The sequence below is a fragment of the Rhizobium sp. rho-13.1 genome, assembly GCF_007000305.1.
Lineage (GTDB): Bacteria > Pseudomonadota > Alphaproteobacteria > Rhizobiales > Rhizobiaceae > Rhizobium > Rhizobium rhododendri.
Genome location: NZ_SCFL01000001.1, coordinates 329,916 through 557,140 on the forward strand (window position 1 = coordinate 329,916; position 227,225 = coordinate 557,140).

The window sequence follows — 227,225 nt, forward strand, 5'->3', positions numbered from 1 at the left end:
CGGCGTCGTGTTGACGTCGGTTACCTTCAGCAGGATCTGCGTCGTGTCGTCGCCGCCGATGGCGCTGGCAACCGTATCGACAGGTCCGGAGAATGCTGCCGACACACCGGCGCGGCCAAGGACGCTGTCGTCCATGTTGCGCGTCACGTTGGTCTTGTTCTCGACGGCAATGCCAAGCGGCGCGGCAATATCGGCGAGCGACTTGCCCTTCTTGGCCTCATCCTTCAGGGCGGTGGCCTTAGCGGCGAGGGCGACCTTCTGCTGTTCCGCTGTCCAGTCGGCAGCGGCCTTGTCATGCACCTCGGCAAGCGGACGATCGTGCTCAGGGGTCACGTCCAGTACGTCGAACCAGACATAGCCATCGCTGCCGATGGGAACGGGAAGTGCCTGGACGCCGACATCGGTCTTGAAGGCTTCTGCGAGCAGCTTCTGGCGCTCGGGAATATCTTTGACCTCATTCCCAGCCTTGTCGAGGCCGGTGGCGTCGACGGAATCGACCGTCACTGGCTTCAGTTTCAGTTGCTGAGCTGCCTCGACCAGTGTCGCGCCGGAGCCGCGTGCATCTTCGAATTTGTCGTGCAGGTCTGCGATCTGAGAAGACGCTGCGGCAATTGCCATCTGCTTGCGCAGGTCTTCCTTGACGTCCTCGAACGACTTGGCGCTTTCCACCTTGATGTTGGTGACGCGCAGGATCACCGGTCCGAACGATCCCTCGATGACGCCTGTCGTGCCGCCGTCCTTGGTGACAGCGAAAGCCGGTTCCGCAATGGCTGAATCCGGAACGCTCGCCTTGTTAAATGTGCCGAGCATGACGTCGCTGGCGGTCTTGCCCTGGTCGGTTACGAGCTGGTCGAAGGTCGTGCCGGTTTTAAGGGCGACGGAAGCCGCGTCCGCCAGGTCCTTGTTGGCAAAGCTCAGCTGTTCGATCGTCCGGGTCGCCGGCGTCGTGAAGCTTTCCTTGCGCTTTTCGAATTCGGCGCGCACCGCATCGTCGGTGATGGCGGCGGTATCGGCAATGTCGGCTGCCTGCAGCTTCACGTAGGAGAGTTTGCGATACTCCGGCGCACGATACCGCGACTTTACGCCTTCGAACCACTTCGCCAGCACGTCGTCAGCCGGTGCCTTGACCGGATCGATGTTCGCATTGGTGAGGATCAGGTAGTCGATGCTGCGGCTTTCGTCGTGGAATTCCTTCAGGCCGGCAACCAGCGTTTGCGGTGCCTTGAAGCCGTTGGATATGGAATCGACGATCTGGCCGCGAACTGCGACCTTGCTGCGCTCATTGATATAGTCATCCTGGCTGATACCAGCATTGGCGAGGCGGCTGGTGAACAGCCCGCGGTCGAATTGACCTGTGTTCGACTTGAATGCCGGGTCTTCGCCGATCAGTTTGGCGAGCCGGTCCTGCGACAGGCCGAGGTTCATGTCGGCTGCCAACTGGTCCAGCGAGGCGCCAGCGACGAGCTGGGAGTTGGTCTGCTGTTCAAGCCCGAAGGCGCGGGCCTGCTCCGGCGACAGCTGCGTTCCGAACTGCTGGCTCAGCGCCGAGAGCTGGCGTCGATAGGCGAGGCGGTATTCCGCGGCGCCGATCTGCTGGTCCCCGACGGTAATCACGGTCGATCCGGTGCTTCCGCCGATCAAGGACCGCGACACGCCCCAGATCCCGAAGGATGCCACTAGCAACAGCATCAGGCCCTTGGCGACCCAGGTGCGGGCCAATTCTCTCAGCAGTTCAAACATCGGAATGCTAACCTCAATATGGAACGGCCTCGCAAATCAGGCGAAGCATTGGCTGTTCCTTAGAGCAATCCGCACGGGAATTGAAGAGCATCCGCCGAAATCGCAAAATGCGCGGAACCAATGCCGATACTCGGCGTTTATCGGGCACAAACAAAGGAGCTGAAAAATGGCTGAACTGAAAACCGCTTCCATCCAATCCGCAGCAGCACGTGTCGAAACTGAAGCAGCAGCGCAGGATCTTTCCGCGCAGATCACTGCCCTCAAGGAAGATCTGGCAAAGCTGTCTGAAAGCGTTGTGGCGATCAGCCAGGGTGCCAAGACGGTTGTGACGGAAGAGGCCGCTCTGGTAACCTCTCGCGTCCGTGACAAGGTTCGCGAAGAGCCGCTTTTCGCGCTCGCCGTGACCGCAGGTGTCGCCTACGTCGTCGGCCTTCTCAGCCGCCGCTAATACCTTAAAATCTGAACTAACAGGAAAGCCGGCGGTCATCGCCGGCTTTCTTGCGTTTGTGGCTTTGTATACAGCTAGAGCGATATAGAACGTTTGACTTATTATGTATTAGGGTATAGTAAGCATGCTAACGAATAGCAGGCTTTATGCCCATGACGATTTTCTCTTTCCACGCTTTATCCGAAGGCGTTACAGCGCGCCGCCAAGTGTGCGAGCCGGCTGTCGTCCTGAATTCCTGCTCCCACAAGCTCCCTGGTCATAACAGACCGTCGGCGAGGGGCCGTCGCGCGCATTTCCCGCTCGTCCCGACATTCTTCACAAATTCTCGCCCCAACCAAGTTGACAGCTGCCGGTTGGCGCTGTGCCAGCAAGAGACCTCCCATGGCTGAACGACTACCTCTTCCCAGATCCGCCAAATCCGAAAAGACCATGCGTGTCGTCACGACGGACGAGATCGCCGAGGGACCCTCCGGCAATCCGACCGCGGCGCCGACCGCAGTCGTCCCGCCTGCGGCAGTGCCCTCAGCACCGCGCAAACGTCGTGGTGCAACGCGGCTGATCCTGTTCGCGGCGCTCCCCATCGTCTTGGTCATCGGCGGCTATTTCTACGTCACCGGCGGGCAGGTCATGTCCACCGACAACGCCTATATCGGCGCCGACATGGTCGGGGTTTCCACCGATGTCAGCGGCTTCGTCGCTGCCATCGAGGTGCATGAAAATGAACAGGTGAAGAAGGGCCAGGTGCTGTTCAGACTGAAGCCCGATTCCTTCCAGATTGCGCTGGAGGGTGCCAAGGCACAGCTCGGCGTTGCCCGCAACCAGATCCTGAACCTGCAGGCCAGCTACCAGCAGACCCTGGCGGAGATTGCCCAGGCCGAGGCGGACCTGCCGTTTTACCAGACCTCGTTCGATCGCCAGCAGAGCCTGATCAACAGCTCCGCAGCCTCCAAGGCCGCCTTTGATTCGGCCAAGCACGACCTCGACGCCGCCAAGCAGAAAGTAGCGGTCGCCAAAGCCCAGGCCGCCACAACGCTGGCTCAGATCGGCGGTGACCTTAACCAGCCGCTCGAGCAGAACCCCACCTATCTGCAGGCCAAAGCCGCCGTCGACGACGCGCAGCGCCAGCTCGACGACACCGTGGTTCGGGCGTCCTTCGATGGCACCGTGACCAATGTCGACAGCCTCCAAGTTGGTGGCTACCTCGCGGCTGCCCAGCAAGGCTTTTCACTGGTGTCGTCGAACGACATGTGGATCGCCGCCAGCCCGAAGGAAACCGAACTCACCTACGTCAAGCCGGGCCAGAAAGTCTCCATCTCCGTCGATTCCTATCCGGGCACGGTCTGGACGGGCACTGTCGCCAGCATCAGTCCCGCCTCGGGCTCCAGCTTTTCGTTGCTGCCGGCGCAAAACACCACCGGCAACTGGGTTAAGGTGGTCCAGCGCATCCCGATGCGGGTGAACATCGACGATGCCGCCGGCAAACCGCCGCTTCGGGTCGGCATGAGCACGGAAGTGGACGTCGACACGGGCCACGCTCGTGGCTTGCCGGATTTTGTCGCAAAACTGCTGGGCCGTTCCGATGGCAAGGGTCATGAGTAACCCATCCGACGGCGCCGCGCCCGTCATCGCCAACCGCGGCGCAATCACCGCCTGTGTCATTCTCGCGGTCATCATGCAGGCGCTGGATACGACGATCGCCAATGTGGCATTGCCGTATATCCAGGGCAGTGTCGCAGCCAGTTCCGACCAGATCAACTGGGTGCTGACCTCCTACATCGTCGCTGCCGCCATCATGACGCCGCCATCGGGCTTCCTGTCCGCCAAGTTCGGCCGCAAGCGTGTGCTGCTGACGGCAATCGCCGGCTTCGTGGCCGCCTCTGTGCTCTGTGGCTTTGCCCAGTCTCTGGTGCAGATTGTTGGCTTCCGCCTGTTGCAAGGTCTTTTCGGCGCGGCTCTCGTGCCGTTGTCGCAGGGTATCCTGCTGGACATCTACTCCGTCGAGGAGCGCGGCAAGGCCATGGCGCTGTTTGGTGTCTCGGTGATGGTTGGTCCGGTGCTCGGCCCCGTCATCGGCGGCTGGCTGACAGACCATATTAGCTGGCGCTGGGTGTTCTACATCAACGTGCCGATCGGCCTTGTCGCCTTTATGGGCATCGTCGTCTTCGTCAAAGAGACGAAGGTCGACGCGCTGGCTAAGCTCGACGTTTTCGGCTTCAGCATGCTGAGCCTCGGCATAGCTTCGTTGCAGCTCTTCCTCGACAGGGGCGAGCAACTGGACTGGTTTTCATCCGGCGAGATCATCGTCGAAGCGCTGGTCTGCTTCTGCGCCTTCTACCTGTTCGTGGTCCACACATTCACCACAGAGAAATCCTTCGTCAACCCGCGTCTCTTTCTCGATCAGAATTTTTCCGTCAGCATGTTTTTCATCTTTATCGTCGGTGTCACTTATCTGGCATCGCTGGCGCTGATGACGCCCTATTTGCAGACCCTGATGGGCTATCCTGTCGTCACGGCGGGCATCGTCATGGGACCGCGTGGCCTCGGCACCATGGTCTGCATGTTTCTTGTCGGGCGCCTCATCGGCAAGGTGGATACGCGCTGGCTCTTGCTGCTGGGGCTCGGCCTCACGGCCTGGGCGATGTACGAGATGACCGGCTGGACACCCGATGTCTCGCAAACGACGATCATCGTTGTCGGCTTTGTCCAAGGCGCCGGTTTGGGCTTCCTGTTCGTACCGCTGACCACCGTCGCATTCGCGACCCTGCCGGCGCACATGCGCGGCGAGGGGACAGGGCTGTACAATCTATCGCGCAATATCGGCTCCAGCGTCGGCATCTCCATCGTCTCGGCGCTGATCATCCGCAATACCCAGAGCAACCACGAATCGATTGCTGCCTACGTGACGCCGTTCAACCACGCGTTCGACGCACCAGCCGCCCAGGGCCTAAGCCCGCTGACCGCGATTGGCCGCGCCAGCTTGGACAATATCGTTACCCTGCAGGCGACGATCATCGCCTATATCGACGACTTCAAGCTGCTGATGCTGATGTCGCTGTTTGCCATGCCGCTGGTCATCCTGCTGCGCAAGCCGGCTGCACCGCCGAAGGTCGACCACAGCATTGCCATGGAATAGCAAATGCCGGAGCCTGCCGATGCGGCATCAGCCAAATTTACGGCTGACAAAGCGCGATCCTGCCGCTCCGAACCGCCAGGCAGCCGCGACATTGCGCGTGATGCCGATCCGCGGCCCCGAAACGATGTCCATCGCAGGACCCGCAGTCAGTGTGAACGGCGGCTGGTCCAGAGGCAGCCCGTTGTGTGCGAGTTCGATGCCCAGCGCCTGGCTGAGCTTGCCGGGACCGCTGCACAGTTGCGCAAGATTATCCGTGCCGCGTCGCGCTGCCATCCTGTCGAGACCGGTGTTCGGTTCCAGCGCACGGATCAGCACCGCGCTACCGGGCAGGCAGACGAAGTTGATGCACCAGTGAATTCCGTAGGAGCGGTAGACATAGGCATGCCCGGCAGGGCCGAACATCACGGCGTTGCGCAATCCCGGACCGCGGAAGCTGTGGGAGGCTTCGTCGTCCAGCCGATAAGCCTCCGTTTCGACTATCAAGCCGCCGACGCCGTCGGCGCAAAATTGCCAGCCGATGAGATCGCGCGCGACCTCCACGACATCCCGCCCGAAAAAGGCAGCCAGGCTGTTGCTGAGCATAAGACACAAACCTTTGATCGATGGAGGTCACCCTGCAACTGCAGACGTTGAGCACGTGCGTGTATAGTAACCCGGTCCAATCGAAGTCAACGAACCCCGGGCCCGGCGACCTCAGGTTCAACTTGGCGAGTTGCTGCTCAAACTGGGAACATATTAGCGTTTTGCGTCTTTCCACGCAGGAGGCTGCGGATGGCTAAGTTCTATTTCAACATAAGCGATAACGAGGGCTTTTCCGCCGGTGACGCGCCCTTCGAATATCCGACGCTGACTGCGGCCATCGACCAGGCTAAGAGCGTGCTGGCAGAGATGGCGATCGATGGGATCCCAGAGGGCAACGGCCGTCGCCTCTCCGTGGAAGTCGCCAATGACCGCCGCCAGCCCGTTGTCCGGTTCACGATTGTGCTGATGGTCGACTATTCGCCCAGCGATAGCGCCTGACGGGTTTTGCGGGCGTAGACATTGCAGCCCGATATGACAATCGATGACGCTCTGACATCAAAATTGTGAATATGAACGCACGATGAACAAAATTGGCGTTCATACGTTACAACTGATAGAAAAAGGAGCGTGTCGCCATGTTCATGTCTATTCTTCCAACGAGCGGTTTTGTCGGCGCCCAGATGGCTGGCCTTTGTGCAGCAGTTTCCTCAGCCTTGGCCTACGCATCCGGCCTTGACGGAGCCCGTATTGAAGTCACCCAGGATCGAGGTGTCATCTATCTCGACGGCTCCGCACCGAGCCTTACGGCACTAGAAGCCGCAGTCAACGTAGCGCGCGAGATCGCCGGCAATTCCGTCTGCAACCGCATCGAGCCAGCCTACTGAGCCTTACCACCGGCGACAGGCTCCTGATATTCGCGTAGACCGATCTACGGCCGCTTGGCCGCATCCTTGTCAACGACCTCGAAGATTGCCCTCAGCCGATCCAGGTCGTTGGCCTTCAGCGTTTCCACATCCCCGGTCGGATTGAGTGGCTTGAACCATTCGATCGCCTCCCGCAGCACTGTCGCGTAGGGCTCGCGGTATTCGCTCAGCCCTAGCACCCATTCTCGGACGGTTTCGCGCTCCATACGGGACGCGGCATAGCGAGCATGGACGGTCTTGGCGGAACTGATGAGGTCGTCGACGTTTTTCATGGGCACTCCTCGGCTGACCGTCAATGGACCGGCGGGTCCTGGTCGTCAAGGAAAGTCCGTATTCCCTCGCGCTCTATAGTCGCCAGGAATTCATCGAAGGCATCGCGGTCGGTGGAGAAACCCTCTTCCCACATGGTTCGTCCATCCGCAGCATCGGTCACCTCCATCTTCCAGTCGAGCGTGGTGCCAGCTGCACGGAATATGTCAACGCGCACCGTGGTGCCGCCTTCCGAAAACTCACCGGAAAGCTCCGAGTGCTCAATTCCATCTTCGTTCCGAATCATCCGATCTTATCCTCCAGCTTTTCGCTTCCTAACATGCACGAAAGGCGAATTCTCGACGGTTGGGTATCGACAAAAGAAGAGCCCGATGCGCTGGGCGCATCGGGCTCTGATAGTTCATAACGGCCGCCTCTTATTCAGCACTTTGTGCAAAATTAGGGCTGTTCGCGGGTGCCGTTTGCATTGGTGCGCTGATCGTCGTCCTCCAGATCCGTTGAGACCATATACGTGTCCGAATGCTCGCGGGCCGCCTCGCGCATGGCGCGCGGGCTGGCGAGATCGTCACCTTCGATGGTCTCGGAATCGGCCTTGCCGCCAGTTCCGGCCTCAGCGTCGTAGTCGCGCTCTGCTTCAGCCCAGTGCTCCGAGTGAGCGCCGTCCGGCTGTCCGTTGCGTTCCCAGATTGCGTGTGCGCGGCGTTGGATTTCTGTTTCGCGGTTATCACTCATCATCATTCTCCCGTTGATGCATATAAAACATGCACGGCGTCAAAGCGTTCCAAAGAAACGGAAGTGTGAATATATACGGTACGGATAAAGCGGTGTTTGCAGGCGAAACGCAACATCAAAGTTCTGCGCTAAAACTATCGCCTGTATACCCAGCGAGCACGTCAAAAAAGGATAAATGGCATGGCACTCGAGGTCTGCGCGCATTGCGACTGGAGCAAGCACAGCGGAAAGCGCTGGATGTCGGCCGCCATTCGGGCGGATGGCAAATGGATTGTCGCGGCTCCGGAGCTTGTCGGCGATACCGCCACCTTGTTTCAGAGACTGGCAGGACGTTCCCACCAGTCCGGCTCGCTGCTGGTAGGGTTCGACTTCCCGATTGGGCTTCCGAAAGCCTACGCCGCAGATGCCGGTATTGCCTCGTTTCGCGAGGCGATCGCACAGTTCGGGAAGGGCGATTGGTCCGATTGGTATGACGTCGCCGATCAGCGCCACCAGATATCCCATCGACGGCCGTTCTACCCGATGCGGCCAGGCGGAACGGAGAGAGCCCATCTCTACGACGGACTCGGCATCCTAAGGAGCGATGACTTGTTGCGAGAATGCGAACGGGCGACGCCCTACAGGCCAGCCGGCTGCTCATTATTCTGGACACTGGGCGGCAATCAGGTTGGCAAGGGTGCGATATCGGGATGGCAGGAGATCATTGCGGCGGCGCTCGACGAAGTTGGCATCTGGCCATTCGATGGAACGCTCGCAGAGCTTACCTCCTCCAGGTCTGTGGTGATCTGCGAGACCTACCCGGCCGACGTATACAGCATGCTTGGAATTGGGAAAAAGTGGGGAAGCAAGAGGCGTCGGGAGGATCGACGGCGCGTCGGTCCCGGCATTCTGGAGTGGGCGAAAGCGCGTCAGGATATCGACACGACGGCAATCGTCGACTGCCTGCGTGACGGCTTCGGAGACGACGGCTCCGGAGACGATCGCTTCGATGCGGTTGTCGGGCTGCTCGGAATGCTCGAAGTCGTCACCGGCCGCCGCCCGGAAGGCTCACCGGACAGCGATAGCGTAACGCAGGTCGAAGGCTGGATACTCGGACATCTTCGTTGACAGTTGCAGGCGCAGGGTTGGCAGGTGCGGATCGCTAAAGATCCGCACCGGTTTCCTGGTCGATCTCGCTTGTTGACGCTGCCTATTCGGCGGCGACGGCGGTGGTGGATGCTGCCGCTTCGATCTCGCGGACAAGCGGGATCACATGGCGGCCGAAATACTCGACCTCTTCCTGGAAATGCAGAAAACCCAGCAGGATGAGATCGGCACCGGCGCGCTTCAGATCGACGATTCGCTCGGCAACCTGCCGTGGCGTACCGATCAGGTTTGAGCGAAAGCCGTCATTATACTGGACGAGGTCCTCGAACGTCGATTTCGCCCAGTTGCCCTCGCCCTCGGGGGAGGCCTTGCCGGCATTCTTGACCTCATGGGCGAAAGCCTTGACGGCGTCGATGTTGGCCTTGTCGATGATCTCGGCAAGCACTGCCTTCGCCTCTTCCTCCGTCTCGCGGACGATGGCAAACGCATTAACGCCGACGCGAACGGAATGGCCATTGGCCGTCGCTTTCGTCTGGATATCGTCGACCTGCTTGCCGATTTCCTCCGGCGTATTGCCGTTGGTGAAATACCAGTCGGAGACACGCGCGGCCATGTCGCGCGCTGCCCGAGACGAACCGCCCTGAAAGATTTCCGGCTGCGGGTCGAGTGGTTTCGGCTTCAGCGAATAGTCGTTGAAACGATAGAAGTCGCCGCGGAAAGTGAACTTGTCCTCGGTCCAGATGCCGCGCAGTGCGCGAATGAATTCTTCCGAACGGCGATAACGCTCGTCGTGGTCGAGCCAGTGCTCGCCGATGGCATGAAACTCTCCGCGAAACCAGCCGCTGACGACATTGACCGCGACGCGACCGTTGGTCAGGTGGTTGATCGTGGCGATCTCCTTGGCCGCAAGCGCCGGGTTCCAAGGCCCCGGCAGCAATGCTGCAATGACCTTCAACGTCGTCGTTGCCGCGAGCAGGGCATGACTGAATGCCACGGATTCATGCTGGAATTCCGCGCCGTATCCGGCCGTGAAGCGGATCTGGCTCAGCCCATATTCAAAGCCCGCCGCTTCCGCGATCTGCGCCAGCTTCCTGTTATAATCGATCGTCCAGGACGTTCGTTGTTCGATATCGGACGTCACCAGCCCACCCGAGACATTCGGCACCCAATAAGCAAATTTGACAGGGTCGGAGTTGTGAAAAGTCATCGCATTATCCTCCTTCATGCAAATCAGGCTCGGGCGCGTCGCGAAGAGTGTGGTGGACGGAACGCAACAGTCAAAAAGTCCACCGATTGAGGCCTTCATAATCTACCAAATCGATAGAACTTGAAGGACGCCGAATGCCAATAAACCACGACTTCAGAGAAAAATGCCCGGCTCGCATCGTGCTCAAGGAGAATATCAATCTCGCATCCGTCAGGCGCCACTCGGATGATCGACAGTGCGAACTGCGGTCACTGATATCGCGCCGCCTCCGCCCGCATATTCCGAAGCGGCCTTGTGAGGCACGCAAAGCTTGGTGATCAAGCTAAGGGCGACTGCGGTAAAATCTGGACGATCTCGTGCGTGAGGACAAGCGATTCCGGGGGCACGCAACTAACGATTCGCAAGTTTGAAGCGTGCAACTATAAGACTATTGCAACGTCTCGATATCGCAGCAAAAGGAAGACCAAGGCTGCAGGAGATGAGGCGTTAGCTTGTTTTACAAGGTGGAGACCGACAAATTAGGAGATGGCGCACCCGACAGGATTCGAACCTGTGACCTTTGGAATCGGAATCCAACACTCTATCCAGCTGAGCTACGGGTGCATGCCGAGGGCGGGGCTTACCGCCTGTCCGATGGCAGGTTCATAGCCCAGGTCGCGTCAGGCATCAATGCGGAAAATGCGGAAAAGCTGTCAACGACGCCAACAGTTTTCCGCAAAAGAAAAGGCCGCGAAGTTTTGGTTCGCGGCCTTATGCTTTCAAGCGTGGCGATTACGCCGTCTTCATGGCGCCGGGGCCTGGAGTGGCCTTGGGCGGCACCTTGCCGAGGATGATCATGCCGAGCACCTCGTCCTTGGTGACATCCTCTGTACGGGCATGGCCCACCACCTGGCCGTTCTTCATGACGGAGACGCGGTCGGCGAGATCGAAGACATCGTGGATGTCGTGGCTGATGAGGAAGATACCGATGCCTTCCTTTTTCAGTTGCTTGATCAGTTCGCCCACCTGCGCCGTCTCTTGCGGGCCAAGGGCCGCCGTCGGCTCGTCCATGATGAGGATGCGCGCGTTGAAGAGGATAGCCCGCGCGATCGCCACCGACTGCCGCTGGCCACCGGAGAGCGCCTTGACCGGTTCCTTGAAGCGCTTGAAGTTGGGGTTCAGCCGGCCCATCACCTCGCGCGCCGAGGCCTCCATCGCCACGTCGTCGAGCGTGCCCCAGCGGGTCTGCAACTCGCGACCCAGATAGAGATTGGCGGCCGCATCGACATTGTCGGCGACCGCGAGCGTCTGGTAGATCGTCTCGATGCCGAATTTCTTGGCGTCGCGGGGCGTGCGGATGTCGACGGTCTCGCCGTTGATCAGGATGTCGCCGCTGTCGCGCTTGTAGGCGCCGGACAGGATCTTGATCAGCGTCGACTTGCCGGCGCCGTTGTGGCCGAGGAGGGCGACGACCTCGCCGGGGTAGAGATCGATCGAGGCGTTGTCGACCGCGTGTATGCCGCCGAAGGAAATGGAAATGTTCTTCAGTTCCACAAGCGGAGTGTTGTGATCCGTCATAGCTGGAATTCCTCTTACTTGGCCCGCGAGCGATAGACGGTGTCGAGCCAGACGGCGATCACCAGCACGACGCCGACGACGACGTTCTGGATGGGGGTATCGACATTGGCGAGCCCCATGCCCGACTGCAGCGACTGCATGACGAGGGCGCCGAGCATGGCGCCGGCCACCGTGCCGGTACCGCCGGCGAGCGACGTGCCGCCGATGACGGCCGCAGCGATGGTGTAGAGCTCATAGGTCGTGCCCTGCGAGTTGGCGGCGGCATTCAGCCGGGCGGTCGAGATCGCGGCGGCGACGGCGGCGAGAAAGCCCATCAGCGTGAATATCTTCACCGTGACCCAGCGCGTCTTGATGCCGGCGAGTTCGGCTGCTTCCGGATTGCCGCCGATGGCAAACACATAGCGACCGAAACGTAGCCGCGTGGCGATGAACGTCATGATGATCCCGGCGGCGACGGCAATCAGGACGGGGACTGCAATACCGTAGGGGATATCGAGGCCGCCGTCAGGCCAGGCGATGCCGTGGTCGTTGGCGTATTTCTTGGCGATACCGACCGGCCAGTAATAGATGGTGAAGACATAGATCGTGCCCAGCACCATGGCCGAGCCGAGGATGGCGAGGAAATATTCGGCCCAGACGGGGCGCCTGGGAAAGTTGAAGCGCTTGCGTTGGCGCCGCGAGCCGGCGATGCCGACGACGATCATCAGGCAGGCGACGATGCCGATGACCCAGCTCCAGGTGGCGCCGATGGAGCCTTCCGCGCCGCCGCCCATGATCCGGAAAGTGGCATCGAGAGGCGCCACGGTCTGGCCTGACGTGACATACCAGGCAAGCCCGCGCCAGGCGAGAAAGCCGCCGAGCGTGACGATGAACGAGGGAACGCCGAGGAAGGCGATGATGATACCCTGCAGGAGCCCGATCAGGGCGCCGGCAGCCAGTCCGCATATCAGCGCGATGACCCATGTCCAGTGGCTGTCAAAGCCGAGATAGGTCGGCAGCCATTTTGCCTGGACGACACCCATGATCATGGCGACGAAGCCGAGCAGGGAGCCGACGGAAAGGTCGATATTGCGGGTGACGATGACCAGAACCATGCCGGTCGCCAGGACGGCGATCTCGCAGGTCTGGACAGAGAGGTTCCAGAGGTTGCGCGGGGTTAGGAACAGGTGCCCGGTATAGAGGTCGAAGCCGACCCAGATGATCAGCAGGGCGCCGACCATGCCGAGCATGCGGGTATCGATCTCGGTGGCACGCAGGAAGCGCGTGAGCGCATTGGTCTCCGTGGCGCGCGCACCGCCCGATGTTGTGGACTGGGTCATGTCGGCCATTGCTCTGCCGTTCTCCACTGTTGAGCGCAGACCGTCGACACTTTGCGTTTCACTGGCATAAGTCTGGCGCTGTTCTCGAATATGCGTCCCCGGCCGATGGATGGACAATCTCTCGGCATAGGTGCCGGCACGCGCGGTGACGACCTCAGTGACGCAAGCGTTGCGGCAGTGGCCATAGCGTCCTTGCAGACATGGCCACGCCGGTGGCGATCGGCGCCGCACCGGATATCGGGCGGCGCCTCACTTGCAATTGGGTCAGCGGTTACTTGCAGGCAGCAACGGCACCGGCCTTGACGCCCTGGCAGGCTTCGGCCTTGGAAATCCAGCCAGCGTCGATGACGACGTTGAGGTTATCCTTGGTGATGGCGACAGGCGTCAGGAAGACCGACTGCATTTCGACATGCTTCGGACCACCGTTGAAGCTCTGGACGCCCTTGATTTCGGTCATTTTCTTGCCCCCGGCGAGATCGAGAGCGATTTCAGCGGCGCGCTTGCCGAGTTCGCGGGAGTCTTTCCAGACGGAAACGGTCTGGGTGCCGAGCGCGATGCGGTTGAGGGCCGCCTTGTCGGCATCCTGGCCGGATACAGGCACGGAACCGGCAAGGCCTTGTGCGTCGAGCGCAGCAACGGCGCCGCCTGCAGTGCCGTCGTTGGAGGCAACGACCGCGTCAACCTTGTTGTTGTTGGCGGTCAGGATCTGCTCCATGTTGCGCTGTGCATTCTGCGGCAGCCAGCCATCGGTATAGGCTTCGCCGACATTCTTGATCTTGCCGGCATCCATGGCAGCCTTGAGGACTTCCTTCTGGCCTGCAAACAGGAAGTCTGCGTTCGGATCGGAAGAAGAGCCCTTGATGAAGACGTAATTGCCTTCAGGCTTGACCTTCAACACGTCGCGGGCCTGCATGCGGCCGACTTCCTTGTTGTCGAAGGTGATGTAGAAAGCAGCCGGATTTTCGATGAGTCGGTCGTAGCCGACCACTGGAATACCCTCGTCTGCGGCTTTCTCGATTGCCGGGCCGATGGCGTCGCTGTCCTGGGCAAGCACGATCAACGCCGTGGCACCCTGCGAAATCAGCGATTCGACGTCGGTCAACTGCTTGGAAGCAGAAGACTGGGCATCTGCCGAAATGTACTTGGCGCCCGCTGCGGCCAGTGCCTTCTTGATTGCGGCTTCGTCGGTCTTCCAGCGTTCTTCCTGAAAGTTCGACCAGGAAACGCCGACGACGAGATCCTTGGCGAAGGCGGTCGTCTGCATCGTCAAAACTAGGGCTGCGCCAGCGGCGAGCCTAACAAAAGTTTTCATAATACCCTCCCGAGTGAAGCGCGACCGCACGCACCTCTAGAGCTCCCGCCCGGCCGCCGCGAATGTGCTGTCGAAAAAACTCCTTTTTTCTCGACAGTCGAGAAATTAAGTGTCAGAGAATTTTAAGGCTGTCAACACTGCACGACAGGGTTTTGTCGGTAACGAAAATCCAACCGCAGGTTCGTCAGGCGCCGCGGACAGGCAGAGGGGAGAGACACCTGATGCAAGGCAAGTCCAGTGCCGAGTGGGTGCGCCGGCGCAACAGCGTCATGGTGCTCAGGGCACTGCGCCGCCACGGGCCGCTGGCTCACACGGAGCTCTCGGATCACACGACCTTGTCGTCCGGCACGATCTCGGCAATCACCGCCGATCTCGAGCGTGCCCAGATCATCGTCAAGACCGAGCAGCAGCTGGCTGGCGGCCGCGGCCGGCCGCGCGTGGCCTTTGCCCAGCGCCGCGACTGCGGCTATCTGGTGGTGCTCATCATCTCGTCGGATGCGGTTCAATATTCGTTGGTGGATTATGCCGGCACCTTGCTCGATCGATTTTCCGAAGGCCGGTCGCAGGACGGAACGGGCATTGCCCGATTCGTCGAATCCATAAGGGCAGGGTTATCCAGAATTGTCGCCCGCTCGAAGATTGCGCCGCAGGACGTGCTCGTCATCTCGATCAGCAGCAAGGGCCTGGTAGACGGTCTTGAGCCGGTGCTGCGCTGGTCGCCAATCTTCGGGGAGGAACAGATCGACTTTGCCGCAGTTCTCGGAAACGATTGGCCGGCGAAGATCATTCTCGGTAACGAGACGCTGCTGGTGGCCGATGCCGCCGGACAGCGCGAGGAGCAGGGCCGGGGTTTCGAGACGCTGGCAGCCCTGTCGCTTGGCCACAGCATCGGGCTCGGCATCGTCAGGCGCACCGCCAATGGCGACCGCGAGGTCGCGGCACCTAATTTCGGCCATATGCTGCATGAGCCGAATGGCGGCCTCTGTCGCTGCGGGTCGCGCGGCTGCATCGAGGCCTATGCGGGTTTCTACGCCATCCTGCGCAATGCCTTTGCCGTGCCGCTCGACACCATTCCGGCCAAGTTCGTACCGGTCGCCGAACTCGACAAGATCGCAGCCAGCGCCCGGCAGGGAAATCGTCGCAACCGCTTTGCCTTTCACCAGGCAGGCCTGGTGCTCGGCAATGGCCTGTCGCGGGTGCTCAGCCTTTACGAGCAGATGCCTATCGTGCTGACGGGTCCGGGAACGCGATACGTCGATCTATTGCAGGAGGGTATGGAGGAGGGTTTGCGGCAGTCGCAGATCGTTCGCATGGGAGGCCTGCCGGAAATGAGGATCATGGCAGACGAACAGGCGCTGGTCTTCGAGGGCCATCTGCGCCGGGCGCTGGATGCGATAGACGGCGACATCGTTGCATTGCGGGCGATTGCCGATGTCGAGATCAAGGATCGGGCGGGGTAGGCACCCCAATATATCGACGCCGGATAGTGGCCCGGCGTCGATCGATAGCTTGAGCGGATAATCTCAGGCGACGGAAATCAATTTGCCTTCCTTGACCGAGCGCACTGCCGCGTCGGCAAGTTTCAGCGCGGCGAGGCCATCGGCGCCGGACGGGCTGATGTCGGTGCCTTTCTCGACGGCGCTGATGAAGGCGGCAATCTCGTTGGCATAGGCTTCCGTATAGCGCGTCATGAAGAAATCATGCAGCGGCGGACGGGTATATCCGTCGCCATTGGCGACCTCGATGGAGAAGGGGCGCTGGTTTTCAGCGGCTACCATACCCTTCGAGCCGTGGATTTCGATGCGCTGGTCGTAGCCGTATGTAGCACGGCGCGAATTCGAGATCATCGCCTGCTTGCCGGACGCCGTCTGCAGCAGCACCGACACGCTGTCGTAATCTCCGGCGACGCCAATTGCCTTGTCGATCAACACTGCGGCCGTGGCGCTGACGGACACCGGCTCTTCGCCGAGCAGGAACCGCGCCATGTCGAAATCATGAATGGTCATGTCGCGAAAAATGCCGCCAGAGCGCTTGATGTAGTCGACGGGCGGCGCACCGGGATCGCGGGAGGTGATCGTCACCATCTCGACGTCGCCGATCTTTCCATCGTCGATCGCCTTGCGCACGGCCATGAAATGCGGATCGAAGCGGCGATTGAAGCCGACCATAAGCTTTCCCTTGGTCTTTGCGACGACGTCGATGCACGCCTCGACCCGGGCGGTATCGAGGTCGATCGGCTTCTCGCAGAAGACAGCCTTGCCAGCGCGGGCAAAACGTTCGATCAGGTCTGCGTGTGTATCTGTCGGGGTGCAGATGACCACTGCGTCGATATCTGCTGACGATTCGATCGTGTCGATGGTGCGAACCTCGCAGCCATAGGCCGAAGCTATCGCATTGGCTGCGGCCGCAAAGGGATCGGCTACCGCTACCAGTTTCGCATCACCGTTGGCGCTGACTGCCTTGGCGTGAACCTTGCCGATACGGCCGGCGCCGAGCAGGCCAAATCTTACCGTCATTTTCCATCCTCCCAGATTCGGAACAAATAAACCGTCTTGGTCTCATTCTGGAATTTTCATTCCATCTTCCTGTGCCGTCGTCAAGCGCCCGGGGTTTCACAATCGCGAAATTCAGCTTATGGACGGTGCCGAACAAACAAGCGGACAACAGCCTCATGAAAATGATCGACCCGAGCCATCGATTCTACCGCCCAATCTACGTGCGCATCGGCATCGTCGCCCTGTGCCTTGGGTGGGCAATCATCGAGGCAACCTTCGGTGAGCCGATCTGGAGCATGGCCATCGGTGCCGTAGGTGCCTATGCTGCGTGGGTTCTGCTGTTGAACTATACGCCCACGCCGGAAGAAATCGCACCGCCGCCGCCGCGTGACGATGCAGGTCCAGAAGCCTGATCTGTCTGAAAGCCTAATCTATTTGAAAAGTCTGGCGCGGATCTCGATGCGGCGCGGTGCCTCGTCGATCAGCAGGTTGGCGATTTTCATGCGCGTCGTCGCCTGTTCCTTGAACAGCGGGTTGACGCTGTCGGGATGGTTGGCCTTGGCAAAACTGCGGCGCTTGTCGTTGAGCGTCTGCAGCGTGTCCGCAGCCGAAATTCCAAGTTCCGCAGCAACCTCCTGCGGCAGGATACGCGCCAGGTGGACCGGCATCACCGGTGCGGCGCATTCCTCCGGCTCTATGTCTTGCGTTGCAGTGGACGGCGCCTCAGGCGCGAGCGGTTCTCGTTCGGGCCCGAGGTTGTCGAGATAGGCCTGGTCAGGTCGCGCCTCGGATACGGACACGCCATCCCGCACATCAGCCGCGAAGCTGGAATTCAGGCCTTGAATTCGGTGCGCCGAAGCCGGCTGAGCGAAAACTGCTTCTTCATCCTCGGCGTCGAGACGGTCGAGAACGGATTGAAATATGGATTGTCCAAACAGCATGATGTCTCCCAATCCGTAAAGCCTACGACGCGAAAGTGGTGTCTGGCTGGTCGGTCAGATTGCAGCGCGCCGGCTTTCCTGCAGGATCATGTCATAGAGCAGCAGGGCGCTGGGTGGCAGGGCACGCTCGCGCGCCGTGATGAGGCTGTAGGGCTTCACATCTATGGCGAAATCGATCGGCAGGATGCAGGCCTCGCCTGCGTGAGAACTCTGGCCGCAGATGAAATCGGCCATGTCGAGAGCGATCGGCGAAATCGCATCTGTCTTGCAGACGACGGCAAGGGTCAGGACCACCGACGACGTGTTGACGATATTCTCCGGCAACGCCACGCCGGCGGAGATGAAGATATCCTCGAGCCTGCGGCGCAGCAGCGTACCCGGCGGCTGGAACACCCAGTCCTGGCCGGTGAGATCCGCAAGCCCGACGACGCCCTTTTTGAGCAATGGATGCCCCTTGCGTACAATCAGGCAGGCCTTCTCGATGCCGATCTGGTGGGCGGTGAACAGCCGCGGGTTCAGTTCGTCCGGAATGCGGCTGATGATGAAGTCGTGGCGTGCTGCCAGCAATTCGCGGGCGAGAACGTTGCTGTTGTCGACCTGGATATTGATTTCGATGCCGGGATAGGCCTCTGTCACCCGCTGTATCGCCGGGACCACCAGACTGATGGCCGGAGCTGCCACCGCACCGAGATGCACGGACCCACCCTTGCCGGTACGCAACTCGGCAATCTCGCGGCTGGCCTCCCGCAGTTCCAGCAGGATCTTGCGGGCCCGCTTGGCAAGCGCCAGGCCGAACGGCGTCAGTTCCACGCCACGGGCAACGCGCTGGTAGAGAGATGTCTTGGCGATCGCTTCCATCTCCGACAACATGCGCGAAGCTGCAGGTTGAGAGATATTCATGGATTCGGCTGCGGCGGATATCTGTCCGTGATCCTCGATCATGACAATCATCCGCAGATGATTCATCTTCAATCCGTTGCGCAGGAGGCTGTCGTCACGAAAATTATCTGTGTGAATTTCTATACCATCACGAGAATAATCGTTGTGTATGTTCTCCATGGTGGCATTTTTCCTGCTTACGGGGCCAAAAAGTAGTACTTTTTACCATTATACCAAAATCATCATATTGTACGCCAGTTATTCTATTTGACAGTTATACGAATTGATTCCAGTTTGCCGCCGTGCTGGGAGCAGCATGACACGTGTGGGATCGTGCAGGAGACGTACTTCGTATTGATATTGAAGTAATATCCAATCAACGGAACCTGCCACAGTTTCGGGGTGGGCGCTTTTGCGTACGCCAAATTTTTAAAAAACGGGAGAGAGCAATGAAATCCATTATCTCATTGATGGCCGCAGCGGCCTTCGGTGTTGCAACATTTGTCATGCCAGCCATGGCTGCCGACAAGGGTCTGGTTGGTATCGCTATGCCAACGAAGTCTTCGGCGCGCTGGATCGATGACGGCAACAACATCGTCAAGCAGCTTCAGGCTGCTGGTTTCACGACCGACCTGCAGTATGCTGACGACGATATTCCTAACCAGCTTTCGCAGATCGAGAACATGGTCACCAAGGGTGCCAAGGTTCTCGTCGTCGCTTCGATCGACGGCACGACCCTGTCGGACGTTCTGCAGAAGGCCCATGACGCCGGTATCAAGGTTATCGCCTATGACCGCCTGATCCGCGACTCGGCCAACGTCGACTACTACGCTACCTTCGACAACTTCCAGGTCGGCGTTCTCCAGGCTGGCACCATCGTTGACGGCCTCGGCCTCAAGGACGGCAAGGGCCCGTTCAACATCGAGCTCTTCGGCGGTTCGCCGGACGACAACAACGCCTTCTTCTTCTATGATGGCGCAATGTCGGTTCTTCAGCCTTACATCGACAGCGGCAAGCTCGTCGTGAAGTCCGGTCAGGTTGGCATGGACAAGGTCGGTACGCTGCGTTGGGATCCGGCAACGGCCCAGGCCCGCATGGATAACCTCCTGTCGGCCTACTACACCGACGCTCACGTCGACGCAGTCCTGTCGCCTTACGACGGCCTGTCGATCGGCATCATCTCGTCGCTCAAGGGCGTCGGCTACGGCTCGGGCACCCTCAAGCTGCCAATCGTCAGCGGCCAGGATTGCGAAATTCCTTCGATCAAGTCGATCATTGCTGGCGAACAGTATTCTTCGATCTTCAAGGACACCCGCGACCTCGCCAAGGTCACCGTTGCCATGGTCACCGCAGTTGCTACCGGCGGCACACCTGAAGTCAACGATACCAAGACCTACGACAACGGCGTCAAGGTCGTTCCTTCCTACCTGCTGAAGCCAGTCGTCGTCACCAAGGACACCTACCAGAAGGTCCTGATCGACAGCGGCTACTACAAGGCTGAACAGCTTAAGTAAGCAATGAAAACCACCGGAACCCGCAGATTGCGGGTTCCGGACTTCGCATTTATGATCGTCGCGTCAGTCACGACTCCCGGCGTTGGATTTTGATTATGGACAATATTATCCTAGAGATGCGGGACATCACCAAGACGTTCCCGGGCGTCAAGGCGCTTGAGAATGTGAACCTCAAGGTTCGGCAAGGTGAGATCCACGCACTGGTGGGCGAAAACGGGGCCGGCAAGTCGACCCTCATGAAAGTTCTATCCGGCGTCTATCCGGCCGGCACATACGATGGCGATATCGTATACGAAGGCGATGTACGTAACTTCAAGGTCATCAAGGACAGTGAAGCCATCGGCATCATCATCATTCACCAGGAGCTGGCACTGGTGCCGCTTCTGTCGATCGCCGAAAACATTTTCCTCGGCAACGAGGTTGCGACCAACGGTGTCATTCGCTGGCAGGAAGCTTTTTCACGCACCCGCAAGCTGCTCGACAAGGTTGGATTGAAAGAGTCGCCGGAAACCCTCGTGACCAACATCGGCGTGGGCAAGCAGCAACTGGTCGAAATCGCCAAGGCGCTGTCGAAGAGCGTGAAGCTGCTGATCCTCGACGAGCCGACGGCCTCGCTCAACGAAAAAGATTCCGACGCCCTGCTCAATCTCCTGATCGAGTTCCGCAACCAGGGCATCACCTCGATCATCATCACGCACAAGCTCAACGAAGTGCGCAAGGTGGCCGACCAGATCACCGTCCTGCGCGACGGGATGACCGTGAAGACGCTGAACTGTCACGAGGAAGAGATCAGCGAAGACATCATCATCAAGAACATGGTGGGCCGCGAACTGGCTGACCGCTATCCGCCGCGCTCCGTGCCGATCGGCGAGACGGTTCTGGAAGTCAAGAACTGGAACGCCTTCCACCAGCACCACCGCGACCGCCAGGTTCTCCACGACATAAATGTCAACGTCCGCAGGGGCGAAGTGGTCGGTATTGCCGGCCTGATGGGGGCAGGGCGCACCGAGTTCGCCATGAGCGTCTTTGGCAAATCCTACGGCCACAAGATTACCGGCGAAGTGCTGATGGACGGCAAGCCCGTCGATGTCAGCACCGTGCGCAAGGCGATCGACGCCGGTCTCGCCTACGTGACGGAAGACCGCAAGCATCTGGGCCTGGTGCTGAACGACAGCATCATGCACAACACCTCGCTGGCCAACCTTGCCGGCATCTCCAAGGCGACCGTCATCGACAGCCACAAGGAATCGGACGTCGCCACCGACTTCCGCTCCAAGCTGCGCATCCGCAGCTCCGGCATCTTCCAGGAGGCCGTCAATCTTTCGGGCGGCAACCAGCAGAAGGTCGTCCTTTCCAAGTGGCTGTTCTCGGATCCTGAAGTCCTGATCCTCGACGAGCCGACGCGTGGTATCGACGTCGGCGCTAAATACGAAATCTACAGCATCATCAACCAGCTGGCTGCCGACGGGAAGGGCGTTCTGATGATATCATCGGAAATGCCCGAACTGCTTGGGACTTGCGACCGCATCTACGTCATGAACGAAGGACGCATCGTCGCTGAATTGTCCAAGGAAGAGGCAAGCCAGGAAACCATCATGCGCGCTATCATGCGCTCTGGGGAGAAGAAATAATGACTCCTGTTAACCCCCCCGCCGCTGAGGAAAGCCACGTGATTTCCGCCGTCGATTACATCCGCGGCAATATTCGTGAATATGGCATGCTGATCGTTCTCGTGGCGATCATGGTGTTCTTCCAGTTCTACACAGGCGGTATCCTGTTCAAGCCGGTCAACCTGACGAACCTCGTGCTGCAGAACTCGTTCATCGTCATCATGGCGCTGGGCATGCTTCTCGTCATCGTTGCCGGTCATATCGACCTTTCCGTCGGCTCGATCGTCGGCTTCGTCGGCGCCATCGCCGGTATCCTGACCGTGCAATACCAGATGAACTTCATCCTTGCGGCCCTGCTTTGCCTGGTCGTCGGCGGTGTCATCGGGGCGGCCCAGGGCTACTTCATCGCCTATCACAAGATACCGTCGTTCATCGTCACGCTGGCCGGTATGCTTGTCTTCCGCGGCCTGACGTTGTTCGTCCTCGGCGGCAAGAACATCGGGCCTTTCCCGAAGGACTTCCAGCTGATCAGCACCGGCTTCATCCCCGATTTCATCGACATCAGCGGGCTCGTCTCCGGTCTTCACTCGACCTCGATCATCCTGTCGATCGTCATGCCGCTGCTCCTCTTCATCATGGCGTGGCGTCGCCGGAAGACCAACGAGAACCACGGCATCGACGTCGAGCCGATGAGCTTCTTCCTCATCCAGAACCTGATCATCTGCGGCGCCCTGCTGTTCCTCGGCTACCAGCTGTCGTCCGACAAGGGCCTGCCGAACGTCCTGATCATCATGGTCATCCTGATTGCAGCCTACGCCTTCATCACCCGCCAGACGACCATCGGTCGTCGCGTCTATGCCATGGGCGGAAACGAGAAGGCGACGAAGCTTTCGGGCATCAACACCGAGCGCCTGAGCTTCTTCACATTTGTCAACATGGGTGCGCTTGCAGGTCTCGCCGGCATGATCGTCGCCACCCGCCTGAATTCGGCAACGCCGAAGGCCGGCGTCGGCAACGAGCTTGACGTCATCGCGGCCTGCTTCATCGGCGGTGCCTCGGCGTCCGGCGGCGTCGGCAAGATCACCGGTGCTGTCATCGGCGCGTTCATCATGGGCGTCATGAACAACGGCATGTCGATCGTCGGTCTCGGCATCGACTTCCAGCAGATGGTCAAGGGACTGGTGCTTCTCGCTGCCGTCTTCTTCGACGTCTACAACAAGAACAAGGGCTGATCGCCTCTGGCGATCGGTTCCCATTTGCAGTCAGGCGAGCGATTTTCGCGGGCTCTTTCCTTAAGGGCGTGCCACGCGGGCTAGTCGCTTCCGCCTTCCAGATAGAAGGACAAGGTCCGTGCTCATTTCCCAGATCAAAGGTGCAGACGGCGCGATAACAGTCGCCGTCCGCAACGAACCGGGCGAAACCGCCAAGGCCGTCAAGGGTGCCGCCAGCGTCTATGCGCTCGCGATCGAGGCTGCCGATGGTGGAAAATCACTCTCCGAAGTCATCGCCGCCCATGGGCTGGGTGAGACTGTCGACCTCGACAAAGCCTATGCCGAAGGCAGGTTCCTGCCGCCAATCACGCATCCGGACGCTGCCCACCTGCACCTGACAGGCACGGGCCTTACCCATCTGGGTTCGGCTGCCACCCGCGATTCCATGCACAAGAAGACATCCGAAGAGGCTGAGGAAACCCTCACCGATTCCATGAAGATGTTCCGCATGGGCCTTGAGAACGGCAAGCCGAAGAACGGCGAAAAGGGTGTCCAGCCCGAGTGGTTCTACAAGGGCAACGGCAACGAGGCCGCAGCCCCCGGCGCACCCTTGGTCTCGCCCTCTTTCGCGCTCGACGGCGGTGAAGAGCCTGAAATGGCCGGCATCTATGTCATCGGCAAAGACGGCACGCCGTTCCGCATCGGCTTTGCGCTGTCGAACGAATTCTCCGATCACGTGACGGAGCGGATCAACTACCTCTACCTCGCGCATTCCAAGCTGCGGCCCGCCAGTTTCGGCCCGGAAATCCGCATCGGCGCTGCGCCCGACGATATCAGGGGCACGTCGAAAATCACCCGCGATGGCAAGGTCATTTTCGAAAAGCCTTTCCTGTCGGGCGAAGCGAACATGTCGCACACCTTCGCCAATCTCGAATATCATCACTTCAAGTACGGCCTGTTCCGCGCCCCCGGCGACGTTCACGTCCACATGTTCGGCACGGCGACGCTGTCGTTTGCGGACGGTATCAAGCCACAGGCCGGCGATGTTTTCGAGATCGAGGTTGCGGATTTCGGCCTGCCACTGCGCAATCCGCTCGCCGTAGCCGCGGAAACAGACGTGACGGTTCGCCAGCTCTAGAGACTTATGCTCCGGCCCGAGAGGGATGATCCGGAACGCCCCCAAGGACGATGTGACATGCACAAGAAAGCAGAATGGCCGCGCCGGTTGAGATCGCAGGAGTGGTACGGCGGCACCAGCCGTGACGTGATCTACCACCGTGGCTGGATGAAGAACCAGGGCTATCCGCACGACCTGTTTGACGGACGGCCGGTCATCGGCATCCTCAACACCTGGTCGGACATGACCCCGTGCAACGGCCACCTTCGCGAGCTCGCGGAGAAGGTCAAGGCCGGTGTCTGGGAGGCCGGCGGCTTCCCGATGGAAGTGCCGGTATTCTCGGCTTCCGAAAACACCTTCCGCCCGACCGCGATGATGTACCGCAACCTCGCTGCACTGGCGATCGAGGAAACCATCCGTGGCCAGCCGATGGACGGCTGCGTGCTGCTCGTCGGCTGCGACAAGACAACGCCGTCGCTGATCATGGCAGCCGCTTCCGTCGACCTGCCGTCGATCGTCGTCACCGGCGGCCCGATGCTGAACGGCTATTTCCGTGGCGAGCGCGTCGGCTCGGGCACCCATCTCTGGAAGTTCTCCGAGATGGTGAAGGCCGGCGAGATGACGCAGGAGGAGTTCCTCGAGGCAGAAGCGTCGATGAGCCGTTCTTCCGGAACCTGCAACACCATGGGCACCGCCTCGACCATGGCGTCGATGGCCGAAGCCCTCGGCATGGCGCTGTCGGGCAACGCCGCGATCCCCGGCGTAGACAGCCGCCGCAAGGTGATGGCGCAGCTGACAGGCCGCCGCATCGTCGAGATGGTCAAGGACGACCTGAAGCCTTCCGACATCATGACCAAGGAAGCCTTCGAGAACGCCATCCGCACCAATGCGGCCATCGGCGGCTCCACCAATGCCGTCATCCACCTGCTTGCCATGGCCGGTCGTGTTGGTATCGATCTTTCGCTGGACGACTGGGACCGTTGCGGCCGCGACGTACCGACCATCGTCAACCTGATGCCGTCGGGCAAGTACCTCATGGAGGAGTTCTTCTACGCCGGCGGTCTGCCTGTCGTTCTGAAGCGCCTCGGCGAAGCGGGCCTGCTGCACAAGGACGCGCTGACCGTCTCGGGCGAGACGATCTGGAACGAGGTCAAGGACGTTGTCAACTGGAACGAGGACGTCATCCTGCCGGCCGACAAGGCGCTGACCCAGTCTGGCGGTATCGTCGTCGTGCGCGGCAACCTGGCTCCCAAGGGCGCGGTATTGAAGCCATCCGCTGCTTCGCCGCATCTGCTCGTCCACCGCGGTCGGGCTGTCGTGTTCGAGGATATCGACGACTACAAGGCGAAGATCAACGACGACACGCTCGATATCGACGAGACCTGCGTCATGGTCATGAAGAACTGCGGCCCGAAGGGATATCCCGGCATGGCCGAGGTCGGCAACATGGGCCTGCCGCCGAAGGTGCTGAAAAAGGGCATCACCGACATGGTCCGCATCTCGGACGCTCGCATGTCCGGCACTGCCTACGGTACCGTCGTGCTTCACACATCGCCGGAAGCCGCTGTCGGCGGCCCGCTGGCTGTCGTGAAGAATGGCGATATGATCGAGTTGGACGTGCCCAACCGGCGCCTGCATCTCGACATTTCCGAGGCGGAACTGGCAGAGCGGCTGGCCGCATGGCAGCCGAACCACGACTTGCCAACGTCCGGCTACGCCTTCCTGCACCAGCAGCATGTCGAAGGTGCCGATACCGGCGCCGATCTCGACTTCCTCAAGGGCTGTCGCGGCAATGCGGTCGGCAAAGACAGCCACTAAAAGCCATCCAGATATGATATCGACGAAAGGCGGGGCCATAACCCCGCCTTTTCCTTATCTGCAATTGGCCAAGACTTTGCCGGCGGGCGAGGCGGCTTCCGGCTAACTACGCTTTACCCGACAGCGCTCCAGAAACCATGCTTCTTGCCATGCCTTCGCTTCAGCGCCGCGACATAGACAGCATGATCCGGGAACGCCCCAAAATCGGCGATATGGCTTGCGAGCATTGCGCAGGTGGCAAGGTGCCGGGCGGCGTGGCGATAGCGGCTGGAGCGGCCGCCCTCCAGCGAGAAGTCGATCATCGCCCGCAACAGGATGGTGGCCGCCAGCGGTTGTTTTTCCTGCAGCCAGTCGGCAGCTTTGGCCAGGATCTCGTAGAGGTCGCCGTCGATCTCCCCAGCGCGGGCAAGCACGAGCTTTGCCGCTTCCGCCGGCGCCGGCCATCCCTCGTAAAACATCAGCGCCGTATGGACATCCTCGAAGTCGGCCACATAGGCGAAGGCCTTTTCCTCGGCCTCGATATCGTCGAAATCCGGCAGGCGCTTGATGAACGCCTTCAGGTGTTCGACGCTCAGGTTCCGCTCGAAACACTGCCAGCGAAAAGCTTGCGCCTCCGCCTTGCGGTCGAGCGCCTCCAGCGTCTCGATGCGCAAATGCTGCCACTCGATATCCAGCGCGGGGCGTCCCGTCGGCGGCGCCTTGTCGAGCGCCTCTAGCGCTTCCGCCGCCCGCCCGGCCGCAAGCAGCCGCGCGGCAATATCGGCGGCAATGGCAGGCACGGTCTGCGACTTTTCACTGTGCTGACGGACAAAGGCATCGACGTCCCCCTCGGCATCGGCGATCTGCTGCAGCGCGATGCGGACGGCGGAGTCCCGATGGCGGGCCTCGATCTCGTCGGCATAAATCGGCCCGCTCATGCCCCAGCCGATGGCGACGCGGTCTTTGGGCACCTCGAGCTGCTCCTGCTGCCATCCGTCCAGAAGCTTCTTGAGTTGCGCCAGCCCGGTCTGCCCCAACGCCGGTGCAAGCGCCGGGATCAGCGGATCGCATTCGCCATACTCGTTGCGCCTGATCGCGCCAAATACCTGTTCCGGCAGCCTCTTGTGGTGGGAAGCGCTTGGGGCGATGGTGCCGAGATCGACGCAAGCAGCATGAAAACTGCCGATGATCACCCCATTGCTGTCGTCGCATCGCGCAAAGATTGAACCGGCTAGCTCGAGAAAGCGCCACAAAAGGTCCATCGCCTCGTCAGGATCGCCATCGGCGATGGTGCCTGAAATCATCGTACGCTGCGTTTCGAGGTCGCTCTTAAGGGCCTTGATCTTGCGCCAGTCGATGTAGGTTTTCGCCCGGTCGATGGACGACAGCCGCTTGCGCACCTCGCGCGCCACCTCGGCCGTGCTCTGCGCACCCGCCAGCTCCAGGCGAAGCCGCCGCTTGTGCGCCGCGTTGCCCATGCTGATCTCGATCAGCAATTCGGACAGCCGCCCGGCGCCGAGCGCCTCGAGGTTCTTCGCATTCAACGTCGTCTTGGCGGCCATGAAACATCTGCTTCTTTGGTTTCGATCCGGGTGTGCGGAGCCGGCAGATTAACGGCGCCAAGGGCAGGGGGCAATCGCGTTCGCCACCCAGATGCAGCCCAAGCGCATCCCGTCAGAGCGGTTTTTGCAAGAAGAAACAACAGCCTCGCCACGCCAGCCGATAAAAATGCGCACTAAGCCAAAACACCCGCCGGCAGGGGGTTGCATCGCCAAGAGAATCCTTTATATGACGACGCACCGGCGAAGACCTGAGGCATGCCACAGGGATCTCTATTGGGGAATAGTTCAACGGTAGAACGACGGACTCTGACTCCGTTAATCTTGGTTCGAATCCAGGTTCCCCAGCCAATTTTGTAAAATTCACGTTGCTTTTAAGATTTGTATCAGAACAGATTTTGCCTATCGGGCGATCGTGAATTGCATCTGCATAAAAATGTTTTGCTATAGCGTTTCCATGCAACTTCTATCCGAGAATTTTAGCTACTAAAACAAGCGTTTTTCTTTGGCAAATTTCCGGAAGCTATTGCCTTCTCAGTGTGCCAATGGCGCATGCAAGCATCGGTTGGGAGCGCAATTTGAATAGAGATATTGGGAGTCTGGGGGAGGGATTCTTCGACCAACTTATTGTGCACACCCCGGGGCTGGTCTGCAATAAGGTTCAGGCCGATAAGCGTGGCTGGGACTTTCTCGTTGAGTTTCCTTCGAAATCCTTAAATTCGCTACCCTTGGATATGCAACCTCCGCCTCTGTCTGCCTTTGTGCAAGTAAAGAGTACCGAAAATCGAAATCTGTCGCCCCGCATAAGGCTCTCCAACGCCCGTCGCTTTTTGCTGAGGCCGGACCCATGTTTTTTCGTACTTTTTGTCTACGAAAAAGGTAAACGGGAGCCTTTCAAAGCGTACTTAAAACATTTCTGGTCTGAGCTGATTGAGCAGACTGTGCGTGCGCTACGCACAGCGGAGAAAGACGGTCGCACCAAATTGAACTTGACCATGATGCCGGTGAATTTCGACGAGTCCCATCAGATTTCTTTCGATAATATAAGCGATCAGATGCTAAGAGCGATAAACGACATCAAAGGGCACTATGCTTCCGAAAAAGGAAGGTTGACTTATTTCTCTGGCGCGGAAGGTGGTTTGGGGTCGTGCAGCCTAGCCTTCGACGAAAGCGTATCCGATGATGATCTTATCGATCTCGCTTTGGGACTAAGAGCCAGTGTTCCGATTGACCGTTTCGCACCTAATTCGAAGCGATTTGGAATAACACTGCCGTTGCCGGGGGTGAGGGATGGACCAGGAGAGATTTCTCTGGAGGTGAAGCCTTCGTGCTCTGCGACACTTATTTTGTCAGGGCAGAGTTTTGATGACATCATCATGCCCGTCGATTTTTATGCACCAACCGCGTTTCCTTGGATTAGACATGAACTAATTCGTTACCGAATAAAGAATTCTTTTTTAGATTTTATCTTTCATCCTGCGAGCATGACCGCAAGTAAAATCGAGATTGATCTACCCTCCGGGGCTTCGTTATCGATCCATGACTTCGAACGCTTTTTAAGTCTGTTCGTGACATTGCGCGGGAAATCAGTAACTTCACAGATATGGTTCGAAGATAGTATGAAGATGTGGGGGACGATGGAGGTTCCATCGATCAGACCGAGCGAAGATATTACCGGCTGGACAGCGCATCTTCATTTTCTTCGGCACTTTATCGAAAAGGCTTCTCATTTCGTCGAGGGCGTCAATTTATCCCAGACTCAAATGATTGACGCGTCCGAGGAAGTTTTCGAATTTATGTTTCTTTTGAACAGCCCCACGATGAATGCAAACGGTCAGATTGAAAAATTACCTACCCTAAGCGCACAATATCGAATATTTCATCCGCTTATGGTTCAGGTGGGTCTGTTCTGTTTTTGCTGTTTGGTATCGCGACTGAGTACCGCGATTTGCGAAGAAGATGAGCGCATCAACATTTCTATGAGCGAACCGAGTCATCTAGCGAGTTATATTCTGAAAGCGAATGAGGGCATAACTGCCCAGTTGCTGGCTGACATTGAGCAACGCGCGAAATCTTTTGACGGGGAAGTCGCAAATATTATCCTCGCTGCTCCCCCCTTAGTTCGCGCCTAAGCAGCTCCGTATTTAATACACCATACACCCCATCCCCGACAGCCCCGTGCAAGCTCATCCTCCCATAACCGCCTCAGGTCGGGGAACGTGGCGAGTCTTTGTGCGCGTCCTGTAAGCGGCCGAGCTGTGAGGGCGTTCGGGGTCCCCTGTGATTTCGGGCGTGCATTGTTCGCGGGGGCGCGGGCAGGGCTTCGCGGCTGTCAAGATATCAAAGGGGTTCCACATGATTTCGCCGATTTCCTCGCTGAGCGCCACGCAGATCAGGGCGCTTGCGACCACGACTATCGCGGCCTGGACGACCAACGACATTTCGGCGTTGTCGACGACGCAGATCAAGGCGCTCTCGGCAGCGCAGGTCGCGGCCCTGGAAACGGAAGACCTTGCTTCCTTCTCGACAGCCCAGCTCTCCGCCATCTCGGCAACCTCGATCACCAGCCTCAGCCTCGACCAGCTGGCCATACTCACCACCGACAAGATCGGCGGCCTCGCGGCGACGCAGATCGCGGCGCTGAAGACCGCACAGATCGGCGCGCTCGACGCGCAGCAGATCGAGGCGCTGACGCCCGCCCAGGTGGCATCCCTCAGTGCCGGCCAGATCGCAGCACTGTCGACGGACGATATCGCCGGCTTCTCGACGGCCGACATCGCCGCAATCAGCGCCAGTGCCATTACCGGGCTGTCGTCCGCCAATATCTCCGTGCTCAGCTCCGGCCAGACTGCGGCCCTCAAAACCAGCCAGATCGTCGTGCTGAGGACCAGCCAGGTTGCGGCGCTGACGACGGACCAGATCCCCGCGCTCTCGACCGCGCAGGTTGCCGCCCTCAGCGCGACGCAGGTCAGGGCCTTGCCGACCGGCGATGTCGGTGTCCTCTCCAGCGCGCAGATCGGCGCTCTCGGAACGAAGGCGATCGCCGGCCTGACGTCGGCCCAGATATCGTCGCTGTCGACGGGGCAGATCGATGCCTTCACGTCGGTGCAGATTGCCAGCCTCACCTCGCTGCAGGTCTCCGCCGTCAGCGCCGCCGGCCTCGCCACCTTCTCCTCCGGCGACATGGCGGCGATCAGCACCGTGGCGCTGGCAGGCCTGTCCACCGCCAGCATCGCAGCACTCACCTCCGACCAGGCAGCAGCGCTGAAGACAAACCAGATCGCGGCGCTGAGAACGGGCCAGATTGCAGCGCTCACCTCCGACCAGATCCCGGGCCTGTCGACCTTGCAGATCGCCGCCCTGAGCGCATCGCAGGTGAGGATGCTGAACGGCGCCAGCATCGCCGCTTTGTCCACAGACCAGGTTGCGGCCATCAGCACCAAGGCCGTCTCGGGCCTCACCACGCAGCAGATCTCGTCGCTCTCGACAGGGCAGGCGCAGGCGCTCACTCCGGCACTGGTCGGCGTCATGACGGCAGCCCAGATCGGCGCGCTCAATACTGCTGATCTCGCCACCTTCTCGACGGCCGATATCGCCGCAATCAGCGTTGCCGCATTGCCGGGCCTCTCCACCGCCAATGTCGCCGCTCTCAGTTCCGACCAGCTTTCTGCCCTGAAGCCCACCCAGATCGCAGCCCTGAAGACAACTCAGATCGCAGCGCTCGACGCAACCCAGACACCGGCGCTGACGACGGCGCAGGTGACCGCGCTGACTTCCCTGCAGCTCAAGGCTTTGGCGAGCACCAGCGTCAGTGCCCTGTCCGCCGACCAGATCGGCGCGCTCAATGCCAAGGCCGTCGCCGGCATGACGACCGCCCAGATCGCGGCCCTCTCCACGGATCAGGCTGCAGCGCTGACATCCAGCCAGATCGCAAGCCTCAACTCCGGCCAGATTGCAGCACTCAGCACCGCCGATATCGCGACGTTCTCGCCCGACGAAATCGCCGCCATCAGCGCGGTCGCCCTGGCAGGGCTGTCCACTGACGGTATCGCGGCGCTCACCCCGGATCAGGCGGCGGCGCTGAAGTCGGCCCAGATCGCGGCCCTGAAGTCCGGCCAGATCGCGGCCCTTTCGTCCGACCAGATTGCTGCGCTTACGACATCGCAGGTCGGCGCGCTGGTCTCGGCGCAGGTCAAGGCCTTGTCCAGCGGCGGCCTTGCGGCCCTTTCCGGCGACCAGATCACCGCGTTGAACAGCAAGGCTATCGCAGGCTTTACCTCGCTGCAGATCTCCTCCCTGTCGACGCTGCAGATCGAGGGCTTCACATCCGCCCAGGTCGCCAGCCTCAGTTCAGCGCAACTGGCAGCGCTGAGCACGGCAGACCTCGGTGTTCTGTCTACGGACGAGGTCGCGGCCATCAGCAACGCGGCGCTCTCAGGCCTTTCGAGCGCCGGCATTGCCGCCCTCTCGCCGGAACAGACGGCAGCGCTGAAGGCAACCCAGGTTGCCGCCCTGAAGACGGCGCAGATCGCAGCCTTGAGTGCCGCCCAGATTGCCGAACTCGGCACCTCGCAGGTAGCCGTGCTGACGGCAGCGCAGACCGGCGCACTGTCCAGCACCACCATCGCCGCGCTGTCGAACGAACAGATCGGAGCCCTCAGTGCCAAGGCCGTGGCAGGTCTCACGTCGGCACAGATCGCTGCCCTGTCGGTCGATCAGGTGGAATCTCTGACCTTGGCGCAGGTCGCAGGCCTCGGCTCCGCCCAGATCGCCGCCATGAGTTCAGCGGATCTCGCGGCCTTCTCTGCCGATGAAGTGGCAGCCGTCAGCACCGCAGCGCTGTCCGGCCTCTCCAGCGATGTCCTGTCGTCCCTCAGCGCCGACCAGATAGCAGCGTTGAAGACAAGCCAGATCGCGGCCCTTAAAACTGCCCAGATCGCCGGCCTTGCATCCGGGCAGATCGGCACCCTGAGCACCACGCAGGTTGCCGCCCTCAGCGCCGCGCAGGTCACGGCTCTCTCCTCCGGCAGCGTCACGGCCCTCTCCGACGACCAGATAGCGGCGTTGAGCGTCAAGGCGGTCGCTGGCCTGACGTCGACGCAGATCACCCTGCTATCCAGCGACCAGATCCAGTCGCTGACCTCGGCACAGGTGGCAGGCCTTGGCTCCTCCCAGATTGCCGCTCTGAGCACGGCAGGTCTCCAGGCCTTCTCGACCGACGATATCGCGGCGATCGGGACGGGTGCTCTTGCAGGCCTCTCGACCACGGCCATCGCCGCCCTCAGCCCGGATCAGGCCGCAGCGCTGAAGACGACGCAGATCGCGGCGCTGAAAAGCGCACAGATCGCGGCTCTGACCACGGCACAGATTGCCAGCCTTACGACCCAGCAGATCGGGGCGCTCAGTTCATCAGCCATCTCCGGCATTTCGACAGCTGACATCGCAGCCTTTTCCGCAGACCAGATCGCCTCGCTGACGGCAACGGCGATGAAGGGCCTGACCTCCTCGCAGATCGCTGCCCTGACGACCGACCAGGTCAGCGGTCTGTCTGCATCGCAGATCGGGGCGCTGAATTCCTCGCAAATTGCAGCCCTCAGCACCGCCGACCTCGCGACCTTCTCGGCAGCCGATCTGGCCGCGATCAGCGCGGCCGGCATGTCGGGCCTCTCCAGCGACAATATCGCCAGCCTTTCGCCTGACCAGGTTGCTGGCCTGACCGCGGTCCAGGTGGCCGGGCTGACATCGTCACAGATAGCCGCCCTGACCGGGGCACAGGTTGCAGCGCTGACGACCACGCAGGTAGCCGCCCTCGGCTCGTCAGCGATACCCGGCCTGTCCACGTCAGGCATCGCATCCCTGTCGGGCGATCAGATTGCGGCGCTCACCACCAAGGCCGTCGCCAGCCTCACCACGGCGCAGGTCGGCGCCTTGTCCAGCGACCAGATCAACGCGTTGACGGCAACGCAGATTGCCAGCCTTGCCTCGAGCCAGGTTGCCGCCCTGACTGCGGGCGATGTTGCGGTCCTTACCGCCGACGATATCGCAGCGATCACGGCCTCGGCGCTTTCCGGCCTGTCATCCAGTAACATCGCCGCCCTCAGCGCCGACCAGATCGCAGCCTTGAGTGCCAGTCAGCTGGCTGCACTGCAGACAGCCCAGGTTGCTGCGCTGACTTCAGCGCAGCTTCCGGGCCTCACATCGTCGCAGATCGGCGCGCTCACCTCTCTCCAGATCGCGGCGCTCTCCAGCGACAGCATTGCAGCCCTGTCGCCCGACCAGGTGGCTGGCCTCAGTGCCAAGGCCGTCGCCGGCCTGACGGCAGCCCAGGTCGCCGCCTTGTCGACCAGCCAGGTCGAGGCGCTGACACCGACCCAGTTTGCAGGCTTCAGCGCCGCGCAGGTCGGTGGCCTCAACAGCGCAGATGTGGCTGTTCTCTCGACGGACGATATCGCAGCTATCGGAGCGGCTGCGCTGCCGGGGCTGGCGAGCGCCAACATTCCGTCGCTCACGCCGGACCAGATGGCGGCCCTGAAGACAAGCCAGATCGCCGCACTGACCTTCGCCCAGACCCGGGCCCTGAGTTCGGCACAGGCCGCAAGCCTCAGTACCGATCAGGTGGCGGCGCTGAACGCGGTACAGATCGCAGCGCTCGGAACGGCCAGCGTCGCAGCGCTCTCGACCGATCAGGTCGCGGCCCTGAATGCAAGGTCTCTGGTCGGCCTGACCACGGCGCAGATCGGCGCCATGTCGACGGCGCAGGTCGAAGCCCTGACGCCGGCCCAGGTGGGCGCACTCAATTCCCTGCAGATCGCGGCATTGAGCACGGACGGGCTGTCAGCCTTCTCGCTGGCAGACATCTCCTCGATCTCTACGGCAGCGATTGCCGGCCTCTCCACGGGTGATATCTTCGGATTGTCGAGCGCCCAGTTGCAGGCAATCACCGCATCACAGGCCGAGGCACTGGATCCAACCCAGATGGCGGCGGTCATCACAGCCTACCAGTCGTTCTGATAGGATTGGACCATGTCTCTACCCACGGCGCGAAAAGCGTCGTGGGCTTTCCGGCTCAGAGAAATTCGCGCAGCGTGTCGCGCGATTGCAGCGACAGGAATTCGATTGCAACGCCCTCGCGGAAATGGCGAACGATCCTGCCGCGCATGTTGCCGAGGCGGACGGCCATGCCGAGGGCAGGGCGCGCTTCGACATCGACGGCAGCACCGGAGAGCGACAGATCCATGAGGCGGCAGTTATAGACGGAGCCATCCTCGAGGGTCAGTTCCACCGTCGCACTCTTCGGCGTCAGGCGGTCATGGCGGCGATCCTCGGGCAGGCCGAGTTCGTGCTTGTTGGCAAGCCAGGTCAGCTGTGCTGCGAGCTTCTCGCGTTTGCGATCAGTGGCGTTGATCGACATGTTGAAGCCGCGATTGTCGACCGAGATGACAAGACCCTCAATCCGGCCTAGATGGTCGATATAGGCAATAACCCGCTCATTCGCGCGCGGCCTGCCTTCGCATGTAACGTAAAGGTCGCCCGGCGACATATCGACGACCATGCACTCGAATTCATCGTAATTGGCCAGCATCAGGCGACCTTGCATGTTGATCGGCACCCTTTGAAAGGTCCGTTGTTCCATGCGCGGCGCACTCCGCGTTGTCATTGCTGGCTGGAATGAGTGCATAAAGCGACTTCTTGATCCTGTGAGGCTCCAAGGATTGGTAGCAGAAATTTGTTAATAGATGATTGGCCGCCGTACGCCAGTTGCATTCGATGCACGTCATGCACTCATTCGCCACGCCCCAAAAGAGCACAGGTTGTATCGTGACTATCGGAGCATCGCTGACGGTTCGAAGGTCAGAGATTGAGTGCCCGGCGAACGGCGTGGGACAGCCCCAACCCCTTGCTTGCCAAAGCCGATGCTGGAGATTGCGGCGCAGGCGTTTCGGGTTCGCGCAAGCCCGTCCGGCCATCGATCGTACGGCCACGATCGAGACGAAGACCGGCGAGGGGCTGCGTTCCAAGCCAGGCGCTTTTGCTCGTCGCCACCAGGCAACCCAGCACCCGGTCGCAGCGATCCGGCGAGGAGCGCATCGGCAGCAGGATGACCTCGAATGTCATCGAGCGGCCATAGCCGCCATTGCCCGTTGCGTTGAGCACGGCCGGCGAAACCCCGTCCATGACGCCCTTGGCAAAGGTGACGGCCTCGGCACCCTGGCTGCTCCACAGCGAAGAAAAAGGCATGTCGCGAAGTTCCCGGCCGAAAAGGCTGCAAATCATCGTCCCCGCCAGTCGAAACCGGGGACCGCCGTCATCGGCGGCTTCCAGGATGAAGACCTGCGGCAACATGTGGCGGATGGCACCCGGATCGATCTCGGACCGCAACGGAGCGTCGGCGATCCCTCGGGTGCTCTTCCAATAGGTAAACAGTTCAAAGCTCTTATCCAGGCGCATGGTCGGTCCGTGTGTCAATTCGGTGCAGGATGGCGGATATTTCCGCCCTCTGGTCCATCCCATGCTTATTCCGTGCCACGGCAACCGGCTTAGGGTTAACGAAGCCTTTCAATTGACCGGCGACGTCTTCCCGTGAGATCGAGGATGATAATCATCCGAAGGGGTGACAGCGCCGACTTCAAGCCGCCCGGCTCAATCGGGCGGCTTCTTTTTTGGCAACCGCTCCTGTATGCCTTGCGTTTTCCTTTCACGACGAAGAGCATGACATGCAAGACGATGCGCCGAAGCTTCCGCCGACCGTGGAGAACCGCCCAGACGCGCCTCCGCCGCGCACGCCGATCTTCAATCTGCCCCCCGTGCTCGTCGCCAGCCTAGGCCTGCTGCTGGCGATCTTCCTGATCCAAAGCGTATTTTTCTCGACGGACACGCTCGACTGGTTCTTCTTTACTTTCGGCTTCGTACCGGGCCGCTACATAACGCCTTTGTCGCAGCAGGGTCTGGAGTGGCTCTGGACGCCGGTGAGCTATTCGCTGCTGCATGCGAGCATCGAGCACATCCTGTTCAACGGCTTGTGGCTGATGGCCTTCGGTGCGCCGGTGGCTCGCCGCATCGGCCCGGTGCGCTACATCGCATTCTGGATACTCTCGGCAATCGCAGCTGCAGCACTCAATGCCGCCATCCATTGGGGCCAGATGACGTTGATGATAGGCGCATCGGGCGTCGTCTCGGCGCTGATGGGGGCTGCCTGCCGCTTTGCATTTCCGCCCGAGAAACGCGGGCCTCGCCCGATGGAATCGCACCTCAATCCAAGACTGTCGATCATTGGCGCATTGCGAAGCCGGACAGTCCTGATGTTCATCCTGTTCTGGTTCTTCACCAATATCCTCATCGCCTTCGGCATGCCGCTGATTGGCGATGGATCGCAGGACGTGGCATGGGACGCTCATGTCGGCGGCTTTATCTTCGGTTTCCTGCTCTTTTCGCTGTTCGACCGCCCGATAGAATTGCCGACGCCGCCTGAAGACGTCGCCGCCATCGATGGCTGAAGGTTGCATTCCCGGCAACCTGAGTGCAACATCGAATTCCGGCCGCGCGGAGGGAGGAGACCACGGGCGACCGGAATCCTATTGCGATTTCGAAAGGGGAGGATCGAATGCCAATTTCCGTAAAATCCATTTTGGACGCCAAGGGTCGCGCCGTGGTGACCGTCGGTCCGGACACTACGCTGCTTGAGGCCGCTGCGATCCTTGCGGAACACCGCATCGGTGCGCTGGTGATCGGATCGCTCGGAGGCACTATCTCCGGCATATTCACGGAGCGGGACGTTGTAAAAGCTGTTGCCAAATATGGCCGCTCCAGCCTCGACCAGCCCGTCGTAGAAGTGATGAGTTACAACATCGTCCGCTGTAGCGAAGATTCGACGGTCGACGAGGTCATGGAGATGATGACCCAGAGACGGTTCCGCCATGTACCGGTGGAAGACGACGGCAAGCTCAGCGGCATCATTTCGATCGGCGACGTCGTCAAGGCCCATATCCGCGAGATTGAACTCGAGGCCGAACAGATCAAGGCCTATATTGCTGGATGAAATATCCTGGGGAGTGGGCTGATCACAGCACCTCCCCAGCCATGATTGCCGAACGAGCGCCACCCCACCCACTTCAGCGGGCGTAAGCTTCCTGCATGCGGCGAATCTCCGGAAGTCGGGCCGAAGCCTCCTCATAGCCGCGATCGATAGCCGCACCGGCGCGATAGAACTCGGAAAGGCCGATATCGCTCAGTCGCGGATGGAGCGCCAGATCCGGTGGATCGCCGGCAAGGCGCGCGCGCGAAATCCTGTCCTGTATGATGTTGAAGGCCTGCACCATGACGCCGGTCATGCCGAGCCTGGTGTACGGCGCTTCGGGCTGGCGATGGATGTCGGTCGCCGGCAGCAGAGCGTTGTGCTTGACCACGGCGGAGCGGCCGTAGAGATCGTAATTGAGGTTGACCGCGACGACCAGCGGCTGCTCGTAGGACCGGCAGACCGAGACCGGCACCGGATTGACGAGTGCGCCGTCGACGAGCGTTCGGTTGTTGCTGCGCACGGGCTCGAAAATTCCGGGCAGCGCGTAGGACGCCCGCAACGCTGTGATCAATGATCCGTTGGTAATCCACACCTCATGGCCGGTGTTGAGTTCGGCCGCCACGGCGACGAAAGGCCGGGGCAGGTCCTCGATGTTCAGCCCCTGCAGATGCTCCTGCATCCGCTTGGTCAGCCGCATCCCGCCGAACAGCCCGCTTCCGCCGATGGTCAGGTCGAGCAGGCTGGCAATGCGGCGCATGGTGAGCGAGCGGGCGAAGGATTCGAGTTCATCGAGCTTGCCGGCAAGATAGCAACCGCCGACGAGTGCGCCGATCGATGTGCCGGCAATCATGCCGATCTCGATGCCGGCCTCGTCGAGCGCCCTCAGCACGCCGATATGCGCCCAGCCTCGCGCTGCGCCGCCGCCCAGCGCCAACGCGATTTTCGCTTTGCTTGGAAGGACCGGAATGAGGGCCGTTGCGGAGAGATCGTTGCCTTTGGCCGGGGAGGTAACCGCCGGACTCTGTCCGGCGCCCTGACGATTGAAACGCCAGTTCAGCATCTTGTCTTCCTTCGAGGCGTATTGCGCCTCTTGTTATGTCGCGTCCCTTTTTGTTTGCCTGAACATCATACGTCGACAGGACTTAACAGTGTAATGCCCTGCCGGATCAATTTGTCTTAATGGCCATACACATCGCGTGGGTCGAAGTGGCGGTGGGTGTCGACGATTCGCACCACCGGCTTACCGTCCTGCAATTCGACAACCCGGTAGAAACACGAGCGGCGACCGGTATGGCAGGTTGCAGCGTGGCCACCCACCTCGACCTTCAGCAGGATGGCATCCTGGTCGCAATCGGTGCGGATTTCCACCACCGTCTGGAGATTGCCGGAGGTTTCGCCCTTCTTCCAGATCTTGGCGCGCGACCGGCTGAAATAATGCGCAATGCCGGTGCTGAGCGTGAGGGACAGAGCCTCGGCGTTCATGTGCGCTACCATGAGCAGGACACCATCACTGGCGTCGGTGACGACAGCGGTGATCAGACCGCCATCGTCGAAACGCGGCGTGAACTCGCCGTCATCCTCAAGTTCCGCCTTGTCGCGGGAAGGCTCCCTGAATCCTATCATCGCAAACCGTCACCTGAAATTAGCGTCCGCGCACCAGCGTCATGAAACGCGCCTGCTCGGCCGGATCGACCTTGTAAGAGCCGGTGAACCGTGTCGTCAGCGTTGTCGATCCCTGCTTCTGCACGCCGCGCATGGCCATGCACATATGCTCGGCCTCGATCATGATTGCAACGCCACGAGGACGCAGCGTCTCGTCGATTGCGGTGGCGATCTGTGCCGTCATAGTTTCCTGGGTCTGCAGGCGGCGCCCGAAGATATCGACCACACGGGCGATCTTGGAAAGGCCAAGAACGCGGCCGTTCGGCAGGTAGGCCACATGAGCTTTTCCAATGATCGGCACCATGTGGTGCTCGCAATGGGAAAAGAACGGAATGTCGCGCACCAGAACCATGTCGTCGTAGCCAGCCACTTCCTCGAAGGTCCGGCCAAGCACATCTTCCGGATCCAGGTCGTAACCGGCGAACAGTTCGCGGTATGACTTGGCGACGCGTGCGGGCGTGTCGATCAATCCCTCCCGGGTCGGGTCGTCACCGGCCCAGCGGAGAAGGACACGCACGGCATCCTCGGCTTCCTTTTGAGTAGGACGATCCGGGTGGGTGTCGGTCAGCGCCAAATTCTTCAACACAGCGTCCATTTCAGGCTCTCCTGATCCGCGATAGGGATCGTTTCAGTCTCGTCAGCGACATTGCCAGCCGGACACGGCTTTCGGCAAAATCAGTCCATACGTCCAGATTCTCGCGGCCGTCGTACACTGTTTCGGGTGAAACTCGCAGAAGAGCGTTGTAAAATCATGTCCTACGAACGAGATACATATAGTACGGCACCCTTGATGTGAAAGTGTTCGATCGGACACGGTGTGTTTTTCGTTTAGAATACAGTGACCGCCATATCGGAGCCCGGAGCGCAATGGACGACATCTACAACACCAAAATCCTTGAGTTTGCCGGCAACATTACGCGTATCGGTGTGATCGAGGATGCGGACGCCAGCGCCAAGGCGCACTCGCGTCTATGTGGCTCCCGCGTCACAATATGGCTGAAACTCGAGGGAAATATGGTCAGCGACTTCACCCACGACGTCAAGGCATGCGCGCTCGGCCAGGCTTCATCGTCGCTCATGGCACGCCATGTTGTCGGGGCGACCGTGTCAGAACTGCGCCAGGCTCAAAGCGACATGCTGGCGATGCTGAAGGCAGACGGCGAGGGGCCTGTCGGCCGATTCGAGGAGATGCGATACCTCCGCCCGGTCAAGGACTATAAGGCGCGGCACGCATCGACGATGCTGACATTCGACGCCGTCATCGATGCCATCGAGCAGATCGAGGCCAAACGCGGCGTAGCCGTGGAGGCCTGACCATGTGCGACGCGCACGGCCATGGCGACAAACCCCGCCAATCCAGAAACTATGCCGGTCCCTTCCGCAAGACCCCGGACCGACTGCTCGGTATTGGCCTGATCCGCCTCTACCAGCTGACACTTTCCGGCTTCATCGGCAATTCCTGTCGCCACCTGCCGACCTGTTCGGAATACGGCTATGAGGCAATCGCACGACATGGCCTCTGGCCCGGCGGCTGGATGACGTTGTTTCGCGTCGGCAGTTGCGGTCCTGGCGGCAGCAGCGGCTTCGACCCCGTTCCGGAGGTTCTCGAGCGCAGATACCGGTGGTGGACGCCGTGGCGATATCTGGCCCTACGCCGCTCGCCGGGCGCCTGATGAACAACATCACACACGGCCGGGTAGAACATGAAGGGCGTGCCTGATCTTTACTCAAAGCCTGAAAACATCTATCAGGCGCTGCGAGATCGGCGGCCGATTGCCCCGTCTCGTTTATGACGCACCACCCGCATTGGTTGGCGGGACTGGATAAGGAAGCTTATGATGACGGACGCTATTTCCCTGACATTTCCCGATGGTTCGGTGCGCGGCTTTGCAGCCGGCGCAACAGGCCGGGATGTCGCCGAATCGATATCAAAGTCGCTGGCCAAGAAGGCCGTGGCGATTACCATAGACGGCACCGTACGGGACCTCTCCGAACCGGTGACATCAGGGGCGATCGAGATCGTCACCCGTACCGACGCACGCGCGCTGGAACTCATCCGCCACGACGCAGCCCATGTCATGGCAGAAGCCGTGCAAGAACTATGGCCCGGTACGCAAGTGACCATCGGTCCCGTGATCGAGAACGGTTTCTATTACGACTTTGCCAAGAACGAGCCGTTTACGCCGGACGACCTGCCCGTCATCGAAAAGAAGATGAAGGAAATCATCCAGCGCAACAAGCCGTTCACCAGAGAGATCTGGTCGCGCGAAAAGGCCAAGCAGGTATTTGCCGACAAGGGCGAGACCTACAAGGTCCAGCTGGTCGATGCGATCCCTGCCGGCCAGGATCTGAAGATTTACTACCAGGGCGACTGGTTCGACCTCTGCCGCGGCCCGCACATGGCCTCGACCGGCCAGATCGGCACTGCCTTCAAGCTGATGAAGGTGGCCGGTGCCTACTGGCGTGGCGACAGCAACAACCCGATGCTGACCCGCATCTACGGCACGGCGTTCGCCGAACAGTCGGAACTCGACAACTACCTGAACATTCTGGCTGAAGCCGAGAAGCGCGATCATCGTCGCCTCGGCCGCGAGATGGACCTTTTCCATTTCCAGGAAGAGGGACCTGGCGTGGTCTTCTGGCATGGCAAGGGATGGCGGCTGTTCCAGTCGCTGGTATCCTACATGCGCCGGCGTCTTGCGCGCGACTACCAGGAAGTCAATGCGCCGCAGGTGCTCGACAAGTCGCTCTGGGAAACCTCGGGACACTGGGGCTGGTACCGCGACAACATGTTCAAGGTGACGGTTGCCGGCGACGAGACCGACGACGAACGCGTCTTCGCGCTGAAGCCCATGAACTGCCCCGGTCATATTCAGATCTTCAAGCATGGCTTGAAGTCGTACCGCGAACTGCCTGTACGCCTTGCAGAATTCGGCAATGTTCATCGCTACGAACCCTCCGGCGCGTTGCACGGGCTGATGCGCGTACGCGGCTTTACGCAGGACGACGCCCACATCTTCTGCACCGACGAACAGATGGCCGCCGAATGCCTGAAGATCAACGATCTCATCCTGTCGGTCTACGAGGATTTCGGCTTCCAGGAAATCGTCGTCAAGTTGTCGACACGGCCGGAAAAGCGGGTCGGGTCGGATGCCCTGTGGGATCGCGCCGAAGCCGTCATGATGGAAGTGCTCCAGACCATCGAGGCGCAATCGGGCGGGCGTATCAAGACTGGCATCCTGCCGGGCGAGGGCGCCTTCTACGGTCCGAAGTTCGAATACACGCTGCGTGACGCCATCGGCCGCGAATGGCAGTGCGGGACGACGCAGGTCGACTTCAACCTGCCGGAACGCTTTGGCGCCTTCTACATCGACCAGAACTCGGAAAAAACCCAGCCGGTTATGATCCATCGCGCCATCTGCGGCTCGATGGAGCGCTTCCTCGGTATCCTGATCGAGAACTTCGCCGGTCACATGCCGCTGTGGATTTCACCGCAGCAGATCGTCGTCGCAACCATCACATCCGAGGCTGACGACTACGGCATGGAAGTAGCCGAGATGCTGCGCGAAGCAGGCCTGCAGGTCGAGACCGACTTCCGCAACGAGAAGATCAACTACAAGATCCGCGAGCACAGCGTCACCAAGGTGCCCGTGATCATCGTTTGCGGCAAGAAGGAAGCCGAAGAGCGCTCGGTCAATATCCGCCGCCTCGGTTCGCAGGCACAGACTTCGATGTCGCTCGATGCGGCTATCGAAAGCCTGACGCTGGAAGCCACGCCTCCTGACGTTCGCCGCAAGGCAGCGGAGAAGGCGGCGCGGGCAGCCTGAGCGATCACCCTCTGACAGAGCCGTGCTGGCTCTGTCAGAGAACTGACATCGAAGTGTAATATACCGACGCCAGTGTGATCAGGGGCGGGTCTTTCCCGGGATAATCGTGAAGCTCAAAGTGCTTTCCTACGCCAATGACCGTGACCCCCGGCTGAAGCGCTGGTTCATTCGCTCCATCGAGGGACTGTCGGGCCGGGATCGTTACGCGCGGCTTTACGACATCTGGCGCAGCGACATCGTTGCCTCCGGCGACCGGGTGTTCGGCAAGATGCTGGATCTTATCGACATCCGCATGGACGTGCGCGGCGCCTGGCCGCCGGCGAACCTGCCCGATACGCCGCTCGTCATCGTCGCCAATCATCCCTTCGGCATCGGCGACGGAATCGCGGTGCTGGCGCTCGCCGAACAGCTCGGTCGCCCCTTCCGGGTGCTGATCAACGATGAACTGCTCAAGGTTCCGGAGATGAGCGCCTATTCGCTGCCGATCTCGTTCGAGGAAACCCGCGAGGCGATGGCGATGAATATGCAGACCCGTCACGAAGCCGTTCGTCTCTTGAAGGAAGGCGTGACCATCATCGTCTTTCCCGCTGGTGGCGTGGCCACGGCGAAACGGGGCTTTGGGCTGGCTGAGGATCTGCCCTGGAAGATTTTCCCGGCCAAGCTGGTGCAGGCAGCGCGGGCATCCGTCATTCCGATCTATTTCGAAGGCCAGAACGGCCGTCTGTTCCACCTTGCGAGCAAGCTATCCCTGACGCTACGCATCTCTATGCTGATTCGGGAATTCCGACGCCTCTCCGGCAGCACGATCACCTCACATATCGGCGAACTCATCACCTTTGAAAAGCTCAGCGAGGGTGCCGATCGCAAGGATCTGCTGTCGCGACTTTATAGCGCCGTGTTCTCGATGGCGCCGCCGAAGCGCCCGGTTCTCAGCCGCGCCAGCTGAGTTTGGCCGAACTGAGGTGAACCCGGCTAATCCATGCTGGTGCCGTCGTCGCCTGCGGGTAGCGGCGGCTGGACGGCCGAGGGGCCTCCCGCCTCGGGCGGCGCGGTTGGCGCTTGTGCGGCCGGCGCCTGCGGGGAAGGCGCCTGTTGCAGCTGGTCGTCAGGTCCGTTTTCGGGATCCTGCAGATCCTGCGGCTGCTGCTCTTTCATCAGCACCTCGACATCGGTGTTTTTGCCGGCCGCGACACTGAAATCCCGCTGATAGATCTTGTCCTTGTTGCGCGCGACCGCGGTGTAACGCCCCTCGGCCAGGATCATCGTCGGGAAGGCACTGACGCTCTCGCCGACAATGTCGCCGGCAGCCGTCAGCACGGACCAGGCTGTATCGGCAATAGCCTCGCCGCCGGCATCCGAAACCAGCTTGAAGGTGAGTTTTGCGGCGCGATGCTGGATCGTTGCCTCGGTCACCTTGCCGGCCTCGACCTGGATATCGGCGCGGATGATGGCATTGACCTGCCCGTATTCCGAGACAATGTGGTAGGTCCCGGCGCTGAGTCCCACCAGCGTGTTCGGCTTGACGTCGGACATGACGAGACCGCGTGTCCCGTCCTCCTTCACCTCGTTGGAATAGACGGAAAAGCTGAGCTCGGCCGGTGGAATCCTGACATCGGAGCCGGACACCGCGTTGAGCAGGATACCGCCGGCATCGAGCACCATGACCTGCTTCTGCGTCTCGCCGCTTTCCGGCACTGTGAGCTTCTTGGTAACGCCGGCACGACCGAATGAAACGTTGACGAAATAATCCCCCGGGCCGAGCTGAAAGGCCGCCGAACCGCCTTTGGAGCTTGCCACCAGCGGCAGTTTTCCGTCACCGCCAGCGACGGGACTGAACACGTACCAGGACAGACCCTGTTGCAAAGGCGGTCCATCCGCCGTCAGCTTGGCGTCGAGTGCGACATCGCGGATGGCGGCGGCCTTCTTGTCCGTCCCCGGGGAGATGAAAGCGTTTAGCTTCGGCATTTTCGCCGTACTGTCGAGATGCTTGAATTCCTTGAAGGCATCGTCTGCCCGGACGGAGAGGCCGGTAGCGAGCAAAAGCATCGCCGTCAGGCCTATACGACCGGTATGAACAAAAGCCGACATGAATTCCCACCGATCGATGACGCGTATCAATCTGCAACAGAAGACCAACGCGGTGGCAAATTCAAGACCTTGGCCATCATAGCCCCCGGGTTTCGCATGGTTTTGTCCCTGCAGCGGCAATTGACATCGGCGCAACCGACAGCGACAAACCGGCATCGCCATTCATGACACTTGCGACCTTGTCGCCACGATGGAATTTCTGATGAAAAACGACATCACGCTGATCGATTACCTCGCTGTCCGCCGGTCGACGCCTGCCTTCCAGATGTGCGAACCCGGGCCGGGCAGGGGCGAACTCGAGGACATGTTGCGACTGGCCTCGCGCGTGCCGGATCACGGCAAGCTCGCACCCTGGCGCTTTATCGTCTACCAGGGCAACGAGCGAGCCAAGATCGGCGAGGCGCTGCTGCAATTGGCGCTGGAGGCAAAGCCTGACCTTTCCGACGAAATGAGGAAGGTCGAACTCGCCCGGTTCACCCGCGCGCCTGTCGTCATCGCCGTCGTCAGCACCGCCGGACCTCATGTCAAGGTGCCCGAATGGGAGCAGGTCCTGTCGGCTGGCGCGCTCTGCCTCAATCTGTCGATGGCGGCCAACGCCCATGGCTATGTCGCGAACTGGCTGAGCGAGTGGTTTGCCTATGACGAGCGCGCCTATCCGTTGCTCGGCATCAGGCCCGGCGAGAAGGTTGCGGGTTTCATCCATGTCGGATCGACCACCTTCCCGATCACCGAGCGGCCGCGCCCTGAACTCAGCGACACCGTGACCTGGGTCGGCGGAGGCGACGGCTGATGTTCTACAGCACGGACACCAACCGGCACGGCCTGTCCCACGATCCGTTCAAATCCATCGTCACGCCAAGGCCCATTGGCTGGATCGGCAGCAAGGGCAGGGATGGCTCGATCAACCTGTCGCCCTACTCATTCTTCAACGCTGTCTGCGACACCCCGAAGATCATCATGTTCTCCTCGCAGGGCCGCAAGGACAGCGCCCGGAACGCTGAGGAGACCGGCGTCTTCACCGCAAATTTCGTCAGCCGCAACCTCCTCGAACAGATGAACGCCTCTTCGGTGAGCGTACCCTATGGCGTCGACGAGTTTGCTGTCGCGGGTTTGACAGCGGCACCCGCTCAGCTGATCGATGCGCCCTATGTTGCGGAGGCCTTCGCCGTGCTCGAATGCAGGGTGACGGAAATCCGTAATCCCATGACCTTGTCCGGGACGCCGGCCAACAATTTCATGGTGTTCGGCGAAGTCGTCGGCATCCACATCGACGAGGCAATCATCCGCGACGGGCGCCTCGACATGGAACTGGCACAGCCCATGGGCCGCATGGGCTATATGGACTACAGCGAGGCCAGCACCGTGTTCGAACTGCTGCGTCCACCCACGCCAAAGTCGTAATTCGATGTCGATTTACCCGTCGTCGGCCAATTCGACAATCTTACCGGACGCTTAACGCCTATGGTGAACCAATCATAAACTTTTTGCCGCTAGCATCGGAATCACAGTAGCGGACGGCAGCCGTCCCCAACATCGAGGCCGGAAAAGTGATCGTAGAGGCATTTCTTCGCTGGGCGGAAACGGCCAAGGCCGGCGACAGGGCAAGGGCTGCCAATGCGCTCGGACGGGCGTATCTTGGCACAACCATGCCAGCTGCCGAACGCGATGCGGCCGAGATGGCGATGACTTTCCTGCTTGACGATCCATCACCACGCGTCCGCCTGTCTCTCGCGGAAGCGTTGGCCCATGCAGCAGATGCGCCGCGCAACGTCATCCTGTCGCTGGCAACCGACCAGCCCGAAATTGCTGCGCAGGTCATCCTCTGCTCGCCGCTGTTTAACGACGCCGATCTCGTCGACCTCGCTTCGCGCGGCGACAGCGTCACGCGGGTGCTGATTGCCTCGCGCGGAGCGCTCGGTCCCTCGGTTGTCGCGGCCATTGCCGAGATCGGCGACGAAGAGGAAGTTCTTTGCCTGCTGGAGAATGGCGGGGCTTGCTGGTCGCGCGCTTCGTTGAAGCGTGTCACAGATCGGCTCGGCCATTCCGCCGATATCCGCCGTCTGCTGCTGGAGATGCATGACTTGCCCTGCGATGCACGCCATCTGCTGATGCAGCAGGTCAGCGACGCGCTGGCGGAATTTTCGCTCGTACAGGCAACCCTCAGCCCGCGCCGCCTGCAGCATGTGACCCGAGAGGCAGGCGAAGCGGCTACCGTGGCAATCGCGGGTGCCGTCAACCATGATGAAATCTCCGGAATGGTCGAGCACCTGCGGCTGTCCGGGCGCCTGACGCCGGCTTTCCTGATGCACACGCTGTGCAGCGGCAAGGTCGATTTCTTTGCCGGCGCCGTCGCCAATCTCTCAGGCTGCAGCGAGCCCCGCGTCCGTTCCATCCTCGGCACCGGACGCATGCATGCCGTGCGTGCCCTCTTTGAAGCCGCCGGATTGCCGCGCGACATCAGCACGCTGTTCGTCGAGGCGACGATGCTCTGGCGCCAGGCTTCGCGTTCGACCATGGAGACGATGCTCGATACCGTGTCTCAACGTCTGTTGCGACGCCTTGGTCGGAGACACGGCACTGCTGGCGGCGCCACCGACTTGCTGGTGATGGTGGAAAAGCTGCACATCCAGGAGCAGCGTCAATCGGCCCGCAATTTCGTCTCCCAGGCAATGCCCTGCGCGGCCTGAGAAACCTAAGGATCGCCTATTTCCCCGCCTCGACTTCGGCGATGAAAGCCTTGATGATTTCGGTAAGCAATGCCGGCTGTTCGACGCAGGCTATATGTCCGGCATCGCGGATCAGCTCATAGCGCGCATCGGGAATACGCTTGGCCATCGCCAGAACGACAACTGGCGGTGTCGAGCCGTCCTTACCGCCGGCGACACAGATCGTCGGTACGGCGATGGACGTCGCCGCCGCCTCATAGTCCGCGTCTCTCAACGCCTCGCAGGTCGCCACGTATCCCTCGGCCGGCTGACGGACCAGCATATTCCGATAGCCGGCATAGGCTGTATTCTCTGGGCGTCGGAATTCTACCGTGAACCATTGCTCCATGATGCCGTCGGCAAGCGCCTCGATGCCACCGGCATTGACTGCGGCGATGCGGTCGTTCCAGAGTGCGGGTGTCCCTATCCTCGGCGCCGTGCCGCAAAGGATGAGACCTCGTACCAGTTCCGGACGGCGATGGTAAAGCGACTGGGCAATAAGCCCACCAACAGACAGCCCGCAGATATACGCATTGCTGACCGAGAGCATGTCGAGAAGACCGGCGAGGTCGCCGGCATGGTCCTCGATCGCATATGGCGTCCGGCCAACATCCGAAAGACCATGACCGCGCTTGTCATAGAGGACGATGGCGAAATCGCCCGCAAGGCGGACGATCACGTCGCGCCATATGCGGAAATCCGTGCCGAGAGCATTGGCAAAGACGATCGTCGGCTTGTCGGCCGGCGCGCCGATGATTTGATAATGGATCATCACATCGTTGATGCGGGCAAACTGCATGCTTTGTCCTCACGATCGGTTTAGGCTTCCTTAGCCAGCGGCATGCCGGCAAAACGCTCTATTGCCATGAGGATCGCTGCACGGCAAAGAAAATCAGTCCGTTGCAGCGAGCGGCTTAGGTCAGTTCGATCAGTCGCCACTCCGAGCCACGGACACCTCGGGGAGAGCATTCCGACGCTCATCTACCCAATGGCTGGCGGATTGGTTCGGAACAATAGCAAACCGATTTTGTTGTCCTAGCAACGCCGCAAGGGCCTCCGTCCCGGCGCTCGAGGAATTGACAGCCAATGCAGAAACATCATCAGAGCCTGAGAAGCATTGCCCGCATCCACGGCATAGACCTCCGAAGGCCGCTCTCTGACGGCAGCACAACGGCAGTATCCGACGCTACACTGCGGATGATGCTGACGGCGCTCAAGGTCACGTTCGATGATGAAACAGCACCCACATGCCCCGCCAACTGTTTCCTACCTCCAGAAATCGTGGACCGTCCGTGCTGGGGTCTGAGCCTGCAACTCTACGAGCTTCGTTCAGCCCGGAACTGGGGCATCGGTGACTTCCTCGACCTTGAGGCGTGCTGCGATATCGCCGGCCCGCTGGGTGCCGACTTCATTGGCCTTAACCCGCTGCATGCACCATTCACGGCCGATCCCGAGCGCTGCAGCCCCTATGAGCCTTCCAACAGGCAGTTTCTCAACCCTTTCTATATTTCAGTCGATGCGGTCGAAGGCTTCGTGATGACGCCCGCGCTGGATGAGCGCATCCGGCGACTTCGTGCCACGGAGCTTGTGGACTACAGGCAAGTGGCGGAACTGAAGCTCGAGGTGCTGCTAGATCTCTGGACGAGCGGGAAGGGCGGTCGCGGTAGCCCTGATTTTGCCGCCTATGTCTCGGAAGGCGGCGAAGGTCTGCAGCGACACGCCCTCTTTGAAGCCCTCTCTACCGAGATGGCCAGGCGCGGTGTCGGGACCGGTTGGCACGCATGGCCGGAGGCTTATCGCACTCCATTTTCAGAGGAGGTCGGCCGCTTTGCGGAGGAGCACGCCGAAAACATCATGTTCCACAAATGGCTGCAGTGGCTGGCGCATCAGCAACTCGGCCTAGCCGGCACCCGTGCCAGGGAACGTGGCATGCGCATCGGGCTATACCTCGACCTTGCCGTCGGCGAGGCGCTCGACGGCTCTGCGACCTGGAGCGACCCGGATTTCTACGTCTCCGGCGCCAGCATCGGTAACCCGCCCGAACCCTATGCCATCGACGGCCAGGACTGGCGGCTGGCCGCCCTTCTGCCGGACGCGATCGCATCTGGCGAAGCCTCGCCGTTCCAAAAGATGCTGGCGGCTGCCATGCGCTACGCCGGCGCTATCCGCATCGACCACGCGGCCGCTCTTTCGCGCCTCTTTCTCGTACCCACCAGCGGCACTCCGGCAGACGGGGCATATGTTTCCTATCCGCAGGAAGACCTGATCCAGGTCCTTTCCAGCGCATCGCAGCAATACCGCTCTATTGTCATTGGCGAAGATCTCGGCAATATCCCCGGTGGTCTCCGCGAAGACCTCGCCGACGCGCAGATCCTCTCCTACCGCATTCTGTCCTACGAGCGAAACGGGCAGGGGTTCATCGCACCGGAAGCGTACCCGGCCCTCGCGCTTGCCTGCGTCTCCACCCACGATCACCAGACATTTACGGGCTGGTGGCGCGGCGACGACATTGCTCTACGCTCTGAGCATCGGCTGGTGCCCGCCGAGCTTGCCGAAGTCCACGAGATCGCAAGGCAGGAGGAGCGTGATGACCTCCTGCGTGCCTTTGCAGATGCCGAGGTTCGCGAGCCAGCGATAACAACGGGCGAAGACGAAAGTATTGCTCTTGCCGTAGCCTCCTATCGCTATATCGCGCAGACGCCATCCGCGATGGTAGCGGTCAGGCTTGCAGACCTCACCAACGAACCGAACCCGACCAACATTCCAGGTACCAGCACCAGCTATCCGAACTGGAAGCCCAAGCTGTCAGTCCCGCTGGAATCGCTCGGTGAGGCACCGCTGTTTCGTGAAATCGTCAGCGCCATCAGTCAGATCCGACCGCGATAGTGCAAAGGCAGCAGGCTGAGGTAACTTGCTGGCTCAGCCCCCACCACCAAGTGTCACGGACATGAAAGCCCGGAATGTCGCTGCGGCCGTGGCCATAGGTCGCGCGCGCGCCCAGGCCAGTCCGACATCCATACTGGGGACGGGTTCGATCAGTCTGCGAACTTCGATGCGCTGCCCCTCGAGAGACCACGGCCGATAAACCATGTCCGACAGGATAGTGACGCCGACACCGGCTGCGACGAGCGAGCGGACGGCCTCGACGGAGCTGGTCGTCAACACGGCATTCGGCTTTTTACCGGCAGCATCCCAGTAGCGTGTGGCGGTCGTGCTCGCCTCGTCGACGGTCAGCATCACATAGTCCTCCTGCGCGACGTCGGCGAGGCTGATTTCGGTCCGTGAAAGCAGGTGGTGATCGGCCGAGAGCCAAAGTCGGCGTGACGATCGCAGCAGCAGTTCCTGTTCGAGTTCGTCCGAATTCGCCAGGTTGGAGACCAGCATGATCGCGATATCCAGGTCGCCGCTGGCCAGCTGTCGCTCGACTTCGGCGCGGGGCAATTCCCTGATCTCCACCGAGATATGCGGGTAGGTCTTCCGGAAGCGCGCGTAGTATTTCGACATGAAGTAGCCGGTCACCGTGTAAGTCATGCCCATGGTCAGTTTTCCCGACAGTTCCGCACGCTCGCGCAGAGGGCTGTGAACCGCAGCGGCGACCGCTCCGGTGATGATCCGTGCGTGATCGAGGAACCGGGCGCCCTCCATCGTCAGCCGCACACCTCCATGCGTCCTCTCCAGAAGCTTGACCCCAAGCTCCTCTTCCAGCGATTTTATCGCTGCCGTTACCGCCGATTGGGAGATGTTGAGGTTGACGGCCGCGTGGCTCACTTGTCCACTTTCTGCAGACGCAATAAAATAATCCAGTTGTTTCAGCGTGATGCTCATATCTGTTCCACCAATTTCTTATTATCGTTTTTTTCGATATTACATTACGAAAATTACTATTTCACAAGAGGCAAAAGCTCGGACAAGATTTGTGCAACGCCGCAAAGACGGCAGCTTATAAGGGGCACGACAACGATGAGCGTCACGCTGAACTGTGACATGGGAGAGAGCTTTGGCCTTTACAGGCTGGGCGACGACGCCGGGCTTATGCCGCTTATTGATGCGGCGAATGTGGCCTGCGGCTTCCATGCATCCGATCCCGACCATATGCGAACAACAGTCCTCCGCGCCAAGGAGCATGGCGTCAAAGTCGGGGCACACCCGTCGCTTCCTGATCTCCAGGGTTTTGGCCGACGCGAGATGAAGATGAGCCGGCAGGAGATCGCCAACTCGGTCATCTACCAGGTCGGCGCGCTGCTCGGTTTCCTGAAAGCGGAAAACATGCCGCTCAATCACATCAAACCGCATGGCAGCCTTTACAACATGGCCGCCCGCCAGGAAGAAGTTGCTCAAGGCATATGTGATGCGGCAGAGGTGTTCGGTGTGCCGGTGTTCGGCATGACAGGTACCCTGCACGAAAGCATCTACCCGCAGCGCGGCATCCGCTTCATCCCGGAATTCTATGCCGATCTCGACTATACGCCGGCGGGTGCGCTGATCGTCACGCGCGAGCATCCGGCCATGGATCCGGAGCTGATGGCGTCCCGCTGCGTGCGCGCATTGACGGACAAGCAGGGCACGGCTACCGACGGCAGTCTCTTCCCGGTTGGCTGCGAAACGATTTGCGTGCATTCAGATACGCCGAACGCTATCGATATTGCCAAGGCCGTGCGCAGCGCAATCGCGCCCTGGCACTGATTTCGGCGGCCGCCACCTATGGCGGCCTTATTGCCTGCATCCATCTCGCATTGTCGGAACAGGAGACCCATTCCATGCCACAGATCCTTTCACCGCTTCCCGGAACGTTCTACCGCAGTGCGGCACCTGGCCAGCCACCTTTGAAGGCCGACGGCGACGATGTCGCGATCGGCGACGTCATCGGCCTGATCGAGGTGATGAAGTCCTTCCACGAGGTCAAGGCAGAGGTTGCCGGTAGCGGGATTTCCTTCCTTGTCGATAACGAAGACCCTGTCATGGCAGGCGCACCGCTGGCGGACGTCGGCTGATGCTGAAGAAGTTGCTGATAGCCAATCGCGGCGAGATCGCAGTGCGCGTCATCCGCGCTGCCAAGGACCTCGGTATTGCGACGGTAGCAGTTTATTCCACGGCCGACGCGGATGCGTTGCATGTTCAGCTTGCAGACGAAGCCGTCAACATCGGTCCACCGGCAGCCAAGAAGTCCTACCTGAACATCGAGGCCCTGTTGGCGGCAGCCCGCGACACCGGTTGTGACAGCATTCATCCGGGCTACGGCTTCCTTGCCGAAAATGCCGAGTTTTCCGATGCTGTGACGGCGGCAGGCCTCGTCTTCGTTGGCCCCTCCGGCAATGCAATCCGCTTGATGGGCGACAAGGTTTCGGCGCGCCTCGCTGCGTCTGCTGCCGGCGTTCCCGTCGTTCCGGGTTCGGTCGGTCGCGTCGAAAGCATCGAGGCAGCGCGGGACGTTCTGGCAGAGACCGGTTTCCCGGTAATGATCAAGGCCGCTGCCGGCGGTGGCGGACGCGGCATCCGCATCGCCAATTCGTCAGCCGAGTTCGAGCAGGCCTATCCGCAGGCCCAGGCCGAAGCCCTGGCTGCTTTCGGGGACGGAGGCCTTTACATGGAGAAGGTCATAGGCCGTGCCCGCCATATCGAGGTGCAGGTGCTTGCCGATGGCCATAATGCGGTCCATTGCTACGAGCGGGAATGCTCGCTGCAACGTCGTCGCCAGAAAGTCTGGGAGGAGGCGCCTTCGCAAGCCCTCTCAGATGCGCTGCGCGAAGAACTCTGCGCCTCGGCCGTAGCGCTCGCAAAGGCCGTCGCCTATTCCGGCGCGGGGACAGTCGAATACCTCTACGACGATGCTGCCGACCGCTTCTATTTCATCGAAATGAACACCCGTATCCAGGTTGAACATCCCGTGACCGAGGCTGTGACCGGCATCGATCTCGTGGCGGAGATGCTGCGGATTGCCGGCGGCGAGCCATTGCGATTGTCCCAAGCCGATATCAGGGTCAGCGGACACGCAATCGAAGTGCGGCTGAATGCGGAAGATCCCGCCAAGGACTTTGCGCCGTTTCCGGGCAAGGTCGGCGATCTCAGAATACCCGGCGGCCCCGGCGTTCGCTTCGATTCGATGCTCTACGCCGGTTACCAGGTGCCGCCCTTCTACGATTCACTTCTCGCCAAGCTGATCGTCCACGCAGAGACCCGGGAAGGGGCGATTGCGCGGCTGCAAAGGGCATTGGGCGAACTCAAGATCTCGGGCATGAAGACGACCAAGCCGCTGTTTCTGGCACTTGCCGCAGATCCGGCAGTCCAATCAGGAGACGTGCATACGCGCTGGCTGGAAGGCTGGCTTGTCGAAAACGCAGCGGCGCTTGCCAGCTGAAAAGGAGAACCGATGTCGATACGCTTCAACTTCGGCGGTGACGAACACATCTTCGGCGAGGTGTCCGAGGAAATGTCGCTCACTTCGTTCTTCACCGGCCTTTCGATGATCAACGCGGTTCGCGAGGCCGGTATCCGAGGGGTCACGGAGACCTGCCCGGCCAATGCGAGCTTCCAGATCCGCTTCGATCCGGATGTCATTTCGCCGCAAGATCTTCTGAAAGAACTGCAGTCAATGGAAGACGCCGCGTCGAAATCCGACGCCGCGCTTAAAACACGCATCATCGAGCTTCCCGTCTATTTCCAGGATCCCTGGACCCACGAGACGGAAATGCGCTTCCGCGAGCGTCATCAGGACCCCAGCGCGACGGACCTCGAATATTCGGCCCGCATAAACGGATACGCCACGATCGAGGAATTCATCGCCGCCTATTCCGGTCAGCCCTGGTTCGTTTCCATGGTCGGCTTCGTGGCGGGCCTGCCATGGCTCTACCAGATGGTGGAGCGCAAGAAGCAGATCGAGGCGCCGAAATACCTGCGTCCCCGTACGGACACACCGAAACTCACCGTCGGTCACGGCGGCTGCTTTGCGGCGATCTATTCGGTACGCGGCGCCGGCGGCTACCAGATGTACGGCGTCACGCCGGCACCGATCTATGACCCGACCCGCAAGATCCGCTATCTCACCGACGAGATGTGCCTCTTCAAGCCGGGTGACATCGTCAAGTTCAAGTCGATCACGCGTGACGAATACGATGGCACGCTTGAGGAAATCGAGGCGAACCGCTGGCAGCCCACGACGCGCGATTGCACCTTCAAGCTCACCGACTTCAACAAAGACATGCTTGGTACCAATGTCCAACTGATGGAGCTTCTCAATGGCCGTTAAAGTCATCAGTCCCGGCCTTGCGACCTCCGTGCAGGACCTCGGTCGCCCCGGCTATTATCACGTCGGCATCCCCGAAGGCGGCGGCATGGACCGGTTTTCGAGCCGTATGGCAAACCTGCTTGTCGGCAACGACGCAGGAGCAGCGGTCCTCGAAGCGACGTTCATGGGGCCTGAGCTGGAGTTCACTCAACCGGCCGTGGTCGCCATCACCGGCGGCGAGTTGCCGCCCAAGGTCAACGGCGAGGAGCGCCCAACCTGGGAAAGCTTCGAGGTCAAGGCGGGCGGCCGTCTCTCCTTTGGCTACCTCAAATCCGGCGCGCGCGCCTATATTGCGATTTCGGGCGGCATCGACGTGCCCGTCGTGCTCGGGTCCCGCTCCACCTACGTGCTGGGCGCGCTCGGCGGCTTTGAAGGCCGCGTGCTGAAAGCCGGTGACGAGCTTCCCATCGGGCAGGCAACCGGTACCGCCGGCCGCTCGCTACCAGCGGCCCTGCGCGGCCTCGGCGCGATGCCGGCAGAACTGCGCATGCTGCCCGGCATCTACTGGCACAGGATCACCGAGGCTGCAGGAAAGCGGTTCTTCGAGGATACCTGGAAGGTAGCCCCAGAGGCAGATCGCATCGGCTACCGCTTTCGTGGGGGTACACCGCTGGAATTCATGCCCCGTGAACAGCCTTTTGGTGCAGGTTCCGACCCTTCCAATATCGTCGATGCCTGCTACCCCTATGGCTCGGTTCAGGTGCCGAGCGGCACGGAGCCGATCGTCCTCCACCGTGACGCCGTATCGGGCGGTGGCTACATGATGCTCGGCGTGGTGATTTCGGCAGACATGGATCGCATCGCCCAGATGCAGCCCCATACGCCAGCGCGCTTCGTTCCCGTCACCCTCGAGGAAGCTCTTGCTGCGCGCGCCGATCGCCGCGCCGAACTCCGGAAGGCGGAAGACTACCTGACCGCCTGAGGCAGCGGCCCGCGACCGGTCAGGACCGGGCGAGGGAAGGGACGAGGCTAAGGTCGGCGCGAGCCGGCCCTTCGAAGCGCCAGCCGACAAAGGCTGGCACGCGCAACAACAAGACAAAGCCGGTAAACGGCGAGACTTTGGCAGCCGAGTGGTCCGCAGAGATCGCCGGTACCGAAAAAGGGGAACATAGCTAGACTCGGCAGGCTGTAACACGGCCGGACCCGTCGTTCCCTTTCCATCGGTAACACAAGGAACTGGGAACATGGTTGAACTGAGCGCGCAAAACATATCGGTCGCCTTTGCAGGGCTCAAGGCGCTGTCGTCGGTGACGCTCGACATCACGCCCGGACATATCAGCGGACTGATCGGCCCGAACGGTGCCGGCAAGACGACGCTCGTCAACGTCCTCACCGGATTTCAGGCGCCGACGGAGGGCGAAGTGAAGCTCGATGGAGCATCGCTCAATCGCCTCAAGCCGCATCAGGTGCGCCGCAGGGGCATCGCCCGAACGTTCCAGGGCGGGCGCCTGTTTCGCGACCTCGCGGTCGTCGACAATCTGGAAGTGACCGGCGTCGGGCTCGGCATGAGCCGGCGCGCCGCCGTCGCCGAAGCTGAGGCCATGCTCGACTGGATGGGCATCGGATCGCTCGGTTCGCGTATCGCCGGAACGCTTCCCTACACGGACGAGCGCCGGGTCGCTATCGGCCGCGCGCTGATGGGCCGCCCAGCCTACATCCTTCTCGACGAGCCCGCCGCCGGCATGAGCAGCCAGGAGGCGGCCGACTTGTCGTCCCTTGTGCGCAAGATCGCCCGCGAACTCGGCTGCGGCGTGCTGATCATCGAGCACAATGTCGGTCTCGTCCTCGGTCTCTGCGACCACATCGTCGTGCTCGATTCCGGTGCTGTCATAGAGGAGGGGACACCGGCTGCGATCCGCAACAGCGAAAAGGTCCGCCACGCCTACATGGGGACCGCTGCTGACACACCGCTACCGGTCGTGGAGGTGCTGCTATGAGCCTGCTGGTTCTCGCCGATATCGAGGTTCGCTACGGTCGCCTGACGGCCGTGCGCGGCGTGTCGTTTTCCATCAGGGATGGTGATACGGTTTTCATTACCGGGCCAAACGGCGCCGGCAAGTCATCGTTGCTCCGCGCAATTGCCGGCGTCACGCCCGCCTTTGCAGGGACGATCGATTTCGACGGCTACAATATCACCGGCCGCGCGCCGGAGGATATTGCCCGCCTCGGCTTTTCGCTGGTGCCTGAGGGCCGGGATGTCTTCGGTTCGCTGACCATCGAGGAAAATCTGCTGGTCGGCACCGGAATGAAGGCAAAGGATCGCGGCTGGAAGGCCAAGGTCGCCGAGGATCTCGAGGCGGTCTACCAGACATTCCCGATGCTGAAGGAACGCCGCAACGGCCAGGCCGGCCTGCTGTCCGGCGGCCAGCAGCAGATGCTCGTCATCGGCCGGGCGCTGATGACCAATCCGCGCCTTATCGCCATCGACGAGCCGTCGCTCGGGCTGGCGCCCAATATCACCGACCAGGTGTACGAGCGGCTGATTGCCCTGCAGGCGCTGCGCAAGTTGACGCTGCTGATCGTTGAACAGAGTTCCACCCGCGCCAATCTCGTCGGCGGTCGAATGCTGCTGATGCGCGGTGGCGAGATCGTGCTCGACGGCGACGCGCGCGAACTCGGCACCAGCGAGGCCATCCAGGCCGCCTATTTCGGCTACGAGGACAAGTGAGATGTTGCAGATCGTATTTGACTCGCTGTCACTCGGTTCGCTCTACGCGCTCGGCGCCCTCGGCATCGCGCTGATCTTCGGCGTCATGCGCCTGGTGAATTTCGCCCACGGGGACGTCATCGCCTTCTGCGTCTTCGCATTGCTCTGGCCATCCACGGATGCGATGGCCATCGTCTTTGCCGGAAACCTGCCATGGTACCTGCTGGTGCCGCTGGTGCTTGCTACCGGTGCTGCGCTGTCGGTCCTCTGCGAAGTCGTCGTCTTCCGCCGTTTTCGCCGTGCCAACCCGGCCACCATGATGATCGCCTCTTTCGCACTCGGCTTCGTCATCCGCTACTTCCTGCTGATGCTCTTCACGAGCCGCCCGAAGTCGATCTCGCTGCTGCCCATGCTCTCGCAACCGGTGGAGATCTTCGGCGCCCGGCTGCCTCTGCTGCAGCTGATCACCATCGTCGCGACAGTGTTGATCCTGATCGCCCTTTCGCTCTTCCTGCGCCGCACGAGGTTCGGGCTGGAAATGCGCGCAGCCGCCGAAAACTTCTCGATGGCACGGATGCTCGGGGTGAGGGCCAACCGGGTGATCATGGGGGCCTTCGCATTGTCCGGAGCGCTGGCTGGCGCAATCTCGCTGATCTTCGTCTGCCAGACAGGCACCGCCGATATCCAGATGGGTGGGGCGATCATGCTGATGGCATTCATCGCAACCGTGATCGGCGGCCTCGGCAGTCTTCCGGGTGCAGTGCTTGCCGGCTTCCTGCTGGGTGCTGCCTCCGTCATCATGCAGGTGGTGTTGCCGATCGATGCGCGTCCGTTCCGTGATGCCTTCGTCTATGGCGCCGTCATCCTCGTCCTCCTCTTCCGTCCGCAAGGTCTGATCGCCGCGCGCGGCACCAAGGAAAGGGTCTGATCCATGACCACTGCTACCGCTCCCGCCTTGCCGGCCGAACTGGCATCGCCGCGCAAGCCCGCACCCTTCGCGCTCGCCCGGCGCACGATCATGACGCCGATCCTGCTGTCTCTGCTCATGCTGGCGATCGCCGTGCTGACCGTCATGACCGGCTCGCGTCCGTTCAACCAGGCGGTGATCGATGTCTTCGTCCGCATCACCCTGGTCGTCGGGCTCTATATCTTCATCGGCAACTCCGGGGTCCTCAGCTTCGGCCATATCGGATTTACCTGCATGGGTGCCTATGCCGCAGCGTGGCTGACCATCAGCCCGATGATGAAGAAGAGCGCGCTTCCGGGCTTGCCCGGGTGGCTGCTCGAGACGCGTCTTCCATACTGGGAGTCTGCGATCATCGCGGCGATCTTTGCCGGGCTGGCGGCCTTGGTGTTCGGGCGGGTGCTGATGCGCCTGTCGGGCATTGCAGCCTCGATCGCCACCTTCGCGATGCTGGCGATGATCAATACCATCTACTCCAACTGGCAGGACGTCACCGGCGCGACGTCGTCGGTGGTGGGCATTCCCATCGTCCGCCTCATCTGGCCTTACGTGGGTGCTGCCGTCCTCGCCATCTTCATCGCTTGGGCCCATGCCATCTCCCGCTCGGGACTGGCCTTGCGCGCCGCCCGCGACGAGCCGACCGCAGCAGCGGCCTCGGGCGTCGACATCCCGAAGGAACGGTTGGTCGCGTTTACCATCTCAGGCGTGGTCATGGGTCTCGGAGGCGCTCTGATGGCGCATTCGATCGGCGTCGTCACGCCCGACAATTTCTACCTCGGCCTCACCTTCATCACGCTTTCCATGCTCGTCGTCGGCGGCATGAGCAGCCTTTCCGGCGCGGTGATCGGCGTGGTCCTTCTCTCTGCCCTCATCCAGGCTCTGCGCTGGCTGGAGGCGGGTGTCCCCGTGGGCACAGTCACCCTCGCTCTTCCCAAGGGGCTCCAGGAGATCGCCCTCGGTGTCATCATGATCGTAATTCTCGCGCTTCGTCCTGCCGGCTTGATAGGCAATCGCGAGATCACGTTTTTCAGGCGTAAACATAACAAATAGCCGACGAGGACAACAATCGTCAGGCAATAAAGGAGCAGCTAATGGAATACGTAAGAAGACTATTTGCAGCAGTTCTGGCCACGGCATTCGCCGCGGCCGCAGTTCCGGCCATGGCCGACGACAGCAAGATCGTTGTCGGCTTTGCGACGGCCGCATCCGGCTTCATGCAGGCTTACGACAAGCCCGCAACCGATGCCGCGATGATCCGCATCGACGAGATCAACGCTGCCGGCGGCCTGCTCGGCAAGAAGATCGAAGTCGTATCGGCCGACACGAAATCCGACCGTGCAGAAGGCGCCAAGGCCGGCCTGTCGGTCATCGACCAGGGCGCAAGTCTGGTGGTCGTTTCCTGCGACTACGATTTCGGGGCACCGGCAGCGCTGGCCGCCGAAGATGCCGGACTGGTGTCGTTCTTCCTTTGCGCGGAATCGGTCAAAGCCGGTATCCAGGGCGTCGGCAAGCACAGCTTCTCGGCTTCCGTGCTGGCAGCGGTGCAGGGCGCGACGATGGCCGAATGGGCCTTCAAGGAAAAGAAGGCCCAGACCTTCTACCGCCTGCTCGACACCTGGACGGAATACAACAAGGGCATCTGCGACGGCTTCGACTGGATGATGCCGAAGCTCGAAGCCCAGGGCGCCAAGCTCGTGGGCCAGGATACCTTCAAGAACGAAGATGCCTCGATCGCCGCCCAGATCACCCGCATCAAGTCGCTCCCCAAGGAGCCTGACGCCATCATGCTCTGCACGATGATGCCGGGCGCCGTCTCGGCGATCAAGCAGATCCGCGCCGCCGGTATCAACTCGATGATCCTCAACGGCTCCGGCGTCGATGGCAGCTACTGGCTGTCGGCCGTGCCGGACCTTTCGAACTTCTACACGCCGGTTCAGGGGTCCATCTACGGCGACGACCCAAATCCCGATGTGCAGAAATTCAATGCCGTCTATAAGAAGAAGACCGGCACGGATCCTTCCAGCCAGTATGTCTATCCCGGCTATTCGATGATCGACGTCTGGGCCAAGGCCGTCCAGCGCGCAGGCACGACCGATGCCGACGCGGTGGTTGCCGAACTCGAGAAGATGAAGGACGAGCCGACGCTCTTTGGACCGCGCACCTTCACCGCCGAACTGCACCACCAGAACAAGGCGCGCTACCTGATCGTCGAAACCAAGAACGGCAAGCCCGGCGTCGTCGGCAACTGGACGATCTCCGAGCCAGTTCCAATGGAAGCTTTGGTCAAGAAATAACAACCCACCACCGGGTCTGACCCCCCAAAACCAAAAAGCCCGACCGCCTCCAAGCGGCCGGGCTTTTCAAGTTCTGCTACGGAGAAAAGTGTGACGCGGGCTTACCGAAGCTACGCCGAGAGCCGGCCAGGCGGCGGACGTTGATCCCGCGCTAAATCTCACATCTCAGTCGCCGCCCATGGCCACGCTGGCAACAACGGGCAGGGGTCCTTTGCGCAATATCCTGGCGTTCGGCCATGTCGAGCTGCGAGTAGGTGCGTTTCATGTCCCATTCCTTACAAGCGATAAACCATTGTTATCTATTGCAAGTCGCACTTCATCCTTGAACCCACCCCGCTAAATACAAAAGTTGGATAAGATAGATTATGGAACTGATGTGGATAGCCACATACTACCAAACCCCGCACCCATCGCAGATCCACGGCTACTCCGGCGTGTCGATCTCGAACTCGAAGCTCATCTGGTCGTAGGCCGGTTCGACGTTGGCTGGTGTTTCTCTGAGAACGGTGGCGTAGTCGAGCGGTGTGTGCATGTGGGTCAGGATGGCGCGCTGTGGCTTCAGGCGGCTGATCCAGTCGAGCGATTGCTCCAGCGACAGATGGCTTGGATGGAACCGGTACTGGAGCGCGTCGATGATCAGCACGTCGAGGTTTGCGAGAGCCTGGATGGATGCTGGCGGGAAATCGCTGACGTCGCTGCAATATGCGACGTCGCCGATGCGAAAGCCGAGCGACTGGATGTCTCCGTGTTGCTGCAGATGCGACTGGACATGGATCGGGCCGCCGGCGCCGTCGATTACGAACGCCTGCATATCCTCAATGATGACGGGCGCGACGATCGGCGGGTAATTGCTGCCGGCCGGTGTTTCCAGGCAATAGCCAAAACCTTGCCGTATGCGGTCCATGGTGACCCTGTCGGCGTGGATCGGAATGCGCTGGTTGTCGATGTGGAAATAGCCGCGCAGGTCGTCGATGCCATGGATATGGTCGGCGTGTGCGTGGGTGTAAAGCACCGCGTCGATTGCCTCGACCCTGGCGCGGACCATCTGCTCGCGAAAGTCGGGACCGGTGTCGACAACGACGGTGGTGACGCCACCATCGGCTGCAAACTGTTCGATCAGCAATGCCGCCCGGCTGCGCCTGTTCTTGGGATTGGTAGGGTCGCAGGCGCCCCAGTCGCCGGTGATGCGCGGAACGCCCGGAGACGATGAGCAGCCGAGAATGGTGAACCGCCGCCTGTAGGTCACGCCGTCAGATCCTCGGCATCTTCGAAAAAATCCTGAATGCATTCTCGGTCGTCAGCGCCGCTACTTCCGCACTGCTGACGCCGATGGTCTCGGCCAGCACTTCAGCCGTGTTGACGACGTAGGACGGCTCGTTGCGCTTGCCGCGCCAGCGTTTTGGCGCAAGGTATGGCGCATCGGTCTCGACCAGAAGCCGGTCATGCGGGACGGTCCTGGCCACTGCGCGCAGTTCCTCGGATTTGGGGAAAGTCAGGATGCCGGAGAACGAGATATAGCCGCCGAGCGCGACGCCCGTGGCTGCCAGATCGGCACCCGCCGAGAAACAGTGCAGGATGAAGGGGAAGGCGCCCTTCCCTGTTTCCTCGGTCAGGATTTCAGCCATGTCGTCGTCGGCGCTGCGACTGTGGATGACAAGCGGCAGGCCGGTTTCGCGCGCCGCAGCGATATGTCGGAGAAAGCCGGTGCGCTGATCTTCAGGCTTCACGGTGTCGTAGAAATAGTCGAGCCCGGCCTCGCCGATGGCCACCACCTTCGGATGGCGCGACAGCCGAACGAGATCCTCGACCTCGATGTTGAGCTCCTCGTCGGCATTGTTCGGGTGCGTGCCGACGGAGCAAAACACCGACGGATAGGCGTCGGTGATCGCCAGCAGGCTGTCCAGCTTGGCGACCCGCGTCGAGATCGTCACCATCTGGCCGACGCCGGATGCGTGGGCACGCGCCACGATGGCATCGCGCTCATCGGCGAAATCGGCAAAATCGAGGTGGCAGTGGGTATCGACCAGCATTTCGTCCTAAGCCTCCGGCGCCACGTAGCGCGGGAATACCGGCTTCGGTGCCTCCAGCGGGGTGCCCGGCACGAGACGACCCGCCTCGCCCAGCGCCGCAAAATCACGTTTGTCCGCAGGCGCTGCTACGAGGTCCAGCAGCTTGACTGCCGAATCCGGCACGAACGGCTGCAGCAGGATCGCAATCTGGCGAACCACCTCGGCGGTCACGTAAAGGACTGTTCCCATACGGACAAAATCGGTCTTCTTCAGCGCCCAGGGCTCCTGGCCGGCAAAGTACCGGTCGGTTTCAGACACGACGGCGATGATGGCCGCCAGTGCCCGGTGGATCATCTGCTTGCCCATCTCGTCGCGGGTGATATCGGCCAGGGCATCGACTTGCGCCAGCATCGCCTTGTCCTCATCTCTCAGAGGCCCAAATTCCGGAATTTTTCCGTCGCAATTCTTGACGATCATCGACAGCGAACGGCTGGCGAGGTTACCGATGCCGTTGGCAAGATCGGCGTTGATGCGTGTGCCGATGGCGTCTTCGCTGCAATTGCCGTCTTGCCCGAACGAGATTTCGCGCATCAGGAAATAGCGGATCGGGTCGAGGCCGAAATGGGCAATTAGCTCGAACGGATCGAGCACATTGCCGAGCGACTTCGACATCTTCTCTCCACCCTTGGCAAGCACGAAGCCATGGGCAAAGATCCGCTTCGGCAGCGGCAACCCGGCCGACATCAGGAACGCCGGCCAGTAGACGGCGTGGAAGCGTATGATGTCCTTGCCGATCACATGCACGTCGGCCGGCCAGAATTTTGCGCGCGGGCCGTTAGGGTCTTCCAGATAGCCTGTCGCGGTCAGGTAGTTGGTGAGCGCATCGACCCAGACATACATGACATGTGCGGGATCGTTCGGCACCTTGATGCCCCAGTCGAAGGTGGTGCGCGAGATCGACAGGTCGCGCAGCCCCGATTTGACGAAGGACATCACCTCGTTGCGGCGCTCGGAGGGGCCTATGAAATCGGGATCGCTTTCGTAGAGCGCCAGCAGCTTGTCCTGGTACTGCGACAGGCGGAAGAAATAGCTTTCCTCCTGCACCCATTCGACGACCGTTCCCTGCGGCCCGTAGCGCAAACCGTCGGCGCGCTTCTCGGTTTCGTTTTCCTGGTAATAGGCCTCGTCGCGCACGGAATACCAGCCGGCGTAGGAATCCTTGTAGATGTCGCCATTCTCGGCCATCCGGTTCCAGATGTCGCGCGAAGTCTGGTGGTGACGCTCTTCCGTCGTGCGGATGAAGTCGTCGTTCGATGAATTCAGCAGCTTGCCCATCGCACGGAACTCGTCCGAGTTTCGCAATGCCAGCGCCTCCGGGGCAATCCCCTCGAGCTTTGCTGTCTGCTGCATCTTCTGGCCGTGCTCGTCGGTGCCGGTGAGAAAAAACACCTCGCGCCCGTCCAGCCGCTGGTAGCGGGCCAGCGCATCCGTGGCGATCAGCTCATAGGCATGGCCGATATGCGGCCGGCCGTTGGGATAGGCGATCGCGGTTGTGATGTAGAATGGGGAAGTGTCTTTCATCGGCGGCATCGAGCCCGTCTTGTTATGTTTGAAGAAGCTGCGTCGCTATTATCGCAAGTCGCACCGCAGCGAAACCTTGAAGTTTGGCGCCAGCGTCGATCGACCCGGCAGGAGGCGACTACAGCTGCTGTTTGAGATCGCCCAGCACGGTTAATATGGTCTGCTTGCGATCGAGATTGTAGGCCTGCGACACTATCAGCCGTTCGGTGACGTCAGAATGAAGCCGCGACATCCGCTCGGCGTCCACCACCCGGCCTTCGAGTGCCGCCTGGCGCGCCCGTGCCATGATGTCGTCCTCGATCTGGGAGACGAAGAAATCGAAGATCGTTTCGCTCTCCCGGCCCGACAGCACGTCCGCGAGCTTGTGCATCGCCTTGCGCGCTGCAGGCCCGTCGGAAGCCACCACCTGGCGGTAGGCCGCGACAATGTCCGCGCCACCGTAGTTGATGAGCTTCAGCGCCTCGCTGACGCTCCCCTTGGCATCGCGCAAAAGGTTGGCATCGGCGGCGATGTCGAGATTGGACAAAGCCGCTGCCAGCGCTTCATCACTAAGCGGTGACAGGCGCAATGGCAGGCATCGCGAGCGTATGGTCGGCAGAAGCTTGCCGGGCGCGTGCGACAGCACCAGGAACAGCGCCCGCTTAGGCGGCTCCTCGAGTATTTTCAGGAGGGCGTTTGCAGCGCTGCGGTTCATGTCGTCGGCGGGGTCGATGATAACGATGCGCCAGTTGCCGGTGCCCGACGTCTGCGAGAAGAATTTACCGGCCCTCCTGACCTCGTCGACGGTGATTGCCGATTTCACCTTGCCGGTCTTCTCGTCGACAGGGCGCGCCAGATAGAGAAGGTTGTGAGACGCGCCTGAAGCGATGGCATGGCTGACGACAGAGGCCGCATCGGGATCGGCGATCTCGCCCGGCGCCATCAGCGGATCGGGATGCGACAGCACATGATTGGCAAAGCGGAAGGCCAGCGTCGCCTTGCCGATGCCCTCCGGCCCCTCGATCAGGATGGCATGGTGGCCCTTGCCGGAACGATAGGACTGGGCCAGGAACGCATCTGCCTCCGCATGGCCGAAAAGCCTGGTATTTTCCATCGGAGCAATGGCGCCGTCCAGCACGCCGGGCCGTTCGTCGCTCATTGTGCGGTCTCCGGCCTGGGCCCCGCCTGCCCGTCATGCGATGCAAGCCGCTGGCTGACAATGGCAAGGATGCGGGCCGCGATCTCTTCGGGTGCATGCAGGGCGTCGATGACATGGCAGCGTTGCGGATCGCCGGCAGCAATATCGAGAAACGCTTCCCGGCGCTTTTCATGGGTTTCCATCTCTTCCTTTTCAAAGCGATCCGGCTCGGCCGTGGTCGCGGCTCCGCGCCTGTGTGCACGCTCGAGGCCGACGCTGGCGGGCAGGTCGAGGATCAGGGTGCAGTCCGGCACGACGCCGTCGACGGCGATCCGTTGCAGCGCCTCGATGAAATCCGGCTCCAGATTGCCCGTTACGCCCTGGTAGACGCGCGATGAATCCATGAACCGGTCGCAGAGAACGATTTTCCCTTGCGCCAGAGCCGGGCGGATGACCTCCTCGACATGATCGTTGCGGGCCGCAGCAAACAGGATGGCCTCCATGCGCGTCCCGAAAGGCTCGGCAGCCCCGGAGAGCAGCACGTGGCGCACCGCCTCCGCACCGGGCGGCCCGCCGGGCTCGCGGGTGACCAGCACATCGCGACCGCTCGCCGTCAGGGCTTCGGCGAGCAAACGGATTTGCGTCGATTTACCGGCACCCTCCCCGCCTTCAAAGCTTATGAACAAACCGGTTCCGTTCGACAATTGCTCGCATCCTGCGATCTCGCATTCAATTCGGCAGTCAGATAGGCACTGCCATCGGCCGTTGGCGCCTGTTTAACGCAAGACGATGCCGGGCGAAACCTTCTGGCCGAGAGTTTGCAATGTTGTACGGTGATTTGCCCGAAGCTCTCTCAAGCCGGCGTCGGCGTTTCCCAGAGCCAGGAAAACAAGAGCGTTTCCGATAGCTCGACGAGAGCATCGAGCGCCCGGCGCCCGAGACCGCCCTGCGCGACATCGCCGTCGGTGAACAGCGGAACCTCCCTGACGACGCGGGTGCCAGAAAACACTTTCAAAATCCCCGCCGGCTGTCCGCTTGCAACAGGCGCGGCCAGCGGCCAGCGGTAGATGACGCGGGCCGTCAGCCGATCGGGATTGTTGACAGGCACGTAGACATCCACGCCTGTCTTGGCGACAAGCCCGACCGATGCCCTGGCGCCGCCGTAGACGCTGGCCGTGCCGATCACTTCGCCCTCATCGAAGACACGCTGGCTCCTGAAATTGCTCAGGCCCCATTCGAGCACACGCTTGGCTTCCTCGGTGCGCTCCTTGTCGGAGCCGAGCCCGCCCATGGCCAGAAATAGACGCCGACCGTCACGCGTCACGGAGGAGACGATCGAAAACCCCTCGCCCTCCGCAAAGCCGGTTCCCAGTCCATCGACGCCCATGGTCAGCGGCAGCAACGGATTGCGGTTCCGCTGGAAAATCTTGTTCCAGGTAAAGTCGGGCTGCGCGAAGGATTTGTAGAGGTCCGGATACTTTGACTGCAGGTCGCGCGCCAGCGTTACCAGTTCGCGGGCGGAAACCTTGCTGTCGGCATCGGGAAGTCCTGTCGCATTGCCGAACTGCGCCTTCGGCATGCCGATCTCGCGCGCATGCTGGGTCATCCTGCGGGCAAACTCCGCCTCGCTGACGGACATGCCTTCGGCAAGCACGATGCAGGCGTCATTGGCCTGCTGGATCGCCACGCCCTGAACGAGGTCGCCGATCCGTACGCGAGATTTCAGCGCTGCAAACATAGTAGACGCCCGCGACGGTGCACCGCCCCTGCGCCAGGCATTTTCGGATACGGGATAGGTGGTGTCGAGGCTGACCTCGCCGCGGGTCAGGGCATCGAAAACCACGTCCAGCGTCATCAGCTTGGCCAGCGACGCCGGTGAAAACGGCTTGTCCTCGTTCTTGGCCAGCAGAACGGTTCCGGTAGAGGCCTCTATCATAAAAGCCTGCCCGGCCTTGGTGTCGAAGGCGGGCGGTGGCGCTTGCGCGACCGCATTTGTGGAAAACAGCACGACTGCAGCGAAAAGGCATTTCAGCATCGATAGTCCCCTTCCCGCTTGCCTGCATTCAAATTACGCGCGGCCCGGGGTGAAGGCAATTGCCACCCTCAATCGACCTGCGCGGCAGCCATCTGCCGATGATACGAAGCCAGTATCGATTTCTGCGTCAGGCCATCGTTGCGGACCATAACGGCATCGAACGCCAGCGCCCGAGGCGCCGCCCTGTCAGGCTCCCCATAGGCGACGGCAAGCGACGACGCCGGCGTCAGCGCGGCAAAACCCTGGCGGGAATTCGGCCGCTCGTAGGGAACGGGCCCGATCTGCGGCAGCGACACGAGGATACCCTGGGCCGCCGGCTCCGGTGCGCCCCAGTTCATCTGTGGCTGCTGCTGCTTGAAGGCCGGCGATGTCGGGCTCGATCCGGCATAGGCAGTCGATGCCATGGGAGCAGCCACGGGCACCGGCACGCCCGATGTCGGGTGGCGGGTCGGCTGGCGCAGCGGCGTCTGCACATAGTCCGGCAACTGGTCGGCGGTCATCTTGCCATTCGATGCGACCATCAGGCCGCTGCCGAACTGGCTGCCGGGATTGATGCCAGGCACGCGGCTGCCTTTCGGCACGTAGGAGGCCATCAGATAAGGCATGTCGTGACCCTCGAGCGGCGCACGACCGACATATTGCACCCGCACCGCGCCGGTCCCGCTGTCGCGAAGATCGAGGAGGTCGGCGCTCTTGTTCGAAAGGTCGATGATGCGACCGGGATGATACGGCCCACGATCGTTGACACGCACGATGACCGACGAACCGTTCTCGACATTGGTAACCCGCGCATAGCTAGGCAGCGGAAAAGTCGGATGGGCTGCAGACAGGCTCAGCTGGTCATAGACCTCGCCATTGGCCGTCAATCGGCCGTGAAATGCGGAACCGTACCAGGACGCGATACCGACCTTGTTATACCTGTAGTCTTCCTTCGGATAATACCACGCACCCTTCACCTGATAGGGATTGCCGACCATGAAGCGTCCGCCGCCGCTCGGGATCTTGCCACTGGTGACGACGCGCGGGCTGGCCTTGACGCCATATTCGGCTTCAGAAAAATATTCCTTGCCATGCTTGGTCTTCAGAGGCGGAGCATGCGTCGTGCCGCAGGCGGAAACGGCTGCACACACGGCCGAGAGAGCCGCCCAACGCAGGCCTCTCCTGTATGATACCGAAACATTCTCGAACGTCATGTCTGCCAAACCGATACGCGATACTGAACAAGGTGGAACAGAAGAGGGTGGATGAGACGACGGGTCTCCAACTCCAATTCCGACCTACGCCCCAATCACCTAACGGGACTTTAATCATGTTTGCATGATGTCAAATTAGCCGGTCCCAGTGGCCTAAAAGGAACAATTGTAACGATCATGGTTAACCAGCAGTAAACGGAACCAGGCAACCCCGCGCCAACGCTGACGGCCGGGAAAAGTATCAACCCGTTGCGTGACTGCGCTGTCCCTACGGATCGAATCTCAACCCCCAGGTCAGGTTCGTCCCCTAGCCGTACGGTTTTATCCCGGGGAAGCTACATGCGTCTGTTTTCGATCATCCTGGCCGGCTCACTGGCGGTTTCCACCACTGCGTTCGCCAATTCTCCCTGCAGCGGCAAGAAAGGTGGCATCGACCATTGCGAGGGCAGCACATTCATCTGCAATGACGGGTCGGTGAGTGCCAGCAAGAAGTCATGCTCAGCCACCATGGGAACGGGCACGGGAGCACTCGGCATCGCCGGTGCCCAACAGGAAGAAATGTCGCCGGCAGCTTCGAGCGACTGCTCCTGCCGATCCGCAACCTATTGCACCGGCCCAAAAGGCGGCCACTTCTGCACCACAGATACCGGTGGCAGGAGCTATCTCCGTAAAGACTGACGAACGAGCCTCGACCAGCCAACGATGTTGGCTTAGATCAATGTGGCGAGGATGCTTGCACCGCCGAAAAGGTTGACGCCGCGTTGCAAGAAGCTATAAGCGCAAGTCGAAAACCGAATTAGTTGCAAACTGTGCCGCAACTAATCATCCCGGTCGACGGTATTGAAGAAGAAACCGCTTCAATATCAAATACTTGGAAGAGTGTCCGAGCGGTTTAAGGAACCGGTCTTGAAAACCGGCGTGCGGGAAACCGTACCGTGGGTTCGAATCCCACCTCTTCCGCCATTTCGCCGCAGATTGTGCGACAAACTGCGATTGCTGCGAATGGGATCATCATGTCATCTCGCCGACGCGCAAATCAAAAGTGCTCGTCAAGAAACGCCGCCGCTTCGTCCGAGATACCGACTACCTTGTTCGTCGCCTGACGATAGAGTTTAAAATTTTGCTCGGTTCCCGGCTGGCCATCATTCCATTCATTGAGAGGCTTTAGCTCGCTCCGCCCCAGCGGCCTTTTTACGAGCGCGGTGCATCTAATGGTGAGGCTCACGCGCGGCGTTTGCCGGGCGACGCCGCGCTTCTTTGCAATCGCCTCGGCATAAGTCACGATGCCACGCGCGCAAAGGCCTCGTCCGCCCTCGTTCTCGCTCGCGAATACGAAAACTACGTCACCTTTGACGATCTGTTTGCCGCCGTACATCGTTTTCTGTGCGGTGAACGAGAAACTTTTAGCCCGTGGATCGCCAACCTCAGCCTTGATCGCGAACGCCATGACCCTCCCTCCCGACTGCCCAAAGGGCATCATAGTGCTATAGCGTAGACATAGTGCCATCGTCATCGGGCGTCGCCCGCCACTTTGCCGAGGCAGCCGTGTCTGCGACCGGCTTATCGCAGATCGCCGCCCTTTTCACGCCATGAAACGCCTTCGCCGGCGATCGACTGTTGCCGATCCGAATCAATCGTGGTGTCGATGTAATCCGCAAGCCCGTCGAGCAGGACGCGTGTTTTGAGTGGCAAATACCGAGCGCTTGGATAGAGGGCAACGATCGGCGCTTCGCCACCATCCCAACCTGGCAGTACACGCTCAAGCAGGCCTGTGGTGAGGTCCCCGGCAATATCGACTTCCGATTTCAACATGATGCCAAGGCCGTCCCGCGCCCAGCCGTGCACGACATCGCCGTCATCGGCGCGTAGCCGTGCATGGGCCGCAATATTTGCTGTGGCGCCATCGGGCCCGTGCAGGTACCAGGGTTCGCTGGCGGCGCCATAGCGCAGGAAAGCGTGCGCCTTTGAATCGCCCGGCGTGAGCGGCCGGCCAACGCGATCGAGATAAGCGGGCGCCGCAACCAGGATGCGCCGATTGTCGGCGAGCTTTCGCATCATGGCCGAACTGTCAGCGAGGGCGCCGATGCGGATCGCGACATCAAAGCCGTCGCCTACGATATCGACCACACGGTCGTCGAGTTCCAGCGCGACGGTAAGGCCGGGGTAGCGCTCGGCAAGTCGTCCAAGGGCCGGCGCCACGAAGCGCCGGCCGAAAGCGATCGGCGCACTGACGCGCAAGGTTCCGACCGGCTCGTTGCGACCGCCAGCCAATCGGCCTTCCGCCGCCTCCAGGGTTTCGAGAGCCCGCACAACATCGGCCAGCAGCCGAGCGCCTTCGTCTGTCGCGCTCAGTGACCGGGTGGTACGATGTATCAGCCGAACGCCGACGCGGCTTTCGAGTGTCCCGAGCCGCTTGCTGACCACGGCCAGCGTGACGCCAAGGCGCAATGCTGCAGCCGTCAGGCTGCCCTCCGCCAGGATAGCGCGAAACGTCTTTAGCTCGTTGAGGTCGTCGAGCATCAATTATCAATCCAAAGTCGACAAACAATCGTCTATAAATAACATTATCATCTATGGCACGATAGTCCATATCTGGCTCATGACGAATGTAGCCATTCTCACCACCAATCGAACGCTTCTCGGTAGCGGCCTTGCCGCAATCGCCGCGTTCGCGATCTCCGCTCCCGGCAATGCCCGATCGAAGCCCGCCGTGTGGTTCGCTCGCAAGGATGAGATCGCGACATGGGCAGCCGAGCACCGCGCGATCACTCCCATTTATGACCTCGGCGCTGGCCGTCAGCGGGTTGCCCCGCTCAGCCGCCTGATCCCGAACGAAAGGATTTGACCATGACTCTCTCCCTGAAAGATAAACGCGTCCTCGTCGTCGGCGCCACCGGCGGGATTGGTGCCGCGACGGCCGAAGCTTTTGCCGCGACCGGAACGGGCCCCGGTCCGGGTCAACACAGTGTCGCCCGGCCTGATCGACACGCCGCTCTGGGGCGGCATGGAAAAGGCCGACCGCGCAGCCATGTTCGCCCGCACGGCCGAACGGCTGCCCGTGCGTCGCGTCGGCCAGCCGGAGGACATCGCGCAGGCGATCCTGTTCGTCGCGACCAATCCCTTCGCCACCGGTACCACGGTCACAGTCGATGGTGGCGCCACCATCGCCTGAGACAAGCGGTGCTCGCCCCAACTCGGAAACACGACCGCTTCACCACTGCGCCGACCGCTATCCTCGACGAACGCGTGTGTCGCGGGGACGACAATGCCGCCAACCCCTGAAAGAGAAAATGTCATGCGCAAATTTCCAGTCGCAGCCGCCATCCTCGGAATGCTGCTCTCGGTGCCAGTCGATGCCGCGGAGCTGAAGATCGACGATCTCACCGTTGGAAGGACCGTCTCGAACGAACAAAACCAGGCGACAGTGACGGCAGCGAAAACCTTCTATCAATTCTGGAACACCGGCGACGAAGCCGCCCTCAAGGCAGCGATTGCGTCGACCTTCACCGACCGCACGCTGCCGCCCGGCCGTCCCCAAGGACCGGAAGGCCCGGCGTTCGCCTCGAAAAAATTCCGCTCAGCGGTCCCCGATCTCCGCGTCGAGGTGAAGAAAATGATCGTCACAGATGAGTTTGTTACGGTTCATATGGAGTTCAGAGGTCATTTCACCGGCACCTTCGGCACAGTGAAGGGCCAAGGACAGGCGATCGACTTCATCGCGACCGATCTGCTCAAGGTGACCGATGGGCGGATTACGGACAACTGGCACATTGAGGACAATCTGACACTGCTCTCGCAAATGGGCGTCGCGACCGTAACGCAGTAATGGTTGCGCGAACCTGAAAGCCCCTACCGTGTGGGAGCGCTTTCGAATGGTGCATCAAGTTGCGCGAGCAGCGGTCCATTCCTGACGGCGATGATATCATCATCGGCCAGATGCGGCATTAGAGGGCTATAGCGTAGACGTAGTGCTCTTCATCATCGCGCGGGGCCCGCCATTTCGCCGACTTTACGCCATGGTGCGACATTCTTCGCGATAGATCCTCGACCACCGCCGATAGAGCCACAGAGGCGATATGTGAGGATGTCATACATGGCTTATGAGAACCCTCGGATCGGCAGCAAGCGCCCCCAGACGGACGCTTAAATGAGCATTTCGAGCCGCCGAAAGCGGCCATTTGTTCAGCGCGATCTTTCCCGTTTCTCTGTCTCCCCGCGAAGATTTGGGGGGAAGCCGAAGTTGCGCTCGGTCGCGTGTATGAGGAACGCGGCGGCTTTCTCGCTCCCGGTCCGCAGTCGGGAAAGTTGCCTTGGCGGTGACGGCGTTAAGGCGGCGATCGAGCCGCTTCCAAATAGGCGTTGCACATCATCATGAGCTGACCTTGGACGGCGCGTTCCTCGTCTGGAGGCAAGTTGCGCTCGAACACGTTGCGGACCGTGCCGAAAACGGTGGCTAGCAGCGTCAGGTTGACGGTCGACAGCTCGGCAAAGGTCGCATCGGAAGCGGTTCCTAACATCGCAGCGGTCGCGGCATCGACACGGGTGGCGAAGGCTGCGATCAGCGCCTCGTTGTCAATCTCCACAACGGAGCGATAGAGCGCGCGTGTCACCTCCGGCCGCTCCGTCTTGGCGTGCCAGTAGGTCGTCACCAGCGCCTCGACCATCCGCTTGATGGCAGCGCCGTGCTGCACCAGGCACGCAGCCTCTATTTTGGCCGCCAGTGCGTCGAGATAGCGTTCGTTGAGCGCATAGAACAGCGCCTGCTTGTGCGGGAAATACTGGTACAGCGTGCCCACCGACACGCCCGCCCGCTGCGCGACGCGCGTGGTCGTCAATCGGTGCGGTCCATCGCTCACCAAAACCCGAATGGTCGCCTCGAACATGACGTCCAGCGTCACCGTCGCTCGTGCCTGACGCGGCATTTTCCGGGGGTTTAGGTGGGACGGCCGCGCCGAAGCCATAAGCGAATCCTCAAACCAATCGATTTTTTATACATTGGAGTGCCACCAAAACGAACACCACAAGGACTGAACACATGGCCGACACTTCCCGCATCGCGCTCGTCACCGGCGCGAACAAAGGCATCGGACTGGAAATTGCTCGCCAACTTGCTCAAGCGGGTGTCACCGTTATCATCGGCGCTCGCGATCCCGATCGCGCCAGCTCGGCCGTGAGCGGGCTATTGGAAGCTGGCCTGTCGGTTCGATCCGTTACCCTCGACCTCAACGATCATGCGGGCATCGCTGCGGCGGCCGAAACTATTCGCGCCGAATATGGTCGGCTCGATATCCTCGTGAACAACGCCGGCATCGTCGATGCCGAGGACGGGCCGCCGACCAGCGGCTCAGCGGAGGCCGCGCGGCGAACCATGGACACCAACTTCGTCGGCACGTTGGCTGTGACGCAGGCGATGCTGCCGCTACTGCGCCTGTCGTCGGCCGCCCGTATTGTGAACCTATCCAGCTCGCTAGGTTCGCTCGCGCTCAACGGCGATCCAGCCTCGCCCTACTATTCAGCCCGGCTGATCGGCTACAATGCCTCCAAGGCGGCGCTGAACATGCTGACTGTGCAGCTTGCCGAGGAACTGCGCGACACGCCCCATGTCATCAACTCGGTTAGCCCCGGCTTTGTGAAGACCGACCTGACCGGGGGCAACGGCTTCATGACGCCCCAGGAGGGCGCGAAGCTGCCGGTCAAATACGCGCTGCTAGGTGGAGATGCGGTCTCCGGCCGCTTCGTTGAAGCAAGCGGCGAGACGCCTTGGTAAGCTTTCGCGTAGGACGCCCTGCCCGCATGACGGACGAGAGAGACGAGAGCGGACGGCCGGCAATTCACCAGCCCGGCCCTTCAGGACATGGATAAAATGGCCAAACTGCTAATGAACCGTGGCAATTGGCCTCGGAAGTCTCGCCGTGCGGCGGCAGGGGGATACAGCTTAGACATCATCACAATCGGGCGCGGCCGCCACTTCGCCGATGTTCAATCAGAGGCATTGTCGAGATGGTTTGCCCCACACCCTCACAGCCAGTCGAGCTATCCCGAGCGCTGTCCTCTGGCCAGTTTGGTCATCAATTTGCGCTTCGAAGACGCCAATGCGGCACGGCAAGCAGTCAAGATACCAGCTTCCGCATGCGCAGGTAGTTCAGATACTTCGCATCGGATTCCTCGAAGATCTCCTCGCCCTCGGCCATGTAGGCGCGCAAGAGCGGGTCGGTGCTCTCCTCCTGATGCCCAAGATCGTAAAGGCATGTGCCTATGCCTAACTGAACAAAGCCGTTGGCATGGCCATCGCTGCTCGCTGCCGCCCGCTGGAAGGAGGAGAGCGCGGACTCCATATCGCCTTGCTGCCTTTGGGCGTCGCCTATAGAAGCATAGAGCCAAAGCGCCGCATCCCATTTGTGGTGCGGCTCCGGTAGCAAACGGATGGCCGACTGCCAGCACCGGATCGCACCTGTCTCGTTGCCGGCATCAAGCAGGTCATTGCCCTGCTCGGACAACTCCGTTACGCGCTCATGAATGTCGTCCGCCAGTTCTTCCTGTTCAACACTCATTCTGCAAAGCCTTGTCTATCGATTTATCGGATATCTCTGTGGCGGGCGACGAAAGATACCCTGCTCTATACGTACCCGACCGTCGCGTCCGCGGCCATCGTCTTCAATCCTGTTGAATGAAATTGCGCGTTAGACCAGAAACCCAAGCCCACGAAGCCTTTTCTCCAGCGCGGCCATCGTTTCCTCCGGCGACCTTCCGACGGTCTCCAAGCGGACCTCGGGTTTTTCCGGGGCTTCGTAGGGGGAATCGATGCCCGTGAAGTTCTTGAGCATCCCATTTAGCGCCTTGGCATAGAGACCTTTTGGATCGCGGCGGGCACACTCTTCGAATGGCGTATCGACGAAAACCTCGACAAATTCGCCTGGCTGCAACATCTCCCGCGCCATCTGTCGCTCTGCACGAAATGGAGAAATAAACGACACCAGGACGATGAGGCCAGCATCGGCCATCAGCCGCGCGACCTCGGCAACACGCCGGATATTCTCGACCCGGTCCTCGTCCGTAAATCCCAGATCGCGGTTGAGCCCATGACGCACGTTGTCGCCATCCAGGAGATAGGTATGGTAGCCGGCAAAATGCAGCTTTTTTTCGAGCAAATTGGCAATTTCCGACTTGCCCGCACCGGACAGGCCAGTGAACCACAGGACGACCGGCTGTTGATACTTTGCCGCCGCGCGCTGCGTCTTGTCGATATCGAGAGACTGCCACTGGATATTCCCAGCGCGCCGCAACGGATTGAGGATCGTTCCTGCAGCCACGGTGGCATTCGTCATCCGGTCGACGAGGACGAAGGCACCGGTGATGCGATTGACCGCGAAAGTGTCGAACGCGATGCGCGACTGTACCGAAATATTGGCCACGCCTAGCGCGTTGCGCTCAAGCGTCTTTGTCGCCTCATGGGCAAAGCTGTCTACGTTGATGCGGCATTGCAGATCCGTCACCGTGGCGTTGACCTGCTCAACCTCCGTCCGCAGGATATAAGATCGACCGGGTAACAACGGCTGCTCATCGAACCAGACGAGATTGGCGGCGAACTGGTCAGAGACATGCGGATGCGCGGAGGGCGACACAAGCATATTGCCGCGCGATACCTCTACCTCGTCCTCGAGCACGATCGTGATCGCCTGGCCTTCGATGGCGCGCGTAAGATCTCCCTCGTCAGTGAGGATGCGCTTCACCCGTGTCAATTTGCCGGATTTGGCGATGGCGACGACGTCGCCCTGCTTTACCGATCCGGAAGCCACTGTGCCGGCAAAGCCGCGCAAATCGAAATCGGAACGGCTGACATACTGCACCGGGAAACGAAATGGCGCGTCGGCAGTTGCCTCCCCGATCGATACGGTCTCGAGCTGCTCCAGCAAGGTCGGACCCACATACCAGGGTGTCCGGTTCGATCGCCGCACGACGTTGTCGCCGTGGCGCGCCGAAACAGGGATCGCCTCGATTGTCTCGAAACCGAGTTCAGCAACAAACCTGCGATACTCTTCCTCGATACGTCGGAATACGTTGCCATCAAATGCGACAAGATCGCATTTGTTTACCGCCAGAATGACGTGGTTGATGCCGAGCAGCGAGGCGATGACCGAATGGCGGCGCGTCTGGGACAGTATCCCCTGGCTTGCATCGACAACGACGACCGCCAGATCGGAAGTCGAGGCGCCCGCCGCCATGTTGCGCGTGAATTGAGCGCGACCCGGTGCATCGGAGGCGATAAATTTTCGCTTCGATGTTGAAAAGAACCGATGACCGGGATCATTGTCAGACACCAGGGATCCCTTGGCTTCATGCGCATTGGCGAGCGGCGAAAAATCGGTGTCTTCATTGTTGGAAGATGTGTACAAACGGCTTTGACTTTCGGACGCAGGTTCGTGTGCAATCACGCTGTCATCGTCCAGAAGCCGGCCAATTAGTGTGGACTTGCCGCCATCGATCGATCCACACGTCAGAAACCGCAGTTGCGGCTTCTGCGTCCGCGCGGTAGCGATCGCGCTTTTTTCGTCAGCGGCAGGCTTGCCTCGGGACCTGTTCAAATGGGGGCGCATGCCTGTCAAAATAACCCGCTTATGACTTTGTGTTCATCCGCAAATGCGCGTCCGAATCAAGTTAGAGAAGGGGCTTCCCTTCAGTTATCGCAGGCGGCAGCTGATAGTTTGCCGCGCTTGAACACCTACATTCTAAGGAGCAGGCTCTGCTCAGGTACCGACAACGTGAAGTTGACATCTGCTTCGCTAAGGATTCGTAGGTCACCGTTTCAGATAATGTCATTAGTCTTTGGAATTTCAAGTTGGCAGCCAATTAAAAAACCAAAAGACAGTTCTTTAAATACCAATCCGGATCCACCTGCGAAATACACTTAGGATTGCAATAAGCGTGAGAAAATCGGCAGAATAACAGGCAGCGGCCTGACACTTCTGAATTGCGGCAATAAATATGTTAGCGCCGCATTCAGGCGTTGAAGTTTTCAACGCCTGAAAAAGATGAGGATAAGGGTGACAGCCGCTCGTGACGTCAACCTGATGTCAACAAAGCCCTATCAATCAACCCCGCGCCAAACTTTTTACCGGCGGCTGATACCCTTGGCCGCTGACAACGCTGCGCGTACGGGACCCGTGGCGCGCCATGTCCGGCTTTCGGTGACAGCTCTGAAATCGGCTTCGGCCTTTTCAGCGCGAGCTTGTTCGGTGGAAACCGAAATTTGCAGTTTGGCGGCTTTGCTTTCGGCGCGCTCTGCCTGCACGCGCAATCCGGATGCTTCATTCGAGAGCCGAGCGGATTCTTGCACCAACGCGGCCACTTCGCTCTTGAGGCGGGACACTTCGCTCTGCAGACCTTCGGATCCCCCCTTCAACCCGGCTGCTTCGCTTGCAGAACGACCCGCCTCATCAGAAACCCGCGAAAGCTCCGCACGAACTCGAGCCAGTTCGCGCCGCAGCGCAAGCATGTCCACTTCGTCATGCCGCAGCGACGCCGGCCCACGGTGCAGCGTCGGTGAAGTCTCCCGTTTGGTCCCCTCCTCACCGCCGACACGCACCTTAGCAGGATCGGCTATTCGCTCGTGGGCCGAATATGCGAGCTCTGGCGTCACCTCCGGCGGGAGGACAGGCTGGAGCGCTCTGAAGAGGTATTGCTTGTCCTCGATTATTTTCGGGAAAGCTAGAAAATGGATCGGTATCTCGGCTCTTGCGGCGCGCCAGATCAAGTCGTGGAACGACACAGCCAGCAGGCGTGCCTGATCGAGGGGATTGACCGAATAGACTACACCGCCAGGTGTCGTTCCCCAAACTTCCCAACTTTGGTCCAGCTCTGCCATCCAGGGAGCCGACTCGTGCATCGCCCGCATTTCTAGGACTGTGCGGCTGGTCGCAGCTTCCACGAGATCGCGAACAGGAATCAAAATTGCGTCCACGGCGATATGCGGGTTAGCCAGGATTTGTTCAAAATACTGACCGATCCACGGAGACTTCACCACATAGGGCAGGTTCTCTCCGGTTCCGCTGACGATTTCTTCCAAGCCGGCATTTGCCGTGTCGTCCCACATTACCTGGCCATCTCTGCTGCGCGAGAGAGTGGTATCGAGCCCGAGTTCTGTTAGATAGCGCACCAGAAAACTGGTGCCTGCACGCCCGGTGCCAGCAATCAGAAGATGACGCTTTGGCGATTGGTATGAGCCCGCCGCTGGATCGGCTTTAGTTTCGTTCAATCTATTACATCCTTTATTGCGCTGATGTAGCGCTGAAAACAAACGGCAGCCGTATTACGCGGATGGCTGCATGAGACAGGGCACTCACCCGTTCATAAGTTTGACGTGGCACCAATGTTTTGCCAATTCACGATTTGCGCGAGATATTACGAACGCCTGACAAATTCAATCGTTGGGGAATTGTCAGTTCTCAGCTCCGCGTTAAGCGGAGAAAAAAACGCATTTCCGAAAAATAATTTTTGCACAGCTGCTGGGCTGAAGGCGGAGATAGGTGGATGTTGTGGTGACAAAACGTGCTGGGATGTTCTGAAACGGGACAAGGTGTGCTGGATCGGCACAATTTCTTTCACAGTCCGCTCAGGCAGTCGCATTTTGGTACAATGGCGTAAAACCTATAGATATCAGTGGGATGCCGGCGTTGGGGGCTGCTTTCGGCCGTCACTTCGTCTTTTCCCATATATTTCGATTTTCGTTCAAATTTGCGTCGATTTTTATTCGAGTTTTATTACTGTTTGTCTTTTGTTTTATTCTATTAAGTCCTTAATTTGACTACGTAATTTTGCGTGGGGTAAAAACGTCTGTGGCAATGTCGTCTCCATAACGGGGACGAAAAAAATGATAACATCCTTGCTGCGCAGAGCCGCCACGGCCGCCGTCATGACACTCAGCCTGATTGGCTTTGCTGAGGCGACACCGGCGACCATGGGGATTACCGGAAATGCTGCTCCGCCGATCGGCCACTACGAATTCTGCCGCGACAATCCGAGCGAGTGCGCTTATGCTGGCGGCGACGCCGGTCCTGCAATTCTCAGCGAAGACCGCTGGAAGACGATCCTCAAGATCAACTACACCGTCAATACGACGATCAAGCCGATGACCGACATGGAACTCTACGGCGTCGAGGAAAAATGGGCGATCCCCACTTGGGCCGGCGATTGCGAGGACTACGCGCTGCTGAAGCGCAAGGAGCTCATCGCTGCCGGGTTCTCGCCGTCGGACACGCTGATGACAGTGGTTCTGCAGCCAAACGGCGAAGGCCATGCCGTGCTGACAGTGCGCACCGACCATGGCGATTTCATTCTCGACAACATGCGCAACAAGGTCATGCTCTGGTCGGATACGGAATACACATATCTGAAGCGCGTTTCGGTCGAAAATCCTTCACGCTGGGTCAAGATCCAGGATGGCCGCGCAGTTGCCGTCGGCAGCGTGAAATAAGCTTTTGCATAACCGGTCGCCAGCGCGTCGCTGTCGTCCGTCTAGCCCGGTCCGTCCCCGTACTCGTCATTGACCGGCGCTTCGAGCCGTTCCCGCTGTCCCGGGAACGGCTCTTTTTTGTTTCCAGCCAATGCAGCCGGCGATTAACCCGACGTTAACCATGATGGCGCCAACTGGGTCGTATCGAGACTCATTCGTATTGTTGCCGGGGCACAAAGCTGCCGGCGGATAAACGAAGGCAAGATCCATGGCCGCCGCCTCCCCGTCGAATACTACCGTGGATAACCACCTACCGCTCGTGAGTGGCGGCGTGGCGTGGCGATTGTTTTTCCTGCTGGCTTTGCTGGTCGTCCTGACGATAGCCATTGCCGTCGGTGGACACTGGATCGGCAGACGGATTTCACTCGCCGGCCACACCACCAGCACACAGACTTTTGCGATCACCATCGGCGAAGACAGCCTGAGGCTGGCGGCAAATACCATCCGCTTCCCGAGCGAACGCATCGATGGCGTCACCGAGCGTGTCGATCTCTATCTGACGTTTCCCGAGATGCAGGGATACAGCGACGCCAACAGTCAGAATTTCAACGATATTTCCCGCTCGTCCTCGCTGGTCTTCCTGCAGCTGACGCAAGGGACGATGTCACGCGACATGTCCGGACGACTGGAGCCGATCTACGCGCATTTGATCGAGGGCGCCCCATTTTCGGGACCGAACGGACTGACGGCCCATCGGCTTCGGTCCGACGCCGGATATGCCGGCGAGACCCTGCTGACAGCACCGCGGCTCGGCAAGCCGGACTATGTCGTCCGTTGTCTGCTGCCGTCTTCGCCTGACAAAGCCACCAGCGCAGATTGCCAGAGAGACGTCAAAATCGGTAACGATCTCAGTCTTCTCTACCGCTTTTCCAGCCGCCTTTTGGGCGACTGGGATCATATTGATGCCGCACTTCAGCAGTTTGTGGAAATGCGCCTGACCCAATCCGCAACACCAACGGCTGCCCTTCCCTGAGACGTCGCAAAAGCAGCCAAATCCCGCAACGAACTGTTCATCATAAACCGATTGGTAACGCTACGCCCCTATTATTGCCCGCAACGGGCGCTCTGGGGAGGTTGCGGCCGGATCGTTGGAATTAAAATGCAAGTGAAGAGTGAAATAGTGCCCAGGTCAATTTTCAGAGCATCGTCGTCCCGTACCCGTCGGTCTGTCACCAAGATTTGCCTCGGTTTCGCCATGATGGTCTCCGTCATTGCCGTCGCATCGCCGTCAAACGCTGCAAAATATGCTGGGATCGTCGTCGATGCGAAGACGGGCAACGTGCTCTATAGCGAGGATGCTGATTCTCTGCGCTATCCGGCGTCTCTGACCAAGATGATGACCCTCTATCTCACCTTCGAAGCGCTTGAATCGGGCCGTATCAAGCTTGACACCCAGATACCTTTCTCTGCGCTTGCCTCAGCCCAGGCACCCACCAAACTCGGCGTTCGTCCCGGCGGCACGATCACCGTCGAACAGGGAATCCTCTCGCTCGTGACGCTGTCGGCCAACGACGCTGCAATGGCGCTTGGCGAATATATCGGCGGCTCCGAGGAGAAATTCGCCGCGCTGATGAACAACAAGGCGCGCGCGCTCGGCATGACGCGCACGACCTACCGCAATCCGAATGGCCTGCCCAACACCGCGCAGATGACCACGGCGCGTGACCAGGCCCGGCTCGGCATCGCCCTTCGCGAGCATTTTCCCCAGTATTACGGCTACTTCTCGACACGCTCCTTCACGTTTGGCAGGCGCGTGATCGCCAATCACAATCGCCTGGTCGGTTCGGTTCGGGGCGTTGACGGCATCAAGACGGGTTACACACGGGCTGCCGGGTTTAATCTGGTGACGTCTGCAGAGCTCGAAGGTCGCTCTATCGTCGGCGTCGTGCTCGGTGGCGCCTCTACCCCTGCCCGCGACAACCAGATGCGCAAGCTCGTTGCTACGTATCTGCCAAAGGCATCGCTGCATGCAGACGCCGGCAAGGCTGTGGCGCAGGTCGCCCAGGTGGCCCCGGAGCGTCCGGCCTTCCAGGCACAGGCGCCTTTGAAACCGAATGTCGCCGCTGCCGCAGCCCGTATGGCCGCTATGGGCGATGTTCGCCCGCCGGCAAGTGTGCCCACGCCGTCCGGCCGTGACCCGTCGTCCAGCGTCGCGGCATTCGCCGCAGTCACGCCGACATCGTCCAATCCGCTCGTTGCGACCAAGCCACACAACAAGAATGTACCGCCAAACGACGTCGCCTCGATCGTGCCGGCCTACGCCCAGTCGTCCAGCGACAGCGATGACGTCGACAGCGTCGTGACTGCATCCACCCGCCCGGCCAAGGCCAATCCACTGGATGACAAGGGACCCCGCGGGTGGGTAATCCAGGTCGGCGTTTCTCCCAGCAAGGAGATGGCAAGCGATCTCCTCGACAGCGCCAAGAGCAAGGGCGGCAAGTCGCTGCGCTCTGCAAAGGCCTACACGGTGGCTTTCGGGAGTGGCAACTCTCTCGTCTACCGCGCCCGCTTCGGCGGCTTCGAAGACCAGCGTGAAGCCACCAACGCCTGCAGCGTCCTCAAGCGCTCCGGTATCAAATGCTGGGCGAGCCTGCAGTAGGCCGTCTTGCGATGTACTGGCCGATGCCGCGTTCCAGCATCGGTTCTTCGAATAGACGCGTAATGTTCGTTCGACCCTGAATTTGTAATGTGTACGGGGAATTTAAAATGGCAGTGAACGAGAACAGTCCGGATATCTCGGTCGGGGGGGGCAAGGGCAGGCCGAAAGCCTACGCGCTGCACCCTCTCCACGAGGCGGCAATGCGGATCGCCGAAATCGGGCGCGGCCGCTCCCGGTCTAAAACCAAAGACCTGATCGGTGTACTGTTGTGCCATGGCGCGCGCGCCTGGCGCTATTCGCAGCCCGAAGCACGCATCCATCTGCATGTCTCGACCATCAACAGACAGGCGCCAGTGCTGATGCGGCTTCGCTAATTCAGAGAAGACCGAGTTCGATGAGTTCGCGGCGAAGCTCCGCGGGCATCTCGGCAACGTCAGCACCGAGGCTGTGCAGGTCGCGCGGAACGTCTTCCTCGGTTAGGTAGCGCCAGCCCTGGAAAGGCCGGCGCGGTTGGCTGGTGGTCTCGATGACTTCCGGACCGAGGATAAGCCTGCAGCGCGAAATACCCTCCCCGTCGGTAAAGCTGACGACATCCAGGAGCTTCTGGCGGGCCTGGACCTGGCCCTTGATCACCCAGTATAGCGAACCACCGTCCACTAGCTCCGCAATGCGTTTCGGCACCATCCGGGTCGTGTGCACGCTGTGCGGTTCGAGACCGGCGGCAAGCGCGGTCAGCGAGCTCTCGGCAACCCATTCGCGCAAGTCATCGATAGAATCGGCGCCGACGCAGAGTTTGATCATATGCAAAGCCATGCGGCCGTTTCAAATCCTTTTGGCCGGCAGCGTCAAGCCTTTCCGGACGGCATCCACAAGCTCAGCACTCGACCACGTTGACGGCCAGTCCGCCTGTGGAGGTTTCCTTGTATTTCTCGCTCATGTCGTAGCCTGTCTGGCGCATGGTCTCGATACAGGCGTCGAGCGGGACGAAGTGCTGCCCATCGCCCTTCAGCGCCAGCGAAGCGGCGGTCACCGCCTTCACCGCACCCAGCGCGTTGCGCTCGATGCAGGGCACCTGCACGAGGCCCGCAATCGGGTCGCAGGTCATGCCGAGGTGGTGCTCCAGGGCAATCTCGGCGGCGTTCTCGATCTGCTCCGGCGAGCCTCCCATGACGGCAGCAAGCCCCGCTGCGGCCATCGCCGCTGCCGACCCCACCTCGCCCTGACAGCCCACCTCGGCGCCGGAAATCGACGCATTGTGCTTGATGATGCCGCCGATGGCCGCTGCCGTCAGCAGATAGTCGCGGATACCGCGCTCGTCGGCATCGTCGTGGAAATGGGTGTAGTAGCGGATCGTTGCCGGGATGACGCCGGCAGCACCGTTGGTGGGGGCCGTGACGACGCGGCCGCCGGACGCATTCTCCTCGTTGACAGCCATCGCGTAGACGCTGAGCCAGTCGTTGGCGAGCAGCGGATTGATGCGGTTGCTCCGCCATTCCTCTTCGAGCTTGGTGTGGATGGTGCGCGCCCGACGACGGACGTTGAGCCCGCCGGGCATAATGCCCTCGCCCTTGAGGCCGCGGTCGATACAGCTGCTCATGGCCGCCCAGAGCTTGTCGAGCCCGGCATCGAGCTCGGCCGTGGTCATCTTGGTTTCCTCGTTGGCGCGCTTCATCTGGGCAATTGACAGGCCGGAGCGTTGGGCCATCTCGAGCATCTGCTTGGCGCTGGCAAAGGGAAACGGGATCTTTTCGCCGGAAACGGGCTTCGCTTTATTGGCCCGCATCTGCGCAAGTTCCGTATCGGTCACAACGAAGCCGCCGCCGACGGAATAATAAATGCGCCTGACGAGCAGCCGGTCGTCCTTGTCGAATGCCGAGAAGCTCATGCCGTTGGCATGGCCGGGCAGCGGCGTCTTCTTGTCAAACACCAGGTCGGTCTTGGGCTGGAAGCCGTAGGTCGGGTGGCCGGGGGGCGATATCTGGCCACTGCGCTCCACCTCGGCAATGATGCCGTCCATACGATCCGGATCGACCGTGTCCGGCTGTTCGCCGGTAAGGCCGAGGACGACGGCGCGGCCGGTGCCGTGGCCGATGCCGGTAAAAGCCAGCGAGCCGTGCAGGCTGACCTTTATCTGCGCCACATGGACATTCGAGGACGGGCGCGGCCATTCGCTCGACAGCAGGAGGTCGAGAAACAGGTTGGCTGCCGACATGGGTCCCATCGTGTGCGAACTCGATGGACCGACACCGATCTTGAAGACGTCGAAGACGGAGAGAAACATGAAAACCTGCAGATAGGAGGAACGGCTGCAACGAAGCTATGTCAACGACATCACGGGCCACGGCGACCCACCGACATCGGATGGGATGACAGCGACATTACGACACTGCGGCCATGGTTCAAAGATAAGATGCGCGCAGCACTCCTTCAACATTGCACTTGCGGCCGTCATGGCTAGTGTCGGGGCTTGAACAGCCCTGGGGACCCGCTTGATGTCGACCGCCGATTTTGCCGCCTTGGCACTTTTCATCTTTCTCTGGATAGCCCTCAACTGGATCACCAGCAGTTCGAGGTTCTTCAACCGCATCAGCCTGACGCAGGCGATGATCGAGCGCCGGCGCGAATGGATCTACAATTCGCTGCGCCGCGACCTGAAGATGATCGATACCCAGATCCTTGCAGGCCTGCAGAACGGAACCGGATTTTTCGCCTCGACCTCCATCTTCGCGATCGGCGGCTGTTTTGCGCTGCTCGGCGCCACCGACAAGGTCAATGCCTTCTTTGCCGACCTGCCCTATGTCTTCAACGGCAGTCGGACCACCTTCGAATTGAAGGTCGCCGGCCTCGCTGGCCTGTTCGGCTATGCCTTCTTCAAGTTCGGTTGGGCATACCGCCTGTTCAACTATTGCACGATCCTCTACGGCGCCATCCCGATGATGGGCGATGTCGACAAGGACCCGGCATTGACGCGCCGCGCCGCCGAGCGCGTCATCCACATGAACATCATCGCGGCCCGCAATTTCAACGCCGGCCTGCGGGCGATCTTTCTCTCCATAGGTTATCTCGGCTGGTTCGTCAGTCCCTATGTGTTCATGGTCACCACCCTTTTCATCATCGTCGTCCTCATACGCCGCCAATTCTTCTCCGACGCTCGGCTTGCCATCATGGATATCGATGTGCCTTGAAATCGCCGCGCTTGTCCTATTTCCGGGAACATCTTCTGCTGCGGCCGATGAACACTGTTTCCCGGAAAGGATGAGTTGATGGCTGCTGTCGCCGAGAGCATCGACGAACCGCGCAAGCCCCCGCGTATCGGCCTGCTCGACACGTTGCGCGGCATCGCCCTGCTGGCCATGGCGAGCTATCACTGCACCTGGGACTTCGAGTTCTTCGGATATCTCGATCCAGGCACGGCCGAAACAGGTTGGTTGAAGATATACGCCCGCGTCATCGCAAGCACCTTCCTCTTCATGGCCGGCGTCAGCCTTGTCCTCGCAAACCGGCCGGCCATCCGTTGGCAACCTTTCTGGAAAAGGCTGGCGATGATCGCGGTGGCGGCGATTGCCATCTCGGTCGTGACGCGGTTCGCCATGCCGGACGAGTGGATCTATTTCGGCATCCTCCACAGCATCGCAGCACTCAGCCTCATCGGCATCGGCTTTCTGTGCCTGCCGACAGCCTTTATCTGGCTGGCCACAGCAGTGCTGGGAGTAGGCTGGGTCGTCAATGTCTTCGTCATGCCGGGTGCGCTTGGCTCGGACCTGTTCAACCCTCGCTACCTTGCCTGGCTCGGCTTTGCGACGATGCCGGTGCGCTCAAACGACTTCGTGCCGCTATTTCCTTGGGCGCTGGCCTTCTTTGCCGGCTTCAGCGCAGCCACTCTCGCCCTGCGCACCAGTCTGCCGCAGCGGCTGGCATCATTGGGTACCGGCAACAGCCTACTGGCGAAAGGCGGGCGCCACAGCCTGCTCTTTTATCTGCTGCACCAGCCCATCCTGTTCGGTCTCGTCTATCTTCTGTCGCTGGTCGCACCGGCGCCAAAGCCGGATCCAGCTGTCGGCTACCTCCGCCAATGCCAGGCCACCTGCACCCAGTCAGCAGGCGAAGCACTGTGCCGCAGCTTTTGCCAATGCACACTCACCCGGATGAAATCACAAAGTCTGTTCGAGCCACTCCAGTCTGGCGCAATCCAGGCAGATCAGAATGATCAAATACAGAGAATCGCAGTACAGTGTACGGAACAAGCGCAGTGACGGGAGTATTCTATGAATGCCTATCGTGCCAAGCCGCTCAGCTTTCCCTGGCCTCCGTTCATCTATGGGCTTGCCATTATCACGGCGATCGTTGCTGACGCGGTCATCCAGATACCCATACCCGGACTTCGATCTTCCTATTTCTGGACGCTCGGGGCCGCTCTTACACTCATAGCCGTCTGGCTGGACCTTTGGGCGATGAAAACGTTGCTTGACCGAAGAGCCACGGTCATGCCCCATCGTCGCTCGGTTCACCTGATGACGACAGGACCGTTTCGCTATACGCGCAACCCGATATACCTTGGTTATACGCTGGTCACGGTCGGGTCGGCGTTGCTGACCGGCAACCCATGGCTACTGGTCGCAGCCCTCGCCGCGACAGTCGCCACCGACTACGGTGCGATCAGACATGAGGAACTGCACCTGCTGTCCCGGTTCGGCTGCGAGTTCGAATTCTACTGCCGCCACACGCGGCGCTGGCTTTAGCCGGAAGACCACCGTATCTCAGGTTCCGACACCGATTTCAGCCAGTCGGCCTATGCAGGCCTCCTCGACATGGTCGAGTTCGGTCAGCGTATCCTCGATGTCCTTGCGCTTCTGCCGCAAATCGTCCCGCTTTTCAGCAATCCTCTTCATCAGAAGCTTGAGCTGGCCGATCTCGCCGGGCGGTTCGCGGTAGACCATGATGATCTCGCGAATCTCGGCAATCGTGAAGCCAATCCTTCGGCCTCGCAGGATTTCGGCAATAAGCCGACGGTCAGCCTGGCGAAAAAGCCTTGTGCGGCCGCGCCGCTCCGGATGGATCAGCCCTTCGTCCTCGTAGAAACGTAGCGTTCGGGTGGAAACGCCGAACTCGCGTGTCAATTCGGTGATGCTGTAAAATTTGTCGACCGGCAATGAATCTCGCCTCCGGGGCTGAAGCAATGGCTCTTACGTAAAAGTCAATTCTAGCCAATGTCGCCCGGCCCGGCAATCGATCAATGGCGCCGCTCAGTGAATGACAAACCACCATGTTGCGATGCCGAGAAATGCGAAATAGCCGGTGCAGTCGGTAACCGTGGTAACGAAGGCCGACGAAGCGATGGCGGGATCGGCGCCCATCCGGTTCAGCAGCAACGGCAGCAGGATACCGCCAAGCGCCGCCGCAACAAGGTTGATGACCATCGCGGCACCGACGACCACGCCAAGCTGGAGATCGTGAAACCAGAAGGTGGCGATCGCTCCCATGAGGATGGCGAACACGATGCCGTTGAGCAACCCGACGGTCGCCTCCCTGCGGATGATCCGTGCCGCATTGTAGATATCGAGATCGCCGGTCGCCAATGCGCGTACGGTCACCGTCATCGTCTGCGTACCGGCGTTGCCACCCATGGAAGCGATGATCGGCATCAGCACGGCGAGCGCGATCATCTTCTCGATGGAAGCGTCGAAGACACTGATGATGCTGGACGACAGGATCGCCGTCAGCAGGTTGACGGCAAGCCAGAGAAAGCGCGACCGCACCGTCGACGCGACGCTATCCGACAGTTCTTCATCGCCGACGCCGCCGAGCCGCTTGATATCCTCGTCCGCTTCCTCGTTGATGACATCGACGACGTCGTCGATGGTCAGCACGCCGACTAACCGACCGTTATCATCGACCACAGCGGCAGACAGCAGGTCGTACTGCTCGAAAAGACGGGCAGCCTCCTCCTGGTCCATCTCTGCCGAAATCGGATGCGTGGTCTCGCGCATGATGTCTTCGATCTTCGTCTGGCGCTTGCTGCGCAGGATGCGATCGAGCGCAAGCCCTCCGAGCAGCTTGAAGGTCGGATCGATGACGAAGATTTGCGAGAAGTCTTCCGGCAACCCCTCTTCCTCGCGCAGATAGTCGAGCGTCTGGCCGACAGTCCAGAAAGGCGGCACGGCCACGAACTCCGTCTGCATTCGGCGACCCGCCGAGCTTTCCGGATAATCCAGCGCCCGCCGCAGACGAACACGTTCGGTGAACGGCATCTGCGACAGGATTTCGTCGCGGTCCTGCTTGTCGAGGTCCTCCAGGATATAGACAGCGTCGTCCGAATCGAGCCCGCCGATACCGGCAGCAATCCGCTCGTTAGGCAGGTGATCGACGATCTCGCGGCGGATCGCCTCGTCGACCTGCGTCAGCGCCGTCATGTCGAAATCGTCACCGAGCAACCCGACAAGCGCCAGCCGCAGGTCGGAGTTCAGCGCCTCGAGAAGATCGCCAAGCTCGGATTCGTGCAGACGCACGACATTGCGGTGCAGGAAGCCCGTATCGCCTGCGTCGATGGCATGGCTTACCTGCGTCAGGAAATCGGCACGTACATTGCCGTCTTCGTCATAGATGTCGAAGTGCCCGGTGTGGCTCCCGGCGCGAACGCGTTCGTCTGTGTCGGTCGTCGTCATCCGCGCCTCGCATTTTGCCGCATTCAGCACACCGATTGAGAATGGCTGGATAAAATCCAATGTCAACAAGCGGATAGGCGTGAATTGCGTTGGGATGGGAAGCTTGACACAGCCCTTCGTTCAACAGTCTAACCTCTACGCTACAGTTTTGAAAAAGTGATGCATGACCCCTCTTGCCATTCTTCGCTATCCCGATGCCCGCCTGAAGCTCGCCTGTGCGCCGGTGGTTGCCTTCGATGACGAACTCGGCCGGCTGTCATCGGATCTGCTGCAGGCGATGCGGGCAGCACCCGGGGTCGGAATGACGGCCGCCCATGTCGGCATCCTGAAGCGCGTCGTGGTGATCGAACTGCGGCCCGGAGACACCATCCTGACCCTCATCAATCCCGAGATCGTCTGGTCATCCACGGAAACGGCGCGCCATCTGGAAGGCAGCGTCTGCATGCCGGGTGCGACAGAGGAAGTCGTTCGACCCTCCGGCATCCGCTACACCTATCGCGACATCGACGGTGCGCACCACGAGGACGCCGCCGACGGCTTTCTTGCCGCCTGTATCCAGCATGAGATCGATCAGCTCAACGGCATCTTCTGGCTGCAGCGTCTGACGAAGCTGAAAAGGGATCGGCTTGTAAAAAAATGGGAAAAAGGTGAAAGCGCCCGACGCGATTGAACCAAGCGCGCTTCAAGCCGTTGTGGGTCTGAAACGACGCAAGGGAGCTCGATCATGGGTGGTATTAAGAAAGACACGACACGCGAGGAAGACTACCGCGACTACGAAGAGCGCGACCTGAAGGAAGGCTGGCCCTATGACGACGATGCCGGCGCCTCCTCCGAGCCATCAGAGAATCGCCCTTATGGCGAGACGGATGCTAATTTCGATGAAGGCAGCAACAAGAGCTTCACCGTCGCGCGCACCGACGCCGACGGCCAGCAGGAGCGCCAGTCCAATTCCCTGACATCGACGACCCGAGACCTTGTCGAATCGGACGATATCGAGGAGCGGGTGATGGATGCGCTCAGCGACGTCGAGGGTGCCAGCCCCGAAATGATCGACGTGCGCTCGGAAGGCACAGTCATCATCCTTGAGGGTGAGGTCGACGATGCCGCAACGGCGCGCCAGCTTGGACGCATCGCCCGCTCTATCTCCGGTGTGACCGCCGTTCGCAACCTCATACAGATCATAGGCGTCGACGCAAACATCCCCGACGACGACTGATAACAATAGGATGGACGCAAGAACGGGCGCCCCGACGGCGCCCGTTTTCGTTTGCGTTAAAGTATGAAATCAGCCTTTGAGCTTCGAATTGCAGAGGCTGTAGTAACCGCCGCCCTTCTGGATCCACTTGACGCCGGCCAGAGCGTTCTTGGCCTTGGCATCGTGGTACGCATCGACGCAGGTGTGGAAACGGGCCTTGCCGGCAGTTTCGGACGCATATTTCGGCGAAACGGCAGTGGGCAGGCTCAGGCCGGCAGGCGCTGCCATAGTCGGCTTGGCCGGCTCTTTGGCCGGGGGCGCCGTGGCGTCCGGCTCGTCTGCTGCCTTTGTTGCTGTCGGCTTGGCGGCCATTGTGTTGGCCTTGGTTGGCGCAGCGGCAGTGGTTGCTGCCGGCGCTGCGGCGGCAGGCGCTGCAGCGGCATCGGCGCCGCACTGGGCGGTGCGGTAATCGTTCCACTTCATGCCGTTCAACGTCCCTGCGGCCTGCGCCGCCTTGTACTTGACGCTGCACTCTTTCATCGTCAGGGCCGACGCGGGTGTGATCATCGTCAGCGAGCCAAGCAGGGCGAAAGAGGCGAAAGATGTGAGTAAGAGTGTACGGCTGGTCATTCCAAGTCCTCACTTTGATGGTTGGGTCAGTATCGATCCCGCGATTCCCCATCTTGCGTTGCGCAGGGAGCCGCTGAAAAAAGAGACTATTTCAGCGAAGGTGAACGCAGGATGACGAAAAAGCCAGGCCTCATTTCAAGGGACTAGAAGAGAGGCGGTCGGGATTATGGCATGCACCAGCTGAAACACCACTCCGCAGAGAACGATGAACGCAAGGCCCACGGGCATCAGCAAATTGTTGTTCAGCATGCATGGCTCCCCCCAATACTTGGTTCAAGCATAGTCTACTATCGCGGACTGGCAAGCCCGATATTAATGTTTGGTTAAGCTTGATGCAACGCCCAGCAACGCAATAATATCAAGATATTCGAAGCATATCAGGGCTTGTCTTCAACGGTCGGACCAAACACTGCCTCGAATGACTGTCGCAGGTTAACGTCAACGTCTGCCATGGTGACGGGCAGTCCGAGATCGACAAGGCTGGTGACGCCGTAGCTCGCGATGCCGCAGGGCACTATACCCGTGAAATGCTCCAGATCCGGCTCGACGTTCAGCGACAGGCCATGGAACGTCACCCATTTGCGCAGACGGATACCAAGCGCTGCGACCTTATCCTCCGCCATCGATCCATCGGCCAAAGGCGGCCGTTCCGGACGCCGCACCCAGACACCGACCCTGTCCTCGCGCCGCTCGCCACGCACGTTCATCGTCTCCAGCGTGCCGATGATGACCTCTTCCAGCGCTGCCACGAATGCACGGACGTCCTGGCGCCGGCGCTTCAGGTCCAGCATGACGTAGACGACGCGCTGGCCTGGACCGTGATAGGTGTATTCGCCGCCTCGCCCGGTCGCAAAAACGGGAAACCGGTCCGGCTGGATCAGGTCGGCCGTATGGGCGCTCGTGCCGCCGGTATAGAGTGGCGGATGTTCGACCAGCCACACGAGCTCGTCGCTGCGCCCCTCGGCAATGTCAGCCACTTCCCGTTCCATGGTCGCCACGGCATCGGTGTAGTCCACCAGGCCGTCAGCGACACGCCAGCGCACCGGAGGCGAACCAGGGGCCGGAATCATCGAGATCTCAAGATCCTTGCGCAACATCGCCGTCTGACTTCCCTGCAACAATTTATGTGAGACCGCTGGCAATAGCTGCAGCCGTAATCATGGCGTTATATGGATGGTTTAGAGGGTAAATTCAAACGCTTGTCACAGCATGTGAAAAAATCGGTGATAACGCTCTTGTGCCCCTCTAAGCCTTTTGCTAAATGCAGCGCGCCGGAGCAATTCGGCACCTACCACGATGCGGTCGTGGCGGAATTGGTAGACGCGCAGCGTTGAGGTCGCTGTGGGGCAACCCGTGGAAGTTCGAGTCTTCTCGACCGCACCATCTCTTCTCGCAGGCTTTAAGCAGCGGAACGAAGAGCTCTCTTTAAAGTCGAAATCGACTTTCGCTTCGGCGAGCCGCCGGGGCAGCCGGAAGATGTTATTGTTATCCCTGCTTCTCATAGTTTCTCTTGCCTGCGCATTTCGCCTGTGATTGATGTCACGACGAAAACCGCAGAGCACCCAATGTCCCCAGCTGATTCTTCCTTTCAAAATCCGTTGCGTGGAATGCTGATCATGGCAGGCGCGATGGTTGTGCTTCCGGTCATGGATGCGATTGCCAAATATATGGCGACGTTCGAGGGGATGTCGCCGGGACAAGTGACTTTTTACCGCTTCTTCTTCCAGCTCGTCTGTACCCTGCCGCTGCTTCTGGCCGGCGGGTCTGCCTTTTCCACCAGGCGCCCATGGATGAACCTCTTGCGCGGCGTCCTGCATGGAGCGGCAAGCCTGCTGTTCTTCGTGGCTGTCAAATACATGCCGCTTGCCGATGTCTTCGCCATCTATTTCGTCGAGCCCTTCATCCTGGTCTGCCTGTCGGCACTCTTCCTCGGCGACAGGGTCGGCTGGCGGCGGTGGCTGGCGATCGTCGTCGGTTTCGGCGGCGCGATGATCGTCATCCAGCCAAGCTTCGAGATCTTCGGCCTGAAAGCGCTGTTGCCCGTCGCCTGCGCGTTTCTCTACGCCATCTACCTGTTCATGAACCGCGCCATAGGTGAAGCCGATTCGCCCTTGGCAATGCAGACCATGGCCGGTATCGGCGGCACCGTCTTCATGGCCGGTGCCCTGTTCGTCGGCAATGCCGCTGGAGCTGTGGATTTCTCCCTGTCGTTGCCCGGCTCCACCCTCGGCCTCCTCCTGCTTCTCATCCTCGGCTCGATTTCCGGCTACGCTCATATTCTGGTTGTCAGAGCATTTCGTCTGGCGCGACTCTCGCTGCTGGCGCCGTTCCAGTATTTCGAAATCATTTCGGCAACGGTGCTCGGCTATGCCCTTTTCGGCGACTTTCCGAACCTCTCCAAATGGATCGGTATTGCCATCATCGTCGGCTCCGGATTGTTCATCATCTGGCGCGAACGGGTTAACTCGCGATTGTTAAAAACAGCGGTATTCGCTGACTAGGACATTAACCGCGATCCTTGAGGCTTTCTCAACCGGAGGGCGGTAAAGAATTTCCCAGTTTCATGAAGAAACGGGAGATAAAAGATGAGCGAGTTCCGTCTCTCTTTTCCGGCTTGGCTTCTTGCCGGAAAGAGTCGGCTTTCGGCCGAAGATGTACTGACATTGCGCAGGATTAGCTTTCCGGATGGCATCCGGGCGTCTGAAGACGCGGCTCTCCTGATGTCGATCCACAATTCCATCCCCGAGAAATGCGACGAATGGCATGGCTTCTTTATAGGAGGGCTGGCCGATTTCATCGTCAATCACAGCTATCCCCAAGGTTCGCTGGATGATGCGAACGCGGCTTGGCTGATACAGGCGCTGTCCAGCGATGGCGTTGTTCACGCACCGAGCGAATTCGAAGTGCTGATGCAGGTCATCGATATCTCGGCAAACGTGCCGCCTGCGCTCGGCGCCTTCGCCATCGACCAGCTGAGATACGCCCTGGCTGCCGGCACCGGCGCCTATTGCGAGGTTCGCAGCATCGACAGCAGGGGTATTACCCGCCACGACGTCGAGTTTGTCCGACACGTGCTCAGACACTCGATAGACCCGTCTGGCATCGTCCTTTCGGCTGTCGAGATCGAGGCTCTCGACCGTGTTGAGCTGGCAGCGGATCCCCATGCAAACCATCCCGACTGGGCCAGGTTGCGACAGGCAGTCCGGGCGAAGCGCAGTGAAAATACCCCGCGCATCCGCTGGCTCCGCGTGTCGGACGATATGCTGGCAGAGGGCAACACCGAGGCCGCCGCCTGAGCCTGGCAAACTCCGGCTGGGCATTTTACCCGCCGGATGTTTTACAGCATTGAACCGCCTGCGAATTTGCGATTAGAACAGTCGACACTCAAGCCGCTGCGGAGCATCGATGTTCACGAAAATCCTGATCGCCAATCGCGGCGAGATCGCCTGCCGGATCATCAAGACGGCGCGGCGGATGGGCATCGCCACGGTTGCCATCTATTCGGATGCCGACCGAGACGCGCTGCATGTCGAAATGGCCGACGAGTCCGTGCACATCGGTCCACCGCCTGCGGCAGAGAGCTACCTCGATGCAGACAGGATCATCGCTGCCTGCCGCCAGACCGGCGCCGAGGCTGTCCATCCCGGCTACGGCTTCCTCTCGGAACGGGCATCCTTCTGCGAGGCGCTGGAAGCCGAGGGGATCGTTTTCATCGGGCCGAAGCCCAAAGCCATCAAAGCCATGGGCGACAAGATTGAATCGAAGAAGTTCGCCCGCGCCGCCGGTGTCTCCACGGTTCCGGGCTACCTGGGAGTGATCGCCGACGCCGACCATGCGGAGACTATTGCCGCAGAGATCGGTTACCCTGTGATGATCAAGGCCTCCGCCGGGGGCGGTGGCAAGGGCATGCGTATCGCCTGGAGCAGTGCCGATGTCCGCGACGGGTTCGACCGTGCCAGTTCGGAAGCCAGAAGCTCGTTCGGCGACGACCGGCTGTTCATTGAGAAATACATCGTCGATCCCCGCCATATCGAGATCCAGGTGCTCGGCGATGCTTTCGGCACCGTGCTCTATCTCGGCGAACGCGAATGCTCGATCCAGCGTCGGAACCAGAAGGTCGTCGAGGAAGCACCCTCGCCCTTTCTCGATGCCGCCACACGGAAGGCCATGGGCGAGCAGTCGGTGGCGCTAGCAAGAGCCGTCGACTACCAGAGCGCCGGCACCGTCGAATTCATCGTCGACAGCGAGCGCAATTTCTACTTTCTCGAGATGAACACGCGCCTTCAGGTCGAGCACCCCGTTACCGAGCTTGTCACGGGCATCGATCTCGTCGAACAGATGATCCGGATCGCAGCGGGTGAGCGACTATCCCTGGCGCAGGAAGACGTGGCGCTGAAGGGCTGGGCCATCGAAAGCCGCGTCTATGCCGAAGACCCCTACCGCAATTTCCTGCCATCAATCGGCCGATTGACCCGTTACCGCCCACCGGCCGAGCGCCGGACGACAGATACGGCTCTCCGCAACGATACCGGCGTCTTCGAAGGTGCCGAGGTATCTATGTTCTACGACCCGATGATCGCCAAGCTCTGCACATGGGCGCCCGATCGCCTGCAAGCCATCGAGGCCATGGGTGAGGCGCTGGATGGCTTCGTCGTCGACGGGATCGCCCACAACATTCCCTTCCTGTCCGCGTTGATGAAGCATCCGCGCTGGCGGGAGGGACGGCTCTCCACCGGTTTCATCGCCGAAGAGTTTCCCGATGGCTTCGCGCCGATGGCGCCGGACGCAGAGCAGACCGTAACGCTGGTGGCGATTGCCATGGCCTGCGGCACGATCGATGCTGACCGCCGCCTGCACTATGCCGACCGCCTGCGTCCGCCGCCTGGGGACGAGATGATAGACCGTGTCATCAAGCTCGGGACGGATTACTTCCGCGTGCGGATGGCGAAGCGCGATAACGCAACGCCGTTTACGTATCTCATCGAGATAGCGGGCAATGAGATCGCGGTTGTCACCGGCTGGAGACCCGGCGATGCGGTGTGGTCAGGAACGGTGCACGGGCAAAGCGTGACTGTCCAGACCCGGGAGCAGTCCAACGGCCTGCGCCTGGATTGGCAGGGCCTGTCGGTCGTCACCCGGTTCCTGACACCCCGGCAGCATGAACTCGACCGCCTGATGCCCATCAAGACGCCGCCAGATACCTCGAACCTGCTTCTATGCCCGATGCCGGGCCTGCTGGTCTCCATCGCGGTGACGGAAGGACAACTGGTCAAGGCTGGCGAAACGCTGGCGGTCGTCGAGGCGATGAAGATGGAAAACGTATTGCGGGCGGAGCGTGACCTGACCGTCGGCGCGATCGCAGTCAAGCCGGGGGAGAGCCTGGCGGTAGACGCTGTCATCATGACATTCGCGTGAGCCGGCCGGATGGTTAAATTGGTCGCTATGATCCTCGCGCTTTCTTAAAGAATCTGGCGCGATAAACGCCTTCAGGAGCAATTGCGCCCTGAGGAAAAACCGTGTCGTCGCTCTATTCCGCCATCCTGTTGCTGGCGATCAATCTCGGCGTACTGTGGCTGCTGATGGCTGCTCCCGTCGGGACGCGCACGATCCGCATGCGTCGCTCCTTCCGCCAGTCCGCCGATGCTCTATGGCGGGCGGTCAATCCGTCTGGAGCCAGCGCCGACTGGCACCATGCCGTCATCTCCAGCCGCGCCATGCCGGATAGACCGGGCATTGTCGAGCAGACCTATCGCCATCTCGACCGAGAGGGACAATCGATCCGCCGGCTTTTCGACGTCAAGATGACCGAGCCGATGCCCGGCATGCTTGGCTACACGGCAACGGTCGTTGACGACAGCACGCTCGACAATCGCTTCTGGCGCCATTTCCACGAACGGCGTCAGGTCGTGACCGACGCATCCGGCACGACGTTGATCGTCGAGCAGACCGATACCTATCGCGGTTTTGCTTTTCTGATCTTTCGCTATTTCACGCTCCGCCGCGAGTTGCGCGCCCTCGAGGGCTGGCTGAAAACAGGCCAGTCGACGCCCAACGGCATTTTTGAACATCCGCTCGTCCAGACCTTCCTGGCAGTCCTGTCGACCCTGATCCTCTGGCCATTTTTCGGCCTGGATGCCGCCGGGCTGATGATATCCACCTTCCTGACGGTAGTCATCGTCCTGCACGAACTCGGTCATATGGCCGCCTACCGGACATTCGGCCATCGCAAGGTGCGGATGATCTTCGTGCCCCTCCTTGGCGGCATCGCGATTGGCGGACGGCCATACAACAGCCTGTTCGAAGTCGCGACCTGCGCGCTCATGGGATCAGGCATGTCCGCCTTCCTGGTGCCGATCCTGATTGCAGGCATACGCGCCAACGAGGCCGGCTGGCTGCCGGCCGATTGGCACGGACCTCTGCTTGTCTTCCTGCTCATTCTCGGCGCCTTCAATCTCCTCAATCTTTTGCCGATGTATCGCTTCGACGGGGGTCAGGTTCTGCGCCAGATCTTCACCGGGAAATTCAGCCTCGTCTTTGCCAGTTTCGCAATAACGCTGGCGATACTTGCCGTTGGCTGGTCCATCGGCCTGACAGCATCTACGCTGCTTGCCGCCCTTGCGGTGTTCACGCTGCTAAGCCTGATCGGCTTCGGCTCGGTCAAACCAAAGCACGAACTGGAGAAAATGTCCGGTGGCGAGCGACTGCTCGTCTCGTTCGGGCTTTATGCCGCCGTGGCGATGCATGCCTATGCCATCCGTTTTGCCGCAGACATCCTGTTCTGATCGCGACCTCTTCGGTCGAAACTCCGGCTGGCGTAGTGGCTTCGACTGCGAACCCGGCTAAGTATCTGATTTTTCGCTTGAGCCGTGGCCGCGCGCCGTGCAATGTCGCCGCACTCGACAATCCAGTGCAAATCAGCAGGAGACAGACGATGGACGTACGCGCCGCCGTTGCCGTTCAGGCAGGAAAACCGCTCGAAATCATGACCGTCCAGCTCGAAGGCCCTCGCGCCGGCGAAGTGCTGATCGAGGTCAAGGCGACCGGCATCTGCCACACCGATGATTTCACGCTCTCCGGCGCCGATCCCGAAGGCCTTTTCCCGGCGATTCTCGGCCATGAAGGCGCCGGCATCGTCGTTGACGTGGGCCCCGGCGTGACCTCCGTCAAGAAGGGCGATCACGTCATCCCGCTGTACACGCCGGAATGCCGCGAATGCTATTCCTGCCTGTCGCGAAAGACCAACTTGTGCACCTCGATCCGCGCCACCCAAGGCCAGGGCGTCATGCCCGACGGTACGTCGCGTTTTTCCATCGGCAAGGACAAGATCCATCACTACATGGGCTGCTCGACCTTCGCCAATTACACGGTCCTCCCCGAGATCTCGCTCGCCAAGGTCAATCCCGACGCGCCGTTCGACAAGATCTGCTACATCGGCTGCGGAGTGACGACTGGCATCGGCGCCGTCATCAACACGGCAAAGGTCGAGATCGGCTCGACGGCAATCGTCTTCGGTCTCGGCGGCATCGGGCTCAACGTGCTGCAGGGTCTCCGGCTGGCAGGCGCCGACATGATCATCGGCGTCGATCTCAACAACGACCGCAAGGCCTGGGGCGAGAAATTCGGGATGACGCATTTCGTCAATCCGAAGGATGTCGGCGACGACATCGTTCCCTATCTCGTCAATATGACCAAGCGCAACGGCGACACCATCGGCGGCGCCGACTATACGTTCGATTGCACAGGCAACACCAAGGTCATGCGCCAGGCGCTGGAATCGTCTCATCGGGGTTGGGGCAAGTCCGTCGTCATCGGCGTTGCCGGCGCTGGCCAGGAAATCTCAACCCGCCCGTTCCAGCTGGTCACCGGCCGCTCCTGGATGGGCACGGCCTTCGGTGGCGCGCGCGGCCGCACGGATGTGCCGAAGATCGTCGACTGGTACATGGACGGTAAGATCCTGATCGATCCGATGATCACCCACACGATGCCGCTCGACGACATCAACAAGGGGTTCGAGTTGATGCACAAGGGCGAAAGCATCCGCAGCGTCGTCTTGTACTGATCTGGTCGAGGGCGGCCTTCCGGCTGCCCTCCCGTCTTGAAAATGGACCGTCTTATGATTTACGTCGATGCCGACGCATGCCCGGTGAAGCCTGAAGTCCTGAAGGTTGCCGAACGGCACAATCTCGAAGTGACTTTCGTTGCCAACTCAGGCCTGCGCCCGTCACGAGATCCGATGATCAAAAATGTCATCGTTTCCAACGGCTTCGATGCCGCTGACGACTGGATTGCGGAGCATTGTGGCGTTGGCGACGTGGTGGTCACTGCCGACGTGCCGCTGGCCGGACGCTGTGTTGCGACCGGTGCCCTCGTAACGGGTCCGACGGGACGGGTCTTCGACACGGGCAACATCGGCATGGCAACGGCAATGCGCGATCTTGGCGCCCATCTGCGCGAGACCGGCGAGAGCAAGGGCTACAACCCAGCCTTCTCGCCGCGCGACCGGTCCAGCTTCCTCGAAACATTCGACCGGCTCTGCCGGCGGGCGAAAGCCCAAGTCCCCCCGACTGGAGATCCCACATGAAGGTCCATTCCCAGGTTACCGCTTTCGGCGGAATGCAGGGCGTATACTCGCACGAATCCGAGGCCTGCCAGTGCGAGATGACGTTTGCCGTCTTTGTGCCCCCGCAGGCCATCGAACGGCCCTGCCCGGTCCTTTGGTTCCTCTCCGGCCTCACCTGCACCCATGCCAACGTGATGGAAAAGGGTGAATATCGGCGGATGGCGGCGGAGCTCGGCCTGATCGTCGTCTGCCCTGATACAAGCCCGCGTGGCAACGATGTGCCCGACGAACTCACCAACTGGCAGATGGGCAAAGGTGCGGGTTTTTATCTGGATGCCACCGAAATGCCATGGGCTGCAAACTTCCAGATGTATACCTACATCACCGAGGAGTTGCCGGCCTTCATCGCGCAGCATTTCCGAGTCGACATGACACGCCAGGGCATCTTCGGACATTCCATGGGTGGCCACGGCGCCCTGACGATCGCCCTGAAGAACCCCGACCGTTTTCGCAGCTGCAGTGCTTTCGCGCCCATCGTCGCGCCGATGACCGCCGACTGGTCGACCGGTGCTTTCAAAAAGTATCTCGGTGAAGATCAGGCGACGTGGCGGGCCTACGACGCCTGCGCGCTCGTCGAGGACGGCGCCCGCTTTCCGGAAATCCTGATCGACCAGGGTAAGGCTGACGGCTATCTGGACACCGGCCTGCGCCCATGGCTTTTCGAGACAGCGACCGAAAATACCGGCATCGCACTCACGCTGCGCATGCACGAGCGCTACGACCATTCCTACTATTTCATCTCGACCTTCATGGACGATCACCTGAAGTGGCATGCCGAACGGCTGGCCTAGGTCGGAACGTGGATATCGAAAGGGGGAAGCCAAGCGCTTCCCCCTTCGAGCCGTTTACTTCTTGCGATTGTCGACGGCCAGCAGGCCCGGGCCTGCGAACACGAAAAACAGGAAGACGAAGCAGAACAGAATGGCCGCATCGCCACCGTTATTGACCGGGAAGAAATCCTTCGGTGCGTGCGCCATGAAATAGGCGACGGCCATGTTGCCGCAGAGAATGAAGGCAACCGGGCGGGTGAAGAGGCCGAAGAGGAACAGCAGGCCGCCGAATGCTTCGAGAATACCTTGGGTCAGAGACAGCGCCGTCAGTGGCCCGGCGTGCTCGCCGTTCGGAAAGGCAAAAAGCTTCTGCGTGCCGTGCTCGATGAACTGCAGCGCAGTCATGATGCGCAGGATCGTAAGAGCGTAGGGTTGGTATTGGTTTAATCGATCAAAAAATGCCATGAAAATCTCCGGTTGAAAGCTCCCGCGCAACCGTTAACCTGACGGTTCGATTCCACGAAGACACAGCTTCTGACACCACATCAATTTTTCGTGTAAAATCCGCGACTTGTCGTCACAGGGGAATGTTGTCGTGCTTCTTCCAAGGGTTCGACAGGTCCTTGTTCCGCAGCATCTTCAGCGCCCTTGCCAGACGCCTGCGAGTTGAGTGCGGCATGATGACCTCGTCGACATAGCCTCGCTCGGCGGCGACGAAGGGTGACAGGAAACGATCCTCGTACATCTTGGTATGCGCCGCGATCTTGTCCGGGTCGGCGATATCCTTGCGGAAAATGATCTCGACCGCGCCTTTGGCCCCCATCACCGCGATCTGCGCAGTTGGCCAGGCATAGTTGATATCGCCGCGCAGATGCTTGGATGCCATCACGTCATAGGCACCGCCGAACGCCTTGCGGGTGATGACAGTCAGCTTCGGCACCGTCGCCTCCGCATAGGCAAACAGCAGCTTGGCACCATGTTTGATCAGCCCGCCATATTCCTGCGCCGTGCCGGGGAGAAATCCAGGCACATCGACGAAGGTGACGACGGGAATGTTGAAGCAATCGCAAAAGCGCACGAAGCGGGCGGCCTTGCGAGAGGCGTCGCTGTCGAGCACGCCGGCCAGAACCATCGGCTGGTTGGCGACGAAACCGACCGTCGATCCCTCGATCCGGCCGAACCCACAGACGATGTTCTTCGCAAAGCTTGCCTGGATCTCGAAGAAGTCCCCCTCGTCCGCCACCTTGAGGATAAGCTCCTTGATGTCATACGGCTTGTTGGCGCTGGCTGGGATCAGCGTATCCAGAGACATATCCATGTCAGTCACTGACTGGTGACTGGAAATAGATGGCACCGGCGCGGTGTTGGAGAGCGGCAGCAGATCGATCAGCCGGCGCACCTGCAGCAGTGTGTCGATGTCATTGTCATAGGCGCCGTCGGCAATCGACGATTTCGTCGTGTGGATCGATGCCCCGCCGAGTTGCTCTGCCGTCACGGTCTCGTTGGTCACAGTCTTAACCACGTCAGGCCCGGTGACGAACATGTAGGACGTGTCGCGCACCATGAAAATGAAGTCGGTCATCGCCGGCGAATAGACGTCGCCACCGGCACAGGGGCCCATGATGACCGAGATCTGCGGAATGACGCCGGAGGCAAGGACGTTACGCTGGAAGACCTCGGCGTAGCCACCAAGCGCTGCAACGCCCTCCTGGATACGGGCACCGCCGGCATCGTAGAGACCGATGATCGGCGCCCGGTTCTTCAGCGCCATATCCTGCAGCTTGATGATCTTTTCGGCATGCGCTTCGGAAAGCGAGCCGCCGAAGACGGTAAAATCCTTGGCAAACACGAACACAGTCCGGCCGCTGACCGTCCCCCAGCCGGTGACGACGCCGTCGCCGGCAATACGGTTGTCCTGCATGCCGAAGTCGCTGGAGCGATGCTGAACGAACATGCCGAACTCTTCGAACGATCCCTCGTCGAGAAGCACGTCGATCCGCTCGCGTGCCGTCAGCTTCCCCCGCGCATGCTGTGCATCGATGCGAACCTGTCCCCCGCCGAGCCTGGCCGCCTCGCGGCGTTCTGCCAGTTCCTCCAGAATGTCTTTCATGCCAGCCTCAGGTCCAACCGCATTTCAGGGTCTGTCGTCTCACGCCTCGGTCGCTTCCGGACCCGTCAGTTATCAGGTCGCGGCGCCGTAAGCCCGTAGGCCGCACGAATGCGTGCGGCAATATCCTCGGCCATGAGGTCGTCTATTGCATCGCTATCGGCCGAAAAAGTTGTCGACTCGAAGGAGTTCACGGCAACCACCGAGCCTGTATCGATCGCACTGGCGTCGATATCGACCTTTGCGGAGTTGCGGTTCTTCTCGTAGCCCTGAGCCCGCTCGGATTGTGTGATGTGGATGGTGAGTGCCACGGCACCCTCCGTCACAGCATGCTTGGTGGCAGCAATCGCGGCGTTCACCCGTGTGCTGACCTCGGACAGCAGCCTCGGAGACGCGCCATTCGCGGAGACGACAGTGACACTGCGGACATCGTAGACAGGCCCGGGCGGCGGATTCAAAGGCGGCATGTGATAGCACGCGGACAGCAGCACGCATGCTGCCAGCGCCGGCAACAGCCGAACCTTGGTGGAGAAAGAAATTTTGCTGCCGATCATCACGCTACGCCCGTTAGGCCTCAACCTTCGCTATAACGGATTGCAAATCAACACTATTCCGCCAAAGCGTGACGAAAAACCTCGGCAGCGGTGAGAAATTCTGCAAACCGCAGCGACCGTCGGTGCTCCGCTTCTGCATCGCTGCCCCACTGTTCGCTCGTCCAGTCCTCGTCGAGATGTGCCAGCGACCAGCTTTCTTCTGCCGGAAGATATCCCTCAGCAAACGCCAGTGTGAGGATCGCCGATCCCGTCAGCGTCGTCAGGGTATGAAGGCCTGCCAGTTGCAGCGGGTTTCCGTATTTCGAGAGCGCTGATTCGAATTTGTCGATGGCCTCTTTCGGCTGCTCCCGATGCATCACACCTTCGGCCAGCAGAAACCGGGCCCCGAATGTCGCATCCGCCCAGTCCAGTACGGGGTCCCAGCGCTCTGCCTGGCGCCGGACGAGTTCGACCGGCGTATGCGCCCGGTAGCAAATGAGGTCGATGCCGCTATAGCGGACGATATCGTCTGAAACGGCCTTGGGATCTTTGGCGATCCCGTCCAGCGCCGTGTTGACCAGCCGCGTGACCGGCATCGTCATCGGGTCGATGAAATCAGCCTGGGCCCGCCATTCCCCGGCGATCCGATCTGCTAGCACCGCGTTTGCAACGCTCAGTGCGTTGCGGGCCGGTGTCTTCACGGGACGACCGTCGAGTTCCACTGCAAAGCCACCCTCGCCCTGGCGAACACCGACCTCCTTGTAGAAGCGCTTCGGCAGCGGCTTCTTCATGGCAATCTGCGCACGGCGAACCGGGTCGGGATCGCTTAGCTGCTGGGTGAAATCTGTCAGATCTTCGCGCATCGGATAGCCTCAGACAATATGGCTCAGCAGGTCGTTCGGATGGTGGGCGATGGCGTCTGCACCGCTTGCAAGCAGGTCTTCTATTGCGGCATAGCCCCAGGCAACGCCAATCGCCGTTGCACCGGCGGCCTTGGCCATCTGCATGTCGTATATCGCGTCGCCGATGACAACCGTATCGTGGGCAGAGATGCCGGTTTCCTCGCAGCATTCCGTCACCATGGCGGGATGCGGCTTCGACGGGCAGTCGTCGGCTGTGCGCGAAACGACGAAATGCGGCGCAAGGCCGTGCATGTGTAGGATCTCGGTGAGCCCGCGACGGGATTTGCCGGTGACTGCGCCGATCGTCAACGCGTCGCCGCGCGCAACCAGCGTATCGACCAGCGGCCGTATACCGTCGAACAAGGGTGTATCCATGCCCGGCTCATCGCGCACATCGGTGTAGATGGTCTTGTAATGAGCCATCATGGCTACCGCCTCGTCGTCGACATGCTGACGACCCAGCATGCGGGCAATGGCGATATCGAGCGTCAGGCCGATGATCGACTTGGTCGAGGCGATGTCCGGCCGCTTGTGCTTGAAGTCGACAAAGGTGCGGGCCATCACCTCATGGATCAGGCGCGCGCTGTCGACGAGCGTACCGTCGCAGTCAAAGAGAACGAGCTTCATTCTTCGTTGTTTTCATAGGGCGAGAGATCGAAGCCGAGCAGGTTCCAGCTCTGCACCATGTGTGGCGGCAATGGTGCCGTCACGCGCAGTCGTCCGCCGTTCGGGTGCGGTATGTCGATGTGCCGGGCATGCAAATGCAGCCGCTTCTGGATACCGCCGGGGAAAGGCCAATTGTGGTCTTCCTCGAAATATTTCGGATCGCCGATGATCGGATGGCCCATGCCCAGCGCATGAACGCGGAGCTGGTGGGTACGGCCCGTATAGGGCTCCATCTCGAGCCATGCCATCGTCTGCGCCGCTGTTTCCAGCACACGGTAATAGCTGATCGCATGATCGGCGCCGTCTTCGCCGTGCTTGGCGATGCGCATCCGATCGCCGTCCGGTGTCGCTTCCTTCACCAGCCAGCTTGAGATCTTGTCCTCGTGCTTGCGCGGGACGCCCTTGACCAGCGCCCAGTAGGTCTTTTTCGTGTCGCGCTCGCGAAACGCCGCTGTCAGCTTCTGTGCTGCACCGCGGGTGCGGGCGACAACGATGACGCCGGTCGTGTCGCGGTCGAGACGATGCACCAGACGCGGCTTTTCGCCCTTCTTGCTGGTCCAGGCTTCGAGCATCTTGTCAAGGTGACGGTGCAGGCCGGAGCCGCCCTGCACGGCGAGGCCGGCCGGCTTGTTGAGCACGAAGACTTTCTCGTCCTCATGCAGCAACATGCGGGCCAGCAGATCGCCATCGTCGTCGTTTTTCAGGTCGCCGCCGCTGATCGGGCCGCCCTTGATGATCTTCTCGTCGATATCCATCGGCGGAATACGCACGGTCTGGCCGTACTGGACACGCGCGTCGGTCTTCACGCGTCCGCCATCGACCCGCACCTGGCCGGAGCGAAGCAGTTTCTGCAGCTGCCCGAATCCGAGGCCTGGAAAATGCACCTTGAACCAGCGGTCAAGGCGCATGCCCGACTCTTCCGGCTCGACTAGTCTATGCTCAATCCCGGCCATGCTTCTTCTTTCAAACGATGAGGTCTCGGCCTAAGCCGGCCTTTTGCCGTCGCTTTAGAGCATTTTTCGGCAAAGTGGAAACCGGAATCGTCGCCATTGGTCGTTTGTTACGCTTTCCGGCCCGGTTTTGCCAGATCAGGTCAGCGCCCGCGCCACCATGAGGCCTGCAAAGACCGTGCAGAGCGACACGCCGACGCTGACGAAAACATATAGCAAGGCAAGGCCGACATTGCCACGCTCAGCCAAGGCGATGGTATCGAGCGAAAAGGCGGAGAATGTGGTGAACCCGCCGACGAACCCGGTCATCAGCAAAAGGCGCAGATTGTCCGATCCGCCATATTTCCGGGCTATGACCTCGGCAAACACGCCGATGACGAAGGAACCGACGACGTTGACGGTCAGCGTCCCCCAGGGGAAGGCAGGCCCGCCGATCCTGAAACCCCAGATGCCGACATAATATCTGAGCACAGAGCCGATTGCGCCGCCGAAAGCGACCAGAAGAACTTGAAACATGAGGTGCTGTTACCGAAGGATTGGAGATCCCGCCAAGGTAGAAATCAGCAAAGCCTCATTCGTTTGGCTATCCGTAAAATACCACCGGTTTTCTTCAGCGCGCAAGAAGATCGTCGCGATAAGGTTCCATATGGTTCTCCGTCTGGACATCTCGTAATGGTCGAAGTCGTCAACGTTTCCGCCTACATGGCATCCTGGGCCGCTGACATGACCAAACAGCCGACGCTGGTTCCGCCTGCCATCGCCGAGCGTACGGCGCGCAAGGAAGCGCTGCGCCGACTACGGGATGGTGTTGACGACAGCGATGTCGAAAGCATTTCGCCAATCATTCAGGCAACGACCATCGGCCTTGACCTGATGAACGAAGGCAGCCGCCAGCCGCGCTCCACGCTCCAGCACGCGCTGGATTCCTACGCCGAGAACGACTGACTTGCCGTTCCGCCTAGTTGCCCCTCGCTGCCTCCACCGGCAACGACATCGAAACCGCTCCGGCTTTTTCAAACGTCAGCATAACCGGCACGATACCGCCTTGTCTGAAGGGCGCCCTCACTTGCTTGAACATCATGTGAAGCGTGTTCGGCGACAGCACAACCGTCGCGCCCGGGGCGATCACGATGCCATCCTTCAGTTCGCGCATCCGCATGATGTTGTCCTTCATCGTCATTTCGTGAAGCTCGACTTTCGCTGCCGTCGGAGACGAGACGGAGACCAACCGCTCTTCGCTGCTGCCACCATTGTGGATCGTCACGTATCCGCCGCCGACCGGCTGCCCCGGCAACATCGCCCTGACATAGCCGCCGGTGATGTCGAGATCGCCTGCCTTGACCGCCGCTGTGCCGACAGGTTCCGGGCTGGACATCGACATGCCAGACATATTTTTCATATCACTGCTCTGCGCCAGCACTATCGAGGTTCCCGACGCAAGCAGCACCACCGTGAGCCCTAGAACTCTGAGGGAGTTGCGTTTCTGCATAGCGTTCTCCTGTCTGGCGATGCACGTTTCACATCGTATGCGATCTTCGGATGATGGGATGTTTGGCCCGAACTTGCAACGCTGCCGCGCAGGCATCGCGAATGCCGGAACGCCGCGACAAAAAACTGCCGGATCGCGACATTTCCACTTGCCAACGCCGGCGCCCGCCCGATAATGGCTGCCAACCCGATTGGGAGAATCCGGCGATGCCGGTGCCGAAGGAGCAACCGCCCCGGAAACTCTCAGGCCCAAGGACCAGTCGGGGGCAGACGAAACTCTGGAGAGAGGCGCCGCGTTGACGGTGCTCGCCGAAGGGATAACAATCTCAGGCGAACGGACAGAGGGGGCTCATCACCAAGGCGCCATTGCGCCGGATCCATGAGCCCGCGCTTCGAGAGAAGTGCAAACGCCGGAGGCGTCGTTTGACCGAGACAGTTGCCCTGAAAAAGACAGCACTGCACCAGCTGCACATTGCACTGGGTGCCCGCATGGTGCCTTTCGCCGGATACGACATGCCGGTGCAATATCCGGCCGGCGTCCTCAAGGAGCATCTGCATACGCGATCAGCCGCCGGTCTCTTCGATGTGTCGCACATGGGCCAGATCATCATCCGCGCCCGTTCAGGCACTTACGAGGATGCGGCCCTGGCGCTGGAGACCTTGGTGCCCGTCGACATCCTCGGCCTCAAGGCGGGACGTCAACGCTACGGCTTCTTTACGGATGACAGCGGCGCAATTCTCGACGACCTGATGATTGCCAATCGCGGCGACCATCTGTTCGTCATCGTCAACGCCGGCTGCAAGGACGCCGATCTCGCCCATCTGCAGAAACATATCGGCGATCGGTGCGAGATCACGCTGCTGGACCGCGCCCTCGTTGCGCTCCAAGGCCCCCGTGCGCAGGCAGCGCTGTCGGAGCTCTGGCCGGGCCTCTCGGAAATGAAGTTCATGGATGTCCGCGATGTCGGCCTGCACGACGTACCCTGCCTGGTGTCGCGTTCCGGCTACAGCGGCGAGGACGGTTTCGAGATTTCCATTCCGGCAGACAAGGCCGAAACGGTGGCCAAATGGCTGCTCGATCATCCCGACGTGCAGCCGATCGGCCTCGGCGCCCGCGATTCCCTCCGGCTCGAGGCCGGCCTCTGCCTCTATGGCAATGATATCGACACCACCACATCGCCCATCGAGGCAGGGCTGGAATGGGCGATCCAGAAAGTCCGTCGCAACGGCGGCGCTCGTGCCGGTGGCTTTCCGGGTGCGGAACGTATTCTGGCCGAACTCGACCACGGGGCGTCGCGCCGCCGCGTGGGACTGAAGCCGGAGGGCAAGGCACCGGTTCGCGGCCATGCCAAACTTTACAGCGATGCCGAAGGCTCGACGGAGATCGGCGAGGTCACTTCCGGCGGCTTCGGCCCGAGCGTCGATGGCCCCGTGGCCATGGGCTATGTGCCGACAGCTCTCGCTACGCCCGGAACACCGATTTTCGCCGAGGTGCGCGGGAAATTCCTGCCCCTCGTCGTCACCGCCCTTCCCTTCATCACCCCGACTTACAAACGCTAAAACCGGTTCCCCAGAGAGGATATTTCCATGTTGAAGTTCACCGAAGAGCACGAATGGCTGAGCATCGAAGGCGGCATCGCCACGGTCGGCATTACGACCTACGCCGTCGACCAGCTTGGTGACCTCGTTTTCGTCGAACTGCCGGAGATCGGCGCCACTCTGACGAAGGCAGGCAATGCTGCGACGGTCGAGAGCGTCAAGGCCGCCTCCGACGTCTACTCCCCGCTCGATGGTGAAATCACCGAAGTCAACGAAGCGATCGTAGCAGATCCATCGCTGGTCAACTCCGACCCGATGGGCAAGGGCTGGTTCTTCAAGCTGAAGCTCGCCAATGCCTCCGATGTCGACACGCTGCTGGACGAAGCCGCATACAAGGAGCTCACCGCCTGATGAATACGCCGACCGAGTTTACCTTTACGGACTACCAGCCGTATGATTTCGCCAACCGCCGTCACATCGGTCCTTCGCCCGAGGAAATGGCGGCGATGCTGAAGGTCGTCGGCTACAAGAGCCTCGATGCGCTGATCGACGCCACCGTGCCGCCAGCGATCCGCCAGACGTCGCCGCTCGCCTGGGGGCCAGCGATGACCGAACGCGAGGCGCTCGACAAGCTGCGCGAGACCGCCAACAAGAACAAGCTGCTCGTCTCGCTGATCGGCCAGGGCTACTACGGCACGATCACTCCGCCTGTGATCCAGCGGACCATTTTGGAGAACCCCGCCTGGTACACGGCCTACACGCCTTATCAGCCGGAAATCAGCCAGGGCCGCCTGGAGGCGCTGCTGAACTACCAGACCATGATCACGGATCTGACCGGCCTCGACGTTGCCAACGCCTCGCTTCTGGATGAGGCCACAGCGGCCGCCGAAGCCATGGCGATGGCCGAGCGCGTGTCGAAATCGAAGGCCAAGGCATTCTTCGTCGATGCCGCCTGCCACCCGCAGACAATCGCACTGATCGAGACCCGCGCCGAGCCGCTGGGCTGGCAGGTTATCATCGGCAATCCCTTCACCGATCTCGACCCGGTCGATGTGTTCGGCGCCATCTTCCAGTACCCCGGCACCCATGGCCACATCCACGATTTCACCGGCCTGATCTCCAGATTGCACCAGACCGGTGCGATTGCCGTTGTCGCCGCCGACATCCTGGCCCTGACGCTGCTGAAGTCCCCCGGCGAAATGGGTGCAGATATCGCCATTGGTTCGTCGCAACGGTTCGGCGTACCTGTCGGCTACGGCGGCCCACACGCCGCCTACATGGCGGTCAAGGATGTCCACAAGCGCTCGATGCCCGGCCGGCTGGTCGGCGTCTCGCTCGACGCCCGCGGCAACCGCGCCTACCGCCTGTCGCTGCAGACGCGCGAACAGCATATCCGCCGCGAAAAGGCGACTTCCAACATCTGCACCGCCCAGGTGCTGCTCGCCGTCATGGCCTCGATGTACGCGGTCTTCCACGGTCCCCAGGGCATCAAGGCAATCGCCCAGCAGGTGCACCAGAAGGCCGTGCTGATGGCCAAGGGTCTCGAAAAGCTCGGCTACACCATCGAGCCAGAGACCTTCTTCGACACCATCACCGTCGATGTCGGTCACATGCAGGCGCTGATCCTGCGCGCCGCTGTCGCGGAGGGGGTCAACCTGCGGAAGATCGGCGAAACCCGGATCGGCATGAGCCTCGACGAGCGGACCCGCCCGGCAACGCTGGAAGCCGTCTGGCGTGCCTTCGGCGGCACGTTCGAGCTCGCGGACTTCGCTCCGGAATATCGCCTGCCGAAGGACCTTTTGCGCACCAGCCCCTACCTCACGCATCCGATCTTCCACATGAACCGCGCAGAAAGCGAAATGACCCGCTATATCCGGCGGCTGTCGGACCGGGACCTGGCGCTCGACCGTTCGATGATCCCGCTCGGCTCCTGCACGATGAAGCTGAACGCCACGGCCGAGATGCTGCCGATCAGCTGGCCGGAATTTGCCGATATCCACCCCTTCGTGCCCGACGACCAGGCGCTCGGCTATCGCGCCATGCTCGATGACCTCACCGAAAAGCTCTGCGCCGTCACCGGCTACGACGCCTTCTCGATGCAGCCGAATTCCGGGGCTCAAGGGGAATATGCCGGTCTCCTGACTATCCGCAACTACCACCGTGCCAACGGCGACGATCACCGCGACGTCTGCCTGATCCCCACCTCTGCCCACGGCACCAATCCGGCCTCGGCACAGATGGCCGGCATGAAGGTGGTGATCGTCAAGGTCGGTGACGACGGCGATATCGACATGGACGATTTCCGCACCAAGGCAGAGCAGCATGCGGCAAATCTCTCCTGCTGCATGATCACCTATCCCTCGACCCACGGCGTGTTCGAGGAGACGGTGAAGGAGATCTGCGAACTCGTCCACAAGCACGGTGGCCAGGTCTATCTCGACGGCGCCAACATGAACGCCATGGTCGGCCTGTCCCGACCCGGCGATATCGGTTCCGACGTCAGTCACCTGAACCTGCACAAGACCTTCTGCATCCCGCATGGCGGTGGCGGTCCCGGCATGGGCCCGATCGGCGTCAAGGCGCATCTGGCAGCCTACCTGCCCGGCCACCCGCAGACGGACGGTCGCCCCGGCGCCGTCTCGGCAGCAGCCTTCGGGTCTGCCTCGATCTTGCCGATCTCCTGGAGCTACTGCCTGATGATGGGCGGCGAAGGACTGACGCAGGCAACCAAGGTGGCAATCCTCAACGCCAACTACATCGCGGCCCGGCTGAAGGACGCCTATCCGGTGCTCTACACATCGAAGGCCGGTCGCGTGGCGCATGAGTGCATCATCGACACGCGTCCCTTGGTCGACAGCGCCGGTGTTACCGTCGACGATGTCGCCAAGCGCCTGATCGACTGCGGTTTCCATGCGCCGACAATGAGCTGGCCGGTGGCTGGCACCCTGATGATCGAGCCGACCGAATCGGAAACTAAGGCTGAACTCGACCGCTTCTGTGCAGCCATGCTCGCCGTCCGCGACGAGGCCCGCGCAATCGAGGACGGCCGGATGGACAGGACGAACAACCCGTTGAAAAATGCGCCGCACACGGTCGAAGACCTCGTCGGCGAATGGAATCGCCCCTACTCCCGCGACCAGGCCTGCTATCCGCCTGGCGCCTTCCGCGTGGACAAATACTGGTCACCGGTCAACCGCGTCGATAACGTCTACGGCGACCGCAACCTCATCTGCACATGCCCGCCCGTCGAGGACTACGCCGAAGCGGCAGAGTAAAGACAGAATGGCTCCGGATCGAACCGGGGCCATTTTTCATGCGAAGAACTTGTAGGTCGCAACGCAAAGCGCCAGAGCACCGAAGCCGATCAGCAGGTAGGCCGAGACCCGCCCGACCTTGTCGGCAAACTGGTCCGACAGCCGGTCGCGCGCCAGACGAACCGCGCCGCTGAGGAACAGCCACCAGGCGACCGAGCCCGTAAACGCTCCCCCGACGATAAACGCTGCACTCGCAGCACTGCTCTCATGAGCAAGACCGAAGGCTGCAAAAAGTGCGCCGAAGGAAATGATCGTCGCCGGATTGGAAATGGTCAGGAAGAATGTCGCGACGGTCGTTCGAAAAAGATCGGCGGCGCCGATATCCGCAGCCGCGATGGGGTCGCGGCCGAGGCTCTTGTAGCCGAGCCAGATCAGCAGCAGCCCGCCACAGAATGCCAGCGGCAAAGCGATCTTCGCGAGCACGTCAGCAAATATAGCCAGCCCGCCAACGGCAACCAGGGCGTAGCTCGCATCGCCGAGCGCCGTCCCGAGACCCAGTGCAGCGCCGGCCCAGAAACCGCGTTCCAGCGTGCGGTTGATGCACAAGGTACCAATCGGCCCCGGTGGCGCGGTGATGATGATCCCGAGCAGCGCGCCCTTCAGAAACAGTATCAGCCACATGCTACATCACCGGTCCTGCCGGCAGCAGCGAACGGAGCACGAAAAGCAAAGGCCGCCCGAGACGGCGGCCTTTGTCCAACGGCGGCGATAAGAGATCAAATGGCTGCAACAGACGCCTCGCGCTGGGAGGCGAGCGCTGCGAGATCCGCAGGCTTGAGTTCGACCGATTCGCCACAGCCGCAGGCGGAGGTCTGGTTGGGATTGGTAAAGGTGAAGCCGGAGCGCAGCGTCGTCGTTTCGAAACCCATCTCGGTTCCGAGCAGGTAAAGTACAGCGGACGGCTCGATCCAGACCTTGGCCCCGTCGCGCTCGATCAGATCGTCCTTGGGATTGGCTTCGGTCACCATGTCGATGGTGTATTCCATCCCGGCGCAGCCACCCTTCTTGATGCCGACGCGAACGCCCTTGGCATCCGGCCCGGAATTCCCGACGATCGCCTTGACGCGATCTGCCGCGCTTTCGGTCATGGTCATAACTGCAAAGCCCATCGGCCTAGTCTCCTGTGGCAACCGGGTTCAAGGCCCGGTGCTTCGTCGCATCAATTTAAGCCGAGCGGCTTAAGGCTTCAATAGCAATCTCGATACAATCGGCAGCCGCACACGAGGCGGCCAGTAATTCGTTGCGCCCAGCCCTGAACTCTGTAACTGTACAATATGCACTCTATGGAGTACATTTCCTGTGTTCGTTATCCAGCGCACCGAAATCTTCCAGCAGTGGATTATGCGACTGAAGGATCGTAGCGCCGCCGCTCGCATTGCATCGCGCATTTTGCGCGCGGAAGACGGTAACCTGCGTGACGTCAAACCTGTCGGAGATGGCGTCGAGGAAATGCGTATCGACTACGGGCCGGGCTACAGGATCTATTTCCTCAGACGGCGCTCGGTGTTTGTCGTTCTTCTCGTCGGCGGCGACAAGAGCACGCAGCGAAGAGACATCATCGAAGCAAAGCGCCTTTGTGCCGAATGGAAGGAGCGGAACCAATGACCTCAGACACCAGACTTTTCGACGCTTCCGAGGTTCTCGACAGCGAGAGTGCAATCGATGAATTTCTCGCTGCGGCATTCGAAACCGAGGACCCGGCATTTATCGCCAAAAGTCTTGGGGTGATTGCCAAAACCCGAAACATGAGCGCGATCGCCCGAGATGTTGGAATGAGCCGTGCTGCCCTCTACAAATCGTTGAGCGGCAAAGGCAATCCGGAATTTGCGACCATTATAAAGGTTATGAAGGCACTTGGCCTCGGCCTGGCTCCTGTCTCTCGGTCTAACCAGGGCGCTGCCTGATCAGTACCAGCCGACGGAAACCTGCGCTTCTTCCGACATCCGGGCCGGCGTCCATGGCGGGTCGAAGGTCATACCGACCTCGACGCCGGAAATGCCTTCCACCGCACCCACGGCGTTCTCGACCCAGCCGGGCATTTCGCCGGCAACCGGGCAGCCGGGAGCGGTTAGAGTCATCATGATCTTCACCATCCGGTCGTCCTCGATGTCGATCTTGTAGATCAGGCCGAGTTCGAAGATATCAGCCGGGATTTCCGGATCGTAAACCGTCTTCAGGGCCGCAATAACATCATCGCTCAGGCGCGCCAGCTCGTCGGCCGGAATGCTGGAGTGGACGATGCCTTCGCGCACGTCGGTCGTCTGTTCGCTGTTATCCAGGTTCATCTCGGGCACTCCTTAGAGCAGTTCCGGCAAATGTACGTAGCGGCTTTACATCCGGAAATGCGTAAAAACAGAGAGATAGAGCACTTCTGTGTATAGATGAACGGCAGAAATGCTCTAGGCAAAGAATTTTCGTGCATGATCGAGCGCATCGGCAAGTGCGTCGACTTCTGCGCGGGTATTGTACATGCCGAACGATGCACGGCATGTGGAGGTGACGCCAAAACGTTTCAAGAGCGGCTGGGCACAATGGGTCCCTGCCCTGACGGCGACGCCCTGTCGGTCGATCACCATCGATACGTCGTGAGCATGGATGCCGGCCAGTTCGAACGAGAAGATAGCTCCCTTGCCGGGCGCGTTGCCGAAGATGCGCAGCGAATTGATGGCGCGCAGGCGTTCGGATGCATAGGCGGTCAGATCGGCCTCATGGCGGGCAATGGCTTCGCGTCCGATGCTGTCCATGTAATCAAGCGCGTAGCCGAGCCCGATTGCCTGGACGATCGGCGGGGTGCCTGCCTCGAAACGGTGGGGCGGGTCGTTATAGGTCACCGCCTCCTCGCCGACGTCGACGATCATCTCGCCGCCACCCTGGAAAGGCCGCATCTCGCGCAGGCGCGACTGCTTGCCGTAAAGCACGCCGATACCGGAGGGGCCGTAGAGCTTGTGACCGGTCACCACGTACCAGTCACAATCCATATCCTGCACGTCGACCGGCAGATGCACCGCACCCTGGCTGCCGTCGACAATCACAGGGATGCCGCGCGCGTGTGCAATCCGGCAGATTTCCTTGACCGGCAGGACAGTACCGAGTGCGTTCGACATATGGGTGACGGCGACAAACTTGGTGCGCTCGGTCAGGCTTTTCTCGAAATCCTCGATATGAAACGCACCCTCGTCGTCTACCGGCACCCAGACCAGCTTGGCGCCCTGCCGCTCGCGGATGAAGTGCCACGGCACGATGTTCGAGTGATGCTCCAGGATCGTCAGCACGATCTCGTCGCCTTCACCGATATGCGGCATTCCCCAGCCATAGGCGACAGTGTTGATCGCCTCGGTGGCATTTTTGGTGAAGACGATATCGTCGATACCGGGGGCATTCAGAAACCGTCGCACTTTTTCACGCGACGCCTCGTAGGCCTCCGTAGCGGCATTCGAGAGGTAGTGGAGCCCGCGATGGACGTTGGCATATTCGTTGGAATAGGCATTCGAAATGGCATCGATCACCACCTGCGGTTTTTGCGCCGAGGCACCGTTGTCGAGATAGACGAGCGGCTTGCCGTAGACCTCTTTCGACAGGATCGGAAAATCCCGTCTGATGGCCTCGACGTCATAAGTGGTGGCAGTGGTGATCTTGTCCATCATAGGATCCAATCAGGCGTGCTTTTCGAGCCAGGTCGAGATGATGCCCTTCAGCGCCCCGACCAGGGCTTCGTTTTCAAGTTCCTCGACCACCTCGATGACGAAGGCGCTGACGAGCATCGCCCGTGCCTTGCTGGCGGGAATACCGCGGGCCATCAGGTAGTAGAGATGGGTGTCGTTGATATCGATGACGGTCGCGCCGTGGCCGCACTGAACGTCGTCGGCAAAGATCTCCAGCTCCGGTTTTGCCGAGAAATCACCATCGTCCGACAGCAAAAGCGTGTTGCACGACATCTTGGCATCGGTCTTCTGGGCATCAAGAGCAACACGGATCATGCCCTGGAAGACGCCGCGAGCCCTGTCGAAAACAACGTTGCGGATGATTTCCTTAGACGTCGTATTCGGCACGTTATGGCCGAGCGTCATGGTGACGTCCGTATGGGTCTCTCCGCCGAGGAGGTTGACGCCGCGCAGCTGCAGGTCCGCACCCTCGCCTGTGACAGCGATGTGCAGCTCCTGGCGCACAAGCTTGCCGCCGGCATTGACGACGAACAGCGTGAGCTTTGCGTCCTTGCCGAGATCAATGCGGATTTGGCCAAGATGGGTATCTTCCGTGCCCTGCTCCTGCAGGATGACCCAGGTAACCTCGGCGCCTTCGCCGATGCGGACTTCGCTGACGGCCGAGACAAGCGCAGCATCTGCGGTCACCGCACGGTGACGTTCGATCAATGTGACACTGGAGCGGGCACCGAATGTCACCGGCAGGCGGCTGTGCATCTGTCCACCGGCATGGATAAACTGGATTTCAAGCGGCGACTCGAGTTTCGTATCCGCCGCAATGTCAACGACATAGCCGTCGCGCACAAAACTGCCGTTGATACGGCCGATGGCATCGTCCCTATCGAGCGCATCGAGACCAGCGGTCGCACTGCCGTCGATCAGACTATCGGCATAGGACTGCACGGTCACGCCGGCAGGCGCCGAGAGGGTGCCGCTCAGACCTTGGGAGACAGTCAGCACCGCCGAACCAGGCACAAGCGGTTCTAGCTCCTCGACGCGGCCGGACGTCGCTGCCTCCGGTACCGAGCGCAAGAGGTTTTTCAGATCGGTGTAATGCCACGCCTCGACGCGGCGCGTCGGCAGGCCGGCAGTCTTCAGCTCGTCCAGCAACCGGTCGCGCAGCGCGAAAACGTCGCCATTGCCCGGCAGTTCGCCGAGTTGCGTGTTGTAGGCCTCGATCAGCGCCAATTCGGCTGCCGTCAGGCGGGTCGTCGTCTGCATGTTCATGGACGTCGTCCTTTCCGCCCTATCAGGCTGCAGCGCCAATGATATCGGCGTAGCCATTGGCTTCGAGATCGTGGGCCAGCGTCTTGTCGCCGGTCTTGATGATCTGGCCCTTGTAGAGAACATGGACCGTGTCAGGTACGATGTAATCCAGCAAGCGCTGGTAGTGGGTGATGACGATAGTGGCGCGATCCGGCGACCGCAGCGCGTTGACGCCATCGGCAACGATCTTCAGGGCGTCGATGTCGAGGCCCGAATCCGTCTCGTCGAGGATGCAGAGTTTGGGCTGCAGCAGCGCCATCTGAAGGATCTCGGCGCGCTTCTTCTCGCCGCCGGAAAAGCCGACATTGAGCGGACGCTTCAGCATCGCGGTATCAATTTGAAGCTTGGCTGCAGATTCCTTGACAAGGCGCATGAAATCCGGCGTCTTGAGTTCTTCCTCGCCGCGCGCCTTGCGCTGTTCGTTCATCGCCACCTTGAGGAACTGCATGGTGGCCACGCCCGGGATCTCGACCGGATACTGGAAGGCAAGGAAGATACCCTTCGACGCACGTTCGGCAGCGTCGAGTTCCAGGATACTTTCCCCGTTATAAAGGATCTCGCCCTCGGTGACTTCATAGTCGCTGCGACCGGAGAGGATGTAGGACAGCGTCGACTTGCCGGAGCCGTTCGGACCCATGATGGCAGCGACTTCGCCGGCCTTCACCGTCAGGTTGAGGCCACGAATGATCTCGGTGCCGTCTTCGGCGATGCGGGCGTGGAGGTTTCTGATTTCAAGCATGTCTGTAATCCATCTTCAAAGTTTGCGTTGCGCGCTTTGTAGCGCTGCAGTCAGAATTTACGCACGCTCAGGGTGCCAGGACCTTAAGCAGCAGAACAATCAGCCGGAAGAAAAAGCTGGCCAAAAAAAGCCAAATATCCGCTCCGAGCAATGCGTCGACGACGACCGAGAACCGTCCCATCCGATCCGCAAGGTAACGATACTTGCGGGGTGGGGCCTTGGCTGCAGAGCGGTGGTCGGTGAACGACTGCCCTGGGTTTCCCGGCCGCGTCGCTTTCATATCAACCCACACTGCCCTCAAGCGAAATCGAGATCAGCTTCTGCGCTTCGATCGCAAATTCCATCGGCAGTTCCTGCAGGACTTCCTTGACGAAGCCGTTGACGATCAGGGCGATGGCCTCTTCGGTCGGGATACCGCGCTGCAGGCAGTAGAACAGCTGGTCCTCGGAGATCTTCGAGGTCGTCGCTTCATGCTCGAACTGCGCCGAGGAATTCTTCGCCTCGATATAGGGCACGGTGTGCGCGCCGCAGCGGTCGCCGATCAGAAGCGAGTCGCACTGGGTGAAGTTTCGGGCGTTGGTCGCCTTGCGATGGGCCGAAACCTGGCCACGGTAGGTGTTCTGCGAGACGCCGGCAGCAATGCCCTTGGAGACGATGCGGCTCGACGTGTTCTTGCCGAGATGGATCATCTTGGTGCCGCTGTCGATCTGCTGGTGACCGTTGGAGACCGCAATCGAATAGAACTCGCCACGGCTGTCATCGCCGCGCAGGATGCATGACGGATACTTCCAGGTGATGGCGGAACCTGTCTCGACCTGCGTCCAGGAGATCTTGGAGCGTGCGCCGCGGCAATCGCCGCGCTTGGTGACGAAGTTGTAGATGCCGCCCTTGCCGTCCTTGTCGCCCGGATACCAGTTCTGCACGGTCGAATATTTGATCTGCGCATCGTCCAGCGCCACCAGCTCGACGACAGCCGCATGCAGCTGGTTTTCGTCGCGCTGCGGTGCGGTGCAGCCTTCGAGGTAGGACACATAGGCCCCCTCTTCGGCAATGATCAGCGTCCGCTCGAACTGGCCGGTGCCCTTCTCGTTGATGCGGAAATAGGTCGACAGCTCCATCGGGCAGCGAACGCCCTTCGGAATGAACACGAACGAGCCGTCTGTGAATACCGCCGCGTTGAGCGTCGCATAATAGTTGTCGGTGGTCGGCACAACTGTGCCGAGATACTGCTTGATGAGATCCGGATGCTCGCGAATGGCCTCCGAGATCGACATGAAGATCACGCCGGCCTTCTTTAGCTCTTCCTTGAACGTCGTCACCACCGAGACGCTGTCGAACACAGCATCGACGGCGATCCGCGAAGTCTGGACACCGGCAAGGATTTCCTGCTCGCGCAAAGGGATACCAAGCTTCTCGTAGACCTTCAGCAGCTCAGGATCGACGTCGTCGATAGACTTCGGTCCCGGCGTGCTCTTCGGCGCGGCGTAATAGTAGATGTCATTGAAATCGATCTTCGGATAGTCGACGCGGGCCCATGTCGGCTCCTCCATCGTCAACCAGCGACGATAGGCATCGAGACGCCATTCGAGCATCCATTCCGGTTCCTGCTTCTTGGCAGAAATGAAATGGATAATCTCTTCGGAAAGGCCCTTGGGTGCCTTGTCCATTTCGATGATGGTCTCGAAACCATACTTGTATTGGTCCACATCAATCAGGCGCACCTGATCGATCGTTTCCTGGACGGCAGCCATGTCGTTCTCCAATCTCGCCGGATACAAGGTCCGGCAGCTTGTCAACGGTTTAGCAAATTTGCATTTGCCACTATGTAGGTGGCCAATGGGATTTTTTCACCCCGATTGGCAAGCGTAAACTTGCGTTTCCGCAAAATTCAAAATGCGGTCAAGCCGCAACCCCGGAAAGCCTTCGCCTCCCGGCAATTTTCGCAAACGCTGCGAGCACCCGGTCGATGTCGTCATTTTTCGTGTCGAAACCAAGCGATATACGCAATGCGCCGAGACGTGGATCGCGACCCATCGCCACCAGCACGTGGCTCTCGCCCAGCTTGCCCGCCGAGCAGGCAGAGCCCGCCGAGAGCGCAACGCCCTCGAGATCGAAGGCAATCTGCCCGGTTTCAGCCTTCAGCCCGGGCAGCGTGAAGAATGTCGTGTTCGGCACACGCGGCTGGCCCTCGCCGTGAATGATCACGTCATCAGCCGCATCGCGCATGCCTCCCTCCAGTCGGTCGCGCAATGCCAGAACGGCCGCATTTCGCGACTGGAACTCAGCGGTGGCCGCAGCAGCGGCCGCACCGAAGCCGATCACCGCCAGCGAATTTTCCGTCCCCGACCTGTGACCCTTCTCCTGGCCACCGCCATGGATCAGCGGCTTTGGCATCATGATCTCCCCGCGCGACACGAGCGCCCCGGCGCCCTTGGGACCGCCGATCTTGTGCGAAGAGACGATCATAAAATCCGCGCCGATCTCGTTGATGTCGGTCTTCACCCGACCGACACCCTGGACAGCATCGACGACGAAGATGCCGCCATGGCGGCGCACAATCTCTGCTGCCGCCCGGACCGGCTGAAGGATGCCCGTCTCGTTATTGGCGAGCATGATTGCGACCATCGGCAGGCCTTGTGCCTTGTCATGGCCGGAGAGCATGGTCTCCAGCGCGACGAGATCGACAACGCCATCGAACGTCACCGGAATTTCGCTGACGCGGTCCTTTGCAAACCGCCCGCCTTCGCGCAATGCCGGATGCTCGATAGCCGAGACGTAGAGGTGGCCAACGGCGAGCGGCGTGCGGCCCATGCGAAACTCGGGCGTCAGCACCATGTTGGCTGCCTCGGTGGCGCCGCTGGTGAAAATCACATGCGCCGGGTCAGCACCTGTCAGGACAGCCACGTCGCGTCTGGCGGCCTCGATGGCAGCGCGCGTGGCGCGGCCTTCGCCATGAACAGAGTTGGGGTTGCCGAAAAGATCGAGTCCACGCAGCATCGCCTCCCGCGCCGCCGGATGGAGCGGGGCGGTGGCATTCCAGTCAAGATAGAGGCGTGATGCCGCCATGACCTGCTTTTCCTGCCTCAGCGATGCGGATTACCGGCGCCGGCTCATTTTTCTTGTAATTGCCGGCGGGCTTGCCTTATGACACCTCCACAACGCGTGGAAGATCATGCAGAGTTTCGAATTGTTCTAAACTGCGTTCTAGAAAAGATGAGCGCGTTCGTCAAGTCAACTTGCTGCCTAATGCATCTTGTCAACGCCGAAAATCAGGTACGGAGTATCGATGCCCGAAGTCATTTTCAACGGCCCCGCTGGCCGCCTTGAGGGCCGCTATCAGCCATCCAAGGAAAAAAGCGCACCGATCGCTCTCGTCCTTCATCCGCATCCGCAGTTTGGCGGAACGATGAACAACCAGATCGTCTACCAGCTGTTCTACATGTTCCAGAAGCGCGGTTTCACCACCTTGCGCTTCAATTTCCGCAGCATTGGCCGCAGCCAGGGCGAATTCGACCACGGCGGCGGCGAACTGTCGGATGCAGCCTCGGCGCTCGACTGGGTACAGAGCCTGCACCCCGATTCGAAAAGCTGCTGGATCGCCGGCTATTCCTTCGGTTCGTGGATCGGTATGCAGCTTCTGATGCGCCGCCCGGAAATCGAAGGCTTCATGTCGATTGCGCCGCAGCCGAACACCTATGATTTCTCCTTCCTCGCCCCCTGCCCGTCGTCCGGCCTGATCATAAACGGCGATGCCGACAAGGTAGCCCCGGAGAAGGATGTCAACGTGCTGGTCGACAAGCTGAAGTCGCAGAAGGGCATCCTAATCACCCACAAGGTCGTGCCGGGCGCCAACCACTTCTTCAGTGGCCAGGTCGATACGCTGATGGGCGAATGCGAGGACTACCTCGATCGGCGCCTCAACGGTGAACTGGTGCCGGAACCGGCCGCCAAGCGCATCCGCTGAACTTAGACAGCCGGAATTTTCAGAGCCGCCGAAGCAATTCGGCGGCTTTGTTCGTTTGTCGATGGCGACCGATTGAGCTCCCGGAACCTAGCGACCGATCGTCGGCCACGGGAATGAAAGCACTTCGCGCGTGTAGGTCTCCACCACGACACTGAACGGAACGCCATCCCCACGGGTCAGAAACGCGCGGTGCTGGAGGACAAACTCAGGTATGGAGAGGTCGCCGCTGGTCGAAGGCGGGAGCACACCTCCCATGTCCCAATCGGCTGGCAGCGGTTGCCAGAGCAGTTCGGCTGAAACCGTGTGCCTTTGAAAATGCAGATCCTGCACCGCGCGTCCGAACGCTGTATCAGTCGTTTCCAGAACGTGATTCATGCTCTCCGTCAGACGCGATGGAACGTACCAGTTGTCGGCTTCGGACAGGATATGGTCGCCGCACATCAGCTTGACCCGGCGATACTTGACCGGCTCGGTATCGGTCACGCCCAGGAGTTTGCGGACCCCTGCATCGGCCGGCTTTTCAGCCCCCGGCTCGAGATGCGCGACAACTTTCGGCGTTGGCGCAAGCTTGTGGGTGGCGCACCAGCGATCGAGCGTCAGCGTGGCGCTGTCATGGCTGAGCAGATCTGCGTTCAGCGCGTTGACGATGGCCAGTGCCGTGAGGCGACCGACGGCGGTGTCGGGCGGACCGGGCTGGTCTGCCGATGCCGTGCCGGTGAGCAAAAGGCCAAGGGCCAGGGTGGATAAAGAGAACCGGGTTTTCATATTTATGCCTCGCATATACGCCTTGCCGCGGTGTGATTGCTACAATCCGCGTCAAAACCTTACTACCGCTTGCGCTATGGCAATCCGATGACACACCGATTTCCCGTTTCATTTTCATGTGCTTAGACGCTGAGAAAATGGTGGAGAACTGTCATGCCGCACGCCATGCGATTACCCGTGGCGTACCAGTATACCACCGGTCACCGGGACGCTGACACCCGTGGTTCCCGGATAGGTCAGCGGCAATCCCTCCAGCGAGCGGACCGCGAGATAGGCCCAGGCTTCCGCCTCCATGCTGCCACCATCGAAGCCGGCCGCTTCAGCAGCAACGACGCGGGCGCCTTGCTCTTCCGCCAGTTCGGAAAACTCGGCCATGATTACCGGGTTCAGCCGACCGCCACCGCAGACGACATAGGTTTTCGGCGGCTGCGGCAGATAGCCCGCGAGCTTCAGGATGGACGCAGCAGTGACATGCGCCAGGGTCCGCGCGCCATCGGCAAGCGAGACTTCACCCTTGACCGGCGGCAGGAAGTCGCTGCGGTCGAGAGACCGGCGCATGTTGGCGGAAAAGAACGGGCTGTCGAGATAGCGGCGCACCAGCGGCGGAGACACCGTGCCCCTGGCGGCGGTCTCGCCATTGCGATCGTAGGCCTTGCCGGTATGGGCCTCGATCCACTGGTCGATCAGCATGTTGCCGGGACCGCTGTCGCAGGCGGAAAGCGCGCCATCCTCGGCAACGTAGGTGAGGTTGGAAATACCACCGATGTTGACGAACACCACCGGTACTGCGAGTTCCGGCGGCAGGTTGGCCGACAGCGCCGCATGGTAGATCGGGATCAGCGGCGCGCCTTGTCCGCCCGCTACCATGTCGTTGGCACGCATGTCGTAGACGACATCGATGCCAGTCTCCGCAGCCAGCAGCGGCCCGTCGCCGATCTGCACCGTCAGCCCCTCGTCCGGGCGATGCAGCACGGTCTGGCCGTGAAAGCCTATGACGTCGACGTCGGCGGGCGACAGGCCGTTGCGCATCAGGAAGGATTTGACGGCCGCCGCATGGCAGAGCGTCAGCGCCTGTTCGGCAGCACCGAGATCGCCCGGCCGTTCGCGCCGATCCTGGATTACCTTGGCCGTCTCCAGTGCTTTTTTCCAGCGGCCGCGCAGTTCGTCGTCGTACGGAATATAGAGGCTCGCCCCGCGCTCCACGACGTCTCGTCCGTCGGTGCGCAGCAAGGCGATATCGATCCCGTCCATCGACGTGCCACTCATCAGCCCGATTGCCGTTCTTGTCTTCGTCATGAACCCTCGCAAAACCTGAACCCTCGCAAAACAGCCCGCGCAAAACATTGCCGCCGCAATAGTGCACTTTCGCGAAAACAGTGCTAAACGCGCCGCGACGGTTCAACAACAGCGATTTTGCCCCTTTGCACGCCTAGGGCGGCGCATTCGAGAGACCCTATCATGGCCGAATTCAAATCCGATTTCCTGCACACTCTTCAAGAGCGCGGCTTCATCCACCAGGTTTCAGATGAGGCCGGCCTGGATACGCTGTTCGCCAAGGAAACCGTCACGGCCTATATCGGGTTCGATCCGACAGCCCCAAGCCTGCATGCTGGATCGCTGATCCAGATCATGATGCTGCATTGGCTGCAGGCCACCGGCCATCGCGCAATCTCGCTGATGGGGGGCGGCACCGGCATGGTCGGCGACCCCTCCTTCAAGGAAGAGTCGCGCCAGTTGATGACGGTCGACACCATCGAAGGTAACATCGCCTCGATCAAGCAAGTGTTCTCCAACTACCTCAACTACGGCAACGGCAACAACGATGCCTTGATGATCAACAATGCCGAATGGCTGCGGTCGCTGAACTACCTCGAATTCTTGCGCGATGTCGGCCGGCATTTCTCGGTCAATCGCATGCTCGCCTTCGACAGCGTCAAGACCCGGCTGGAGCGCGAGCAGTCGCTGTCGTTCCTCGAGTTCAACTACATGATCCTGCAGGCCTACGACTTCGTCGAGCTGGCCAAGCGCTACGACTGCCGGCTGCAGATGGGCGGCTCCGATCAATGGGGCAATATCGTCAACGGCATCGATCTCGGTCACCGCATGGGGACACCGCAGCTCTACGCCCTGACCTCGCCGCTGCTGACGACATCGTCGGGCGCAAAGATGGGCAAGTCGGCGAATGGTGCGATCTGGCTCAATGCCGACATGCTGTCGGCCTACGATTTCTGGCAGTACTGGCGCAACACCGAGGATGCCGACGTCGCACGCTTCCTGAAACTCTACACGACCCTGCCGATGGACGAGGTTTCCCGCCTCGCCACACTCGGCGGCGCTGAGCTAAACGACGTCAAGAAGATCCTTGCAACCGAGGTGACCGCCCTTCTGCACGGCCGCGCCGCTGCCGAACAGGCGGCCGAAACGGCGCGCAAAACCTTCGAGGAAGGCGGCATCGCCGAGAACCTGCCATCGATCGACGTGCCCTCGGCAGATCTGGAGGCTGGCATCGGCCTGTTGTCGCTGATCGTACGCGCGGGCCTTGCAACATCCAACGGCGAAGCACGCCGGCATGTCCAGGGTGGCGCTGTACGCATCAATGATCAGCAGGTTACCGACGAGCGCCAGGCGATCGGCACCGGTAACGTGACTGCCGATGGCATCATCAAGCTCTCTCTCGGCAAGAAGAAGCACATGCTGATCCGCCCGCAGGGCTGAGGCACTAAAATCATCGCGATCAGGCCGGCCATCGTGCCGGCCTTTTTGTCTCCGCTAGAATTCGAAAATCTGCCGGAAGATGCCGGGGGCGATGACCGAGAGCGGGTTGATCACCAGGTTGGGCGAATCGAATGGGCCCGTCAGTTTGAAGGTGATGCCGATCAGGCCGCGGTCGGTACCGTTGCCAAGCAGGAAGCCGACGATCGGCACCTCGGCAAACAGCCGGTTCAAGCCGTAGGCGGGCATGAACGTGCCGGTCATGTCGGTGTTGCCCTTGGCATCCTTGATCGTTCCTTGGAACGTCGCCCCCACCTGGTCGCCGCGCACGACGCCGTTCTCGACGGACACCACACCCTTGCGGATGGACAGGTGCGCAAAACCACGCTGGAAATTCTGCGCGCTGGTGTCGATATCGTGCTTGACGGCGGAGTTCAGGCTTTCGCCGTCCCGTCCCGCCGGCGTCGTGACGATGGATTGCAGCTTCTTCTCGTTGACGATGGAAAAACGCCTGATATCGATGGACCCGTCCCAGCTGTCGTCGCCGTCGGCGCGAAGGTTGAGATTGAGCAAGCCGCCTTTCAGGTGGCCGTAGACATCGACGAACCGTGCCACCGAGCCGGCGTCGCTGCTGGTGACATGGAACGTGCCACTCTGCCCGCCCTTTGTCATCTCCGTGACAACAGCCTGCCCGGTCCGGGTGACGCCGGAGAAGTCGGCCTGCGTCGCCTTGCCGTTGTTAAGCGCATAGACAAGGCTGACATTCCTGATCGTCTCGTCGTTGAAGCCGATGATCTTGTCGAGCTTGGCACGGATCGTCGCATCCGTCTTGTCGCTACCGCCGGCGTCGCCCTTGCTCGGCGCCTTCAATCGCGCCAGGATCGGCCTGATATCGGCGGCGTTGCCATCCACCCTCACGTCGTACGCGCCCTTTGTGCGCTTGATCGACAAGGCGAAATCGTCAACCGACGATAGCTTGATGCTCGAGAAGTCGGCGGATGACAATCCGGATTTGCCCACCTGGATGGAGCCGGTAGCCCCGAAGCCATCACCCTTTAGCGTGAAGTTCTTCAACGATGGCTGGTCGGCCGGCCCCGATGCCTCGAACTCGGCATTGGCAGCAATACCGCTTCCCTTCGACCAGCCGATCCAGGGCACGGTGAGCGCTGCCTTGGTCAGGTCGATCTTGATGTCCTGCCGGTTTTCATCGATCCGCGTGACCTTCACCTTCAGCGGCCCGTCGACGAAATCGGAGAGCCCCGGGAGGATGGTCTCCCGCTGCTGATTGGAAAGCGTCACGTCGACAACGCGCTCACGCTTGATGGACGATCCCTTTTCCGTTGGCTCGACCATATCGATTTGCGCCGGGATGCCGTCGATAAGCGCGTCTGCGGCGAGATGCACCTCCTGCGGATCGGCATCGATGGTACCGTCGACATTGGTGATCTTGCGACCGTCGAAGGCCTTCAGGACGTCGACCTTGTGGAGCTGCAGGCTGGCCTTCCAGACTGGTGGCGGCGGGTCCTGATCGTTGATCAGGCCAAGCGTCGCCTCGACATCCGCGTCGATCTTGCCGCTGAAATCCTCGGGCTTGAACTCGGTGCGCTGCAATACGCTCAAGGGTTTGAAGCTCAGCAACTCACCAACCGCGTCGCCATTGCCGGAAAGCGCCAGCTTCATCTTCGCGGTCAGCGGCTTGTCGTAAACCGCAGGAATGGAAAAGGTGCTCGGACCGACTGCGACCTGTCGGCCAGACGGAAAATACGACGTACCCTTGACGATATCGACAGAAATAACCGGACCCTTGAGGTCGAAGTGACCCGTCATGTCGCGGATAGGCGGAATTTCACCGGGCACGTTGAGGCGCGAACCGTTGATATCGAAAGCCAGATGGATCTCGTTTTCGTCCAGCCGCAGATTACCGGTTGCCGCCGCCTGGGCAAGCCGCCCGCCGGGAATGAACAGTGAAATCGTGGCGTTGCTCATGGCCCCGCCGAACAGGTTGCCCTGTACCCAGGTGCGCGCTTTAGGCGACATCCAGAAAGGCCACAGCTGTTTGACGGCAGCGGCCTGCAGCTGCTCCGCCTGGGCGCCGAAGCTGATTTCCGGCGAACCCGGCGCAATGCGCAGCCGCAAGGAACCAAACAGCGATCCCATCGGCGTGGTGATGCCGATGGTGTCGAGTTTCAGCTCCTTGTCGGCCGTCATGTAGCGGCCATTGGCATGGCCATCGAAGCTGAGCGGAGCTTCACCGGCTTCAGAAGTCGCTGCCGTCGCGTTGGCGATCCGGAAATCGACGCCAAAACCCTTGGCAGCGGTCGGATCGACCCGGTCGAGGTCGATAACCGAACCGAAAAACGGCACGACCGTCGATTGGAACGTCGCCAGCGACTTGTTGATCTCGAGCGCCTGGCGATCCGAATTGTAGCTGAGATTGATATCCGCGCCGGAAATCTCCTGCGCATCGCGGTCCATATAGAGCGTGCCGGGCAGCACCTTGATGGCGGCTGTCAGCTTGGGATCGACACCCGATGCGCCACGGGTAGACGACAGCGAGACGTCCGCAAAGCCGGTAATCCCCTGCCGCGGCGTCCCGTTCGAATCGTAAGCCATCGACAGCGGCACCAGATCGAGGTGGCGGATCACGGCCGTCATCGACGACGGCCGATCGGCCTCCTGGGTGGCATTCACATCCAGCGACGCCACTGAGCCGTCGATCGATAGCTGGCCTTTCAAGCGCAGCGTGTTGGGCGTCGGACGTGAAAACGCCAGCTGGTCGATCACCAGCGAAATCGGCGTGCCACCGTCCTGTCTTGCGAGCTTTACGGCAAGGCCGGATATCTCGACGGCATCCGTACCGCCGCGTTCAACGAAATGCTGCAGGAAATCGAGATTGGAGAATGCCGATTCCAGCGCGGTCGGGATGCTGTCTACCCGGAGATTGGCGACATCGATAGGCTCGCTCTGCGGCAGCAGCGCGGTGTCGAGAGCTATACCCTTGGCCCGGACTGTTGCGATTGCGATTCGGCCCTGAACGAGCGCAAACGGATCGAGAACCATGCGCACGGCGCCCATGGTCGAGAGGTGCTTCCCGGTTTCCTGGTCGACGACATTGACGTCGCTCGCCTCGAGCGCGAGTTGCATGTCGGAGGTGAACCGCAGCACCGTCGAGCCGACCTCGGCCTTGTAGCGCGGTCCGATGGCGTTATCGAGGGCAGCCTGGGCCTTGACCGAGAGCGGTTCGTCGAAGATCCCGCTCTCGATGCTGGCGATGACGACACCGGCGATCAGCACGATAAAGATGGCGAAAACGCCGGTTATGCGGGTCGCATGCCAGACATGTCCACGGCGGCGACGGCGGCGGCGCGGGCTATTGACGATAATCGGATCGTCGACCTGCGAGGACGGCATTTGATCGAGCGGAACCAGATCCTTCTTGCGGAATTTCAACTTTTCGCCCCGGATCAATCCACCGCGTCCTTCTGTCATGCGTTTTTACAGTTGACGGTCCGCAAGAGCGGCGCCAAGCACATTTCACTATATCGGCATAGTCGGTATAGTCATCAAAATCCCGGCAAAAGAAAGGTTTTCCCATGACAGAACTCAGTGTCGGCGCAAATGCGCCCGCTTTCGATCTTCCACGTGACGGGGGCGGAAACGTCTCCCTTGCAGCGTTTCAGGGCAAGCCTGTCGTACTGTTCTTCTACCCTAAGGACGACACGTCGGGATGCACCACCGAATCAGTGAACTTCACTGGTCTCGCATCGGAATTCGAGAAAGCCGGTGCAGTGGTAATTGGCATGTCGCCGGATTCCGTCAAGAGCCACGACAAGTTCGTAAAGAAACATTCCCTTGGCGTCATCCTCGCTGCCGACGAGGAAAAATCCACGCTGGAAGCCTATGGCGTCTGGAAGGAAAAGAGCATGTACGGCAAGAAATACATGGGCGTCGAGCGCACCACCGTGCTGATTGGTGCAGATGGCCGAATCGTCAGGATCTGGGAGAAGGTCAAGGTGCCCGGTCACGCCGAGGAGGTCCTGGAGGCCGTCCGTGCGCTCTGAGCGCGACGCGGACGCCGTGACAGTCTCCGATGTGCAAGCCGCCGCCATCGTCTCGCTTCGCGGCGGGGCGATCGCGGCCATCGGTGCGTGCGATGTCGAGCGCAAAGCCGAGCTTGCGCAGGAGACCGCCAGACGCTGGTTCGCCCGCGTCCTGTCGCTGCGCTCGCCGCTCGACCCTGTCCTGCCGGATCGCCCGGGACGCCCGGCAAAGCCGGAACTGATCCCGCCGAAGAATATGGAAAAGCGGTCCCTTCACAGTGTAAAGGGCCGCATTGCGCTTCTCCACGCCATCGCTCATATCGAATTGAATGCCGTTGACCTCGCGCTCGACATCGTCGCCCGCTTTGCGACCGAAAAGGTCCCGAACTCGTTTTTCGATGGCTGGATGCAGGTTGCGTTCGAGGAGGCGAAGCATTTCCGGCTGGTGCGTCAGAGATTGCAGCAGCTTGGCGCCGACTACGGCGACCTGCCCGCCCATGACGGCCTGTGGCAGGCAGCCCACGCCACCCGGACCGACCTGACGGCGCGCCTGGCCGTCGTACCGCTCATTCTTGAGGCACGCGGCCTCGACGTGACGCCGGCGCTGCAGACCAAGATGCGCGAAACCGGAGACTTCGAAAGCGCCGCCGTCCTCGATGTCATCTACGAGGATGAAAAGGGCCACGTCGCGGTTGGCGCCAAGTGGTTCAGATTTCTCTGCGCCCGCGAGAAACGCGATCCGGTCGCAACGTTCCAGGCGCTCGTCCGCAGCAATTTCAGGGGTCCTCTGAAGGCGCCCTTCAATGATATTGCACGTGCCGAGGCCGGCTTGACGCCGTCCTTCTACCGCTCGCTGACCTCCACCAACCGCAGTTGATTTTGCAAACGATTTTGCCGCAGGCAAGCCTGCGGAAAGGCTTTGTTAACCATGCTCGTGCCTAATCCTGCCTGCAGCGCAGAAACGCTGCGGTGGGAGAATCGCCGTGGGAAACGGACAGCAGAACAGGATTTTTGGCGGCGCCCGGCAGCAGCATGTCATCATCCTCGCCAGCGGCGACAAGGTCCGGCACATGACGCTGCGCCCCTGGATGATGGCATCCGCCATCGGATGCGCTGCAATCCTCGTCATCGGCTATCTGCTGGCAACCTCCTATCTCGTCCTGCGTGACGATCTGATCGGCGCCACCATGGCCCGCCAGGCGCGCATGCAATATGATTACGAAGACCGAATTGCCGCATTGAGGGCGCAGGTCGACCGCGTCACCTCGCGCCAGTTGCTCGACCAGCAGGTAGTCGAGCAGGAGGTCGACAAGCTGATGCAGCAGCAGATGTCGCTCTCGTCGCGTCACGGCAAGCTCGATGCATTGCTGGACCGGGCCGAAAGCTCGGGCGTCATCGACAAGCAGCCACCGGCCCCCGGTGCAGATCATGCCGAATTGACCGCCCGACAAAAGGCCCTCGAACTGGCCAACGCCGGTAGCCCTGCGGAAGTCACCCCCGACAACTCGACGCTCGCCTACCTGCCCGCCAAGGAAACCGTCGCCGACCATGCCGACCGGGTGTTCTCCAAGGTCACCCTGTCGCTGAAGAAGATCGAGCAGGACCAGCTGAAGCGCATCAAGCGGCTGACCGATGGCGCCGACGACACAGCCGATAACATCCAGTCGATCATCAAGACGGTGGGCGTCACAGTTCCGGCGTCCCCCGCCGCGATCGATGACGATGGAGGCGTCGGGGGCCCTTTCCTGCCGCCGGAGAATGTCGACCCGTTCGACCAGTCGCTGGCAAATCTCGATACGGCGCTGACGCGGCTTGAAGCAGCGCGCGGAACGGTCGAACAGCTGCCCTTCCGCAACCCCGCACAGGGCAAGCTGATCACCAGCCCGTTCGGCAACCGCAAGGACCCCTTCTTCGGCAAGCTGGCGCTGCATCCCGGCGTGGATTTCCATTTCGATCCCGGCGAGGCCATCAAGGCAACGGCGCCGGGCAAGGTCGTTTCGGCAGGCTGGGCCGGCGGCTATGGCAACATGGTGGAAATAGACCACGGCGATGGCATCTCGACACGCTACGGTCATATGGCAGCCATCACCGTCCAGGCCGGCGATACGGTCAAGGCCGGCGAGCAACTCGGCCTTGCCGGCAGCACGGGACGGTCGACCGGAACCCATCTCCACTACGAAGTCCGCGAGGACGGACGTCCCGTTGACCCGATGTACTTCGTCAATGCAGGCATCAAGCTTGCCAGCTATATCAATTAGCTAGCCTTGCAATTTATCGCTTTGCCCGGGGCATTTTTGTCCCTATGATCATGACAGCAATGCAACAGGCCACCGCGCGACGGAATTTTTTTACCCCGCGCGCCGGGAACACTCCCTCGTTGCCTCATTTCCTTGACTTCAGGGCGTTTTGATACTATGTGGCGCTGCATTGCGGCATACAGCCTGTCGACTCATCGTGCGGTCGACCAAACCGAAACGGAAACAGTTTTCCCTTTGACCACATTTGCTGACCTTGGCCTGAGCCAAAAAGTCCTATCCGCTGTCACCGACGCGGGCTACACCATCCCTACTCCGATCCAGGCCGGCGCCATCCCGTTTGCGCTGCAGCGCCGCGATATCTGCGGCATTGCGCAGACCGGAACAGGCAAGACCGCCTCGTTCGTGCTACCGATGCTGACCATGCTCGAAAAGGGTCGGGCCCGGGCGCGCATGCCGCGCACGCTGATCCTCGAGCCGACGCGCGAACTGGCAGCCCAGGTGGCTGAGAACTTTGAAAAATACGGCAAGAACCACAAGCTGAATGTCGCGCTGCTGATCGGCGGCGTGTCGTTCGAAGAGCAGAACAAGAAGCTCGAGCGCGGCGCCGACGTGCTGATCTGCACGCCTGGACGCCTGCTCGACCATTGCGAACGCGGCAAGCTGCTGATGTCAGCCGTCGAGATCCTGGTCATCGACGAAGCCGATCGCATGCTCGACATGGGCTTCATCCCGGACATCGAGCGCATCGTCAAGATGATCCCGTTCACCCGCCAGACGCTGTTCTTCTCGGCCACAATGCCGCCGGAAATCCAGAAGCTGGCCGACCGCTTCCTCCAGAACCCGGAACGCATCGAAGTATCGCTGCCGTCCTCGACGGCAAAGACCGTGACGCAGCGTTTCGTTGCCTCGCACGGCAAGGATTACGAAAAGCGCGCGACACTGCGCGACCTCATCAACGCCCAGACGGATCTCAAGAACGCGATCATCTTCTGCAACCGCAAGGTCGATGTTGCCGATCTCTTCCGCTCGCTCGAGCGCCACGGCTTTTCAGTCGGCGCGCTGCACGGCGACATGGACCAGCGCTCGCGCACGACGATGCTGCAGAATTTCCGCGATGGCCAAATCCAACTGCTGGTGGCATCCGACGTTGCCGCACGCGGCCTCGATCTGCCCGATGTCGGCCACGTCTTCAATTTCGACGTTCCGATCCATTCGGAAGACTATGTCCACCGCATCGGCCGCACGGGACGTGCCGGTCGCTCGGGCGCAGCATTCACGCTGGTGACCAAGCGTGATACGAAGTATATCGATGCCATCGAGAAGCTGATCGATCAGAAGATCGAATGGCTTAACGGCGACCTGAACGCTCTCCCGCCGGCAGATGAAAGCCAGGAAACCGAACGTCCGCGCCGTGGCAGCAGCCGCGACAAAGACAAGGAACGCGGTCGCGGCAGAGGTCGTTCTGCACCGAGCCATCCCGTTCACAAAGCTGATATCGACGTGGTTGATACTGTCGTTCAACCCGTCGAAGTTGCACCCGTACCAAAGGCCGAAGTTGTGAAGAACGAGCGCAAGATCGAGACTAACAAGCCGCAGAACAATAATTCTCGCAACAATCCCGGCCGCCCTTACCCGGCAAACGATGACAATCGCGAACGTCGTGCCCGCTATCATCGCGACCAGGACGACGGCCCGACACCGCTGGGTTTCGGAGACGACATCCCTGCTTTCATGCTGATCGTCACTGCCGCCAAGGTCTGATGACTGCACCGGGCACCGATTTTCCGGGGCTGGGCACCGGGCTTGCCATCCTTCGTGACGGCAAGCTTCTGCTCTATAAGCGGATGAAGGCGCCCGAAGCCGGATTTTGGAACATCGTCGGCGGCAAGATCGACCTGATGGAAGCCTCCGCCTCTGCTGCCAAACGCGAGGCAGGGGAAGAGTGTGGTCTCCAGATTGGACAGATCGATCTGCTCTGCACGACGGAGCAGATCATCGAGGCGGACCGCCAGCACTGGGTGTCCCTGATTTACGTCTGCACGGATTTTGCCGGCGAGCCATCGCTGATGGAGCCGGACAAATTATCCGAATTCGGATGGTTCAGCCGCAACGCGCTGCCAAGCCCGCTTTCTGCCTTTACCAGGGCTGCCATCGACCACCTAGACACCGATCTCTTTCCCTGACTTCAGCCGTTACTTCTCCGTCCGCAGCGCCGCCTCGTATGCAAGCCGCACCCATTTTGCCATGACATCGGGATCGTCGAACGCATCCTCCGGGATCGACCAATACGGCATGAACACCGGCTTGCCCTTCTTCCCCTCGTACGACCAGCGCCTGGCGCCGGCCGATTCGAAAGCGGGCGAACTGACATCGTCGGCCTTCAGCAGCATCTCGTCGCGAAAATCCAGGGCGATGATCCGGCCCTGATGATAGACGCCCTTGCCGCCGAACATCCGCTTGATTGTCACCGGCCCGAGTGCCGCAAACATTTCCTCGATATCAAGATTGTCCAAGACCTTACTCCTTCAGAGTGCCACCGGCTGCAAGGACGGCATCGGGCGTATCGACATCGAGATGCGCAGCACGACCGATCTCGACATCGACAACCGGCAGGCCGCACCCATCGATTATACCGCGCGCACCCACATCGCCCCTCAGTGCCATCACGGCTGAGCGCAGCGAAATCGGCAGGATCACCGGGTTGCCACGCTCTCCATCCGAGACCGCGCGGACGATAGCCTCGCCGCCGGCCGCTTGAAACGCCTGGATCAGCGCCATGAGATCGGAGGTTTCGACGCCGGGCATGTCGGCCAGCATCACCAGCACGCCAACGCTCCCCGACGCCGACACGGCGCCGAAACCAGCGACGAGAGAGCTGGCCATACCGCTTTCGAAATCCGGATTATAGACGTTTTCGATATCGAGCCCCGCCAGTGCGGCCGTTATTTCTAGATGTCTGTGCCCGGTGACAACGAAGACCGGCGCGCCCGTTGCGCAAGCCCGTTCTACCATGACCGTCACCAGCGGGATGCCATCGAATGTTGCCAGCAGCTTGTGCGGACCACCCATGCGGCTGGCTTTACCGGCTGCCAGCACCACGATTGCAACGGAATAGCGTGCGATCTTTTCCGGCATCAGGCTGCCTCCCCAGCCGAGGATGGGGACCGGCGACGCCATGACTGGATAATCTCCGCCAGAATGGCGACGGCAATTTCGGCGGGGGTCACGGCCCCTATGTCGAGCCCGATTGGCGCATGTATCCTCGAAAGGTCCGGATCGCCAAACCCCTCCGCCTGCAAACGCAGCAGGCGCGCGGCATGGCTCCGTCGACTGCCCAGCGCACCGACATAGAAGCACCCGGCTTGCAGCCCAGCGCCGATGGCGTAGTCGTCGATATCAGGCTCATGCGCCACCGCCACCACAGCGGTGTGGCGATCCACCACCAGCTTTTCCCTTGGCCAGCCGACGATAAGCTGCGCCGACTCGAAGCCATCGGCAGACGAAAAGCCGATCCGGGGATCGATGATCGTGAGATCGAATCCCGCCACACTCGCCATCGACGCCAGTGCTCGACTTATCCGCACCGCGCCGATGACGACGATTCTAGGTTCTGGCACATGGATGTTGAGGAAAAGCTGGCTTCCGTCGAGTGCAATCTTCGACGATCTGCCGCTCCGGAATGCAGATGTGACCGCATCGCCAAGAGCGCCGTCGATCCCTTCGCCTTCGACCACAAGCCGCTCCGTCCCATCCACGAGATCGGTGACGACAACAGCGGCATGCCGGTCACGACGCAAAGAACATAGCTGGCTAAGCGTTTCCATTCGCATCAGCCTACCTTCTCGATGTAGACCTCGATCCTGCCACCGCAGGAGAGGCCGACAGCGCGGGCCACCTCGTCGGTCACCCGGAAATCCATGAGCCTCCCGGCGCCGGTCGCGATGACCTCGAGCGCTGCAGCAACCACGTCGCTCTCGATGCAACCGTTCGAGAGCGTACCCTCTGTGGCACCGTCCGCGGAGACCACCATCTGTGTTCCCACCGGCAGCGGCGCCGAACTCCATGTCTCGGTCACCGTCGCCAGTGCCACTGCCGTGCCGGAAGCAGCCCATCTTTCGGCTGTATCGAGGACATCCGTTCCTGCAAGTATCGACATTGGTCCTCCTGGACCCCACAAAAGATGGGGAATGCATGGCAATCAAGCGCCGATAGCCAAAGTTAAAGTCAGGCCGGCATGTGTCAACACGCCGCCCGGACGAAGATCTATCGGCCAACGGCGTGGTAGTCGCGGTGCATGTAGAGCAGAGCCGGGCGTCGCTCACTGAAACGCACAGCCACCACTTCCCCGAAGATGACGTTGTGGGTCGTGCCGCGCGTCACATCGACAACCTTGCAATCGAAGGCAGCGAGGGCGTCGACCAGAACGGGCGCGCCGGTCGCCAGCGTGTCGAAACCGCCCATGGCAAAGCGCTCGTCGGTGGACAGCTGCGTCTTGCCGGAGAAGGCATCGGCCAGCACCTGATGATGGGCGCCGAGTGCGTTCAGCGAAAAGATGCCGCTCGCGAGGAAGATGTCGTTCTTGGCATTGCCGCTGTTGAGGCAGACGAGCACCGTCGCTGGATTGTCGGAGACCGAGCAGGCCGCCGTGATCGTCACGCCGCGACGGACACCCTCATGCACGGTCGCAACCAGCTGCACGTGGCCGGCGTAGCGGCTCATGGCGTCTCTGAAATGGGCCGGATCCAACGACTGTTCCAAGCGATCTCTCCCATTCTGCTGCTGGCATCGCCAATATGGAGCCCACGCGCCAGCTTTTCCACCATGCTCAGGTGAAAGCACGTCTTGTACCGGATTTTCTTTGACGGCAGGGAGTGGTCCGATAAAAGAACAGGAGAAACAATCGGGATTTTCCTTTCATGAACAGGCTGCGTCGATCCCTGCTCGCCCTGGCGCTGCTGTCTGCGGCGGAAAGCAGCCATGCGGCCGGCGTTTCCATCGGCGTGGTCGCGCCCCAGAACGGCACCTTCGCATCGCTCGGCGCCCAGATGATTGCCGGCGCAAAATTCCAGGCACAGGCCGCCAACGACGCCCTGACGACAGTTGACGAACCCTGCACCGAAAACAGCGGCCAGGTCATCGCCGACGCCCTGATCAAGGCCAAGGTGCAAATCGCCATCGGCTTCCTCTGCAGCGATTCGCTGGAAGGTGCGCTTCCGCGCTTGAAAGATGCCGGCATCCCGGCCATCACCGTGTCCGTGCGCTCGCATATCCTGATGGAAGATGCGTTGAAGAACGGCTGGCCGTTTTTCCGTCTCGCCCCGGCAGACAGCGCCGAGGCAAAGCGGATAATCGGCGTCATCCTGCAGAACTGGGCCTCGCAGCCGCTGGCGCTGGTCGATGACGGCACCATCCATGGCCGGGAACTCGTCGATGCCGTGCGCACCGGCCTTGACGAAAACGGCCTGAAACCGGTCTTCAACGACACGCTTCGTCCCGGTCAGGATCAGCAGATCAGCCTCGGCAGGCGCCTGAAAAAGGCTGGCGCCACAGCCCTGCTTGTCGGCGGAGACCGCAGTGACGTCGCAATCATCGCCCGCGATGCGGCAGCGGACAAGGATGCCCTGCAGATCATGGGAGGCGATGCGATGCGGGCTGCCGACCAGCCCATTCCGCTTGCCGACGGCGTGCTTGCCGTGACCATACCGGACTATGCCAGCCTTCCCCCGGCCGCACAGGCTGCCAAAGCCTTGCGCGACGCCGGTGTCGAGCCGGAAGGCTACGTCCTGCCGACGGCGGCGGCTGCCCTGATCGCCGACCAGGCCGTCACCGCAGCGCTGGCGGACAAGACCCCAGTCGCCGCGAAGCTCGTGGGAACGACATGGCAGACACCGGTCGGCCCCGTCGCCTTCGGCAACGATCACGAATTGACCGAGAACCCCTATCGCCTGCTGGAATGGCGCGACCATCGCTTCCAGCCGCCGGTCTCGCCCGGCAACTAGCCGGCAAGCCCCTGCCCGGGTGGAGTGCTGGCGGCGCGTCGTTGCCGTTCCTCCCATCCGGTGATAATCAAGCGTCAGATGACTTTGGAGTTTCCCCGACCATGCCGTTGCCGATCCGAATTGCCCCTTCCATTCTCGCCGCCGACTTCTCCAAGCTGGGCCAGGAAGTCCGTGACGTGACCGCGGCAGGCGCCGACTGGATCCACCTCGACATCATGGACGGACACTTCGTGCCCAACATTTCGTTCGGCGCCGATGTCATCAAGTCCCTGCGCAGTTTTACCGATGCCACTTTCGACTGCCATCTGATGATCGAGCCCGTCGATTTCTACCTGGAAGCCTTTGCCAAGGCCGGTTGCGACCGCATCACCGTGCATGCCGAGGCTGGCCCGCATCTGCATCGCTCGCTGCAGACCATCCGCAATCTCGGCAAGAAGGCCGGCGTCACACTCAATCCGGCGACCCCATTGTCTGTGCTGGAAAACGTGCTCGACGATGTCGACCTGATCCTCATCATGTCGGTCAACCCAGGCTTTGGCGGGCAGAAGTTCATCCCCGCAATGGCCGACAAGATCCTCAAGGCCCGGCAGATGATCGGCGACCGACCGATCGAGCTCGAGGTCGATGGTGGCGTGACCGTGGAAACCGCATCGATGATCACCGCAGCCGGTGCGAATGTGCTGGTCGCAGGGTCGGCAATCTTCAAGGGCGGCTCGGCTGAAGCCTATCGCAAGACGGTCGGCGATCTGCGTGCCGCTGCTGAGCAGGGCCGCGTTGGCGCGGCGTGAGCCGTCGCTGATCGACAAGGCGGCGCGGACAACGACCGTACCGCTGCATCTGACAGGCGCTGTTGCCTGGGGCGCCCTGATGACGCTTTCCGCGGCACTGGCGCTCTACCGGCACAACGGCCTGCAGACGGACCGGCTCGACAGCCTGCTGATCGTCTATTTCCTCGGCGGCGCCCTCGCCTGGCCTCTTGCTGTAACGGCGGCTGGCTGGTTATCGGGCGGCAAACCGGTGGAGACACGCTTTGCTGCCTGCCTGCTTTGCCTGGCGCTCGCAACCATGTCGATGACGGCTTTTCTCTTCGCGCTCGACTACCGCGTCTTCTATTCGCGCTGGCATGCACCGGCCGGATCGCTCATCTGGATGTTCCAGTTCGTCTTCACCGGTGCCAGTGCGGTCTATCAGTTCGGTGTGCTCGGCAGCCGCCTGTTTCTGCCGCTCGGGCTCATCTGGCTGCCGACGGCAAGCTACTATCTGGCGCGACGCCTGCGATGAGCGCCCGCCAAGCGTTGAGATTGTCATCCGTCTTTGCTAAAGGGGCGGCAAGCCTTGAAATTCCTGCTGTTGAAGAAAGCTGAGAGCTTATGATCCCTCGCTACTCCCGACCGGACATGGTCGCCATCTGGTCGCCCGAAACGAAGTTCCGCATCTGGTTCGAGATCGAGGCCCATGCCTGCGATGCGCTGGCAAGCCTCGGTGTCATACCGAAGTCCGCGGCCGAGACGATCTGGGAAAAAGGCGGCAAGGCAACCTTCGACGTCGACCGTATCGACGAGATCGAAGCCGTCACCAAGCACGACGTCATCGCCTTCCTGACGCATCTGTCGGAAATCGTCGGCCCGGATGCCCGCTTCGTCCACCAGGGCATGACATCCTCCGACGTCCTCGACACCACCTTCAACATCCAGCTTGTGCGCGCCAGCGACCTGCTGCTGGCCGATCTCGACCGCCTGCTCGCGGCGCTGAAGACCCGCGCCTTCGAGCATAAGGACACGGTCCGTATCGGTCGCAGCCACGGCATCCACGCCGAGCCGACCACCATGGGCCTGACCTTTGCCCGCTTCTACGCCGAGATGGTCCGCAACCGCGCCCGCCTCGTCGCCGCCCGCACAGAGATCGCAACCGGCGCTATCTCCGGCGCCGTCGGCACCTTTGCCAACATCGATCCGTCAGTCGAGGAATATGTCTGCGAGAAGCTCGGTCTTGCTGCCGAGCCGGTGTCCACACAGGTCATCCCGCGCGACCGCCATGCCATGTATTTCGCCACGCTGGGCGTGATCGCCTCCTCGATCGAAAACGTCGCCATCGAAATCCGCCACATGCAGCGCACTGAGGTCCTGGAGGCGGAGGAATTCTTCTCGCCCGGCCAGAAAGGCTCGTCGGCGATGCCGCACAAGCGCAACCCGGTGCTGACCGAAAACCTGACGGGCCTCGCCCGGCTGGTGCGCATGGCGGTTATCCCCGCCATGGAAAACGTTGCCCTCTGGCACGAGCGCGATATCAGCCATTCGAGCGTAGAGCGCGCGATTGGTCCAGACAGCACCATCACGCTCGACTTTGCACTCAACCGGCTTGCCGGCGTCATCGAAAAGCTGGTCATCTATCCCGAGAACATGCTTCGCAACATGAACAAGTTCAAGGGCCTGGTCATGAGCCAGCGCGTGCTGCTCGCCCTCACCCAGGCCGGCGTTTCGCGCGAGGATTCCTATCGCCTCGTCCAGCGCAATGCCATGAAGGTCTGGGAACAGGGCAAGGACTTCCTCGAAGAACTGCTTGCCGACCCCGAAGTCCGCGCCGCGCTTTCCGAAGAAGAATTGCGCGAGAAATTCGACCTCGGCTACCACACCAAGCATGTCGACACAATCTTCCGCCGCGTTTTCGGCTGACGATCCTAAGGCGGCAGCGTCTGGCTCCGCCTTCATCCCGGCACCGGCGTGTTCAGCTCACAGATGGCAGAAGCATGAAAGTATCCGAAGCAGATATCCTCATCGTCCCCGGCTATACCAACTCCGGTCCTGACCATTGGCAGACGCGCTGGGAGCAGAAGCTCAGCACGGCGCGGCGCGTCGAGCAGGCGGAGTGGTCGAAGCCGGTGCGAGACGACTGGGCAGCCCGCATCGCCGAAGAGGTAAATGCCTCGACCAAGCCCGTGGTTCTGATCGCCCATTCGCTGGGCGTGCCCTCGGTGCTGCATGCCATCCCGCATTTCAAGAAGCCTATTGCCGGCGCCTTCTTCGTGGCCCCACCAGACGTTACCAACCCGGAAATCCGCCCGAAGCACCTGATGACCTTCGGCCCCTATCCGCGCGATACACTGCCCTTTCCATCGATGACCATCGCCAGCCGCAACGATCCTTTCGGCACCTATGAGCACGCCGAGGAGATTGCCAAGAGCTGGGGGTCTACCTTGATCGACGCTGGCGAGGCCGGCCACGTCAACGCCGATTCCGGCCATGGTCCCTGGCCCGAGGGCACGATGGTCTTTGCGCAGTTTCTCAGCAAACTGAAACCATAAAAACTCCCCTGACTGTTTGAGGGCAAAGTTACATTAGCTTTTCCGCTTATGTTGTTTATCTCAAATTAATCAAATGCACCCACAGTATTGGCAGTGTCTGTGGGTGCTCCTTTGACTTGGTTTTCAAACGATGAGACGCGTTTCGACGGCGTGACGGCGGGCGTCTTCGATGTTCTCCATCGCGTTCCCGTAGCAACCCTTGCCGTCTCGCTGGCCGACCATTGCATGGTCTACGCCAACGCAGCATTCTGTGCGCAGTTTGGTACTCCCACCGGGCATAAGACGGTGGATGAACTTACTCTACCCGACGACCTTCCCCTTCTTCGCAGGCAGTTGAACGGGCTTTCAAGCGAGCCCAGCGTCGAAGCCGTCTCGATGCGGCTGCGGGGCAACTCGGATCGTCCAATCTGGGTTTCGGCGTCCTTCACGAAGCTTGCGACACCGGAAAATTGCATCCTCATCCAGCTGGCCGATATCGACCGTGAAAAACGCCTCATCGAAGACCTCGGCGAAAAGGAAAGTCGCTGGAACTCGGCACTGACAGGCTCGGGGCTCGGGGTCTGGGATCACGACTTCGTCAAGGGACGGTTGAGCTATTCCGAGACCTGGCGAAAAATGCGCGGCTACACGTCGGAGGAGGAAGTCGACGCTGCACTTGAAAACTGGATCCTGTCCGTTCACCCGGACGATCGCGACTATGTGTTGAAGTCCATCGAGCTGCAAAATTCAGGCAAGGCCGTGAGCGGCACCTTTTGCTACCGGGAGCGTCACAAGGACGGCCACTGGATCTGGATGGAATGCCGCGGCGCCGGCGTCGAATGGGACGAGCACGGCACTCCCACCCGAATTATCGGTACCGATATCGACATCACCGCCCGCAAGGCTGCCGAGGAGTTGCTGACACACACGTCGAGACGGCTCGATCTGGCGCTCGATGTCTCCGGCATCGGTGTCTTTGAGGCTAATTTGGATACAGGGGTTGTCGAGTGGGACCATCGCCTGCTCGTCATCTACGGCCTGCAACATACGCCGAGCCTCAAGCGGCTCGACGCATGGATCGAAACCATCCATCCCGATGATCGGGAGAGAATCGAGAGGCATCTCCAGGACCATCTAGCCGCCCGCGAGGCTTTCGAGCAGGAATATCGGATCGTCCGGCCCGATGGTACGGTCCGTGTCATCCGCGGGCGCTCGACAACATTTGTGGACGGCAGCGGCACCAACAGGATGATCGGCGCCAACTGGGATGTGACGACCGAGGTCGGGCTCCGGGACGAGCTTAACCGCGCCAAGGAACTCGCAGAAGCCCGTAACATCGAACTTGAACTGGCCAAGGAGAAAATCGAGCACATCGCTCTCCACGACCACCTGACCGGGCTTCCCAATCGCCGCTATCTCGATCGTATGCTCTCGGCACGAGCCGAAGAGTGCCGCGCTGATGGCACGGTCCTCGTGGTCCTCCATGTCGACCTCGATCGCTTCAAGCAGATCAATGATACGCTGGGTCACCGCGCCGGTGACATGATGCTCAAGCATGCCGCCTCCGTGCTGCGCGATGGCGTCGCCGCCGGTGATTTCGTCGCGCGGATCGGCGGCGACGAATTCGTTATCGTCTGCACCCGGAAGGCATATTCAAGGAAGATTTCCGGCCTCGCCGAACAGGTTATTCGCGAACTGCACAAGCCGGTTCGCTACGAAGGCCACGATATCCGGTTCGGCGCCAGCATCGGCATCGCCTTCGACAGCGGCGACGACCTCGATGCCAAGCAACTGCTGCTGAATGCCGATATCGCGCTTTACCGCGCCAAGGGCAGCGGTCGAAACAGGCACGAGTTCTTTTCGCTGGATGCCCGCCAGCATATCGTCACCACCAAGCGCCTATCGGATGAAATCCTCCTCGGCATAGAGCGCCATGAATTCATACCGTTTTACCAGCCGCAGTTCTCTGCATCCACGCTGAACGTCATCGGCGTCGAGACGCTGGTGCGTTGGCAACATCCCGAGCATGGCATCCTGTCTCCCGACCGCTTCATGTCGACGGCCGATGACCTCGACGTCGTCGCCGTGCTCGACCGTCTCGTCTTGGAAAAAGCCCTCGCGGACCAGCAGTCATGGCGCGACGCCGGGATCGATATCCCGAAAATCTCGGTCAATGTCTCCGCCCGCCGGCTGGCTGACCCCAATCTCGGCAAGGCGTTGCGCGCGCTGAAGATCAAGCCCGGTACGGTGTCCTTCGAGCTGCTCGAATCGATTTCCCTCGACCAGTATGGCGAGACATCCCTTGCCAACCTGAAGCGTCTGAGGCGATTCGGCATTGACATCGAAATCGACGATTTCGGCACAGGCCATGCCTCCATTGTCGGCCTCCTCCGCTTGAGCCCCAAGACCCTCAAGATCGACCGCGAACTCATCAAGCCCCTGGTGGCATCGGCGGAGCAACGGCGGCTCGTCGGGTCGATCATCGAGATCGGTCGTTCGCAGAAGATCGGCGTCACCGCAGAGGGCGTCGAGACTATGGAGCATGCCCGGATCCTTGCCGAACTCGGCTGCGACAGTCTGCAGGGCTATGCGCTCGCGCGCCCGATGCCGGCTGCGGAAATTCCCGCCTTCATCCGCAGCGAGTGCTGGCGCCCCGACCGCAACGTCCAGGCCGCCTGAGAACGCCTAGAGGCCGCCCGCAGCGACGGTCTTGCGACCTTTCGCGCCGTCTGAATATTCGTCGTAAAGTTTGTCATCCCGGTGATACATTACGATTCCCGCGACTTTGACAGCCGAGGGCGGATTCGGAGGAAGGAGAGGCAGGCGCATTGTGAATTTGCTTCTTTTCCTTTATGGGGACGCCCAGAGATTGATCCCTACGCGCCATCCCAAGGGCGCCAACGACAGAGAATTACAAGATGAACCGTCGCCGCCGTATCTACGAAGGCAAGGCAAAGATCCTTTATGAAGGACCCGAGCCTGGCACGCTGATCCAGTTCTTCAAGGATGACGCGACCGCCTTCAACAAGAAAAAGCATGAAGTCATCGACGGCAAGGGTGTACTCAACAACCGCATCTGCGAGTACATCTTCAACCATCTGAACAAGATCGGCATCCCGACCCATTTCATCCGCCGCCTCAACATGCGCGAGCAGCTGATCAAGGAAGTCGAGATGATCCCGCTGGAGATCGTCGTGCGCAACGTTGCCGCCGGATCGCTGGCAACGCGTCTCGGCATCGAGGAAGGTGTCGTCCTGCCGCGCTCGATCATCGAATTCTATTATAAGTCCGATGCCCTCAACGACCCCATGGTGTCGGAAGAGCACATCACGGCCTTCGGCTGGGCCAACCCGGCCGAACTCGACGACATCATGGCGTTGGCCATCCGCGTCAACGATTTCATGACGGGCCTGTTTCTCGGCGTCGGCATCCAGCTCGTCGACTTCAAGATCGAATGCGGCCGCCTATTCGAAGGCGACATGATGCGCATCATCCTCGCCGATGAGATCTCGCCGGATTCCTGCCGTCTCTGGGACGTCGAAACCCATGAGAAGATGGACAAGGACCGCTTTCGCCGCGATATGGGCGGACTGCTGGAAGCCTATTCCGAGGTCGCCCGTCGTCTCGGCATCATCAATGAAAATGAGCCCGTGCGCGGCACGGGACCGGTTCTCGTCAAGTAAAAAGGCAGGAAGACACCAGTGATCAAGGCTCGCGTCACCGTCACGCTGAAGAACGGCGTTCTCGACCCCCAGGGCAAGGCAATCGAAGGCGCGCTCGGCGCTCTCGGTTTCGAAGGCGTGGACCATGTCCGTCAGGGCAAGGTTTTCGACGTCGTCCTCGACGGTACCGACAAGGTCCGCGCCGAGGCTGACCTCAAGTCCATGTGTGAAAAACTCCTCGCAAACACGGTCATCGAGAACTATACTATAGCTCTCGACTGAGGGTTGTGGACAAGGTCCAATGACTGAGGCAACGCAGGAACTGATGTACGAGCTGATGAAGCGAATCCAGGGGGACGTTGCAGGCCTCAAGGAGGGCCAGCGTGACCTGCGACAGGAGATGTCCAGCTTGCGCGGACAGTTCCACTTGTTGCAGGGCGACTTCAATAATCTGCGTAATACCGTTGGTCACATAGACATTCGTCTCGAGCGCATCGAAAATCGCCTCGAACTTCGTGAACTTGCAGAAGCACAAGCTAGGTTTGAACCGCACCCATGAAATCAGCAGTCGTTCAGCTTCCAGGCCTAAACCGCGATCGTGATATGATCGCTGCCTTGACAAAAATCTCCGGCGTTGCGCCAATCACCGTCTGGCAGACGGAGACGGAAATCCCGGATGTCGACCTCATCGTCATTCCCGGTGGCTTTTCCTACGGCGACTACCTTCGCTGCGGCGCCATTGCAGCGCGCATGCCAGTCATGCGGGCAATCAAGGAAAAGGCCGAACAGGGCGTCAAGGTTCTCGGCGTCTGCAACGGTTTCCAGATCCTCGTCGAGGCCGGCATGCTGCCCGGCGCGCTAATGCGCAACGCCTCGCTGAAGTTCGTCTGCAAGGAAATCAAGCTCGAAGTCGTCAATGCGGACACAGACTTCACGCGCGCCTATGAAAAGGGCCAGGTGATCCGTTGTCCGATCGCCCATCATGACGGCAATTACTTCGCGGATGCCGAAACGCTGGCTTCCATCGAGGGCAACGGCCAGGTTGTTTTCCGCTACCTCGAAGACGGCAATCCCAACGGCTCGATGAACCATATTGCCGGCATCATCAACGCCAAGGGCAATGTGCTGGGCATGATGCCGCACCCGGAAAACCTGATCGAGGCCGCTCATGGCGGCTCGGACGGGCGTGGCCTATTCGCCTCCGCACTCGACATTGTCGCGGCCTGAGACATTCCTGACATTCTGCCATTGACCGGCGCGTTCTCCCTGAATGCGCCGCAAAGGCAGCTTATTGGCTCGTGAATTGGCGACGCGAGTTCGGCCCGACAGATTGAAAGACAGATTGATGCGCATTTCTACCAACGGAATTCTGACAGCCGCCGCCCTCTCCGCCTTGGCAGTCTTTGCCGCTTCATGCCAATCCAAGCGCGCCCCTGAGGTCACGCTGACCCAGCCCCGCACAGCGCTGTCGACGATGGAGCGTGTTGCGGTTGCCGCCCACGGCTGCTGGTTCAAGTCATCCGACCCCGCCTTCGCGCGCTACACGATGGCCCCGGAGCTGAATTCCTTCACCGGTCGGCCGCGTTTCCTCGTTGTTGAGCGCAGCCAGCCGACCGGCCGCCCCTTGCTCGTCGTCCAGGCAGAAGGCAACCCGGCGAAGCTTGCTGCCTTCGGACCGCTGATGAACGGTCCAAACTCGGCTCGCATCACCTCAGACATCAACCGCTGGGCCGGCGGCACCAAGGGCTGCTAAAAATCAGAAGCCGGCTACTCCCAGAAAAATGACTTCGCGACCTCCCGCCGGACCTCTGCGGGAGTGAGGCCTATGTCGCGCAACTGATCCATGGAAAGCGCACGCAGCGCCCGGCGGCTACGCTTCTTTTCGGACCACACCGCCATCCGCTCTATGATGCCGGCAGCAAAAGCCGTGGGACGAAGACGCCGCTGCGGTGCGTCGCTATAGATTGCACCCCGCGCTTCCCTAATTGTATCGATTGTACCCATCGCATCCACCTTACTGTCGAGAAAAATCTGCCGTTTGCATTTTCGCCCAGACGCCGGTCGTAATCTTGACTTTGAACGGGTACAATGGCACGATTGTCACCATGACAAATTGGCTTCCAGACATTTCCAGTGGTACGGGTCCGGTTTACGTGCGGGTCGCCGACAGCATTGAAACCGCGATCAGCCACGGCATATTGCCGCCGGGCGCAAAGCTGCCGCCGCAACGCAATCTGGCCTTCGACATCGGCGTGACCATCGGCACCATCAGTCGCGCCTACGCCCTAGTGCACGAACGAGGATTGGTTGCCGGCGAGGTCGGGCGCGGCACATACGTGCTTGACCGCGAGCACAGCAAGCCGATCACCCAGATGGATCCCATCACGCAGGCCCTGTCCGGCACGCGCGGCATGGAGGCGCCATTGGCCACGGTTCGCTTGGATACGACGGCAGCTCCCGATATCGGACAGGGCGAGATCATCGGCCGCCTGTTTGCCGATATCAGCCGCGAAAAGAGCATGGAGATCTCGTCATACTCCCGCACGTTCCCCGCCAGTTGGTCGGTTGCCGGGCAAGCCTGGCTTTCTCGAAACGACTGGCGGCCGGCGGTCGAAAATGTCGTTCCGACGCTTGGCGCCCATGCCGCAGCAATCGCGGTCATTGCGGCAGTCACTTCGCCGGGGGACAAGATCGTCTTCGAGAACCTCACCTATACTCAGGTCAGCCGCGCCACCCGGCTGCTCGGGCGCCGCGCGATCCTCGTAGAATCTGATGAGCAGGGCATCATTCCTGATGATTTCGAGCGCCTCTGCCAGCAACAGCATCCACGCCTCGCCTTCCTGATGCCAACCGCCCATAACCCGACGCTGACGACGATGCCGGAAGCACGCCGCCGTGCCATCGCCGCAATTGCCCGACGGCACAGCGTCTGGCTGATCGAGGACGACATCTATGGCGGGATGACCGGAGACCAGACGCCGCTGATGGCAAGCATTGCGCCGGAACGCACATTCCTGGTCAGTGGACTGTCGAAGTCGGTGACGGCGGGCGTGCGCGGCGGCTGGGTCGCCTGCCCGCCACACTTTGCCCAGCGCGTGAAGGTGACGCACAAGATGTCGACCGGAGGACTGCCGTTCATCCTTGCAGAGACTGGCGCGCGTCTCGTCCACAGCGGTCACGCCCTGTCGCTTCGAACCCGCACGGTGGCAGAGATAGCGACGCGCGAGGCGATGGCGCGGGAAGCCTTTGCCGGCTTCGAATTCTCATCCGAGCCGCATATTCCATTCCTGTGGTTGAAACTGCCGGAGCCGTGGCTGTCGGGAACGTTCAAGAACGCGGCGCTGGCGGAAGGCGTGCTGATCGACGACGAGGACGAGTTCAAGGCAGCCCGGACGGAAAAAGTCTATCACCGGGTTCGCATTGCCTTTTCATCTCCCCAGGACCGCAGCGTCGTGCAATCGGCCTTCATGACCTTGCGCCGGCTACTCGAAAACGGCTCTGCGGGTTACGATAGCGATAGCTAAAGCAACTGTGGCATTTTGGTGTCAGCCTCCCGGAAAGCGTGAACGCCCTACCGCGACTGCTTTACGCAACATGAGCCGGTGCTACGAATTGGTTGCTGCACCGATTCGTGCACGTGGTTGTTGGAGGTTCTGATGCGCCTGAATGGTACCTTACGTCGCCTGGCCTTCATCAGTGCGGCGTTAGCGTCCGTCGCTTCCGGGTCCTCCGTCACTGCAGCGGACATGAGCCAGGCCCCTGCCGATACTACCAGGATCTTCGACGAACTGCGCTTCGGCGCAAGCGCTTCGATCCAGACCGGACACGATCACGAAAACGGCGTCTTTCCGGATGTCCAGGTGCTCTTCAATCCGTTCGGGTACAATCCGGCCGGCGACTGGAAGGACCAGATCACCCACCCCCGCATCCATATCGGCACATCCATCGGCACCGGCGGATCGGCTGACCAGCTCTACAGCGGCCTGACCTGGACGATGACCTATTCGAGCGGCATTTTTACGGAAGCCGGCTTCGGCGGTGTCATTCACAACGGCAACCTGACGGCCGAGAACGATGGCCCCAAGCTCGGCTGTCATCTACTGTTTCATGAATATCTCGGCGCAGGCTATAATTTCGACAGCCACTGGAGCCTGATGGCGCAGGTTGCACACTCCTCGCACGCCGATCTCTGCAATGGCCCTAATGCCGGCATGACCCGCGCCGGGCTGCTGGTCGGCTACAAGTTCTGATAGCGACCTTGCGCTTTCCTGTGTGATGGCCGCGTTGAGTGGCCATTTTCCTATCGCACGATCAGACCACATGCGCTAAAGAGACCTTAAATCCCCTTCAGGTCAGGACTCTCCAGCGCTCATGACTCTTTCCAATACCATTCAGATTACCCCAGAACTCATCGCCGCCCACGGCCTCAAGCCGGATGAATATCAGCGCATTCTGGATCTGATCGGTCGGGAACCCAGCTACACCGAGCTCGGCATCTTTTCGGCGATGTGGAACGAGCACTGCTCCTACAAGTCCTCGAAGAAATGGCTGCGTACACTGCCGACGACAGGCGCCCGCGTCATTCAGGGGCCCGGTGAAAATGCCGGTGTTGTCGATATCGATGACGGCGACTGCGTCGTCTTCAAGATGGAGAGCCACAACCATCCGTCCTACATCGAGCCCTACCAGGGCGCGGCGACGGGCGTCGGCGGCATCCTGCGCGACGTCTTCACCATGGGTGCCCGCCCGATTGCGGCGATGAATGCCCTGCGCTTCGGCTCCCCCGATCACGCCAAGACACGCCATCTCGTCTCCGGCGTCGTAGCCGGGGTCGGCGGATACGGAAATGCCTTCGGTGTTCCGACGGTCGGCGGAGAAGTCGAATTCGACGCACGCTACAATGGCAACATCCTGGTCAACGCCTTTGCGGCCGGCCTTGCCAAGTCGAATGCCATCTTCCTGTCGGAAGCCAAGGGCGTCGGCCTGCCCGTCGTCTACCTCGGTGCCAAGACCGGCCGCGACGGCGTTGGCGGCGCGACCATGGCCTCAGCGGAATTCGATGAGCAGATCGAGGAAAAACGCCCGACCGTGCAGGTTGGCGACCCCTTTACCGAAAAGTGCCTGCTGGAAGCCTGCCTCGAGCTGATGCTGACCGGTGCCGTCATCGCCATCCAGGACATGGGCGCTGCCGGCCTCACCTGCTCCGCCGTCGAAATGGGCGCCAAGGGCGACCTCGGCATCGAACTCAATCTCGACCTGGTGCCGGTGCGCGAGGAGCGCATGACGGCCTATGAAATGATGCTGTCGGAAAGCCAGGAGCGCATGCTCATGGTGCTGCAGCCGGAAAAGGAAGACGAAGCCAAGGCGATCTTCGTCAAATGGGGCCTCGACTTTGCCATCGTCGGCAAGACCACGGACGACCTGCGCTTCCGTGTGCTGCATCAGGGCGACGAAGTGGCCAACCTGCCGATCAAGGATCTCGGCGACCAGGCACCGGAATATGACCGCCCATGGCGCGAGTCGGACAAGCGGGCCGCCCTGCCCGCCAATCTCGTCGCAGCCCCGGACGACTACGGCCAGGCGCTGCTGTCGCTGGTAGGCTCCGCCAACCAGTCGAGCCGCCGCTGGGTCTACGAGCAGTACGATACGCTGATCCAGGGCAATTCCCTGCAGCTTCCCGGTGGCGACGCCGGCGTCGTGCGCGTCGACGGCCATCCGACCAAGGCGCTGGCCTTCTCCTCCGACGTGACGCCTCGCTATGTCGAGGCCGACCCGTTCGAAGGCGGCAAGCAGGCCGTTGCCGAATGCTGGCGCAACATCACGGCCACGGGTGCCGAGCCGCTGGCCTCGACCGACAACCTCAATTTCGGCAATCCGGAAAAGCCGGAGATCATGGGCCAGCTGGTCGGCGCCATCAGGGGCATCGGCGAAGCCTGCCGCGCCCTCGATTTCCCGATCGTCTCCGGCAACGTCTCGCTCTACAACGAGACCAACGGCGTCGCCATCCTGCCGACCCCGACCATTGCCGGCGTTGGCTTGCTGCCTGACTGGAGCAAGATGGCCCGCATCGGCGGCGCCTCTGAAGGCGACCACATCCTGATGATCGGCGTCGATGGCAGCCATCTCGGCTCGACGATCTACATGCGCGACATTCTCGGCGACACCAGCGGCCCCGCGCCCGAGGTCGATCTGTTTGCCGAACGCCGCAACGGCGATTTCGTCCGCTCTGCCATCCGCAACGATCAGGTCACCGCCTGCCACGACATTTCCTCCGGCGGCCTCGTGTTGACGCTTGCAGAAATGGCGATGGCCTCGGACAAGGGCATGGAGATCACGCTCGGTGAATGCCGCGGCCAGCCGCATGCGCTGCTTTTCGGCGAGGACCAGGCCCGCTACGTCATCGCGGTAAAGCCTGAGATCGCCGACTTCGTCTGCATCAATGCCGAAAATGCCGGCGTGCCTTTCCGTCGTCTCGGCAAGGTTGGTGGCAATGCGCTGGTGATCGACACGCTTCTGTCGGTTCCCGTCGACCGGTTGCGTCATGCCCATGAATCGTGGTTTCCTGCCTTCATGGACGGCAGCGCCTTGGCCGCTGCCGAATAAGGGGAGTAGACGACGATGGCCATGAAACCCGGCGATATCGAAGACATGATCAAGGCCGGCATTCCCGGCGCCACAGTAACGATCCGCGACCTTGCCGGCGACGGCGATCACTATGCGGCTGAGGTGGTCTCCGAGGCATTCCGCGGCAAGACACGCGTGCAGCAGCACAAGATGGTCTATGACGCCCTGCAGGGAAACATGGGCGGCGTACTGCACGCCCTGGCGCTGCAGACGTCCATACCGGAGTAACAAGGATTGCCGGTTCCTAGAGGACCGGCAGTTTCTTCTGGGTGAACTGCGTGAAATCTGACGCCGGCAGCGGGCCAGCCGTCATCAGCGTAAAATCGAAGGGCGCCTTCAGATCCGGCCCCAGCACGTATTGACGGTGAACGCGCAGGAAATCGCGCTTGATCTTCCGGTAGTGGACGTCGCTCAGCATGGTCTTGAAGCGCACGAAGATAATATCCCCCTGCCTTTTTTCCGGATGACCGCAAAGCGCCACGACCTTTGTCTTGTAGAAATGGATGGCGTCGGTCAGGCAATGGACCTCGATCAACGAGATCGCCGGACAATCCGCAATCAGCCCTACCCGCGCGCGCAGAACCTTCGCCGAGCGGAACAAAGCGCATTGCAGGATCGCGCTTCCAAGCGTGAGGAAAACTACCCGCTTGCCTTCGAATAACGCAGGCTCCCGCTCGAGCAGAAGGCCGATCACATGGGCTGCCACGGTCGAGCCCATGCTGTGCGACGAGATCACATACTCATCGGCAGGCTCGCGCAGTGCCTCGCGAACCACGACGGCGCAGCGCTCCAGCCAGGCTTGCGCATCGAGGCCACGCAGCCCCGCCATCGCCACAGCCATCTCCCAGTCCGAAAACAGATGCAACGTATGCAGCCTGTCTCTGCGAGGTAGAAACACATACCAAAAGAGCACTGCAGCAAGCGGCATACTGAAAAGCAGGCTCCAGGCACCAAGCCCCAGATAATAGGGCACAGCGGCTATCAGCATGCCTGCGGCAAATGCCGCCATCACCAGCAGGAATGGAAAGACGAAGAACAATCCGAAGCGCCATGCATGGCGGAAGTAGCCGCCCATTCCGCCGCCGACGACGACGCGGAGCGCTGCGAGATACCCGAAGCCGAGGCGGGTGAGGAGGTTGCGGCTGTTGAGACCCGATACGAGATCATTGTGATCGAAAATATGCACGCGGCTTTTGGTCTGCCAGTCACTGGCACTGGCACTAACATCGAAATACGAGGTGGCGCCAGTGCGCTTGAAATCGCCGATAGCGGCATCGTAGCCCCAAACCTCGGCGCTCTGCTTTGCCGAACGTGCGTAACGCGCCCTGTGGGCCGCAGCGTCGAGCGGCTCGAAACCCGGAAAATGCAGGACGACCCGCTTCTGAACCTTTGTCATCGACGTCCATCAATGTCGCGAGAGCCGCGACGAACACAAGTTATCAGGAGGCCCGGCAGGACTGGAAAGACACACTGCATGGCAAGGTGGTTTGCTAGACGAAGTCGCTCGATATTCATAGCCGCGATGTTTCGGCAGGTATCATTTGGTCCAACCCCGCCTCGCCCATCAGCCGCTAAAAAAGGCAATGCCGCACTATTGCGGCTGGAATTTGAGCGACCACATGCTATGTAAGACGAACAATCGACGATGCGGGCCTTGAACCCGCATGTGAAAGGATAATCTGATGAGCGGCATCAACGAATTGATCGACAATGAAGTGAAGAGCAGCGACGTCGTTCTGTTCATGAAGGGCACACCGCAGTTTCCGCAGTGTGGCTTCTCCGGAAAAGTCGTGCAGATCCTTGATTACATCGGTGTCGACTACAAGGGCGTCAATGTCCTTGCCGACGCTGAAATCCGTCAGGGCATCAAGGACTATTCGAACTGGCCGACTATCCCCCAGCTCTACGTCAAGGGTGAGTTCATCGGCGGCTGCGACATCATCACCGAGATGTTCCAGGCCGGCGAACTCCAGCAGCATTTCCAGGAACACGGCGTCCCCGTCCGCGTTGCCTGATCGGGCACCGGGCACCCGCCCGGTTTCCATTGTCCAGTCCATCTGCTAGGCGCTGCCTCATAGGCAGCGCCTCAGCTCGTCTATGGGAATGAAATCCGTGGCAAACTCCTCCGAAGCCATGTCCGCTGGCCGCGTGCCGATGGGCAAACGCGAATTCATCGCGCTGGCTGCACTGCTAATGGCTCTAAACGCGCTTGCGATCGACATCATGCTGCCGGCGCTGCAGCAGATCGGCGCCAGCCTCGGCGTCGAAAATGAAAATCATCGGCAATACATCGTCTCGGCCTATCTCATGGGCTTTGGCGGCGCACAGCTTGTATACGGTCCGCTTTCGGACCGCTTCGGACGGCGCGTGCCGTTGATTGCCGGCGTGGTCATCTACATCCTGTCGTCGCTCGGCATTGCCTTCATTCCCTCGTTCTTCGGCCTGCTGGCACTGCGTTTCGTCCAGGGGCTGGGAGCTGCCGCCACGCGCGTCATCACCATTTCCATCGTCCGCGACATCTATGGCGGCAGGCAGATGGCCGAGGTCATGTCGCTGATCATGATGGTATTCATGATCGTGCCGGTAATTGCGCCGGGATCTGGCCAGATCATTATGCTTTTTGCCAGCTGGCACATGATCTTCGTATTTATCGCCGCCATCGCGTCCTGCGTGCTGGTCTGGGTCTACTTCCGCATGCCGGACACGCTGCATGCCGAGGACGTGCGCCCCTTCACGGTAAAATCGATCCTGGCCGGCTTTGCGATCGTTCTCTCGAACCGCACCGCGCTCTGCTATACGCTCGCCAGCACCTTCATATTCGGGGCGCTGTTCGGCTTTATCAACTCCGCCCAGCAGATCTATGTCGGCATCTACAAGCTCGGTGTCTACGCACCACTGGCCTTTGGGGGTGTCGCCCTTTTCATGGCGTCTGCATCCTTTGCCAACTCGCAACTGGTCGGGCGCTTCGGTATGCGCCGCCTGTCGCACGCCTCGCTGATCGGCTTTAGCGTCATTACCTTCGTTTGGCTGGTCGTACAGCTGTCCTTCGCGTCGCCGATGCCATTTCCGCTGTTCATCGTCTTCTTCGCGCTGGTGATGTTCCAGTTCGGCCTGATCGGCTCGAACTTCAACGCGCTGGCCATGGAGCCGCTCGGTCACGTCGCCGGGACCGCCTCGTCCGTGCTCGGCTTCATGAGCACCGTCGGTGGCGCCCTGATCGGCGCGGCCATCGGCCAGTCCTTCGACGGAACGGCGACGCCGATGGTGGTGGGCTACTTCACGGTGTCGCTGATCGCTCTCGGTTTCGTCCTATATGCCGAGCGCGGCAAGCTTTTCCGGCCGCACAACGCACCCGTCGTCAACGATCCCTCCCTCGCCCACTGACAGGCCTCACATGACCCAGCCGATAACATCGAACGACGTGGCGCCGGGAGGATCGGAGCGCATCGGTCTGGGACTGGTGGAGTTCATCGTCACCATCGCCCTGATGACCGCCAGCGTGTCTCTGGCGATCGACAGCATGCTGCCGGCGCTACCCAGGATCGGCGCAGCGCTCGGCGTGCCCACCGCCAACGACACCCAGCTGGTGATCGGCGTGTTCTTCTTCGGCTTCGGCCTGGCGCAGCTCGTCTTCGGCAGCCTGTCAGACACCTATGGGCGCCGCAACATCCTTCTCGGCGGCCTTGTCTTCTACGTCATCACGATGTTCGCCGCAGCCTGGACCGACAGTTTCGCGGTCCTCCTCGCGCTACGTTTCGCGCAAGGCGTGGGTGCCGCCGCCGTCCGCATCACCACGATGGCAATGGTCCGCGATTGTTTCGGCGGACGCGAGATGGCGCGGGTCATGTCCTTCGTGATGATCGTCTTCATGATCGTCCCCATCGTCGCCCCGGCCCTCGGCCAGCTGATCATCACCGTTGCGACCTGGCCGTGGATCTTCATTTTGCTCGGCAGCGCCGGCGCGGTGTTGCTGGTCTGGGCGTTTTTCCGGATGAACGAATCCCTGCCCCTGACGGAGCGGCTGCCGCTATCGACGCGCTCCGTGCTGTCAGGCTTCCGCACCGTGCTCACCAACCGCATCACCTGCGGCTACATGCTCGGCATGACGCTGTTTACTGGTGTCATCTGCGCCTATGTGATGTCGGTGCAGCAGGTGTTCGGTGAAGTCTTCGGTCTCGGCGACTGGTTGCCATTAGCCTTTGCCGCAAGCGCCGGCGGCATTGCGATCGCCAATTTCGCCAATGGCTTCTTCGTCCGCCGTTTCGGGATGCGGCGCATCTCCCACGCGGCCATGATCCTGTTCACGATCATCGCCGCTTGCGGTTTTGTATTCGCGCTGGCGATGCCACCGAGCTTCATCGTCACATATCTGCTGATTTCGTCGCTGCTGGTGATGTTCGCCGTCATCGCCACCAATTTCACCGCCATCTGCCTGGAGCCAATGGGCCACCTTGCGGGCACCGCCACTTCGATCACCGGCTTCGTCTCGACGACCGGCGGCGCGCTGGTCGGCGGCGCGGTCGGCCAGCTGTTCGACAGCACGACGCGGCCGCTGTTTGCAGGATTTGCAATCTTCGGCGCGCTGACGATCGCGGCCGTCCTATGGGCTGAAAATGGCAAGCTGTTTTCCCACCCCGGCGACGATCCCGTCCTCGACCCCGGCGCCATGCACGGCTGAAACGCCAGCCTCAGAGCGTGAAGACCTCACGGCGCAGCGTCTCCCAGGATGCCTTGTCCGGCGTGATCAGCAGCCCGCCGTCTGAGTGGTGGGGCAGGTAGCGAGATCTATCGAAGCGCGCCGCATAGGCACCCGCCTCCTCGCTGATCAGCACGCCGGCCAGATGGTCCCAGGGCAGGATCTTGTTGTACATCAGGTAATGCACGTGGCCGCCGGCAAAGGTGCGGTATTCATGCGCCGCGCAGCGATAGTTGGAAGCAAAGCGCACCTTAGCGAGATTACCCATGACCTCGGCGCGCTTGCTCTTGTCGATGAAGCCCGTCGAGGCAAAACCGGTCATCTGCTCCAGTGGCACCGGCGCTGCCACGGACAGGCGCTCCGCCTCGCCGCCTGGCCTGCGGAGCCAGGCGCCGCTACCTTTTTCCGCCATCACCCAGTCGTCGCCCATCGGATCGAATATGATCCCGGCGATGGTTTCACCTCGAACGACCACCGACGCCATGACGCCGAAGGCAGGAACGCCTGCGGCAAAGTTGAATGTGCCGTCGACCGGATCGACGATGATCGCAAGATCCGCGCCCTCAAGCTTGCCGAGAAGATCCGGGTCGGCCGCGACCGATTCCTCGCCGATGAACACCGCCTCCGGCCAGAGCCTCTCGACCTCGGCCTTGATCATCCGCTCGGCCTGCTCGTCGGCCTCGGTCACCAGATCGGTCGCTTCCGACTTTATACGGATATCGCCGGCACCGAGACGACGGAAGCGCGGCAGGATTTCAGCCTGCGCCGCGTTTCGCAGCAGGTTGGCGAGAACGGTGATGTCGACGGTCGCGGTCATGGCAGTGTTCCTCGATTGATGTCAGAGACCGATGATCTCCCGGCGAACCGCTTCCCAGCTCTCCCGGTCGGCAGCGGCAATGATGCCGCCGGTCATTTCGCCCGGTGGATGGGCCGAGCCGTCAAAGCGGGCGCTATAGCCACCCGCCTCGCGGTGGATCAGCAGCCCGGCCAGATGATCCCAGGGATTGAGCTTCTCATGGGCCACGAAGTCGATCTTGCCTGACGACAGCATCCAGTACTCATGGGCCGAGCAGTTGTAGTAGAAGCTCATCCGGATCTTGGCCATGTTGCTGGCAATTCGCGAACGTTCCGGCTCGCCCATATGCGCCCAGGCGACGATACCGGTCATGGAAGAAACGGGTTTCGGCGCAGCGACCCGCAGCCGCTGGGAACTGCCGTTGCTACGCGTCAGGTGCGCGCCTCCGCCGGCAACCGCAGTGATGGTGTCGCCGAGAACAGGATCATGGATAATGCCCGCCACGGTCTCGCCATTTGCGACGACGGCAAGGATGGTGCCGAACATCGGCAGGCCGGCCGCAAAGTTGAAAGTGCCGTCGACGGGATCTATGACGAAGGCAAGTTCCGCGCGGTTCAGGGCAGGCACCACCGAGCGATCGGTATCGTAAGCCTCCTCGCCGACGATGAGCGCTTGCGGGAAACGCTGCCGCAGGGCTTTCGTGATACGCTCCTCGGACAGCAGATCCGCCTGCGTCACGAGGTCGATGGACGATGTCTTTTCGGCGATGTCGGCGGTCTGAAGATTGCGGAAACGCGGCATGATTTCCGCTTCGCCAGCCTGCCGGACCTGTTCGACCAGGAAAGCGATGTCATTTTCGTTAATGGCCATAAAAACCCGATCCCTCACAATATGCTGCGCTGCGGCATAACCGCTATGTCACGACGGTTTTGTGACAGCAAGACCGGAAAAATCGAACAGGGCGGGATCGAGCAGATGCGACGGGTTCACATGCGCCAGGGCGCGTAGCATTGTGTCCTTGCGGCCGGGCATGCGGCGTTCGATATCGGCGAGCATATCCTTCATGGCGTTGCGCTGCAGGCCATCCTGCGAGCCGCAGAGATCGCAGGGAATGATCGGGAACTGCATGGCGGCTGCGAACTTCGCAAGGTCGTCCTCGGCGGCATAGGCAAGCGGACGGAGCACCATCAGGTCGCCCTCGTCGTTGAGCAGCTTTGCCGGCATCGATGCCAGACGACCGCCATGAAAGAAGTTCATGAAGAAGGTCTCGAGGATGTCTTCCCGGTGATGCCCGAGCACCAGCGCCTCGCAACCCTCCTCGCGAGCGATGCGATAGAGATTGCCGCGACGCAGCCGCGAGCAGAGCGAACAGTATGTGCCCCCGGCCGGCACTTTTTCCTTCACGATGGAATATGTGTCCCGATACTCGATCCGGTGCGGCACGCCGACCTTCGTCAGGTACTCCGGCAGCACGTGCTTGGGAAAATTCGGCTGCCCCTGGTCGAGATTGCAGGCGATGAGGTCTACCGGCAGCAGCCCGCGCCATTTCAGGTCGAGCAGCAGCGACAGCAGGCCATAGGAATCCTTGCCACCGGAGACACCAACCAGCCAGCGCTTCTGACCCTTCAGCATGTCGAAATCGTCAAATGCCTGGCGCACTTGGCGCAACAGGCGCTTGCGCAGCTTGTTGAAGGATACGGAGCGCGGCGCATCAGCGAAAAGCGGGTGCGCGCCGGCGGCATCCTCGATGTCGGCTTGGATTTCGTCGACCACGGGCATCGCTATGTTCATATCACCATCCATCCAGGGTCGGCTGCCCTTGCCTCAGGCCATAGCAGAACGGCCCACCGAAGACACGCCTCTCAATCGCCAAATACCGACCAGCCGGTACGCGCCGCCAGCATTTCGAGCGCCACTGCGCCCAACTGCGAGTTGCCGACCTTGTTCAGCCCCGGCGACCAGACGGCGATGGAGGCGACCCCGGGCGCGATTGCCAGGATACCGCCGCCGACGCCGCTCTTGCCGGGCAGGCCGACGTGATAGGCAAAGTCACCGGATCCATCGTAATGGCCGCACATCAGCATCAGCGCATTGATGCGCCGCGCCCGCTTCGGCGACACGACGGAATGGCCGGTGACCGGGTTGCTGCCGCGCGCGGCGAGATAGAGCCCCGCCTTCGACAGCTGGCTGCAACTCATGGCCAGTGCGCACTGGTGAAAATAGACGCCCAGTACATGCTCGACGGGATTTTCGATGTTGTGGTAGGCCCGCATGAAATTGGTCAGGGCAAAGTTTCGAAAACCGGTCTGCGCCTCGGAGCGGGCGACGCGGTCGTCGATGAGAATCGATTCGTCATCGGCCAGATACCGCATGAACCGCAGGAACTCGCCGATCACTTCTTTTGGCGCATGGCCGGAGAGAACGACATCGGTAACCGCAATGGCGCCGGCATTGATGAAGGGGTTGCGCGGAATGCCGGCTTCCTGCTCGAGTTGGACGATGGAATTGAAGGCCGAACCCGATGGCTCGCGACCCACTCGTTTCCACAGCTGCTCGCCGATCTTGCCGAGCGCCAGCGTCAGCATGAAGACTTTCGAGATACTCTGGATCGAGAACGACATTTCGGCATCGCCGACGCGATAGACGCGGCCATCGACGGTGGTGATCGCCATGCCGAACTGGCGGACGTCGACCTTGGCAAGCTCGGGGATATAATCGGCAACCTTGCCCTCGCCGAGCCGTGGCAACAGGTCGGCATGAATGCTGTCGAGGATCGCCTGCACGTCGGTCATCGTCGCCTCCGAATAGAAAAAAGCCGCCCCGAGGAGCGGCTTTCCAATAGTATGATAATCGCGTCGATTAACGCGAGTAGAATTCGACGACCAGCTGCGGTTCCATGACGACGGCGTAAGGAACGTCGGTCAGGGTCGGCACGCGGACGAAAGTCGCAACCATCTTGTTGTGGTCGACTTCGATGTAGTCAGGAACATCGCGCTCAGCGAGGCCAACGGCTTCGAGAACGATGACCAGCTGCTTCGACTTCTGACGCACTTCGATAACATCGCCGGCCTTGCAACGGTAGGAACCGATGTTGACGCGGACGCCGTTGACCGTGACGTGGCCGTGGTTGACGAACTGACGGGCAGCAAAGACCGTTGGAACGAACTTGGCGCGATAGACGATCGCATCCAGACGCGATTCCAGCAGACCGATCAGGTTTTCAGACGTATCGCCCTTGCGGCGGTCGGCTTCGGCGAAGATCGCGCGGAACTGTTTTTCGCGCAGGTCGCCGTAGTAGCCCTTGAGCTTCTGCTTGGCGCGCAGCTGAACGCCGAAATCCGAAAGCTTACCCTTGCGGCGCTGACCGTGCTGGCCAGGACCGTATTCGCGACGGTTGACCGGCGACTTCGGGCGGCCCCAGATGTTCTCGCCCATACGGCGATCGATTTTATACTTGGATGATGCGCGCTTGCTCATCGTATTTCCCTATCAAGATGTTCGACCGGTTTGTTGCCAAACCAGATCAAGGAAACACGCCCTCCTCTGAACCCGGTTTTCGGGGTTCCGACAGGTTCCTCACATTCGCGAACGGAGGAGCCACGGGACATGTCAAATGAAACACCGGACATTTCTGCCCGGCGTTGGGCGCTGTTTAGGCAGAAGTCATGGAATTGTCAACAACGGATGCCGCTAGGAAACGCCTGTACCGGCAAAACCGGCACAGGCCAGCCATTCAACCACAAAGCTAGCCTTGAATCACTCGGCTGCCGTCTGTGTCACGCTGACATCGTCGACGGCATTGGCGTCGCCCGGCGCCGTCTGGCAATCGATATCGGGAAAAGCCACGACTCGCCTGCCGGAAAAATCGGTGTGCACCACGACGCTGCCCTGTTCCTCGAAATAGCTGAGCAGGCGTCTGGCGCGTCGGGCGGAGTGCGTGCCGTAGGCGCGCGCGATCCGCGCATCCGACGGGCACGGCTCGCCGCAGATGGCAGCCTTTGCGAGCATCAGGAACACGCCTTGCAGATCGTCGGTGACGCCCTTCGACAACGTCATCGCCGTCGCCCAGTTTTCCGTCTCGGCAGTCACCGGATCGACGCCGGAGCGCGAGATCGCCACCCGGTGACGGAAATCCGGCATCGACAGCGGCGGCCCTGGAATGCGCCGCATGCGCACCCGCACCAGGAACTCCTGGTAGAGCACTGAATCGGTTCGGAAGCCGGAGGCAGGATCGTCGAGGATTTCAGCCAGTACGGCGCCCAGCCGCTCCTGCCGCTCCTCGGGGCTCACATCCGCCTGCTTCGGCCGGGCATCCTCGATCGGCGCCATTGCCGGCGGCACAAACCGCGAAAGCTCGGCCAGGATATCCGTCGTCGGCCTGGGCGTCGGTGTGCGGCGCACGGCAGCGCGCTGGAATTCCTGCGGATCCGGCGTGAAGATCAGGTCCTCGACATCCATCGGCGCATCCGGCAGCGGCATCAGCTTCGGGCTAGACGAGCGCGCCGAGGTTTCCACGGCACCGATGGTGATCGGCATCGGGCGGCGCGAGAGGGCCGGACCAAGCGCTACGAAATGGCCGCGCTGCAGGTCGCGGAACATCTCCGCCTGGCGCCGGTCCATGCCGAGCAGGTCGGCGGCACGCGCCATGTCGATGTCGAGGAAGGTGCGGCCCATCAGGAAGTTCGAGGCTTCGGCCGCCACGTTCTTGGCAAGCTTTGCCAGCCGCTGCGTGGCGATGACGCCGGCGAGCCCGCGCTTGCGGCCACGGCACATCAGGTTGGTCATCGCGCCGAGCGACATCTTGCGGGCATCGTCCGAGACTTCGCCGGCAACGGCGGGCGCGAACATCTGCGCCTCGTCGACGACGACAAGCACCGGATACCAGTATTCGCGGTCGGCATCGAACATGCCGTTCAAAAAGGCGGCGGCGGCGCGCATCTGCTGCTCGACATCGAGCCCCTCGAGCGTCAGGACGCAGGAGACCCGGTGCTGCCGGATGCGCGTCGCAATGCCCGTCAGTTCCGCCTCGCTACGCTCGCCATCGACGATCACATGGCCGAACTTGTCGGCAAGCGTAACGAAATCACCCTCGGGATCGATGATGCATTGCTGCACCCATTGCGCCGATTGCTCCAGCAGGCGCCGCAGAAGATGGGATTTGCCGGAGCCGGAATTGCCCTGCACCAGCAGGCGCGTCGCCAGCAGCTCCTCGATATCGAGCTGGGCGCTGGTCCCGCCGGACGCCGTCCCCATGTCGATGCCGACCTGCAATGCACTACCTCGTTCAGTCTAGACTCAGGAAATGTGAAGCTGCCATTGTTCAGCAACGGCGCGCTTCCGTCTATCAGAGAATTGCCGGGCGTTCGCCGCCGCGTTTGGGAAACCCACAAGGGATTTGCAAAGCGCACGCTGGCGCCGTTCAGTGCGGGCCACAGCCTCTCATGCGGCCTTGTCGTCCAATGGCCTCACCGCTGGATGATCGCGCTTCAAGGCTTGCGCCAGATCGTAATTGCATTGAAGCCCCAGCCAGAAGCGCGCCTTGCTGACGCCGGCCATTTCCAGCCGGACTGCGAGATCCGGGCTTATGGCTGCTCGGCCATTCAGAACGCGCGACAACGATACGCGTGAAATCTTCAGGCGCTCGGCAGCCTCGGTAACGGGAAGCCCCAATGGCAGAAGGAAATCCTGTCGCAACAATTCTCCGGGATGAGGAGGAGATTTCATCATGTCGGGGACCTCTTGGTTATACGCGCTCCATAACAGCACACTAAGCCCTCAGCCCAAACCCCTGCATCAGTCGCCGCGTCGCAAAATCCGGATTGCCCGAGGTGAACACCGCGAAGTCGTCCGCTTCCGGGTGAACGGCATCGGCGAGGACAGGCACGAGGCTGCGGGCGCGGCGGGCGATGGCCTCGGCGGGGTCGAGCCAGTCGACCGGCCAGGGTGCCAGGCGACGGAAGAGGTTGGCCATGAACGGATAGTGGGTGCAGGCGAGCACGACGATGTCGGTCTTGCGACCCTCCTTTTCCACGAAGCATTGGCCGATCTCCTGCAGCACGGCTTCGTCGGAGACCGGTTCGCCCCGGATATAAGCTTCCGCCATCCGCGCCAGGTTTTCCGAGCCGACGAGGCGGACATGGCACTGGGCGGCAAACGACTGGATCAGGTCGCGGGTATAGGCGCGCTTGACGGTTCCAGGCGTCGCCAGCACCGAGACGAGGCCGGAGCGGGTCCGCTCGGCCGCCGGTTTGATGGCTGGCACGGTGCCAACGAACGTCATGTCAGGAAAGGCGGCGCGCAGATCGGCGCCAGCCAGCGTGAAGGCGGTGTTGCAGGCAATGATGCAGATCTCGGGATCGTATTCGGCCAGCAGTCGAGCGAAGAGCGAGATGATGCGGTCTTTCAGCGGCTGCTCTTCCCAGCCGCCATAGGGGAAGCCGGCATCGTCGGCTACATAGACGAAGCCGCGCTCCGGCATCAGCACCCGCGCCTCGCGCAACACGGTCAGGCCGCCGATGCCCGAATCGAAGACCAGGATCGGCTTGGGCTCAGTCGTCGGCGCTGTCATCGACGGGTTTTTCCTTGGCGGCATTGCGCGGTTCGGCGCGGGACACGTTCCGCGGAAAGCGATCCAGCGACGAGATCACGCCACGCATGACACTGATCTCCTGCTCGGTGAACCCTTGCCGCGAAAACACAGCCCGGAGATTGTCGACCATCTTCGGCTTTTTTTCGATGGGATGAAAATAATTCCGCGCGCTCAGCGCTTCCTCGACATGGTCGAACAGCCCCTGAAGCTGCGATTTCGTCGATGGGCGCTGCGGATTGGCGGCAAAGCTGGTGACGCTCAGGTCCTCCATGCCGGACTTCATCCACTCATAGGACATCAGCAGCACGGCCTGGGCGATGTTCAGCGAGGCAAAAGCGGGATTGACCGGGAAAGTGACGATCTCGTCGGCCAACGCCACTTCCTCGTTGCTGAGACCCCAGCGCTCGCGCCCGAACAGAACGCCGCAGCGCTCGCCGGCGACAAAACGCCCCCGCAGTGTCTCCGCAGCCACGACAGGCGAGCGGACAGGCTTGTAGCCGTAGCGCTCGCGGGCCGTCGTGGCATACACGAAATGAAGATCGGCAATAGCTTCTTCCAGGGTCGGAAATACGCGCGTCGCCTCAATGACATGACTGGCATTTGAGGCAGCGGCAGTCGCCTTTTCGTTCGGCCATCCGTCGCGCGGGTTTACGAGACGCAGTTCGGCAAGGCCGAAATTCGCCATGGCGCGCGCCACCATGCCGATATTCTCGCCCATCTGCGGCTCGACCAGTATGATGACCGGCCCCTCGGCCAGCAACGGCTTTTCGCTGTTTGTTCCTGACATGACTATCCTCGATGCGCCGCAGTGGCGAAATTGCTGCCGGAAATACCCGCGAAGGCCCGGAACGGCAAGCCCCGGCTCATGGATAAAGCCGATCGAGCATCGATCCGACCATCTCGATGCCGAGCCGCATGCCGCCGCGCGACAGCGGCAGATGGCGCCCGGTCGCCCGCGCCGACTTGCGGTCGACGAAGAAGCACTCCGAGCCTCTGCCTGAGATAGCATTCAGCCGCTGAAGGTTCTCAGACACATTCAGCGCGATCTCACCATCCGGATCGTCGCGAGAAAAGGCGATATTGCGGGCAAAGACCCGGGCCCAGTAGGTGCAGGCCATCAGAATTGCCAGCGTCTGGCGCACATTGCCCGGTTTGCGCACCAGGCTCCAGGACTGGCCGAGGGGCTTGGCCGCGGTGGTGACGTCGCGGTAGGCGGCATCGAGGTTTTGCGACAGGCGGATCAGCTCCAGGCCCGGACCGCTTCCGCCGGCGGCATCTAGCAAGGCCCGGAGCGCATCGAACCACTTGACCAGCGCCCCATCCAGCACGCCTCGCGTCTTCGCTGGAAAGACCAGGAAGGCAACCGCCGCACCGGCCGTCGCGCCGATGATTGTTTCTCCGATACGTAGTTGCAGCACCTGTAGCGTCAGCGCGCCCGTCATGCCGTAGACCAAACATAGAACGATGGAGATGAAGAAGGTCATGGCCCCGTAGGACACTTGGATAAAGTAGAAGCCGAGAAAGATCGACACGACCGAAAGCAAGATGGCAATGGCGGTATGGCCCGCTACCACCAGCGCCAAGGCCATGCCGACGGCAATCCCCAGCACGGTGCCCATCGAGCGCTGAAACGCCTTCACAGCCGTATCGCCGCGCGAATTGGTGTTGGTGAACACCAGGAACGCCGTTAGCACCGCCCAGAACCAGCGCTCGCGGGACAACAGCAGACCGAAGACCATGGCGATGCCGGTGGCCAGCGTGATCTGCAGTGCCGATCGCATGGCGGCATCGTCGAGCGATAGTCTTGGCCACTTGATGACCGTGCGCGCGCCATTCCCGCCGGCGATATCGCTGAAACCCGTCATGCGGCCGAGAGACAGGGTTTCCGTCAGCGCATCGCGGGCGTCCCGGAGCCAGATCATCGCCCGCATCGTCTCGGAACTGCGCTTGTCCGCCATCGTCTCGAAGCCATCGGTCTCGCGCTCTAGCAGGGCGTCGTCATGGGCAATAACGGCGTGCACCAGCGCAAAGCTCGGCACGGCGCTCTGGCTCATCATGATGGCGCTTTCCGCCGCCAGATGGACGTCGAACAGACGCATGGAGATATCCACGGCCGGTGTATCGCTGGCGAGGGTACCGCTCGCCGGGGTATCGACGGCGGGTGCATCGTCGGACGGCTTGGGAATGAAGCTCTCCGCCATCAGTACGACGTCCTTCAGCCGCTCCTCAGCCTGGAGCAGCGCGCGATGCTCGGCTTCCGAAATCCGACCGTCGCGGACGCTGACCGCAAGTTCGATCAGCATCTGGTTGACCCGGCCGAGCACGCTCTCCAGCGCCCGCAGCAGGTCCTTGCGCCAGTCGTCCGGCAGCAGGACGGATCGCACGCCGTGGGCGACCAGCGACGAGACCACCGAGCCGATCGCCACCAGCGGCATCTCACCCAGCCTGGGCTGAAAATAGGCACCCATGAAATAGGACATAAAGGCGAACATGCCCACCGCATTCCAGCGCACGCCGAGGGCCCTCACCCAGCTTGCGGCAAAGATGATGGCGAGGAAGGCGACATCGCTGATGTAGCGATGGTCCGCGAGCAGCGCTGCCAGTATGACGGCCAGCACGCTGGCCAGGCAGCCGATCAGCCGTGTCACCAACTGTTCCGAAGGACGCTTGTCGCGCACGGTGAAGCCGCCCTGGATCGACAGGAGTATCCCGAGTGCATAGGCGACATCGGGCAGCGGCACGATCGTTGAATGGATGACGAAGAGAATGCTGAAGGATAGCACCACGGTCAGCGTCACCCGCGAGGCCTGTCGCAGCCGCGAAAATGCCGGGTCGTTGGCGGCCAGCCAATCACGAAACCGATGGGCGATGTGCATCAGGATCCTTCGTCGTTAAACGCATCGCCAGCCTGTGGCGTCAGGCTACGGCTGCTTGGCGATATCCTGCATGGCAGCCTTGAGGGAACTCGGCTTACCATTGTCGTCCGTCGTCAGGATGTCGTCGACCACCAGTTTTCCGCCTTCGGTCAGAACCTCGAAGCGAACTTCCGTGAAGGCGTCAGACGCTGCAGCGTCGTCGGCGCCCATGCAGCGCGACTTCTGGAACCGCGCCACCACCTCGGTCTTGCCGCCCGATACAGCCCCGGGAACGATCGTCACGTTCTCGAGCGGACAGGCATCCTGGCTGCCGACAATGACGTCGTAGTCGAACGGCGAGATGCCGTCTTCCGTCGCCGGATAATTCTGGGCGGCCTGGTAGCCACGGATGAAATCGGCGCTGAACAGCTGCCGCAGGTGCGACGCATCGAATATGTCCTGCCAGTCGCCGTCGCCCCCGGCCCAGTTGGCTACCGTCGCATCCATGATGGTCTTCACCGGAGAAACGGCAGGATCTGCGGCGAAGGCGCCGGGCGCCTGGATCAACACAAGGGCGGCGATGAGGTATGCAGGCAGCGATCGGGGCATGGCAATGTCCGTAAACACACAAAATATCGTTGTAAAATCGGCTATATCGGCGAGCCTTACAAGCGCCTCGCACTAGAAAAGCGGTGATTGGCCGGGCAGATTTGACGCGCAAAAAGGCGAATTCTGCGCCCTTCCCGGCTTTGCCTCGGCGCCCCGCGGTGCTATAGCGCTCGAGACTTCAAGTCCAACACACCGGGCCGCCCGGCCATAAGCAGAACGAGGCAGATATATGGAAAAGATCAAGGTTGCAAACCCCGTCGTCGATCTCGACGGCGACGAGATGACCCGCATCATCTGGCAGTTGATCAAGGATAAGCTCATCCTTCCCTACCTCGACCTCGACATCCAGTATTACGATCTGTCGGTCGAAAATCGCGACGCCACGAACGACCAGGTGACGATCGACGCAGCCCACGCCATCAAGAAATACGGCGTCGGAATCAAGTGCGCGACGATCACTCCGGACGAAGACCGCGTCAAGGAATTCAACCTGAAGCAGATGTGGAAGTCGCCGAACGGCACGATCCGCAACATCCTCGGCGGCGTCATCTTCCGCGAGCCGATCATCTGCGAAAACGTGCCGCGCCTCGTTCCCGGCTGGACCAAGCCGATCGTCGTCGGCCGTCACGCCTTCGGCGACCAGTACAAGGCCACCGACTTCAAATTCCCGGGCAAGGGCAAGCTGTCGATCAAGTTCGTCGGCGAAGACGGCGCCGTCATCGAGAAGGAAGTCTACGACGCACCGGGCGCCGGCGTGGCTCTGGCCATGTACAACCTCGACGAATCGATCCGCGATTTCGCCCGCGCTTCGCTGAACTACGGCCTGATGCGCAAGTGGCCCGTCTATCTGTCGACCAAGAACACCATCCTGAAAGCCTATGACGGTCGCTTCAAGGATATCTTCCAGGAAGTCTTCGACGCTGAATTCAAGACCCAGTTCGATGCCCTGAAGATCACCTACGAGCACCGCCTGATCGACGACATGGTCGCCTCGGCTCTCAAGTGGTCCGGCGGTTATGTCTGGGCTTGCAAGAACTACGACGGCGACGTCCAGTCCGACATCGTCGCCCAAGGCTTTGGCTCGCTCGGCCTGATGACCTCGGTGCTGCTGTCGCCAGACGGCCAGACCGTGGAAGCAGAAGCAGCCCACGGCACCGTGACCCGCCACTACCGCCAGCACCAGAAGGGACAGGAGACATCGACGAACTCGATCGCCTCGATCTTCGCCTGGACACGTGGCCTCGCTCACCGCGCCAAGCTCGACGACAACGCAGCGCTCGCAAAGTTTGCAGCGACGCTCGAAACCGTCTGCGTCGACACGGTCGAAAGCGGCTTCATGACCAAGGATCTGGCCCTGCTCATCGGCCCCGACCAGCCCTGGCTGTCGACGACTGCCTTCCTCGACAAGGTCGATGAAAATCTCCAGAAGGCAATGGCATAAGCCATTATCTTAATGTGATCGGCGGACGGCGGGGACTTCCCCGCCGTTTCCATATCTGCAGGCCGGAGACCGGATCCGATGACCAACACCATTCGTCCGCTGAAGCTTGACGACCGCACCGCCTGGGAGCCGCTCTGGCAAGCCTACCAGCGCTTCTACGAGGTCGAGCTCCCGCCGGAAACGACAAACCGGACATGGGCGCGATTTCATGACCCAAACGAGCATATGCAGGCGCTCGGCGCTTTCGATGACTTTGGCCGGCTGGTGGGCATCGTCCACGCCATCTTCCACCGCTCGACGTGGATGCCGGAATGGACCTGCTATCTGCAGGACCTCTATGTCGAGCGCGATCAACGCGGCAAGGGCACGGGTGCAGCCCTTATCGAGGCGGTGGCGGACCTTGCCCGGGCCAATAACGCCGGTCGCCTCTACTGGATGACCCACGAAACCAATACCGCTGCCCAGCGCCTCTACGACCACGTCGCGGCACGATCCGGCTTCATCCAGTATCGCAAGGCCCTATAGCAAGCCATTGTAAAACGAAAAATGGCGGAAGCTGATCGCTCCCGCCATTCCAAATCTTAAAATCTCAGCACCTGTCAGACGGCGAGTGCTGCTGCAACGGCCTCGATCGCCTCGTCGGCCTTGGAGCCATCGGGACCGCCGGCCTGCGCCATGTCTGGCCTGCCGCCGCCGCCCTTGCCGCCAAGCGCCGCAGACGCGGTGCGAACCAGATCGACCGCGCTGAAACGGGCGACCAGATCTTCGGTCACCGCCACCACGGCGCTCGCCTTGCCATCCTCGGAGACGCCGACGAGCACGACGACGCCGGAGCCGATGCTAGTCTTGCCTTCGTCCGCCATGCCCTTCAGATCCTTCGGATCGACGCCGCCGATAGCCCTTCCGAGGAATTTGACGCCGCCGATATCGCGCACTGCATCGGCGCCATCGCTCTGCCCGCCGCCCATTGCAAGCTTGCGCTTGGCATCCGTGAGCTCGCGCTCCAGCTTGCGGCGCTCGTCCATCAAGGCTTCGACGCGGGTGACGACCTCGGCAGGCTGCACCTTCAGCGCTGCTGCCAGAGCTTTGACACGGTCATCCTGCTCGGCCAGATAATCGCGGGCCGAAACGCCCGTGACGGCCTCGATACGGCGCACGCCGGCGCCGACGGCGCTCTCCGAGAGCACCCGGATCAGGCCGATCTGGCCGGTCGCCGTCACATGCGTTCCGCCGCAGAGTTCGATCGAATAGGGCTTGGCAGCCTTCTCGCCGCGCACCGCCGTACCCATCGACACGACACGGACCTCATCGCCGTATTTTTCGCCGAACAACGCCATGGCGCCTTCTGCAATCGCATCGTCGACGCTCATAAGCCGCGTCGACACAGGCGCATTCTGCAGCACGATCTCGTTGGCCATTTCCTCGACGACCTTCAGTTCCTCGACCGACATAGGTTTCGGATGCGAGACATCGAAGCGAAGGCGCTCTGGCGCCACCAGTGAACCCTTCTGAGCGACATGGGTGCCAAGCACCTCGCGCAGCGCCTCGTGCAGCAGATGGGTCGCGGAATGATTGGCGCGCAGCCGGCCGCGGCGATCATGATCGACCGTCAGCACAACGGGGTCGCCGATCTTGATCGTGCCGGTTGCGACGGTCGCCACATGGGCAAACAACCCATCGCCGCGCTTCTGCGTATCGGACACGGTCAGCTTGACGCCCTCGCCGGCAATCACGCCCGTATCGCCCATCTGGCCGCCGGACTCGGCGTAGAAAGGCGTCTGGTTGACGACGATCTGCACCGTCTCGCCCTCGGCAGCGCTGTCTAGAGATACGCCATCGCGGACGATCGCCTGGATTACGCCTTCAGCGGTCTCGGTGTCGTAGCCCAGGAATTCCGTCGCGCCGTTCTTGTCCTTCAGTTCGAACCAGACGGTCTCCGTCGCCTTGTCGCCGGAGCCGGACCAATGGGAGCGGGCCTCGGCCTTCTGGCGGGCCATCGCATCGGTAAAGCTGCCGACGTCGACGGCGATGCCGCGCTCGCGCAGCGCATCCTGCGTCAGGTCAAGCGGGAAGCCGTAGGTGTCGTACAGCTTGAAGGCCGTCTCGCCATCGAGCATATCGCCCTTGCCCATGGTGGCGGTGGCGTCGGACAGCAGTGACAGACCACGGTCGAGGGTCTTGTGGAAGCGGTTTTCCTCGAGCTTCAGCGTTTCCGAAATCAGCGATTCCGCCCGCACCAGCTCCGGATAGGCGCGGCCCATTTCCTGCACCAGCGTCGGCAGCAGCTTGTACATCAGCGGATCGCGGGCACCGAGCAGCTGAGCATGGCGCATGGCGCGGCGCATGATCCGACGCAGCACATAGCCGCGACCTTCGTTTGACGGCAGCACGCCGTCGGCAATCAGGAAGGCCGACGAGCGCAGGTGATCGGCGATGACCCGGTGGCTGGCCCGGTTATCGCCGATAGCCATCACTCCGGTTGCTTCCTCGGAGGCCTCGATCAGCGCCCGGAAAAGATCGATGTCGTAATTGTCGTGCTTGCCCTGCAGCAGCGCCGCCACGCGCTCGAGGCCCATGCCGGTGTCGATCGACGGACGCGGCAGGTCGACCCGCTCGTCCTTTGAAAGCTGCTCGAACTGCATGAAGACGAGGTTCCAGATCTCGATGAACCGGTCGCCGTCTTCGTCGGCGGAACCGGGAGGCCCACCCCAGATATGGTCGCCATGATCGTAGAAGATTTCCGAACAAGGACCGCAAGGGCCGGTATCGCCCATCGCCCAGAAGTTGTCGCTGGTCGGAATGCGGATGATGCGGTCGTCGGACAGGCCGGCGATCTTCTTCCAGAGGTTAAAGGCATCGTCGTCCGTGTGGTAGACCGTCACCAGCAAGCGCTTGGCGTCGATATCGAATTCCTTGGTGATCAGGTTCCAGGCAAGCTCGATGGCCTGCTCCTTGAAATAATCGCCGAACGAGAAATTGCCGAGCATCTCGAAGAAGGTGTGATGGCGGGCGGTGTAGCCGACATTGTCGAGGTCGTTGTGCTTGCCGCCGGCGCGCACACATTTCTGTGCCGAGGACGCAGTCTTGTAAGGGCGCTGTTCCAGCCCCGTGAAAACGTTCTTGAACTGCACCATGCCGGCGTTGGTGAACATCAGCGTCGGATCATTGCGCGGCACGAGCGGGCTCGACGGAACGATCTCGTGCCCATTCGTCTTGAAGTAGTCGAGGAAGGTCGACCGGATTTCATTTACGCCGCTCATGCTATGCCCTTATCGCTGCCGTCGGCAGTCCCCATACAAAATCCACTGGCTTTTATCGCTCGCTCTCGATCCTGTCCAGCCGCACGAACGAAAGCGGCCGCACATCCCGAAAGACGTGCGGCCGACAGCTTGAACTTACCCTTCGACCTTGCGGCCGGTACCGTTACATATCGGCGGCAACGTCGCCGTCGTTGGCATCGGGACCGCCGTTCACCAGCAGCTTGTCGGCGATCAGGCCGGCACTCTGGCGCAGCATCGTCTCGATCTCCTTTGCCAGTTCCGGATTGTCGCGCAGGAAGATCTTGGCGTTCTCGCGACCCTGCCCGAGGCGCTGGCTGTTATAGGAGAACCAGGCACCGGACTTCTCGACGATGCCGGCCTTGACGCCGAGATCGACGAGTTCGCCGGTCTTCGAGACGCCTTCGCCATACATGATGTCGAACTCGACCTGCTTGAAGGGAGGCGCCATCTTGTTCTTGACGACCTTGACGCGCGTCTGGTTGCCGATGACCTCTTCGCGATCCTTGACCGCACCGATGCGGCGGATGTCGAGGCGGACCGAGGCGTAGAATTTCAGCGCGTTACCGCCGGTCGTCGTTTCCGGCGACCCGAACATCACGCCGATCTTCATGCGGATCTGGTTGATGAAGATGACCATCGTGTTCGACTTCGAGATCGACGCGGTCAGCTTGCGCAGCGCCTGGCTCATCAGGCGTGCTTGCAGGCCTGGCAGGCTGTCGCCCATTTCGCCTTCGATTTCAGCTCGCGGCGTCAAGGCCGCAACGGAGTCGATGACCAGAACGTCGATGGCGCCGGAGCGTACCAGCGTGTCTGTGATTTCGAGAGCCTGCTCGCCGGTGTCGGGCTGCGAGATCAGGAGGTTCTGGAGATCGACGCCGAGCTTGCGGGCATAGACCGGGTCGAGCGCATGTTCGGCGTCGACGAAGGCGCAGATGCCGCCCTTTTTCTGGGCTTCGGCAATGGTCTGCAGCGCCAGCGTCGTCTTGCCCGAGCTTTCCGGTCCATAGATCTCGACGATACGCCCCTTCGGCAATCCACCGATGCCAAGTGCGATATCGAGGCTCAAGGAGCCCGTGGATACTGTCTCGATCTCGACGATGCTTTCATTCGAGCCGAGCTTCATGATCGAGCCCTTGCCGAATGCCCTCTCGATCTGAGAGAGTGCGGCTTCGAGCGCCTTGCTTTTGTCCACCGATTTTTCCTCTACGAGCCGCAAACTATTCTGTGACATGAGATCCACCTTTAGGTTATTGAAGCCGCACAGGCAATGAAGCAGTTGATGTCGTTTTTGTACTTGATTTGTTCCGGTTCCGCAAGGGGCCTTCAAATAATTGAAACAAAAAGGTAAAATGACCTTTGTTCTATATTTGTTTTCCTTTTTTGCCGCAAAGACTTAGGCGATCCTCAGCAGGCTTTCTGGGGTTTGCAAATGCGGGTCGATTCGGCTCTTTCGAAATGACCGGGGCTGGGTATGTCTAAGCAAATTCTCGTGCTCGGCGGCGCTCACATCGACAGGCGTGGCCGCATCTTCGGAGAGACCGATCCAGGCGCCAGCAATCCGGGCGCTTGGTTCGAGGAACCGGGCGGCGGCGGCTTCAATGCGGCCCGCAATCTCGCCCGGCTTCACCATGACGTGCGGATGATCTCGCCTCGCGGCGGCGATGCTCTTGGCGACATGGTGGCGGCCGCCGCCCGCGAGGCTGGCGTCGACGACCGCCCGTTCGTCTTTCTCGATCGCACGACGCCGAGCTACACGGCGATCATCGAAAAAGACGGAAACCTGGTCATCGCGTTGGCCGATATGGAGCTCTACAAGCTCTTCAGCCCTCGCCGCCTGCTGATCCGCGCCATCCGCGATTCATTCGCATCGGCGGACCTCATTCTCTTCGACGCCAATCTGCCGGCCGAAACACTGGCTGCGATTGCCCGCAAGGCGGTCGATCTCGGCAAGCCGCTGGCAGCCATTGCCATCTCCCCGGCCAAGGTCGTGCGCCTCAAACCCTGCCTTGCCGATATCGACTATCTGTTTCTCAACCAGTCGGAAGCCGCAGCCCTCACCGGCAGCAGGCCGGACGATCCGCTGCAGTGGGTGAGCCAGTTGCAGGCCCTTGGTCTCAAGGGTGGCGTCATCACGCGAGGGCAGCAGCCTCTCGTCGCCTTTGACGGCCGCATCACCCTCACCTTGGAGCCGCCAGCTGTGGACGACGTCGCCGACGTCACTGGCGCCGGCGATTCGCTAGCGGCCGGGGTGCTTTCGGCGCTGATGGACGGTCTCGATCTCGCCGAGGCGGTGCGCCACGGCGCTGCAGCGGCCGCAATCACGGTTCAGTCGCCGTTTGCAACGGCCGCTAATCTGTCGCCGGAGCATCTTCGTCAGGTTCTCGCCCTTGTCGGCGCGCCCAAAATACTGTCATGAAGCCCCATCCCGCCCATCAAACCCGCAAATTCAGGTGGACAAGACCATGACCAAACCATTTTCCGCGCTGTTGCCGATCTCCTATTCAAGCGAAGTTGCCGCTGCCAAGGCACGCGGCGCACCGATCGTCGCGCTCGAATCGACGATCATCACCCATGGCATGCCCTATCCCGGCAACATCGACATGGCCCGCAGCGTCGAGGCGATCATCCGCGAGGAAGGCGCCGTCCCGGCCACCATTGCTGTCATCCACGGAACGTTGCACATCGGTCTTGAACCGGCCGAGCTCGAGAGCCTCGCCCAGACCACGGACGCGATGAAAGTATCGCGCGCCGACCTAGCCTTTGCAATTGCGGAGCGCCGCACCGGGGCAACCACGGTTGCAGCCACGATGATTGCGGCAGCCCGGGCTGGCATCAAGGTGTTTGCCACCGGCGGCATCGGTGGTGTGCATCGCGGCGCCGAGACCAGCTTCGATATCTCGGCCGACCTCGAGGAGCTGGCACGTACCGGCGTCATCGTTGTCTGCGCCGGCGCCAAGGCAATCCTCGATATCCCGAAGACGCTGGAAGTCCTGGAGACCCGTGGTGTTCCCGTCGTCACCTTCGGCAGCCCGGAATTCCCTGCCTTCTGGTCGCGTGCCTCCGGCCTGCCAAGCCCGCTGACGCTGAACAGCCCGGCGGCAATCGCCAATTTCCAGACTATGCGCGAGCAGCTGGGTATCGATGGCGGCATGCTGGTTGCCAATCCCGTGCCGGAGGAAGACCAGATCGAGCGCGAGGAAATGGAGATCTACATCGAGCGCGCGCTCGACAGCGCCGAGCGCGAGGAAGTGGTCGGCAAGGCCGTCACGCCCTACCTGCTCAGCACGATCTTCGACATCACTGGTGGCCGCAGCCTGAAAACCAACATCGCGCTGGTCGAAAACAATGCACGGCTCGCTGCCGAAATCGCCGTCGCTCTGGCGGATTAAGCAGAAACGTCGCGCACCGAAGCTGCCGCGCCGGTCTCCGGCGCGGTTTTTCGTTTCAGGACGCTAGCAGGAAACCTCCCGTGCCAGATATCTTACCTCTAGCCGACGCAGGGCCACGCGACAGCCGCATACCGCTGGCAGCCCTGATACTTGGCGGCGCTGCCATCGGTGGCTCACCGATTTTCGTACGCCTGTCTGAGGTGGGTCCGCTTGCCACGGCGTTCTGGCGTGTGGCGCTGGCGCTCCTGCCGCTACTTCTCGTCTCACTCGCCAGCCGCCGGAAGTCCGCTGTTCAACCGCGTAACCTGTCGGAATGCTTGATGCTGGTCCTGCCGGGGCTGTTCCTCGCCACGGATCTCGTCACCTGGCACCTCTCCATCCACATGACATCCGTTGCCAATGCGACGCTGCTTGCCAATCTGGCGCCGATTTTCGTCGCAGCCATCGGCTGGCTGTTCCTCGGCGCCCGGATCACCACACTTTTCCTGCTCGGGCTGGCAACGGCGCTGGTCGGCATCGTCACCCTGAAGGGCGGCCTTTCCGGTCTTGCCAACGGCGATCTCAGGGGAGATGGCCTGGCAACAGTCGCAGCGCTGTTCTACGCCGGATATATTCTGGTGATCGGCAGGCTCAGAACCCGGTTCGACACGCTGCAGATCATGGTCTGGAGCACGGCCGCCGCAACCATCTGTCTTTTCCCGGTGGCCCTCATGATCGAGGGCGTCATGCTGCCACCAAGCCTGTTCGGCTGGCTCATGCTGATCGGGCTGGCCTTCATCAGCCATGCCGGCGGCCAGGTGGCGATCACCTATGCGCTCGCCTACCTGCCGGCCGCATTCTCATCGCTGACGTTGTTGCTGCAGCCGGTGGTCGCCGCCTTACTGGCCTGGGCGCTGCTGAGTGAGAGCATCGGCCCGCTGCAGGCCATCGGTGGCGCCATCGTGCTGGCCGGCATCCTGATCGCCCGACGCGGCTGAACCGTCACGCTTGCCGATCAGCTGTCCAGCATCTCGCGAACGGCGACAGCCAGTTGTTTCAGCGAAAACGGCTTCGGCAGGAAGCCGAACTTCGAATCCGCCGGCAGGTTGCGCGCAAACGCATCCTCGGCATAGCCCGAGACGAAGATGAACTTCATATCCGGATAGATCTTGCGCAATTCGCGCAGCAGCGTCGGCCCATCCATTTCCGGCATCACCACGTCGGAGACGACGACATCGACCTTGCCTTCGAGTTCCTCGAGAATTTCCAGCGCCTCGACGCCGGACCCAGCCTCATGCACGGTGTAGCCGCGCGTTTCCAGCATCCTCTTGCCGCCGCGCCGCACGGCCTCCTCGTCCTCGACCAGAAGCACGACAGCCGATTTGCCGGTGAGGTCTGCCTGCTCGACGTCTGCAAGTGCGGCGCCCTCGCCCATCGGTGGCGCATGCGGCGCTTCCTGCGGGCTTTCGCCGGGCAACAGGATATCCATCACGTGACGCGGCAGGAAAACGCGGAAAGTGGTGCCCCTTCCCACCTCGGAATCGGGCTGGATGTAACCGCCCGACTGCTTGACGATGCCGTAGACCATGGCGAGCCCGAGACCCGTGCCCTTGCCGACATCCTTGGTGGTGAAGAACGGCTCGAAGATCTTGTCCATGATTTCAGGCGCGATGCCAGTGCCGTTATCGGTGACTTCCACCAGCACCATGTCTTCGTTCGGCAGATAGGCAGAGTTGAAGGCCGCCATGTCGTCCGCTGCGACATTGCGGGTGCGCAGCAGCAGCGTACCGCCGTCCGGCATTGCATCGCGGGCGTTGACGCAGAGGTTGATCAGCACCTGCTCGAATTGCGAAAGATCCGTTTTCACCGGCCAGAGATCGCGCCCGTAATCGACCTCCAGCTTGACGCGGGTGCCCGAGAGCAGCCGCTCGACGAGCATCCGGAGATCGCCGATGACATCGGTCAGGTTGATGATCGTCGGGCGCATCGTCTGCTTGCGCGAGAAGGCCAGCAACTGGCGCACGAGCACGGCCGCGCGGTTGGCGTTGCGCTTGATCTCCATCAGGTCGGCAAAGCTTGCGTCGGCCGGCCGCGCCTGCAGCAGCAGATGGTCGGACGACAGCAGGATCGCGGTCAGCACATTGTTGAAGTCATGGGCGATGCCGCCGGCAAGCGTACCCACGGCATTCATCTTCTGCGTCTGCGCCATTTGCGCCTCGAGCGCCTTCTGCTCCGTCACCTCGACGGCGTAGACGATGGCAGCCTCTTCCGGCGCCTCGTCGCTCTGCTCGATGACCGCATTGATGTAGAAGCGGAAATGCCGTGTCTCATCCTTCGGGTTGCGGGAATCGATCGACGGAATATCGCCCTGCCTGTCCTTGGCAGCGGCAAATGCCTGCGCCAGCAGCGGCCGCTCGCTTTCGCTGAAGATCGTCTCCAGCGTCGCGCCGCGCTCGATATCGTCGCGCGAAACCACGTTGGAAAACAACTTCAGGAACGGTGCGTTGGTGCGAAGGATACGCCCTGTCCCGTCGACGGAAGCAATCGCCATCGGCGTATTGTTGAAAAAGCGGGTGAAGCGCATCGCCGCAACCGAGGCCGACTGGTCGTCGTCATCATCCTTCTGGCGGCCGAGAACGATCGTCCGGCTTTCGCCGGGGGCACCGTCACGCATGGAGGTGACGCTGTGCACCAGACGGGCCGGCAGGCTCTGGCCGTTGCCCTTGCGCAGGTCGAGATCGAGGGTAACGGTCTTCTTCAAGCCGGGCTCTGCTTGCACGGACTGGATCAGGGCGAGCCCCTCGCCGGCCACGAGGTCGCCGACGGTGATCGATCCCGGCGTAAACTTTGTAAGATCGAGACCCAGCCATTCCGCCAGCGTCGCATTGAGATAGAAGATCTCGCCCTTTCGTCCGGCCGAGAAGAAACCGGCCGGTGCATGGTCGAGATAATCGATGGCGTTCTGCAATTCCTTGAAGAAACGCTCCTGGTCGTCGCGCTCCGAGGTGATGTCGGTAATCTGCCATATGTGCAACGGCTTGCCGCGCCCCTGGCCCGGTGGCAGCAGGCGGGCTTTTAGGCGGTACCAATGCGCGCCGGAGCCGCTGGAGCCGACGGGACCGAGCGGCTTCATCAGCCGGAATTCCTCGCTGCCTTCCTTGCCTTCGCGCAACTCGTTCGACAGGCGGTAAAGAGCCTGGTTGGATTCGCGGTTGCGCGACAGCAACGTGTCGAGCGACTGGACCTCGGTGGTCTTGCTGGCGCCGGTCAGCTTGCCATAGGCGAGATTGGCGTAGACGATACGGCCCTTGTCGTCGGTGATCAGCGTGCCGTCGGGCTGGCTGTCCAGGAACGAGCGCGCAAGACTGTCGGACTGGGTCTGCGGCATCACCTCGACGAAACCGATGATCGACGAAACCAGGAAGAAGATCCCGACCATGGCGAGGATTCCGAGCGCGCCGAGCACGATCTCGTTGTCGAGCTCGTTCTTGAACACGACGAATGCCGCCGCCGCTGCGATCAGCACCAGCGCCAGAAGAATGATCCGAAGCACGATACCGGAACGAACCCCGCGATCGACCAGCGGCACGCTATACTCGTCGGACTGACGCAGCTTGGTCATGAACCCCTCGTTGGCCCGCGCCGCATTCCGTCAATGTGTTGACGGATTTGGAATCAGGACTTTGACCTTCTTAGCAAGTTGCGGCATCGGCAAAAAGCGGCCCTTGGTGGAGAAAGGCTTGAATTCACAAGGAACTGCGCCAGCTTTCTTCAGAATATCGTTCAGAATGCGGGCATCGACGGTATTTTGGGTGCCGGCATCACAGAATGGCCAATGACATCTTGTTTAGGCAGGGATCCTGTCCCAATGATTGCCGCCTGACACAAGCCTAATCTTGCGGCTTCAGGGCCGCACGCCAGATGACGTAAACGTTGAAATCGGAGTATCGAAACTATGCTGGACGAGATCGCTGGAACCTATGGCAGCCGCCTGTTCGTCGCCGCCGGCGGCGTAGCGGTGGCCCTTCTCGTGCTGGTCGCCATCTTGTGGCTGGTGCGCAACCGGGCGCCCTCGCCATTCGTGCGCGGCGGCAAGGGTCGCCAGCAGCGGCTGCAGGTTTTGGATGCCGCAGCCATCGACGCAAGACGCCGGATCGTCCTCATCCGCCGCGACGGCGTCGAGCATCTCGTCATGATCGGCGGCCCCACCGATATCGTCATCGAAAGCGGCATCGGCGATACATCGAGGATTGCGGCGCCCGCCCAGCCCATCGCCAGCGCCCCGCCCGTCCAAACAATCACGGCTCCGGACCCGGCCCCACGGCAACTCGAAGCCTCGACGGAACCGTCGCCTATCGTCGGTCGGCGCCGGGAGCCCGCTGCTCTCTCATCCCCGCCACCCGCACCGCCGGTCACAACGACCGAGATCGAACGACCGGCTCCCGCAGTGTCGTCGCCGATGGCAGCGCCGGAGCCGAGGCAGCAGTTCGCGCCGCCAGCGCCAGCGCCTGCACCGGAAGTCGAAGCCGCCTCTGTGGCTCCGAGAGACGAGCGCCCGCTTGCGGCTGCAGCCCCCGTCCAGGCACCGCCTGTGGAACCGGTTGTCTTCGAACGACAGGCGGAGTTGGACGCCGCCGATATTCTCGATGCCGCCCGCAGCCGTGTCCTGCCCACGGAACACTCAAGGGACAACAGGCAGGCACCTGCGCGCGAGGCAGAACCTCCCGCCCCAGCGCCGATGCTCGCGCAGGATGCTTACAGCGAATCCTACGAGGTCCCGGCACCTGCGGTCGCGCAACCCAAAAAACTCGGCAGCGATTTCGAAAGCGTCCTCGAAGCGGAAATGACCAACAACCTGACGGCAGAGCGCATCGTCCAGCCGATAGCACCGCCGCCCGCCGTCCGCCCCGAGCCGACGCCACGTCCAGAGCCCGTTCCGCCGCAGCAGCGCCGCGATCCCGACATGGCGCCGATCACCGGCGGTGACGCTGCCCTGCAGAAGGAAGTTGCCCGCATCTTCGGGGAAATGAGCGTCAACCGCGAGAAATAAAGCGTGGGCCTGACGACGACCCGATGCTGAAAAAACAAAAGGCACGACCGTTGCGGGTCGTGCCTTCTTAACAGATTTGGATCGCTTGATCCCTATTCGTCGCGGTAGACTTTTTCGCGACGCTCATGGCGTTCCTGCGCTTCGATGGACAGGGTGGCAATCGGGCGGGCGTCGAGGCGCTTGAGGCCGATCGGCTCGCCGGTTTCCTCGCAGTAACCGTAGGTTCCGTCGTCGATGCGAGAAAGGGCTGCATCGATCTTGGAAATCAGCTTGCGCTGGCGGTCCCTTGCACGAAGCTCGATGGCCCGGTCCGTTTCGGATGAAGCACGGTCTGCGAGATCGGGGTGATTGGCGCTTTCCTCAGCGAGATGCTCAAGCGTTTCACGCGCTTCTCTCAGGATATCGGTTTTCCAGACAACCAACTTGGACCGGAAATAAGCCTTCTGCCGTACATTCATGAACTCCTCGTCTTCCGAGGGAACGTAGCTGCTAAGATCGATCTTCTCACTCAACGCGATTCTCCTGAAGAACATCTCATATGGCGCGGGGTATACAGCAAGCGACCGTGCCGGTTCAAGCCTAATACAGCCGCTGATCGGATTTTTAAATCTGTCATAAAAAACGGCTAAAGGTCTAATTTTTCATCATTTATTTTGGCGAAGCTTTTGAGCCGAAGCTATAAGGCTTCTGTGGACCAAGCTTTGTTTTCGCCGTTGCTTGGGATGTCGCGGTTGACGGATGGGCGTCGCGAACGCAAGGTCGATCGATAAACTTCACGATGGAACTGACCCCCATGACCCGTATTTTGCCGCCACCGTCCCGCATCTACCTGCTGCGACACGCCGAGGCAGCGCAGGCGCAGCCGGGCGAGCGCGACTTTGACCGGGCGCTGAATGACAACGGTTTTGCGCAGGCAGAAATCGTCGCCGGCAAGGCTGCGGACAAGGGCTACAGGCCGGATCTGGTGGTTGCTTCGACCGCGTTGCGCTGCCGCCAGACCACGGATGCCTTCAAGCGCGCCATCGGCGCCACCACCGAGGTCCAGTATGTGGACGGGCTCTATGACGCCTCGCAGGAGACCTATCTGGACATCCTGTCGGCCCAGGCCGGCGGCGACTCGATCATGCTGGTCGGCCACAATCCGATAATCTCGCAGGTACTGGAGGCCCTGATCGGCCATGAGGCGATGCAGAAATCCCTGCCCGGCGGCTTTCCGACAGCGGGATTCGCAGTCCTCGACGCCATCCAGGGTCCAGACGGATCGACGGCGACCTGGATTCTCAGCGATTTCATTCGCGAATAGACGGCGAGCGGCAGGAGGCTGCTTCTTTTCACGGCAGCGCTCCCTATATTGCGATTGACTTCAATGCAGGGATGCCGCTTTGCCGCCGAGCCTCACTTCCTTCACCGACGACGCGCTGATTGCCTTTGACAATATCGCCGACCGGGCTGCCAATCTCGTCAATCCGACCATTCGCCTCGGCGTGACGGGCCTGTCGCGCGCGGGCAAGACGGTTTTCATTTCCTCGCTCGTCCATAACCTCCTGAACGGAGGCCGCCTGCCGCTGTTCGAGGCCATGCAGTCCGGGCGCATCTCGGCCGTGCGCCTCGAGCAGCAGCCCGACGATGCGGTCCCTCGCTTCCAGTACGAAGACCACATCCGGGCGCTGGTGAAGGACCGCATCTGGCCGGACTCGACGCGTGCCATTTCCGAATTGCGGATTACCCTGGAATACCAGAGTGCCAGCGGCTGGAACCGGATTTTCTCCCCCGGTCGTCTGTCGATCGATATCGTCGATTACCCCGGCGAGTGGCTGCTCGATCTGCCGCTGCTTGCCAAGGACTACCAAACCTTCAGCGACGAGACGCTGGCTTTGGCGCAAACCGGCGTCCGCGCCGAATTGTCCCGGGAGTGGCTGGCACTCTCCGCCTCCACGGATGCGGCGTCTCCAGCCGACGAAATGCGCGCCCGCGACCTGGCCCAGGCGTTCACCGCCTACCTTCGCGCCTGCAAATCGGATGAGCGCTCGCTCTCTACCTTGCCACCCGGACGTTTCCTACTCCCAGGCGATCTCGACGGATCGCCGGCGTTGACCTTTGCACCTTTGCCGACACCTGCGCCCGGCAAGGCTGGAAAGGGCTCATTGTGGGCGATGATGGAGCGGCGTTACGAGGCCTACAAGTCTGTGGTCGTCAAGCCGTTCTTCCGCGAACACTTCGCCCGGCTCGACCGGCAGATCGTCCTTGTCGATGCCCTGCAGGCCATCAATCGCGGCCCCGAGGCGATCCAGGACCTCGAGCGGGCGCTGGCCGACGTGCTGGCCTGTTTCCGCCCCGGCACGAACAGCTTCCTCTCCTCCTTTGTCGGCCGTCGCATCGACCGGGTGCTGGTTGCCGCCACCAAGGCCGACCATCTTCACCATGAGAGCCACGACCGGCTGGAGGCCCTCACCCGCCGTCTCGTCGAGAGGGCAACCCAGCAGATCGGCATGACCGGTGCCGGCATCGACGTCATGGCGCTGGCCTCGATCCGGGCCACCCGCGAGGCGACGGTGACGCGCGACGGACAGGTGCTCCCGGTGATCGTCGGAACGCCCATTGCCGGCGAGACGATCAATGGCGACGTCTTCGATGGTGTCCGCAATACCGCCGTCTTCCCCGGCGACCTGCCGCTCGATCCGCAGCAACTGTTCGCGCTTCCCGGCACCGAGAGCCATCCCGGTCCGCTGCCGGATGTCAACGTCGTGCGCTTCCGGCCGCCGCTGCTCGACCGTTCGCCGACCGGCGTGGTTCTCTCGGTGCCGCACATCCGGCTCGACCGCGCCATGCAGTTCCTGTTCGGAGACCGCCTCGCATGACCCCACAGATCGAAAACGATCCGCCGCATTCCTCACGCAGTCCGGCAGCCTTCTCGATGGAGCCGGAACAGCCGCAGGCCGATGCCCGTCAGGCAATGCCCGCCCGCCGTCCGCAAAGCTTCGATGCAGATGTTATCCTGACCCCTGACGAGGAGGATCCCTTCCTAAATCCGTCGTCGTCTCTCGAGGGTACGCTGCCGAGCCTCAAGCCCCGCCGGCGCTTTTCCTTTGCCAAGGTGGCGCTCAGTGCGTTCGGCATCCTCCTTTCGCTCGCCTTCGGACTGTGGACGGATGAGCTGATCCGCAATCTCTTCACCCGCGCCGACTGGCTGGGCTACACGGCGTTGACCGTGCTTGGCATCGGCATCCTCGCGGTGATCGGAATGGTCGTCCGCGAAATCGCCGGCATGATGCGGCTGGCAACGGTACACGCCATCCGCGCCGACGCGGAGGCTGCCGCGCTGGAGGCAAAGCCGGCGCGAGCGCGGGCGCTGGTGGATCGGCTGTCGACGCTGTTTGCCACCAAGCCTGCGACAGCCAGGGGCCGCGCCGCACTAAAGGCGACGGAAGGCGATATCATCGATACGCCGGGCCTGATTTCGCTTGCGGAGCGCGAACTGCTGGGTCCGCTGGACCGCGACGCACGGGCGCTGATCCTTACCGCCTCCAAGCGCGTCTCGGTCGTCACCGCCGTCAGCCCGCGTGCGATCGTCGACCTGCTCTACGTGCTTTTCGAATCCACCCGCATGGTGCGCGCTATGGCCGACCTCTATGGCGGCCGTCCGGGAACACTGGGCATGCTTAAACTGATGCGCGATGTCGTTGCCCATCTGGCTGTCACCGGCTCCATTGCCGTCGGCGACGGCCTCGTCCAGCAGATCGTCGGCCATGGACTGGCCTCGAAACTGTCGGCCCGGCTCGGTGAAGGTGTTGTCAACGGGCTGATGACGGCCCGCATCGGTATTGCCGCGATGGATCTCTGCCGTCCTCTGCCATTCAGGGCGCTCAAGCGCCCGGGCATTGGCGACTTCATCGGCGACCTCTCGCCCGGCGCGGCCAAAAGACAGCCCTGACAGGCCATTCTTTAAGGCCCGCACCCCAAAAGAAACCAGCCGTTAACCATTCTGAGGCAAAGTCGGAGCTTAGTTTCCGGTACACCTTTGCCAAGGAAAGCCCATGTTTTCGCGTAAGTTTATTGTTGTATGCGGCCTCGCCGTCATGGCCCTCTCCGTCGTCGACTGGGCGCAATCGGCCAATGCCTCGTCCCGCGACAAGGCTTTCTTCCAGTCGGTGTCCGGCGCATGGCGCGGTCCGGGCGAGATTGTTGCCGGCAAATACAAGGGCACCAAATTCACCTGCAATCTGATCGGCACGCCAAGCCAGGGATCCGCGACAGGCGTCAAGCTCGACGGTACCTGCCGCGTCGGCGTCTTCCAGCAGCCGATGTCTGCCGAGATCACACAGAGCGGCAGCACCTATAACGGCAAGTTCCTGGACGGCGCCGCCGGCAAGGGCCTCGACGTAACTTCGGGGTCCGTCAACGACAACACAGTCGTCGTCGGCCTCAACCGCCAGAAACTGAACGGTGCCATGATCGCCCGCCTGCAGGACGACAAGTCGATGAACGTGACGATTTCGGTCAAGGTCGACGAGCAGATGGTCCCAGTCATCGGCCTCAGCCTGAAGCGCGAGGCTGTCGACACCATGACCGTCGGCGCCATCAAATAATCGTTGTCATACGTTGAGTTTTTAAAAGGCCGGGAGTTTTCAAAAGGCCGGGCTGTTGCTCGGCCTTTTTGCTGGCTAGCTGCGTTGCCACCAGCCGCTATCTGCATCCGCTACTTCGATGCCGCCGATGTCGGCGTTTGCAAGCCACGCCGTAACGGTGTTTCCAGCCACCACCAGATCTGCTGCAATATCCGCTAGCGGCATCAGCACGAACCCGCGCTCGGTCATGCGGGCGTGCGGGATTTGCAGCTTTGCGGTATCGAGCATGACAGCCCCGTAGGTGAGGATATCGATGTCGATCGTCCGGGGTCCCCAGCGCTCGATCCGCTCCCGCTTCATGCCGCGCTCGATATCGAGACAGACGTCGAGCAAAGTCTCTGGTGGAAGCGAGGTCCTGATCGCTGCGCAGGCGTTGAAAAAGAACGCCTGATCCGTCTTCCCCCAAGGCGGCGTGCGGTAGAGTTTCGACACCGCGACGATGCTGCAATCGGCGCGCTGGTCGAGGGCCTGCAGGGCCGTGGCCATCGCCCGGACCGGATCGGCAATATTGCCGCCAAGACCGAGCATTGCTGTGGAGAAATCAGTCTCAGGCAAAGTGCTCGATGCTCACTTGAACGTAGTCGAGAACGCCCGGGACAGGTGCGTTCGGCTTGCGGACGGTCACCCTGACGCGCTTGATCTGCGGAAACTTTTCGCACAGGCCCTTGGCCACGTCGAGCGCCAGCGCCTCGATCAGGTAGCGACGCTTGCCGGTGACGATTTCCTCGATGACGGTGAAGGCGACGCCGTAGTTGACGGTGCCGTCGATCGAATCCGTCACCAGCGCCTCGCCGGCGGCAACGTCGAGTTCGGCGTCGACGAAGAACCGTTGCCCGAGAAACTCCTCCTCGTCGTGTACGCCGTGGCGGGCAAAGAATGCACAGTTCTGCAGGGTGATGGTGTAGATACCGCTCATGATGTTTTTATTCCTGATTTCGCCTGCATCTCCAGCATAGCATTGACGACGGCAAGTGCGTCCCTGTTGATTGCGACATTATGCACGCGGAAAATCGCTGCGCCCTGCATTCTGAGCAGCACCGTTGTCGCAGCTGTCCCCGCATCCCGCTCCTCGGCCTCCCGTCCGGTCAACTGGCCGATGAAGCGCTTTCGCGATGTGCCTGCGAGGAGCGGAAGGTCGAACCGCTTCAACTCGGCAAACCGCAGCATGAGTTCCAGGTTTTCATCGCCGTCCTTGGCAAAACCGAAGCCGGGATCGAGCACGATCCTGCCGCGATCGACCCCGGCAGCATCGGCAATTGCCAGCGATTGCTCGAGAAACACCCTCTGATCATCGATAACATCCGCCAACTTCTGGCGTTCGCGACCGGTGTGCATGATGCAGAGGCCGGCACCGCTCTCGGCGGCAAGTGCTGCAATGTCCGGTTCGCGCTGCAGCCCGAATACGTCGTTGACGATGTGGGCACCGGCGGCAACTGCCAGCCGCGCCGTCTCTGCCCTGTAAGTATCGACGGAGATCAGCGCCTCGGTGTTGCCGCGCAGGGCTTCGATCACCGGCAGCACCCGAGCTTGTTCTTCGGCCGCGCTGACGGGTTCGGCGCCCGGCCTCGTCGATTCGCCGCCGATATCGACGATGTCAGCACCCTCGGCGACACAGGCAAGCGCATGGGAGACTGCCGCATCGACGGACTGGAAACGGCCGCCGTCTGAAAAGGAGTCCGGTGTGATGTTGACGATCGCCATGATCGCGCTGCGGCTGAGATCAAGACGACGACCATGGCCCACATGCCAGATATTATCGCGCATCGCTATCACGAACGTCCGCTCCGTTGAAATTGAAAAAAACCGTCGCCCGATGTTGCGCTCGCAGTGGCTATGCCGCAAGCTTCCGTGAAGTTCAACTGGTCCGATCACGAATGCCGACTGCATCGCGCTTTGCTTGCCTCCCACTCGCCGTTTTGCTGTCATGCGGCGTCTTGCGGAGCGCAGAAGCGGAAGTCGTCGCGCATAAATCATTCTCTTATTTCGATATCAGCGGCGACACTGCCGACGAACTCGACGAGGCGCTCAATGCCGGCGGCCCAGCGGCGATGGGCGCCAGCAGCCGCCATCCCGGTGCAACGCGCATCCGCTTCGGTGGCCAGGCGACTTATGTTGAGAGCGGCGACCGGTGCCATATCGGCGGCGCCCGGGTCACGGTTGACATCGTCGTCATCCTGCCGCGCTGGCGGGATCGCCGTCACGCGCAGCCCCGTCTTTCCGCTGTCTGGGACAGGCTATCGGCCGACATCAAACGCCACGAGGAGCGTCATGCCGAGATTGCGAGATTGCATGCGCGCAGCCTGGAGAAGGCCATCCTCTCGCTGCCAGCAGAGCGGACCTGCGATCTGCTGCAAGACAAGGTCAGCGGCGAATCAGTGCGCAATACCGTCCTGCACGATCAGGACCAGGCGCGGTTCGACCGTGTCGAGGCTACAAACTTCCAGATCCGCATGCAGCGCCTCGCGCAACGACGACACAGCGAAAAATCGGAAAAGATAGATTAAAAGCATATATTTAGAGAATCGCGACAATCGCTGTCGATCACCGCAACTGTGCGAAATATGACACGCTGTAGCTGAGATAGCAGGGGAAAAGCCGGCTTTACGCTTTACCACAGCCGTAATGTAGTATCATCTTACGTATAGCATCGACGATGGTATTGCGTTCCCATTTTCCTGGGTTCTCCCGGCGTATCCGAAGCCGCAAGCGCTTCCTCCCTCGCCTGTAGGCGATACGCCCGCCTGGCCTCGCTCCGCAAATGGGCGAGGTTTTTTTTGGGGCGCCTTGAGAGATGCAGGACTAGGCTTGGCGCTCCGGCACGTGAACGACAAGGCCGTCCAGCGCCGAGGTCAGCTTGATCTGACAGGAAAGCCGCGAGCTTGGCCTGACATCGAAGGCGAAATCGAGCATATCTTCTTCCATCGCAGCGGGCGGTCCCGCCTGCTCTATCCAGGCATCGTCGACATAGACATGACAGGTGGCACAGGCGCAGGCGCCGCCGCACTCGGCTTCGATGCCGGGCACGGAATTGCGCACCGCGTTTTCCATCACGGTCGAGCCCTCGTCGGCATCGAAGTCGAAACGCGTGCCGTCGAAAGCAACGATTGTCAGTTTGGTCATAAGATAATCCGGAATCCGCGAGTGATATTTGTCAGGGTCGGATTTTCTTCCAACAATTCCAAACAGCAGTCAACATCGCCGGCTCCGAAAGCCACTGGCTCGGCCGGATACCGGTCAGCGATGTTGCCGTCCCTCATGGGGACGGCGCAGCGAATCCGAGCTTAACGGCAAAGCTTGAGAATGAAGTTTTCCGCTTCGACGACGGCGGTGCCGACAGCCGCCATGCAGGCAGCATCGCTGGAGTGCGCTTCGAAAGCCTCGGCGGATTGCGCTACCTTGAAGGCACCAACGGCGCTTGCTGCACCCTTCAGACGGTGGGTACCAGCCTTCACCTGGTCGGCATTGCCGCTGCCGATATCGTGGAGACAGCTGCGTGCCTGGCGGGCGAACATCTGCAGAACCTCGATTTCGAGCACCTTGTCGCCCATGGTCTGCCGGGCGAGATGGACCAGATCGATAGGCTTTTCCCGCGACGGCCCCATGCCGCGCGAGTTGTCAGGGGCTTCAAATGCGATGTTCAAGGCGGCCATGGGCCCATTCTCCGGTTGTCTCTTGTCGGTGCGTTGCTGCATCCTTGCGGCTGCGGCATGGCCATCCCGTTAAATTCCGGCACAACGAAGGCGGAAAAATGCACGTATGGTTAACGACCGTTAAACACGGTTAAATTATCGGCTTTTCGACAATGCATTGATTTAAAAGGTGTTAACAACACGCTAACGCTTCCGGACGTTTGCCATCCCATAATTGTAACAGTGCTGCTAATGTGTCAGTACGGTACTGGTGTTTCGTGCCGCGGCGTCGCCTTTGCCCGACGCCCCGAAAGTGGTAATGTTTTGGTACCGCCCATTGTGCAAAATTGCACTTCGCGCGGATTGTAATGTGGATGCCGATGCCTTGTTAAGGAAATCGGTAGTACGGCTGGCGAGATGTTGCGTATCGGATCTTGGCGGATTTTCGAAATGCAGGGTCGGCCGGAACGAGTGTAACGAGGCGTATCCGTATGGCGAACAACAAATACAGCGAGTCGGTTGAAGACAAGGCTTTCAAAGCTTTGGACGAAGCGCTGCAAATCGATTTCAGCGATGACGGAATACCAGCTCGCACCGGACCTGCGCCGCGTGCAACGGAGGCAGATTTGGCCGAGACCTCGAATGCGCGTGCACGGCAGGCAAAGGAAGAAGCGGCTCGCAAGGCCGCCGCAGCCCGCGGAACTGCCGGGCGACCGGGCGATACCCCTCGCAATCAGATGTTCGAACCCGCCAACGATACCAGCAGGGCCAGCCCCCAGTCGATCCTGCGCTCGCTGGACAACGCCTCCATCGGCGGCGCCATCCGCAATGCGACGATCTTCTCGGTCATCTGGCTGATTGCCGGCATCGGTCTGACGAGCGTCATCTATTCCCCGCCTATCTGGCAGATCCGCTCGCTCGCCGAACTCGTGGCCCTGCCTGGCGTGATCGCCTGCATCATCGGGATCCTTGTTCCGATCCTGCTGTTCTATGCCTTTGCCATCATGCTGTCGCGCGCCCAGGACATGCGCAACGCCGCCCGCTCCATGGCTGAAGTAGCACTGCGCCTCTCCGATCCCGAGACAATCGCCTCCGAGCGCATCATGACGGTCGGCCAGGCCGTACGCCGCGAAGTCTCCGCGATGAACGAAGGCATCGAGCGCACTATCGCCCGCGCCACCGAACTCGAGACCCTCGTCCATTCCGAAGTCAACGCGCTCGAGCGCAGCTATGCCGACAACGAAATGCGCGTGCGCGGCCTCGTCCACGAACTCGGTTCCGAGCGCGACGCCATCGTCAATCACGCCGAGCGGATCCGCTCGTCGATCTCGGGCGTCCACGAGCAGATCAAGGAAGACATGTCGCTCGCCACCGAGGAAATCGCCATTCGACTGGCGACCTCGGGTGAAGCTTTCGCGACCCTGATGGACACGCGTGCCGCTGCTCTCTCGGAAAAGTCGAACGCAGCCCTGCAATCGCTCGGCTCGCTGCTAGCGGCCAAGACCGACAGCCTCATCGAAAACCTGAGTGCTTCCGGCTTCGCCTTGAACCAGGAATTCGATACGCGCCTGGAATCCCTCTCCACCACCCTGTCCGAACGCGGCAAGAAGCTTCTCAGCCAGTTCGAGACACGCGCCTCGACGCTGGACGCCAACACCGACAAGCTGAATGCCGCGCTCAACGACCGCGCCCGCCAGTTGAACGAAACCCTGATCGCCCGTACCCGCGAAATTAGCGACAGCCTGAACAGCGGTGAACGCGGCATCACCGGTACCCTCGACAACGTGCTTGCAAAGCTCAACAGCGCACTTGACGAAAAGGGAGCCAGCTTCCGCCAGAGCCTGCAGTCGAGTGTCGACGACACCGTCATGGACCTAGACCTTCGCTCCGGCTTTTTCGAAGAGCGTCTGCAGTCGACGGTCGCGCAGGTGTCGACAAGCTTCGACGAACGTGTCGCGGAATTCGCAACGGCATTCGACAAGCGTGCCGGCTCGCTCGACAGCAAGCTGATGGAAAGCCTTGCGCGCATCAACGAAACGCTGGCCGGCGGCTCGGAAGCCATGGACGGCATCCTTACCACCAGCATCGAGCGTATCGGCTCCTCGCTGACCGACCATTCCTTCGCACTCGCCACAGCCCTGTCGACCGGCCATGAGGTGCTCGAAAGCGCCATCGGCTCGAAGGCAGCCGAAATTACCTCGGCGCTCGAAAGCCGCACCAGCGAATTCACCGCTGCGTTGCGCGGCGCGACTGGCGACGTTGCAGCCGTGCTCGGCACGGGCTCCGAAGAGCTGCAGGCAGCCCTCAGCGCCCGCACAGAGCAGCTGACGTCGGCACTTCGCGGCGCCACGCTCGAACTCTCATCATCCCTCACCACAGGCAGCAACGAACTGAGCAGCACCATCGCAGCCCGCTCAGCCGAGCTGACATCGGCGCTGACAGCCGCCACGACCGATGTTTCGTCGGCCGTCATTTCCGGCACCGAGACCCTGAATGCCACGTTCGAGGGTCGCGCCGAGGCACTGAGCGAGGCGCTTGCCGCCCGCTCCGGACAGTTTACCAGCGTCATCGAAACAGCCACGTCCGAACTGACGACGGCGCTGTCTTCCGGTACCCACGAACTGACATCGGCCTTTGTCGGCCGCACGCAGGCGCTCAACGACACCCTGTCGGCGCGCACCGGCGAAATCACCCAGACGCTCGGCTCCGCCCACGAGCGGATCGATGCCGTCATGGCCGAGCGCAGCGGCGCGCTTTTCAATGCTCTGTCGGACAGCCAGTCGCGCTTCGAACAGACCCTGGCCAGCCGTTCCGAGACCATCGTCAGCGCCGTTTCGGACAGCCACGAACGCCTGACAGACGCACTGGACGAGCGCACCATGACGCTCGCCATCTCGCTCTCCGATAGCCAGGAACGCCTCGAGCAGACCCTTGCCAGCCGCTCCGAGACGCTTTTGGGCGCAGTATCGACGACCCACGAGCGTCTGACCGATGCCCTGGACGACCGGACGATGGCTCTCGCCATCGCACTGTCCGAAACCCAGGAACGCCTCGACCAGACCCTGGCGAGCCGCACCGATGCCTTCACCAATGCCGTTTCCGACAGCCGCGACCGCCTGACGGAAGCGCTGGACGAGCGTGCCATGGCACTTGACATCTCGCTGTCCGAGACCCAGGAGCGGCTCGAACAGACCCTGACCAGCCGCACGGACGCCTTCGCCGCTGCCGTTTCCGACGGCCGCGAACGCCTCACCGAAGCCCTGGACGAACGCGCCATGGCGCTGGCGATCTCGCTGTCCGAGACCCAGGAGCGGCTTGAAAATACGCTCAGCACACGCGGCGATGCCATCGCCACGTCGGTTTCCAGCGGTCACGACCGCATGCTGGAAACCCTGGATAACAAAACCCGCGTCCTCGCGCAGACCTTGGCCGAAAACCACGCCCTGCTCGACGAGACACTCGGCGTCAGCGTCGAGGCGATCAATGCCGTCGTCTCCAGCAGCCACAGCCGCCTCGGCGATGCTCTCGACGACAAGACCATGGCGCTCGCCATCTCTCTCGAAGAGTCCCAGAACCGTTTCGACAGCGCGCTCGAAGCCCGCACCAACGCCATTCTCGACAGCGTTGCTGGCGCAGAATCCCGCATCGCAGGCACCTTCGGGAAGGAAGCCGAGACAATCCGGGCAGCCTATGTCGACAATCACGAGCGCCTCGACCAGGCTCTCGGTGCCCACACCGAACGGCTGGCCAGCGTCCTCAACAACGGCGGCGAACGCCTCGAAACCGTGGTCGGCCAGTCGACCGCGCGCGTCGAGAATGCGCTTGCCGACACCACGGGCCGCCTGGAAGCCACCATCGGCACCGGACTTGCGCAGATGGACCACAGCCTCGAAAACGCCCACGAGCGCCTCCGCACGACGCTCGACCAGCGCGGCAACGCCATCCAGCAGACATTGCGCGACGCCCACGAGCAGATCGACGGTACGCTCGCCGAACAGGCCATGACCATCGGCACGTCGATCGCCACCAGCGTCGGCATGATGGAAATGTCCCTCGAAGAGCACGAAGCCTCGCTTCGGGGTGCCATCGACACCAGCGCCCGCTCGCTCGAGGAACGCCTGCAGAGCAGCGCCGGCGCCATTGCCGGCAGGTTCCAGGACGCCGCCGGTGAAATCATCCGCTCGGCCGAAACCTTCTCGTCGCACCTGACGGCCTCCGTGGAAGGCATGACGACGCGCTTCGAAGACACGGGCTCGCGCGTCGAGTCCGGTCTCGTCGGCATCGAACACCGGATCCGCGATGGTATCTCCGGTGTCGTCGAACAGGTCGACGCTGCCGGTAACCGGCTGGCGGAAAGCCTCTCCGGCAGTGTCGAGCAGATCGACCGCGCCACCAGCGAGGCAGCTGCCCGCCTGACGGAGACCCTCGACGGACGCACTGCCAACCTCAGCAACGCCATGGAAACCGGTACCGCCCGCATCGACGAGCGCCTGTCGACCATGGATCGCGCGCTCAATCTCGGCCTCGATGCCGTCAACCGCACCATCGAGGGCAAGGCCACCGCGCTCGCAACGACGCTGCGCACGGCAGTTGCCGACGCTGCGCAGGGCATGGACAACGAGGCCACCCGCACCGCAGAGCTGCTCGCCAGCACCGGCCAGCAGTTTGCCGACAACCTCGGCAACCGCAGCGAAGACTTCACCCGTACGATGGAAGAGCGCTCGCAGGACATCGTCCACCGCGTCTCCGAAACCCAGAACCGTCTCGCAGGCCAGGCGGCAGCCGTCGCCCAGACGTTCTCCGAGGCCGGCAACATCATCGTCAACAAGGTTGCCGAGGCTGAAGGCCTTGTCGGCAACCAGGTCACGGCGCTGTCTGCCGCCCTCTCCGAGGTCGAACAGTCGCTCGAAGCCCGCGGCGCATCGCTGCGCTCGGCCCTTGCCGGCACCGGCGAGGAAATTGCATCGACCATGGCCCGCGTCGAACGCGCGCTCGAGGATCGCAGCACCGCTATCCGCACCAGCCTCGACGAACGCAGTCGCGACATCGATGCGACGCTTTCGGATGTCGACAAGACACTCGAAGCCCGCACCCAGCAGATGCGCTCCACACTGGCCGGAACAGGCGAACAGATTGCCTCCAGCCTGACGCGCGTCGGCGAAGCCCTCGAGGAACGCACCAACGCCATCCGCACCAACCTCGACGACCGCGCCCGCGATATCGATGCGACGCTTGCCAATGTCGACAAGGCGCTGGAAGCACGCGGTTCGTCCATTCGCAACAGCCTCGACGACCGGAGCCGCGACCTGAACTCCATGCTGGCCGGCCGCTCCGCCGAACTGGTACGCATCATCGACGAAAAGGCCCGCCCGGTGGTCGACGCCTACGCTGCCACCGGCGAACAGGCAGCCGAGCGCATCGCGGCGGCAGCCCAGCAGGCAGCCGAACGCCTGCGCACCGAGAATGCCGCCTTGGTCAATGCCATTGCGTCGCGCACCAACGAGACGCTGGCCGCCATTTCCGCCCGTACGGAAAGCGTCACCAGCACGGTCGATGCGCTGGAAACGAGCCTGCTTTCGAATGTCAACGGCCTCATCGAACGGCTGGGCGACAACAACTCGGCGATCGTTGCCATGCTCAACCGCGCCACGCACGATCTGGCCGAAGTCGATACACGCCTCGGCTCGACCAGCACGCGCTTTGCCGAGAGCGCCGGCAAGGCTTCCGAACTGGTCTCCGCCTCGACCCGCCTGCTCGAAGGCAAGATCGACAAGCTCAGCGACATCTCGATCCACACCCTGTCGCAGGTCGGCGGGATCATCAGCCGCTTCGACGAGCACTCCAAGGTCCTGACCCAGGCATCGCAACTTCTGGGCGCCGCCCAGTCGAACCTGATGTCGACGCTGGAAGAGCGCGAAAGCGCGCTGGAAGGCCTCTCGGTCGGGCTCGTGCAGCGCTCGGAAGAGATCGAAAAGACCCTGCGCGCTGTCGGCTCCATCGTCGAAACCGCATTCGACCGCGCCGAACAGCGTTCCAATCAGGTATCGGGCAATCTGCGCCAGGGCGTACAGGCCTCCGTCGCCGATATCGGTCGCGTGCTGTCCGAGACGGAAGCCCGCGCCCAGCAGACGGCCGAGACGATGCGCGATGCGCTCGCCAAGGCCGGCCAGGAAGCAAACGATGCGATCGAGGGCACCTTCGCAAATGCCGAGCGTCGTTCCAACGAACTCACCAGCCGCCTGCGCGGCGGGCTGACAGCGTCGATGTCGGATGTCGAGAACATGTTCTCGGAAGCCGGCAAGACGACCGACAATGCCGCCTACTCCATGCGCGAAACCCTGCGCGTTGCCGTCGAGGAAGCCATCGACCGCTTCTCCGGGGCCACCGACGAGATCCGCCGTTCGGCCGGCGATATCCGCAAGGAACTCGACCTCACCCGCACGGAACTGAAGCGCGGTGCCTTCGACCTGCCGGAAGAAGCCAAGGAAAGCGCCGCTGCCATGCGTCGCGCCGTGGCCGAGCAGATCAAGGCCTTGCAGGACATCTCGCAGATCGTCGGGCGCTCGTCGCAGCAGCTGGAAATCGCAACGCCTGTGACACGGGCTTCCGCCCAGCCGCAGCGTGTCGCTCCCCAGCAGGCAGCCGTCGCGCCGCAGCCTCAGCCAGCTGCAACGCAGCCGCAGCCGGTCGCCCAGCAGCGCCAGCCGATTGCCCAGCAGCCTGCACCGCAGTTCCTGCAGCAGCCGGAAGCTGCCGCTCCGCAGCGTCCTATCGAGCCGATGGGCCTTCGCGGCACCATCGCTGCCGACCGCGCACCACAGGCTCCCCGCCAGCCCGCAGCAACGCCAACGACGCCTGCCCGCCAAGACCAGGCCGGCGGCGGTTGGATCAGCGACCTGTTGCGCGGCGCATCGCGCGACGACGCGGCCGACACGGCACCGGCCCGCGCACCCGCCCCGCGCGCTCCCGCCGAGACCGCCGCCCAGGCACCTCGCTCCGGCGATGCCAGAAACCCGCGTCACGTCGTGGAATCGCTGAACTCTCTGTCGGTCGATATCGCCCGCGCCATCGATCACGACGCATCGGTCGACCTCTGGCGTCGCTACCAGCGCGGCGAACGGGATGTCTTCACCCGCCGTCTCTACACGCTGAAGGGTCAGCAGACCTTCGACGAGATCAAGCGCAAGTATGACCGCGAGCCGGAATTCCGCACCGCCGTCGACCGCTACATCGGCGACTTCGAAAAGCTGCTCGCAGACGTTGCCAGCACGGACCGCGACAAATCCGTCACCCAGTCCTACCTGACCTCGGACACCGGCAAGGTCTACACCATGCTCGCCCACGCCGCCGGCCGTTTCAGCTGACAACAGCACCCCGCATAAACTGAAAAATCCCTGGTCATGAGCCAGGGATTTTTCGTTTCACGGTAGGTGGTTAATGATCAATCCAGCCGCTGCTCAGCGCGCGGCCACGACGCTGAGGATGAGGCCGCTGGTGGAGCCGACCATCAGGAAGCTTCCACCGATGCGGACCCATCGATAACCATGGGGCGGCGTCTTCAGGCGGTAGCGGGTGTAGTCGAGGGGGACCGCGTGGTTGCGGTCGGAGGGTGAAAGCCGATGGCCGCGCGTCCAGCTCCCCTTGTGCAGAACAGGCCGATGAACATCCTTTGATGACGTCGCGGCAAGGGCTGCAGGGGCTTGCGCCAGCGGTGCAATCAGGCACGCCGCAGCAAGCAGCGCGGTGATCGTCTTCTTCATGGGCTTTCCTCGTAGTTTTTTACGTCTTTTAGACGCGCAGCCTTACCTGAAAAAGGTGACGGATCGCGGTCAAATATATTAAATTTTGTCAATGCAGTCAGGCGCGACCCGCTATGGGGCAGGCCGGCCAGGCAAACATGGCCCGCGACGTCCGTCAACCTAGAGGATATCGTAGTTGAACCAGTCGAAATCTGCGGCTTTCGCCCGACCAGAGAGATCGAAGGCAAACATGCCGACAAAGGCGCCGGTGAACGAGCCGTGCTCGCCACGCCCGCCCTCGTCCGAGATCACGCCGGCGTCTAGCACCGGCCCGATCGCCTGCCAGGCGCCCATGCCCTCGGCCTGCCAGTAGAACTGCAGGTCGTTGTCGCACACCTCGAGAGAGAGCTGCACTCGTCCATCGGGAACGGCGACGCCGCTGCCAACCGGGAAGCTCAAACGTCCCTCGGGATAATCGCCCGGGCATGAGAGAATGGTCAGGCACCTCCCGAGTTCTTCATGCACGGTCACGGCGAGCGCATGAAATTTGAAGCGGTTATAATAGTGGGTCAGGCCCGCTACCTGTTGGTAGGTATCCGGCAGAAACTCGATCACGGTTTCCGCCTGGAACCGATGATGCTCCTGCCGACGGGCAACCAGCGATTGCTCGAACCATGAGCCTATGCTTTCGCGGCCGAACAGCCGCAGATGGCCTGGCCGCTCTGTGAGACTGAACAGCAGCTCCGGCCTCGGGGTGCGAAGCCACTGGAAATCGGCCGGCAGCGTCGGTCCGTCGAAATTCGCGCCGCTGCGTCGCGGCTTGTCGAGGGGAACAGCACCGGCAAGGCCCGGAACGTCCACGTCGCCCACCACGGTGCCGTTTGCGAGATAGAGCCAGTCATCCTTCCAGACGCATTTCTGCAGGGCCGTCTCGCGGCCGAGTGTGGAGCGACGCAAGGGCGCCAGCGGACGGCCACAGAGGTGGGTGTGATAGGCTCCACCGTCAGGGGTCTCGACATATTGCCCATGCCCGGTGCGCTGCAGGCCTGCCTCCGGGTGATCCTTCGCAGTGATCAGGTGGCTGTCCGGATGCAGTTCGTAGGGGCCGGCGATATCGCGCGCGCGCGCCATGGTGACGGCATGGTCGTAGCCGGTGCCACCCTCGGCGGTCGTCAGGTAATACCAGCCGTTGCGCTGGAACAGGTGCGGACCCTCGACGAGACCGAGCGGGCTGCCGGCAAAGATGTTGCGGATCGGGCCTTTGAGAGACTTGCTGGCGGCATCGTATTCCTGCAGCAGGATACCGTCGAAGGCCGGCGATTTCGGCGAGCCGCCGAAGCTCTCGCTGCGGTGGTTCCACTGCATGTTGACGAACCACTTGCGACCGTCGGCATCGTGAAACAGCGACGGGTCGAAGCCCGACGAATTGACATAGACCGGATCCGACCATTCGCCCTCGATGGTCTCTGAAGTCACGATGTAATTATGGGCGTCCTTGAAATTACCGTCGAGCCGTTTGACATCGGTGTAGACCAGCCAGAAAAGCCCATCGGCATAGGAAAGGCAAGGCGCCCAGACGCCGCAGCTGTCCGGATTGCCGCGCATGTCGAGCTGCGCCTGTCGCTCGAGCGGCCGGCGCACCAGCGTCCAGTTCACCAAGTCGCGCGAGTGATGGATCTGCACACCGGGATACCACTCGAAGGTAGATGTGGCGATATAGTAGTCGTCACCGACGCGGCAGATGGACGGGTCGGGATTAAAGCCAGGCAAAATAGGATTGTGGATCATCGGTCTACCTCCTCCAAGGCGATGAAAGCGCCGCCCGCAGGCGACGCCTCAGTTCGAACTATCGGCACACAGTCACCGAGCGGCGACTATTCAAGCTCGGCCGACTTGGCCCAGAGGTTGATATCGGCCTCCTTGGCATAAACGTCGATTTCACTCAGCTCCTCGGCGGTGAAATCGGCGTTGTCGAGCGCCTTGACGCAATCGACGATCTGCGACGAACGGCTGGCGCCGATCAGCGCCGAGGTCACCCTGCCGCCGCGCAGAACCCAGGCTATCGCCATCTGCGCCAGCGTCTGGCCGCGCTTTTCGGCAATAGCGTTCAGCTTGCGGATATTGTCGAGGATCGACGGGCGAATGAATTCCCGCTTCAGGAAATGGTCCTGCGCGGCACGGCTGTCTTCCGGAATACCGTTCAGATACTTGGTCGTCAGCATCCCCTGCGCCAGCGGCGAAAAGACGATGGATCCCATGCCGACGTCGTCCAGCGTGTCGAGCAGCTTGTCGTCCTCGACCCAGCGGTTGAGCATGGAGTAGCTCGGCTGGTGGATGAGGCATGGCGTACCCAGCGATTTCAGGATCGCGGCCGCCTCGCGGGTCCGCTGGGAATTATAGGACGAGATGCCGACATACTGTGCCCGCCCGGAGCGGACGATGTAGTCGAGCGCGCCGCAGGTTTCCTCGAGCGGTGTGTCCGGGTCGAAGCGGTGCGAATAGAAGATGTCGACATAGTCGAGGCCCATGCGCTTCAGGCTCTGGTCGCAGGAGGCGACGAGGTACTTGCGGCTTCCCCACTCGCCGTAGGGACCCGGCCACATGTTGTAGCCGGCCTTGGAGGAGATGATCAGTTCGTCCCGCAGGCCGGCAAAATCCGTGCGCAGGATTTCGCCGAACGCCGTTTCGGCCGAGCCCGGAGGCGGGCCGTAATTGTTGGCAAGATCGAAATGGGTGATGCCGAGATCGAAGGCGGTGCGGCACATGTCGACCTTGCGGTCATGGGACGTGTCGCCACCGAAATTGTGCCACAGGCCGAGCGAAACGGCCGGCAGCTTCAGGCCGGAACGGCCGGTGCGGTTGTACTTCATCTTCGAATAGCGGTCTTCCGCCGGTTGCCAGCTCATCGATATCTCTCCCATGCTCGAACGCGGGCTGTTCAGCCCGCGCGCACAATAGCTTCCGCCAGCTTTACTTCAAGAGCGCCTGTGCCTCTTCGATGCCGAGTGCTGCCGGCTGGCTGCAGGTGGTCGTCAATTCGATAAACCGGTTATCGGCGCCGGAAGTCAGGATCGACGTCATGACATCGACGCCGTGCAGCGTACGGTCGAGCGAGCACCGGGCATCGCGCCCGTCGATGAGCGAGGCCGCCATGTCGGCGAGCCCGGCGGTGCGATAATTGGCGCGCGGACCCTGCGGACTTTCCTGGTTGGCGATGCCGAAGGGATGGTCCCATGCATCCAGCGTCTTGATATCCTTGTTGCGACCGCTGGCTTCGACCGTTCCACCGAAGAAATTCGGATCGGGCACGTAGAGCGAGCCCTCGGTGCCGTAGAGCTCGATGCTGCCGTGCCGATGCGACCAGACGTCCCAGCTGGCCGTCAGCGTGATGGTCGCGCCGCTGACGAATTCCAGCAACGCCTGGATGGTCGTCGGCGTCTTTACCGGAATGATTTCGCCATGACGTGGCTGGCTGGTGATCGTGCGGGTCTCCGACGCCATCGAGGTCATCGCTCCGACGCGCTTGACGGGCCCGATCAGGTTGATGAGATCGGCGACATAATAGGGGCCGAGATCGAGGATCGGGCCGGCGCCTGGCAGGAAGAAGAAGTCAGGGTTTGGATGCCACATCTCCATGCCAGCGCTCATGACATGGCAGGTGCCCGACGTGATCCGGCCGATGCCGCCGTCGTCGATGAACTTGCGCGCCAACTGGTGGGCGCCGCCGAGAAAGGTGTCGGGAGCGCAGCCGACGGCGAGCCCCTTTTCCGTCGCAAGACGCCGCAGCGTCTCGCCCTCTTCCAGCGTCAGCACCAGCGGCTTTTCCGAGTAGACGTGCTTGCCGGCTTCGAGGATACGCTTGGAGACCGCGAAATGGGCGTCCGGGATGGTCAGGTTGACGATCACGTCGAGCTCGTCGTTTGCGAGCAGCTCGTCGATCGTTTGTGCCCTGACGCCAAATTCCTCCGCCCGAAGCTCCGCCGCACCCATGTTGATGTCGGCGCAGGCGAGCACCTTCAATCCCTTGAAGAGCGGTGACAGCGTGAAATAGGTCGTTGAGATATTGCCGCATCCAATGATGCCGACACCGAGTTCCTTGGCCATGATGAGCCCTCCGATCAGTAGGTCTTGAACGATGCGATAGAGCGCGTCACGACGCGGTCCAGATCGTTGGGATTGTCATGCTCCACCACATAATGGCGGGCGCCCGTCGACTTCAACGCCTGCATCAGCTTGGCCCAGTCGAGCGTGCCGTGGCCAACGTCGGCCCAGCCGCCCTCATCCGTGTTTTCGCCGGCTGGCGCGATGTCCTTGACGTGGACGGCGGTGATGCGCGCACCCAGGGTCTCGATCCAGGCGAACGGATCGGCGCCGCCGCGCACTACCCAGGCGATATCGGCCTCCCACGAAAGACCGGGGCCACCGGCCATGATGTGTTCCATCGGCGTCGAGCCATCGGCAAGCTTGACAAACTCGAAATCATGGTTGTGCCAGCCGAAATCGAGGCCGGCATTCTTGAACCGGCGGCCCGCCGCCTCCAGCCGGGCGCCAAATGCATGCCAGCCCTTTGCGTCCGAGGGCCGCTGGTCAGGCATGATGTGCGGTGCGTAGATCGACTCGATGCCGAGCACGCCGGCGATCTCGAGGGCACGCTCGGGGTTGCTCTCCAGCAGGTCGAGGCCGAAGTGTCCGGTCGGCATGGTGAGGCCGTTACTGTCGAGATCGGCACGCATCGCCTTCAGTCCGGCATCGTCGAGGCTCGCATACATCGCGCCATAGCCCTCGACCTCCTTGTAGCCGGCCTTGGCAACCTTGGCGAACACGTCGGAAAACGGCGGGAACTCGCGGGCGCTGTAAAGCTGAAAACCAAGTGTCGTCATTGCTTTCTCCTCCATGGCCGTTCGGCCTGTCGTCTTGGCCGGCTTGTGCCGGTCGGGGTGCCGCCGATGGCAGCAACGTGATTGGGGTCAGTCCAGCGATTGGCAGGACTGCAGGTCGTAGAAACGGAAATCCGGCAGGGCGTCGGGCGCCATCGGCAGCGACGGCATGAACCTGACCAGCCGCGTCTCGCCTGCTGTAAGATCGAATGCGTTGTCGGAATAGCGCCCGTCTGTCTCGCTCTCGATCATGACGAAAAGTGCAAGTCCGCTGGCGGTGAGCGTCATTTCGACCGCCCCGTCCTCCGCGCGCTCGATGCGCCGGACGCTGAGGCCCGATGGCTCGAGTTCCAGCGCCTTGTAGGTACCGTGGACATAGTGTCCCTGCCCGCCCATGCCGTTCGAAGCTGTGAATGTCCATCCGAGAAGGCAGCCGGGAGCAATCGCCGCAGCATCGACCTCGAAGGCAGTGACGGCAGCATCAGGACCGCAGGTCGCCTGCACCGACGTCATCGGCCTGACCTCGCCGGACATGGTGATGATGTGCAGCGCCAGGTCGATGCTGACCTCGTCAAGCGTGTCGTTGACGACGGACATCCGGATCGTCGCCTTGTCCTCGCTCGGGATCGCGGCGACGGCGACAGGCTGGAAGAAGCGTCGCACCATGTAGTGCATCGCCTTCCAGCGCCCGCCATAATCGAGGCTGGACCACGACGCGACCGGCCAGGTGTCGTTCAGCTGCCAGTAAATCGTCCCCATGCAATGGGGCTTCAGCGAGCGCCAGTAATCGACCGCCGTCTGGATCGCCAGCGCCTGCTGGATCTGGCTGAGATAGACGAAATTGGCGAAATCCTTGGGGAAGCGGAAATAGCGGAACATCGTTGCCGCGATCCGCTCGTTGCCGCCGGCGTTCTTCTGGTGAAGCTCCATCACCGGCGATGCGACGTTCATGTCCTTCGGCTCGGCATAGGTCCGGATGACCGGCAGCGAGGTGTAGGACTGAAAGCCGAATTCCGAGCAGAAGCGCGGGCGCACGGAGCGGTAATTGTCAAAGCTCTTGTTCTCGTGCCAGACCGACCAGTAGTGCATGTCGCCGGAGCCATCGGCATGCCAGGCATCGCCGAAATCGAGATAGCCCGAGGCCGGGCTCGACGGCCACCAGATCGCCTCCGGCGCCGCCTGCTTCATGGCAAGCTCGATGGTCCGGTTGAGCCGGTCGTATGAGACCAGGTAGCGGTCGCGATCCTTGCGCGATTCCTCGAACCAGGTGAGAGCGCCCACCAGTTCGTTGTCGCCGCACCAGAGCGCGATCGAGGGATGGCTGGCCAGACGCTTTACCTGATACGTCACCTCGGCCGCGACATTGTCGAGAAAGTCCCCGGTCGAGGGATAGAGATTGCAGGCGAACATGAAGTCCTGCCAGATCATCAGGCCAAGCCGGTCGCAGATGTCGTAGAACCAGCCGGCCTCGTAGAAGCCGCCGCCCCACACCCGGATCATGTTCATGTGCACATCGGCTGCAGACTGCAGCAGGTCCTCGGTCTTTTCCCGGCTCGAGCGCGAGAACAGCGCATCGGCGGGGATCCAGTTGGCACCGCGGCAGAAGATCTCGCGACCGTTGACCTTGAAGGCAAACCGGCTGCCGGCCGCATCCTTGTCGGTGATCAGTTCGATGGTGCGAAGACCGATCTGCCGTGTCACCACCTCGTTTCCGGTTTCGACCGACAGCCTGTAGAGCGCCTGCTCGCCGCTGCCGGCAGGCCACCAGAGCCTCGGTTCGTCGATATGGAAGACGTGGGTAATGGCGGTCTCGCCGGCCACCACGCCGCAATCAAGCCGCACCCGCTCGCCGTCCAATTCGAAATAGAGCTGTGCCACCCCCTGCCGGCCGGCAAACAAGGCCGCCGTCACCAGGAGATCGACGGTGCCGTCGTCGTTGTGCATCTGGCGCGTCGTCACGCTCTCGATCCGCGCCGTCTCCAGCCGGCGCAGCGCTACCGTGCCGTAAAGTCCGAGCGGCGCGATAGCGATATTCCAGTCCCAGCCGAAATGGCTCTGCGGCTTGCGCAGCATGTTGCCGTTGGCGATGGGCGAATTGCCGGGATGGTAGGGGATGTAGAAGGGCTGCTTCTCCTGCAAGGCGGCGCCGACTGCAATGCTGGAATGCAGCACGATGCTGAGCGTGTTTTCACCGGGTCGCAGAGCCTTGGAAACATCGGGACGATAGCGGCGAAAGCAATTGTCCGCCTCGAGCACGACGGTATCGTTGATCGTAACGGTCGCCACCGTATCGAGAGAGTCGATATCGAGATACCAGTCGCCGTCGACCTTGCCGAGAACAAAGCGCCGTTGCAGAACCCAGTCACGATGCGCCACCCATTGGACGATCTCCTCGTTGCGCCCGACATAGGGATCGACAATGATGCCGGCCGCCTGCAGTGCCGAATGAACGTCGCCGGGGATCTGGATTTCAGCCTGGTGGTCACTGCCCGGCGATGTCAGCTGCCATGCGCCGGCGAGATCGATCGTAGTTTCTGTATCCGTCATGCCGTCATTTCCTAAATTCAACGCCGAAAGCGCCTCTCGCTCTTTCTTCGCTCAGTCCTCGGCCAGCTGGGCATGCCTCAGCGGCGCTGAAGCGCCGACGGAGACCCGCAACCCCTCGCCCCTAGATCCGCAATTCTGTCGCAGCATCGAAGACCGAGGCCACGGACATATCGAAAATCAGCTTGATCGCCGCACCCGGCTTGAAGCGTCGCGCGCCGTTGATGCGCACCGACATGATGTGGCCGGCATGCTTGATCCACAAAAGATTATCGGCCCCCATCGGCTCTTCGATATCGACGACCGCATCGTGGACTTCAGCACCGGGACCGGCGGCCTCGTTGACCCCGATATGCTCCGGACGCAGCCCGAGCACGACCTTGCGACCCGCCACAAGCGGCTCGGAAGCCGCATAGCCGTCGAGCGTGAAGTCCACGCCGTTGGTCGTGAAGGCCACCTTGCCGTCCCGCTCGACCAGCTCGCCACGCAGGAAGTTCATCGACGGCGAGCCGATGAAGCCGGCGACGAACAGGTTGCGCGGCGCATTGTAGATCGTGGTGGGATCGTCGAGTTGCTGGATGACGCCGTTCTTCATGATGGCGATGCGGTCGGCAAGCGTCAGAGCCTCGATCTGGTCGTGGGTGACGTAGATCATGGTGTTCTTCAGCGCATGGTGCAGGCGCTTGATTTCGACGCGCAGTTCGGAGCGCAGCTTTGCATCGAGATTGGACAGCGGTTCGTCGAACAGGAAGACATCGACGTCGCGCACCAGCGCCCGGCCGATGGCAACGCGCTGCCGCTGGCCGCCCGAGAGTTCGGCCGGCTTGCGCTTCAGCAGCGGCTGGATCTGCAGGATCTCGGCAGCCCTTGCGATGCGCTTTTCGATCTCCGCCTTCGGCAGACGCGCCACGCGGAGGCCGAAGGACAGGTTCTTTTCGACCGTCATCTGCGGATAGAGAGCGTAGGACTGGAACACCATGCCGATGCCGCGGTCCTTTGGCTCTTCCCAGGTGACGTTCTTGTCCTTGATGAAGATCTGGCCGTCGGAGATGTCCAGCAACCCGGCAATGCAATTCAAAAGCGTCGACTTGCCGCAGCCGGACGAGCCGAGAAGCACCAGGAACTCGCCGTCCGCGATTTCGAGGTTGAGGTTCTGCAGGACATTGACCGCGCCGAAATTGAGCGACAGATCGCGAATGGAAACACTGGATGTCATGATCAACCCTTTACTGCGCCGGCGGCAATGCCCCGGACGAAAAGCCGTCCCGAGACGAAATAGACGATCAGCGGAACGAGGCCGGTGAGGATCGTCGCGGCCATATTGACGTTGTATTCCTTCACGCCCTGAACGGAATTGACGATATTGTTCAACTGCACCGTCATCGGATAGAGATCGGGCGTCGTGTAGACGACCCCGAACAGGAAGTCGTTCCAGATACCGGTGACCTGCAGGATCATCGCGACGACGAAGATCGGCAGCGACATCGGCACCATGATCTTGAAGTAGATGCCCCAGAAGCCTGCGCCATCGACGCGGGCCGCCTTGAACAGTTCCTGCGGCAAGGATGTGAAGTAGTTGCGGAACAGCAGCGTCAGGATCGGCATGCCGAAGACAGAATGCACCAGCACCAGTCCCGTCAGCGAGCCGTAAAGCCCGATCGAGCGAAGCATGATGACGATCGGGTAGAGCATGACCTGATAAGGCACGAAGGCGCCGAAGATCAGGATCGTGAAGAACAGCTGCGCTCCCTTGAAGCGCCAGTTGGCGAGCGCGTAGCCGTTGACCGAGGCGATTGCGATCGAAATCAGCACCGACGGCAGGGTGATCCTGACAGAGTTCCAGAACCCGCGGCTCAGTCCGTCGCAATTCAGACCGGTGCAGGCGGAGGACCAGGCCTTCACCCAGGGCTCGAACGTAATCTCCATCGGCGGAGAGAAGATGTTGCCCATCCGGATCTCGGGCATACCCTTAAGCGACGTGACGATCATCACGTAGAGCGGCAGGAGATAGTAGGCCGCAACGACGAAGAGCGTGCCGTAGAGCATGATGTTGCGGGGCGAAACGATCCGCCGGGGCTTGGCACCGCTCGGGCCGGAAAGCGTACGCGGTGCCGCCATGCCGGGGGCTAGTTGATTGACTGCGAGCACGTCAGGCATTCTTCCGGCCTCCGCCAAATTCGAGGTAGGCCCATGGGACGACGACGATCACCACCGAGATCAACATCATCGTCGAGGCCGCGAAACCCTGACCGAGATTTTGCGCCAGGAACATGAGGTCGTAGACGTATTTGGCGGGAACTTCCGAAGCGATCCCGGGCCCGCCACCCGTCTGCGCGACAACCAGGTCGTAAAGTTTGACGATGCCGCTGGTGATGATCACCAGCGTGGTGATGAAGACCGGACGCATCATCGGGATGATGATCAGCAGGTAGGTTTTCCACATCGGGATGCCGTCCACCCGGGCAGCCTTCCAGATATCCTCGTCGATACCGCGCAGGCCGGCGAGCATCAGGCACATGACGAGCCCGGTGCCTTGCCAGAGACCGGCGATCAGCACACCGTAGATGACAATTCTCTGGTCATAGAGCGGATCGAAGGTGAAGGTCGAAAAACCCAGGCTGCGCACGATGTGCTGGATGCCGAATTCCGGGTTGAGGATCCACTGCCAGACAAGCCCCGTGACGATGAAGGACATCGCGAACGGGTAGAGGAAGATCGTTCGAAACGTGTTTTCGAACCGGATCTTCTGGTCCATCAGGGCCGCCAGCAGGAAGCCGATCAGCAGGCTGAAGATCAGCGACAATATTCCGTAGATCGCCAGGTTCTCGATGGAGATCAGCCAGCGCTGCGTCCCCCACAGCCGGCGGTACTGGTCCAGCCCGACGAAATTGAGCCGGGGCAAAAGCTTCGAGTTGGTGAACGAATAAACGACGGTCCAGATCGTTCCGCCGGTGAAGACGCAGAGCGCCGTCAGGATCATCGGGATGGAAGCGACCTTGGCGTTGAGATTTTTGAAAAGCTGCCTCGGGCGAGCATTCTGGGGCATGGGGGCCTCGCGGTCCTGTCTCGGAAAGAGTGGCCGGCCCTGCGGGGGCCGGCACCAAAGCGAGCTTATTCGGCGCTGCCGATGATTTCGGCATAGCTCTTTTGCGCATCTTCGGGCTTGATGCTGGCGTCATTGAAGAACTGCGTCATCAGGTTGTTGAGCTGCGTCGTCGTGTCCGGAGTAATCAGTTCGTCCGTGCTTTTGACGACATTGCCCTTCTTCAGGACAGCCAGCCCCTTCTTCATGCAGTCATTGGCAGCCGTCAGGTCGACGTCGCCACGAACTGGCATGGAACCCTTCTTGAGATTGAAGGCGAGTTGGCCTGCAGGCGACATCATCACAGAGGCGAGCACTTCCTGCGCCTTGGACTGGTCGACGTTGGCAAGCTTGGGGAAGTAGATCGAATCCCCGCCCGTGCTGATGTACGGATCGGCGGCACCGAGATCGACGAGGCATGTATAGTCCTTGCCGGCGACCTGGTTGGCGACCTGGAACTCGCCCTGCGCCCAGTCGCCCATCGACTGCGCCCCGGCCTTACCGGTGATCACGAGGTTGGTTGCCTGGTTCCAGTCCTGCACGTTGGAACCCTTGGCCAGCTTGCGGGCGTCGTCCGCAGCCTTGAAGATCTTGGCCATCTCCGGACCGGCCGCTGCCTTTGCGTCCTTCTTCTCATAGACATTGAGATAGAGGTCCTTGCCGCCGAGTGCGAGAAGCAGGTTGTTGAACAGTCCGGTGACCTGCCAGGACTGCTGACCCAGCGCCAGCGGAAGAATGCCGGCCTTTTGCAGCGCCGGACCGGCCGCGACGAATTCATCCCAGTTCTTCGGAACAGCAACGCCAGCCTTTTCGAAAGCTGCGTTCGACAGCCACAGCCACTGCCAGGCATGGATGTTGACCGGTACGCAATAGATCTTGCCATCGACGGTGCATCCGTCGAGAAGCGATGGCGGGTTGATGACTGATTTCCAGTTTTCCTTCATCGCGACATCGTTGAGATCGCGCATCAAGCCGGCCTGGACGAGCTCTTCTGCCTGCCGACCATGGTTGAACTGCGTGGCCCCCATCGGCTTGCCGCCGGTAATGCGCGAGACCATGATTGGCCGGGCTGTATCACCGGAACCGGCAATGGCACCGTCCACCCAATGGTTGCCTGTCGCATCGAATGCTTTCGCAAACTCCTTGACCGCCGCAGCCTCCCCGCCGGACGTCCACCAATGCGTCACTTCAAGATCTGTGGCCTTCGCCGAAACGGCCGAAAGCGCCACGGAAGCCAGCATGGCGACCGTCAAAAAACGCATATTCATGAGTTCTCCTCCCTCACTGAAACGTTACAGTAAAAACGTAGAGCAATCGTTTTGAGGGCGCAACTACCTGGGTGCAATTTTCTCAGAAAAAAGCCCATCCTTCCCATTGTGAGCATCTACCAAGCAAAAATGAGTGTTGCGCTCAGCAAAAAGGCAAATCGGCTCCAGGCCGAAAATTATTATCAATACATTGATTTAATGTATTTTTCTGAGCTATTCGACCCCTTCATTTCGGTGGTTATTTCGCGGTCGCACAAATTTGCGGCATTGCAGCGGAGATAGGAGAGATGGAGAGCTCCCCTGAAGAAAGGCAAAATATGGGCTCGACAACGCAGCTGTATCGTTACAGATTTAGGGCTTCAGATCGCCACCGGCCCATCCGTTGACGCTTGCGGTCCAAGCGCCATCATATTAAGGCGTCCCATCAGGAACGGCGTTGGACAGCATGGACAATCAAGAAAATTCAGAAGGAGACCGGCGCCCAGCCGCAATCCGCGAACGGCCGACCCTGAAAACCATCGCCTTCATGACGGGCCTCGGCATCACGACCGTTTCGAGAGCGTTGAAGGACGCCTCGGATATTGGTGCGGAAACGAAGGAACGGGTCAAAATGGTCGCCCGCCAGCTCGGCTATCAGCCGAACCGCGCGGGTGTGCGCCTGCGCACCGGCAAGACCAACGTCATCGCCCTGGTGCTCAGCATTGACGAGGAAATTCTCGGTTTCACCAGCCAGATGGTATTCGGCATCTCCGAGGTCCTATCCGGAACGCAGTATCACCTCGTGGTGACACCCTATTCCCACGACCGCGATCCGATGATTCCCGTCCGCTACATTCTCGATACGGGGTCGGCCGACGGCGTCATCATTTCGCGCACGGAGCCGGACGATCCGCGCGTCCGGTTGCTGGCCGAGCGCAACCTGCCCTTCGTCACCCATGGCCGCACAGACATGGGCATCGTCCACCCGTTCCATGATTTCGACAACGAGGCGTTCGCCGAGGAAGCGGTCAGGGCGCTCACCGCCAAGGGCCGCCGCCGCATTGCCCTGCTGCCTCCGCCGGCGCGGCTGTCCTATTACACCCACACGCGCAACGGCTTCCAGAGCGGCTTGCTCCGCTATGGTGCCGAGGAAGTCCCGCTGAAGATCACCATCGATGCGCCGCTGGAAGACATCCGCAACGCTGTCGAGCAGCTGATGCGCTCCCCGAATGCGCCGGACGGTATCGTCTCCACAGCCGGCGGAGGTGCCATTGCCGTCAATGCGGGCATCGAGGCAGCCGGCCTGCGGCTCGGACACGATATCGATATGGTCGCCAAGCAGTCGAGCCATATCCTGAACTGGATCAGGCCCGAGATCGTCACGATCTACGAGGACGTGCGTCACGCCGGCCGCGAACTGGCACGCTCGCTCATCCGCAGCATCGACGGCACCGGGCCGGCCGAGCTGCAAAGCATCAGCGCCCCCGTCTGGCCGGACGCCTCGTAGACGACGTCGCGACTTCAGCCGAACCCAACGAGAAGAGCCCGCCGAAACGCTTGGCGGGCTCTCTCATTTTTTCCATGGCAGAGTGGCTGAAATCAGCCTTGCGCGCCGCTGCCCCAGGGGCCGTGGTGGATATCCTTGCCATCGACCCGGTCGAACCCGTGTGCGCCGAAGAAATCGCGCTGGGCCTGGATCAGGTTGGCGGTACCCCGCGCCTGGCGATAGGCGTCGAAATAACCGAGTGCCGAGGCGAGTGCTGGAACCGGCAGACCGGCAGTCACGGCGGCGGAGACGATGCGGCGCAGCGATGGCAGCGATTCCTTGACCATGTCGGAGAAGGCCGGCGTCACTACCAGGTTGGCGGCATCCGGCGCCTTGGTGAAGGCGCTGGTGATTTCATCGAGGAACTGCGAGCGAATGATGCAGCCGGCGCGCCAGATCTTGGCGATGACCGGCATCGGCAGCGACCAGTCGAACTGGCGCGATGCCTCGGCCATGACGGCGAAGCCCTGCGCATAGGCGCCGATCTTTGCCGCGAACAAGGCCATTTCCAGATCGTTCAGCAGGTCGGCGCCAAATGTCATCGGAAATTCGTTTGTCGGTGCGCCGAAGATCTTTTCGGCAGCCTCGCGCTGCTCTTTCATCGACGACAGGCTGCGGGCAGCCACGGCTGCCTCGATGGCGGTTGCCGGGATGCCCATGTTCTGCGCTTCGATCACCGACCACTTGCCGGTGCCCTTCTGGCCGGCCTTGTCGAGGATGATGTCGGGCATGGCAGTCCCGGTGGTCGGATCTTTTGCGGCAAGCACCTTCTCGGTGATCTCGATGAGGTAGGAGTTCAGACGACCCTTGTTCCAGTCGCCGAAAATCTTGCTGATCTCGTCCGCGCTCTTGCCGAGACCGTCGCGCAGGATCCCGTAGATCTCGGCGATCATCTGCATGTCGGCATATTCGATGCCGTTATGGACCGTCTTGACGAAATGGCCAGCACCGTCTGTGCCGAGCCAGGCGCAGCAGTCCTCGCCGTTGTATTTGGCCGAAATCGAGGTCAGCACCTTTTCGACGCGCTTGTAGCTCTCCTCGGTGCCGCCGACCATGATCGACGGGCCGTGCCGGGCCCCCTCCTCGCCGCCGGAAACGCCCATGCCGATAAAGGTCAGCTCGGTGTCCTTGAGGCGGTCGAAGCGGGCCATGGTGTCGCGGAAATTGGCGTTGCCGGCATCGATCATGATGTCGCCCTTGGACAGATGCGGCTGCAGCGCCGCCATCTGCTGGTCGACGGGCTCGCCGGCCTTGATCATGATGATGATCGGCCGTGGCGGCCGGATGGCCTCGACGAACTCCTCGATCGTCCGGCACGGGATGATCTGCTTCTTGAGGTCTCCCGCACTCTCGTAGAACTCGTCGGTGACCGAAGCTGTACGGTTGAACACCGCGATGCGGTTGCCTTTTTCGGCAATGTTCAGTGCGAGGTTTGACCCCATGACCGCGAGGCCGATGAGACCGATTTCTGCCTTTTCCACGACAACTCTCCCTTGTTGAAACTTGGACGGACTTTGTCGCACCACCATCGGCCATGGGCAAGCCTTGCCATGTTCAAAACGGATCGATTGACAGAACCAGGCAGGATTACCGTAGGATCGGGCAAGGTGTTTTGCGGCTGCAGATTGCGGCACTTCGCCTGGATCGCGGAACCGTATAGGAACAACAGGACGACGGGAGGAAAAGATGTCCACAATGACGGCAGAGATTGTCCACATCACCATCCGTCGTGACTGGCGGGAGGTCTACGACTTCGCCTCGAAACCGGAAAACATGCCACTCTGGGCATCCGGCCTGGCGACCGCCTTCGTGCCCGACGGTGCCGACTGGATCGCAGCCGGAGCGCTTGGTACCGTGCGGATCGCCTTTGCGCCGCCAAACGACTTCGGCGTCATCGACCATACCGTCACCGAGCCTTCCGGCCGGCAATTCTACAATGCGTTGAGGGTCGTACGAAACGGCGACGGATGCGAGATGATGTTCACCCTGCTGCGCGTCGAAGGCATGACGGATGCGCAGTTCGAAGCCGATGCTAATCACGTCGCCAGGGATCTGGCGACGCTGAAGGGGCTGATGGAGAGCGAGGCTCTCTAGATGCTTTTCAGCGTCCAGTCGACGATCTGTGCCGAGACGGATGCGAAGGCCCTGTCTAGCGACTTCACATAGGCGTCGTTGGTCGTGCCGGTCGTTGGCACGGCGACGCGGAAGACGTCTTGCTTGCGCACGGTGCCGGTCTTGTCGTTGAGGATCTTGGCCGAGATCTCGACGACTGCCGCCTGCTTGGTGGTATCGATCTCGAACGCCCGGATATCGGTCACGACCTGATAGTCGATTGCCAGACCCTGGCCGGGAACGCCGACGCCGCCGACCTTGCCGGAATTCTCGAAGGCTTCGACCAGCTTCGACTGCACCATGCGGCTGAGCTTGTCGCTCCACTGCGCCTTGGCGAGATACTGCAACTCGGAGCCGCTGACCCTGACGACGATCTGGTTGCTGTCGATAGCGCTGAGCGCCGTCGGTGCCGGTACCAGGATCTGCTTGCCATGGGCTGCCGGACCCTTGCCGCTGACATTGGCAGCCAGATCGAACGTATCGTTCTTGGCACCGCCGCCGCAGGCTGTCAGCAGCGCTGCAAGCACTGGCAAAGCCACGACGGACCTGCGTGCCGTCAACCAACCCTGAACCGAACCAAATTCCAACATGCTGCGCCTACCCCTTGAAACCTTGCCGCCGGTCAATGCCGTGTCCGCCCGTTATACTGCTTGACGGTGTCGCCACCGAACAGCAGGCGCTGCGGGTTCTTGTCGAAATTGCTGATCGTGTCGTTCAGATTCTGTACCGTCCGCCTTGTATCGTTGACCAGCGTTTGCACGTCGTTCAGGCCACCGGCCGAGAAGCGCTGCAGGTTGTCGGCGATCGGTCCGATACGCGAGTTGATGCTGTCGGCAACCTTCTTGAACGATTCCAGCGTGTCACGTGCTTCCGTAAAGAGCGACTGGGTGTTGTCGGTTCCCAGCAACGCATCGACTTTGATCAGAATTCCATCGACGCGGGTCGAAGCAGAGTTCAGCTTGTTGGCCATCTGCGACACATCCTGGATCGTCTGGCTGATCTCGGCCTGCTTGGCCGACACGCTGGCGGTGATATCGCGGATCGAGGCGACGGCAACGCGGGCATCCTTGGTCGCCTGCGAGATATCGTCTACCGAGCCCTTGATCTTCGAAGGATCGATCGAGGCCACCAGCTGGTCGACCTTGTCGAGCGTCAGCTGAGCCTTCTTGCCGAATTCGTTGTAGGTATCCGACGTTTCCTTGATGCTGGTGATCGTTGCCTTCAGGTTGCTGGATGCATCGGCGACGTTCGCTGTCAGCTTGTCGACGTTTTTCACGACGTCGTTGATGCTCTGGGCGTCGACCGCACGAACCAGCTTCTCGACGGCATCGAGCGTCGAATTGACCTTGCCGGAGACGCTGCTGAAGGTCTTGGCGAGTTCACCGGCACTGGCGAGAAACTGATCGATATTGCCGGCATTGTCCGCAAGCGCCTTGGAGAAGGTATTGGCGTTCTTGACGGTATCGGTGAGCGGCCCACGGGCATCCTTCACGAAGCCCTGGAAATCGCCAATAGTGTCGTTGGCGCGGTCCATGATCTTGTCGGCGGTCGCCAGCAGATTGGTAACGCTCGATTGGTCGGCGAGCAGAACGGCCCGCTTGCCGGTATCGAGCGAGCGCTTGAGGATGTTCTCGTCGCCGGTGCGACCACCGGAGAGTTCGATATAGGCAGCACCCGTCAGGCCCTGGATTTCGAGAACGGCCTTGGTCGTCTCATAGACCGGCGCATCTGCCCGCACTTCGGTGAAGGCCAGCGAATAGCGCGGATCGTCGGCGTCGATCGAAAGCGTCTTGACGCTGCCAACCTGAATGCCGTTGAAGCGCACCGGCGAGCCGACGCTCAGGCCGTTGGCAGATCCCGGGATACGCACGATCAGCTCGGTCATCGTACCGCCACGGCCGTATTCGGCCATCCAGTAGACGAAGCCGAATGCGGCGGCGATGACCAGGACGGTGAAAATTCCGACGATCGTGTAGTTTGCTCTGGTTTCCATGATCTCAGTTCTTCTCGCGGCTCTGGTTGCCGGGTTCTGCAGTCTCTTCGTGGCGGACGACGGTACGAGCCCGTTTGCCGCGGAAATAGGATTTCACCCAAGGTTCGTCGCAGGCAAGCATGTCGTCAACCGTTCCCTCGATCAGCACACGCTTTTGTCCGAGCACGGCAATGCGGTCGCAGACGGAAAACAGGCTGTCGAGGTCGTGGGTGACCATGTAGACCGTAAGGCCGAGTGTATCGCGCAGCTTGGCGATCAGTTCGTCGAATTGGGCAGCGCCGATAGGGTCGAGGCCGGAGGTCGGCTCGTCGAGGAACACCAGATCCGGATCGAGCGCCAGCGCCCGTGCCAGCGCCGCGCGCTTGATCATGCCGCCCGATAGTTCCGATGGATATTTGTCGGCGGCATCCGAGGCGAGACCGGCGAGCCGGATCTTCATATGCGCAAGTTCGTCCATCATCGAAACCGGCAGGTCGAGATATTCGCGCATTGGCACCTGGATGTTTTCCTTCACCGTCAGTGAGGAAAACAGCGCACCTTGCTGGAAAAGCACGCCGAGACGCATGTCGAGCTTGTTGCGGTTCGATTCGTCGAGCGAATCGTAGTCTGTACCGAGAATTTTTATCGTCCCGGCGCTGCGCGGCAGAAGCCGCAGCACGGTGCGCATAAGTACCGACTTGCCGGCACCGGAGGGACCGACGAAGCCGAGGATTTCGCCGCGATAGATATCGAGATCGAGCTTGTCGAGCACGATTTTCGGGCCGAAGTTCACCGTGACGCCACGCGCCGACAGCACGACGTCGCGGCCATCCGCGGCGCGTTCCATCTGTGTGTCATCCCGGTCTGGCTGAGGCGCGTCCAAATGCTGGTCCTTAAAAATCGATTGCGGCGTAGAAGATGGCAAACACACCGTCCATCATGATGACGACGAAGATCGACTTCACCACGGAAGATGTCACGTGCTGACCCAGAGACTCGGCGCTGCCGCCGACTTTCAGGCCTTCGACTGCGGCGACGATACCGATCACCAGCGCCATGAAAGGCGCCTTGATCATACCCGATATCACGGTCGATACGCTGATTGCCTCGTGCAGACGGGCAATGAAGGTCGCAAAAGTGATGCCCGAATAGGTGTAGGTGACGGTCGCGGCACCCAGAAGCGATGCGAAGTTGGCCAAGACCGTCAGCAGCGGCAGGGCGATGGTCAGCGCCACAAGCCGCGGAAAAATCAGGACTCCGATCGGGTTCAGGCCCATGACCTTCAGCGCGTCGACTTCTTCGCGCATCTTCATCGAGCCGATTTCGGCCGTGATCGCGCTGCCCGAACGGCCGGCGATCATGATGGCGGTCAGCAGCACGCCGATTTCGCGCAGCTGCAGGATGCCGACCAGATCGACCACGAAAACTTCGGCGCCGAAATAGCGAAGCTGGAAGGCGCTCTGCTGGGCGATGATGGCGCCGATCAGATAGGACATCACCAGGATGATCGGCACGGCGCGAACGCCCATGTGATCGAGCTGGTTGACGATGGATGCCGGAGAAACACCGCTGCCGCGCCCGAGCTTCAGCTGCGCCCCGCGCACGGCCGAGCCGAGAATATACATGGCGGCCACGAAGAAGCTGCCGAGCTCGGCGACTTTCTCACCCATCGGCGAGAATATCCGGTCGAGCAGCGGCACTTTCGGCTTTTCCTGGGCCGCGATCTCGCTTGCATCCTCGTCGAAAGATTTCAGCAGTTCGTCGATGTGGTCGTTCGATCCTTCGATCGTGACGGTCGCATCGTGCGATTCCTGGCTGAGCTTCAGCCTGCGGATCAGCAGCACGCCCGCAGTGTCGACATCGGACAGGCCGGTCAGGTCGATGACAACATCACCGCCGCTCGTGCGCTTGGAAAGGTCGTCTATTCGTCGCAGCACGCCGTGGATGCTGGCGCTGCGCCAATTGCCTGCTAGCCGGTAACGATGACCGGAACCATCGGCCTCATCGTCGATCGTCGGCGCATCCGGTATGTTTTCAGCTACGCTCAAACTCATGCGTCTTTCAGATTGGCGGCATCATGCCGACTCAGCGATGTATCGCATCCCGCTCATTACGCGACTATACAGAAACGATCTACAGTCTCGTGCCGCAGAAAGAGCAGATATGTCACGCCTTCTCAATGTCCAAATGAATTCCTGGCCGATCGCCGGCACATTCACAATTTCGCGTGGCAGTAAGATCACAGCGGAGGTCGTCACATGCAACATTAGCGAGAGCGAATGGCAGGGAAGTGGCGAATGCGTGCCGTATCGGCGCTACGGCGAGACAATCGAAAGTGTCATTTCGGAGATCGAGTCGGTCCGGACTGCCGTCGAATCAGGCATGACTCGCGAAGAGTTGGCGGTCGCCATGAAGCCCGGCGCTGCCCGAAACGCCGTCGACTGCGCGCTCTGGGATCTCGAGGCAAAGCGCTCCGGTATATCGGTGGCGCGGACCATCGGCCTCTCGACGATGGAGCCTCGCACGACCGCCTTTACGATTTCGCTGGGCGAGCCCGAGGTCATGGCGGCAGCAGCCGGCGCACAGGCGCACCGCGCCCTGCTGAAAGTCAAGATCGGCACCTCCGATGACGAAAGCCGTATCCGCGCGGTACGCATTGCAGCGCCGCAATCGGCTATCATCCTCGATGCGAATGAAGGATGGACGGAAGACAATCTTGCCCGCCACCTAGAGATCTCCGCCGAAGCAGGGATTGCCCTGGTCGAGCAGCCCCTGCCCGCCGGCAACGACAGGCTGCTGGCAACTATCAGAAGGCCCGTCCCCGTCTGCGCCGACGAAAGCGTCCATCACACCGGCGATCTCGAAAGCCTGCGCGACCGCTACGACGCCATCAACATCAAACTCGACAAGACAGGCGGGCTGACGGAGGCCCTCCGCATGAAGGCAGAGGGCGAACGGCTCGGCTTCCGGATCATGATCGGCTGCATGGTCGGCACATCGCTGGCGATGGCACCGGCGCTGATGCTGGCCCAGGACGCGGCCTTCGTCGATCTCGACGGACCGCTGCTGCTTTCCCGCGACCGCGAACCCGGATTGCGCTACGAGGGCTCGCTGGTCTTTCCACCGCTCTCGGAATTGTGGGGCTGAAGGCGGGAGGCGACGACGATCATGGTGAGCCCGGCAGCCGCGATCAGCGCCATCAGGTAGAAACCCGACGTGCCGAGCCAGCCGTAGACATAGCCGGAGGCGATAGTCGCGATGCCGAGACACATGCCATTATAGAAAAAGTAGACGCCCTGCGCGGACGCCTCCTGCGTTTCCTGCACCGTCGCCACGATGCGGCGCTGCACGCCGATGTGGACGCAGGCATAGGTGAAGGCGTGAAAGCACTGCAGCACGAAGTGGCCTGCAAAGCCGAGGTCCATCGGAAAGACGATCCACCGGCAGACGCACATCGCCGCGCCGAAGCGCATCAGGGTCCAGGCACTGAACCGGCGTCCCAGCCGTTTCGAGAGGAAGAAGATCGTCACCTCGGCCGCCACCCCGGCGCTCCAGAGTATCCCCACCTGCGTGCCTGAAAAACCGATCTGGTGCCAGTAGATCGAGGCGAATGTGTAGAACAGCGCATGGCTTGCCTGCTGGACCGAAACGCCGATCATGGTCAGCAGCAGGCGCGGATTCCTGAGCGCATTGCCGATGGGCGGCGCCTTGATGTCGAGCGGCAGGCCGCGACGCCGCGTTGGCCCGATGCGGGGACAATAGAGCGCCATGACAGTCGTCAGGATGAAGCCGATGACCATTAGCGGCAAAACCATCCTGCCGCCGAACGCGCCGATCACCTGCCCGCCGATCAGTGTCGAGACAATGAAGGCGATCGATCCCCACACCCTGGTCGAACCGTAATCGATGCCCCAGCGGCGGACTCCCGAGATGGTAATCGACTCGACCACCGGCAGGTAAGGCGCATAGGTGGCGCCCTGCAGCGCATAGACCAACAGGACGGTCGCGAAGTCGTCGGTCCAGAACAGCGCGATCGCGGTCAACAGCGACAGGCCTCCGGACCAGAGAAGCACCGTCGCCCGTTCCCGCATCCTGTCGGCAAACAGCGCCACGACCGGCGCGACCAGCACCCGCACGACCATCGGCAAGGCGAGAATGATACCGATCTGCTGGTCGTTGAACTTCAGTGTCGCGAGGAAAACCGGAAAGAACGGCAGGGCGATGCCGTTGACGATCAGCGGGGCACAATAGGACAGGGCGCTGCGCAGCCGGAAATAGGCAGGAGCCTCCCTGCCCGTCGAAGTCATCGTTGCGGGAATCATGACAATGCCTGATTTGGAAACGCTGATTCCCTACCACGCATTCGCGATCGCGCCTACGGCGGCGCCTTCAGATCGGCGGGAAATTCAAAGAGATGGAGGGCGTTGTCCGCTCACTCGGCAGCGGTCATCCCGGACGCCGCCTTTGCTTCGGCCATCATCAGCGCAAGGTCCATGGCCGGGCGCGACGGCAGACGATCCTGGCGGCTCTCGGCAACGGCTGTAGCAGGCTTGGCGTCGAGGATCTGGCGCCAGGTGATCAGTTCGAAGCTTCCATCCTCATGCTCGGCAATCGCCGTACAGCTTTCAACCCAGTCGCCGGTGTTGATGTAGCGCAGGCCATCGATGTCCTCGATGACGGCATGGTGGATATGGCCACAAATGACCCCGTCGGCATGATTGCGCTTGGCCTCTTCGGCCACCACGCGCTGGAACTCGCCGATGAAGTTGACCGCATGCTTGACCTGCTGCTTGGCCCAGGCTGAGAACGACCAGTAAGGCATGCCGAGCCGGCGCCGAATGCTGGCGAGCGCGATGTTCAGCACGATGGCGACGTCGTAGGCCCAGTCGCCGAGATAAGCGAGCAGCCGGGCGTTGCGGACCACCACATCGAATTCGTCGCCGTGCAGCACGAGATAGGTCTTGCCGTCGGCGGTGGTGTGGATCGCCCGTTCGGCGACCTCGATACCGCCGAAATGGTTACCCGGGAAATCGCGCAGGAATTCGTCGTGATTGCCGGGGATGTAGACGATGCGCGTGCCCTTGCGCGCCTTGCGCAGGATCTTCTGAACGACATCGTTGCAATCCTGCGGCCAGTACCAGCTGCGCTTCAGCCGCCAGCCGTCGATGATGTCGCCGACGAGGTACAGGGTATCGGCTTCGTGATAGCGCAGGAAGTCGAGAAGATAGTCAGCCTTGGCAGCCTTCGATCCCAGATGAACGTCGGAAATGAACAGGGTTCGGAAGTGTCGAGTGTCCATCAATGTCTCCACGAACGTAATGCCCGTGCCCCAATCTTCGCTGTGCCCGGAATAATCAGACTCGTGTTTCAGGAAGATGACATCATATCCAATTCGAGCGCGAAGATGGCGTAGCTTACCCCGCCGCGCATCGGCAAAATCTTGCCGCCATGCCACAATTCCGTACTGTGCACCCCCGAGGATTGTTGTATGCAGTGACGTGAAATCGTTAGACGAATGGTAATGGAGAAGCGTGATGGACCCGCAGGATGCATCGAAGGCACAGAAGAACATGACCAGCGGTGACCTCGACGAACAGGCGCTTTTCTTCCATCGCTATCCTCGTCCGGGCAAGCTGGAGATACAGGCGACGAAGCCGCTCGGCAACCAGCGCGACCTAGCGCTCGCCTATTCGCCGGGCGTCGCCGCTCCCTGTCTCGCCATCCGCGACAACCCTGAAATGGCTGCCGAATATACCTCGCGCGCCAATCTCGTGGCCGTCATATCCAACGGCACGGCCGTGCTTGGCCTCGGCAATATCGGTCCGCTGGCCTCAAAGCCGGTGATGGAAGGCAAGGCCGTCCTGTTCAAGAAGTTCGCCGGCATCGATGTCTTCGACATCGAGATCGAGGCACCGACCGTCGACGAGATGGTCTCGACGATCTCGGCACTGGAGCCGACCTTCGGCGGCATCAATCTCGAGGACATCAAGGCGCCCGAATGCTTCGACGTCGAGCGCCGGCTGCGCGAGATGATGAAGATCCCGGTCTTCCACGACGACCAGCACGGCACTGCGATCATCGTCGCCGCCGCCATACTGAACGGCCTGGAGCTGGCCGGCAAGACGATCGAGAACGTCAAGATCGTCGCATCCGGTGCAGGCGCTGCCGCACTCGCCTGTCTCAACCTTTTGGTCATTCTGGGCGCCAAGCGCGAAAACATCTGGGTCCACGATATCGAGGGCCTGGTCTACACCGACCGCAACGTGCTGATGGACGAGTGGAAGTCGGTCTATGCCCAGCCGAGCGACAAGCGGACGCTGGCCGAATCGATCGGCGGCGCCGATGTGTTCCTCGGCCTGTCGGCCGCCGGCGTGCTGAAGCCGGAACTGCTGGTACAGATGGCCGAAAAGCCGCTGATCATGGCGCTTGCCAATCCCAACCCCGAAATCATGCCGGAACTCGCCCGCGCCGCCCGGCCCGACGCGATGATCTGCACCGGGCGCTCGGATTTCCCGAACCAGGTCAACAACGTCCTCTGCTTCCCCTACATCTTCCGCGGCGCGCTGGATTGCGGCGCGACGACGATCAACGAGGAAATGAAGATGGCGGCAGTGCGCGCCATCGCAGCCCTTGCCCGCGAGGCACCGTCGGATGTTGCCGCCCGCGCCTATACCGGCGAGACCCCGATCTTCGGCCCGGAATACCTGATCCCTTCGCCCTTCGATCCCCGCCTGATCCTGCGCATCGCCCCGGCCGTCGCCAAGGCTGCGGAAGAGAGCGGTGTGGCGCTTCGCCCGATCACCGATTTCGATGCCTATCTCGACACGCTCAACCGCTTCGTCTTCCGCTCCGGCTTCGTCATGAAGCCGATCTTTGCAGCTGCCAAGCTCGCTCAGCCGAAGCGCGTCGTGTTTTCCGAAGGCGAAGACGAACGCGTGCTGCGCGCCGCACAGGTGCTGCTCGAGGAAAACACGGCCGTGCCGATCCTCATCGGCCGCCCCAGCGTCATCGAGACCCGCCTGAAGCGCTATGGCCTCAAAATCCGCCCGCATACCGACTTCGAAGTCATCAACCCGGAAGACGATCCGCGCTTCCGCGATTACGCCGACCTCTATTTCTCGCTGGTCGGCCGCAGCGGCGTCATCCCGGAGGCAGCCCGTACCATCGTGCGCACCAACACCACCGTCATCGGCGCACTGGCGCTGAAGCGTGGCGACGCCGATGCACTGATCTGCGGCCTCGAAGGCCGCTACGAGCGGCACCTACGCGTTGTCCGCCAGATTATCGGCAAGCGTAACAATGTCCGCGACTTCTCTGCCATGAGCCTGCTCATCTCGCAGCGCGGCAACACGTTCTATACCGACACCTACGTTAACTTTAATCCGACGGCCGAAGAGATTGCCGAATCGACAGTGCTGGCAGCGGAGGAAATCCGCCGCTTCGGGATCACGCCACGCGCCGCCCTTGTCTCGCATTCGAACTTCGGCTCGCGCGAATCGGAGAGCGCCACGAAGATGCGCAATGCCCTGCGGCTCATCCGGCTTGCAGCCCCCGATCTAGAGGTCGATGGCGAAATGCACGGCGACAGCGCGATTTCCGAGCATTTGCGCCGCCGCGTCATGCCGGATAGCACGCTGACCGACGAAGCCAACCTGCTGGTGTTCCCGAACCTCGATGCGGCCAACATCACGCTTGGCGTTGTCAAGGAGATGATTGACGGGCTGCATGTCGGCCCGATCCTGCTCGGAACGGCCCTGCCGGCCCATATCCTGTCGCCCTCGGTCACCTCCCGTGGCGTCGTCAACATGGCAGCCGTGGCCGTGGTCGAGGCATCGCAGCCCGGCTGATACTGACGGGACCGCCGGGCATCATCCCGGCGGTCGACCACCTGCTGCCGAGCGCAGGGCTGGCGCAAGTCAGTCGGCGCCATATATCTTGCGCGTGACAATGGATGAATTTTCGCCTTCGCCCGAGCTGAGGCGGAAACCATCCGAACGGAGCAGGCCAAAAGCGTGATAGTGGGCTGGAAACATTCATTTTGGGCGCTTGCCGCATCCTTGGCGATGGCAGCGCCACTGGCTGCCCAGACGAACGCAATCTGCGACGACCTGCGCGGCCAGATGGCCAATCTCAGCGAAACTGTCGGCACCAACCGCCAGCTCCGGCAATACCGCACCGCCATCGCCCAGCAGATATCCGAGTTGCGCCAAGTCGAGAACGACCTTGAGGAAAACGAGTGCTCGTCCGGCAGCATGGTGATCATAAACGGTGACGACGGCGGCACCTGCGCGCGGATCGAGGATACCCTGCAGCGCATGCAGCAGAACCTGCAGGATCTCGTCGCCAAGCGCGACCAGATCCAGCGCGGCGACGTTTCGGAAGGACCCACCCGCAACCAGCTTTCCGCAGCGCTGCGCGCCAACGGCTGCGAAGATCAGGATAGCGGCGATACCATCATCACCAACCGCCCGCCCCCGCAGGCAGGCATCGAGCCCAGCTACCCCGCAACCCCGGGGGCAACCACGCTGGACAGCAGTGGCGGCCCCTCCGGCAGCGAACCCGCACCGCAATCGCCGGTCCAGAGCTACGCCTTCGGTCAATCCTATGGCGGCGGAAATGTCCGCACGGTCTGTGTGCGCACCTGCGATGGCGGCTTCTTCCCGATGACCCAGAATGCAGCGCCCGGCGATTTCCAGCGGGATGGCGAAACCTGCGCGAGGATGTGCCCGGGCGTGAAGACCGAGTTGTTCTTCCACCGTCTGCCGGATCAGGAAACATCGGCGATGGTCTCCGCCTCGTCGGGCACCCCCTACAGCGCCATGCCCTACGCCTTCGCCTTCCGCAAACGGCCGCCGAATGAAAAGACCAGCTGCACCTGCAATCTGCCGGCCTATTACGAGGAAATGCGAAGGCAGAACGCGCTGACCAAGCCGCCAACCGCAGGCACGCAGCAAGGCTCGATTACGACGATCATCCCAAAAGCGTCGCCACCGGCCGTGCCGACGGCACCCGCAAAGGGCGATGCGCCGCCGGTGGAACGGCCCTACGATCCGTCCGCCGGCAATGTCCGTCAGGTCGGCCCGGCGTTCCTACAGCCCGACCAGCGCAAGCTAGACCTCACCCGTCCGGCCGTACCCGGCGAGCAGCCCCAGCAATAGGCCTCAGCCCTGCGGCTGGCCCCAGCCATTCTCGAACACTAGATCCTCCAGCGGCAATCGCTGCCGCCAGCCTTTGACGGCGAGTTCCGGTTCGCCATAGAGCTCGTCTACGAATCCCAGGCAGAGCCAGGCAATGATCTCGATCCGCTCCGGGATACCAAGCAACGCCCGGATATCGGCGTCGTGAAAAATGCTGACCCAGCCGACCCCGACACCCTCCGCTCGCGCCGCAAGCCAGAGGTTCTGCACGGCGCAGACCGTCGAATAGGCATCCATGCGCGGATTGTGGGTGCGGCCGAGCACGACGGGCCCGGCACGATCCGGATCGCAGGTGATGCAGATGCTGAGTGGCGCCTTGCGGATGCCCTCGAGCTTCAGCGACCGGTAACTCTCCCGACGGGCGCCCTCGAACTGCAACGCAGCCTCGCCATTGGCGCGCTCGAAGGCTTCGAAGGCCTTCTCACGGATGGCGGGGTCGCGCACGAGAATGAAATTCCAGGGCTGCATGAAGCCGACAGAAGGCGCGTGATGGGCAGCGCCCAGCAGCCTTGCGATCAGGTCGTCCGGCAGCGGTTGCGGCAGGAACTGGTCCCGCACGTCACGCCGCGTTTCGATCGCGTGGTAGATGGCGTCGCGCTCGGCGACGGAAAAAGCGTGTGCGCGGACGAGATCGTCCCTGCAATCAGGTCGCATCGTTTATATCCCCAACAATGCCAACCGCCCGCCGTCCTCGCGGGATCAGTCTATCTTATCAGGCCGGTCTTCTGGCTCGGCTTCATCTGGCGATGCTGCCTTCCCGGTCGAAACCAGTGGCATATCGGATAACTGACCGTTCCCTGTGCATCGCCATCCGCCTTACAGCGTTGGGCACGCGCCGGATTTGCACCGGCTTCCCGATTCTCCCGCCTGGGCGGGCACCTGATGAAGGAGATATGCGCGATCCGGCTGGCGATGGCAAGCGGATCGCAGGCGAGCTCAGCGCTCCGGTTCATACCTGACAAAGGCGAACTCCTCGCCATCGGGTGACCAACTCGGTACGTTGATTGTCCCCTGGCCCCCGAACAGCTCGAACAACGTCGTTATGTTGCCGCCATCCATGTCCATCAGCCGCAGGCGGACGTCGAGATCGCGCGGATGATCGAAGACGTCGCCGTCGTAGGAGAGCAGCACCACCTTGTCGCTCTTCGGCGACGGATGGGGAAACCAGTTGCCGAACTCGTCGTCGGTCACCTGCTGCAGGTCGCGACCGTCAGGCCGGATACGCCAGATCTGCATACGGCCGGTCCGGCTGGAGTTGAAATAGATCCACGCACCATCGGCCGACCAGTCCGGCCCGTCGTTGCGACCCTCGCCATGGGTCAACCGCGTCTCCTCGCCGCCCTCGACCGATATCGTGTAGATGTCGAAGAGATCGCCGCGAATGCCGCAGTAGCTGACATGCTTTCCGTCCGGCGACCAGCCGTGCCAGTAGGATGGGAGGTTTGTGGTCACCTGCCTGGGGAGACCGCCTTCCGCAGGCACGAGATAGATGCAGGACTTGCCGTACTGGACCTTGTCGCAGAGCGCGATCAGCGTACCGTCGGGCGAGATGCCATGGTCGTTGTTGCAACGGCTGGCAAAGCCTGTGTCGACGCGCTCGACAGTGGCGAGCCCGTCGAGCGACAGGCGGTAGAGAAGCCCGTCATCGTTGACGAGCAGGTAGCGTCCGTCTGGCGCAAAGTTCGGCGCCTCGACGAGACGATCGGTCTGCCAGACGACCCGGCTCCGACCTGTTGCAATGTTGAAGATTTCGACCGAACTGCGCATGTCTCACCCATCCTCGAAGCCGCCGCCTAAAAGCAAACGGCGACCGGGGAGGTTTTAACGGCTCGCCCACCCGACATCAACTGGCTCGACTGGACGCGATTGCGTGAGGCATCGCCATTCCCATGTTTTGCCGTTGCAATTCATCGTGGCAACCGAATACTGCCGCTAACCAGTATCGGAGTCACGCATGCCCAATCTCCCGAACTTCTTTCACACCCACTTCGATAAATCGTCGGACGATCTCGGCGTCATCGAAAAGCGGGTGCTGAAGCGAGCCCGCGAACGCAAGATCATCTCGACGGATGTCAACGCTGCCTTTTCCGCAAATGCCTCCGTCGGGGAACGGCTCGCAGACGGGATCGCCCGCGTCGGCGGATCATGGGCGTTCATCGTCTCCTTCCTGTTGTTCCTGGTCGCCTGGACGGTGCTCAACACCATCCTGCTCTCGTCACGCGCCTTCGATCCCTACCCGTTCATCTTCCTCAACCTGATCCTCTCGATGATCGCAGCCATCCAGGCGCCGATCATCATGATGTCGCAGAACCGCCAGACCGAACGCGACCGCTTCGAGGCTGCCAAGGACTATGAAGTCAACCTCAAGGCCGAACTGGAAGTCCTGTCGCTGCACGAGAAGATCGACCTGCAGGTGTTGACCGAACTGTCCGCCCTCAGGGAGGAAGTGGGCCGCATTACGAGGCTGCTGGAGGCAAAGGCCTAGCGTCGGCGGGACTGCCCCTTGCGGACGATGGCTAGTCGGATTTCGGGAACTGGGGCAGACCGTCGTGGAGGCTATAGAAGCCTGCCTTGTCGGCGCAATAGATGTGATGGCCCATTTTCAGCGCGTTGGGATCATCGAACAGGCCGGCCATGATCGAGATCTGTTCGGCATCGTCGGCGACCCAGAACAGCGCTGAGCCGCAGGTCTTGCAGAACCCGCGGCTGGCAGCGGGACTGGAGCGATACCAGCTGACATTCTCACCGCCCTCGACCGTAAGGTGGTCGGTCGCCACGTTGGTGGCGGCGAAGTAGAGTCCGGTCTGCTTGCGGCATTGCGAGCAGTGACACCCGACCACATCCCTGAGCGGACCTGTCGTCCGTATTTTCACGGCGCCGCAGAGGCAAGATCCGGTATGGTCGTCCTTCATAGCGCCTTCCCGATCCTTGTCGTTATGTATCATCCTGATGGTGCGGCATGCAGCTGTCAACTTCAGATTTCATGACTGCAGCATCAGCCACGCTGATAGCAGACCCTTTGCTGAATGCTCCCGGCAAGCCCTCGTCGAAAGGCAGTTAAAAGGGCGTTAAGCCATCTTCGCCCCCCGTCGTTCCCCTGGACGCACCAAAAAGCCAGATCTGACGGCCAAAGGTGCGATTTCGGGACAATCTAATGTGACACGCACCATTCATGCGTGCGTGTGGCTCAAAAATATACCCGCCAAAAAATTGCATAGGTAACCTAATATTAGGATATCGCAATTCAAAATTGAACCAGCAGGATTGGGAAGGTTGTCGCAACCGAAGAGGAGACGGAGACGATGATTATGAGCAGATTTCGCCGTTGCGAACGTGGTACTGCAGCCCTCGAATTTGCGATCATCTTTCCGGTGTTCATTCTCGTGCTGATGACGTTGATCGCCTACGGCATCTATCTCAGCGCCGCCCATTCCGTTCAGCAGATCGCGGCCAATGCAGCCCGGACCGCCATCGCCGGCGTCACCGAGGCCGAGCGTGAGCAACTGGTCAACACCTACATAACCACCTCCACCCTTAACGATGCCATTCTGAACCCGGCCAAATTCACAGTCACGGTGCAGCCGGATCCGGCCAACGCCAACCAGTTCACGGTCAAGTTGTCCTACGACGCCCAGGACCTGCCGATCTGGAACCTCTACAGCTTCGCCATGCCAAGCAAGACGATTGTACGCACCGCTACGATCCGCATGGGAGGCATCTGATGCCGATCGGAACCATCCTGCGGCGCTGGACCCTAAGCGAGCAAGGCAACGTCGCAATCCTGGCTGCCATCACCGCACCCCTCATTCTCTACTGCATGAGCCTGGGTCTCGATTACGGCATGCTGACGCTGCAGCAGCGCCGCCTGCAGCAGACGGCCGACCTGTCCGCAATTGTCGCGGCATCGGACGTAAACAATGCCCAGGCCAATATTCTCAACTACTTCAGCACCAATAACCTGAATATGGCTGTCCAGACGGCAAGCGGCTACGTCTCGAACACCGGAACGTCGCCTCTTGGAGACGCCGTGAGTGCGGCAAAGTTCGACGGTATCGCAACGATAACGCTCGGCACCTACGTCGCTGATCCGACGATTGCCCTCGGCAGCCGCTTCGTGCCGGGCGCCACGCCATACGACGCCGTCAAGGTGAAAATCCAGCAGACCGGTGGACTGATTTTTGCCGCGAGTTTCGCAACCCCGCCAACTTTGGAGGCCGTCGGCACTGCCTCAACAGAGAAGATTGCGGCATTTTCGATCGGCTCGGGGCTGGCAAGCGTAAACAACGGACTTCTGAATGCCGTCCTGGGTGGCTTGCTCGGGACCAGTCTTTCCCTCAGCGCCATGGATTACAACGCGCTGCTATCCACCAAGGTGAACGCCCTCTCGGTCACCGACAAGCTGGCGACCAACCTCAACCTCACCGCCGGCAGCTATGCCGACACACTGGCGGCGGACGTCAAGTTCGGCGACGTGCTCAATGCCATCGGCGGTCAGGCCGGTCTCAACTCGGCCACCCGGAAAGCCATTCAATCCGTACAGACGGCGGCAAACAGTGCCCAGCTCCGGCTCAAGCTCGCCGATATATTGTCGCTCGGGCCTGTCGCCCAAAGACCCACCGGCAGCGGCTCGCAAATCAGCCTCGCTGCCAACGTCATGGATCTGGTCACGGCCGCCGCCCTCGCCG

Annotated in this window: 212 protein-coding genes, 4 tRNA genes, 1 pseudogene and 2 riboswitches (2 of these 219 cut by a window edge); of the genes and pseudogenes, 110 read left to right on the forward strand and 107 right to left on the reverse strand. The window is 61.1% G+C overall.

The window, feature by feature from the left end; translation table 11 throughout:
- Positions 1-1,740 carry the 5' portion of a peptidylprolyl isomerase gene (locus EQW76_RS01825; RefSeq protein ID WP_142822673.1) on the reverse strand. 156 nt of this gene lie to the left of the window's left edge, so the window shows 1,740 of its 1,896 coding nt (coding positions 1-1,740); the start codon lies at positions 1,738-1,740; the stop codon falls past the left edge of the window.
- Positions 1,741-1,906: 166 nt separating this feature from the next.
- Between EQW76_RS01825 and EQW76_RS01830 the strand changes: the two genes are divergently transcribed.
- The 3 genes from EQW76_RS01830 (at position 1,907) to EQW76_RS01840 (ending at position 5,321) form a co-directional block, all read left to right on the forward strand.
- Positions 1,907-2,188: a hypothetical protein gene (locus EQW76_RS01830; protein ID WP_142822674.1), complete on the forward strand. Its 282-nt coding sequence runs from the start codon at positions 1,907-1,909 to the stop codon at positions 2,186-2,188.
- Between the two features lie 429 nt (positions 2,189-2,617).
- The gene (locus EQW76_RS01835; RefSeq protein ID WP_224127790.1) at positions 2,618-3,787 is read left to right on the forward strand and encodes an HlyD family secretion protein; all 1,170 of its coding nucleotides are present in this window, start codon (positions 2,618-2,620) and stop codon (positions 3,785-3,787) included.
- Positions 3,780-5,321, forward strand: a complete 1,542-nt coding sequence (locus EQW76_RS01840; RefSeq protein ID WP_142822676.1) for a DHA2 family efflux MFS transporter permease subunit — start codon at positions 3,780-3,782, stop codon at positions 5,319-5,321. The genes EQW76_RS01835 and EQW76_RS01840 overlap by 8 nt, the downstream gene beginning before the upstream one ends.
- Positions 5,322-5,348: 27 nt before the next feature.
- On the opposite strand, the gene EQW76_RS01845 is transcribed toward EQW76_RS01840, so the two are convergent.
- Complete coding sequence (locus EQW76_RS01845) at positions 5,349-5,903, reverse strand: DNA-3-methyladenine glycosylase (RefSeq protein ID WP_142822677.1); 555 nt, start codon at positions 5,901-5,903, stop codon at positions 5,349-5,351.
- A 189-nt stretch (positions 5,904-6,092) separates the two neighbouring features.
- Between EQW76_RS01845 and EQW76_RS01850 the strand changes: the two genes are divergently transcribed.
- The gene (locus tag EQW76_RS01850; RefSeq protein ID WP_111215685.1) at positions 6,093-6,341 is read left to right on the forward strand and encodes a hypothetical protein; all 249 of its coding nucleotides are present in this window, start codon (positions 6,093-6,095) and stop codon (positions 6,339-6,341) included.
- Positions 6,342-6,478: 137 nt separating this feature from the next.
- On the forward strand, positions 6,479-6,727 hold the full coding sequence (locus EQW76_RS01855; protein WP_142822678.1) for a BON domain-containing protein: 249 nt from the start codon (positions 6,479-6,481) through the stop codon (positions 6,725-6,727).
- 44 nt (positions 6,728-6,771) lie between these two features.
- On the opposite strand, the gene EQW76_RS01860 is transcribed toward EQW76_RS01855, so the two are convergent.
- The 3 genes from EQW76_RS01860 to EQW76_RS01870 all read right to left on the reverse strand — a co-directional run bounded on the left by EQW76_RS01860 (position 6,772) and on the right by EQW76_RS01870 (position 7,768).
- Complete coding sequence (locus EQW76_RS01860; RefSeq protein WP_142822679.1) at positions 6,772-7,038, reverse strand: hypothetical protein; 267 nt, start codon at positions 7,036-7,038, stop codon at positions 6,772-6,774.
- Between the two features lie 20 nt (positions 7,039-7,058).
- The gene (locus EQW76_RS01865) at positions 7,059-7,322 is read right to left on the reverse strand and encodes a hypothetical protein (RefSeq protein ID WP_142822680.1); all 264 of its coding nucleotides are present in this window, start codon (positions 7,320-7,322) and stop codon (positions 7,059-7,061) included.
- A 152-nt stretch (positions 7,323-7,474) separates the two neighbouring features.
- Positions 7,475-7,768 (reverse strand): DUF2934 domain-containing protein, encoded by a 294-nt coding sequence (locus EQW76_RS01870; protein WP_142822681.1) that lies wholly within the window; start codon positions 7,766-7,768, stop codon positions 7,475-7,477.
- Between the two features lie 180 nt (positions 7,769-7,948).
- Between EQW76_RS01870 and EQW76_RS01875 the strand changes: the two genes are divergently transcribed.
- Positions 7,949-8,875: a DUF429 domain-containing protein gene (locus EQW76_RS01875; RefSeq protein ID WP_142822682.1), complete on the forward strand. Its 927-nt coding sequence runs from the start codon at positions 7,949-7,951 to the stop codon at positions 8,873-8,875.
- An 82-nt stretch (positions 8,876-8,957) separates the two neighbouring features.
- Here EQW76_RS01875 and sfnG read toward each other — a convergent pair whose 3' ends face one another.
- The 5 genes from sfnG to xylF all read right to left on the reverse strand — a co-directional run bounded on the left by sfnG (position 8,958) and on the right by xylF (position 14,249).
- A complete protein-coding gene (gene sfnG / locus EQW76_RS01880; protein WP_142822683.1) occupies positions 8,958-10,061 on the reverse strand; it encodes a dimethylsulfone monooxygenase SfnG in 1,104 nt (367 codons plus the stop codon).
- Positions 10,062-10,587: 526 nt separating this feature from the next.
- Positions 10,588-10,664, reverse strand: a tRNA-Arg gene (locus tag EQW76_RS01885).
- Between the two features lie 168 nt (positions 10,665-10,832).
- Positions 10,833-11,618 (reverse strand): ATP-binding cassette domain-containing protein, encoded by a 786-nt coding sequence (locus tag EQW76_RS01890; protein ID WP_142822684.1) that lies wholly within the window; start codon positions 11,616-11,618, stop codon positions 10,833-10,835.
- A 14-nt stretch (positions 11,619-11,632) separates the two neighbouring features.
- Positions 11,633-12,946 (reverse strand): sugar ABC transporter permease, encoded by a 1,314-nt coding sequence (locus tag EQW76_RS01895; protein ID WP_142822685.1) that lies wholly within the window; start codon positions 12,944-12,946, stop codon positions 11,633-11,635.
- 262 nt (positions 12,947-13,208) lie between these two features.
- On the reverse strand, positions 13,209-14,249 hold the full coding sequence (xylF, locus tag EQW76_RS01900; RefSeq protein WP_142822686.1) for a D-xylose ABC transporter substrate-binding protein: 1,041 nt from the start codon (positions 14,247-14,249) through the stop codon (positions 13,209-13,211).
- Positions 14,250-14,470: 221 nt separating this feature from the next.
- Here xylF and EQW76_RS01905 point away from each other — a divergent pair, with 221 nt between their 5' ends.
- Complete coding sequence (locus EQW76_RS01905; protein ID WP_142822687.1) at positions 14,471-15,709, forward strand: ROK family protein; 1,239 nt, start codon at positions 14,471-14,473, stop codon at positions 15,707-15,709.
- Positions 15,710-15,772: 63 nt separating this feature from the next.
- Here the strand turns inward: EQW76_RS01905 and iolG are convergent, their stop codons facing one another.
- Positions 15,773-16,765, reverse strand: coding sequence for an inositol 2-dehydrogenase (iolG, locus tag EQW76_RS01910; RefSeq protein ID WP_142822688.1), 993 nt, complete (start codon positions 16,763-16,765; stop codon positions 15,773-15,775).
- Positions 16,766-16,920: 155 nt separating this feature from the next.
- Between iolG and EQW76_RS01915 the strand changes: the two genes are divergently transcribed.
- Positions 16,921-17,157 (forward strand): hypothetical protein, encoded by a 237-nt coding sequence (locus EQW76_RS01915; RefSeq protein ID WP_142822689.1) that lies wholly within the window; start codon positions 16,921-16,923, stop codon positions 17,155-17,157.
- A gap of 18 nt (positions 17,158-17,175) precedes the next feature.
- Here EQW76_RS01915 and EQW76_RS01920 read toward each other — a convergent pair whose 3' ends face one another.
- A complete protein-coding gene (locus EQW76_RS01920; protein WP_142822690.1) occupies positions 17,176-17,685 on the reverse strand; it encodes a hypothetical protein in 510 nt (169 codons plus the stop codon).
- A gap of 54 nt (positions 17,686-17,739) precedes the next feature.
- Entirely contained in the window at positions 17,740-18,744 is a 1,005-nt protein-coding gene (locus tag EQW76_RS01925; protein ID WP_142822691.1) for a LysR family transcriptional regulator, read from the reverse strand.
- Positions 18,745-19,013: 269 nt separating this feature from the next.
- Between EQW76_RS01925 and chvE the strand changes: the two genes are divergently transcribed.
- The 5 genes from chvE (at position 19,014) to araD (ending at position 25,834) form a co-directional block, all read left to right on the forward strand.
- Positions 19,014-20,078, forward strand: a complete 1,065-nt coding sequence (gene chvE, locus EQW76_RS01930; RefSeq protein WP_142822692.1) for a multiple monosaccharide ABC transporter substrate-binding protein — start codon at positions 19,014-19,016, stop codon at positions 20,076-20,078.
- Positions 20,079-20,173: 95 nt separating this feature from the next.
- Complete coding sequence (gene mmsA / locus EQW76_RS01935) at positions 20,174-21,709, forward strand: multiple monosaccharide ABC transporter ATP-binding protein (protein ID WP_142822693.1); 1,536 nt, start codon at positions 20,174-20,176, stop codon at positions 21,707-21,709.
- Positions 21,709-22,920, forward strand: coding sequence for a multiple monosaccharide ABC transporter permease (gene mmsB / locus EQW76_RS01940; protein WP_142822694.1), 1,212 nt, complete (start codon positions 21,709-21,711; stop codon positions 22,918-22,920). Before mmsA ends, mmsB begins: the two co-directional genes overlap by 1 nt.
- Before the next feature lie 118 nt (positions 22,921-23,038).
- Positions 23,039-24,037, forward strand: a complete 999-nt coding sequence (araD1, locus tag EQW76_RS01945; protein ID WP_142822695.1) for an AraD1 family protein — start codon at positions 23,039-23,041, stop codon at positions 24,035-24,037.
- Between the two features lie 57 nt (positions 24,038-24,094).
- Positions 24,095-25,834, forward strand: a complete 1,740-nt coding sequence (araD, locus tag EQW76_RS01950; protein WP_142822696.1) for an L-arabinonate dehydratase — start codon at positions 24,095-24,097, stop codon at positions 25,832-25,834.
- A gap of 113 nt (positions 25,835-25,947) precedes the next feature.
- Here the strand turns inward: araD and EQW76_RS01955 are convergent, their stop codons facing one another.
- The gene (locus EQW76_RS01955; protein WP_142822697.1) at positions 25,948-27,375 is read right to left on the reverse strand and encodes a DUF6880 family protein; all 1,428 of its coding nucleotides are present in this window, start codon (positions 27,373-27,375) and stop codon (positions 25,948-25,950) included.
- Positions 27,376-27,649: 274 nt separating this feature from the next.
- On the opposite strand from EQW76_RS01955, the gene EQW76_RS01960 reads away from it, so the two are divergent.
- The 3 genes from EQW76_RS01960 (at position 27,650) to EQW76_RS01970 (ending at position 34,383) form a co-directional block, all read left to right on the forward strand.
- Positions 27,650-27,723, forward strand: a tRNA-Gln gene (locus tag EQW76_RS01960).
- Positions 27,724-27,950: 227 nt separating this feature from the next.
- Positions 27,951-29,504, forward strand: coding sequence for a hypothetical protein (locus tag EQW76_RS01965; protein WP_142822698.1), 1,554 nt, complete (start codon positions 27,951-27,953; stop codon positions 29,502-29,504).
- Positions 29,505-29,727: 223 nt separating this feature from the next.
- A complete protein-coding gene (locus EQW76_RS01970; RefSeq protein ID WP_142822699.1) occupies positions 29,728-34,383 on the forward strand; it encodes a hypothetical protein in 4,656 nt (1,551 codons plus the stop codon).
- 55 nt (positions 34,384-34,438) lie between these two features.
- On the opposite strand, the gene EQW76_RS01975 is transcribed toward EQW76_RS01970, so the two are convergent.
- Positions 34,439-35,050, reverse strand: coding sequence for a PilZ domain-containing protein (locus EQW76_RS01975; RefSeq protein ID WP_142822700.1), 612 nt, complete (start codon positions 35,048-35,050; stop codon positions 34,439-34,441).
- Between the two features lie 173 nt (positions 35,051-35,223).
- Positions 35,224-35,820, reverse strand: coding sequence for a PAS domain-containing protein (locus EQW76_RS01980; protein ID WP_161990918.1), 597 nt, complete (start codon positions 35,818-35,820; stop codon positions 35,224-35,226).
- A 266-nt stretch (positions 35,821-36,086) separates the two neighbouring features.
- On the opposite strand from EQW76_RS01980, the gene EQW76_RS01985 reads away from it, so the two are divergent.
- On the forward strand, positions 36,087-36,866 hold the full coding sequence (locus tag EQW76_RS01985; protein ID WP_142822702.1) for a rhomboid family intramembrane serine protease: 780 nt from the start codon (positions 36,087-36,089) through the stop codon (positions 36,864-36,866).
- Between the two features lie 107 nt (positions 36,867-36,973).
- Positions 36,974-37,408 (forward strand): CBS domain-containing protein, encoded by a 435-nt coding sequence (locus EQW76_RS01990; protein ID WP_142822703.1) that lies wholly within the window; start codon positions 36,974-36,976, stop codon positions 37,406-37,408.
- A 73-nt stretch (positions 37,409-37,481) separates the two neighbouring features.
- Here EQW76_RS01990 and EQW76_RS01995 read toward each other — a convergent pair whose 3' ends face one another.
- The 3 genes from EQW76_RS01995 to folE form a co-directional block, all read right to left on the reverse strand.
- Positions 37,482-38,447: a patatin family protein gene (locus EQW76_RS01995; RefSeq protein WP_142822704.1), complete on the reverse strand. Its 966-nt coding sequence runs from the start codon at positions 38,445-38,447 to the stop codon at positions 37,482-37,484.
- A 116-nt stretch (positions 38,448-38,563) separates the two neighbouring features.
- The gene (gene hisI / locus EQW76_RS02000; RefSeq protein WP_142822705.1) at positions 38,564-39,010 is read right to left on the reverse strand and encodes a phosphoribosyl-AMP cyclohydrolase; all 447 of its coding nucleotides are present in this window, start codon (positions 39,008-39,010) and stop codon (positions 38,564-38,566) included.
- A gap of 19 nt (positions 39,011-39,029) precedes the next feature.
- Positions 39,030-39,644, reverse strand: a complete 615-nt coding sequence (gene folE / locus EQW76_RS02005; protein WP_142822706.1) for a GTP cyclohydrolase I FolE — start codon at positions 39,642-39,644, stop codon at positions 39,030-39,032.
- 272 nt (positions 39,645-39,916) lie between these two features.
- Between folE and EQW76_RS02010 the strand changes: the two genes are divergently transcribed.
- The 4 genes from EQW76_RS02010 to EQW76_RS02025 all read left to right on the forward strand — a co-directional run bounded on the left by EQW76_RS02010 (position 39,917) and on the right by EQW76_RS02025 (position 43,822).
- Positions 39,917-40,363, forward strand: a complete 447-nt coding sequence (locus tag EQW76_RS02010; RefSeq protein ID WP_142822707.1) for an iron-sulfur cluster assembly scaffold protein — start codon at positions 39,917-39,919, stop codon at positions 40,361-40,363.
- A gap of 2 nt (positions 40,364-40,365) precedes the next feature.
- Complete coding sequence (yidD, locus tag EQW76_RS02015; RefSeq protein ID WP_142822708.1) at positions 40,366-40,722, forward strand: membrane protein insertion efficiency factor YidD; 357 nt, start codon at positions 40,366-40,368, stop codon at positions 40,720-40,722.
- Positions 40,723-40,887: 165 nt separating this feature from the next.
- On the forward strand, positions 40,888-42,876 hold the full coding sequence (thrS, locus tag EQW76_RS02020) for a threonine--tRNA ligase (RefSeq protein WP_142822709.1): 1,989 nt from the start codon (positions 40,888-40,890) through the stop codon (positions 42,874-42,876).
- Positions 42,877-42,982: 106 nt separating this feature from the next.
- On the forward strand, positions 42,983-43,822 hold the full coding sequence (locus EQW76_RS02025) for a lysophospholipid acyltransferase family protein (RefSeq protein ID WP_142822710.1): 840 nt from the start codon (positions 42,983-42,985) through the stop codon (positions 43,820-43,822).
- Positions 43,823-43,848: 26 nt separating this feature from the next.
- Here the strand turns inward: EQW76_RS02025 and EQW76_RS02030 are convergent, their stop codons facing one another.
- Positions 43,849-44,922 carry a hypothetical protein gene (locus EQW76_RS02030; protein WP_244616925.1) on the reverse strand — a complete coding sequence of 358 codons (1,074 nt, stop codon included), beginning with the start codon at positions 44,920-44,922 and terminating at the stop codon, positions 43,849-43,851.
- Positions 44,923-45,166: 244 nt separating this feature from the next.
- Here EQW76_RS02030 and EQW76_RS02035 point away from each other — a divergent pair, with 244 nt between their 5' ends.
- The 3 genes from EQW76_RS02035 (at position 45,167) to EQW76_RS02045 (ending at position 47,651) form a co-directional block, all read left to right on the forward strand.
- Positions 45,167-45,754, forward strand: a complete 588-nt coding sequence (locus tag EQW76_RS02035) for a nitroreductase (protein ID WP_142822711.1) — start codon at positions 45,167-45,169, stop codon at positions 45,752-45,754.
- Positions 45,754-46,365: a flavin reductase family protein gene (locus EQW76_RS02040; protein WP_142822712.1), complete on the forward strand. Its 612-nt coding sequence runs from the start codon at positions 45,754-45,756 to the stop codon at positions 46,363-46,365. The genes EQW76_RS02035 and EQW76_RS02040 overlap by 1 nt, the downstream gene beginning before the upstream one ends.
- A 131-nt stretch (positions 46,366-46,496) precedes the next feature.
- Complete coding sequence (locus EQW76_RS02045) at positions 46,497-47,651, forward strand: DUF2336 domain-containing protein (RefSeq protein WP_202617118.1); 1,155 nt, start codon at positions 46,497-46,499, stop codon at positions 47,649-47,651.
- 16 nt (positions 47,652-47,667) lie between these two features.
- Here EQW76_RS02045 and pcaD read toward each other — a convergent pair whose 3' ends face one another.
- Positions 47,668-48,468: a 3-oxoadipate enol-lactonase gene (pcaD, locus tag EQW76_RS02050; protein WP_142822714.1), complete on the reverse strand. Its 801-nt coding sequence runs from the start codon at positions 48,466-48,468 to the stop codon at positions 47,668-47,670.
- A gap of 287 nt (positions 48,469-48,755) precedes the next feature.
- On the opposite strand from pcaD, the gene malQ reads away from it, so the two are divergent.
- Entirely contained in the window at positions 48,756-50,555 is a 1,800-nt protein-coding gene (malQ, locus tag EQW76_RS02055) for a 4-alpha-glucanotransferase (protein WP_142822715.1), read from the forward strand.
- Positions 50,556-50,588: 33 nt separating this feature from the next.
- Here the strand turns inward: malQ and EQW76_RS02060 are convergent, their stop codons facing one another.
- Entirely contained in the window at positions 50,589-51,494 is a 906-nt protein-coding gene (locus tag EQW76_RS02060) for a LysR family transcriptional regulator (RefSeq protein WP_142822716.1), read from the reverse strand.
- Between the two features lie 135 nt (positions 51,495-51,629).
- Here EQW76_RS02060 and EQW76_RS02065 point away from each other — a divergent pair, with 135 nt between their 5' ends.
- The 10 genes from EQW76_RS02065 to EQW76_RS02110 all read left to right on the forward strand — a co-directional run bounded on the left by EQW76_RS02065 (position 51,630) and on the right by EQW76_RS02110 (position 60,856).
- Positions 51,630-52,352 (forward strand): LamB/YcsF family protein, encoded by a 723-nt coding sequence (locus EQW76_RS02065; protein ID WP_142822717.1) that lies wholly within the window; start codon positions 51,630-51,632, stop codon positions 52,350-52,352.
- Between the two features lie 74 nt (positions 52,353-52,426).
- Positions 52,427-52,660 carry an acetyl-CoA carboxylase gene (locus tag EQW76_RS02070; RefSeq protein WP_142822718.1) on the forward strand — a complete coding sequence of 78 codons (234 nt, stop codon included), beginning with the start codon at positions 52,427-52,429 and terminating at the stop codon, positions 52,658-52,660.
- Complete coding sequence (locus tag EQW76_RS02075; protein ID WP_142822719.1) at positions 52,660-54,024, forward strand: acetyl-CoA carboxylase biotin carboxylase subunit; 1,365 nt, start codon at positions 52,660-52,662, stop codon at positions 54,022-54,024. The genes EQW76_RS02070 and EQW76_RS02075 overlap by 1 nt, the downstream gene beginning before the upstream one ends.
- 12 nt (positions 54,025-54,036) lie before the next feature.
- Positions 54,037-54,912 (forward strand): carboxyltransferase domain-containing protein, encoded by an 876-nt coding sequence (locus EQW76_RS02080; RefSeq protein ID WP_142822720.1) that lies wholly within the window; start codon positions 54,037-54,039, stop codon positions 54,910-54,912.
- Positions 54,902-55,873 carry a biotin-dependent carboxyltransferase family protein gene (locus EQW76_RS02085; protein ID WP_142822721.1) on the forward strand — a complete coding sequence of 324 codons (972 nt, stop codon included), beginning with the start codon at positions 54,902-54,904 and terminating at the stop codon, positions 55,871-55,873. The genes EQW76_RS02080 and EQW76_RS02085 overlap by 11 nt, the downstream gene beginning before the upstream one ends.
- Before the next feature lie 262 nt (positions 55,874-56,135).
- Positions 56,136-56,888, forward strand: a complete 753-nt coding sequence (locus EQW76_RS02090) for an ABC transporter ATP-binding protein (protein ID WP_142822722.1) — start codon at positions 56,136-56,138, stop codon at positions 56,886-56,888.
- Entirely contained in the window at positions 56,885-57,619 is a 735-nt protein-coding gene (locus tag EQW76_RS02095; RefSeq protein ID WP_142822723.1) for an ABC transporter ATP-binding protein, read from the forward strand. The genes EQW76_RS02090 and EQW76_RS02095 overlap by 4 nt, the downstream gene beginning before the upstream one ends.
- 1 nt (position 57,620) lies before the next feature.
- Positions 57,621-58,526 carry a branched-chain amino acid ABC transporter permease gene (locus EQW76_RS02100; RefSeq protein ID WP_142822724.1) on the forward strand — a complete coding sequence of 302 codons (906 nt, stop codon included), beginning with the start codon at positions 57,621-57,623 and terminating at the stop codon, positions 58,524-58,526.
- A gap of 3 nt (positions 58,527-58,529) precedes the next feature.
- On the forward strand, positions 58,530-59,612 hold the full coding sequence (locus tag EQW76_RS02105) for a branched-chain amino acid ABC transporter permease (protein WP_142822725.1): 1,083 nt from the start codon (positions 58,530-58,532) through the stop codon (positions 59,610-59,612).
- Between the two features lie 41 nt (positions 59,613-59,653).
- Positions 59,654-60,856 (forward strand): ABC transporter substrate-binding protein, encoded by a 1,203-nt coding sequence (locus EQW76_RS02110; RefSeq protein WP_142822726.1) that lies wholly within the window; start codon positions 59,654-59,656, stop codon positions 60,854-60,856.
- A gap of 424 nt (positions 60,857-61,280) precedes the next feature.
- Here the strand turns inward: EQW76_RS02110 and EQW76_RS02115 are convergent, their stop codons facing one another.
- The 7 genes from EQW76_RS02115 to EQW76_RS02145 form a co-directional block, all read right to left on the reverse strand.
- Positions 61,281-62,102, reverse strand: coding sequence for an MBL fold metallo-hydrolase (locus EQW76_RS02115; protein ID WP_142822727.1), 822 nt, complete (start codon positions 62,100-62,102; stop codon positions 61,281-61,283).
- Positions 62,103-62,106: 4 nt separating this feature from the next.
- On the reverse strand, positions 62,107-62,886 hold the full coding sequence (locus EQW76_RS02120) for a TatD family hydrolase (protein ID WP_142822728.1): 780 nt from the start codon (positions 62,884-62,886) through the stop codon (positions 62,107-62,109).
- A gap of 6 nt (positions 62,887-62,892) precedes the next feature.
- Positions 62,893-64,446, reverse strand: a complete 1,554-nt coding sequence (gene metG / locus EQW76_RS02125) for a methionine--tRNA ligase (RefSeq protein WP_142822729.1) — start codon at positions 64,444-64,446, stop codon at positions 62,893-62,895.
- Positions 64,447-64,564: 118 nt separating this feature from the next.
- The gene (locus EQW76_RS02130) at positions 64,565-65,584 is read right to left on the reverse strand and encodes a DNA polymerase III subunit delta' (RefSeq protein WP_142822730.1); all 1,020 of its coding nucleotides are present in this window, start codon (positions 65,582-65,584) and stop codon (positions 64,565-64,567) included.
- Positions 65,581-66,267 carry a dTMP kinase gene (gene tmk / locus EQW76_RS02135; protein ID WP_142822731.1) on the reverse strand — a complete coding sequence of 229 codons (687 nt, stop codon included), beginning with the start codon at positions 66,265-66,267 and terminating at the stop codon, positions 65,581-65,583. The genes EQW76_RS02130 and tmk overlap by 4 nt, the downstream gene beginning before the upstream one ends.
- A gap of 149 nt (positions 66,268-66,416) precedes the next feature.
- Positions 66,417-67,598, reverse strand: a complete 1,182-nt coding sequence (locus EQW76_RS02140; protein WP_142822732.1) for a D-alanyl-D-alanine carboxypeptidase family protein — start codon at positions 67,596-67,598, stop codon at positions 66,417-66,419.
- Between the two features lie 68 nt (positions 67,599-67,666).
- Entirely contained in the window at positions 67,667-68,791 is a 1,125-nt protein-coding gene (locus tag EQW76_RS02145) for a septal ring lytic transglycosylase RlpA family protein (RefSeq protein WP_142822733.1), read from the reverse strand.
- Between the two features lie 339 nt (positions 68,792-69,130).
- Here EQW76_RS02145 and EQW76_RS02150 point away from each other — a divergent pair, with 339 nt between their 5' ends.
- Both EQW76_RS02150 and EQW76_RS02155 read left to right on the forward strand, forming a co-directional pair.
- Positions 69,131-69,469, forward strand: a complete 339-nt coding sequence (locus EQW76_RS02150; RefSeq protein WP_142822734.1) for a hypothetical protein — start codon at positions 69,131-69,133, stop codon at positions 69,467-69,469.
- 195 nt (positions 69,470-69,664) lie between these two features.
- Positions 69,665-69,754, forward strand: a tRNA-Ser gene (locus EQW76_RS02155).
- 73 nt (positions 69,755-69,827) lie between these two features.
- On the opposite strand, the gene EQW76_RS02160 is transcribed toward EQW76_RS02155, so the two are convergent.
- Both EQW76_RS02160 and EQW76_RS02165 read right to left on the reverse strand, forming a co-directional pair.
- Positions 69,828-70,238, reverse strand: a complete 411-nt coding sequence (locus EQW76_RS02160; protein ID WP_142822735.1) for a hypothetical protein — start codon at positions 70,236-70,238, stop codon at positions 69,828-69,830.
- Between the two features lie 113 nt (positions 70,239-70,351).
- Positions 70,352-71,311 (reverse strand): LysR family transcriptional regulator, encoded by a 960-nt coding sequence (locus tag EQW76_RS02165; protein ID WP_142822736.1) that lies wholly within the window; start codon positions 71,309-71,311, stop codon positions 70,352-70,354.
- A 79-nt stretch (positions 71,312-71,390) separates the two neighbouring features.
- Between EQW76_RS02165 and EQW76_RS02170 the strand changes: the two genes are divergently transcribed.
- From EQW76_RS02170 to EQW76_RS02185, 3 genes and pseudogenes are all read left to right on the forward strand, one after another.
- A complete protein-coding gene (locus EQW76_RS02170; protein ID WP_142822737.1) occupies positions 71,391-71,636 on the forward strand; it encodes a hypothetical protein in 246 nt (81 codons plus the stop codon).
- 93 nt (positions 71,637-71,729) lie between these two features.
- Positions 71,730-71,963 (forward strand): annotated as a pseudogene (locus tag EQW76_RS02180) (SDR family oxidoreductase); the annotation flags it as partial.
- A 123-nt stretch (positions 71,964-72,086) separates the two neighbouring features.
- Positions 72,087-72,617, forward strand: a complete 531-nt coding sequence (locus tag EQW76_RS02185) for an ester cyclase (protein ID WP_202617103.1) — start codon at positions 72,087-72,089, stop codon at positions 72,615-72,617.
- 499 nt (positions 72,618-73,116) lie between these two features.
- On the opposite strand, the gene EQW76_RS02190 is transcribed toward EQW76_RS02185, so the two are convergent.
- The gene (locus EQW76_RS02190) at positions 73,117-73,689 is read right to left on the reverse strand and encodes a TetR/AcrR family transcriptional regulator (RefSeq protein ID WP_244616914.1); all 573 of its coding nucleotides are present in this window, start codon (positions 73,687-73,689) and stop codon (positions 73,117-73,119) included.
- A gap of 137 nt (positions 73,690-73,826) precedes the next feature.
- On the opposite strand from EQW76_RS02190, the gene EQW76_RS02195 reads away from it, so the two are divergent.
- The gene (locus tag EQW76_RS02195; protein WP_142822740.1) at positions 73,827-74,558 is read left to right on the forward strand and encodes an SDR family oxidoreductase; all 732 of its coding nucleotides are present in this window, start codon (positions 73,827-73,829) and stop codon (positions 74,556-74,558) included.
- A gap of 343 nt (positions 74,559-74,901) precedes the next feature.
- Here the strand turns inward: EQW76_RS02195 and EQW76_RS02200 are convergent, their stop codons facing one another.
- The 3 genes from EQW76_RS02200 to EQW76_RS02210 all read right to left on the reverse strand — a co-directional run bounded on the left by EQW76_RS02200 (position 74,902) and on the right by EQW76_RS02210 (position 79,043).
- Complete coding sequence (locus EQW76_RS02200) at positions 74,902-75,342, reverse strand: tetratricopeptide repeat protein (RefSeq protein WP_142822741.1); 441 nt, start codon at positions 75,340-75,342, stop codon at positions 74,902-74,904.
- 129 nt (positions 75,343-75,471) lie between these two features.
- On the reverse strand, positions 75,472-77,385 hold the full coding sequence (gene cysC / locus EQW76_RS02205) for an adenylyl-sulfate kinase (RefSeq protein ID WP_142822742.1): 1,914 nt from the start codon (positions 77,383-77,385) through the stop codon (positions 75,472-75,474).
- 515 nt (positions 77,386-77,900) lie between these two features.
- The gene (locus EQW76_RS02210) at positions 77,901-79,043 is read right to left on the reverse strand and encodes a hypothetical protein (RefSeq protein ID WP_142822743.1); all 1,143 of its coding nucleotides are present in this window, start codon (positions 79,041-79,043) and stop codon (positions 77,901-77,903) included.
- 615 nt (positions 79,044-79,658) lie between these two features.
- Here EQW76_RS02210 and EQW76_RS02215 point away from each other — a divergent pair.
- The 4 genes from EQW76_RS02215 (at position 79,659) to EQW76_RS02230 (ending at position 83,273) form a co-directional block, all read left to right on the forward strand.
- On the forward strand, positions 79,659-80,261 hold the full coding sequence (locus tag EQW76_RS02215; protein ID WP_111221947.1) for a transglutaminase-like cysteine peptidase: 603 nt from the start codon (positions 79,659-79,661) through the stop codon (positions 80,259-80,261).
- 247 nt (positions 80,262-80,508) lie between these two features.
- Entirely contained in the window at positions 80,509-81,273 is a 765-nt protein-coding gene (locus EQW76_RS02220) for a hypothetical protein (protein ID WP_142822744.1), read from the forward strand.
- Positions 81,274-81,399: 126 nt separating this feature from the next.
- On the forward strand, positions 81,400-82,899 hold the full coding sequence (locus tag EQW76_RS02225) for a D-alanyl-D-alanine carboxypeptidase (RefSeq protein WP_142822745.1): 1,500 nt from the start codon (positions 81,400-81,402) through the stop codon (positions 82,897-82,899).
- Positions 82,900-83,006: 107 nt separating this feature from the next.
- A complete protein-coding gene (locus EQW76_RS02230; RefSeq protein ID WP_142822746.1) occupies positions 83,007-83,273 on the forward strand; it encodes a hypothetical protein in 267 nt (88 codons plus the stop codon).
- A gap of 1 nt (position 83,274) precedes the next feature.
- Here the strand turns inward: EQW76_RS02230 and EQW76_RS02235 are convergent, their stop codons facing one another.
- Entirely contained in the window at positions 83,275-83,712 is a 438-nt protein-coding gene (locus EQW76_RS02235; protein ID WP_142822747.1) for a DUF1489 family protein, read from the reverse strand.
- Positions 83,713-83,773: 61 nt separating this feature from the next.
- The gene (locus tag EQW76_RS02240) at positions 83,774-85,180 is read right to left on the reverse strand and encodes an L-serine ammonia-lyase (RefSeq protein ID WP_142822748.1); all 1,407 of its coding nucleotides are present in this window, start codon (positions 85,178-85,180) and stop codon (positions 83,774-83,776) included.
- Positions 85,181-85,391: 211 nt separating this feature from the next.
- Here EQW76_RS02240 and EQW76_RS02245 point away from each other — a divergent pair, with 211 nt between their 5' ends.
- From EQW76_RS02245 to EQW76_RS02255, 3 genes are all read left to right on the forward strand, one after another.
- A complete protein-coding gene (locus tag EQW76_RS02245; RefSeq protein ID WP_111221941.1) occupies positions 85,392-86,084 on the forward strand; it encodes a DUF599 family protein in 693 nt (230 codons plus the stop codon).
- Positions 86,085-86,162: 78 nt separating this feature from the next.
- Entirely contained in the window at positions 86,163-87,152 is a 990-nt protein-coding gene (locus EQW76_RS02250; RefSeq protein WP_142822749.1) for a DUF1624 domain-containing protein, read from the forward strand.
- Between the two features lie 12 nt (positions 87,153-87,164).
- On the forward strand, positions 87,165-87,638 hold the full coding sequence (locus tag EQW76_RS02255) for an isoprenylcysteine carboxylmethyltransferase family protein (RefSeq protein ID WP_142822750.1): 474 nt from the start codon (positions 87,165-87,167) through the stop codon (positions 87,636-87,638).
- Positions 87,639-87,656: 18 nt separating this feature from the next.
- On the opposite strand, the gene EQW76_RS02260 is transcribed toward EQW76_RS02255, so the two are convergent.
- Entirely contained in the window at positions 87,657-88,049 is a 393-nt protein-coding gene (locus EQW76_RS02260; protein WP_142822751.1) for a MerR family DNA-binding transcriptional regulator, read from the reverse strand.
- 93 nt (positions 88,050-88,142) lie between these two features.
- Complete coding sequence (gene mgtE, locus EQW76_RS02265; protein ID WP_142822752.1) at positions 88,143-89,561, reverse strand: magnesium transporter; 1,419 nt, start codon at positions 89,559-89,561, stop codon at positions 88,143-88,145.
- 163 nt (positions 89,562-89,724) lie between these two features.
- Between mgtE and EQW76_RS02270 the strand changes: the two genes are divergently transcribed.
- Complete coding sequence (locus EQW76_RS02270) at positions 89,725-90,231, forward strand: peptide deformylase (RefSeq protein ID WP_142822753.1); 507 nt, start codon at positions 89,725-89,727, stop codon at positions 90,229-90,231.
- Positions 90,232-90,285: 54 nt separating this feature from the next.
- Positions 90,286-90,777 (forward strand): BON domain-containing protein, encoded by a 492-nt coding sequence (locus EQW76_RS02275; protein WP_142822754.1) that lies wholly within the window; start codon positions 90,286-90,288, stop codon positions 90,775-90,777.
- Positions 90,778-90,846: 69 nt separating this feature from the next.
- Here EQW76_RS02275 and EQW76_RS02280 read toward each other — a convergent pair whose 3' ends face one another.
- Positions 90,847-91,386: a hypothetical protein gene (locus tag EQW76_RS02280; protein ID WP_142822755.1), complete on the reverse strand. Its 540-nt coding sequence runs from the start codon at positions 91,384-91,386 to the stop codon at positions 90,847-90,849.
- A gap of 377 nt (positions 91,387-91,763) precedes the next feature.
- Positions 91,764-92,483 carry a lipoyl(octanoyl) transferase LipB gene (lipB, locus tag EQW76_RS02285; RefSeq protein WP_142822756.1) on the reverse strand — a complete coding sequence of 240 codons (720 nt, stop codon included), beginning with the start codon at positions 92,481-92,483 and terminating at the stop codon, positions 91,764-91,766.
- A gap of 201 nt (positions 92,484-92,684) precedes the next feature.
- Between lipB and EQW76_RS02290 the strand changes: the two genes are divergently transcribed.
- The 8 genes from EQW76_RS02290 to fghA all read left to right on the forward strand — a co-directional run bounded on the left by EQW76_RS02290 (position 92,685) and on the right by fghA (position 100,797).
- Positions 92,685-92,769 (forward strand) — tRNA-Leu (locus tag EQW76_RS02290).
- Between the two features lie 182 nt (positions 92,770-92,951).
- Positions 92,952-93,887 (forward strand): DMT family transporter, encoded by a 936-nt coding sequence (locus EQW76_RS02295; protein WP_142822757.1) that lies wholly within the window; start codon positions 92,952-92,954, stop codon positions 93,885-93,887.
- An 84-nt stretch (positions 93,888-93,971) separates the two neighbouring features.
- Positions 93,972-94,682 carry a hypothetical protein gene (locus tag EQW76_RS02300; RefSeq protein ID WP_142822758.1) on the forward strand — a complete coding sequence of 237 codons (711 nt, stop codon included), beginning with the start codon at positions 93,972-93,974 and terminating at the stop codon, positions 94,680-94,682.
- A 109-nt stretch (positions 94,683-94,791) separates the two neighbouring features.
- On the forward strand, positions 94,792-96,801 hold the full coding sequence (locus EQW76_RS02305) for an acetyl/propionyl/methylcrotonyl-CoA carboxylase subunit alpha (protein ID WP_142822759.1): 2,010 nt from the start codon (positions 94,792-94,794) through the stop codon (positions 96,799-96,801).
- A gap of 101 nt (positions 96,802-96,902) precedes the next feature.
- Positions 96,903-98,168: a hypothetical protein gene (locus EQW76_RS02310; RefSeq protein WP_142822761.1), complete on the forward strand. Its 1,266-nt coding sequence runs from the start codon at positions 96,903-96,905 to the stop codon at positions 98,166-98,168.
- Between the two features lie 149 nt (positions 98,169-98,317).
- Entirely contained in the window at positions 98,318-99,445 is a 1,128-nt protein-coding gene (locus EQW76_RS02315) for an S-(hydroxymethyl)glutathione dehydrogenase/class III alcohol dehydrogenase (RefSeq protein ID WP_142822762.1), read from the forward strand.
- A gap of 54 nt (positions 99,446-99,499) precedes the next feature.
- A complete protein-coding gene (locus EQW76_RS02320) occupies positions 99,500-99,967 on the forward strand; it encodes a YaiI/YqxD family protein (RefSeq protein ID WP_142822764.1) in 468 nt (155 codons plus the stop codon).
- Complete coding sequence (gene fghA, locus EQW76_RS02325) at positions 99,964-100,797, forward strand: S-formylglutathione hydrolase (protein WP_142822766.1); 834 nt, start codon at positions 99,964-99,966, stop codon at positions 100,795-100,797. Before EQW76_RS02320 ends, fghA begins: the two co-directional genes overlap by 4 nt.
- A 54-nt stretch (positions 100,798-100,851) precedes the next feature.
- Here fghA and EQW76_RS02330 read toward each other — a convergent pair whose 3' ends face one another.
- From EQW76_RS02330 to crcB, 7 genes are all read right to left on the reverse strand, one after another.
- The gene (locus EQW76_RS02330) at positions 100,852-101,241 is read right to left on the reverse strand and encodes a DoxX family protein (RefSeq protein WP_142822768.1); all 390 of its coding nucleotides are present in this window, start codon (positions 101,239-101,241) and stop codon (positions 100,852-100,854) included.
- Positions 101,242-101,353: 112 nt separating this feature from the next.
- Positions 101,354-102,886: an acyl-CoA carboxylase subunit beta gene (locus tag EQW76_RS02335; RefSeq protein ID WP_142822769.1), complete on the reverse strand. Its 1,533-nt coding sequence runs from the start codon at positions 102,884-102,886 to the stop codon at positions 101,354-101,356.
- A gap of 65 nt (positions 102,887-102,951) precedes the next feature.
- On the reverse strand, positions 102,952-103,437 hold the full coding sequence (locus tag EQW76_RS02340; protein WP_142822770.1) for a hypothetical protein: 486 nt from the start codon (positions 103,435-103,437) through the stop codon (positions 102,952-102,954).
- 53 nt (positions 103,438-103,490) lie between these two features.
- A complete protein-coding gene (locus EQW76_RS02345; protein WP_142822772.1) occupies positions 103,491-104,279 on the reverse strand; it encodes an ATP12 family protein in 789 nt (262 codons plus the stop codon).
- 9 nt (positions 104,280-104,288) lie between these two features.
- Complete coding sequence (locus tag EQW76_RS02350) at positions 104,289-104,945, reverse strand: HAD-IA family hydrolase (protein ID WP_142822773.1); 657 nt, start codon at positions 104,943-104,945, stop codon at positions 104,289-104,291.
- Positions 104,942-105,937 carry an RluA family pseudouridine synthase gene (locus EQW76_RS02355; RefSeq protein ID WP_111221920.1) on the reverse strand — a complete coding sequence of 332 codons (996 nt, stop codon included), beginning with the start codon at positions 105,935-105,937 and terminating at the stop codon, positions 104,942-104,944. Before EQW76_RS02355 ends, EQW76_RS02350 begins: the two co-directional genes overlap by 4 nt.
- 135 nt (positions 105,938-106,072) lie before the next feature.
- Positions 106,073-106,450 carry a fluoride efflux transporter CrcB gene (gene crcB / locus EQW76_RS02360; RefSeq protein WP_142822775.1) on the reverse strand — a complete coding sequence of 126 codons (378 nt, stop codon included), beginning with the start codon at positions 106,448-106,450 and terminating at the stop codon, positions 106,073-106,075.
- Between the two features lie 156 nt (positions 106,451-106,606).
- On the opposite strand from crcB, the gene EQW76_RS02365 reads away from it, so the two are divergent.
- Complete coding sequence (locus EQW76_RS02365; RefSeq protein ID WP_111221918.1) at positions 106,607-106,879, forward strand: hypothetical protein; 273 nt, start codon at positions 106,607-106,609, stop codon at positions 106,877-106,879.
- A 13-nt stretch (positions 106,880-106,892) separates the two neighbouring features.
- Here EQW76_RS02365 and EQW76_RS02370 read toward each other — a convergent pair whose 3' ends face one another.
- On the reverse strand, positions 106,893-107,423 hold the full coding sequence (locus EQW76_RS02370; RefSeq protein WP_202617102.1) for a copper chaperone PCu(A)C: 531 nt from the start codon (positions 107,421-107,423) through the stop codon (positions 106,893-106,895).
- A 181-nt stretch (positions 107,424-107,604) separates the two neighbouring features.
- Positions 107,605-107,691, forward strand: a riboswitch (glycine riboswitch).
- A gap of 154 nt (positions 107,692-107,845) precedes the next feature.
- Here EQW76_RS02370 and gcvT point away from each other — a divergent pair.
- The 3 genes from gcvT to gcvP are packed head-to-tail and all read left to right on the forward strand — an operon-like array spanning position 107,846 to position 112,236.
- Positions 107,846-108,982 carry a glycine cleavage system aminomethyltransferase GcvT gene (gene gcvT, locus EQW76_RS02375; RefSeq protein WP_142822778.1) on the forward strand — a complete coding sequence of 379 codons (1,137 nt, stop codon included), beginning with the start codon at positions 107,846-107,848 and terminating at the stop codon, positions 108,980-108,982.
- A 27-nt stretch (positions 108,983-109,009) separates the two neighbouring features.
- Complete coding sequence (gcvH, locus tag EQW76_RS02380; RefSeq protein ID WP_142822779.1) at positions 109,010-109,372, forward strand: glycine cleavage system protein GcvH; 363 nt, start codon at positions 109,010-109,012, stop codon at positions 109,370-109,372.
- Positions 109,372-112,236, forward strand: coding sequence for an aminomethyl-transferring glycine dehydrogenase (gene gcvP, locus EQW76_RS02385; RefSeq protein WP_142822781.1), 2,865 nt, complete (start codon positions 109,372-109,374; stop codon positions 112,234-112,236). The genes gcvH and gcvP overlap by 1 nt, the downstream gene beginning before the upstream one ends.
- Before the next feature lie 36 nt (positions 112,237-112,272).
- Here the strand turns inward: gcvP and EQW76_RS02390 are convergent, their stop codons facing one another.
- On the reverse strand, positions 112,273-112,896 hold the full coding sequence (locus EQW76_RS02390; protein ID WP_142822782.1) for a LysE family transporter: 624 nt from the start codon (positions 112,894-112,896) through the stop codon (positions 112,273-112,275).
- Between the two features lie 95 nt (positions 112,897-112,991).
- Positions 112,992-113,384: a Fe-S cluster assembly scaffold SufA gene (gene sufA, locus EQW76_RS02395; RefSeq protein ID WP_142822784.1), complete on the reverse strand. Its 393-nt coding sequence runs from the start codon at positions 113,382-113,384 to the stop codon at positions 112,992-112,994.
- Between the two features lie 190 nt (positions 113,385-113,574).
- Between sufA and EQW76_RS02400 the strand changes: the two genes are divergently transcribed.
- Both EQW76_RS02400 and EQW76_RS02405 read left to right on the forward strand, forming a co-directional pair.
- A complete protein-coding gene (locus EQW76_RS02400) occupies positions 113,575-113,880 on the forward strand; it encodes a type II toxin-antitoxin system RelE/ParE family toxin (protein ID WP_142822785.1) in 306 nt (101 codons plus the stop codon).
- Entirely contained in the window at positions 113,877-114,179 is a 303-nt protein-coding gene (locus tag EQW76_RS02405; RefSeq protein ID WP_142822787.1) for an addiction module antidote protein, read from the forward strand. The genes EQW76_RS02400 and EQW76_RS02405 overlap by 4 nt, the downstream gene beginning before the upstream one ends.
- Here the strand turns inward: EQW76_RS02405 and EQW76_RS02410 are convergent, their stop codons facing one another.
- From EQW76_RS02410 to EQW76_RS02440, 6 genes are all read right to left on the reverse strand, one after another.
- Positions 114,180-114,560, reverse strand: coding sequence for an SUF system Fe-S cluster assembly protein (locus EQW76_RS02410; RefSeq protein WP_142822788.1), 381 nt, complete (start codon positions 114,558-114,560; stop codon positions 114,180-114,182). It lies immediately after the preceding gene.
- A 114-nt stretch (positions 114,561-114,674) separates the two neighbouring features.
- On the reverse strand, positions 114,675-115,916 hold the full coding sequence (locus EQW76_RS02420; protein ID WP_142822791.1) for a cysteine desulfurase: 1,242 nt from the start codon (positions 115,914-115,916) through the stop codon (positions 114,675-114,677).
- A 12-nt stretch (positions 115,917-115,928) separates the two neighbouring features.
- On the reverse strand, positions 115,929-117,203 hold the full coding sequence (gene sufD, locus EQW76_RS02425; RefSeq protein ID WP_142822793.1) for a Fe-S cluster assembly protein SufD: 1,275 nt from the start codon (positions 117,201-117,203) through the stop codon (positions 115,929-115,931).
- Between the two features lie 22 nt (positions 117,204-117,225).
- Positions 117,226-117,981 (reverse strand): Fe-S cluster assembly ATPase SufC, encoded by a 756-nt coding sequence (gene sufC / locus EQW76_RS02430; protein ID WP_142822795.1) that lies wholly within the window; start codon positions 117,979-117,981, stop codon positions 117,226-117,228.
- Positions 117,982-118,262: 281 nt separating this feature from the next.
- Positions 118,263-119,732, reverse strand: a complete 1,470-nt coding sequence (gene sufB, locus EQW76_RS02435; RefSeq protein WP_142822796.1) for a Fe-S cluster assembly protein SufB — start codon at positions 119,730-119,732, stop codon at positions 118,263-118,265.
- Positions 119,733-119,880: 148 nt separating this feature from the next.
- Positions 119,881-121,047: a cysteine desulfurase family protein gene (locus EQW76_RS02440; RefSeq protein WP_142822798.1), complete on the reverse strand. Its 1,167-nt coding sequence runs from the start codon at positions 121,045-121,047 to the stop codon at positions 119,881-119,883.
- A 220-nt stretch (positions 121,048-121,267) separates the two neighbouring features.
- On the opposite strand from EQW76_RS02440, the gene EQW76_RS02445 reads away from it, so the two are divergent.
- The gene (locus EQW76_RS02445) at positions 121,268-121,945 is read left to right on the forward strand and encodes an alpha/beta hydrolase (protein WP_111221903.1); all 678 of its coding nucleotides are present in this window, start codon (positions 121,268-121,270) and stop codon (positions 121,943-121,945) included.
- Positions 121,946-122,032: 87 nt separating this feature from the next.
- Here EQW76_RS02445 and EQW76_RS02450 read toward each other — a convergent pair whose 3' ends face one another.
- Positions 122,033-122,710, reverse strand: coding sequence for a hypothetical protein (locus EQW76_RS02450; protein ID WP_142822800.1), 678 nt, complete (start codon positions 122,708-122,710; stop codon positions 122,033-122,035).
- A gap of 171 nt (positions 122,711-122,881) precedes the next feature.
- Entirely contained in the window at positions 122,882-124,006 is a 1,125-nt protein-coding gene (locus tag EQW76_RS02455) for an anhydro-N-acetylmuramic acid kinase (protein WP_142822801.1), read from the reverse strand.
- Positions 124,007-124,168: 162 nt separating this feature from the next.
- Here EQW76_RS02455 and tyrS point away from each other — a divergent pair, with 162 nt between their 5' ends.
- Positions 124,169-125,425 (forward strand): tyrosine--tRNA ligase, encoded by a 1,257-nt coding sequence (tyrS, locus tag EQW76_RS02460; RefSeq protein WP_142822803.1) that lies wholly within the window; start codon positions 124,169-124,171, stop codon positions 125,423-125,425.
- A gap of 54 nt (positions 125,426-125,479) precedes the next feature.
- Here the strand turns inward: tyrS and EQW76_RS02465 are convergent, their stop codons facing one another.
- Entirely contained in the window at positions 125,480-128,911 is a 3,432-nt protein-coding gene (locus EQW76_RS02465; protein ID WP_202617101.1) for an AsmA-like C-terminal region-containing protein, read from the reverse strand.
- Positions 128,912-129,015: 104 nt separating this feature from the next.
- On the opposite strand from EQW76_RS02465, the gene EQW76_RS02470 reads away from it, so the two are divergent.
- From EQW76_RS02470 to EQW76_RS02490, 5 genes are all read left to right on the forward strand, one after another.
- Entirely contained in the window at positions 129,016-129,483 is a 468-nt protein-coding gene (locus tag EQW76_RS02470) for a peroxiredoxin (RefSeq protein ID WP_142822804.1), read from the forward strand.
- A gap of 31 nt (positions 129,484-129,514) precedes the next feature.
- The gene (locus tag EQW76_RS02475) at positions 129,515-130,339 is read left to right on the forward strand and encodes a ferritin-like domain-containing protein (protein WP_142823584.1); all 825 of its coding nucleotides are present in this window, start codon (positions 129,515-129,517) and stop codon (positions 130,337-130,339) included.
- Positions 130,340-130,445: 106 nt separating this feature from the next.
- Positions 130,446-131,720, forward strand: coding sequence for a M23 family metallopeptidase (locus tag EQW76_RS02480; protein ID WP_203452788.1), 1,275 nt, complete (start codon positions 130,446-130,448; stop codon positions 131,718-131,720).
- A gap of 234 nt (positions 131,721-131,954) precedes the next feature.
- A complete protein-coding gene (locus tag EQW76_RS02485; RefSeq protein ID WP_142822806.1) occupies positions 131,955-133,481 on the forward strand; it encodes a DEAD/DEAH box helicase in 1,527 nt (508 codons plus the stop codon).
- The gene (locus tag EQW76_RS02490; protein ID WP_142822808.1) at positions 133,481-133,903 is read left to right on the forward strand and encodes an NUDIX domain-containing protein; all 423 of its coding nucleotides are present in this window, start codon (positions 133,481-133,483) and stop codon (positions 133,901-133,903) included. The genes EQW76_RS02485 and EQW76_RS02490 overlap by 1 nt, the downstream gene beginning before the upstream one ends.
- Positions 133,904-133,912: 9 nt before the next feature.
- On the opposite strand, the gene EQW76_RS02495 is transcribed toward EQW76_RS02490, so the two are convergent.
- The 5 genes from EQW76_RS02495 to EQW76_RS02515 all read right to left on the reverse strand — a co-directional run bounded on the left by EQW76_RS02495 (position 133,913) and on the right by EQW76_RS02515 (position 136,439).
- Entirely contained in the window at positions 133,913-134,233 is a 321-nt protein-coding gene (locus EQW76_RS02495; protein ID WP_111221896.1) for a TfoX/Sxy family protein, read from the reverse strand.
- 4 nt (positions 134,234-134,237) lie between these two features.
- On the reverse strand, positions 134,238-134,897 hold the full coding sequence (locus EQW76_RS02500; RefSeq protein ID WP_142822809.1) for a nucleotidyltransferase family protein: 660 nt from the start codon (positions 134,895-134,897) through the stop codon (positions 134,238-134,240).
- Positions 134,855-135,544: an XdhC family protein gene (locus EQW76_RS02505; RefSeq protein WP_307877635.1), complete on the reverse strand. Its 690-nt coding sequence runs from the start codon at positions 135,542-135,544 to the stop codon at positions 134,855-134,857. The genes EQW76_RS02500 and EQW76_RS02505 overlap by 43 nt, the downstream gene beginning before the upstream one ends.
- Positions 135,545-135,549: 5 nt before the next feature.
- Positions 135,550-135,876 carry an XdhC family protein gene (locus tag EQW76_RS02510; protein WP_142822811.1) on the reverse strand — a complete coding sequence of 109 codons (327 nt, stop codon included), beginning with the start codon at positions 135,874-135,876 and terminating at the stop codon, positions 135,550-135,552.
- A gap of 107 nt (positions 135,877-135,983) precedes the next feature.
- On the reverse strand, positions 135,984-136,439 hold the full coding sequence (locus tag EQW76_RS02515) for a flavin reductase (RefSeq protein WP_142823586.1): 456 nt from the start codon (positions 136,437-136,439) through the stop codon (positions 135,984-135,986).
- Positions 136,440-136,636: 197 nt separating this feature from the next.
- Between EQW76_RS02515 and EQW76_RS02520 the strand changes: the two genes are divergently transcribed.
- From EQW76_RS02520 to EQW76_RS02570, 11 genes are all read left to right on the forward strand, one after another.
- Positions 136,637-137,719: an ABC transporter substrate-binding protein gene (locus EQW76_RS02520; RefSeq protein WP_142822813.1), complete on the forward strand. Its 1,083-nt coding sequence runs from the start codon at positions 136,637-136,639 to the stop codon at positions 137,717-137,719.
- A gap of 101 nt (positions 137,720-137,820) precedes the next feature.
- A complete protein-coding gene (gene rpe / locus EQW76_RS02525; RefSeq protein ID WP_142822815.1) occupies positions 137,821-138,507 on the forward strand; it encodes a ribulose-phosphate 3-epimerase in 687 nt (228 codons plus the stop codon).
- A 7-nt stretch (positions 138,508-138,514) separates the two neighbouring features.
- Complete coding sequence (locus EQW76_RS02530; RefSeq protein WP_142823587.1) at positions 138,515-139,000, forward strand: hypothetical protein; 486 nt, start codon at positions 138,515-138,517, stop codon at positions 138,998-139,000.
- An 89-nt stretch (positions 139,001-139,089) separates the two neighbouring features.
- The gene (gene purB, locus EQW76_RS02535; RefSeq protein ID WP_142822816.1) at positions 139,090-140,391 is read left to right on the forward strand and encodes an adenylosuccinate lyase; all 1,302 of its coding nucleotides are present in this window, start codon (positions 139,090-139,092) and stop codon (positions 140,389-140,391) included.
- A gap of 74 nt (positions 140,392-140,465) precedes the next feature.
- Positions 140,466-141,020: an alpha/beta hydrolase gene (locus EQW76_RS02540; protein WP_142822818.1), complete on the forward strand. Its 555-nt coding sequence runs from the start codon at positions 140,466-140,468 to the stop codon at positions 141,018-141,020.
- Between the two features lie 111 nt (positions 141,021-141,131).
- Positions 141,132-143,678: a bifunctional diguanylate cyclase/phosphodiesterase gene (locus EQW76_RS02545; RefSeq protein ID WP_142822819.1), complete on the forward strand. Its 2,547-nt coding sequence runs from the start codon at positions 141,132-141,134 to the stop codon at positions 143,676-143,678.
- Between the two features lie 239 nt (positions 143,679-143,917).
- Positions 143,918-144,682 (forward strand): phosphoribosylaminoimidazolesuccinocarboxamide synthase, encoded by a 765-nt coding sequence (purC, locus tag EQW76_RS02550; RefSeq protein ID WP_111221888.1) that lies wholly within the window; start codon positions 143,918-143,920, stop codon positions 144,680-144,682.
- A gap of 18 nt (positions 144,683-144,700) precedes the next feature.
- A complete protein-coding gene (gene purS / locus EQW76_RS02555; RefSeq protein WP_142822821.1) occupies positions 144,701-144,943 on the forward strand; it encodes a phosphoribosylformylglycinamidine synthase subunit PurS in 243 nt (80 codons plus the stop codon).
- A 19-nt stretch (positions 144,944-144,962) separates the two neighbouring features.
- Positions 144,963-145,220 (forward strand): hypothetical protein, encoded by a 258-nt coding sequence (locus EQW76_RS02560; protein ID WP_142822823.1) that lies wholly within the window; start codon positions 144,963-144,965, stop codon positions 145,218-145,220.
- On the forward strand, positions 145,217-145,888 hold the full coding sequence (gene purQ, locus EQW76_RS02565; protein ID WP_142822825.1) for a phosphoribosylformylglycinamidine synthase subunit PurQ: 672 nt from the start codon (positions 145,217-145,219) through the stop codon (positions 145,886-145,888). The genes EQW76_RS02560 and purQ overlap by 4 nt, the downstream gene beginning before the upstream one ends.
- A 118-nt stretch (positions 145,889-146,006) precedes the next feature.
- On the forward strand, positions 146,007-146,414 hold the full coding sequence (locus tag EQW76_RS02570; RefSeq protein WP_142822827.1) for a hypothetical protein: 408 nt from the start codon (positions 146,007-146,009) through the stop codon (positions 146,412-146,414).
- Positions 146,415-146,428: 14 nt separating this feature from the next.
- Here EQW76_RS02570 and EQW76_RS02575 read toward each other — a convergent pair whose 3' ends face one another.
- On the reverse strand, positions 146,429-146,665 hold the full coding sequence (locus EQW76_RS02575; protein ID WP_142822828.1) for a DUF1127 domain-containing protein: 237 nt from the start codon (positions 146,663-146,665) through the stop codon (positions 146,429-146,431).
- 101 nt (positions 146,666-146,766) lie between these two features.
- On the opposite strand from EQW76_RS02575, the gene EQW76_RS02580 reads away from it, so the two are divergent.
- The 4 genes from EQW76_RS02580 to EQW76_RS02595 all read left to right on the forward strand — a co-directional run bounded on the left by EQW76_RS02580 (position 146,767) and on the right by EQW76_RS02595 (position 151,513).
- The gene (locus EQW76_RS02580) at positions 146,767-148,185 is read left to right on the forward strand and encodes a PLP-dependent aminotransferase family protein (protein ID WP_142822830.1); all 1,419 of its coding nucleotides are present in this window, start codon (positions 146,767-146,769) and stop codon (positions 148,183-148,185) included.
- Between the two features lie 222 nt (positions 148,186-148,407).
- Positions 148,408-148,911, forward strand: a complete 504-nt coding sequence (locus EQW76_RS02585) for an acyloxyacyl hydrolase (RefSeq protein WP_224127796.1) — start codon at positions 148,408-148,410, stop codon at positions 148,909-148,911.
- Positions 148,912-149,032: 121 nt separating this feature from the next.
- Entirely contained in the window at positions 149,033-151,264 is a 2,232-nt protein-coding gene (gene purL, locus EQW76_RS02590; RefSeq protein WP_142822834.1) for a phosphoribosylformylglycinamidine synthase subunit PurL, read from the forward strand.
- 15 nt (positions 151,265-151,279) lie between these two features.
- Complete coding sequence (locus EQW76_RS02595) at positions 151,280-151,513, forward strand: BolA family transcriptional regulator (RefSeq protein WP_142822835.1); 234 nt, start codon at positions 151,280-151,282, stop codon at positions 151,511-151,513.
- Positions 151,514-151,529: 16 nt separating this feature from the next.
- Here EQW76_RS02595 and EQW76_RS02600 read toward each other — a convergent pair whose 3' ends face one another.
- Complete coding sequence (locus EQW76_RS02600) at positions 151,530-152,681, reverse strand: hypothetical protein (protein WP_142822837.1); 1,152 nt, start codon at positions 152,679-152,681, stop codon at positions 151,530-151,532.
- 286 nt (positions 152,682-152,967) lie between these two features.
- Between EQW76_RS02600 and grxD the strand changes: the two genes are divergently transcribed.
- From grxD to EQW76_RS02615, 3 genes are all read left to right on the forward strand, one after another.
- On the forward strand, positions 152,968-153,300 hold the full coding sequence (gene grxD / locus EQW76_RS02605; RefSeq protein WP_142822838.1) for a Grx4 family monothiol glutaredoxin: 333 nt from the start codon (positions 152,968-152,970) through the stop codon (positions 153,298-153,300).
- 139 nt (positions 153,301-153,439) lie between these two features.
- A complete protein-coding gene (locus tag EQW76_RS02610) occupies positions 153,440-154,669 on the forward strand; it encodes a multidrug effflux MFS transporter (RefSeq protein ID WP_142823588.1) in 1,230 nt (409 codons plus the stop codon).
- A 10-nt stretch (positions 154,670-154,679) separates the two neighbouring features.
- Positions 154,680-155,963 (forward strand): multidrug effflux MFS transporter, encoded by a 1,284-nt coding sequence (locus EQW76_RS02615; RefSeq protein ID WP_142822840.1) that lies wholly within the window; start codon positions 154,680-154,682, stop codon positions 155,961-155,963.
- 10 nt (positions 155,964-155,973) lie between these two features.
- On the opposite strand, the gene EQW76_RS02620 is transcribed toward EQW76_RS02615, so the two are convergent.
- From EQW76_RS02620 to EQW76_RS02670, 11 genes are all read right to left on the reverse strand, one after another.
- Positions 155,974-156,798, reverse strand: a complete 825-nt coding sequence (locus EQW76_RS02620; RefSeq protein ID WP_142822842.1) for an inositol monophosphatase family protein — start codon at positions 156,796-156,798, stop codon at positions 155,974-155,976.
- A gap of 21 nt (positions 156,799-156,819) precedes the next feature.
- The gene (locus tag EQW76_RS02625; RefSeq protein WP_142822843.1) at positions 156,820-157,647 is read right to left on the reverse strand and encodes an inositol monophosphatase; all 828 of its coding nucleotides are present in this window, start codon (positions 157,645-157,647) and stop codon (positions 156,820-156,822) included.
- A 48-nt stretch (positions 157,648-157,695) separates the two neighbouring features.
- A complete protein-coding gene (gene ttcA / locus EQW76_RS02630; protein WP_142822845.1) occupies positions 157,696-158,568 on the reverse strand; it encodes a tRNA 2-thiocytidine(32) synthetase TtcA in 873 nt (290 codons plus the stop codon).
- 71 nt (positions 158,569-158,639) lie between these two features.
- Positions 158,640-159,569 carry a glutaminase gene (locus tag EQW76_RS02635; protein ID WP_142822846.1) on the reverse strand — a complete coding sequence of 310 codons (930 nt, stop codon included), beginning with the start codon at positions 159,567-159,569 and terminating at the stop codon, positions 158,640-158,642.
- 67 nt (positions 159,570-159,636) lie between these two features.
- Entirely contained in the window at positions 159,637-160,254 is a 618-nt protein-coding gene (rpsD, locus tag EQW76_RS02640; RefSeq protein ID WP_111221875.1) for a 30S ribosomal protein S4, read from the reverse strand.
- A gap of 279 nt (positions 160,255-160,533) precedes the next feature.
- The gene (locus tag EQW76_RS02645; protein WP_142822848.1) at positions 160,534-162,048 is read right to left on the reverse strand and encodes an ATP-binding protein; all 1,515 of its coding nucleotides are present in this window, start codon (positions 162,046-162,048) and stop codon (positions 160,534-160,536) included.
- 168 nt (positions 162,049-162,216) lie between these two features.
- Complete coding sequence (locus EQW76_RS02650; RefSeq protein WP_142822850.1) at positions 162,217-162,504, reverse strand: HigA family addiction module antitoxin; 288 nt, start codon at positions 162,502-162,504, stop codon at positions 162,217-162,219.
- A 40-nt stretch (positions 162,505-162,544) separates the two neighbouring features.
- Complete coding sequence (murI, locus tag EQW76_RS02655; RefSeq protein WP_142822851.1) at positions 162,545-163,345, reverse strand: glutamate racemase; 801 nt, start codon at positions 163,343-163,345, stop codon at positions 162,545-162,547.
- Positions 163,326-164,153: an RNA methyltransferase gene (locus tag EQW76_RS02660; protein WP_142822853.1), complete on the reverse strand. Its 828-nt coding sequence runs from the start codon at positions 164,151-164,153 to the stop codon at positions 163,326-163,328. Before EQW76_RS02660 ends, murI begins: the two co-directional genes overlap by 20 nt.
- Before the next feature lie 76 nt (positions 164,154-164,229).
- Positions 164,230-166,242 (reverse strand): FUSC family protein, encoded by a 2,013-nt coding sequence (locus EQW76_RS02665; protein ID WP_142822855.1) that lies wholly within the window; start codon positions 166,240-166,242, stop codon positions 164,230-164,232.
- 45 nt (positions 166,243-166,287) lie between these two features.
- Positions 166,288-166,830, reverse strand: a complete 543-nt coding sequence (locus tag EQW76_RS02670; protein ID WP_142822857.1) for a hypothetical protein — start codon at positions 166,828-166,830, stop codon at positions 166,288-166,290.
- 229 nt (positions 166,831-167,059) lie between these two features.
- On the opposite strand from EQW76_RS02670, the gene EQW76_RS02675 reads away from it, so the two are divergent.
- Both EQW76_RS02675 and EQW76_RS02680 read left to right on the forward strand, forming a co-directional pair.
- Positions 167,060-168,271 (forward strand): NADP-dependent isocitrate dehydrogenase, encoded by a 1,212-nt coding sequence (locus tag EQW76_RS02675; protein WP_111221868.1) that lies wholly within the window; start codon positions 167,060-167,062, stop codon positions 168,269-168,271.
- Positions 168,272-168,349: 78 nt separating this feature from the next.
- Positions 168,350-168,796, forward strand: a complete 447-nt coding sequence (locus EQW76_RS02680) for a GNAT family N-acetyltransferase (protein ID WP_142822858.1) — start codon at positions 168,350-168,352, stop codon at positions 168,794-168,796.
- Between the two features lie 74 nt (positions 168,797-168,870).
- Here EQW76_RS02680 and alaS read toward each other — a convergent pair whose 3' ends face one another.
- Both alaS and recA read right to left on the reverse strand, forming a co-directional pair.
- Positions 168,871-171,531 carry an alanine--tRNA ligase gene (alaS, locus tag EQW76_RS02685; RefSeq protein ID WP_142822860.1) on the reverse strand — a complete coding sequence of 887 codons (2,661 nt, stop codon included), beginning with the start codon at positions 171,529-171,531 and terminating at the stop codon, positions 168,871-168,873.
- A 163-nt stretch (positions 171,532-171,694) separates the two neighbouring features.
- Positions 171,695-172,783, reverse strand: a complete 1,089-nt coding sequence (gene recA, locus EQW76_RS02690) for a recombinase RecA (protein WP_111221865.1) — start codon at positions 172,781-172,783, stop codon at positions 171,695-171,697.
- 240 nt (positions 172,784-173,023) lie between these two features.
- Between recA and EQW76_RS02695 the strand changes: the two genes are divergently transcribed.
- The 3 genes from EQW76_RS02695 to EQW76_RS02705 all read left to right on the forward strand — a co-directional run bounded on the left by EQW76_RS02695 (position 173,024) and on the right by EQW76_RS02705 (position 175,918).
- The gene (locus tag EQW76_RS02695) at positions 173,024-173,968 is read left to right on the forward strand and encodes a carbohydrate kinase family protein (protein WP_142822862.1); all 945 of its coding nucleotides are present in this window, start codon (positions 173,024-173,026) and stop codon (positions 173,966-173,968) included.
- A gap of 46 nt (positions 173,969-174,014) precedes the next feature.
- Entirely contained in the window at positions 174,015-174,941 is a 927-nt protein-coding gene (locus EQW76_RS02700) for a pseudouridine-5'-phosphate glycosidase (protein WP_142822864.1), read from the forward strand.
- 80 nt (positions 174,942-175,021) lie between these two features.
- Complete coding sequence (locus tag EQW76_RS02705) at positions 175,022-175,918, forward strand: DMT family transporter (RefSeq protein ID WP_142822866.1); 897 nt, start codon at positions 175,022-175,024, stop codon at positions 175,916-175,918.
- Between the two features lie 17 nt (positions 175,919-175,935).
- On the opposite strand, the gene EQW76_RS02710 is transcribed toward EQW76_RS02705, so the two are convergent.
- On the reverse strand, positions 175,936-178,542 hold the full coding sequence (locus EQW76_RS02710; RefSeq protein WP_142822868.1) for a PAS domain-containing sensor histidine kinase: 2,607 nt from the start codon (positions 178,540-178,542) through the stop codon (positions 175,936-175,938).
- Between the two features lie 333 nt (positions 178,543-178,875).
- Here EQW76_RS02710 and EQW76_RS02715 point away from each other — a divergent pair, with 333 nt between their 5' ends.
- A complete protein-coding gene (locus tag EQW76_RS02715; RefSeq protein WP_142822870.1) occupies positions 178,876-179,970 on the forward strand; it encodes a flagellar biosynthetic protein FliO in 1,095 nt (364 codons plus the stop codon).
- A gap of 92 nt (positions 179,971-180,062) precedes the next feature.
- Here EQW76_RS02715 and dksA read toward each other — a convergent pair whose 3' ends face one another.
- Positions 180,063-180,482 carry an RNA polymerase-binding protein DksA gene (dksA, locus tag EQW76_RS02720; protein ID WP_142822871.1) on the reverse strand — a complete coding sequence of 140 codons (420 nt, stop codon included), beginning with the start codon at positions 180,480-180,482 and terminating at the stop codon, positions 180,063-180,065.
- A gap of 281 nt (positions 180,483-180,763) precedes the next feature.
- Here dksA and EQW76_RS02725 point away from each other — a divergent pair, with 281 nt between their 5' ends.
- The 4 genes from EQW76_RS02725 (at position 180,764) to EQW76_RS02740 (ending at position 184,556) form a co-directional block, all read left to right on the forward strand.
- Complete coding sequence (locus EQW76_RS02725; RefSeq protein ID WP_142822873.1) at positions 180,764-181,273, forward strand: histidine phosphatase family protein; 510 nt, start codon at positions 180,764-180,766, stop codon at positions 181,271-181,273.
- A 79-nt stretch (positions 181,274-181,352) separates the two neighbouring features.
- Positions 181,353-182,828 carry a YcjX family protein gene (locus tag EQW76_RS02730; RefSeq protein WP_142822875.1) on the forward strand — a complete coding sequence of 492 codons (1,476 nt, stop codon included), beginning with the start codon at positions 181,353-181,355 and terminating at the stop codon, positions 182,826-182,828.
- The gene (locus EQW76_RS02735) at positions 182,825-183,901 is read left to right on the forward strand and encodes a TIGR01620 family protein (protein ID WP_142822876.1); all 1,077 of its coding nucleotides are present in this window, start codon (positions 182,825-182,827) and stop codon (positions 183,899-183,901) included. Before EQW76_RS02730 ends, EQW76_RS02735 begins: the two co-directional genes overlap by 4 nt.
- 103 nt (positions 183,902-184,004) lie before the next feature.
- Positions 184,005-184,556 (forward strand): hypothetical protein, encoded by a 552-nt coding sequence (locus EQW76_RS02740; RefSeq protein ID WP_111221855.1) that lies wholly within the window; start codon positions 184,005-184,007, stop codon positions 184,554-184,556.
- A gap of 75 nt (positions 184,557-184,631) precedes the next feature.
- Here EQW76_RS02740 and folK read toward each other — a convergent pair whose 3' ends face one another.
- Genes folK through folP form a run of 3 tightly spaced genes read right to left on the reverse strand, consistent with a single transcriptional unit; the run spans position 184,632 to position 186,359 of the window.
- A complete protein-coding gene (folK, locus tag EQW76_RS02745; protein ID WP_224127693.1) occupies positions 184,632-185,150 on the reverse strand; it encodes a 2-amino-4-hydroxy-6-hydroxymethyldihydropteridine diphosphokinase in 519 nt (172 codons plus the stop codon).
- Positions 185,143-185,511, reverse strand: coding sequence for a dihydroneopterin aldolase (gene folB, locus EQW76_RS02750; protein WP_142822878.1), 369 nt, complete (start codon positions 185,509-185,511; stop codon positions 185,143-185,145). The genes folK and folB overlap by 8 nt, the downstream gene beginning before the upstream one ends.
- A complete protein-coding gene (gene folP / locus EQW76_RS02755; RefSeq protein ID WP_224127696.1) occupies positions 185,508-186,359 on the reverse strand; it encodes a dihydropteroate synthase in 852 nt (283 codons plus the stop codon). The genes folB and folP overlap by 4 nt, the downstream gene beginning before the upstream one ends.
- 110 nt (positions 186,360-186,469) lie before the next feature.
- Between folP and EQW76_RS02760 the strand changes: the two genes are divergently transcribed.
- On the forward strand, positions 186,470-187,099 hold the full coding sequence (locus tag EQW76_RS02760) for a DUF922 domain-containing protein (protein ID WP_142822880.1): 630 nt from the start codon (positions 186,470-186,472) through the stop codon (positions 187,097-187,099).
- 295 nt (positions 187,100-187,394) lie between these two features.
- Here EQW76_RS02760 and EQW76_RS02765 read toward each other — a convergent pair whose 3' ends face one another.
- Positions 187,395-187,715 (reverse strand): 2Fe-2S iron-sulfur cluster-binding protein, encoded by a 321-nt coding sequence (locus tag EQW76_RS02765; RefSeq protein WP_142822881.1) that lies wholly within the window; start codon positions 187,713-187,715, stop codon positions 187,395-187,397.
- A gap of 161 nt (positions 187,716-187,876) precedes the next feature.
- The gene (locus tag EQW76_RS02770) at positions 187,877-188,245 is read right to left on the reverse strand and encodes an Hpt domain-containing protein (RefSeq protein WP_142822883.1); all 369 of its coding nucleotides are present in this window, start codon (positions 188,243-188,245) and stop codon (positions 187,877-187,879) included.
- Positions 188,246-188,715: 470 nt separating this feature from the next.
- On the opposite strand from EQW76_RS02770, the gene EQW76_RS02775 reads away from it, so the two are divergent.
- Positions 188,716-195,588: a hypothetical protein gene (locus EQW76_RS02775; RefSeq protein ID WP_142822884.1), complete on the forward strand. Its 6,873-nt coding sequence runs from the start codon at positions 188,716-188,718 to the stop codon at positions 195,586-195,588.
- A gap of 93 nt (positions 195,589-195,681) precedes the next feature.
- On the opposite strand, the gene EQW76_RS02780 is transcribed toward EQW76_RS02775, so the two are convergent.
- From EQW76_RS02780 to EQW76_RS02825, 10 genes are all read right to left on the reverse strand, one after another.
- Positions 195,682-195,984, reverse strand: a complete 303-nt coding sequence (locus EQW76_RS02780; RefSeq protein WP_142822885.1) for an RcnB family protein — start codon at positions 195,982-195,984, stop codon at positions 195,682-195,684.
- 159 nt (positions 195,985-196,143) lie between these two features.
- Positions 196,144-197,751, reverse strand: coding sequence for a glycoside hydrolase family 43 protein (locus EQW76_RS02785; RefSeq protein ID WP_142822887.1), 1,608 nt, complete (start codon positions 197,749-197,751; stop codon positions 196,144-196,146).
- Between the two features lie 86 nt (positions 197,752-197,837).
- Positions 197,838-198,869 carry an L-glyceraldehyde 3-phosphate reductase gene (gene mgrA / locus EQW76_RS02790; protein ID WP_142822889.1) on the reverse strand — a complete coding sequence of 344 codons (1,032 nt, stop codon included), beginning with the start codon at positions 198,867-198,869 and terminating at the stop codon, positions 197,838-197,840.
- Between the two features lie 64 nt (positions 198,870-198,933).
- Entirely contained in the window at positions 198,934-200,067 is a 1,134-nt protein-coding gene (locus EQW76_RS02795) for a Gfo/Idh/MocA family oxidoreductase (protein WP_142822891.1), read from the reverse strand.
- A gap of 14 nt (positions 200,068-200,081) precedes the next feature.
- Complete coding sequence (locus EQW76_RS02800; RefSeq protein ID WP_142822893.1) at positions 200,082-200,843, reverse strand: sugar phosphate isomerase/epimerase; 762 nt, start codon at positions 200,841-200,843, stop codon at positions 200,082-200,084.
- A gap of 87 nt (positions 200,844-200,930) precedes the next feature.
- Complete coding sequence (locus tag EQW76_RS02805) at positions 200,931-203,387, reverse strand: glycoside hydrolase family 2 protein (protein WP_142822895.1); 2,457 nt, start codon at positions 203,385-203,387, stop codon at positions 200,931-200,933.
- Positions 203,388-203,508: 121 nt separating this feature from the next.
- Positions 203,509-204,600 (reverse strand): ABC transporter ATP-binding protein, encoded by a 1,092-nt coding sequence (locus EQW76_RS02810; RefSeq protein WP_142822897.1) that lies wholly within the window; start codon positions 204,598-204,600, stop codon positions 203,509-203,511.
- A 2-nt stretch (positions 204,601-204,602) separates the two neighbouring features.
- Positions 204,603-205,541: a carbohydrate ABC transporter permease gene (locus EQW76_RS02815; protein WP_142822899.1), complete on the reverse strand. Its 939-nt coding sequence runs from the start codon at positions 205,539-205,541 to the stop codon at positions 204,603-204,605.
- Positions 205,534-206,430 carry a sugar ABC transporter permease gene (locus EQW76_RS02820; protein WP_142822901.1) on the reverse strand — a complete coding sequence of 299 codons (897 nt, stop codon included), beginning with the start codon at positions 206,428-206,430 and terminating at the stop codon, positions 205,534-205,536. Before EQW76_RS02820 ends, EQW76_RS02815 begins: the two co-directional genes overlap by 8 nt.
- 65 nt (positions 206,431-206,495) lie before the next feature.
- Complete coding sequence (locus tag EQW76_RS02825; protein WP_142822903.1) at positions 206,496-207,734, reverse strand: ABC transporter substrate-binding protein; 1,239 nt, start codon at positions 207,732-207,734, stop codon at positions 206,496-206,498.
- Positions 207,735-208,179: 445 nt separating this feature from the next.
- On the opposite strand from EQW76_RS02825, the gene EQW76_RS02830 reads away from it, so the two are divergent.
- On the forward strand, positions 208,180-209,220 hold the full coding sequence (locus tag EQW76_RS02830) for a LacI family transcriptional regulator (RefSeq protein ID WP_142822905.1): 1,041 nt from the start codon (positions 208,180-208,182) through the stop codon (positions 209,218-209,220).
- Positions 209,221-209,312: 92 nt separating this feature from the next.
- On the opposite strand, the gene gndA is transcribed toward EQW76_RS02830, so the two are convergent.
- Positions 209,313-210,740, reverse strand: coding sequence for an NADP-dependent phosphogluconate dehydrogenase (gene gndA, locus EQW76_RS02835; RefSeq protein WP_142822906.1), 1,428 nt, complete (start codon positions 210,738-210,740; stop codon positions 209,313-209,315).
- 205 nt (positions 210,741-210,945) lie between these two features.
- On the opposite strand from gndA, the gene EQW76_RS02840 reads away from it, so the two are divergent.
- Entirely contained in the window at positions 210,946-211,353 is a 408-nt protein-coding gene (locus EQW76_RS02840) for an SRPBCC family protein (RefSeq protein WP_142822908.1), read from the forward strand.
- On the opposite strand, the gene EQW76_RS02845 is transcribed toward EQW76_RS02840, so the two are convergent.
- Genes EQW76_RS02845 through EQW76_RS02860 form a run of 4 tightly spaced genes read right to left on the reverse strand, consistent with a single transcriptional unit; the run spans position 211,350 to position 215,397 of the window.
- On the reverse strand, positions 211,350-211,961 hold the full coding sequence (locus tag EQW76_RS02845) for an ABC-type transport auxiliary lipoprotein family protein (protein WP_142822909.1): 612 nt from the start codon (positions 211,959-211,961) through the stop codon (positions 211,350-211,352). The genes EQW76_RS02840 and EQW76_RS02845 overlap by 4 nt on opposite strands.
- A gap of 32 nt (positions 211,962-211,993) precedes the next feature.
- Positions 211,994-213,364, reverse strand: a complete 1,371-nt coding sequence (locus tag EQW76_RS02850; RefSeq protein WP_142822911.1) for an MlaD family protein — start codon at positions 213,362-213,364, stop codon at positions 211,994-211,996.
- A 4-nt stretch (positions 213,365-213,368) separates the two neighbouring features.
- Positions 213,369-214,190, reverse strand: a complete 822-nt coding sequence (locus EQW76_RS02855; protein WP_142822913.1) for an ATP-binding cassette domain-containing protein — start codon at positions 214,188-214,190, stop codon at positions 213,369-213,371.
- 46 nt (positions 214,191-214,236) lie between these two features.
- Positions 214,237-215,397 (reverse strand): ABC transporter permease, encoded by a 1,161-nt coding sequence (locus EQW76_RS02860; RefSeq protein ID WP_111221833.1) that lies wholly within the window; start codon positions 215,395-215,397, stop codon positions 214,237-214,239.
- A 109-nt stretch (positions 215,398-215,506) separates the two neighbouring features.
- Between EQW76_RS02860 and dgcA the strand changes: the two genes are divergently transcribed.
- Complete coding sequence (dgcA, locus tag EQW76_RS02865; protein ID WP_142822914.1) at positions 215,507-216,490, forward strand: N-acetyl-D-Glu racemase DgcA; 984 nt, start codon at positions 215,507-215,509, stop codon at positions 216,488-216,490.
- Here the strand turns inward: dgcA and EQW76_RS02870 are convergent.
- Complete coding sequence (locus EQW76_RS02870; RefSeq protein ID WP_142822916.1) at positions 216,442-217,665, reverse strand: MFS transporter; 1,224 nt, start codon at positions 217,663-217,665, stop codon at positions 216,442-216,444. The genes dgcA and EQW76_RS02870 overlap by 49 nt on opposite strands.
- A 110-nt stretch (positions 217,666-217,775) precedes the next feature.
- Complete coding sequence (locus tag EQW76_RS02875; RefSeq protein ID WP_142822918.1) at positions 217,776-218,642, reverse strand: UDP-2,3-diacylglucosamine diphosphatase; 867 nt, start codon at positions 218,640-218,642, stop codon at positions 217,776-217,778.
- A gap of 235 nt (positions 218,643-218,877) precedes the next feature.
- Here EQW76_RS02875 and EQW76_RS02880 point away from each other — a divergent pair, with 235 nt between their 5' ends.
- Together EQW76_RS02880 and EQW76_RS02885 are read left to right on the forward strand one after the other, a co-directional pair.
- On the forward strand, positions 218,878-221,190 hold the full coding sequence (locus EQW76_RS02880; protein ID WP_142822920.1) for an NADP-dependent malic enzyme: 2,313 nt from the start codon (positions 218,878-218,880) through the stop codon (positions 221,188-221,190).
- 216 nt (positions 221,191-221,406) lie between these two features.
- On the forward strand, positions 221,407-222,501 hold the full coding sequence (locus EQW76_RS02885) for a DUF2865 domain-containing protein (RefSeq protein ID WP_142822922.1): 1,095 nt from the start codon (positions 221,407-221,409) through the stop codon (positions 222,499-222,501).
- Positions 222,502-222,504: 3 nt separating this feature from the next.
- Here EQW76_RS02885 and bluB read toward each other — a convergent pair whose 3' ends face one another.
- On the reverse strand, positions 222,505-223,194 hold the full coding sequence (bluB, locus tag EQW76_RS02890) for a 5,6-dimethylbenzimidazole synthase (RefSeq protein WP_142822924.1): 690 nt from the start codon (positions 223,192-223,194) through the stop codon (positions 222,505-222,507).
- A gap of 43 nt (positions 223,195-223,237) precedes the next feature.
- A riboswitch (cobalamin riboswitch) is annotated at positions 223,238-223,438 on the reverse strand.
- A 38-nt stretch (positions 223,439-223,476) separates the two neighbouring features.
- The gene (locus EQW76_RS02895) at positions 223,477-224,307 is read right to left on the reverse strand and encodes a TolB family protein (protein WP_142822926.1); all 831 of its coding nucleotides are present in this window, start codon (positions 224,305-224,307) and stop codon (positions 223,477-223,479) included.
- Between the two features lie 187 nt (positions 224,308-224,494).
- Between EQW76_RS02895 and EQW76_RS02900 the strand changes: the two genes are divergently transcribed.
- Positions 224,495-225,025 carry a DUF1003 domain-containing protein gene (locus EQW76_RS02900; protein ID WP_142822927.1) on the forward strand — a complete coding sequence of 177 codons (531 nt, stop codon included), beginning with the start codon at positions 224,495-224,497 and terminating at the stop codon, positions 225,023-225,025.
- 31 nt (positions 225,026-225,056) lie between these two features.
- Here the strand turns inward: EQW76_RS02900 and EQW76_RS02905 are convergent, their stop codons facing one another.
- The gene (locus EQW76_RS02905; protein ID WP_142822929.1) at positions 225,057-225,452 is read right to left on the reverse strand and encodes a GFA family protein; all 396 of its coding nucleotides are present in this window, start codon (positions 225,450-225,452) and stop codon (positions 225,057-225,059) included.
- Between the two features lie 396 nt (positions 225,453-225,848).
- Between EQW76_RS02905 and EQW76_RS02910 the strand changes: the two genes are divergently transcribed.
- Positions 225,849-226,262 carry a TadE/TadG family type IV pilus assembly protein gene (locus EQW76_RS02910; protein WP_224127698.1) on the forward strand — a complete coding sequence of 138 codons (414 nt, stop codon included), beginning with the start codon at positions 225,849-225,851 and terminating at the stop codon, positions 226,260-226,262.
- Positions 226,262-227,225, forward strand: partial view of a pilus assembly protein TadG-related protein gene (locus EQW76_RS02915; RefSeq protein WP_142822933.1) — the 5' portion only. The gene runs 776 nt beyond the window's last position; only the first 964 of its 1,740 coding nucleotides appear in the window; the start codon lies at positions 226,262-226,264; its stop codon lies off the right edge, out of view. The genes EQW76_RS02910 and EQW76_RS02915 overlap by 1 nt, the downstream gene beginning before the upstream one ends.

What these genes read in the sequence shown, in the direction of transcription:
- EQW76_RS01830 (WP_142822674.1), top strand. Translation starts at nt 1,907, where the DNA reads ATGGCTGAACTGAAAACCGCTTCCATCCAATCCGCAGCAGCACGTGTC.
- EQW76_RS01835 (WP_224127790.1), top strand. Translation starts at nt 2,618, where the DNA reads ATGCGTGTCGTCACGACGGACGAGATCGCCGAGGGACCCTCCGGCAAT.
- EQW76_RS01840 (WP_142822676.1), top strand. Translation starts at nt 3,780, where the DNA reads ATGAGTAACCCATCCGACGGCGCCGCGCCCGTCATCGCCAACCGCGGC.
- EQW76_RS01845 (WP_142822677.1), bottom strand. Translation starts at nt 5,903, where the DNA reads ATGCTCAGCAACAGCCTGGCTGCCTTTTTCGGGCGGGATGTCGTGGAG.
- EQW76_RS01850 (WP_111215685.1), top strand. Translation starts at nt 6,093, where the DNA reads ATGGCTAAGTTCTATTTCAACATAAGCGATAACGAGGGCTTTTCCGCC.
- EQW76_RS01855 (WP_142822678.1), top strand. Translation starts at nt 6,479, where the DNA reads ATGTTCATGTCTATTCTTCCAACGAGCGGTTTTGTCGGCGCCCAGATG.
- EQW76_RS01860 (WP_142822679.1), bottom strand. Translation starts at nt 7,038, where the DNA reads ATGAAAAACGTCGACGACCTCATCAGTTCCGCCAAGACCGTCCATGCT.
- EQW76_RS01865 (WP_142822680.1), bottom strand. Translation starts at nt 7,322, where the DNA reads ATGATTCGGAACGAAGATGGAATTGAGCACTCGGAGCTTTCCGGTGAG.
- EQW76_RS01870 (WP_142822681.1), bottom strand. Translation starts at nt 7,768, where the DNA reads ATGAGTGATAACCGCGAAACAGAAATCCAACGCCGCGCACACGCAATC.
- EQW76_RS01875 (WP_142822682.1), top strand. Translation starts at nt 7,949, where the DNA reads ATGGCACTCGAGGTCTGCGCGCATTGCGACTGGAGCAAGCACAGCGGA.
- sfnG (WP_142822683.1), bottom strand. Translation starts at nt 10,061, where the DNA reads ATGACTTTTCACAACTCCGACCCTGTCAAATTTGCTTATTGGGTGCCG.
- EQW76_RS01890 (WP_142822684.1), bottom strand. Translation starts at nt 11,618, where the DNA reads ATGACGGATCACAACACTCCGCTTGTGGAACTGAAGAACATTTCCATT.
- EQW76_RS01895 (WP_142822685.1), bottom strand. Translation starts at nt 12,946, where the DNA reads ATGGCCGACATGACCCAGTCCACAACATCGGGCGGTGCGCGCGCCACG.
- xylF (WP_142822686.1), bottom strand. Translation starts at nt 14,249, where the DNA reads ATGAAAACTTTTGTTAGGCTCGCCGCTGGCGCAGCCCTAGTTTTGACG.
- EQW76_RS01905 (WP_142822687.1), top strand. Translation starts at nt 14,471, where the DNA reads ATGCAAGGCAAGTCCAGTGCCGAGTGGGTGCGCCGGCGCAACAGCGTC.
- iolG (WP_142822688.1), bottom strand. Translation starts at nt 16,765, where the DNA reads ATGACGGTAAGATTTGGCCTGCTCGGCGCCGGCCGTATCGGCAAGGTT.
- EQW76_RS01915 (WP_142822689.1), top strand. Translation starts at nt 16,921, where the DNA reads ATGAAAATGATCGACCCGAGCCATCGATTCTACCGCCCAATCTACGTG.
- EQW76_RS01920 (WP_142822690.1), bottom strand. Translation starts at nt 17,685, where the DNA reads ATGCTGTTTGGACAATCCATATTTCAATCCGTTCTCGACCGTCTCGAC.
- EQW76_RS01925 (WP_142822691.1), bottom strand. Translation starts at nt 18,744, where the DNA reads ATGGAGAACATACACAACGATTATTCTCGTGATGGTATAGAAATTCAC.
- chvE (WP_142822692.1), top strand. Translation starts at nt 19,014, where the DNA reads ATGAAATCCATTATCTCATTGATGGCCGCAGCGGCCTTCGGTGTTGCA.
- mmsA (WP_142822693.1), top strand. Translation starts at nt 20,174, where the DNA reads ATGGACAATATTATCCTAGAGATGCGGGACATCACCAAGACGTTCCCG.
- mmsB (WP_142822694.1), top strand. Translation starts at nt 21,709, where the DNA reads ATGACTCCTGTTAACCCCCCCGCCGCTGAGGAAAGCCACGTGATTTCC.
- araD (WP_142822696.1), top strand. Translation starts at nt 24,095, where the DNA reads ATGCACAAGAAAGCAGAATGGCCGCGCCGGTTGAGATCGCAGGAGTGG.
- EQW76_RS01955 (WP_142822697.1), bottom strand. Translation starts at nt 27,375, where the DNA reads ATGGCCGCCAAGACGACGTTGAATGCGAAGAACCTCGAGGCGCTCGGC.
- EQW76_RS01970 (WP_142822699.1), top strand. Translation starts at nt 29,728, where the DNA reads ATGATTTCGCCGATTTCCTCGCTGAGCGCCACGCAGATCAGGGCGCTT.
- EQW76_RS01975 (WP_142822700.1), bottom strand. Translation starts at nt 35,050, where the DNA reads ATGCACTCATTCCAGCCAGCAATGACAACGCGGAGTGCGCCGCGCATG.
- EQW76_RS01980 (WP_161990918.1), bottom strand. Translation starts at nt 35,820, where the DNA reads ATGCGCCTGGATAAGAGCTTTGAACTGTTTACCTATTGGAAGAGCACC.
- EQW76_RS01985 (WP_142822702.1), top strand. Translation starts at nt 36,087, where the DNA reads ATGCAAGACGATGCGCCGAAGCTTCCGCCGACCGTGGAGAACCGCCCA.
- EQW76_RS01990 (WP_142822703.1), top strand. Translation starts at nt 36,974, where the DNA reads ATGCCAATTTCCGTAAAATCCATTTTGGACGCCAAGGGTCGCGCCGTG.
- EQW76_RS01995 (WP_142822704.1), bottom strand. Translation starts at nt 38,447, where the DNA reads ATGCTGAACTGGCGTTTCAATCGTCAGGGCGCCGGACAGAGTCCGGCG.
- hisI (WP_142822705.1), bottom strand. Translation starts at nt 39,010, where the DNA reads ATGATAGGATTCAGGGAGCCTTCCCGCGACAAGGCGGAACTTGAGGAT.
- folE (WP_142822706.1), bottom strand. Translation starts at nt 39,644, where the DNA reads ATGGACGCTGTGTTGAAGAATTTGGCGCTGACCGACACCCACCCGGAT.
- EQW76_RS02010 (WP_142822707.1), top strand. Translation starts at nt 39,917, where the DNA reads ATGGACGACATCTACAACACCAAAATCCTTGAGTTTGCCGGCAACATT.
- yidD (WP_142822708.1), top strand. Translation starts at nt 40,366, where the DNA reads ATGTGCGACGCGCACGGCCATGGCGACAAACCCCGCCAATCCAGAAAC.
- thrS (WP_142822709.1), top strand. Translation starts at nt 40,888, where the DNA reads ATGACGGACGCTATTTCCCTGACATTTCCCGATGGTTCGGTGCGCGGC.
- EQW76_RS02030 (WP_244616925.1), bottom strand. Translation starts at nt 44,922, where the DNA reads ATGCTTTTGCTCGCTACCGGCCTCTCCGTCCGGGCAGACGATGCCTTC.
- EQW76_RS02035 (WP_142822711.1), top strand. Translation starts at nt 45,167, where the DNA reads ATGAAAAACGACATCACGCTGATCGATTACCTCGCTGTCCGCCGGTCG.
- EQW76_RS02040 (WP_142822712.1), top strand. Translation starts at nt 45,754, where the DNA reads ATGTTCTACAGCACGGACACCAACCGGCACGGCCTGTCCCACGATCCG.
- pcaD (WP_142822714.1), bottom strand. Translation starts at nt 48,468, where the DNA reads ATGCAGTTTGCCCGCATCAACGATGTGATGATCCATTATCAAATCATC.
- malQ (WP_142822715.1), top strand. Translation starts at nt 48,756, where the DNA reads ATGCAGAAACATCATCAGAGCCTGAGAAGCATTGCCCGCATCCACGGC.
- EQW76_RS02060 (WP_142822716.1), bottom strand. Translation starts at nt 51,494, where the DNA reads ATGAGCATCACGCTGAAACAACTGGATTATTTTATTGCGTCTGCAGAA.
- EQW76_RS02065 (WP_142822717.1), top strand. Translation starts at nt 51,630, where the DNA reads ATGAGCGTCACGCTGAACTGTGACATGGGAGAGAGCTTTGGCCTTTAC.
- EQW76_RS02070 (WP_142822718.1), top strand. Translation starts at nt 52,427, where the DNA reads ATGCCACAGATCCTTTCACCGCTTCCCGGAACGTTCTACCGCAGTGCG.
- EQW76_RS02075 (WP_142822719.1), top strand. Translation starts at nt 52,660, where the DNA reads ATGCTGAAGAAGTTGCTGATAGCCAATCGCGGCGAGATCGCAGTGCGC.
- EQW76_RS02080 (WP_142822720.1), top strand. Translation starts at nt 54,037, where the DNA reads ATGTCGATACGCTTCAACTTCGGCGGTGACGAACACATCTTCGGCGAG.
- EQW76_RS02085 (WP_142822721.1), top strand. Translation starts at nt 54,902, where the DNA reads ATGGCCGTTAAAGTCATCAGTCCCGGCCTTGCGACCTCCGTGCAGGAC.
- EQW76_RS02090 (WP_142822722.1), top strand. Translation starts at nt 56,136, where the DNA reads ATGGTTGAACTGAGCGCGCAAAACATATCGGTCGCCTTTGCAGGGCTC.
- EQW76_RS02095 (WP_142822723.1), top strand. Translation starts at nt 56,885, where the DNA reads ATGAGCCTGCTGGTTCTCGCCGATATCGAGGTTCGCTACGGTCGCCTG.
- EQW76_RS02100 (WP_142822724.1), top strand. Translation starts at nt 57,621, where the DNA reads ATGTTGCAGATCGTATTTGACTCGCTGTCACTCGGTTCGCTCTACGCG.
- EQW76_RS02105 (WP_142822725.1), top strand. Translation starts at nt 58,530, where the DNA reads ATGACCACTGCTACCGCTCCCGCCTTGCCGGCCGAACTGGCATCGCCG.
- EQW76_RS02110 (WP_142822726.1), top strand. Translation starts at nt 59,654, where the DNA reads ATGGAATACGTAAGAAGACTATTTGCAGCAGTTCTGGCCACGGCATTC.
- EQW76_RS02120 (WP_142822728.1), bottom strand. Translation starts at nt 62,886, where the DNA reads ATGCTGGTCGATACCCACTGCCACCTCGATTTTGCCGATTTCGCCGAT.
- metG (WP_142822729.1), bottom strand. Translation starts at nt 64,446, where the DNA reads ATGAAAGACACTTCCCCATTCTACATCACAACCGCGATCGCCTATCCC.
- EQW76_RS02130 (WP_142822730.1), bottom strand. Translation starts at nt 65,584, where the DNA reads ATGAGCGACGAACGGCCCGGCGTGCTGGACGGCGCCATTGCTCCGATG.
- EQW76_RS02140 (WP_142822732.1), bottom strand. Translation starts at nt 67,598, where the DNA reads ATGCTGAAATGCCTTTTCGCTGCAGTCGTGCTGTTTTCCACAAATGCG.
- EQW76_RS02145 (WP_142822733.1), bottom strand. Translation starts at nt 68,791, where the DNA reads ATGACGTTCGAGAATGTTTCGGTATCATACAGGAGAGGCCTGCGTTGG.
- EQW76_RS02150 (WP_142822734.1), top strand. Translation starts at nt 69,131, where the DNA reads ATGCGTCTGTTTTCGATCATCCTGGCCGGCTCACTGGCGGTTTCCACC.
- EQW76_RS02160 (WP_142822735.1), bottom strand. Translation starts at nt 70,238, where the DNA reads ATGGCGTTCGCGATCAAGGCTGAGGTTGGCGATCCACGGGCTAAAAGT.
- EQW76_RS02165 (WP_142822736.1), bottom strand. Translation starts at nt 71,311, where the DNA reads ATGCTCGACGACCTCAACGAGCTAAAGACGTTTCGCGCTATCCTGGCG.
- EQW76_RS02170 (WP_142822737.1), top strand. Translation starts at nt 71,391, where the DNA reads ATGACGAATGTAGCCATTCTCACCACCAATCGAACGCTTCTCGGTAGC.
- EQW76_RS02185 (WP_202617103.1), top strand. Translation starts at nt 72,087, where the DNA reads ATGCGCAAATTTCCAGTCGCAGCCGCCATCCTCGGAATGCTGCTCTCG.
- EQW76_RS02195 (WP_142822740.1), top strand. Translation starts at nt 73,827, where the DNA reads ATGGCCGACACTTCCCGCATCGCGCTCGTCACCGGCGCGAACAAAGGC.
- EQW76_RS02200 (WP_142822741.1), bottom strand. Translation starts at nt 75,342, where the DNA reads ATGAGTGTTGAACAGGAAGAACTGGCGGACGACATTCATGAGCGCGTA.
- cysC (WP_142822742.1), bottom strand. Translation starts at nt 77,385, where the DNA reads ATGCGCCCCCATTTGAACAGGTCCCGAGGCAAGCCTGCCGCTGACGAA.
- EQW76_RS02215 (WP_111221947.1), top strand. Translation starts at nt 79,659, where the DNA reads ATGATAACATCCTTGCTGCGCAGAGCCGCCACGGCCGCCGTCATGACA.
- EQW76_RS02220 (WP_142822744.1), top strand. Translation starts at nt 80,509, where the DNA reads ATGGCCGCCGCCTCCCCGTCGAATACTACCGTGGATAACCACCTACCG.
- EQW76_RS02225 (WP_142822745.1), top strand. Translation starts at nt 81,400, where the DNA reads ATGCAAGTGAAGAGTGAAATAGTGCCCAGGTCAATTTTCAGAGCATCG.
- EQW76_RS02230 (WP_142822746.1), top strand. Translation starts at nt 83,007, where the DNA reads ATGGCAGTGAACGAGAACAGTCCGGATATCTCGGTCGGGGGGGGCAAG.
- EQW76_RS02235 (WP_142822747.1), bottom strand. Translation starts at nt 83,712, where the DNA reads ATGGCTTTGCATATGATCAAACTCTGCGTCGGCGCCGATTCTATCGAT.
- EQW76_RS02240 (WP_142822748.1), bottom strand. Translation starts at nt 85,180, where the DNA reads ATGTTTCTCTCCGTCTTCGACGTCTTCAAGATCGGTGTCGGTCCATCG.
- EQW76_RS02245 (WP_111221941.1), top strand. Translation starts at nt 85,392, where the DNA reads ATGTCGACCGCCGATTTTGCCGCCTTGGCACTTTTCATCTTTCTCTGG.
- EQW76_RS02250 (WP_142822749.1), top strand. Translation starts at nt 86,163, where the DNA reads ATGGCTGCTGTCGCCGAGAGCATCGACGAACCGCGCAAGCCCCCGCGT.
- EQW76_RS02255 (WP_142822750.1), top strand. Translation starts at nt 87,165, where the DNA reads ATGAATGCCTATCGTGCCAAGCCGCTCAGCTTTCCCTGGCCTCCGTTC.
- mgtE (WP_142822752.1), bottom strand. Translation starts at nt 89,561, where the DNA reads ATGACGACGACCGACACAGACGAACGCGTTCGCGCCGGGAGCCACACC.
- EQW76_RS02270 (WP_142822753.1), top strand. Translation starts at nt 89,725, where the DNA reads ATGACCCCTCTTGCCATTCTTCGCTATCCCGATGCCCGCCTGAAGCTC.
- EQW76_RS02275 (WP_142822754.1), top strand. Translation starts at nt 90,286, where the DNA reads ATGGGTGGTATTAAGAAAGACACGACACGCGAGGAAGACTACCGCGAC.
- EQW76_RS02280 (WP_142822755.1), bottom strand. Translation starts at nt 91,386, where the DNA reads ATGACCAGCCGTACACTCTTACTCACATCTTTCGCCTCTTTCGCCCTG.
- lipB (WP_142822756.1), bottom strand. Translation starts at nt 92,483, where the DNA reads ATGTTGCGCAAGGATCTTGAGATCTCGATGATTCCGGCCCCTGGTTCG.
- EQW76_RS02295 (WP_142822757.1), top strand. Translation starts at nt 92,952, where the DNA reads ATGTCCCCAGCTGATTCTTCCTTTCAAAATCCGTTGCGTGGAATGCTG.
- EQW76_RS02300 (WP_142822758.1), top strand. Translation starts at nt 93,972, where the DNA reads ATGAGCGAGTTCCGTCTCTCTTTTCCGGCTTGGCTTCTTGCCGGAAAG.
- EQW76_RS02305 (WP_142822759.1), top strand. Translation starts at nt 94,792, where the DNA reads ATGTTCACGAAAATCCTGATCGCCAATCGCGGCGAGATCGCCTGCCGG.
- EQW76_RS02315 (WP_142822762.1), top strand. Translation starts at nt 98,318, where the DNA reads ATGGACGTACGCGCCGCCGTTGCCGTTCAGGCAGGAAAACCGCTCGAA.
- EQW76_RS02320 (WP_142822764.1), top strand. Translation starts at nt 99,500, where the DNA reads ATGATTTACGTCGATGCCGACGCATGCCCGGTGAAGCCTGAAGTCCTG.
- fghA (WP_142822766.1), top strand. Translation starts at nt 99,964, where the DNA reads ATGAAGGTCCATTCCCAGGTTACCGCTTTCGGCGGAATGCAGGGCGTA.
- EQW76_RS02330 (WP_142822768.1), bottom strand. Translation starts at nt 101,241, where the DNA reads ATGGCATTTTTTGATCGATTAAACCAATACCAACCCTACGCTCTTACG.
- EQW76_RS02335 (WP_142822769.1), bottom strand. Translation starts at nt 102,886, where the DNA reads ATGAAAGACATTCTGGAGGAACTGGCAGAACGCCGCGAGGCGGCCAGG.
- EQW76_RS02340 (WP_142822770.1), bottom strand. Translation starts at nt 103,437, where the DNA reads ATGATCGGCAGCAAAATTTCTTTCTCCACCAAGGTTCGGCTGTTGCCG.
- EQW76_RS02345 (WP_142822772.1), bottom strand. Translation starts at nt 104,279, where the DNA reads ATGCGCGAAGATCTGACAGATTTCACCCAGCAGCTAAGCGATCCCGAC.
- EQW76_RS02350 (WP_142822773.1), bottom strand. Translation starts at nt 104,945, where the DNA reads ATGAAGCTCGTTCTCTTTGACTGCGACGGTACGCTCGTCGACAGCGCG.
- EQW76_RS02355 (WP_111221920.1), bottom strand. Translation starts at nt 105,937, where the DNA reads ATGGCCGGGATTGAGCATAGACTAGTCGAGCCGGAAGAGTCGGGCATG.
- crcB (WP_142822775.1), bottom strand. Translation starts at nt 106,450, where the DNA reads ATGTTTCAAGTTCTTCTGGTCGCTTTCGGCGGCGCAATCGGCTCTGTG.
- EQW76_RS02365 (WP_111221918.1), top strand. Translation starts at nt 106,607, where the DNA reads ATGGTCGAAGTCGTCAACGTTTCCGCCTACATGGCATCCTGGGCCGCT.
- EQW76_RS02370 (WP_202617102.1), bottom strand. Translation starts at nt 107,423, where the DNA reads ATGCAGAAACGCAACTCCCTCAGAGTTCTAGGGCTCACGGTGGTGCTG.
- gcvH (WP_142822779.1), top strand. Translation starts at nt 109,010, where the DNA reads ATGTTGAAGTTCACCGAAGAGCACGAATGGCTGAGCATCGAAGGCGGC.
- gcvP (WP_142822781.1), top strand. Translation starts at nt 109,372, where the DNA reads ATGAATACGCCGACCGAGTTTACCTTTACGGACTACCAGCCGTATGAT.
- EQW76_RS02390 (WP_142822782.1), bottom strand. Translation starts at nt 112,896, where the DNA reads ATGTGGCTGATACTGTTTCTGAAGGGCGCGCTGCTCGGGATCATCATC.
- sufA (WP_142822784.1), bottom strand. Translation starts at nt 113,384, where the DNA reads ATGGGCTTTGCAGTTATGACCATGACCGAAAGCGCGGCAGATCGCGTC.
- EQW76_RS02405 (WP_142822787.1), top strand. Translation starts at nt 113,877, where the DNA reads ATGACCTCAGACACCAGACTTTTCGACGCTTCCGAGGTTCTCGACAGC.
- EQW76_RS02410 (WP_142822788.1), bottom strand. Translation starts at nt 114,560, where the DNA reads ATGAACCTGGATAACAGCGAACAGACGACCGACGTGCGCGAAGGCATC.
- EQW76_RS02420 (WP_142822791.1), bottom strand. Translation starts at nt 115,916, where the DNA reads ATGGACAAGATCACCACTGCCACCACTTATGACGTCGAGGCCATCAGA.
- sufD (WP_142822793.1), bottom strand. Translation starts at nt 117,203, where the DNA reads ATGAACATGCAGACGACGACCCGCCTGACGGCAGCCGAATTGGCGCTG.
- sufC (WP_142822795.1), bottom strand. Translation starts at nt 117,981, where the DNA reads ATGCTTGAAATCAGAAACCTCCACGCCCGCATCGCCGAAGACGGCACC.
- sufB (WP_142822796.1), bottom strand. Translation starts at nt 119,732, where the DNA reads ATGGCTGCCGTCCAGGAAACGATCGATCAGGTGCGCCTGATTGATGTG.
- EQW76_RS02440 (WP_142822798.1), bottom strand. Translation starts at nt 121,047, where the DNA reads ATGGCGGCATCACGCCTCTATCTTGACTGGAATGCCACCGCCCCGCTC.
- EQW76_RS02445 (WP_111221903.1), top strand. Translation starts at nt 121,268, where the DNA reads ATGCCCGAAGTCATTTTCAACGGCCCCGCTGGCCGCCTTGAGGGCCGC.
- EQW76_RS02450 (WP_142822800.1), bottom strand. Translation starts at nt 122,710, where the DNA reads ATGAAAACCCGGTTCTCTTTATCCACCCTGGCCCTTGGCCTTTTGCTC.
- EQW76_RS02455 (WP_142822801.1), bottom strand. Translation starts at nt 124,006, where the DNA reads ATGACGAAGACAAGAACGGCAATCGGGCTGATGAGTGGCACGTCGATG.
- tyrS (WP_142822803.1), top strand. Translation starts at nt 124,169, where the DNA reads ATGGCCGAATTCAAATCCGATTTCCTGCACACTCTTCAAGAGCGCGGC.
- EQW76_RS02465 (WP_202617101.1), bottom strand. Translation starts at nt 128,911, where the DNA reads ATGACAGAAGGACGCGGTGGATTGATCCGGGGCGAAAAGTTGAAATTC.
- EQW76_RS02470 (WP_142822804.1), top strand. Translation starts at nt 129,016, where the DNA reads ATGACAGAACTCAGTGTCGGCGCAAATGCGCCCGCTTTCGATCTTCCA.
- EQW76_RS02490 (WP_142822808.1), top strand. Translation starts at nt 133,481, where the DNA reads ATGACTGCACCGGGCACCGATTTTCCGGGGCTGGGCACCGGGCTTGCC.
- EQW76_RS02500 (WP_142822809.1), bottom strand. Translation starts at nt 134,897, where the DNA reads ATGGCGTCGCCGGTCCCCATCCTCGGCTGGGGAGGCAGCCTGATGCCG.
- EQW76_RS02505 (WP_307877635.1), bottom strand. Translation starts at nt 135,544, where the DNA reads ATGGAAACGCTTAGCCAGCTATGTTCTTTGCGTCGTGACCGGCATGCC.
- EQW76_RS02510 (WP_142822811.1), bottom strand. Translation starts at nt 135,876, where the DNA reads ATGTCGATACTTGCAGGAACGGATGTCCTCGATACAGCCGAAAGATGG.
- EQW76_RS02515 (WP_142823586.1), bottom strand. Translation starts at nt 136,439, where the DNA reads ATGAGCCGCTACGCCGGCCACGTGCAGCTGGTTGCGACCGTGCATGAG.
- EQW76_RS02520 (WP_142822813.1), top strand. Translation starts at nt 136,637, where the DNA reads ATGAACAGGCTGCGTCGATCCCTGCTCGCCCTGGCGCTGCTGTCTGCG.
- rpe (WP_142822815.1), top strand. Translation starts at nt 137,821, where the DNA reads ATGCCGTTGCCGATCCGAATTGCCCCTTCCATTCTCGCCGCCGACTTC.
- purB (WP_142822816.1), top strand. Translation starts at nt 139,090, where the DNA reads ATGATCCCTCGCTACTCCCGACCGGACATGGTCGCCATCTGGTCGCCC.
- EQW76_RS02540 (WP_142822818.1), top strand. Translation starts at nt 140,466, where the DNA reads ATGAAAGTATCCGAAGCAGATATCCTCATCGTCCCCGGCTATACCAAC.
- purC (WP_111221888.1), top strand. Translation starts at nt 143,918, where the DNA reads ATGAACCGTCGCCGCCGTATCTACGAAGGCAAGGCAAAGATCCTTTAT.
- EQW76_RS02560 (WP_142822823.1), top strand. Translation starts at nt 144,963, where the DNA reads ATGACTGAGGCAACGCAGGAACTGATGTACGAGCTGATGAAGCGAATC.
- purQ (WP_142822825.1), top strand. Translation starts at nt 145,217, where the DNA reads ATGAAATCAGCAGTCGTTCAGCTTCCAGGCCTAAACCGCGATCGTGAT.
- EQW76_RS02570 (WP_142822827.1), top strand. Translation starts at nt 146,007, where the DNA reads ATGCGCATTTCTACCAACGGAATTCTGACAGCCGCCGCCCTCTCCGCC.
- EQW76_RS02575 (WP_142822828.1), bottom strand. Translation starts at nt 146,665, where the DNA reads ATGGGTACAATCGATACAATTAGGGAAGCGCGGGGTGCAATCTATAGC.
- EQW76_RS02580 (WP_142822830.1), top strand. Translation starts at nt 146,767, where the DNA reads ATGACAAATTGGCTTCCAGACATTTCCAGTGGTACGGGTCCGGTTTAC.
- EQW76_RS02585 (WP_224127796.1), top strand. Translation starts at nt 148,408, where the DNA reads ATGAGCCAGGCCCCTGCCGATACTACCAGGATCTTCGACGAACTGCGC.
- purL (WP_142822834.1), top strand. Translation starts at nt 149,033, where the DNA reads ATGACTCTTTCCAATACCATTCAGATTACCCCAGAACTCATCGCCGCC.
- EQW76_RS02595 (WP_142822835.1), top strand. Translation starts at nt 151,280, where the DNA reads ATGGCCATGAAACCCGGCGATATCGAAGACATGATCAAGGCCGGCATT.
- EQW76_RS02600 (WP_142822837.1), bottom strand. Translation starts at nt 152,681, where the DNA reads ATGACAAAGGTTCAGAAGCGGGTCGTCCTGCATTTTCCGGGTTTCGAG.
- grxD (WP_142822838.1), top strand. Translation starts at nt 152,968, where the DNA reads ATGAGCGGCATCAACGAATTGATCGACAATGAAGTGAAGAGCAGCGAC.
- EQW76_RS02610 (WP_142823588.1), top strand. Translation starts at nt 153,440, where the DNA reads ATGGGCAAACGCGAATTCATCGCGCTGGCTGCACTGCTAATGGCTCTA.
- EQW76_RS02615 (WP_142822840.1), top strand. Translation starts at nt 154,680, where the DNA reads ATGACCCAGCCGATAACATCGAACGACGTGGCGCCGGGAGGATCGGAG.
- EQW76_RS02620 (WP_142822842.1), bottom strand. Translation starts at nt 156,798, where the DNA reads ATGACCGCGACCGTCGACATCACCGTTCTCGCCAACCTGCTGCGAAAC.
- EQW76_RS02625 (WP_142822843.1), bottom strand. Translation starts at nt 157,647, where the DNA reads ATGGCCATTAACGAAAATGACATCGCTTTCCTGGTCGAACAGGTCCGG.
- ttcA (WP_142822845.1), bottom strand. Translation starts at nt 158,568, where the DNA reads ATGAACATAGCGATGCCCGTGGTCGACGAAATCCAAGCCGACATCGAG.
- EQW76_RS02635 (WP_142822846.1), bottom strand. Translation starts at nt 159,569, where the DNA reads ATGACCGACGTGCAGGCGATCCTCGACAGCATTCATGCCGACCTGTTG.
- rpsD (WP_111221875.1), bottom strand. Translation starts at nt 160,254, where the DNA reads ATGAGCAAGCGCGCATCATCCAAGTATAAAATCGATCGCCGTATGGGC.
- EQW76_RS02650 (WP_142822850.1), bottom strand. Translation starts at nt 162,504, where the DNA reads ATGATGAAATCTCCTCCTCATCCCGGAGAATTGTTGCGACAGGATTTC.
- murI (WP_142822851.1), bottom strand. Translation starts at nt 163,345, where the DNA reads ATGACAGCGCCGACGACTGAGCCCAAGCCGATCCTGGTCTTCGATTCG.
- EQW76_RS02660 (WP_142822853.1), bottom strand. Translation starts at nt 164,153, where the DNA reads ATGTCAGGAACAAACAGCGAAAAGCCGTTGCTGGCCGAGGGGCCGGTC.
- EQW76_RS02665 (WP_142822855.1), bottom strand. Translation starts at nt 166,242, where the DNA reads ATGCACATCGCCCATCGGTTTCGTGATTGGCTGGCCGCCAACGACCCG.
- EQW76_RS02670 (WP_142822857.1), bottom strand. Translation starts at nt 166,830, where the DNA reads ATGCCCCGATCGCTGCCTGCATACCTCATCGCCGCCCTTGTGTTGATC.
- EQW76_RS02675 (WP_111221868.1), top strand. Translation starts at nt 167,060, where the DNA reads ATGGAAAAGATCAAGGTTGCAAACCCCGTCGTCGATCTCGACGGCGAC.
- EQW76_RS02680 (WP_142822858.1), top strand. Translation starts at nt 168,350, where the DNA reads ATGACCAACACCATTCGTCCGCTGAAGCTTGACGACCGCACCGCCTGG.
- alaS (WP_142822860.1), bottom strand. Translation starts at nt 171,531, where the DNA reads ATGAGCGGCGTAAATGAAATCCGGTCGACCTTCCTCGACTACTTCAAG.
- recA (WP_111221865.1), bottom strand. Translation starts at nt 172,783, where the DNA reads ATGTCACAGAATAGTTTGCGGCTCGTAGAGGAAAAATCGGTGGACAAA.
- EQW76_RS02695 (WP_142822862.1), top strand. Translation starts at nt 173,024, where the DNA reads ATGTCTAAGCAAATTCTCGTGCTCGGCGGCGCTCACATCGACAGGCGT.
- EQW76_RS02700 (WP_142822864.1), top strand. Translation starts at nt 174,015, where the DNA reads ATGACCAAACCATTTTCCGCGCTGTTGCCGATCTCCTATTCAAGCGAA.
- EQW76_RS02710 (WP_142822868.1), bottom strand. Translation starts at nt 178,542, where the DNA reads ATGACCAAGCTGCGTCAGTCCGACGAGTATAGCGTGCCGCTGGTCGAT.
- EQW76_RS02715 (WP_142822870.1), top strand. Translation starts at nt 178,876, where the DNA reads ATGCTGGACGAGATCGCTGGAACCTATGGCAGCCGCCTGTTCGTCGCC.
- EQW76_RS02725 (WP_142822873.1), top strand. Translation starts at nt 180,764, where the DNA reads ATGACCCGTATTTTGCCGCCACCGTCCCGCATCTACCTGCTGCGACAC.
- EQW76_RS02735 (WP_142822876.1), top strand. Translation starts at nt 182,825, where the DNA reads ATGACCCCACAGATCGAAAACGATCCGCCGCATTCCTCACGCAGTCCG.
- EQW76_RS02740 (WP_111221855.1), top strand. Translation starts at nt 184,005, where the DNA reads ATGTTTTCGCGTAAGTTTATTGTTGTATGCGGCCTCGCCGTCATGGCC.
- folB (WP_142822878.1), bottom strand. Translation starts at nt 185,511, where the DNA reads ATGAGCGGTATCTACACCATCACCCTGCAGAACTGTGCATTCTTTGCC.
- folP (WP_224127696.1), bottom strand. Translation starts at nt 186,359, where the DNA reads ATGCGCGATAATATCTGGCATGTGGGCCATGGTCGTCGTCTTGATCTC.
- EQW76_RS02760 (WP_142822880.1), top strand. Translation starts at nt 186,470, where the DNA reads ATGCCGACTGCATCGCGCTTTGCTTGCCTCCCACTCGCCGTTTTGCTG.
- EQW76_RS02765 (WP_142822881.1), bottom strand. Translation starts at nt 187,715, where the DNA reads ATGACCAAACTGACAATCGTTGCTTTCGACGGCACGCGTTTCGACTTC.
- EQW76_RS02770 (WP_142822883.1), bottom strand. Translation starts at nt 188,245, where the DNA reads ATGGCCGCCTTGAACATCGCATTTGAAGCCCCTGACAACTCGCGCGGC.
- EQW76_RS02775 (WP_142822884.1), top strand. Translation starts at nt 188,716, where the DNA reads ATGGCGAACAACAAATACAGCGAGTCGGTTGAAGACAAGGCTTTCAAA.
- EQW76_RS02780 (WP_142822885.1), bottom strand. Translation starts at nt 195,984, where the DNA reads ATGAAGAAGACGATCACCGCGCTGCTTGCTGCGGCGTGCCTGATTGCA.
- EQW76_RS02785 (WP_142822887.1), bottom strand. Translation starts at nt 197,751, where the DNA reads ATGATCCACAATCCTATTTTGCCTGGCTTTAATCCCGACCCGTCCATC.
- mgrA (WP_142822889.1), bottom strand. Translation starts at nt 198,869, where the DNA reads ATGAGCTGGCAACCGGCGGAAGACCGCTATTCGAAGATGAAGTACAAC.
- EQW76_RS02795 (WP_142822891.1), bottom strand. Translation starts at nt 200,067, where the DNA reads ATGGCCAAGGAACTCGGTGTCGGCATCATTGGATGCGGCAATATCTCA.
- EQW76_RS02800 (WP_142822893.1), bottom strand. Translation starts at nt 200,843, where the DNA reads ATGACGACACTTGGTTTTCAGCTTTACAGCGCCCGCGAGTTCCCGCCG.
- EQW76_RS02805 (WP_142822895.1), bottom strand. Translation starts at nt 203,387, where the DNA reads ATGACGGATACAGAAACTACGATCGATCTCGCCGGCGCATGGCAGCTG.
- EQW76_RS02810 (WP_142822897.1), bottom strand. Translation starts at nt 204,600, where the DNA reads ATGACATCCAGTGTTTCCATTCGCGATCTGTCGCTCAATTTCGGCGCG.
- EQW76_RS02815 (WP_142822899.1), bottom strand. Translation starts at nt 205,541, where the DNA reads ATGCCTGACGTGCTCGCAGTCAATCAACTAGCCCCCGGCATGGCGGCA.
- EQW76_RS02820 (WP_142822901.1), bottom strand. Translation starts at nt 206,430, where the DNA reads ATGCCCCAGAATGCTCGCCCGAGGCAGCTTTTCAAAAATCTCAACGCC.
- EQW76_RS02825 (WP_142822903.1), bottom strand. Translation starts at nt 207,734, where the DNA reads ATGAATATGCGTTTTTTGACGGTCGCCATGCTGGCTTCCGTGGCGCTT.
- EQW76_RS02830 (WP_142822905.1), top strand. Translation starts at nt 208,180, where the DNA reads ATGGACAATCAAGAAAATTCAGAAGGAGACCGGCGCCCAGCCGCAATC.
- EQW76_RS02840 (WP_142822908.1), top strand. Translation starts at nt 210,946, where the DNA reads ATGTCCACAATGACGGCAGAGATTGTCCACATCACCATCCGTCGTGAC.
- EQW76_RS02845 (WP_142822909.1), bottom strand. Translation starts at nt 211,961, where the DNA reads ATGTTGGAATTTGGTTCGGTTCAGGGTTGGTTGACGGCACGCAGGTCC.
- EQW76_RS02850 (WP_142822911.1), bottom strand. Translation starts at nt 213,364, where the DNA reads ATGGAAACCAGAGCAAACTACACGATCGTCGGAATTTTCACCGTCCTG.
- EQW76_RS02855 (WP_142822913.1), bottom strand. Translation starts at nt 214,190, where the DNA reads ATGGAACGCGCCGCGGATGGCCGCGACGTCGTGCTGTCGGCGCGTGGC.
- EQW76_RS02860 (WP_111221833.1), bottom strand. Translation starts at nt 215,397, where the DNA reads ATGAGTTTGAGCGTAGCTGAAAACATACCGGATGCGCCGACGATCGAC.
- dgcA (WP_142822914.1), top strand. Translation starts at nt 215,507, where the DNA reads ATGTCACGCCTTCTCAATGTCCAAATGAATTCCTGGCCGATCGCCGGC.
- EQW76_RS02870 (WP_142822916.1), bottom strand. Translation starts at nt 217,665, where the DNA reads ATGATTCCCGCAACGATGACTTCGACGGGCAGGGAGGCTCCTGCCTAT.
- EQW76_RS02875 (WP_142822918.1), bottom strand. Translation starts at nt 218,642, where the DNA reads ATGGACACTCGACACTTCCGAACCCTGTTCATTTCCGACGTTCATCTG.
- EQW76_RS02880 (WP_142822920.1), top strand. Translation starts at nt 218,878, where the DNA reads ATGGACCCGCAGGATGCATCGAAGGCACAGAAGAACATGACCAGCGGT.
- EQW76_RS02885 (WP_142822922.1), top strand. Translation starts at nt 221,407, where the DNA reads ATGGCAGCGCCACTGGCTGCCCAGACGAACGCAATCTGCGACGACCTG.
- bluB (WP_142822924.1), bottom strand. Translation starts at nt 223,194, where the DNA reads ATGCGACCTGATTGCAGGGACGATCTCGTCCGCGCACACGCTTTTTCC.
- EQW76_RS02895 (WP_142822926.1), bottom strand. Translation starts at nt 224,307, where the DNA reads ATGCGCAGTTCGGTCGAAATCTTCAACATTGCAACAGGTCGGAGCCGG.
- EQW76_RS02900 (WP_142822927.1), top strand. Translation starts at nt 224,495, where the DNA reads ATGCCCAATCTCCCGAACTTCTTTCACACCCACTTCGATAAATCGTCG.
- EQW76_RS02905 (WP_142822929.1), bottom strand. Translation starts at nt 225,452, where the DNA reads ATGAAGGACGACCATACCGGATCTTGCCTCTGCGGCGCCGTGAAAATA.
- EQW76_RS02910 (WP_224127698.1), top strand. Translation starts at nt 225,849, where the DNA reads ATGAGCAGATTTCGCCGTTGCGAACGTGGTACTGCAGCCCTCGAATTT.